Below are 187,931 nucleotides of genomic sequence, written 5' to 3'. Positions count from 1 at the left end.
TGCCCGAAGTGCCCGAAGTGCCCGAAGTGCCCGAAGTGCCCGAAGTGCCCGAAGTGCCCGAAGTGCCCGAAGTGCCCGAAGTGCCCGAAGTGCCCGAAGTGCCCGAAGTGCCCGAAGTGCCCGAAGTACCGGAGGTGCCCGAAGTGCCCGAAGTACCGGAGGTGCCCGAAGTCCCCGACAACCCACCATTACCAAGCGGGTTGTTCGGAGTCTGAATAGTCGACCCGCAGCCGTAGAGTGAGAGAAGCATGGATGTCGCGACAGCGATGGCTGTACGACCGGCGAATTTTTGCATGATGTCCTCGTTGAACGACTATTGATGGAGGTCACCAATGCAAGTTGCAGGCCAAACGTAATTTATATTTCTATTTCTTCTTTTATAAGAACATTTACCGCCGAATCATGCGAAAGGCGCAATTCATATCTGTAAAACGCGTGTTTTTCAGATTGTCCGAGGGCGATGTACCGGCCGGTGCTACGTAACGTTCGAGCCGGGCGTAACAGTCTTTTGAGGCATTGCGCATAACGCTCCGTAGCGCCGCTGCCGAACCGCATGCGTTTTGCTTCGCCCATAGATAACTCACCGGCAGATCGGGCTGCGCGCTCCTGGCCACACACCGTGCATCGCCGTCTAAAGCTCGGGCACACGCTTTGTGCCCCGATGAAGAGACCATGCCCTCATCGCTCCGTCGTCGGCATCCGGCTCGCGCTTTCCCGCATTGGGTTGTTCCCGTCCGCGCCGCTATCGTCCGTTCCAACAGCGGGCCCGCGCCTGATCGTCGATTCGCGCAAGACGAGGTGCGGATCGAGCATCGAATAGCCGGCGTGTTCTTCGGCTTTGCCTTGCAGTTCGCCGAGCAGTTTCGTCATCGCGAGTTCGCCCATCTTCTCGCTCTGGAAATCCACCGAGGTCAGCGCTGGCGACGCGTATTCGCCATACGGCACGTTGTCGAAGCCGGCCACCGACACGTCCTGCGGCAACCGGAAGCCCAGTCCGCGCGCTTCCTTGATGAAGCCGAGCGCGATCAGATCGTTGTAGCAGATCACGGCATCCGGACGCCGCGGGCCGAGCATCAGTCCCGAGCACATGCGCTCGCCGGCCGCGGGCGACGGCGCTTGCGCCTCGTGAACGTCGAGCGGCAACCCGAAGGCGTCGAGACAGTTGCGGATGCCGCGAATCCGCTCGTCGTTCCAGCGCGAGCGGCCAAAGCCGAGATAAGCGATTCGCCGGTGGCCGAGTTTGACGAGGTGATTCGCGAGCATGTAGCCCGCGAGGCAGCTATCGGTGCCGACGCTCGAAATCGGAAAGCGCTCGCTGCGCCCGAACAGCACGACCGGTTTGCCGAGATCGAGCAGCCATTGCACGGAATCGTCGGGCATGCGCGAACTGACGATCATGCCGTCGACGCGTTGCGCGAGCGATTCGATCAGCGTTTGCTCGCGCTCCTGGCTTTCTTCGGTATCGACGAGCAGCAGCGTGTAGTCGTGCTGAAGCGCCACGCGGTTGGCGCCCTTCACGATGCTGGTGAAATGCGGATTGCGGATGTCGAGAATCGCGAGGCCGATGGTGCGCGTCCGCCCGGTGATCATCGAGCGCGCGAGCGGGTTCGAACGATAGCCGAGCTGTTCGATCGCCTGCTTGAGCCGCGCTTCGACGACCGGGGTAAAACGCTGTGCCCCATTGATGTACTTCGACACGGTCGCAACCGATACGCCCGCTGCGGCCGCGACGTCGCGAATGGTGGCACTCTTTTTCATCGGCTCGGGATAACGTTTTCCGGTAACTTCTTAATACTAACGGCAATGCCCCGCACCGTAAAGGCAAACGCCGCGCGCGCAGTGCCCGAATGGCGCGCCGCGAGCGCGCTGACAGCCTCAATAGCGCGGCTTCTTCGCGATCCACTCGGGGTGCAGCTTGCGCATTTGCGCGGCGTCGTTGCGCTGCGTCATGCCGCATTGCAGATAGCGCTCGTGCAGCGCGCCCAACGCGTCCCGATCGAGTTCGACGCCGAGGCCCGGCGCGTCGGTGACGCTCACGCAGCCGCCTTCGATCGCGATCTTGCCGCCCTTGAGCACTTCGTCTTCCTGCCACGGATAGTGCGTATCGCACGCATAGGTGAGATTCGGCACCGCCGCCGCGAGATGCGACATCGCCATCAGGCTGATGCCGAGATGCGAATTCGAATGCATCGACAGGCCGAGGCCGAACGTCGCGCACATCGTCGCGAGCGTTTGCGTGGCGCGCAGGCCGCCCCAGTAGTGATGATCCGACAGCACGATCTGCACGCCGCCGAGCGCGACGTTGCGGCGGAATTCGTCCATGCTCGTGACGACCATGTTGGTCGCGAGCGGCAGGCCCGTTGCGCGATGCAGCTGCGCCATGCCTTCGAGTCCGGGCGTCGGGTCCTCGTAGTACTCGAGATCGCCTTCCAGTTGTTTGGCGATCCTGATCGACGTATCGAGCGACCAGTTCGCATTCGGATCGATCCGCAACGGATGATCGGGAAACGCGCGCTTGAGCGCCTTCAGGCTCGCCACCTCGATGTCGGGGTCGAGCGCGCCGGCCTTGAGCTTGATGCTGCCGAAACCATAGCGCTCGATCATCGTGCGCGCCTGCCCGACGATCTGCCCGGGCGTGAGCGCCTCGCCCCAGCTATCGGGGCGGTACGAGGCATCGACGTCGCTCGCGTACTTGAAGAACAGATAGGCCGAGAACGGCACCCGGCGCCGCACCGCGCCGCCGAGCAGCTCGTGCAGCGGCACGCCGAGCGAGCGCGCCTGCAGATCGAGCAGCGCGACTTCGAAGGCGCCGAAGACCTTCTGCTCCGCCTTGTCCAACTGCGAGCCGGGCGCGAGATCGATCTCGACCGCGCTCGCTGGCGGCGCGCCCGCCGACAAGGCCGCGCGCACTTCGCGCGCCGCGCCGTTCAGATCGAACGGGCTCAGTCCGGGCAGGCGGTCCTTCACTTGCAGCAGGCCGTCGAGCACGGGCTTGTCGCCATACGTTTCGCCGAGGCCGATCAGACCGTTGTCGGCTTCGATCTCGATGATCGAGCGCAGCGCGAACGATTCATGCACGCCGCTCGCGTTGAGAAGCGGCGGGTCGCTGATGGCAATGGGCGTGACGCGGACGGAGGCGATCTTCATGGGGGCGGTTTGCTTTATCGATGAACGGCGCAGTCGCTTGCGCCTGGCGCGGGAGAAAGATAACGATTTCCAATTCTAGCGAGCGGTGGCGGTCGAGTAAATGCGCTTCGACATCGCAATTCGAGAATTTTGATGTCGCCGCCTATACAGAAATCGAGCATTCATGACGCGTGCCACGGATTTTGCTAGGGCAAGGAAAACGCCTGAAAGCACTCGATTTACCACTACGGTGGCCCGAAGAAAAAAGAAAACGTTTTCTTCATTCCGCGCCTTCGTGCGACAATCCAGCCGACAAAGACTATGCGGATTCCACCCGGTTTCGACCGGAGAATCGTCGCGGTGTCGATTGCGTTCGCGCCCGCCGGCTTGCCGCCGCGTCGCGCGGCACACGCCCCGCGACCAACGAAGCGCGCGGTTCGCCTGCAACCGCGCGACGCACGGAGACACGAGGTAACGGCATGACCAAGTCTATCAAGGTGAAAGGCCTGCGCTGGTGGATGATCGGGCTGCTCACGCTCGGCACGATCACCAACTATCTCGCGCGCAGTTCGCTGAGCGTGGCCGCGCCGACGGTGCTGCAACACCTGAACATTTCCACGCACGAATATGGCTGGATTACCGGGGCATTTCTCGTCATGTATCCGATCGGCGCGCCGCTGACCGGTTATCTGATGGACCGCGTCGGCTTGCGCATGGGCTTTCTGCTGTGCGGCGTCGCGTGGTCGCTGATCTGCATGGCGCACGGTTTCGCGGCGGGCTGGGTCGGGCTCTTCGTGCTGCGCGGCATGCTCGGGCTCGTCGAAGCCGCGTTCATTCCGGGCGGCATGCGCGCGGCGGCGTACTGGTTTCCGTCGCACGAGCGCGGCACGGCCGCGGGCGTGTTCAACCTCGGCACGTCGACGGGCGCGATCCTCGCGCCGCCGCTGATCGCGTGGTCGATCCTGCACTACAGCTGGAATGTCGCATTCCTGATCGTCGGCGGACTCGGGCTCGCGTGGGCCGTGCTGTGGCTGCTGCTTTACCGGCATCCGGACCGTCATCCGGCGTTGTCGAAGGAAGAGGCGGCGTATATCGGCGCGACCCAGGAGTCGAGCTTGCGCGCCGCGAACGGCTCAGGCCCGAAGGTCTTCGAGATTCTCAGGCAGCGTAATTTCTGGGGCATCGCGCTGCCGCGTTTCTGCGCCGATCCGGTGTGGGGCACGCTGGTCTACTGGATGCCGCTGTACCTCTATCAGGCGCGCGGCTTCGATCTGAAGGCGATCGCGCTCACCGCGTGGCTGCCGTTCGTCGCGGCCGACCTCGGCTGCATGGTCGGCGGTCCGTTCTCGGCGTGGCTCAAGCGCCGCTTCGACGTGCCGATCGTCAACGGCAAGCGCATCGCGTTCACGATGGCTGCGTTCCTGATGATCGGCATGGCCGGCGTCGGCTTCGTCCATAGCCCGGCGGTGGCGGTGTTCCTGCTGTGCCTCGGCGGCTTCGCGCATCAGACGCTGTCGATCACCGTGATCTCGATGTCGGCCGACCTGTTTCCGCGCCGCGAGGTCGGCACCGTGACCGGCATGGCCGCGCTCGTCGCGGGCTTGGGCAACTTCGCGTTCACGATGACGATGGGCTGGTTCGTGACCCGCGTCGGCTACACGCCGTTTTTCGTCGCGCTCGGTTTCGGCGATCTGATCGGCGCGACGCTGCTGTGGACGCTCGTGCGCCGTCCCGCGACGAGCGAAACGCCGGAAGCCGCGCCACAGCAAGCGCGGGCCTGATCAGAACTGCAAGGTCGCGCTCGCGACCGCCGTCCGCTGCGGCGACGGCGACACGTAGTAGCCCCACGCGGTCGTCCAGTAACGGCGGTTGAACAGGTTGTTCACGCCGGCGCGAAACGTAACGTCCTGGCCGGCGATCTTCGTTTCGTAGCGGCCGCTCAGATCGAACGTTGCGTAGGCCGGCACGAACTGCGTGTTGGCCGCGTCGACCGCCTGGTTGCCGACGTAGCGGCCGCCGAATGCGAGCGTGAGCGGCCGCAGATATGCCGGGTTGTATTCGATGCGCCCCGTCGCGGTAAAGCGCGGCGCGCCATAAATACGCTTGCCCTCGATGCCCGGATCGTCGATATCGACGGCCTTCGCGTCGAGCCACATCACGCCGCCCATCACGCGCCATTCGCTCGTCAGCGCGAGCCAGCCGCTTGCGTCGATGCCGGTGTAGCGCTTCGTGCCGTCCTGCACGAAGACGTTCGCGGTGTTCGTGTAGTTGTAGCCCTGATCCACGCGGAACAACGCGAGGTTCGCGCCCCAGCGGCTGTGATCGGACTTGAAGCCGACTTCGTACTGCTTGCTGCGCAGCGGGCCGAACGTTGCCGGATAGTTCAGGTTCGTGTTCGACGCCGCGCCGCCCTGTTCGAGCGATTCCACATAGCTCGCGTACAGCGTCGAGTACGGATCGGTCTTGAACATCAGCGCGAAGGTCGGCGTGACCGGGTTCGCGCTGTATTGCGACGTGACCGCGCCGCCCGGCTCGTACACGTTCTGCCGGTACTGCGTGTAGCGCACGCCGAGCAGCGCGGAGAGGCGCGGCGTGAACTGCACGGTGTCGCTCGCGTAGACGGCGGTCTGCGTGGTGCGCTGCTGGCGGTACAGTTCCTCGCCGATGCTCACTTCGTCGTTGCTCAGCAGCGTCGTGGCGTACAGGTTGCCGTTGCCGAGGAAGTAGCCCTCGTTCCAGCCTTCGCTGTTGCTGTACTCGCTCGTCTGCGTCTGGTAGCCGGTGCCGAGCACGATTTCGTGATGGATGCCGCCGGTGTCGAACTTGCCCTGCACCATCGCATCGACGTTCTGATAGAAGTAGCGCGTCATTGCCGCGTAGAGCGTATTCGCGTAGTTGCCGGCGGCGTCGGTCACATAGAGCAGGCTGTCCGAATTCGTGCGGTTTTCCTTCGCGAAGCGGTACTTCACGCTCGCGCGCCAGTTCTCCGACAGACGATAGTCGAGGCCCGCGCCGAACGACGCCATCTCGGTCTGATAGTAGTTCTGCGGCTGCGCGAGCGCGCCGCCGATCGTGCTCGCGTCGGGAATGCCGAGGCCGCCGCCGAACATCAGGCCGAAGATCGTGCCCTCGGTCTTGCGCTTCTGATAGAGCGCGTCGGCGCTGAAGACGAGGTCCGGCGTGATGCGGAAGTCGAAGGCGAGCGACGCCACCTGGCGGCTCACGTGGCCGTCCTGCTCGGCGGTGGTGCCGTATTCGTTGGCGAGATTCAGGCGATAGCCGAAGCGCTGGTCGTTGCCGAAGCGCCCGCCCACGTCGACGGCCTGGCTGAATACGCCCGCCGATCGATAGCCGAGCGTGAAGCTGCGGTACGGGTCGTCGGTCGGGCGCTTGAGCACGTAGTTGACGATGCCGCCCGGCGAGCCGAAGCCGTACATGAAGCCGGACAGGCCCTTGAGCAGTTCCACCTGCTCGAACGGTTCGAGCGAGAGGTCGGTGTCCCAGGACGGGAAGGTCTGACCGTCCACCTTGATGCTGTTGAGCGTATCGATCGGCATGCCGCGCACGTTGAACGTCGAGTTTTCGCTGATCGAGTTCTCGCTGCTGATGGTGACGGCCGGGTCGTATCTGAACAGATCGTTGGCCGTCGTCGCGAACAGGTCCTGGGCGTCGTCGCTCGTGGCGATACGCGTCGAGAAAGGCGTGTCGACCTGCTTGCGCGAGCCGAGTGCGCCCGCGCTGACGGTGTCGGCCTGCGCGACGGCCGCATCCTTCGACGCCGATACGCTCACGGCCGGCAGTGTCGTCGCCTCGGCATCGCTCGCCGCAGCCTGCTGCGCCCAACCCGCTGACGACAGCGTGGAAAGCGACAGCCCCGCGCTTACGAGCAGCCCCGCACTGAGGCGCGACGGGGTACGGCGCAAGCCGTGCGCGGAAGCGGGGCGGCGGATAACGGCAAGCTGGGCGGATTCGATGGATTTCTGCATGTTTGTTTTAGGTAGGCGTAGCGTGGCGCCGCCATGCGCCTATGCTGCGCGGCGGAATTCCAGTCGGCCGGGTGGTTGCGAGAAGTGATGAAGCGCTTGAGTCGTTAAGGTTGGCTAAACGGTTGAAACGAGCGATCCAGGTTCGAAATTTTCATAAATCATAATGCATATGATTCGCATTTACAAATAAACAGAGGGTCAACCCGAACTTCAAGTCATCTATAAGATATCTGTTTAAAGACCTGGATAATCGGCCGCAAAGCCTTATCTGGCGGGGCTTGACCCCTTTGGGCGAGGTGCGGCCGTCTGTTTGTCGCGCCCCGGATAGAGGAAAACACGCATATACTCACGGTCTGGCCGCAAACTGAGGGCCGCGGGTTGCGTCGTGTCGCATTGCGCCGTAGCCGCCGCCGCGATTGCGCTGGCTCCGCACCGCCAACGCTCTGTCTATCACTTCCTAGCAAAGCATCGATCATGTCCACACCGCCGAAGATCATCTACACCCTGACCGACGAAGCGCCCGCTCTGGCAACGTACTCGCTGCTGCCGATCGTCAAGGCGTTTACGCGCTCGTCCGACGTGCTCGTCGAAACGCGCGACATCTCGCTCGCCGGCCGGATCATCGCCGCATTTCCCGACTACCTGAGCGCGGAACAGAAGGCTTCCGACGATCTGGCGGAGCTCGGCGGACTCACCACGCGCCCGGAAGCGAACATCATCAAGCTGCCGAACATCAGCGCCTCGGTGCCGCAGCTGAAGGCCGCGATCGCCGAGCTGCGCGACCAGGGCTACAAGCTGCCGTCGTATCCGGACGTCGCGACGACCGACGCCGAGAAGGACGTCAAGGCTCGCTACGACAAGATCAAGGGCAGCGCGGTGAACCCGGTGCTGCGCGAAGGCAATTCGGACCGCCGCGCGCCGCTGTCGGTGAAGAACTACGCGCGCAAGCATCCGCACAAGATGGGCGCCTGGAGCGCGGAGTCGAAGTCGCACGTCGCGCACATGAGCAGCGGCGATTTCTACGGTAGCGAAAAGTCGGTGCTCGTGGCGGCAGCCGGCAACGTCAAGATCGAACTCGCGGCTGCGGACGGCTCGACGACGGTCCTGAAGGAAAAGACGCCGGTGCAGGCGGGCGAGATAATCGACGCGTCGGTGCTGAGCAAGAACGCGCTGCGCAGCTTCATCGAGGCGGAAATCGCCGACGCGAAGGCGAACGGCCTGCTGTTCTCGGTGCACCTGAAGGCCACGATGATGAAGGTCTCGGACCCGATCATCTTCGGTCAGGTGGTGTCGGTGTTCTATAAGGACGTGCTCGCGAAGCACGCCGAGGCGCTGGCCAAGGTCGGCTTCAACCCCAACAACGGTATCGGCGATCTGTACGCGCGCCTGAAGGATCTGCCGGCCGAAACGGCCGCGGCGATCGAAGCCGATATCAAGGCGCAGTACGAACAGCGTCCGCCGCTCGCGATGGTCAACTCGGACAAGGGCATCACGAGCCTGCACGTGCCGAGCGACGTGATCGTCGACGCGTCGATGCCGGCGATGATCCGCGAGTCGGGCAAGATGTGGGGCGCCGACGGCGCGCTGCACGACGCGAAGGCCGTGATTCCGGACCGCTGCTACGCGGGCGTCTACCAGGCGGTGATCGAGGACTGCAAGAAGCACGGCGCGTTCGATCCGGTCACGATGGGCACGGTGCCGAACGTCGGCCTGATGGCGCAAGCGGCCGAGGAATACGGCTCACACGACAAGACGTTCCAGATTCCGGCGAACGGCGTGGTCCGCGTGACCGACGCAGCCGGCGCGGTGCTGCTGGAGCAGCCGGTCGAGCAGGGTGACATCTTCCGCATGTGCCAGACCAAGGACGCGCCGATCCGCGACTGGGTCAAGCTCGCGGTGAACCGCGCCCGCGCGACCGGCACGCCGGCCGTGTTCTGGCTCGACGCGGCGCGCGCGCACGATGCGCAGATCATCCAGAAGGTCGAGCAGTACCTGAAGGACCACGACACCAACGGTCTCGACATCCGCGTGATGACGCCGGTCGAAGCGGCGAAGTTCTCGGTCGAGCGCATCCGCGCCGGCAAGGACACGATCTCGGTCACCGGCAACGTGCTGCGCGACTACCTGACCGACCTGTTCCCGATCATGGAACTGGGCACCAGCGCGAAGATGCTCTCCATCGTTCCGCTGATGGCCGGTGGCGGCATGTTCGAAACCGGCGCGGGCGGTTCGGCGCCGAAGCACGTGCAGCAGCTGGTCGAAGAAGGCTTCCTGCGTTGGGACTCGCTCGGTGAATTCCTCGCGCTGGCGGCGTCGCTCGAACATCTGGGCACGACGTACCACAACCCGAAGGCGCAGGTTCTCGCGAAGACGCTGGATCAAGCCACCGGCAAGTTCCTCGACAACGACAAGTCGCCGGCCCGCAAGGTCGGCGGCATCGACAATCGCGGCAGCCACTTCTACCTCGCGATGTACTGGGCCGAAGCACTGGCCGCGCAAACCGAGGACGCGGCGCTGCAGGCGCAGTTCGCGGGCGTCGCGAAGGCGATGGCCGACAGCGAGGCGAAGATCGTCGCCGAACTCGGCGCGGCACAGGGCAAGCCGGTGGACATCGGCGGCTACTACCGTCCGAATGTCGGTTTGACGAGCCAGGCAATGCGCCCGAGCGCGACGCTGAACGCGATCGTCGATGCGATCGCCTGAGGCCGAAGCCGCGTGCGCGACTGAGGCGGTGAGCATGACGATGGCTTCGAAAGCCATGCGGTAAGCACGCAGCCCGGCCGCCAGAACGGTGGCAAATACGACAATGGCGCTTTCGAGCGCCATTGTCGTTTCTGCGTGCACTGCTACGTCACCGTCGGTCATACCCTTTCCTGGTCCTTACACGTGAACGATTTCCCAATCGGCGAGATGCTCCGGAAACTCGAGCTGCGACGTGTCGAGTTCAGACAGATGCTCGCAGTTCAGGCCGCGCGCGAGATCGTCGGCGGCCTGTTGCGGGCTTGAAAATTCACCGAGCGTTTCGTTGCCGTAGGTGGCCTCCCAACCGTCCTGACCCGGCAGAATGTAGAACGCTCCCAACGTCGAACCAAAGCGAAAGCCTTTCATTTTTTGTCTCCCAGTTGCCAATAAAAAAACCGTGGTTCGTGACGGCTTCTTCGCAATCTGTGGGATTGGGGCGGACCGCTCTGTTAGGCCTTCCCGAATCCGACTGCGTGAAGCGCGTGCTCTTGTAAAAGAGTCTACGTCAGCGGCTAGTTGGGCAAGCAGGCGTCAAACGGTTCTTTCTAATAAAAATTATGTTTTAAAAACAACAATTTGCGAGCTTAATTTTGCGATGTGCAACGTCGGGCGGCATTGCGAAATGGCTGATTTGTGCCACGCACCATGATTTTTTACGAAGCGCGGCATCGTTTCGTATCGCGAAAAATAGGGGGCTGTGTTAGGCCTGAAATGACGGTGTGCGGCTTTGAGCCGAGCCAGGGTGGGTTTCGGCCTCGCTTTGTCATGGATTCCTGCCGGCTTCACGCCATCGGTTAGCCATGCGCCGGCCGGCGCTTCAGCCTGCGTTTAACCCCGCGATGCGCCGCAAAAACTCGAGCAGCGCGCGATCGAACTGCGCCGGCCGTTGCAGCGGCGCGAAATGGCTGACGCCGGGCAGGACAGTCAGCCGTGCGCCTGGAATGCTGCGCGCAAGATAATCGGCGTGCTCGGGCTTGATGAACTCGTCGTGCTCGCTTTGCACGATCTCGATCGGCACGCGGATGCGTGCAAGATCGGCCGCCGAATAGTTCGGCTGCGTGCGCATCATCTCGCTGACCGCGGCGACGAATGCATCGAAGTCGTTCGGCGTCGCCGAGAGGCTGGCGTAGTCCTTCGCATGGCGGCCGAAGCAGCGGTCGATCACCTCCGTCGGCACGAATGGCTTCGTCCCGGCCGGGTCCATGTTGCAGCCAAAGAAGAACACGCCTGCGACGCGCTCGGGCGCGAGCGCCGCCAGCACGAGCGATACGCACGCGCCGTCGCTCCAGCCGATCATCGCGGCCTTGGCGAGTTGCAGCGTGTCCATGACGGCAAGCACGTCCGACGCCATCAGTTCGTAGCGATAGGGCCGTGCATCGCGTGTGCTGCGGCCGTGGCCGCGGCTGTCGATCACGACGACGCGATGCCCCGCATCGAGCAGCGCCGGCACCTGATAACCCCAGTTGCCGCTATGTCCCAGTCCGCCGTGCAGCAGGATCACCGGTGCACCCGAGCCGTACGACGCGTACCAGATGCGCGCGCCGTCGTGCTCGACGTGGCCGCTCTGGTCCGTTGCCGGCAGCGGCGCGGCGCCCTGTGCGGCGAACTGTTCGAGGGCGTCGTCGTGGTGCTGTGGTGCCATGCTGGCCTCCGTCGCGTTAGCCGCGTGACGAAGCCGGCGCGAGCATGCTGCGCCGGCTTCCCGCCGGGAGTATCGAGGTGAAATGCAACTGCGCGGACTGGCCCAGTCTCGCGCCGATGCGCGGGCAAGACGCCCTCAGGCGCCGACTTTCGTCAACTCATGCGCGCGACGCAGCCGCTCGCGGCTGTTGCTCAGATGCATGCGCATCGCGGCGCGCGCGTCGTCGGCGTCCTGGCGTTCGATCGCGCGATAGATCAGCAGGTGCTCGCCGAGCACGTTGCGCAGCACCTCGATGTGATCGAGTTCGGCGATTTCGGCGGTGCCGAGCCGCGTGCGCGGACTGACCGAGCGGCCGAGCTGGCTCAGCACGTCGAAGAAATAGCGGTTGCCGCTCGCTCGTGCGATCTGCAGATGGAACTCGATGTCGTGCGCGAGCGTGTCGGTGCTGCCGCGCTCGAGTTCCGACTCGAAGCGGTCGAGCGCGGCGTAGATCTGCTTGAGGTTCTGCTCGGTGCGGCGCGAGGCAGCCAGTGCCGCTGCGGCGGCCTCGACGTCGATGCGGAATTCGATGATCGCCATCACGTCGAGCATGCTGGAGAGATCGGCGGCGGGCAACTGCATCGGTTTTTCGGCGGCCGGGGCGAGCACGAACGTGCCGATTCCGTGCCGTGTCTCGACGACGTTGGCCGCCTGCAGGCGCGAGATCGCCTCGCGCACCACGGAGCGGCTCACCGAGAGCTGCTTCATCATCGCGACTTCGGTGGGAATGCGGTCGCCCGGCCTCAGCGTGCCGCGGCGGATTTCATCGGAAAGAGTGGCGACCACCTTTTCAGTTAGGCTGCTCATTTTTGTGGCTTGTTGACTGATCCAGCAAAGTATCGCACAGGACTTTACTGGATTCCCATGCGTTCGACGGTAGCGCTCGGGGCTATTGCGCGCGCGGGCGCATGGTGGGCGCGCGGCGCAACGGGCCGTTATCAGGCGTTCCAGGCCGCTTGCCTGCCTGCGCGCAACTAACGGTCAAGCCGTTGCCGCGCCTGCGGCTTGCCGATACAGGTTATCGGAAAATTATAGTCATCAGACGTCTTAGTTCGACGTGGGACACGTCATGAGTTCCGGGTCTTCATGCCGTAAAGCCTTGTGCCTTAGAAAGATTTCAGGGTAAACACTCCTCTGGAATCGTCTGGGATATCGGAGTAGACTGTCGTCGTACAACGTGTCATGCTTGTCATGAGGCGATGTGCTTCGCCCGGATGCGCATCGTTGCGGGAGTCCCGAGGCCGCAACGTCCATTGGCTACACTGACGGTCGCAGGCGGCCGTCGATTCTTGCCAGTTCGCATTTCCATCCGGTCCGCTCGAAAGCGCGCAACTCGCGATGTCGTCGAAGGCCGGCTCATTTCACAAACAGGTGCTTTTTCCATGTCCACGAAACCAACCGAATCGAACGCCACGCCGGTCGTCACCGAACTGCGCGTCGTGCCCGTCGCGGGCCGCGACAGCATGCTGATGAATCTGAGCGGCGCGCATGGCCCGTTCTTCACGCGCAACATCGTGATCCTGCGCGACAGCTCGGGGCATACCGGCGTCGGCGAAGTGCCGGGCGGCGAGAACATCCGCAAGACGATCGACGATGCGCGGCCGTTCGTCGTCGGTCAGTCGATCGGCAATCTGCAAGCAATCCTGAACAAAGTGCGCACGCAATTCGCCGACCGCGACGCGGGCGGCCGTGGTCTGCAGACTTTCGACCTGCGCACGACGATTCACGCGGTGACCGCGCTCGAAGCCGCGCTGCTCGATCTGCTCGGCCAGCATCTCGGTGTGCCGGTCGCGGCTCTGCTCGGCGAAGGCCAGCAGCGCGACGCAGTGGAAATGCTCGGCTACCTGTTCTATATCGGCGATCGCAAGAAGACCGATCTGCCGTACGCGGACAACACCGGCGCGCGCGACGACTGGGAGCGCGTGCGCACCGAAGAGGCGCTGACGCCGGAAACGGTCGTGCGTCTCGCCGAGGCCGCGCAGGCGCGTTACGGCTTCAACGACTTCAAGCTGAAGGGCGGCGTGCTGCCGGGCGATGCCGAAATCGAAGCGGTCACGGCGCTGGCCGAGCGCTTCCCCGAAGCACGCGTGACGCTCGATCCGAACGGCGCATGGTCGCTCGCCGAAGCGGTGCGCCTGTGCCGCGACAAACACGACGTGCTCGCCTACGCGGAGGACCCGTGCGGCGCGGAGAACGGCTATTCGGGCCGCGAAGTGATGGCCGAATTCCGCCGCGCGACCGGTCTGCCGACGGCGACCAACATGATCGCGACCGACTGGCGCCAGATGGGTCACGCGATCCAGTTGCAATCGGTCGACATTCCGCTCGCCGATCCGCACTTCTGGACCATGCAGGGCTCGGTGCGCGTCGCGCAGATGTGCAACGACTGGGGCCTTACGTGGGGTTCGCATTCGAACAACCACTTCGACATCTCGCTCGCGATGTTCACGCACGTCGCCGCTGCGGCGCCGGGCAAGATCACCGCGATCGATACGCACTGGATCTGGCAGGACGGCCAGTTCCTGACGCGCGATCCGCTGCAGATCGTCGGCGGCAAGGTCAAGGTGCCGCAGAAGCCGGGTCTCGGCGTCGAGCTCGACATGGATGCGCTGGAGAAGGCGCATGCGCTGTATCAGCAGCACGGCCTCGGCGCGCGCGACGACGGCGTGGCGATGCAGTATCTGATTCCGAACTGGACGTTCGATAACAAGCGGCCTTGCCTCGTGCGCTGATTCGGGCCGCACGGCGGTTGAGGTAGTGTGATGTAAAGAGAGCGGCTGCGTGGTTTCCCATGCAGCCGCTCGATGTTTTTCAAGGCCCGGTGTTGGCGTATGCCCGGGCGAATGCGCTTCACTCCAGGTTCGCTCATTGCGTATCGAGCGGACTCATCGGAGACCTTGCGGAAGCGCTCGTGTTTTCGTCTCGCCGAATCTTTGCCCATCCCTGCCGATCCTCTGCGGCAACGCTTGAGTTGTCGATCTTGAAATTCTCATCGGACATCAGCGCATCAATATAAGCCATTGTTTTTATTGGTTTGATGTAAACCCTAGTCGTCTGATGACGAATTTATATCTACGATGCCTATCACTGGATAGCAGACCGTGTCGCCGCTGTTAGCCCGAGGTTCGATTCGGCACGCGGATGAACATCAAGGGACGAAAAGCTTCCAGTCAGGCCTGCATGCTTTTGGGAGTCGAAGCTGAAGGGAGACAGCCGGCCGGGTCATAACAACTCATCAGGTAGTAATCCTTAGTACTAGAACGAGCAGTGCGTCTCGCGCATTTGTGCCTATAACAATTGAGGAAAGACAATGTCTGTGAAATTCATTCAGAGGAGAACCGCCGCCGCCGCAAGCATCATGTTCTTTCTGGCGGCGTGCGGAGGCAGCAATAACCCCAACCCATCGTCGACGGCTTCGGCGCCCACCCCGGCATCGACGCCGTCAGCCGCAATGCCGTGGATGAATACGTCGCTTTCTCCTGAAGCACGCGCGGCACTGCTTGTCCCTGCCATGACGCTCGCCGACAAGGAGGAGCAACTGGCCGGTTCGAACCCCGGGATTCTGCCCGAGTTGCCGCAGTGCTATGGCGCGCGGCACATTCTCGGTCTCGCGAAGTACGCGATTCCGACTCTGCGGATTACCAATGGCCCTGTCGGCATCGGCCAGAACGATTGCGTTTCTCCGTCCGTAACGGGCTATGCAGCCTATACGGATTCCAGTTCGGCCAAGGCGACGGCCTTGCCGTCGGCGATGGCGATGGCGGCCTCGTTCGATCCTTCCGTGGCAACCCAGTTCGGTAACGTGGTCGGCGTCGAGGGCGGGAATCTGGCGCTGCACGTGTTCGAAGCGCCCGGTATGAACCTGGCACGCTTGCCGGTGGGCGGCCGCAATTTCGAGTACATGGGCGAGGACCCGTATCTCACGGGCACGATGGGGGTCGCCGAAATTCAGGCCGTGCAGGCTCACGGCATGATTGCGATGGCCAAGCACCTGGTGGCGAACGAACAGGAAACGAATCGCATGACGATTCAGGAGAGCGTCGACGATCAGACGTTGCACGAGCTCTATATGCTGCCGTTCGAGATGGCGGTGAAAGCAGGCAACGTCGGCGCCGTCATGTGTTCGTATAACTCGGTGAACGGTTTCTCGATGTGCGAACAGAAGCATATTCTCTCCGATGTTCTGCGCGGGCAATGGGGCTTCAAGGGCTACGTGCAATCGGACTTCTTCGCCGCGCATAGCACCGCGCCGACCATGCTGGCCGGTATGGATAACGAAATGCCGCTGCCGCAGAACTGGACCCCGGCGAACCTGAACGCGGCGCTGGCCTCGGGCCAGATTCAGACCTCGGACATCGACAATGCGCTGCTGCGTCGCTATACGCAGATGTTCCGCGCGGGTATCTTCGATCGGCCGATTGCTCAGACTGCCATCAATGCGACGGCGGACGGTACGGTCGCGAAGCAGATCGGCGAGCAGGCCGCCGTGCTGCTGCAGAACAACGGTACCTTGCCGCTGAAAAAGACGGTTCGAAACGTGCTCGTGGTCGGCAAGGCGACGCAGGTCTATGCCCAGCAGGCCGTGGCCGGCGGCAGCTCGGTCGGCAACCCGATGGGTTCCGGCGGCGGCAGCTCCGATGTCGTCGCCTTGTACACGGTGACGCCGGTGCAGGGCATCAAGGACACGCTCGCCAATCTCGGGAACACCGGCGCAACGGTTCACCTGGCGCTCGTGGACGACAGCAATTCGACCGCCACGATCGATGGCGCGGCCGCGTCCATCTCGGCTGTGACGACAGCGGCGACCAGCGCCGATGCCGTGATCTTCATGGCCGGCTCCATGTCGGAAGAAGGCGCTGACCAGGCGACATTTACGGACTCGACGGGCCTGACGCTCGACACCGGCAAATACCTGAATACGCTCGACTGGTATGCGCCGAAGTCGAACTCGATCACGACCTCGAGTACCGCGAAGAACAGCAACACGCTGGCGTTGCTCCAGACCATCGTCGCGGCAAACAGCAATACCGTGCTCGTGCTGAAGGACAGCGCCGCCGAGGCTCTCGATCCTTCGCTTCTCACGGGCGGCACGTCCGCACCGGGCGCGATTCTCGAAACGTGGTTCCCGGGCGAGGAAGACGGGCATATCGTGGCGGATCTGCTGTGGGGTGTTGCGAATCCGTCCGGCAAGCTGCCGGTGACGTTCCCGCAGGTCGGCCAGGGCTTCATGGATTCGATCACGCCTTATCAGTATCCCGGCGTGTCGATCAACGGAAGCGCGACGGTGACTTACTCCGAGGCACTCAATGTCGGTTATCGCTGGTATGACGCGATGGGTAAGACACCGGCATTCCCGTTCGGTTATGGCCTCTCGTACTCGACCTTCACGATTACCAACCCGACCGTGAGTTCCGGCGCGAACGGCACGTACACGGTGACCGCGGTCGTGAAAAACACGGGTTCCGTGGCGGGCGCCGAAGTGCCGCAGGTGTACGTCGCATTGCCGAGCTCGGCTGGAGAGCCGCCCAAGCGTCTGGTGGGATTCCAGAAGGTCAGTCTGAATGCCGGCGGATCGCAGACGGTGTCCATCACGATCGATCCGGCCGCGCCGAATCATCCGCTCAGCACCTGGAACAAAGACTCGCAGCAGTGGACGACCCCGGCCGGTTCTTATTCGGTGTACGTCGGTAACTCGTCGCGCAGCCTGACGCTTGCGGGAACGATTACGCAATAACGTCGTGTTTAACGTTGCGTAAGTCGCCGGAGTCCGATGCTCCTTCGGACTCCGGCATAAGCGCTCGAACCAACCTGAGTGGTCCGCCGAATGAAAGTACTATCACGATGGATGCTTGCACTGGTGTTCGGTGCAACGCTTCCCCTGGCCGCGAGTGCCGCGGAAAAGCCGTTTGTCACCGTCAACGGCAAACCGGTTTCTCAAGCAGACGCCGACTTGTATATCGGACAGGCGCATGCGCAAGGTTTTCCCGATTCGCCGCAACTGACCGACCACGTGCGCGACGAACTGGTGCGCCGCGAAGTCATCTTCCAGGCGGCGCAGAAGGCCGGCTTCGACCGGCAACCGGACGTCGCGGCGCGCGCCGAGGCGGCCCGGCAAAAGATTCTGGCTCAGGCTCAGGCAACATGGGAGACTGAAATCGTCAGGGAGTACATGCAGGACTTTCTCAAGAAAAATCCTGTCACTGACGATCAATTGCGGGCGATGTACAACGACATGAAGGCGAAAGGCGGGAGTACCGAATATAAAGTCCGCCATATCCTCGTCAAGGATGAAGGCGCAGCCAAAGACATCATTGCGAAGCTCAATAAGGGCGCATCGTTCGCGGACCTTGCTCGCGAATCGGTCGATCCGGGTTCGAGATATAACGGCGGAGACCTGGGCTGGGTCACGTCCAGCAAGGTCGTCAAACCGTTTGCCGACGCGATGGCTCATTTGCACAAGGGCGAATACACGCAGACTCCGGTTAAAACCGGCTACGGCTTTCACGTCATAGAAGTGGATGACACCCGCCCGTTGCAGGTGCCCTCGTTCGAGGACATGAAGCCGATGCTGTACCAGCAGGCACAGGCCGAACTCGTCGACAGAATGGTGAAGAATCTTCGAGCCAAAGCCACGGTTCAGTGAGCAGGCTCCCCTGACGTTCATCTCTTTGGGATGCGACGGAGAGCCTGGCGAGACGTTATCCGGCCTCTTCGACCTGCCCATTCGCTCCCCGCGCCCTTATCCGGACCGGGGAGCTTTTTTATTCGAGCGGGGCACGCGCGATTCGCCGATCGCAACCGAACCGCTCAGTTCTTGTGAAACACCACGTGCGAAATGCGCGGCACGAGCAGCGCGGCCGCGAGCGATGCCACCGCCGTCAGCCACACGCCGAGATGGATCGACTGCACGAGCGCATCGCGCGCGCTATCGATCAGCGCGAGCGTGTCGAGTCCCGACGGTTTCATATCGGCGATCAAGCGGATGCGCGATGCTTCGTCGATCAGAATGCGCAGATCGACGAAACGCGGCTGCCATTGCGACGCGGCCGGCTCGCCGAGCACGCTCATCGTGCGCGTGACGACGCTGCGGTAGTGATGCGAAACCACGGTCGTGACGATGCTCGTGCCGAGCATGCCGCCGACCATACGCGTCGATTGCAGCAGCGCGGTCGTGATGCCGAAGCGTTCGCGCCCGGCGATCTCCTGGGCGAACACGTTCAGATTGTTGAGGATGAACCCGAGCCCGATGCCGACCGCGGCCATCGGCAGCGCGATGCGCACGTGCGGCGTATCGGGATAGGCAAACGCAAGCGCGATCGACGCGAACATCAGCAGGGCGAAGCCGATCGAGAGAATCCGCGTGGGCTTTTTCATGTGAATCACGATGCGCGTGTTCAGCAGGCTGCCGAGCGCGATGCAGGCGGCGATCGGCGTGGCGAGCAGGCCGGCCTGTTGCGGCGAGAGGCCGAAGCCGCCTTGCAGCAGCAGCGGCGCGAAGAAGATCAGCGAGAACATCACGAAGCCGGACAGCATGCCGAGTGTGAACAGTGTGACGAGCTGCGAGTCCTTGAACAGGTCGAGGGGAATGATCGGGTGCGTCGCGCGTTTTTCGCAGATCAGCAGCGCAACCGTGCCAAGGACCACGCAGGTGCCGAGCACGACGTTGCCGGTCGTGAGGCCATGCTTCGGCACGCCTTCGATCAACGCCTGCAAGCCGCCGAGCACGGCTGCGACGAGCGCCGCGCCGAGCCAGTCGATTTTCACTTCGTCCTGTTGCGGACGCCGGAAGCTCGGCAGATGCGCCCAGGTGAAATAGAGCGCCGCCACGCCGACCGGCAGGTTGACGAGAAACGTGGAGCGCCAGCCGAGGTGTTCGCTCATCCAGCCGCCGAGCGACGGCCCCGCCGCCGTGCCGATGCCGTATGCCGCGGCCAGCACCACCTGCCAGCGAACGCGGGTGCGCGGATCGGGGAACAGATCGGGGATCGAGGCGAACGCGGTGCCGACCATCATCCCGCCGCCGATGCCCTGCAGCCCGCGCGCGATGACGAGAAACAGCATGTCGTTGGCGAGCCCGCACAGCACCGACGCCACCGTGAACGTGATGACCGAGGCGATCACGAAACGCTTGCGGCCGAAGTAGTCGCCGAGCCGCCCGAACACCGGCACCGTCACGACCGAGGCGAGCAGGTAGGCGCTTGCGATCCACGCGAAGTATTCGAAGCCGTGCAGTTCGGCGACGATCGACGGCAGCGCGGTACTGACGACGGTCTGGTCGAGCGCGACCAGCATGTTGACGAGACCGATGCCGAGCATCGCGAGGAGGGCGTTGCGAAACGGCAGGGCGGAGGCGGGGGCGGTGGAATTCACGTGTCGGGCAGAAGGCGGTTCGGGTGGGCGCTGCGCGGTGGCGGGCGGGTCGGGCTCTTGGCGGCTTCGTGCAATGCTAGTTGTCTGACCTCTTGATGATTATACGGGTTTCCCCTTAATCGAAACTATTCGTTGAACGAAAAGAGACACGGGGAGGGCAAAAAATGGCCGGTCTCGCTGCGCGTGCGGGAAGGCGCCGGCCCATGCGTGCCGAACATGGTCGAACCTGGCCGAACGTGGTAAGTTCGCTCGCGATATATGTCCGATATGTGTCCGCGGAGGACTTCATCCTGCACGACGCCCCGGCTTCATTGCTCAAGACGGCCCGTACGATCCTCGCGGCCGCATGGCGCCAACGCGATGCGGCGAGGTTTGGCCGGGCCGTCGCCATGAGCGCCGCGTTGCTGCTCCCTTGCCTGCGCGAGGCGGCCGCCGCCGACATGAACGCCGGCTTCGTCTCGCTCTACGGCGTCTTCGACACCAGCATCGAAATCACCGATCCCGGCTCCGGCTGGACGCCGCGCATGGATTCGGGCGCGTATCGCGGTTCGCGCGTGGGCTTGCATGGCGCGGAGCCGATCGGCGGCGGCACGGCGATCGTGTTTACGCTCGAAAACGGTTTCAGCTCGGCCGACGGCTCGTTGCAGGTGCCCGGTTCGCTGTTCAACCGGCAGGCGTGGATCGGCGCGCGTGGCGCGTGGGGCGAAGTGAGAATGGGCCGTCAATATTCGCCGATCTACATCCCGTTCAAGGGCGGTCTCGACGCGTTCGGCGCCGGCACGATCGCCTCGGGACTCAATAATCTGTCGAAGATCACGCCGTATGCGAACAATGCGTTCGCTTATCTGTCGCCGCGGATCGCCGGTTTCGGCGCGACCGTGATGATGGCGACGCGCGATCCCTCCGAGGAGGACGGCAACGGCCTCGACGGCTATTACGTCACGGCATCCTATCGGCTCGACGGACTGCACGTGCTGTACGCGCATCAGCAGACGCACGGCGCCGGCGCGCTGCGCGCGAATCTCGGCGGCGCGAGCTACGGCTTCGGCAAGTTGCGCGTGTGGCTCGCCTTCTTCAACGGCGACGGCGGCACGCCGGTGTATCACGGCGCGGGCGGATCGCTGTCGGCGCAGTACCGTTTTTCCGCCGTCGCGCGCGCCTCGCTCGGCTATGCGCACGTACGCGACTACACGCTGGCGGGCGCGAACGCGGACCAGTTCAGCGCCGCCTTCGAATACGACGTTTCGCCCACGCTGCTGCTTTACTTCAGCGCCGCTTATCTCGCCAATCACGACGACGCAAGCTTTACGCTGCGCGGCGTCAACGTGACCGGACTGCCGGTGGCTTATCCGGGCGCGCCGGTCGCGGGCGTGCAATTCGGCCTGCTCGAACGGTTCTGACACGCCGCGCAATACAGCGGGTTTTATTCACTGATTACCCAATCATTAGATAAAAGCGCTTAAATTTTCTGGAATGTGGGAAACAGGATAGGCGGGGACCGGGCGTATTAATTTTGAGATATCGCGTGTGATTTTTTGGCGAAACTATGATTTGCGTGGCAGGAATTTGACAGATTGCCGTAAATACAAGGTTTGCGGAATAAAAAAAGGCCGACACGATGTGTCGGCCTAAAGATCCTGGCGTCCGAGGATGTTTGCCAGAACCTGAGAGACATGCCCACAAACCGGCGCAGGGCACGGTGCACGGGACTTCGAGCCGGAAACCGGAGCGTATGAATATCGCGTCGCGGTTTCCCTCGTCAGGCTGGGACGGCATGTTTGGCCGATGGCGCTGGCGAGTGGGATATTAACCAGAAAGCATGGCGGCAAGTATAACGTCAGCCCTGAAATTTGTGGGTACGAATGAGGCTAAATTAATTGTAAAAAAGTTCTTCTGCTTATCCAGATATTGGCCGGCTCGAATAAGGCGCCGATACGGAGTCGATAAGACGCCGAATTGAGCGGCGCTACGCCCGTTCGAGGCGCCGGTTTGAAGCGCGGGAGCCGATAGCGCAGGATTCGCGGGACAGGCGCTATGCTACCGGTTTCGTCTATCCGAGGAGAAACCCATGACGCAGCCAGCAGGTTCGATGATTACCTTCAACCGTCCCGATGGCCGGCAACTTCAGGGCTACTTGGCCAAACCGCGGAAACCGGAGGGCGCGCCCGCGGTCGTCGTGATCCAGGAATGGTGGGGCGTGAACGGGCAGATTCGCGGTGTCGCCGACCGTCTCGCGCAGGCCGGCTACCTCGCGCTCGTGCCCGACCTCTATCGCGGCAAGTCGACGGTCGAGCAAGAGGAAGCGCACCATCTGATGAGCAGCCTCGATTTCGGCGATGCCGCCACCCAGGACGTGCGCGGCGCGGTGCAGTATCTGAAGCAGCACGCGGCGAACGTGGGCGTGACCGGCTTTTGCATGGGCGGCGCGCTGACGCTGCTCGCGCTGTGCAACGTGCCCGAAGTGGCGGCCGGCGTCGTCTGGTATGGTTTCCCGCCGCTCGACTATCTCGACGCCTCGAAAATCAAGGTGCCGGTGATGGGCCACTGGGCTCTGCAGGACGAATTCTTCGCGGCGGAAACCGTCGACGCGCTCGAAAAGAAGCTCGGCGAGGCGAACGTCGACCTCGAGTTTCACCGTTATCTCGCGCGCCACGCGTTCGCGAACGAAACGGCCGTCGGACCGGGCCGCATCGCGGCGACGCAGTACGATCCGGCATGGGCGCAGCAGGCGTGGGATCGTACGTTGACGTTCTTCGGCCGCACCTTGTGGAAATGAGCGCTTAGCGCCGTTCAGCGGCAGACTGGGGGCAGGCGGGGCAGGCGGGAGCGGCGCAGGGCATCCCGCCGCGCCTCACGCGATTCACGCGAGGACATCTTGACGACCGATTCCGCAACGGGCTACGCGGCCGCTCCGGTTTGCGACTATAGCCACTTCGATACTTACGGTAGCGCCGCGCGCCTGCAGTTGCCCGCGTGGCGCGAGCGCGTCGGCCATTTTCTCGACGTGCCGATCTCGCGCCGGCAACTGGCCGACGGTTTTCGCGGCAGCATCGACAGTTACCGCGTCGGCGGCATGGCTTTCATGGACTGCCGCACCGATCCGGTCGAGCAAACGCGCGCGGTCGCGCGCATCTCCACCGACAACGTGTGCCAGTTCGTGTTTCATGTGGCCGTGGACGGCGTGGTCGAAACCGCGACGGGTCTTTATCCGAAGCGCAATGCGGTGCAAACGGTGCCCGGCATTCTCGCGCTCGATCTGAACCAGCCGATGTGGATGACGCGCGGCCCATGCCGCGTGATGGCCTTGTTCGTGCCCCGCGAGATCGTGGAGGCGGTGCTGCCGGAGGCGGCGTCGATTCATGGCCGCGTGATCGAATATCATTCGCCGCTCGCGCGGATGATTCCCGCACATCTTGCCGAGCTGTCCCGCTCGTTGCCCGAGATGAGCCCGCAGGCCGCCTACGAGGCGCTCCGCGGCTGCGCGATGCTGATCGCCGCGGCCTTCGGCAGGCAGACTGGCTTGACCGGCAACGCGCGCGCGGCGGCGCGCACGGCGATGTTCGCGAGCGCGCGCCGCTATATCGACGCGCATCTCGGCCAGGCGGATCTGACGATCGACAAGGTGCTCGCCGTATCGCAGCTTTCGCGGCCCACGCTGTATCGTCTGTTCGAGCCGGAGGGCGGACTCGCCGCGTATATTCGCAACCGGCGGCTGCGCGAAGCGGCGGACGAGTTGCATCGCTATCCGCACAGGCCGGTGATCGAAGTCGCGTATGGCCTCGGCTTCAATAGCGCGTCGGATTTCAATCGCGCGTTCCGGCGCGCTTACGAAATGTCGCCGGGCGATTTTCGCGAGGCGGCGCTGGCGCTCGACATACGCAGATAAGCGCGTGGCGAAGCCCGATGCGCGCCGCACATGCATGCAGATGCAGCGCGAGCCGCCTATCGGCACGTCGGGCACGCCGGGCACACCAGGCACGCCGCGCCGGTCCAGTGAGGCCGTGATCGTTCGGCAAAACAGCCGCTATGGAAGCAGTAACGACATGAATCCGATCGCAGGAGATAACAACGTGGTGGTAAACATCAACCCGACCCGCCTGATGGCCGACCTTAAACATCTGCGCAGTTTCGGCGCGACCGGTCCCGGCGTGGTGCGGCTCTCGCTGTCGCCGGTGGATCTGGCGGCGCGCGCATGGCTCGTCGGCCGGATGACGGAAGCCGGGCTCGAGGCGCGCATCGACGGCGTCGGAACCGTGTTCGGGCGCTCGCGCAACGGCGGCCCCGCGCTGCTGGTCGGCTCGCACACCGACACGCAGCCGACCGGCGGCTGGCTCGACGGCGCGCTGGGCGTGATGTACGGCCTCGAGATCGCCCGCGCGCTCGCGGAGAACGAGGCAACGCGTCATCTCGCGGTGGACGTCGCCTCGTGGATCGACGAAGAGGGCACCTTCTCCGGCCTGCTAGGCAGCCGCAGCTTCGTCGGCGAGGCGGTCGACGAAGCGATTCGCGGCGCGGCGAACCGCCAGGGCGAGCGTCTCGAAGACGTGCTCGCGGCGGCCGGGCTCGCGGGACGGCCGCGCGCGCATTTCGAAGCGGGGCGGCACGTCGCGTATTTCGAGCCGCATATCGAGCAGGGCGGCCGGCTCGAAGCGATCGGCAAATCGATCGGCGTCGTCACGACGATCGTCGGGATGCATGAGTTGCGTTTGCGCTTCACGGGCCAGCGCAATCATGCGGGCACGACGCCGATGGCGATCCGCCGCGACGCGGGCGCGGCGCTCGTGGCGTTCATCGCGCGCATGAACGAGGCATTCGAACAGCTTGCGGATGCCGACACGGTCTGGACCGTGGGCCGCATCGATCTCGACCCGGGCTCGATGAGCGTCGTGCCGGGCGCGGCCGACATGTATCTGCAATTCCGCGACGCGAACCCCGCGCGTCTGCAGGCGATGGAACAGCGGCTCGCCGAACTCGTGCGCGACTTCAACGCGCATCACGCGGTGAGCGTCGAATGGCAGAAGATCGACGAGCCGATCGAGCCCGTCAGCATGGATGCGGCGCTTGCCGGTCATCTGGCGCGCGCCGCCGAAGCGCTCGCGCCAGAGCAATGGCTGCGCATGCCGAGCGGCGCCGCGCACGACGCGCAGGTGATCGCGCGCCGTATGCCCGCCTGCATGATGTTCGTGCCGAGCATCGGCGGCGTGAGCCACGACTTTATCGAAGACACGGCCGAGGAGCATATCGTGCTCGGCTGCCAGGTCGCGGCGACCGCCGCCGCTTCGATGCTGCTGGAAGCGGCCGCCCAGCGCGCCTGAGGGATGGCCGCGCCGACGGTGCGGTGAGTTGCGTCTTGCCGTCGGCGTCGTCAAACGGAGCGCGCCGCGGTTTTCCCCGTTATTTCCATTTCGAGCCGAGCCCGTCGAGTCCGGCGTTCATCAGATCCGCGAGCAGCATCGCGATGCGCAGTTCGCACTCGGCGTCGAGCTTCAGGAACCACGGCTCGGCGAGTGCGGGAATCGCCGAGGCATCGTCGATGTTCACGACCGCCACCGCGCCGCGTTTGCCGCGTTGCTCGGTGAAGTAGATGCTCTCGGGCTTCGTTTCTTCGAGTATCTGCGCGATCAATTCGCCGGCGCGGCCTTCGCGCACGAGCGTGTTGAATGGCTCGTTGGGTATTTGTATGTTGAGAAGCATCCGCATGTCGTCCTCCCGATCGATGCCGAAATGGCATCTTAAGGATAGGTGCTGCATGCGCCGCCGCTGGCGTCCATCGCGGACGATTTATCGCCCGTTATCGCCCGTTGCAGCCGCACGCGGGATGCGTCGGGCTCAGTTGCCGAACAACGAAGCCTGCGTTCCGCGGCTCGCCGTATGGCGCGCGGGTTGAGGCTGCGCGCTGTCTTGCCTGGCCTGTGCCGCTTGCGTGGAGGCGGGCTTCGGCGCCGGCGGCCGTGCCTTCGCTGCGGCATCTGTCATTGCATCTGCTGCCTCATCGGCCGCCGCTTCCAGCGAAGTCTGCCCCGCTTCGAGCGAGAGCAGCAGCATCTTGTTCGCGAGTCCGCCAGCGAAGCCGGTCAGATCGCCCGACGCACCGATCACGCGATGACATGGCGCGACGATCGAAATCGGATTCTTGCCGTTGGCCGCGCCCACCGCGCGCACCGCGTTGACGCTGCCGATCTGCTGGGCGATCTCGGTGTAGCTGCGGGTTTGGCCGAACGGGATCGTCAGCAATGCCTGCCACACTTTCTTCTGGAATTCGGTGCCCTGAAAATCGAGCGGCAGATCGAACGCGTCGCGCGTGCCCGCGAAATACTCGCGCAATTGCCGCTCGGTTTCGACGAGCACCGGGTGTTCGCCCGCTTCGCTCATTTCGCCGAGGCGCACCCGGTTCGGCTTGTCGTTTTCCCACAGAATCGCGGCAAGGCAATCGCCCCTGGCCACGAGCTTCAACTGCCCAACGGGCGAGTCGATCAATTTGTATGTGTAAGTCACTTTGCTTGACTCCTGACGGGGTGAGGCCATTCGGGCCGACCGGCGCGAGAAGGCGCGCCGTTATGGAGCAGTGTGCTCGCCGCGTTGTCCGAAGGCGCTCCAGATGTTGCTATTTCATTCGCATTGCATGGCCGTATTTGATACGACGATCATGTCACTGTACCGCAGACGGCTCGCGACTCAGTAGAATTGATACCTTCGGTACGACGCGCGGCGCTACCCGAATCTCTTCTCCTCGATCGTGATTACGACTCTAGAACAACTGCGGGCCGGGCAACTGGCGGGTACGCGCCAGCTCAAGCTGGCAGGCGGCCTGCGCGAATTTCCGCGCGAGATTTTCGATCTCGCCGATACGCTCGAAGTGCTCGACCTCTCGAACAACGTGCTCTCGACGTTGCCCGACGATCTGCCGCGCCTGCGCAAGTTGCGCATTCTCTTCGCATCCAATAACCCGTTCACCGCATTGCCCGAGGTGCTTGGCGAATGCGCGCAATTGAGCATGATCGGCTTCAAGGCGAATCGCATCCGTACCGTGCCGGGCCGCGCATTGCCGCCGTCATTGCGCTGGCTGATTCTGACCGACAACGAGATCGAGCGCTTGCCCGCCGAGCTTGGCCGCTGTGCGCAATTGCAGAAGCTGATGCTGGCCGGCAACCGCTTGCGCGCCTTGCCCGAGGAACTGGCCGCGTGCTCGCGGCTCGAACTGCTTCGGCTCGCGGCGAATCGCTTCGACGCCTTGCCGCGCTGGCTGTTGCGTCTGCCGCGCCTGGCATGGCTCGCCTATGCGGGCAATCCGTTTGGCATGGCGCTCGAAAATGCGGCGCTGATCGATACGCCGATCCGCGCGATTCGCTGGAACGCGTTGAAGCTCGAACAGCCATTGGGCGAAGGCGCGTCGGGCGTGATTCATCGCGCCTCGCTGTTTGCCGGCCGTGCGGATGCGCCGGAGCGCGAACCGCATGCGGTCGCCGTAAAGCTCTTCAAAGGCGCGGTGACGAGCGACGGGTTGCCCGACTGCGAAATGGCCGCTTGCATTCGCGGCCGCGACCATGCGAACCTGATTCCGGTGCTCGGCAAGGTGGTCGATCATCCGGCGGGCGCGCACGGTCTCGTGATGGAACTGGTCGATCCGTGCTTCGCCAACCTCGCGGGTCCGCCGAGCTTCGAGTCGTGCACGCGCGACGTCTATCGCGACGGCACGCGTTTCGATCTCGCGACCGTGCTCGGCATTGCAAGCGGCATCGCGGACGTCGCGAGTCATCTGCATCGGCGTGGCGTCATGCATGGCGACCTGTACGCGCACAATATCCTGCATGGCGGCGCGGGGCATGCATTGCTCGGCGATTTCGGCGCGGCATCGTTTTATGATGCCGGTGATCGAAGTTCAGGCATGGCCTTGCAGCGGCTCGAAGTGCGGGCCTATGGCTGTCTGCTCGAAGAACTGATCGAGCGGTGCGAAGTGCCCGATACGCCGCCTCGTCGCGCCGCCGTCGCGCAACTCGCGGCGTTGCAGGCGCGCTGCCTGAGCGACGAGATCGACAGCAGGCCGCTCTTCGATGAAATTGCCGCGAGCCTCGCGGCCCTGAAGGACGCACAATGAGCATGCGACGATACCGGCACGGCCGGCGCCACGATAATCCTGCATCGGCACTGAAGGCGCGCGCTACCGCGATACGCCAGGGCCGCAGCGAAGGAGCCACGCGATGACGCCGAACCTGCGCCGCCGCATACTGCTCGCCGGTACGCTGGCCGCAAGCGGACTCGCGGGCCTGCCCGCCCTCTTCGCGAGCGACGCATGCGCTGAAGCGCTGCCCGGCGCGAAGCGCAAGATCGCGCTCGTGCTGAAGTCGATGTCGGACCCGTTCACGGTCTCGATGGTCGATGCCGCACGCAATTATCAGCGGCACTTCGCGTCGCAATTGAGTCTGACCCTGCACGGCACGGCCAAACAGACCGACACGGCCGCGCAGATTCGCATCGTCGAGGACATGATCAAGGCGCAGATGAATGCGATCGTGCTCGCGCCGACCGACTCGAAGGCGCTCGTCGCCGTCGTCGCGCGCGGCATCAAGGCCGGCGTCATCATGATTACGATCGACAATCCGCTCGACGACGCGGCGCAGGCGGCCGCCGGCATTTCCGTGCCGTTCGTCGGGCCGAACAATCGCAACGGCGCGAAGCAGGTGGGCGATTATCTGGCCAGGCACCTGAAGGCCGGCGACGAGGTGGGGATCATCGAGGGCATTTCGGTCAGCACCAATGCGCAGCAGCGCACGGCCGGCAGCCGCGATGCGATGGACGCGGCGAACGTGAAAGTCGTCGCGGTGGAGTCCGGCAACTGGGACTACGCCAAGGGCCGCGACGTGGCCGCGAAAATGCTCGGCGAGCATCCGCAGATTCGCGCGCTGCTGTGCGGCAACGACAGCATGGCGATGGGCGCGGTCGATGCGATTCGCGACGCGGGCCGAAGCGGTAGCGTCTATGTGACCGGCTATAACGCGATCGATGCGATCAAGCCCTTGCTCGCCGATGGCCGCGTGCTTGCCACGATGAACCAGTTCGCCGACCGCCAGGCCGTGTTCGGTATCGACTTCGCGTTGCGGGCGGTCACCGAGCGGCGCAAGCAGCGCGACTTGTCGACGCTGATCGAGACGCCGCTGCAACTCGTGACGTCTCCCAAAGGTTGAAGCACCGCATGCGGGCCCGCTATCCGGGCCGCATTTCTCGCGCACTTTTCGTGACGCTTGATAACGCTTTCTCGAGCGCGGCAATTCAGAAAACAGACTGAAAAAAGTATTGGCGATACTGCTTTGGCGATATCGCATCAAGCCCGTTTGTGTTTTAGCCTGTCGTTTCCGGCGGTTTTGCGTTATCGTGCTGCAGCAAAAATAGCGGCTGCCGGTGTATTTCCCGCGTATAGCGCGGGACGCGCCGCGATTCGATTTATCCATTGCTGCATGGCGATGGATTCGGAAGGATCAGGAACGCCAACCAGCCGGTTGGCAAGCAAAGAGGAGATGTGTCGTATGTCGTTCAAGTTTCATAAGCTGTTGCCGGTTAGCGCCGCGGTCGTGGCATTCGCAAGCATGGTGGGCACCGCGAATGCGGACCAGATCGTCAAGATCGGTCACGTCGGCCCGCTGACGGGCGGCTCCGCCCACCTCGGCAAGGACAACGAAAACGGCGCGCGTCTCGCGATCGAGGAAATCAACGCGAAGGGTCTCACGATCAACGGCCAGAAGGTCACGTTGGTGCTCGACGCACAGGACGACGCCGGCGACCCGCGCCAGGCGACCCAGGTTGCGCAGAAGCTCGTCGACGACAAGGTCGTTGCGGTGGTCGGCCATTTGAACTCAGGCGCGTCGATCCCGGCCTCGAAGATCTATAGCGATGCGGGCATCGTGCAGATTTCGCCTTCGTCGACGAACCCGGCCTACACGCAGCAGGGCTTCAAGACGACCTATCGCGTCGTTGCGACCGATGCGCAGCAGGGCCCCGCGCTTGCGACCTATGCCGCGAAGAACCTGAATGTGAAGAGCGTCGCCGTGGTCGACGATTCGACCGCATACGGTCAAGGTCTCGCGAACGAATTCGAAAAGACCGCGAAGGCACTCGGCCTGAAGGTCGTGTCGCATGATGCGACCAACGACAAGGCCGTCGATTTCCGCGCGATTCTGACCAAGATCAAGGGCGAGAATCCCGACGCGATCATGTACGGCGGCATGGATGCCACCGGCGGTCCGTTCGCGAAGCAGGCGCGCCAACTCGGTCTGCGCGCGAAGATGCTGTCGGGCGACGGCGTCTGCACGGAAAGCCTCGCCGATCTCGCCGGCCCGGCGGCAGGCAACGTGGTGTGCTCGCAGGCCGGTATGGCGGTCGAGCGCATGAACGGCGGCGCGGAATTCGCGGCCAAGTACGTGAAGCGCTTCGGCCATCCGATCGAATTCGACGCACCGTTCACGTACGATGCGGTGTATATCGTCGTCGATGCGATGAAGCGCGCTAACTCGACCGATCCGGCGAAGGTGCTTGCGAAAGTGTCGGGCACCGACTACAAGGGCGTGACCGGCGAAACGACGTTCGACGCGAAGGGTGACCTGCAGCACGGCGTCATCTCGCTGTACGACTACAAGGACGGTAAGAAGACGCTGCTCGACGTCATGAAGATGTAAAAGCGCTTGCCAGGGTAGAAGAGGAAAAGGCCGATGAAGCATAGCTTCATCGGCCTTTTTTAACGGCAATGGCTTCGCTCGAGCGAGGCCATTGCATTGATGGCGGCGCTTACAGCACCCACGGCACCTACGGCACGAGCCACAGCGCCACGGCATAGATCACGAGCGACACGGCGAACGTCACTGCCGTATAGCCCATGACGCGCTGAATGCGGATGCCCGCGATCGCGACGATCGGCACGGCCCAGAACGGTTGCAGCATGTTCGACACGTTCTCGGCCATCGCCACGCCCATTGCGGTACGCGGCACCGATGCGTGCAGGCTGATGGCGGCGGGCAGCACGAACGGACCCTGCACTGCCCAGTGACCGCCGGCGCTCGGCACGAGCAGCGTGATAATCAGCGAACTCAGATAGCTCCACAACGGCAGCGTGGCCGGCGAGGCAATCGTCACGAACGCTTTCGCGATCATCGACGCGAGGCCCGTGCCCTTCATGATGCCCATGATGCCGCCATACATCGGGTATTGCAGCAGCATCGAACCGGTCTGACGCGCCGCGCGGCGGATCGAATTCGCGTAGGCGATCGGCGTGCGCTGCAGCGCGAGCCCGATCAGCAGGAAGATCAGGATCGTGTTGTTGATGTCGAGATCGAAGCCTTCCTTGTGCCACGTCATTGCGAGGTAGCCGATGCCGAGCGCGAGCAGCAGCAGCGTGCCGAGAACCGATCGTTCGAGGCGCGCCGCGAGCGACGAGGCACCGCTCGCGCGAGCATGCGGATCGTCGCTTGGTGCGTCGGCGGCTTCCTCGCCGCTCTGGCGAAACGCGACGACGTTCTCGGCTTTCGGATGCATCCTGATGAAGATCGCGGTCATCACGACCACGACGAGCACGGTCGGAACGAACACGAACGGCGCGAAGATGGTTTCGCCGAGCGGCACCACGTGGCCAGTCGCTTTCTCGACGAGATTCAGCGCGTTGCCGTGCGATGCCTGCGAAAGCGCGATCGAACTCGACAGCCCGCTGTTGCAGATCGACCAGGCCGAATAGCTGCCGGCGACGAGCCACGCGAAATCGACATCGACGCGCCGTGCAATTTCCCGCGACAGCAGCGCGCCGACGATCAGACCGAGCCCCCAGTTGAGCCACGCCGCCACCGCGACGACCGGAAACACGAGCAGCGCGGCGCGCGTCGGCGTATTCGCGTTGGCCGCGAGCGCGCGCAGTCCGCGCTGCACGATGGGGGCTTCCGCAATGGCGTAGCCGGTCGCGAGGATCAGGATCATCTGCAGTGCGAAGCCCAGAATGCCGAATGTTCCGGTGTACCAGGAATCGAGCAGCGTCGGCAGCGTTCCGGTCGGCGCGATCAGCAGCGCGAGCGCGGCGACGAAAAACGTCAGGCAGATGGACAGCACGAACGGGTCGGGCATGACCTGCTCGAAAACGTAAACCAGGCCTTCGACGAGGCTGCGCGACGTGGCGGGCTGGGCGGCAGGGTGGGGGGAAGTGTCTCGCGTCATATGTGTGGCTCTGAATGATGCCCGGTCATTTGCATGACGGAGCGAACAGGGCAGGTGCGCGGCGTGCCGTCAGGACCTCTGCCCTCCTTTTCGATGTTCTTGCAATGAACATCGTTTCGTTAACCGAACGGGCTATTATTCTGCTCACGCGAGATCAATGTCAAGAAAAGCGATGCTCGACGTTGGACGTTTCGATCATAGAGCACCGAGTTTGCAATTCGTCACAATCGCACCTTCGATTGCGCTTGCAGGCGCCGAAGTTAAATGAGAAGGTGCAGCCCCATGAAGACGGGCGAGTTGATCTTTGGCATGACGAAATGAGTCGAGGCCGAACGATTGGAATGCCAGTGCGAGACTGCCGGGCGAAGTCCTGCTGCATGGTGCCGATCCGTTTTCCCTTGACACACTGCGCGAGTCAAGGTGAGCACGCCGAAGGCGTCAGGCCTCGCGTCGCGAACGTTTTTGCGATACGCCCGCTGGGCGCTTGCAATCTCAGCGAACTCAGCGATCTCAACGAACAAGACCAAAGACTATGACGATTGTTTATCGCGGCATGGACCGGCCGACACTCGATGCGGCCTACAACACCACCAAGGCCATTCCTAACTTTCCGGAAGTCCTGGCGGATTTTCAGTCGCGTAGCGCGACGCTGTACGAGCGTGTGCCGGGCCGGCGCGATCTGCGCTACGGCGAGCGCGTTCGCGAGCGTTTCGACTGGCTCCCCTGCGGCGAGGCCGATGCGCCCACCTTCATCTTCATCCACGGCGGCTACTGGCAGAACTGCGTGAAGGAAGACTTCGCGTTTATCGCCGATGGTCCGCTCGCGAGAGGCTTCAATGTCGTGCTGGCCGAATACACGCTGGCGCCCGAAGCCTCGATGACGCAGATCGTCGGCGAGATCGGCCGGCTGCTCGATCATCTGCACGCGGACCCGGATGGGCTCGGCATCGCGGGTTGGCCCGTGTGCCTGAGCGGGCACTCGGCCGGCGGTCATCTGACGGCGCTGCATCGCGCGCACCCGCTCGTCACGCGTGCGCTGCCGATCAGCGCGCTGGTCGATCTCGAACCGATCAGCCTGTCGTGGCTCAACGACAAGCTGCAATTGAGCCCGCACGAAATCGCCGCCTACAGTCCGCTGCATCACATCGGCAAGGGCGTGCCGACCGTCGTCGCGGTGGGCGCGGCGGAATTGCCGGAGCTCGTGCGCCAGTCCGAGGACTACGCGGCGGCGTGCGGCGCCGCCGGCGAGAACGCCGTCTACGTTCCGATGCCGGGGTGTACGCATTTTTCGGTACTCGACGATCTCGCGCGGCCGGGCGGGATGCTGCTGAGCGCGCTTCAGCGGCTGGCTTGAGCGTCAGCGCGCCGGAGCGGGGCCGCCGGCATCGCCTGATCCGCGCGAATCGATTAATATCTTTTCCGACCCAATGGCGCCGGAAAAATATATTGGACGTCTTACCGGCGCTCTTGCACTATTCGTTTCCAGCGCAAGCCGCGCCCCGTGGCGATTCTTACCGCTCGCGGGCCAGCGGAATGCCGGCGCCGCCCACGGCGGGTCCACGGCAGCGCCCCGGCGGGTCCGCGCGCCATTCCAATTCGATAACAGCAATCCCCAAGGACACAGATGCCTCACTATCGCTCACGCACCTCGACGCATGGCCGCAACATGGCCGGCGCCCGCGCTTTGTGGCGCGCCACCGGCATGAAGGACAACGATTTCGGCAAGCCCATCATTGCGGTGGTGAACTCGTTCACCCAGTTCGTGCCGGGCCACGTGCATCTGCGCGACCTGGGCGCGCTGGTCGCGCAGCAGATCGAAGCGGCTGGCGGCGTGGCGAAGGAATTCAACACGATCGCCGTCGACGACGGTATCGCGATGGGCCACGACGGCATGCTCTATTCGCTGCCGTCGCGCGAACTGATCGCGGACTCGGTCGAGTACATGGTCAACGCGCATTGCGCCGACGCGATGGTTTGCATCTCCAATTGCGACAAGATCACCCCGGGCATGCTGATGGCCGCGATGCGCCTGAACATTCCGGTCGTGTTCGTGTCGGGCGGTCCGATGGAAGCGGGCAAGGTCAAGTCGCCGGCCGACGGCCAGGTGATCGCGAAGATCGACCTGATCGACGCGATGATCAAGGCCGCCGATCCGAAGATCAGCGACGCCGAAGTCGCCGAGGTCGAGCGCAGCGCGTGCCCGACCTGCGGTTCGTGCTCGGGCATGTTCACGGCGAATTCGATGAACTGCCTGACCGAAGCGATCGGTCTCGCCTTGCCGGGCAACGGCACGATCGTCGCGACGCACGCATGGCGCAAGGGCCTGTTCGAGCAGGCCGGCCGCCTCGTCGTCGATCTGTGCCGCCGCTACTATCAGGAAGAGGACGCGTCGGTCCTGCCGCGCAATATCGCCACGAAGCAGGCGTTCGAGAACGCGATGACGCTCGACGTCGCGATGGGCGGCTCGACCAACACCGTGCTGCACCTGCTGGCCGCCGCGCAGGAAGCGGGCGTCGATTTCACGATGTCGGATATCGACCGCATCTCGCGCAAGGTGCCGTGCCTGTGCAAGGCGGCGCCCATGACCGACAAGTACCACATCGAGGACGTGCATCGCGCGGGCGGCATCATCGGTATTCTCGGCGAACTCGCGCGCGCGGAACTGCTCGACCTGTCGTGCGGCAACGTGCATAGCGGCACGCTCGGCAACGCGATTGCGAAGTGGGACGTCGCCGGCGGCGCGGGCGAGGAAGCGCAGAAGTTCTTCCGCGCGGCGCCGGGCGGCATTCCGACCACGGTCGCGTTCAGCCAGGATGCGACGTTTGCCTCGCTCGACCTGGACCGCAAGAGCGGCTGTATCCGCAGCAAGGCGGATGCGTATTCGAAGGACGGCGGCCTCGCCGTGCTGTACGGCAACCTTGCGCTGAACGGCTGCATCGTGAAGACCGCTGGTGTCGACGAATCGCAGTGGAAGTTCTCGGGCCGCGCGCGCGTGTTCGAAAGCCAGGACGCAGCCGTCGAGGCAATTCTCGGCGACCAGGTGGTCGCGGGCGACGTCGTCGTGATCCGCTACGAAGGTCCGAAGGGCGGCCCCGGCATGCAGGAGATGCTGTACCCGACGTCGTATCTGAAGTCGAAGGGCCTCGGCAAGACCTGTGCGCTGTTCACCGATGGCCGCTTCTCGGGCGGTTCGTCGGGCCTCGTGATCGGCCATGCGTCGCCGGAAGCGGCCGAAGGCGGCATGATCGGTCTGGTGGAAGACGGCGACAAGATCGAGATCGACATCCCGGAGCGCAAGATGCATCTCGCGGTGTCGGACGAAGAACTCGCACGCCGTCGCGCGGCGATGGAAGCGCGCGGCGACAAGGCGTGGATGCCGGCGAACCGCGAGCGTGTCGTGTCGCAGGCATTGCAGGCGTATGCGGCGCTCGCGACGTCGGCGGATCGCGGCGCGGTGCGCGATATCTCGCAACTGAAGCGCAAGTAAGACGGGCATGGCGCGCTAACGACGCGCTGATGTGGCGATAACGGCTCCGGCGCGATCGAGCGAGCGGAGTCGATAGACAACCGGTATGCGGGGTTCCGCGTACCGGTTTTTTATTGGCCGCGAAGCGTTGCCTAACCGGCGGGCGCAATGAGGAGGCGCAATGAGCCGGCTGCTTGAAGTATTGGCAACTTCGTGCACGCAGCGGCGGTGCCTTGCGGCGGGTTCGAACAGTCGGGGATTGGCCGCGAGTGCGGCACGTTCAGGCTCGGGGCGTTGCTTGAGCCGAAGAGGGTGTTGCCTGAGGTGAAGCGCAGGAAGCGCAGCGGCAGGAGCCCGCGGATTTTCCGCCAGGCTCGTTGCCGCCGCGTGAGGAACCCGCTTACTTGATGGCCTGGATTTCGTCGGCGATCTGCTTCATTTGCGGGGTCTTCTCGTACTTCGTCCACACCGGCTGCATCGCCTTCACGAAAGCTGCGCGGTCGATCTGCGAAGCGGGGATGATCGTCGCGCCGCCCTTCGTGACCGTCTTCTGCGCATCGGCTTCACGCGCGGTCCACAGCTTCTGGTAGTAAGGCACCGAGTCGGCCGCCGCTTTCTTGATGATCTGCTGTTCCTGCGGGCTCAGCGTGTCCCACACCTTTTTCGAGAACACCAGCACTTCCGGCGTCATCGAATGCTGGGTTTCGGAGTAGATGGTCGCGACTTCGTAGTGCTTGCCTTCTTCATACGTCGGCAGGTTGTTTTCCGCGCCGTCGACGAGGCCGGTCTTCAGGCCCGTATAGACTTCGGCGGTCGGCATCGGCGTCGGGATGCCGCCCATTGCCTTGATTTCGTCGACCATCAGGTCCGACGGCTGCACGCGCACCTTCACGCCCTTCATGTCGGCCGGCGACTTGATCGGCTTCTTCGCGTACATCGAGCGTGCGCCGCTTTCATAGAACGTCAGCGCGATCATGCCTTTCGCCGTGAACGCGTCGAGAATCTTCTGGCCTTCCGGACCGTACATCACCTTGCGGAATTGGTCGATGTCGCGGAACAGGAACGGCAGCGACGGGATCATCGATTCCGGCACGATTTCGTTGAACGCCGCGCCGTTCGCGCGCGTCATGTCGAGTGCGCCGATGCGGACCTGGTCGATCGTGTCGTTTTCGGAGCCGAGCGAGCTATTGCCGAAGACCTTCACCGAATCCTTGCCGTTGGTCGCCTTGCTGATTTCCTCGCCCATGAACTTCACGGCCATGTTGGTCGGATAGGTATCGCCATGGACGTCGGCCACACGAAACACGCGCGCTTGTGCCGAACCCATGCTGAACGCCAGCGCCGCGGCTGCGACGATCATCGAAACACGGGAAGAGGCAAACTTCTTGTTCATCGTGACATTCCTTAAGAAATAGATCACTCAGCGGATCGCGGATACCGCCGGGTGGTGTGGGGTACGTCGTACGGCCCGCAAGGCGGGTGGCATTTTTGCGGGCCGCACGGTCGCCTTCATCGAGGGCGAATGCTTTAAACCGGGTTCGATACGCTGACAGGCAAAGGCGCGGCGGCGGCTCAAATGTTGTACGACAACGTACAAATTTTATAAAACTCGTTTGAGCTGCACATTTAGTGTTTACCCGCTAGGTAGATGTAAAGGAGATGACGAATCTGTCAGAAAGACAAATTCGATCGCGGGTTTTGGGGACTGGAATCGAGGGTGACGGGTGTGCGGGGCGATGCTGTAGTTGGGGAGGTGGGGGGAGCGGGCTTGATTGAAATAGAGTTGTACGACGACAAACGTTTATCGCCTGGCGCCTCACTTCGCGATAAACGTATCGATCCGTTTAACGAGGGTGATCCAGGCCCTGTCGAATAAAGCGGAAGCAGACAAAAAGTAAACCAGAAGTTGAACGTTAGGCCACGCGGCAGTCACGACCCGATAATGACGGTTGCCGAACCTCACGGGCGTTGACAGCTTTGTAATATACATAAATAATGAGACGCATTATCATTTCGGGCGTGATGCTCGCTCATCCCGTAACAATGTGACAGGCTCGCACCGCGATTCCGCCCACTCTTCGTTGATCGCTGCCTTCATCAAGCACTACGAAGATCTCGTCAGCCATGTACGGCGTCGCTTTGGCGATCGAGCGTTCGCCTGCGATGTGGTTCAGGATGTCGGTGTCCAGCTTCTCCAGCGGCCTCCTGAAGCCGCCGTCCATGCGCCACTCGCGTTTTTGCGGCATATGTCTATCCATCGGGCGATCGATCGATGGAGAGGGGATGAGGCGCATGCAAGTCACACGGAATCGACGGGTGTGGTTGTTCCCGATACGCGCTCGGACGATAACGACGGAGAGCAGGCCCTGAGTTACCAGCAGACCGTGCAGGAGCTCGAGCAGATCATCAATGCCTTGCCCGAGCGATGCCGCGAGGTGTTCATCCTCCACAAACTGCACGATTTATCGCAGGAAGAAGTGGCGGCACAATTGCGGATGTCGCGTAACATGGTGGCCAAACATATGGCCCGTGCGATGACGGCCCTTACTCCGATCCTGCAGAACACTCTGCATACCTAGACGGCAAATGCCGATGTTGCCTGAGCCTTCCCGTAGTCACGATTCGACATCCCTTCAAGACGGCTCGCTCGATCCCTTCAAGGACGCGTTGCGCGCGCGTTATCCGCTTGACGCGGTGGTGCGCCGGGCGGCTCGCCGCCGAACAATACGGCGCGTTACCGGCAGTACGATGCTGTCTGCGGCGGCGGTCGCTGCAGTCTGGTTCGCCGATCCGCCTTACCGTGTCGATACGCTGCAGACCGCCGTAGGCGAGCACCGTGACTGGTTGCTTGCGGACGGTAGCCGGCTTGCGCTCAATACGGGTTCGTCCGTGCGTGCCGAATGGCATATCCGGTCGCGCCGTGTGCAGATCGATCGTGGAGAGGCATCGATTGAAGTCGCGCATTCCTTGTTCCGCCCGCTGGTGACCTACGCAGGTGATGTCGTGATTCACGACGTCGGGACGACGTTCGCTGTACGGCGCGATGCTGCCAGCGTGCAGGTTGGCGTGGTGTCCGGTTCGGTCGCCGTCGCCACAGGCGCGCAAGCTCCCGTCGACCTTAAGCCCGATCAGGCCGTTACCGTTGCCGCTGGTCATATAGGTGCACGCCAGTCGTTCGATCCCAATCAGGCGTTGGGCTGGCGCGATGGGCGCCTGGCGTTCGACGGAACGCCATTAAGCGTCGCCGTTGCGGAAATGCGCCGTTATCGGCAGGCGCCAATCGAACTCGATCCTCGCGCGGCAAACCTGCGTGTATCTGGCCAGTTCAATACCGCCAACATCGACGCGCTGCTGGATATGTTGCCCCACGTGCTGCCGCTGAAGGTAAAGCGTGACGCCAGTGGTGCGGCCATGATCGCGCATCGCTAGTCACCCACCCTGCCTCAAAAATATTTTCTTCGGGACGTCAACAAAACCATCCGCCGATCCGGCAACCCTTGTGAGAGTCATCGATTTATATCGATTCAAACGAGGAGTGGTGGTATGGAGATTCATGGGCGCCATGCTGGTTTGGGGCGCATCGCGTGCGTAGCGGTTGCGAGTAGCTGTCTGTCGGCCGCAGCGTGGGGGCAGGGTGGGGACCTGGCATCATTCGACATTCCTGCGCAGCGACTTGACCGCGCGCTGAATGCGTTTGCGCGGCAGTCCAATGCGCAACTGCTGTTTTCGACGGCCAGCGCCGAGCAGGCGACGAGCCATGCCGTGAAAGGCAGGATGACCGCCTCCGCAGCGCTAGACCAGTTGTTAGCGGGCTCCGGAATGCGCGCTCAAGCGACAGGCGCGAACACGTTCACAGTGGAGCGTGCAGCGCCCGCATCGCCAGAATCCGATTCGAGTGCGAGCCGTTCGGCGGAGCCGGCAGAGCTCTCGGCCATCGCTATTTCAGCAGATCGGACCCATAGCGACCTCGTTCGTCCTACGCGACAGATCACGGTCATTGACCGCGACGAACTGCGCGATCTGCAAACCGGCTCGAACAATCTGGCGACGGTATTGAGCAAGGCTGTGCCCGGCATGGCCGATTCGAGCCATACGATCACCGACTACGGCCAAACCCTGCGTGGCAGAAATATCCTCGTGCTGGTCGATGGCGTGCCGCTGAACACCAATCGCGATTCCGCCCGCAATCTGGCAAACGTCGATCCGAACAACATCGAGAAAGTCGAAGTCCTGCGTGGCAGCAGCGCGGTCTACGGCGCGGGCGCGACAGGTGGCATTGTGTCGTTCACGACGCGGCAGCCCGGTGGTGAGCCTCGCGCCGAGACGACGTTTTCCATGACGTCGCCGCTTTCCCATTTGGGGAGTAGCGGCCTTGGCGGCACCGTCCAGCAGTATTTCGCGGGCAGTCACGGCCCCGTCGAATATGAGTTCAACGTCGACGCGCAGCACATCGGCAGCTCATACGACGCGCGCGGTCATCGCATTGCGCCGGAGCCCAGTCAGGGCGATCTGTTCGACTCGAACGTCTATAACGTCGAAGGCAAACTCGGATTTCGCATCGACGCGAACCAGCGCATCGTGTTTTCGGCGAGCCACTTCGACGCGAAGCAGGACACCGATTACGCAAGCGATCCATCGGTCGCGAAGCTGACACCCGGCACGGTTGCCGCTCGCGCAAAAGATGGACTCCAGCTCGACGACCAGAACCGCATCCGCAACACGCAGCTCAACCTGCAGTACAGCAACAAGGATGTGCTGGGCAGCGCGGTCGCGGCGCAGATCTATTATCGGGACTACTACACACGTTTTGCACCGTTCGACGCGCGTGCCGTTGCAACGCGTGGGAGCAATATCGACCAGGTCATGCAGGATTCGAAGGTATTCGGTAGCCGTCTGACGATCACGACGCCGCTCGATCGCGCCGGCCGCACGAAGATCCAGTGGGGCGCCGATTTCAACCAGGAGCGCAGCGACATGCCGGACGATATTTTCTCGCCCACGGCATACGACGCCAGTGGCGGTCTGGTCTATCGCAAGACCGGAACGCTCATGTATCTTCCGCCGCTCACGACGACCAGCGTCGGCGGATTCGCGCAGCTGCAACACAAGTTCAACGAAAAATGGTCGGCGGAAGGCGGTGTGCGCTACGAGCATGCAAGCGGGAGCTTCGATAGTTTCGTGCCGCTTTCGCAATTGCGGCTGGCGAACAGGTACATGGTGCCGGGCGGATCGACCGATTACGGCGCGTGGTTGTTTAATGCGGGCGTTGCCTATGCGCCCATTCCGGGCCAGGAAGTCTATGCGGCGTTCAGTCAGGGCTTCCAGTTGCCGGACGTCGGCCTGCAATTGCGCAATGCAACCGCAGGTTTCGATATTCACTCGTCGAGCCTTGAGCCTGTTAAAACCAATAACTATGAGATCGGCTGGCGCGGCAGCCTCGGCAAAAACACGGACGGCACCATCGCATTGTTCTACACGACGTCCGAGCTTGGCGATGTGCAGAGCTTTAACAACGGTTTGATTCTCACGCGAACGGCCGAGCGCATTTCCGGCGTCGAAGCGACGCTCGACTACGTGAGCGACGATGACAAGTGGGGCGCAGGCGGCACGCTGACCTACATTCAAGGCCGCGAGCGTCCGCAGAACAGCGCGAATTTTCAGGACATGACGGGCTACCGGATTCCGCCGCTCAAGCTGACCGCGTATCTCGAGTACCGGCCGTCTTCTCGCTGGAGCAATCGCCTGCAGGCGACGTTCTACGCGGCCCGCGACTACCGGCTCAACGGCAAGACCAGCTTCGGGCGCATGGATGTGAGCAGTTATACGACCGTCGATCTGATCTCGCGCTATCAGGTCACGAAAAAGGATCGCGTGACGGTCGGCGTCGAAAACCTGCTGAACCGTTATTACTTCCCGCAATACAGCCAGCTCATGCGCAACAGCAACAACACGAGCCGCCTGCCTGCCGCAGGCGCCGTGATGACGGCCAGCTATACCCATCGCTGGTAAGGGTGCGCGGCGTTCTTCGGGGCGCCGTGCGCGTTCGTTAGTTAATGAGACGCAATCTCATTAACTGTTGAAAACATCCTCATCAAGGAGGGAGTGATGATCGGCAGAAATATCGTCGATTGCGTTGGTGGCACGCCGCTTGTGCGGCTCGATCGCCTGTACGCCCAGCATGAAGCCGAAGTGTTCGCAAAGCTGGAAATGCTGAATCCGGCGGGCAGCATCAAGGACCGCCCGGCCCGCTATATCGTCGAACGCGGACTGGCCGACGGCACGATCGCGCCCGGCGCTCACATCATCGAAAGCTCGTCGGGAAATCTTGCGATCGCGCTGGCGATGGTGTGCCGGGTGAAAGGCCTGCGTTTTACCTCGGTCGTCGATCCGAAGATTTCGCCGACGAACCTGAAGATTCTGCGCTGCTACGGCGCGGGCATCGAGCAGGTCAACCGCAAGGACAGTCAGGGTGGTTACCTCGAAACCCGCATTGCGCGCGTGCAGGAGATGCTTGCTGGGGACACGAGTGCTGTGTGGATCAATCAGTACGGCAATCCGCGCAACTGGGAGAGCCATTTCCACGGAGAGGGCGATGAGATCGCCCGTGCGCTCGAACAACCGGCCGACGTGCTCGTGCTGGGCGTCAGCACATCGGGCACGGTACTCGGCATCGCGCGACGGCTCAGGCGTGCGTGGCCGGAACTGAAGGTCGTGGCGGTGGACGCGGTCGGCTCGGTCCTGTTTGGCGCGAAACCTGGCCCGCGTGAGCTGCCTGGCATTGGTGCGAGTCGCGTTCCCGAGCTGCTCTGTCTGGACGATATCGACGAAGTCGAGCATGTCGATGACTACGACGCGGCGCTCGGCTGCCGGCGTCTGCTCGAACATGAAGGCATTTTCGCGGGCGGGTCGTCGGGCGCCGTTGTCGTCGCGATTGACCGCCTGCTGGCGCGCGCAGCGCGTCCACTTCGCGTGGTCACGCTGCTGCCCGATCGCGGGGAGCGCTATCTCGACAGCGTGTACGACGACGGCTGGCTGGCGCGCGTTGCCGCAGCGCGCGCTGCGCAAACGCAGCCTGAAACATCGTCACTTTCAACTTCCCTTCTCGAAGAGGTTCACTGATATGACCCAACCGGCTCATTCCGGCCTTCTCTATCTCGGCCGTCAGGATCTGATCGCCCTCGGTGGCAACCGATCACAACCTTATGTCGACGCCATTGCCGATGGACTGGCCTTGCACGCGCGACGCGCCTTCGTTCAGCCGTTGAAGCCGTATCTGCGCTGGGCGGGTGCGGATCACATCGCGGATCGGATCATCGCGATGCCGTGCTATGTGGGCGGCAACGATCCGATCGCCGGCCTGAAGTGGATCGGCAGCCGGCAGCACAATCCGTCTCGCTTCGGGCTTGAGCGCGCCAGCGCAGTCATCGTCCTGAACGATGCCGATACGAACTATCCGGTCGCGATCATGGAAGGCGGACTGATCAGCGGGATGCGCACGGCCGCGATCAGCGCGGTAGCAACGCGCCATCTCGCGCGTGCCGGCTTCACTGACGTCGCGTGCGTCGGCTGCGGCCCGATCGCGAAGATGCAGATGCAGACACTGCTCGAACAATTCGCCAGCATTCGACGCATTCATCTGTTCGATTTGTCGCGCGACGCGATGCGTGCCTTCAGCCGTGAGTTGAGCGAGCGCTATCCGCAGGTCGCCTTTGAAGAGATGGCGAGCGCCGAACTCGCGGTGCGCGCATCCGATGTGATCGTGACCTGCACGGTCACGGACACGCCCTATCTCGAGTACGCGTGGCTCAAGCGCGGCGCGTTTGTTTGCAACGTCTCGATCATGGACGTGCAGAAGGAGGTCTATGAAAAAGCGGACAAGGTGATCGTCGACGACTGGGATCAGTCGAATCGCGAGAAAAAGATCATCAATCAACTGGTGCTCGAAGGGCGGTTCAGTCGTGAACAACTGCATGCCGAACTCGGTGAAATTGTGATCGGCGAACGCCCGGGGCGCGAGAACGACGACGAAATCATCCTGCTCAACCCCATGGGGATGGCGTTGGACGACATGGTTTGCGCGCGTCATTTTTATCGGCTTGCAACTGAGCAGGGCGTGGGCATTCGGCTGCCGCTGCTATGACATACGCCGAAAACGTGGTCGATTGCAGAATGGCATGCGTCGATCCGCTCGCACACGGCAGTGTCGAACGACTGCTCTCCCAGGATCTGCTCGACGCGCTGTGGCTGGAGGATCTGTACGGCATGCGCGCCCGCACCCGCTGGATTGGCGGCGCCGCCGACACTGCGCTCGTATTGTCGCTCGGTCGTGGCCTCGAACTTATGTGGCGAGGCACGCGGCTAAATGGCGTGCGGCCTTTGAGGATCGCGCGATCGGGGCCTGGAGTGCAATTGGCGAGTGAGGCCGGTCGAAAGGTTTTGAACGTCACACAGACACTCGAAGCACTGCAACGAGCGGACTGGTGGCTTGCGTACAGCCACCGTCTGGCGGAGTTGCTGGCGCTTGCAGCGCGTCAGATCGAGAAAACGTTTGCTGCACAGGCGCGATGGTTGGCGGATATCGACGCAACGCCGCACAGCCTGATGGCCTGGGAGGCGATTTGCTGTCTGCGCGACCGGCCCTTTCATCCGCTTGCACGCGCAAAATTGTGGCCCGGCAGCCCAGGCGATGCCTTCGAGGTCGAGGCTGGCGAGATCGCGCTGCACTGGGTCGCCGTGCCGCGAAACGTGCTGTGGTGTTCGGGTGAGCCGGCATTGGAGTGGGACGACCACCAGCCAATCGCCGGAGCAGTGCTGGATGCAGATGCATTTGCCGTGCTTGCAGAACGTGCCGCCTTGCTCGGTATCGATCCGGCTGCGCTATGGATGCCCGTTCATCCGTGGCAGTGGGGGGAGATCCGGGCGAAGCATCCGCAGCTCGCTGCGCAATGCGTCGATCTCGGCGAAGGATGCGGAACCGTGAGGCCGACCGCTTCGTTGCGTGCGCTCGGCATCGGATCGGGCGAACGGTTGCACCTGAAGCTTTCTCTGGGTGTTCAGGCGCTCGGCGCATCGCGCGTGATGCCACCGAGATATCTTCACAACGCAGTGCTTGCCGAGCTTTGCCTGCGCGAGCTTTGTATTCGTGACAAGTGGTTAGGTGAGCATCTTGAACTGTGCGATGAGCGCGCGTGGTGGGCGCTCGGCAACGACAGTATGCTGATTGCCGGGCAGGGAGAGCTGGCGTGCATGCTGCGTCGCTATCCCGACGCTGACGGCTGGCTGTTGCCGATGGCCGCCTGCGCTGCGTCGACGAGCGATGCACATCTTCCCGCGTTTGCCGTGTTATGTCATGCGAATGGAACAACAGGAAAAGCGGATCTGGAATACGCGTGGAGGATGTTCGAGCGTATCGTGCACCTCTTGATCGAACTCGGTCTGCGCTGCTTTGCGCACGGTGTCATGCCTGAGTTGCACGGCCAGAATGTGCTGTTGCGCGTTGGGGAAAATGGGCCATGCAAGATCGTGCTGCGCGACCACGATACGTTGCGGATTTGCCCTGCGGTCATGATCGAAGCGGGTGTGGAGGTGCCTGACTATGTGATCGATCGAAGCACGCCTAATACCCTGATTCTCGAATCGCGGGACGCCTTGCTCGCCTATTTCCAGACCCTCGCGGTCGAAGTCAATCTGTACGCGATCATTGCCGCAATCGCTGATTGTTTCGATGGCGACGAGGCTACGGGTTGGGGCATTGTCGATCGTACGCTGCACGAGGTGCTAGAGCGTGTCTTCGCCACGAGCCCGACGCGCGATTACGTGGCGCGTCTGCTTTTCGACGCACAGCATTGGCCGTTCAAGCAACTGCTTGAACCTCTCGCGGCGCGTGCGGCGCTGGGCACGGGGATGCCCAGTGGAATGGGCGCAATCGGCAATCCACTGCTATCCCGCCGACCGGCGCAACCAGCGAGGGTTCCGTAATGCGTCGTGCGAACCTTGCCGTCGCCATGCTGATCGTGTGCCAGGGCGTGATCACGCTAGGCCTGATGGTGCTGGTGCCCATCATGCCGTTCTATCTCCACGGTCTGAGCGGCGGCTCCAGCGCCGATGCAGCACGCTGGACGAGCATTGCGTTAGCGGCCCCGGGCGTTGGCGCGTTGCTTTGCGCACCTTACGCAGTGCGCTGGTGCGAGCGATTCGGGTATAGGCGGGCACTTCTTTTTGCCCTCGCGCTGTTCGTCGTGAGCATGACGACGATGGCGATATCACGCGACGTCGTGATGTTCGTGGGCGGGCGCCTGCTGCAAGGCGCGAGCACGGTGGGCGTCATCATTACGGCTTTCATCACGCGTGTCAGTGACCCCGCTGCCCAGGGGCGATCGCTTGGCTGGCAGGAGTCCGCTGTAGCGGCGGGCGCTCTTGCTGGTCCCGTTCTTGGAGGCGTGCTGCAGGACCACTGGTCGGTGCGCCCATTGCTACTAGGCGTAGCACTCTGCACGGGCGCCGCATTGCTGCTGCTGGCATTCGCGTTGCGTGAACCCAGCCAGAGAAACGCGGAGCGCGTAGGGGCGGCGGAAACGCCTGGAACGACATTGCTCGCCGATCCTGTCCTGCTTCGTTGGGTTCTCGCAGGCGCATTGACGCAAGCCGGCGCATTCGCGCTCGTGAACGTGTTCGCTCTGTTTGTCGATGAACGCATGGCGGGTGCCAGCTTTCTCGCCAGCAAGATCGGCGTTTTGCATGCGCTTGGCTGGGCCGCCACGCTCGTTGCGGGGCCGTGGTGGGGGGCGCGCAACGACCGTGGGGACCCCGCACGTCACTTCGTCGCTGCGGCGCTGTCGTGCGCGATCGTCCTTGCGCTGATGCCGTTCGCTTCCCGTTTGTGGCAGATCGGCGTTCTGCGCATCGTGCAGGGCGCCAGCTACGCCGCGCTGGCCCAATCAGTTCTGCTGCTTTGCTGCCGCAGTGTGCCGTCTGCAATGCGAAGCCGCATCACGGTGGTCTCCAAAAGCGCCATGGTGCTCGGACAGTTGCTCGGACCGATTGCCGTTCTCGTTTTTCTTCCTTGTGTCGGCGCTTCCGCGACGCTCTGGCTGACCGCATCCATGTTCATCGCCGCAGCGGTAGTCGCGCGTAGCGCGCCGGCGGCCCATCCCATCTCCGTTTCCGATTCGAGGTAAGACTTATGCTGTTTTCCTCTCCGAGATCCGTTTCGCTGACGCGAAATGCTGCGCTGCAGGTGTCCCACGCTTCCCATGCAACGCATCGTGTCGACGAACCTCACAGTGCCGAAAGCGTTCTGTCTGCGCTTGATCGAAGGTTGCTCGAACAATACTTCAACACGTATTGCCGGGAAACCGGCCAGTTCGACCCGCGCGTTTCACCCGATGCAGACCGGGAGCTCGCCGACGATGTCTGCGCCGTCGTGCAAAGCTGGCGCGATGCAGGTTTGGACGTGGCGACGATTGCCTTTCCCGGTGACGGCAGCCGCCTTTATGTCGCGCTCGACTATTTTTCCCTCATTGGATTCCATCGAGTAGGGCGCTACGCCATCGTGGAATTGCCGGACGGCTCCGGTCATGTCCAGTTCGATGGCATCGAGGCGCTGATTGTACGCATCGCGCAGTCGCTTGCCCGCGGGCTTGCGATCAGCCCCGACTGGATCGCACGCTTCACGACGCTGATGCAAAACAGCGTGGATCGCGTGCGCTACTACCACACGCAGACCCCAGACCTTGGCTTATCGGCGTTCGTGCGCGCGGAACAGTCGCTCCGCTTCGGGCATGTATTCCATGTGACGTCGAAAGCATCGGATGGCTTTGCCGAGCGCGACATGCAGGCGTTCGCGCCAGAACTCGGGGCATCGTTCCGTTTGCATTACTTCGCGGTGGCGACGAACTGCCTGGATACGCGCTCGATTGACGGCACACGTCCGCCGATCGATCCGGAAGCGATGCACGCCGCGGCTGCGTTGCTGGGTGACAGCGAATATCGCCTGCTTCCTTGTCATCCGTGGCAAGCCGAATACCTGTTGCAACAGGAAACAATCCAGAAATTGCTCGCACGTCGCGATCTGATCTCGCTCGGGCCGCTAGGTGAAGTGGTCTGGCCGACGTCATCGGTTAGAACGGTATGGTTGCCCGTGCAACGACGATTCCTGAAGCTTCCGCTCAATGTACGGATAACGAATTTTATTCGCAACAATCCTCCAGTACAGGTCGTTCGCGCGTTGGATGCGAGTCTCTACATTGCCTCGTTGCCGTCCAGCGATCGCGCTTCCGATGCGTTCGAGGTTCTGCTCGACGGTGCGAGCGCGTCACTCGAGACGACGGATGATGCCCTGAAGGCGAGTTCGGCGGTCCTCTATCGGGATGGCATGAGCGATGAAGTGGGCGACTATGCCCAGGTGCTGGCGACGGTGATGGAGGAGCCGGCAGAAGGCGAATCATCGCTTGCCATGCTGCTCGAAGAAGCACTCGGGACGGCGCCTGGCGATCAACCCCTCGTCGCCTGGTGGGCACGCTATCTGAATGTCACGCTTATGCCATTGCTTCGGTTGTTCGCGCGCTACGGCGTCAGCCTTGAGGCACATCTGCAAAATACGATGGTCGCGTTTCAGGACGGATGGCCGGTGCGCGGCTATGTTCGCGACATGGAAGGGGCGAGCATCAGCCGCGCGCGATGCCTGCGCCCGCTCAACCTGCCCGACGACAGTCCAGCGCTATACCGCGATGAGGATGCGTGGCATCGCTTCCTGTACTACGTGCTGGTCAATCACATCGGGCACGTGATTGCGGGCGTGGCACGGGCGGGCTATGGCGACGAAGCAATGCTCTGGAGCTTGACCGCCGACATCTGGTCGCGTGATCCAGAGCCCGCAGTCACCGCATTGCTGCGTGACGTCCGTGGCCGGACTTCGCTTCCCGCCAAGGCGAACATGATGAGCTGTTTTGGCCGGCATGGCGAATTACCGGCGTGGGTCGAGATTCCCAATCCGCTGGCGACCGTGGAGGTATCCGTATGAAATTCGCTGCATTCGAAGCGCTGTTCGAAAGCGCTGCCTATCAGGAAGCGGGAGAACGCGTCGTCCGCCAATTGCTTGAGGCGCTACTGTTCGAAGGTGCGCTGCCCGACACGGCGTGGTCCGGCGAAACGTTGTCGATTTCGGCGACCACCAGCAGCGGCGAAGCGGTGTTCTATCGTTGCAAGGCGCAACGAACCGCGTCGTTCGGCAGAGTCCGGATTGTTTCGCCGGTGAGCCGGGACCACAACGGGGTGATGACGAAAGCGGATGACGTCGCGCGCGTTGTCGCGGAACTGGGACCGCAACTCGGTGCCGATCCGGTACGCCTCTCGCAATTCGCTGCGGAGTTGTCGGCTACACATATCAAGGATGCGCAGACCCGGATGGCGCAGTCAGGAAAACTGCTTCGCACGGGGAGCTACGATGAGATCGAATCCGCGCTAATCGGCGCGCATCCCTACCATCCGGGATACAAATCGAGAGTCGGCTTCACACTCGACGACAACGAACGTTACGCGCCCGAATGTTCTTCCGGCGTCGCGCCGGTACTCCTGGCTGTGCATTCGGATCATTGCCGTTCGAACGTCAGCCGGGACGTGGCGGGACGCGATGCCCAGCAGCTTCTTTCGCCGGAGGAACAAGCGGCGTTCAACGTGCAGCTTGCTCAACGCGGCCTGAATCCCGCGCATTACGTGCCGCTGCCGGTACATCCCTGGCAATGGAGCGCCATTGCGGAAACGGTCTGCCATTCCGCGTTCTCGCGTCGCGAACTGGTGCCCATTGGACCACTTGCCGGACGATACCGGCCGCAGCAGTCGATCCGGACGCTGGCGAACGTCAATCGGCTCGATGCGCCATCGTTGAAACTGGCGATGAATCTCGTCAATACGTCGACCTCGCGGGTGCTTGCGCCGCATACCGTCTGCAACGCTGCGCCGATCAGCGACTGGCTTGACGATCTCGTCGCGCGAACCGACTGGAGCGAGCCACTCGCGCGGCCCGTGATACTCAAGGAAATTGTAGGCGTCGCCTATGTGCCGACGGTTCCCGTCGCGGGGCTTTATGGTGCGCTAGGCTGTATCTGGCGCGAGAGCGTGCATCGCCATGTGCGGGCCAACGAATCGGCGTTGCCAATGACTGCGCTTACGCATATCGACGCCGATGGCCGGCCGCTGATCGCCGACTGGATCGCGCAACATGGCGCGCGAGTCTGGGTCCGTCGACTGGTGGAGCGGGCCTGGCTGCCTGTGCTCCATCTGCTTTGGCGCAATGGCACTGCGCTTGAATCGCATGCGCAAAACATGGTGCTTCTGCAGATGGACGGCCTGCCGGTGCGCGTTGCGCTGAAAGATTTCCACGACGGCGTACGCTATTCGAAGCAATGGCTTTCCGTGCCGCCGCCGTCTTTGTATGCTCCGCCAGCGGAACACGCTCGCGTCAATCCGAATTCGTTCATCGAGACGGACGATGCCAATGAACTGCGCGATTTCACCTGCGACGCGCTCTTCTTCGTCAATCTCGCAGAGATTGCGTGGTTCTTCTCCTGCCACTTCAATCTGGACGAAACCGAATTCTGGGCAATCGTGGCTCGTGCGATTGGCGACTATCAAAGTCAGCATCCCGATCTCGCAGACCGTTTTTCGTTGTTTGACTGTCTGGCGCCGGAGATGGAGGTCGAGTTGCTCGCAAGTCGCCGCTTTCTACCGGAGATCCGTCTGCGAACACGCGCGACCGCAAATCCGCTTGCCCAGCTGGAGTTCGCATGAGATCAATCGCCGAGGCATCAAGATCACTAAAAGAGCGCATTGGAGATGCCGGCACGCCGCCGTTGGTTGGACTGTTTTGCTCAACTCCCGCATCGCTATCGGTTGAGCTGATCGCCGCCGCGGGATTTGATTTCACCGTGATCGATCTTGAGCACACGCTGATCGACGGTTCGACGCTTAACGCAATGCTCCTCGCCGCCCGTGCAAGCGGCATCGCTGCGCTCGTGCGTGTCGTCGCGCCACATCAAGTCGTTCAGGTTCTGGACGCTGGCGCGCAAGGCATCGTCGTTCCGCGTGTGCGAACGGCGCATGAGGCTCGGCTTGCCGTCAGGTCCGCTTATCACGCGCCATTGGGATATCGCGGCTTGAATTCGACCGCCACAAACGGTTTCGGCCGTGACGATCTCGCGCAATCGGTGCTGCAGGCATCGAACGATACGCTGGTCGTCGCGATGATCGAAGACCGCACAGGACTCGATTCGCTCGATGACATTGCCTCGATCGACGGGATCGATGTTCTGCTCGGCGGCGCTGCGGACCTGTCACAGGATTTGGGTATCCCGTGGCAGACTGGACACGCGGAGATACGGTCGGCGCTCGCGCGAATCGAGGCGACGGCCCGCAAGCATGGCAAGGCCTTCTGTGCACTTCCGCGCAACGCCGACGAAATTGCCACGGTACATCGTTGCGGCACTCGCCTGCTGATCGCTGGCGACGATCGCGGTATCGCGCGGCGAGCGATGGTCGAGCAACTGCATGCCTGCAAGATTTTCAAGGGATTCGGGAATGAATCGAACTTTGGTTGAGCGCTATCTGGCTGGCGTAGCATCGCCGGTGTGCGCTTATCTTTACGATCTGGATCATCTGCGGACGCGCACTGCCGGGCTCGTCGAATTGCTTCCGCGCAATTGTGAGTTGTTTTATGCCATCAAAGCCAATAGCGATGCTGAGGTTTTGCGCTCGCTCGATGGCATCGTTGCGGGCTACGAGGTCGCCTCACTCGGCGAGGTGACGCGTGCCCGGGAAGTTGGCCCTCACGCGCGAATCGTTTTTGGCGGCCCAGGAAAAACCGACTCGGAGCTCGAGGGCGGGCTGGCGCGCGGCGTGGAGCTGTTTCACGTCGAGAGCCAACTGCAATTGCTGCGCCTCAATGCCGTGGCGGCGCAAATGGGGCGAAGCGCGCGCGTGCTCCTGCGGGTCAACCCGAACGCGCTGACTGTCGATCCGGATAGCAAACGGCCGACGGGTACATTGACGATGGGCGGCCAGCCAACTCAGTTTGGCATCGAGGAAAACGAATTACCTCGAGTGATTGCGATTGCAAACACGCTTGCGGCGGTGGAGGTTGTGGGCTTGCACATACACGCGCTCTCAAACAATCTGGATGCGCAGTCGCATCTTGCTTTGATGGCCCATTACATGACGCTCGCACGCCGGTTACAGCGCGAATGTGGTCTGAGGCTGGAGACGCTTAACGTCGGAGGAGGAATCGGCGTCAATTATGTCGACCCCGACAGCGGTTTCGACTGGAGCGCATTCTGCGCCGGACTCGGTGCTTTGCTGACCGATTTCGACAAGGGTTGCCGGATTGTGTTCGAGTGCGGGCGTTTCATTGCCGCAGATTGTGGCTACTACGTAACAGAAGTCGTCGACCTCAAAAGTAATCACGGAAAGAACTTCGCGATCCTGCGTGGTGGCACCCACCATTTTCGTCTGCCTTCGTCGTGGCAGCACAATCATCCCTTTTCAATCGTGCCCAACGAGACGTGGCCGTATGCGTTCGGGAGACCATCGCTTGAGTGTGCGGCAGTGACGCTGTGCGGAGAGTTGTGCACCCCAAAAGATGTTCTTGCGCGCGAAGTCGAGGTTGGGCGTTTGCGAGTGGGTGATCGCGTCGTGTTCAGACTGGCAGGCGCATATGGATGGCATATATCGCATCACGATTTCCTGAGCCATCCGCATCCAGAGCGAAGGTTTTTCGATGTGGTGAGGAACGCTGACGCCCGCGCAGGGACGTTGACATGAAACTTGCGACCGTCGGAATCGAATTCATCGATCCAGAGAGAATTCTGCGCAATGAGGAACACAGCGCGGCACATGCCGAGGAACTTGCGAATGCAATGAAATACAGCGGTCTTTGGCGCGTGCCGATCCTTCTTGAAAAAGAAAGCCTTGCCGTAATGGACGGTCATCATCGTCTCGCGGCAGCGCGTTCACTCGGTCTAATCAGGGTTCCTGTTTTACGGCTTGACTACCAGCATGTCGAGGTAGTGGCGACGCGAGAGGGATTCACGGTGACGCCGGACGAGATTGTGATGCGTGCTCGTCAAGGGAACCTCTACCCGGAGAAGACCACACGTCATATGTTTTCGTCCCCAATACCAAACTGCAATATCTCTTTGGTCCTGTGCCGAGGGCGGGTGCCAGGCATGCCTGAAATCCGGTAACCGCACTCGGAATTCACTTTTATGGTGTGGTTGCGGTTATCGTCCCGACCGCGACCGCCACTTTTCGATGGTCCTCCTGGGTTTTTTGAACTCAAGGCGCGAGGACATGTCGATCATGGCGCGTATCCGAGGACGAATGAGCACGGATCTGCAGCTTTCGAGGCGATGCTGCAACCACGCTCCGAGTTCGTTGCGTCAGCTATGCATGTGGTCAAACAGCTAAGATCACCATTCCTGTGGTCACTGTGTTGTGAAGAGCGTGTACCAAAAACGTCGCCAAAAACGGCCTGCCTCTTCGTGAGTCTTCGATCACGAACACCGAACCCAGCACCAACCCTACACAGAACGTTAGGCTTATGTATAAAACACTGTAACTATGCGCGAGAAAAAAATTGCTGAAGCGAGGACTGCGAAGCCTGCTCGGACCCGCGCCTTTCTTAAGATCGGAATACAAAGCCACTGAAGCACCACTGTTTCCAGCAGAGGCGCGACGATGCATTCAGGAACGGTGACTTTGACAGGATCGTGCCGAGTAAGGGTTGGCCCCCCTTAAACCCTCCCGGGGTAAAGCAAGCCTAACGTAATCGGAGGCACAGACGCGATATAAGTTAATAGCAAGGCAAGTGGAATCAGTCTTGCTATGGACAGCCTTCTTATCCATTCCTTCAGTTTGCAAAGACTTGCATTCCTCGATGCACATATTTACCAGTAAGAACGCCGCCGCCCAAGACCCTGAATGGCAACAGTGCGAGATGATTTTCATCAAAAAACGAGGCCCGATGCCGTAGCCCCTGCGGCTGCAGAACGTTGCATTCGACCTGGCAAGAAACGAAATGGCCTGGGCGGTACAAGCTGATGAGTTGTCTCAACTCCTCGTCGCTCGCATGTCCGCAACCGACGTATCGCACCTTGCCTGAATCTACGAGCCTTTTCGTTGCATCGATAACTTCATCAAGAGGCGATAGGTCGCGATACGAATGCAGTTGATAGAGATCAATGCGGTCGGTTTTGAGACGTCGCAAGCTATCTTCAGCCAATTTAACTATGAACTCAGCGACTGCCCCGGTCCGAGGTCCTCGACGGCGCGCGACTTTGTCGCGATTATCACCTCGTCACGACAATTCTGCCGCGCCGTCCCTTTCATTCTCTAGTGATTCACAGGCGCATGGTCTCCTTTCGTGTACGCCGTGCCGATCTCCCATGGCTAAAAATAAGCCGGTGAGGGCTGAAAACGTCTTCATTGTTCCGGGGTGGACGTCCTGTGTGCTGATAATTCTGGCGAGTGGGGTGTCGCCGGTGATCAACCGGTCCGAGATCCTTGCGCTACTGATCGGCGCGAAACTGCGGCGTGCGGTTCCGTCTGCATCCCTTCGTCTTCTTCATCATGCGGTTCACGTTTCTGCCAGCTGTTGAGCTCACCGTTCGGCCCTTATTGCGGCAAAGTCCACTTTCAAAGGGTAAACGATAGGTTCTTGCCTTATTGACTCAAGACGAATTGCTGATACTATCAATTCATCAGCATACTGATCAATTATCTAGGCAAGTCGATGACACTCAAATTCGCGGCAAATCTTGACGATCTGAACCCGGACGAGCCTTACGCAGCAACGGTCGACAAGGAGCAGATCGCCCTGTACCTCGTAGATGGCGAGGTCTATGCGACGCACAACGTGTGCACGCATCAGTTCGCGCTGCTTAGTGACGGTTTCCTCGAGGACGGATGCGTTGAGTGTCCGCTTCATCAGGGGAAATTCGATGTGAAGACCGGCGCCGCGCTTTGTGCGCCGGTGAGCGCTCCGCTCAGGACTTACAAGGTCCACGTGGAAGGCGGTGCGGTGATGGTTGAACTCTGAGCGCCATACCTTTTTGACTACGTCAGGAATCCGAAAGTGGAAACGATTTTGATCGTCGGCGCCGGACAGGCAGGCGGCCGTGCAGCCGAGACGTTGAGGGCGCATGGCTTCGAGGGATCGGTCCTGCTCGTCGGTGATGAACAGCATAGGCCGTACGAGCGGCCTGTATTGTCAAAGACGGTACTGACGGCAGTGGACGATAACGAATGCTTCGACGCGTGGCTACATTCGAGCGACTTCTACGCCACCAGAAAGATCGACTGGATCGCAGACGGTGTCGAAAGACTGGACGTGACACACCGCACTGCGATGCTCAGAAGCGGGCGAAGCATCAGCTTCGACAAGTGCCTGTTGACTACAGGCGGTCGCGCGCGCCACCTGCCCGGCACGCCGGACAGTCGCCATGTATTCACGCTGCGTACGCTGCCGGATGCGATGCGGGTGCGGCAGCGCATGGCCGGTGCTAGTTCGGTGGCCGTCATCGGCGGCGGCTTCCTTGGGCTTGAGTTCGCAGCAAGCGCAAGGGCGCGCGGAATCGATGTCACCGTGGTTGAAGCGGGGGAGCAGATACTGGGCCGCGCGTTGCCGCACGAATTCTCGGAGCGTTTGCGCGCCAGGCACGAACAGAACGGCGTGAAGTTCATGCTGGGCGCAAGGCTGGTTGCCTCCGTGGAGCATGCGTCGGGGGTAGCGCTGACGTTTGCCGACCATGCACCGCAGCGGTTCGATTTCGTGGTGGTTGCCATTGGGCAGCAGCCGAATGAAGAGCTCGCCAAAGCGTCTGGTCTGGAAACGGGCAACGGCATACACGTTGATGCGCATTGCCGGACGTCGGGCGCCGGTGTCTATGCCGCGGGTGATTGTGCAAATTTCCCATTTGGCGCGTCCGGAAGACGTCTGCGTCTCGAATCATGGCAGAACGCGCAAGACCAGGCGATCGTTGCCGCGCGCAACATGCTGGGAGAGTCGATCGAATATCGGCCAAACCCCTGGTTCTGGACAGATCAGTATGACTGGAACGTACAGATGCTAGGAATGCTCGACAGCCCAATAGAACAATGGATCGAGCGCCGGGTATCGAGCGACAGGGTTCTGCTGATGGGGCTGAGCAACAACGTCATTGTGTACGCGCTCGCAGTCAATAGCGGTGGCGAACTGCGTGCAATTCGCCGTCTCGTTGAGGAGGCGATTCAGGTCGACCCCGAGGCCCTCGCGGACCTGAACGTCAAGTTGCGGCAACTTGAACGAAAAGCTCACTCATAACGCATTCAGGAGAGTACTTTGTATTCGTCAGAGACGGTAATTGGCCTTGGTACGCCGAGCGTCAAAAATAAGCCCATCGAGCAACTGGTCTGGCCGGAGGACGGCCTTCACGCTATTCCAGACTGGGTTTACACGAGCGACGATGTGTACGCTCGCGAGGTTGAGCGGATTTTTCAGGGCCGTACCTGGAACTTCGTTGCGCTGGAGGCCGAAGTGCCCAACAGCGGGGACTACAAGCGCTCGTATGTAGGTCCGACGCCGGTGGTCGTCTCACGCGCAGAAGATGGTTCCATTCATGTGTTCGAAAACCGCTGCGCCCATCGTGGCGCCGAATTATGTCGTCACACGCGCGGCAACAATGCTGAGTTCGTCTGCCCGTATCACCAGTGGTCCTATGACCTGAAAGGGAATCTGCAAGGTATTCCGTTCAAACGGGGTGTGAACAAGCTCGGCGGGATGCCGCGCGACTTCCGTAATGAGGACCACGGTCTCAAGAAGCTTGCTGTCACGACGCGTAACGGAGTGGTCTTCGCCTCGTTCACGCACGACATGGAGCCTATTGAAGATTACCTCACGCCCGAAATCCTGAAAGATTTCGACACCGTCTTCAACGGCAAGAAGCTGCGCATCCTCGGGTTTTACAAGAACGAGCTGCCGTGCAACTGGAAGATGTACCACGAGAATCTGAAGGATCCTTACCACGCAACGCTGCTGCACTCCTTCCTGGTGGTGTTCGGCTTGCTGGTTGCAGGGAACCGCTCGGCGATGGTGGCCGACAGTAAATACGGCATACACGGCACGATGGCGTCGGCCAAAAGCGATTCACTCTATGCAACGGTGGACACCGACAAGAAAAAAGAAATGCGCTCGTTCCACGAGGGTATGGTCCTCAAGGATGAGCGGTTCCTTGAGTACGTCAAGGAGTTTGACTCTGAATGGTCGGTGACGATGCAGACGATCTGGCCGAATCTGATCGTCCAGCGTGAAATGAATACTTTGGGGGTGCGGCATATCGTTCCGAATGGGCCAAACAGCATGGTGATGCTGTGGACGATGTTCGGCTACGAAGACGATACAGAAGAGACCACACGTCACCGGCTGCGCCAGGGCAACCTGATGGGGCCAGCTGGATTCCTCGGTCTCGAGGACAACGAAGCCATGAAGTTTGTGCAGGAAGGCGTGCGTCGTTCCGTAACCGATCGCAGCGTACTCAAACTCGACAGTGAAAAAACTGGAACCGCGGACAATCTGATTTCGGAAGCTGCAATTCGCGCGATGTACAAACACTACCGTGAAGTGATGGGGTTTTAAATGCTACCAGGATTCGAAAAGAAACCAATTGCACACGACAAGGCACTTGCTGCGCGCGCAGCCGTGGAAGATTTTCATGCCGAATATTGTGCGGTGCTCGACGGGGGCGACGTCGAGCGGTGGCCGGAATTTTTTACGGAGAACTGTCTTTACCGGGTGACCGAGTACGAAAATGCCGCCCTCGGGTTTCCGGTCGGCCTGGTCTACGCCGAAGGGCGGGACATGCTGCGCGACCGCGCAGTAGCTATCTCCAGAACGCAGATGTTCGCGCCGCGACAGATGCTGCATTTCGTCACCAACGTTCGGATTCTTGACGTGACAGACGAAGAAATCATTGCTCAGAGTAACTACATGTTGATGCAGACCCTGGTCGAAGGCGCGACTTGCCTGCATCAGGCCGGTCGGCTTTTCGACCGCTTTGCTCGAAAGGGCAATGAGCTGCTTCTGAAGGAACGGCAGGCTATTTATGACACGGCGATGATTGCGAACGATCTGGCCTATCCTGTTTGAAAGGGGGTAAGCGGAGAATGTCAAGAGCGGGCCACAAACCAGGGGGATGCATATGAGCCACACCGAACCGACGGAAGCGCCCATCGAAAGCGGCGGCATCGGCGCCCGCGTGAGGCGTCGCGAAGATGAGCGCCATTTGCATGGCAAGGGAAAATTCGTTGCCGACTATACGTTTCCTGATTTGCAGGAAGTGGCGTTCCTGCGCAGCCCACTTGCGCATGCTCGCATCGAGCGCATCGGCAAGCCCGAACGCTTCGCTGATCAGGTCATTGTGCGGGAAGACATGCAGACGGCGACAGACATCGTGGCTGATTCCAGCTTGCCGACCTACAAGCCTTCGTCGCACCCGCCGCTCGCCTCCGGGAAAGTCCGCTTTGTCGGCGAACCTGTGGCAATGTGTTTCGCGAGTTCCCGCGCCGAGGCCGAGGACATCGCGGAGGAAGTTGAGCTGGATCTGGAGGAACTGCCTGCGTTTGCGAGTGCATTTACAGCACGCGAGCGCACAGACGTGCGGGTGCATGACCACTGGACAGACAATCTTTTCCTCGATCTGAAGGCGGATGTCAATTTCGACGAGCGCTCCAAAGACGCACCCGTCGTCGTCAGACAAAAGGTCAACCTGGCCCGTCAGTGCATGGTCCCAATGGAAGGCAAGGCCGTACTGGCCTACTGGGACCACACGCAGGCGCAACTGGTCGTCATTACGTCGACCCAGGTCCCGCACATGATCCGTACGGTGCTTGCGCAATGCCTTGGTATTGACCATGCTCAGGTGCGTGTCATTTCGCCTGATGTGGGCGGTGCATTCGGCTACAAATGTGTGCTTCAACAGGAAGAGCTTTGCATTGCGTGGCTTGCTCTCACCTACAAACGTCCGTTTCGCTTTATCGAAGACCGTCGCGAGCATTTGATCGCGGGTGCGAATACGCGCCAGCACCACTACGAACTTACCGCATATGCGGACAACAATGGACGGCTCCTGGCGCTGGACTGTAACCTGTTGATTGACGGCGGCGCGTATTCCGCGTGGCCTTTTACGATTGGGCTCGAAACAGGGCAGGCGTTGGGTAACCTGCCTGGCCCCTATGATTTCAGCGGATACCGCTGCCGTACCCAGTGCGCGGCAACCAACAAGCCCGGGTTCCTCCCGTATCGCGGCGTGGCACGTACCGGCGTCTGTTTCGCGATCGAACTGACGATGGACGCCATTGCGCGCGCAGTCGGCCGCGAAGCGTGGGAGGTTCGCTACGACAATCTGATTCGCGGGGCTGACATGCCCTATACGAACGTTGTCAAGAAGCACTACGACAGTGGCGACTTCCAGAAGAGTCTGAAGCGGGCCGCTGAACAGCTTGATGTTGCCAGATGGCGCCGTCGTCAGAAAGAGGGTGAGCCAGACGGCAGGCTGATCGGTATCGGGTTCGCGACATTCACGGAGCAATCGGCACACGGCACGGCAGTGTTCGCGTCGTGGGGCTTGCCGGTGGTTCCAGGCTACGACCTGGCAACTGTCCGGATCACAGCGGATGGCGGTCTGGAGGTTCGTGCCGGAATCCATTCCCATGGCCAGGGTATGGAAACGACATTGGCGCAGATCGCAAATGAAGTGCTGGGCGTTCCGATTCAGAAGATCAAGGTCGTGCACGGCGATACGGCTCTCACGCCGTACTCCACGGGTACCTACGCCTCTCGCAGCATTGTCATGGCAGGTGGTGCAGTCGCGGCAACGTGCCGCGAACTGGTACCGCGACTGATCAAAATTGGCGCACATATCCTGGGTGAACCGGAAGACGTGGTCCGATTCGAGGCCGGCGAGGTGGTTGGCGCAACGGGACGGGTATCCCTCGCGGAGATCGGTCACGCGTGGTATCTGCGGCCCGAACGCTTACCGCCGGGCGTGGATCTGACCGGGCTCGAAGCAACTCAGGGTTTCAAGCCGAAGGTCGATACCGGCGCATTCAGCTACGCGACGCATGCGGCTGCCGTGGCGGTTGATACAAAAACGGGCCACGTCGACATTCTGGATTACGTCATCGTTGAAGACTGCGGGCGAATGATTAACCCGATGGTTGTCGAAGGCCAGACCATCGGCGGCACGGCACAGGGCATCGGCACCGCGTTCTATGAAGAAACGCTATACGACGATAACGCGCAGCCACTGACGTCCACGCTCGCAGACTACATGTTGCCCGGGCCGACGGAGTTGCCGTCGTTGACCATCATTCATATGGAGACGCCGTCGCCCTACACGGAATTCGGCGCGAAGGGGGTCGGCGAAGGCGGTGCAATCGCACCCCCCGCCACGCTTTTCAATGCGGTGAACGATGCGCTTAGCCCTATTGGAGCACTCGTCAGCGAGGCACCTCTCACGCCGCGACGGCTGCTTGCCGCGATTGAAGCGGCCAAAGCGGCTTCGCACGGCAAGGCAGAAGCAGAACATGCTCACGAGGTGATTTGATGAAGGCCGCCGCTTTTGAATACGTACGCGCTGCTACATTGTCTGACGCGTTACGTGAGTTCGGTGATTCGGCGACGGGCGTGAAACCGATTGCCGGTAGCCAGTCGATGGGGCCGATGCTGAATCTCCGCCTGGCGAGGCCATCGCGCGTGGTCGATGTGTCACATGTTGACGAATTGCGCGGCGTCACTGTCGTAGGCGATGTGGTTCGTGTGGGCGCGGCGATTACTCACGCGGAAATCGAGGACGGGAAGTACGAACCTTTGCGTAACGGATTTATGCAGTATGTCGCTTCGGGTATTGCGTACCGCGCGATTCGTAACAGAGGAACCATCGGCGGCAGTCTGGCGCATGCCGACCCCGCAGCGGACTGGCCGTTGGCGCTTTCGGCCCTCGACGCCAGGCTGGAGCTCGCGAAGGCGGGCAGTACGCGTCACGTGCGCGTCAGTGAGTTCATGCTGGGCGCCTTTACAACGCTGCTTGACGACGGCGAGATTATCTCTGCGGTTCTGTTGCCAAAAATCGGGAGCACCCTGCGTTGGGGCTATTACAAGCTTTGCCGCAAGACTGGCGAGTTCGCCCACGCAAGCGCAGCTGCGGCGTTTGACGCGCAAACCGGCCTGGCCCGCGTGGTCCTTGGCGCGCTTGATGGCCCGCCGACTGCATTGGACTCGCTTGCGCAGTCAATCGCGAAGCAGGGCCCAAGTGCTGCCACGCCGGAAGCGATTGCGGCAGGTGTGGCGAACGCGATGCCGAATGCGGACGCTATCGACCGCTCCATGCACGCCGCCACGGTTGAGCGCTGTCTTGCACAAACCTTCGGTTCATCAGCGCGTTAACGCGTTAACAGGAATTTCCATGTCTGTCATTGAACTCACCATCAACGACCGGGCGATACGCGGCGAGGTTGCGCCGCGCACGCATCTGGGCGATTTCCTGCGCGATAACCAGAATCTGACCGGTACCCACCTGGGGTGCGAGCACGGAGTGTGCGGCGCGTGCACCGTCCTTATCGACGGCGAACCGGTGCGTTCCTGCATTACTTTCGCGGTCGCTTGCGACCACCAGAAGGTGCGTACGATCGAAGGGTTCGACGACGATGAACTGATGAAGCGCATCCGTCGATCTTTCTCGGTGCATCACGGCCTGCAGTGCGGCTACTGTACGCCGGGTATGCTCATTACGGCACGCGATATCGTGCGCCGTTTTCCTGACGCTGATGAGTCGCGCATTCGTCTCGAGCTGTCCGGAAATCTGTGCCGCTGCACCGGCTACATGGGTATCGTCAACGCCATCAAAGCGGTACTTGGCGACCTGAAAGACAATCCGATCGCTGACGTCCTCACCGTTCCCACTGCTCCAGTTCGACAAGCGGCGACGCAGGAAACCGGTGCATTCCAGACATTTGCAGCAGTGGCGGCTGCCCCGTCGATTTCCTCGGAACGCGCGCCGCAAGAGGCGAGCGCGGCATCGCCGGTTTCTGCTGCCCAGCCGGCGGGTGAGCGCAAAGGCTGGACGGCAATTGATGACAGTTTCGTCGTGCCGTTTCCGCTTGAGCGGGTCTGGGGTTTTATGGGAGACCTTCCCTCCGTCACCGGCTGTCTGCCAGGGGCGGAACTGATCGAGCACGATGCTGAAAAAGTGAAAGGCAAGATCGCCATCAAATTTGGGCCGATGTCGGCGAATTTTGCCGGTGCTGCACGCCTTGAACGTGATGACGCGGCGCATCGGGCCGTGATGCGTGGAGCCGGCCAGGACAACATCAGCCGCTCGAAGGCGAACGGCGACGTGACTTACGCGTTGAGTGATGAAGCGAACGGGACGCAGACACGAGTGGCGGTCACGCTCGAATACATGCTGCAAGGACCGCTCGCGCAATTTTCCCGTTCCGGGCTTGTTAAAGATTTTGTGCGACGGATGATTGCTGACTTCGGTATGCGAATTACCGCGCAGTTGGGCGGCGCAGACGTGCCGGACTCCGCAACGTTGCAGACCCGATTCAACGTCGGCAGTCTGGTGTGGAGTGTCCTGTGGGGTCGTATGAAACGGCTCTTTGGCCGAGGCGAATAAATGCTGTCACAACGATAGCGGAAGATCGGGGGCGTAGCGTGTCAAGCACGCCGTCTCGCCCCTTTATTGTCAGCATGCTGATTAAAAAATGGGAGTTTGTCGTGACTAAACGGATTCGGAAGATTGCCCTGGAAGAGCACTTTTCAACGCCTGACTTCCAGGGCTACTCAAAAAGCTTCACGCAGCACATCGAGCCGGACGTGCTCGCCGATCTTGCGGCCCGGCTTGCGGATTTCGACGAGCAGCGGATCGTCGAGATGGACCGCGCCGGGATCGATTACACCATCTTGTCCCAGAGTGGGCCGAGTGTGCAGGGCGAGACTGACCCGGCCCTGGCAGTTGCTCGCGCCAGGCAAAGCAATGACTTTCTGGCACAACAGATTGCGGGGCATCCGACGCGGTTTGGCGGGTTTGCCACGCTGCCGATGCACACACCTCATGGCGCCGTTGACGAGTTGACCCGCACGGTTCGGGAATTTGGTTTTAAGGGCGCGCTGGTGAATGGGCACACGCTGGGAACGTACTACGATGGCCGTGCTTACGACCCTTTCTGGGAGCGGATGCAGGAACTCGATGTGCCTCTGTATCTGCATCCTGCCGATGCGTATGTGGCGCCAAAGGTATTCGACGGCCATCCGGAACTGGCGGGTGCCGTGTGGGGGTGGGGTGTTGAAACCAGCAGCCATGCATTGCGCCTTCTCTTCGGCGGTGTCTTCGACCGCTTCCCCGGACTGAAAGTCATTCTGGGCCACATGGGTGAGGGCTTGCCCTACCTGCGCTGGAGGTTTGATAGCCGTTTCGCTGTTTACTCGCACGGTATTCGTCTCGAACGCGCGCCTTCCGAGTACATCGGAACAAACATCCTGATTACCACTTCCGGTGTTTGCTCGGCTCCATCTCTGCTTGGTGCAATTGGGGAAATGGGCCCGGAGGCCGTGATGTTTTCGGTGGACTACCCGTACGAATCCACGGCGATTGCTGCCGATTTCATTGAGCAGGCGCCACTCGACGAGAAAGTCAGAAATCTCGTTTGCCACGGCAATGCCGAACGTATCTTCAAGCTGTGACGCTGGTTTTTTAACCGCGAGCAGCGAAAACATCAGGTTAAATTTATCCAGGAGTAGCAATGACGAATCAGTACCGAATTGGTCAGATTGTGCCGAGTTCGAACACGACGATGGAGACAGAGATTCCGTCGATGTTTCTCGCGCGCCAGACGATCCGTGCCGAGCGTTTCACGTTCCACTCCAGCCGCATGCGCATGAAGAAAGTGGTGAAGGAGGAGCTGGCCGCCATGGACGCGGAGTCGGACCGCTGTGCGCTGGAACTCAGCGACGCGCGCGTGGACGTGCTTGGCTATGCGTGTCTGGTTGCGATCATGGCGATGGGCCACGGTTACCACCGCGTGTCGCAAAAACGACTGCATGAGCGTACGGTCGAGAATGGTGGGGCGGCACCGGTCATCACTAGCGCTGGCGCACTCGTTGATGCGCTAAAGGTGATCGGCGCAAAGCGTATTGTGGTGGTGGCTCCGTATATGAAGCCACTCACCGAGCTGGTGGTCGACTACATCCGTAATGAAGGTTACGAGGTGCTCGATTACCGTGCCCTCGAGATTCCCGACAACCTCGAGGTCGGCCGTCACGACCCCGGTCTGCTGCCGGGCATCGTTTCCCGGATGGACACAACGCACGCCGATGCGATCGTGCTCTCGGCATGCGTGCAGATGCCCTCGCTGCCGGCCGTAGCCAAGGTCGAAGCGATGACGGGCAAGCCTGTCATCACCGCCTCGATTGCGACGACCTACGCCATGCTCAAACAGCTCGGTCTGGAAGCCGTAGTGCCGGGTGCCGGCGCGTTGCTCTCTGGTGCCTACTGATGTGCTGACGCTTAACGACTCCGAGACGGGCATGAGCAAAACATCCACATTTCTCTACGGCGGCAACGTTCACGCGAACGGAATCCGCCAGCACTACCTGCGCTACGGCGGTGCGACCGACGCACGTGCCGGCCGGGACCCTGTCATCATCGTGCCGGGCATCACCAGCCCGGCTGTAACGTGGGGTTTCGTCGGCGAGCATTTCGGCACGACGTTCGACACTTATGTGCTCGATGTCCGCGGCCGGGGTTTGTCTTCGGCATCGGACTCACTGGACTACAGCCTGGATGCGCAGGCTGCGGACCTGGTCGCGTTCGCTCAGGCGCTGGGGCTGACACGCTACAGCGTAGTGGGCCACTCGATGGGCGGCCGCATTGGCGCACGCGCCGCGCGCACGCAGCCGCACGGTCTTGTGCGACTGGTCATGCTCGACCCGCCCGTATCCGGACCGGCCCGTCGCTCGTATCCATCACAGCTGCCCTGGTACGTCGATTCGATGCGCCTGGCGCGCGAAGGCACAGACGCTGAGGGTATGCGTGCGTTCTGTCCTACCTGGACCGATGAGCAGCGCCAACTGCGCGCCGAGTGGCTGCACACGTGTGACGAGCGCGCCGTGATCGCGAGCTTTGAGGGCTTCCATACCGACGACGTGCATGGGGACCTGCCGCACATCGGCATACCCGTCCTGCTGATGACGGCTGGGCGTGGCGACGTGGTTCGCCCCGAAGACGTCGAAGAGATCCGTACGCTGGTACCGCAACTCGAGCACTCGCACGTGTCCGACGCCGGCCACATGATTCCGTGGGACGACGAGCCCGGTTTCTATCGTGCGTTCGGTGATTTTTTGGGCACGCCTCTGCCGAGTCTGGCCACCGTTCGGGCTTGACGCCCCTTTTTAAAGAGAACTCGATGCCAGTCAGCGACTACCAGATGGTTGAGGCGTGGAAGCAGGTATTGACACTCTCGCGCCTTGAAGCGGGCCAGACTGTCACGATTCTGACGAGCGCGGCTACCCATCCGCAAACGCTCTCGACCGCGTTGATCGCGACGCAGTCGATGGGTGCGATCGTCAACCGGTTGGACCTGCCGCCGGTGAATGGCGAAAAGGCGCTGAGCCGCGACTCGCTTGCCTACCTTGGCACGACACCGCTCACGGGCAACCCCGCGGCGATAGCCGCGCTCAAGGCGAGCGACCTCGTCCTGGACCTGATGACGCTGCTGTTCTCGCCGGAGCAGCTCGACATTCTGAAGACTGGCACCAGGATTCTGCTCGCGGTCGAGCCGCCTGAAGTGCTGACACGGCTAGTGCCAAGTCTGGCCGACCGCGAGCGCGTGCTGGCTGCCCAGGCCCACATCAATCGGTCCAAAGAGATGCGCATCGTGTCGGCCGCCGGAACGGATTTCCACTGTCCGATAGGCGAATTCGAGGCGATCGCGGAGTACGGCTTTGTCGACACGCCGGGCCGGTGGGATCACTGGCCCAGCGGCTTTGCACTGACATTTCCCGACGAAGGGCGAGCCTACGGGCGCATTGTGATCGACCGCGGCGACATCCTGCTGCCGCAAAAATGCTATGTGCAGGACCGGATCGAGCTCACTGTCGAGAACGGCTTTGCTACGCGCATTGAAGGCGGCATGGACGCGGATCTGCTCAAGGAGTACATGGGTACCTTCAAGGACCCCGAGGCGTATGCCATCTCGCACATCGGTTGGGGGCTGCAGCCACGCGCGCACTGGTCAACGTTGGGGCTGTATGACCGGGAGGCAACCATCGGTATGGATGCGCGCGCCTTCGAGGGCAACTTCCTGTTCTCGCTCGGACCGAACAACGAAGCGGGTGGCAAGCGCACAACTACCTGCCACATCGACATTCCGCTGCGCCACTGCGATGTGTTCCTCGATGGTGAAGCAGTGGTGCGCAATGGCAAGGTGCTGGATAAGTGAGGAATCAGCATGTCCAATGAACTTGATACATACCAGCGCCAGAGCTTCGGCTCGACGCTTGAACCGAAGGCGCCGGTGGGCCTCCTTATCGTCGATTTTGTCAACGGCTTTGCCGACCCCGAAGTGTTTGGCGGAGGCAACATCGCGCCAGCTATCGAGCGCACCGTTGCGTTGCTGGCGCATGCGCGCGAGCGCGGCTGGCCCGTCGCCCATACGCGTATCGTATTCGCTGACGACGATGCGGACGAAAACATCTTTACGCTGAAGGTGCCGGGTCTGCTCACACTGAAGGAGCACACGCACAACAGCGCCATCGTGTCGCAACTCACGCCGCGTGAGGGTGAACTGGTGGTGCGCAAGACGGTGCCGTCGGCGTTCTTCGGCACATCACTGGCTGCGTGGCTCACACAGCGCGGTGTACAGACGCTGGCGGTCGCCGGTGCGGTGACGAGCGGCTGCGTGCGCTCGAGCGTAGTGGACGCGATGCAGTACGGCTTCCGTCCGTTCGTGCTCTCAGATTGCGTAGGCGACCGTGCCATCGCTCCGCACGAGGCCAACCTCTTTGATATGGCACAGAAGTACGCCGCTGTCATGACCCGGGACGAAGCACTCAGAGTCCTTGGAAATTTGTAGCCGGGGCCGAAGCAGAAGGGCGCGTCAGATAAGGCGCGCCCGGCGCCGATCGCTAGCGCTTTTCGAATCGAAGCGTGCATCAATACTGGTCTGGTTATGCCAGATCATCCTTAAATAATTATGTATAACTAAATATATATGCGGAGAAAGCCGTGCAACCAGGAGTGGGAATGGATATCTCGACGTCGAAGCCGTCGCGGCACGCTGTCACGCGTCGCGAATTTACGCTTATCATCGCGTCCTCATTTGGGGCGTTACTCGAATGGTACGACTTCTATATCTACGCCGCCCTGGCGGGAACGTTCAGTACGCTCTTCTTTCCCAGTGGAAATGAGACCACGGCCTTTCTGGCCAGTCTCGCGACATTCGGTGCGGGCTTCCTCGTGCGGCCACTCGGCGCGCTGTTTTTCGGCCGGCTCGGCGACAGGATCGGTCGAAAATATACTTTCATGGCGACCATTGTCCTGATGGGTGTCGCTACAGTGGGTGTGGGACTGCTTCCTTCGTTCGCAAGGATCGGGATGTTGGCGCCGCTGTTGCTCGTATGCCTGCGGCTGTTGCAGGGTTTTGCGCTGGGCGGTGAAACGGGTGGGGCGGCTACCTATCTGGCTGAACATTCCCCAGCCAGGAGTCGGGGTTTGTATACCAGTTCGCTGCAAACGACTGCCACACTGGGTTTGCTGGCATCCATTGCAGTTGTCAGCGCGTGCCGGTCCGCCATGGACAGTACATCGTTTCAGGAGTGGGGCTGGCGGGTGCCGTTCCTGGTTTCGCTCGTGCTACTGGTGATCTCCGTTTACCTTCGAACGAAGTTAGCCGAGTCGCCGACATTCCAGAGTATGAAGCATGCGGGAAAACTGTCGAAATCTCCGATCAGCGAGAGCTTCGGCAGCTGGGAAAATCTCAAGTACGTGCTCATCATGCTGTTCAGTACCGCCTCCGGCGTCGGCGTCGTGTTTGGGACTGGTCATTTTTACTCGATGTACTTTCTGCAGAACACGCTGAAGGTCGCTCCCAACACGGTGAATCTCTATCTGGCCATCGCCTTGGTGTGCGTTTTTCCGTTCTACCTGATCTTCGGCTGGCTCTCCGACCGCATTGGCCGTAAGTGGATCATGATGGCAGCCTGCCTGCTGCTCGCCGTAACGACGCAGTCAATCTTTCACGCGTTGACCCACTACGCGAATCCGAAATTGGAGGCGTTCCAGAAAAACTCACCTGTCATCGTTCACGCAGATGACTGCCACTTTTCGTTGTTTGCCGCACCGAAAACGGATTGCGACCGCATTCGTTCGTTCCTGAGTGCATCGGGCGTTTCATACCAGCAGATGCCATTGCAACCAGGGCAGTCGGCGGATACCACTATTGGCGACGTCACCGTGCACGGCAGCGATCGGCACGAGCTGGAGAATGCGCTGCTGGCCGCTGGGTGGGTGCAGCATGCGGACCCGGCGCAGATCAATACGCCCATGGTCATCTTCCTTATGTGGCTGCTGATTGTGTATCTCGCGATGGTCTACGGTCCGATGGCGGCATTCATGGTTGAATTGTTCCCCGCACGAATCCGCTACACCTCGCTGTCACTTCCGTTCCATCTAGGATCGGGCTGGTTCGGCGGGATGTTGCCGTTCGTTGTTTCGGCCATGGCCGTAGCGAACGGAAACGTCTACTTTGGCCTGTGGTATCCGATTGTGATTGCGGTGCTCTCTCTAATAGTCGGTGTGCTTTTCGTTCCAGAAACTTTTCGCCGGGACATTTCTAAGTAATTCATATTTTAATAAATAGAGAAGATTTATCCTGTTCATTTGGGTAACGGAGATCTTCGTACAATCTTGCATATAAGGTTTGGCGATGAGAAATTCATGGGCCGTTGCTGCAGCAGCGTGTACTCTTGCGGCCGCCATTCCGGCGCGCGCACAATCTTCCGTGCAACTCTGGGGTGCGCTCGATGCGGGGGTCACAATAGTCACTAATCAGAAGGGCGGCCATAACTACACGATGGATAACGGCATCGCGATGCCGAACCTGTGGGGCCTGCGCGGCACGGAAGATCTCGGCGGCGGTAACAAGGCAATATTTGAATTGATCGACCAGTTCAATCTCGGAACCGGCGCAATTTTTCCAACGAACGGCGGCGGACTTTTTGGCCGTAACGCTTATGTGGGTCTGTCGAGCGATCAGTACGGGAAACTGACTTTTGGAGAACAGTACGACTTCATGATTGACTCGTTGCTGCGCTTTGACAATTCGATCTACATCGCGGGATTGTACGGTTTTCGGGAGGGACCATTTTCGGGCCTTGGCATTCCGGGAAATTCCTCAGGGAACGCGAATTTCGACCGCATGTCGGGCACCGCCATTTCCAACTCGGTGAAATACACGACGCCAACGTACTATGGATTCTCAGCCGGCATGCTTTACAGCTTTGGCGGTGTGCCTGGCGCGATCGCGCAGAACGACGGTAAGAGTTTCGGCGCTAACTATGCCAATGGGCCTTTTTCCGCGGGTGTGGCGTATACGTACCAACGGTATGCGCAGCTTGCGAACGGCATGGCAGGGATACGAAATTTCGGGGCCGGCGCCGAATACAAATTCGGTCTGGCCGCGCTTAACGTCTTGTACACGAACACAAAAAACACAGCCAACAACGCAACCATCAACGTATATCAGATCGGTGCGCACTACCAGATTACGTCGGCACTTTCAGTTGGTGGAGACTACGAATTGATGAAAGGCAATGCCGTGCTTGCCAGCGACAAGGCTAACCAGTTCTCAGTGGGCGTTCGATATGCATTGTCCACGCGCACGGTACTTTATACAGAAGCCGTGTATCAGAAGGTGAGTGGCGACAACGACCCGCAGGCATGGATCATGGCAGTGTCGAGTGCGTCGAGCAACGACAGGCAACTGTTGACGCGAGTCGGGATATTGCATCGGTTTTGAGAGCGGAAATATGGCGTCCCAGGACGCCACATTTTCAGTCGAAGTGTTTGAGTAATGTGCGGCCATACTGGTTGTTGCCTTCGACCAGCTGCATCATCATCCGGATGAATTCAATGCGCTCCTTGGCGTCCAAAGGAGCCAGAAATCGGACCTGAGCTTCGCGCATGCTCTCATACATGTCATTCATGACGCGCTGCCCCTTGCTGCTGATATTGGCGATTTTCTGGCGTCCATCAGCGGGACTAGGCTCGCGCTTGACGAGTCCCCGTTCTTCCAGGCGCCGGAGAACGTCGGCCATCGTCGTGCGGTCGACGCCGACTTCGGCGCAGAGTGAGGTCTGGTCGAGCCCAGGACGCTCGCTCAGCGTTGTGAGCAAGCCGTACTGAACCGGCGTAATCGCGAAGTCTTTGCAGCTTTCAAAGAACAGTGCGACGTGGATCTGATTGAGGCGCCGGATCAGGAAGCCCGGACGCTGCCAGAGGTGACCGGTCTCAATCGCCGAATCCGCGACGGCAGTCTTTTTCTCCGTAACTGTACCCATATTCATCCTTTTCAAAGAGTCCTGTCATTCAGGACAAGTGTAACTGTTGTCTGGCGGTGGCAGTCGGTGGCGCTTGCGTCATGGCAGGCTGCGTAGTGCGCGCCTGGGTTGCAGACACGCCGTCTGCAGTCCTTGACGGGACGGCCTGGGGGAACTCCTGTTGCATTCGTTTTTTTTTCGGGATACAAACCTATCTGTCAGTACGCTGATTATTTTACAGCCAAGTTGGCGGGCCGTTGCTAACGGCTGAGATTCCCTTGGTTTTAAGAGTCAACATAAGAGAAGCGTCACGCAGGCATTTCGACCCGAGGATTCGTTAGTGGGCTAGTTCTATACCCTATTTATCAGTGTGCTGATCAATAGGGGTGGCAGTTTTGCCAGGCGTCAACTTTCATGTGTTTGGAGGCAACGAATGAGTACTACCCCTGTACGACCGAATGAGGCTGCCTTGGGCGGGCAGTCGATGTCCTGGCGCGACATCAAGACGCTAGGGCTCGCTTCCCTCGGCGGCGCACTCGAATACTACGACTTCATCGTCGCCGTATTCTTCACGAAGCTACTCGCTACCGTGTTCTTTCCGCCGCACACACCGGAATGGCTTGCCCAACTCGAGGTGTTCTGTATTTTCGCCGCCGGCTACCTCGTTCGTCCGATCGGGGGTATCTTCTTCGCCCACTTCGGCGACCGGATCGGCCGCAAGAAAATGTTTGCACTCAGCCTGTTCCTGATGGCATTTCCCACGTTGCTGATTGGCCTGCTGCCCAGCTATACGATGTTCGGCATGGCCGCGCCACTGCTGTTTCTGCTGTGCCGCGTCCTTCAGGGCCTCTCCGTTGGTGGGGAAGTTCCGGGTGCCTGGATCTTCTGCTCGGAACACGTGCGCCGTGACCGCGTGGGTCTCGCGTGTGGCCTGCTGATGTCGGGTCTTTGCACTGGCATCCTGCTGGGTGCGTTGAGCGCCAAATATCTGATGGGCAATCTCGATGCGGAGAGCCTGAGGAGTTGGGGGTGGCGCATGCCGTTCATCGCGGGCGGCGTCTTTGGGTTGATCTCCGTCTACCTGCGTCGCTACCTGCACGAAACGCCCGTCTTCGAAGCGCTGCGCGCCAAACGTGCCGCTGACTCGCGTTTGCCGCTGTCGGTCGTGCTCAAACATCATCGTGGTGCGATCGTTGTATCGCTGCTGGCCACATGGGTCTTCTCCGGCATCTTCGTGCTGTATTTTCTGTACACACCGACCTTCCTGCAGTCGCAGTTCCACTATGAAGCGAAAGCGGTATTCACCAACAACTCGTGGTCGATTCTGGGACTGATCATAGGCAGCACGATCGCAGGCTGGGTCGCGGACAGGATTGGCGGCGGCAAGGCGTACGCGCTGGGCAGCATTACAATGCTCGTTGTGACGGGCGCCTTCTACTTCGCGCTGACTTCCGGCAGTAGCGCGGTTTGGCCGCTCTATATCGCCGGCGGCTTCCTGATCGGTACCATTACGCTCGGGCCGTACATTATTGTGAAAAGCTTCCCGCCCGAGGTCCGCTTCACGGGTTTTGCACTGTCGTACAACACAGCCTACGCGATCTTCGGCGGCACCGCACCGGCAGTCGCCTCGTACATGGTGGGTCGGCAGGGCATCCTCATGGCGCCCGCCTGGTATATCGCCGCGCTCTGCGTACTCGGCGTCATCATTGGCTTCACCTGGCGTGCTCCAGTCCATGCCGACGTTGCATCCTCACATTGAGGCTGCTGGGCGCATTGGGTCGCCACGGAAATCGCCCTGCGCACCTGCATTTCTTTGTCACTTCGGACAGCTATCGCAAGTTGACCACTCAGTTCAACATCGAAGGTGATCCCCTGATCTGGAATGATTTTGCTTACGCGCCGCGCGAGGAACTGATTCCTCCCGTTACCGAAAAGCAGGGCGGGACGGAACTAGGTTTGAAGAACGATAACTACAGGGAGATCGAATTCGGCTTCGTCGTGATGCCGCTGGTGCAGGGCAGGGACAATCAGATCGTCGAACGTGTGCGCGCTGCGGTTGTAGCGTAACTCGTGGTAAGGGAGCACCCGGTTGCGCTGCGCGGTGCTCCCGTGATTGTCGTCGGATGACATGTATTAGCCTGGACCGGACCTGACAGGTAGTCGGAGAAGCGAAGTAAGGAATGCGATTCAGTGAGGAATCGGTTTCCCCCTGGCGAGTTCGAGTGAGTCGAGGAAGGTACGCCAAGGCGTCTTGACGTAGCACTATCGCCCCTGATGTTCGTGCTCATTGTTGTACCGCTCCGGTGGTCGTGTCACGCTGAAATGCGGCCTGCTGATCGCATAGGCGCGCCATCTCGGCCAGAGAACAGCACGTTTAAACCTTGAACAGAGGTTTCCAGGACCGGAGCAGGTGGCGAAATGCCCGAGCCTGAGGGCTTAATGAGTGACCCTTCCGCCAAACAGCGCCAATATCCATCGTCGGCAACTCAGTGCTAATGTCGCGGCGGCTTATGCGACGTCCCTCTAGCGACCACGGTCTATACACCAAATCAGAGAGAATCGTGACCCCGTGATTCACAGCAACCAGGCTGCGAACCGCCTCGATTGAACGGCTCTGTATGTGGACTTGTGGAGCAAGTCCGTAATGTCCCCAGTACCTGTTGACCGTTGCTATATGCCCATCCATGTCGAGCAGCAGAAATCTTTCTTTTGCAACGTCCTCAAGTGTGACGCGCTCGGCTGCCTGCAGCGGGTGGTCGGGTGCTGTCCAAAGGCGTCTCGGCGAGCGGAGAACGACCTCAAAGGTTAGTTCGTCGGCTGGCGCGACGTTCGATACTAACAGCAGCGCCAATTCCAATTTGTCGTGTATGAGAGCCTCTTCGATATCTTCGCGTGATCGCTCGACAACCTCGATATCCAGGTCTGAAAACCGCTGACGAAGCGATGTGACGAGCGACGGTAGGAGATATGCGGAGATCGTATCCGTCATCCCAACCTTGACGCGGCCAGATATCTGCACTGGAACTTCCTGCGCAGCTGACACGGCATCTTCAACCGAGCGGCTGGCTTGTTGCACATGGCGGAGAAATCTCTCTCCGGCGTCGCTTAGCCGTACGCCTTTTGCATGTCTTAAAAGAAGCTCTACTCCCAGGCTCTCCTCCAATTTTTGGAGTGCGATTGTCATGGACGACTGCGACACATTGCATAGGCTGGAAGATATCGAGATCTGACCCGTGTCGGCGACGGAGATGAAGTACTCGATCTGTCTAAGGGTGATATGAGTGCTCAAGGTGCAACCTCCAATGACCCTGGCGCGAACCCAATGAGGCCGACGACCAGTGTCACAGAAGAATACAACAAACGATATTGAAAAAAACGATATCAGGAGATTAGAAATATGAATTTGGCGATCAAATTGTGACTAGATAGGATTTCTTCGAAATAGCGAAGGAAGGGCAAGATGGAAGTAGAGGAAAAAAAAGGATATTGCACGCTGTGCAGATCGCGATGCGGCACGATAAACACCGTGAAGAACGATGTGCTGGTAAAGGTTCGTCCGGACCCGGACCATCCGACCGGCTCCGCAATGTGCATGAAGGGAAAGGCAGCACCTGAACTCGTGCATAGCCCTAATCGAAAGCTTTATCCGATGCGGCGCACAACGCCCAAAGGGTCGAGCGATCCAGGTTGGATGCGAATCACCTGGGAACAAGCTCTGACAGAGATTGCCGGAAAACTTCTCCAGTTCAAGCGGGAGAGTGGACCGGAGTCAATGGTGTTCGGTGTAAGCACGCCTAGCGGTACGCCAATGAGCGACAGCATTGACTGGGTGGAGCGATTCATCTGGTCTTATGGAAGTCCGAACATCTGCTACGCAACGGAAATATGCAACTGGCACAAAGACTTTGCGCATGCTTTTACATTTGGATGCGGACTTCCTACTGCAGATTATCAGTATGCTGATGTTATTGTCATTTGGGGGACGAATCCGACCAACACATGGCTTGCTCAGGCCGATGCGATAGGACGTGGACGGCGCGCTGGTGCTTCGCTAGTCGTTGTAGATCCACGCCCGACGGAATTAGCGAAAGAGGCGAATGCATGGATGCGCGTGCGCCCGGGTACAGACGGCGCTCTTGCGCTCGGCATAGCCCGCCGAATGATTGAGATTGGCAATGTGGACTACGAGTTCGTAAAAAAATGGACGAACGGTCCCTTGCTCGTCCGGTCTGATAACGGAATGTTTCTTCGCGAACGGGACATTTCTCCGGGATCGTCTTCAAATCGTTACATGGCATGGAACGCTCTGAAGGGACGCGGAGTGCCGGTCGCTTCTGAACTTCAACAATCGCCAGGTGATCTCGCTATCACAGGGGCGTATGAAATACGAACAATCGATCCGAAGGGGCGGACAATTTTCGTCCAGTGCGTTCCGGCCTTTCAGATTTACAGGGACGCTCTGGAAAGTTATACGCCCGACGCAGTTGAGCAAATAACCGGGGTTGAGCGGGCTGTTTTGCTAACTGTTGCGGGCATGTTGAAACCAGGTAAAAGAATTGCATACCACTCCTGGTCGGGCGTGGCTCAGCATACGAACGCCACTCAAACCGAACGAGCAATCGCCACACTTTACGCGTTGACCGGAGCTTTCGACACGCGAGGGTCGAACCGTGTGCTCACCCAGCAGCCTTATAACAGGATAAATGCTTTCTCTTTGCTTGATCCGTTGCAGGCGGCCAAAGCGCTCGGCTTGGGCGATCGTCCTATTGGCCCTGCAGCGCACGGTTGGGTAACAGCTCGAGATGTTTATAAAGCCATTATCTGCCGAGAGCCCTACCAGGTTAGAGGGCTTTTTGCTTTTGGAACGAATATGCTCGCTTCGCACGCTGATGCGGATTCGGCGCACGAGGCGTTGAGTTCGTTGGAGTTCCACGTGCACTGTGACCTTTTCGAAACGCCAACGTCTCGGTATGCCGACATATTCCTTCCCGTGAACACACCGTGGGAACGAGAGGCGTTGCGTTTCGGCTTCGAGATCAATGACAGAGCGGTTGAGTTAATCCAGCTTCGGCAGCGGATGGTCTCTCCCAGAGGCGAGAGTCGGGGAGACTACGAAATTGTTTTCGACCTTGCAAAACGAATAGGGCTGGAAAAAGAATTTTATGAAGGCAATGTCGAAGCAGGCTGGAATCATATGCTTGCTCCGCTCGGATTAGACATCGGTACTCTCCGAGGAGTACCAGAAGGTGTTATACGGCCGTTGGTTCAGAATGAGCGAAAGTACGCTTTTCCGACGGAAAACGGTTTGCGCGGATTTGATACGGAAACTCAACGCATTGAACTCTATTCCGAAAAACTGTTGCGACATGGCTATCCAGCAGTGCCCACGTATGTCCCTCCTAATAAAAACCTGACACCAGAGAATAATGCGAACTATCCATTGATCGTTACTTCAATCAAAAATGGATACTACTGCCACAGTCAACATCGAAGCTTGGCTAGCCTTCGCCGGCGAGCACCGTATCCAGTCGTGGAGATAAGCGTTGAACTAGCTGAAGAGCGAAAAATCGTAGACGGAGATTGGGTAAAAATAAATTCTACTAATGGTTCAGCTCGTTTTCGTGCGCGTGTGATTAAAGCGTTAGCTCGTGATGTCATCGTCGCCGAGTATGGCTGGTGGCAATCATGCGACGAGATTGGCATGGAGGCAATGGCTGTTCGAGGGCCTGGGAACAGCAACTTCAACAAATTGGCGGACGGCACGGCCGGAGACCCTATCAGTGGTTCCTCGCCACTGCGAAGTATTCCTTGCAATATCGATCTTGATCCTTCGTATGACGTTATGCGAAGAGCGTGGCAAGGATTTCGCGATTTTTATGTGGCTTCAATCAAGGCAGAAGCAAGTGGGGTGCGGACGGTTACTTTAGCAGCCGTGGATGGCGGTTCTTTGCCGGACTATTTGCCAGGGCAACACATCACCGTGTCAGTTCCGTCGCTTGGCGAAGAGGGAACAACCCGGGCGTATTCTCTTGTCGGTCCGGCCGTCGAACCCGATCGGAAAACCTACAGTATTTCCGTGCGGCATCAACGCGGAACAGCTCGAAACGGGCAAGCCTTTGAAGGGGCAATGTCAAGCTACATCCATAACGTTCTCAAAGTTGGAGATCGCGTCTCTGTACGCTCACCAAGCGGCATCTTTACGTTGCCATTGACCTGCAGGCAACCGATTGTGCTCGTTGCCGGCGGAATAGGCATAACACCATTTATCTCCTACCTCGAGTCGGTCAAGGACTCCCCCGATGCGCCGGAGACGTTGCTCCTGTACGCAAACCTGAACAGTCGCACCCACGCTTACCGAGAGCGGGTGGCCGAACTAAAAGGGCGCTTGTCGCAGTTCAAGGTGATTGATTGCTATAACCAGCCAGAAGGAGAAACGGCAGGCGTTGATTATGACCTTATGGGTTATTTGACAGCAAAAGACGTCGACGAAGACTTGATTCAAAGGCGAGCCAGATTTTATCTGTGTGGTCCCGATCGGATGATGGAGGCGTTTATTACAGGACTCACCGATCGCGGCGTTCCCTCCTTCGACATCTTCAAGGAGGCTTTCAAGTCGCCTTCCAAGCCTAACCTGGATGCGTCACAGCACTTCACTGTCCAATTTACTCGCTCAAATGTGTGCGCTGAGTGGTCCTCGGAGAAGGGGAGCTTACTATCTTTCGCAGAGAGCTTGGGAATCTCAATGCCCAGCGGGTGTCGAGTTGGACAATGTGAAAGCTGTGCGGTTCGTGTTGTGTCGGGGAAAGTTGACCACATGGGGGGGCATGGACCAGAGGAGGACGGTATGTGTTTCGCCTGTCAGGCTATACCGGCTAGCAAAATTGAGATTGAAGCCTAGCGAGAACCAATCATTGTCAGCAGGATGGTATGGACGATTCCAATCTATTTCCCTTAGCCATTGTAGGGAAAATCAGAAGAATGGCTTAAGGGGCGCGGCGTAGCTGTTTTCACATAATCAGATTATCAAATTGGAGATCGGAGGCAGTCATGGAGCAGATATCAGGCAGAGAATTAGCAGGGGATAGCCGGCAGAACACGGTTGGAACGCTAGAGGGGGTCGCCGCGGCTATGACTCGGTGGTCAGAAAGATGGTTTCCGGATGCGTATATCTTTGCTGCGATCGCAGTTATTGTTGTTGCGGTTGGAGCGATGGCGATTGGAGTGCCAGTTAAAACGGTTGGGCGCGCGTTCGGTGATGGCTTCTGGACGTTAATTCCTTTCACCATGCAAATGGTCATCGGCGCTATCTCTGGATACGTAGTCGCTGTTTCTCCTCCGGCAGCGAAAGTGATGAATCGACTGGCTCGTTTACCGAGAGGGCCACGTTCTGCCGTTGCATTTGTCGCATTCGTGAGTATCTCCACATCGCTCCTGAACTGGGCAATCAGCCTGATCTTTAGTGGTCTATTGGTCCGGGTTCTCGCGAGGCGCGAAGATTTGCGCATGGATTACCGGGCAGCGGGTGCTGCTGCTTACCTGGGCCTAGGAGCCACATGGGCTCTGGGCCTAAGCTCTTCTGCGGCCCAATTACAGGCGAATCCGGAAAGCCTTCCTAAGGGACTGCTCGCTATCACCGGCGTTATTCCATTTTCCGAAACAATTTTTCTTCCACAGTCGTTCTTGGTGGTTGCTGTTCTGACAATAATTTCAGTCCTAATCGCATACTTTTCAGCGCCAACAGGTGATCGGGTACGCACTGCAGTGGATATGGGCGTTGACGTTAGTGACCAGGAGACGCGGTTAAGCGCTCCGGTTCGACCTGGAGATCGGCTTGACCACTCGCCGGTTATTACAATCATGATCGTCCTGCTTGGAGCAGTCTGGATATGGCACGAGTTCACTACGAAAAACCCTATACTCGCGATCTCAAACCTGAACACCTACAACTTTGTCTTTTTGATGCTTGGGATGCTATTGAATTGGCGGCCCAAACGCTTCCTTAATGCGATTGCGAAATCTGTGCCATCTACGGCAGGCGTCCTTATCCAGTTCCCGCTTTACGGCGGAATAGCATTCATCCTTACCAAGGCTGCCGTCCCGTCGGGTGTACCACTGTCCGAGCACCTTGCGCGCTTCTTTGTTGCGATTTCTTCTCACTCCAGCTTCTCAGCAGTCATGGGCTTGCACTCCGCAATATTGGGATTCTTCATCCCCTCAGGGGGCGGTAAATGGATAATCGAAGCCCCTTATGTAATCGAGACCGCAAAAGCTGTGCAGGTTCATCTGGGTTGGGCAGTCACGGTTTATAACGCCGCTGAAGCGCTTCCCAACCTCATCAACCCTTTTTGGATGCTGCCGCTTCTAGGGGTCTTAGGATTGCGCGCCAGAGACGTAATCGGTTTTACGTTTACGCAGTTGCTAGTGCATTTTCCCGTTGTTATCTTCCTTCTTTGGGCTCTGACTAGCACTCTTCAATATCATCCACCTTGGATGCCTTAGAAATCCGGAGAACATAATTGTCGAATTTTTCGACATTATTATTTTATATTGATATGTAACCTAAGCCAAATAGTATGTTATTGCGTCTGAGATGGGATGATTCATGGTAAAAAAGTGAAGCAAGAATCTCTTTTGGAGGCCATGCAATCGCCTGGGGGGCTGAGCTGCACGGTAGAATCCCCTGGTGATTGCTATGGATAACTTATCGGTCTTATGCCAGATTCCGCCAATGTGCGTGGGGCAGTGGAATTGCGAAGGGGTTGTCAGCTATTTGTGCCGGCTGGCCAAAGCACATGCGGTTGCCGTCGATGATCTCGTCAACCGTCGCCATGCTCGGGATACGATTTCCGGAGATGGAGGCACTTTTCCTGGTGGAATCGTAGTGCCGCCGTTTCCCTGTTTGTGCGCGGACGTACGGAAAGGCTCGAAACGGCTCTGGCGATAGCAACAGGACTGTCCGCGGTCCGTTACCTTTCGCTTGCGGCGCTCGTGTCAGTGCTGGACCTGGCTGGGATGGCAGCCGATGGGCCGCGTCATTGTCCCGAATGTTTGCGCGAGAGACCGTATCCGGCGGCGTTTCGCCCGATTCTTTGGGATGTCAGTGTCGTTACCGTATGCCCGCGGCATGCGATGCGGCTCGCTCGTTCGACCTGTGGCAGTCCGCCAGCGCGTCGCCTTGGACTATGGTGGCGACGGCAGGTGTCCGGGGTGTGCGCCAGATGCGGCAGTCTGGGCCTGTCATGTGCAAGTATCGGGGTTGAGCGAGTGACCGATGACGAAATGTGGGTGGCCGCTCAGACCGGGGAGATGATTGCAGCTCTTTCCGGTGGCGAGCGGTTTTCGGCTGATCGCGTCCAACAGGGCGTTCTCGCAATGGCCACTCGCATCGGGGACGGGCGTCCCTATCGCGCGGCGGCCGTCTGCGGTTTCAGTAAAGCGCGTCTGTTCGACTGGGTTCCGCAACCAGCTTCTTGAGCCGCGCATTCTCGTCCTGGAACTGCCTGAGTACGCGGACCTGGTTCGACTCCAGGCCCGCGTACTGCTTTTTTCATCGCTAATACGTCTGCTCGGATATCCCCAGCTGCCGGATCAGGTCCGCCACCGGCATGCCCAGCTCAGCCTGCTTGAGCGCCGCCACGATCTGCTCCACCGGGTACTGTTTGCGTTTCGTCGCCAACCTCCCGTGTCATGGGGAAAATTGCTCCGAAACACTAACACTCATTTCTGTCCAGGATTCCTGCAGCAGATCAATAAAGCGATAGCCGATTTTCCGCGTCAACTATCGCTTAATCCGTCAGGCCCTCACACAGCGGAACCCCGCATAAACATACTGATAATGCGGCTGAAACCAGTTGCGGAATTCCGGCCGCAGCATGCATGCCGCGGTACGCGCCGAACCGCCTTTGAGCACGTAATGCTGTCCGTCGAAGAAGTTGGCCGAATAGCCGGGATAGAACGGAAACGCTTCGAAGCCGGGCAGTGCGTCGAATAACGTCGAGGTCCACTCCCAGCCATTGCCGAACTGACCTTCGACGCCGAACGCGCTGACGTTGTCCGGATGCGCGTCGACGGGTTGCGGGTCCCAACTGCGGAAGTCGAAATTGCCCGATGCCGCCAGCGGCGCGCCATGCGCGGCGCGCTGCCATTGCGCTTCGGTCGGCAGCGTCTTGCCGGTCCAGCGCGCATAGGCGCTCGCTTCGGCGTGACTCACGTAGACGGGCCAATCGAGCGGCAGCGGCACCTCGTCGAACATCGTGCGCAGCGTCCATTCGCCATGGTCGCTTCGCGCCGCGCGTTGCGACCAGCCGGCCGGATGGTCGATGCGCTCGGCTTCGCGCCACGCCCAGTCACGTGGCGACCACCACTTCGGCTCGCGATAACCGCCGTCCTCGATGAACCCGAGGAACGCGCCGTTCGTCACCATATGGCGGTCGACCTCGAACGCGGGCACCTCGACCTGTCTTGCGCCGAACTCGTTGTCCCAGCCGAAGCGGCCGGCCTCGCGCGTCATGCCGAGCACGGCGGTCCCGGCCGGCACGCTCACCATCGACGACAACGCCCCGCGCCGCTCGGGACGCGTCGCCACGGCCTCACGCAATGCGGTGTCCTTCTGCGCGAGCGGCAACTGATGGAACATGTACGCGAGCGTTTCGGCATGCATCAGACGATGCTCGATCGCGACGTTGAGCAACTGCTCTGCTGCCTCGCCGCGAGCCACGTCGCCGAGGTTGTCGAGCGCGTTGTCGATTTGCCGCCGCGCGCGTACCGCGTACTCGCGCACCGTATCGAGCGAGGGCCAGTCGCCCGGCTCGTCGGTCGGATAGCCGCCGCCGACCGGATCGATGCCGAATGCGAAAAGCTGGTCGAGTTCCGGCGCAAACGCGGGCAGATCGAACAGACGCCGGTCGAACAGATTGCGATCGAAGGCTTCGAGGTGGCCGATATAAAACACGATGCGATGACGTTCGCGGATCGGCCGCTCATAGAGGTGTTCGGGTTTGACGACGGCAAAGAGGGCGTCGGTGATTCGACGCGCGTCGATCAGGCGTTGCACGAGCGGGTGATGCGGAGCAGGGTCGCGATTCATTCGCCGGGTCTCCTAAGGCGGTCGAGCGGAGTTAGCGCGAGGCGCTCACTCCTGTCCCACGCGAGCGGCTTGCCACGGGGGACGGTCCAAAAACTCTATCCGCTCGCAGGGCCCGTGCCAAGGTGAAAAGTGCGCGAAAAGCGCACGAAAAGCTGCGAGGAATACCGCTGGAAAAAGACGGCATACGGGCCGTAAGCCCTTTCACGAGCGGGCCGACAGACGGCTCAAACCTGTCGCAGTCCTTCGATATCGACGATGCGAATGTGCTTGCCCTGCGTGTCGATGAGACCTTGCTTTTGAAATCTTGACAGGGTGCGGCTGACGGTTTCGAGCGTCATGCCGAGATAGCTTCCCATGTCCTCGCGCGTCATGCGCAGATTGAATTCGGCCCACGAATAGCCGCGCTGCGCATTGCGTTGCGATACGTCGAGCAGGAACGCGGCGACGCGTTCGTCGGCGGACAGCGAGCCGAGCACCATCATCTGCGCCGCCTCGCTGACGATCTGCGCGCCGAGCAGCTTGTGCATGCGTTCCTGCATCGAACTGATCTCGCGGCACAGCAGCTTCAGCGCGCTGTACGGCACGATGCAGACGCTGCTGTCTTCGAGCGCGACGGCACTGCACGCATGCACGTCCGCGCTGATGCCGTCGAGCCCGAGCGCTTCGCCGGCAAGGCGCAAGCCCGTGACCTGTTCGCGGCCGTCGCGATGGACCATCACCGTTTTCATCGAACCCGAGCGCACCGCGTAGATGCTGTCGAAGTGGTCGCCGCTGCGATAGAGCGCTTCGCCGCGCTGCACGGAACGCGCCGAGCAGATCAGCGTTTCGAGCTTCGACAGCTCTTCCGGCGACAAGCCCTGCGGCATGCAGAGCTGCCGCATCGAGCAACTCGAGCAGCGCGCGGCGGTGCGTGCGGCCGGGGTTCGGCGGCTGCCGCGCGCGGGCGGCGCGCCGGTGGTGCGATCGGCCGTGCCGGTGGCGCGGGGTAGGGAACGGCTAGCAGCGGAAGAGGTCGGCATGGTCTGCGCGCGGTAAGCGTAAGGGTGAATCGATTGTCCCATCCGTCTTTGCACGGGCCGGGTGGCAAAGTGACGCGTGGGCTGGGTAGGCATTCTGCGAAGCCTGCGCGTTCACGCCGGAGCGGGACGATGAGCCGCCGGGGATTGCGCCGGTGGGTTCTCTGCCGGCAGACACGGCGGCCCGGTTGCCGCCAGGCATCGCGTTGTATGCGGTGCCCGGCGCATGCTGCAACAACTCAGGCGGATTCCTTCCCGGTGCCCGCGGCGGACGGAATCAGCAGCACCGGCAGCGTAGCCTGACGCACGCAGCGCTCGGCGACGCTGCCGAGAATCAGCCGCTGGAAGCCGCGCCGGCCATGCGTGCCCATCACGAGCAGATCGGCGCCGAATTCTTCCGCGGCCTTCAGCACGATATCCGACACATCGCCGAGCGATGACGCCTCGGAAACCGCCGGCTCGCCTCGCACGCCCTGGTCGGCCATGGCCTTCGAGAATTCCGCGCGAAGCTCCTGGCCTTCCTCGATCAGCCGGTTGCGCAGAATGGACGGATCGTAGCCGGGCGCCTCGAAATACATCGGCGTGTTTTCGACGACATAGAACGGCCGCAAAACCGCGCCATTGGATTTGGCCAGATCGAGCGCTGCTTCGAACGCACGGCGCGAGGTATTGCTGCCGTCGACCGCGACGAGAATGCGTGTGTACATATCGACTCCGCTTCTGAGAAATGCATTTGCCGCAACCGCTGTGCAACAAACGTTGCAGCGGCCGGGCTCCTCGGTCTTTTATACCAACGAAGCTTAGATGATTGCCGGAAAAGATGCACTCGACCAGGATGTAAATCAAACATTTGCCAAATTTCGCGGCTCAGTCGCTGTGCGACGAGCGTTGCGGCGGCAAGCGCGGGCGATCCCCGGGAAAATACAGGGCGCATAAGTTTTCTCAAGTCGTCACAGGGTTGGCCTTACAATCAGACCATATTCAGACAAGTAGCCCAGTCCGCTGATGAACGATCGTAAAACCAGGGGCTTGCCCGACCAGATTTACGGCGACATTCTCAATCGCATTCTCGAAGGCGAGTACAAGGAAGGCGAGAGATTGCCGACCGAGCATGCGCTCGCCGAGCGTTTCGCGACCTCGCGGCCGACGGTGCGCGAGGCGCTGGCGCGGCTGCGGGCGGACGGCATCATTACGACGCGGCATGGCTCGGGCACGACCGTCGCGCGGCGGCCCGATCCGGACGTGCGCCGCTTCGCGCCGCTCGAAACGCTGTCCGATATCCGCCGCTGCTACGAATTCCGCATCGTGACCGAGGCGGGCGCGGCCGCGCAGGCCGCGCTGAAGGCCGATGCCGGGGACATCGCGGCGATCGAGCAGGCGTGGGACGAACTGGAGCGCATCATCGAAGCCCAGGGGATCGGCGCGAAGGACGACTTCATGTTTCATGTGGCGGTCGCGCGCGCCTCGAAGAACCCGTTTTTCATCACGGTCATGTCGTTTATCGAGGAGCAGATCGTGTTCAGCATGAACCTGTCGCGCAATCTGTCGCTCGTGAAAACGGTGGAGCGGCAGCGGCTCGTGCAGGCCGAGCATATGGCCGTGCTCGATGCGATTCGCCGCAGGGACGCGGCTGCCGCCGAGGCGGCGATGCGCGCGCATCTCGAGAACGCTCTCGAACGGATGTTCGGTTCCTGAGTCGGCGCGCATGCCGCCGGATTGGGTGTCGCGGTGGTCAAGCCACAGCCGGGTTGTTGTCAGGCTGCGAATCGGTGCCACAAACCGGGCTTGGAGTCGGATCGAGAGTCGGGCTTGGAATCGGGCGGAGAGTCGGAGCCGTCGATCAGACGGCGATCAGGGCTGCAAACCGTGACCGTCAAACGGTGTCCATAAACCGGGCCGCGCTCGAATTCGCTTCAGCCGGCGATCAGGCTGCCGCCGCGACCGGTCCGAACAATGCGGTAAGGGTCTTTTCGCTCACTGCAACGTTGAGTGCCACGGCGCGCTCGACGCCGATCTGCATCGGCTCGCCGAGCCGGCTGATGTCGAGGCCGGCGCGGCGCAACATCCGTTCGATCGGTGTGGTTGTCACAGTGACGTAACGTGAGATGCCCATGCGCTGCGCGAAGCGCATGACTTCCTGGATCGCGCGGATCGTCATGTCCGTGAAGCCGAACGACTGTTCCTCGCCGCCGGTTTCGATCGCCCAGCGGCTCAATTCCCATATATGCCGGCCGACCGGCGCGGCCGCGCCGTGCAGCAGCTGCGGGAAGGTGTCCTTCAGCATATTGGGCCCTTCCGTCGGCATCAGGCGCCAACAGCCGCGCAACTGTTCGTTTTCTCCCTGAATCAGCATATAGTGCGGCCCGAGCGCATCGTAGCCGTCGATCTCCATGCCGGCGATGGTCGGGATTTCCCAGCCTAGCCGGCCGTGAAATACCCGGGCCCGCAGGCGGTACATCTCGTTGATGACCTCGTTGTCGAATTCCTGCCGCATTCCAATCCGGATCGTTGTCTGCATGACGTTCTCCTGAACGTGTTGGGGGTTACCAGTACGCAGGAAAACTTATGCATTTTGGGTCGTTCTGCCACCTACCTACCTGGATAGGTGTGGATGCTTATCGGGTCACGCAGAATTCGGACACGTATCCACACTCAACCTACAAGGCTCAAAAATGGAACTCCTCGATAGTCACTGGCAACCGCAAACCCATCTCCAGCCGCGCTCGGCGGACGTTTCCTCGGCAGTGGATCGCGTGCTGATCATTGCCTATCGCAAGAAGAAAAAGGAAAGCCAGCGCCGTTTCTGGGCTCGTTTCGGCGTCACGCAGTCGCGCGGCAGCCGCTTCGAGTCGGGCGCGGAGATTCCGGCACCGGTGTCGATTCTGCTGGGCCTGTATTTCATGAAGACGGTGTCCGACGCCGACCTCGGCCGCGCCGAACGCGTGATGTACAGCCGCGACGCCGCCGCGTTGCTCAACCCGGGTCAATAAGCCCGAGCTGCGCCGCAATCACGGCCGCCGCGCGCCGCGAATTCACACCGAATTTCGTCCTGATGTTCTTCATGTGGAAGTTCACCACGGCTTCCGAACAGTTCAGGATGTGGGATATCTCCCAGGTGGATTTGCCGCGCGCGGTCCATTTCAGGCATTCGCGCTCGCGCGGCGTGAGCTTGGGCAGCAACGTCTGGGCATGCGTATTCAGATGCCGCTGACTCGTGTCGATCACGAGATCGCGCAATAACACCAGGTTCGGCAGCACGGCGTTGAGATCGCGCCGGAATTCCTCGGATGGATTGCTGTCGTTGACGAAGCACATCATGCCGGCTTCCTGGTTCGGCCCATGAATCGGCAGCGACACACCGGAGCGCAGGCCGTACGAGCGAGCTTCCTCGTAAAGCGCCTGCTGCGCCGTGGTCGAGAAAAGGTCCGGCGTCCAGATCAGCGGCGCGACGCGCGACAGGCAGTGCGCGACCGTCGGGTCGATATGAACCATTCCCGTATCGTCATACGTCTGCCGCCACGCGGGCGCGTAGGTGCTGCGCAGGTAGGCATCTTCCAGACGCATGGTGGGGCGCGGCAGCATGGCGATCAGAATCCTGTCGAAGCCCCACGTCTCGGCAAGGCCCGCGATCGCGCCGAACCATTCCGCCTCGTCGGCGGCGTCCAGTAGCGGAGCCATTTGCTCGATAAAATGTAGCGTCAATTTTGACTCTCTCAGGCTCGCAAACAACCTATTTGCGGTTAACGGCGGGCCGGTATTCCGAGTCCACCTGTTTTATCCACATAATCTAACACTAAAAGGTGAATTCTCGACGCGACGGAACCACAGCCATGAGACGGACAGTGCCCGTAGTGTCGCGAAAAAACATGCGTATTAAATTTTTAGACCATGCCGGGTTCATAGTCTATTGAAAATGCTCATTACGAAAAATAAAGAAATTTAATGCGTGTTATTGACAAAATTATTGCGGCTTCCTTTTGATTAATCGCAATTATCCAGCTTATTCGGGAGGCGGCTTAATTCGGCAGGGTTGCTGCTGTCCCGAAAAAGAGCCGCGATGACGCGCGAAGCGTCGCGCAGGCGCTATTGTCATACGAAATGGACAATTCGCACCTTGCCGTTGACATGGCTCGGACGGGAGACCGGCCTTGCTTCCGGCGGACCAGGTTGTTTGACATCGTCGCGATGCCGGTGCTACCGTCGAATCCCCCGTCCCGCCTGCCTGCGTGAACGATCATGAACGAAGCTCCGCTCCATGACAGCGAGTTCGCCGCGTCGGTGATGGCCGTGCCGCCGCTCGCGCGCCGGGCCGACTACACGCTCGACCCCGAACAGAATCTCGCGCTGATCCGCCATATCGAGGCCGGCGGTGTGCGTACGCTGCTGTACGGCGGCAACGCGAATCTCTATCACACCGCCGTCAGCGAATACCGTGAGCTGCTGGACCTGCTCGCCGATGCCGCGAGCCCCGCTACGCGCGTGATCCCGGCGATCGGCCCCGACTACGGCAAGATGCTCGATCAGGCGCGCATTCTCGCGCAAACGCGCTACCGGACCGCAATGGTGCTGCCGCCTGGCGGCTTCACGACCGCCGAGGGCGTCGAGACGGGACTCGCGCGGATCGCGGACACGGCGGCCATGCCGCTCACGGTCTACATCAAGAGCGAAAACTACGTGGACGTCGACGCGCTCGCGCGGCTCGTCGAGCGCGGTACGCTGTGCGCCATCAAATACGCGATCGTGCGCGACGATCCCGCGCACGATCCTTATCTGCAAAGGCTGCTGCGCAGCGTGCCGGCCGCGAAGATCATCTCGGGCATGGGCGAGCGGCCGGCGCTCGTGCATCTGCGCGAGTTCGGCCTTGCCGCATGGACCACCGGTTCCGGCTGCATCGCGCCGCGCATGGTGATGGCACTGCTACAGGCGGCGCGTCATGAGTGTGGCAACGAACGGAGCAACGAGCGACGTCATGAGCGAAGCAGCGAGCGGAATAACGAACGAAGCAACGAGCGAGGCAACGAGCGAAGCAATGAACGCAGCAACGGCGGCGACCCCGTGCAACCTCTGTACGACGCGTTTCTGCCGCTCGAAACGCTGCGCGATGAAATCTCGTTGATCCGCGTGCTGCACGACGCGGTCACGTTGTCGGGCATCGCGAACATGGGGCCGCTTCTGCCGCTGCTCAGTTCGACGCCGCCCGGGCATCATGCGAAGATCGCGCAGGCCGCGCACATGCTGCTTGCGCGCGAGCGCGAATTCGCGCACACCCACCCGAATCTTTCTCACACTCAGGTATCCGCATGACCGACAACAGCCGCCGCTATCCCGATGCTTCCATCCGCGTGTTCGACCCGCGCTTCAAGTCGCTGATTGTCACGGCGGCGTCGGTCGAGTGTCTGTATCAGGGCGCGCGCTGGTCGGAAGGGCCCGTATGGTTCGGCGACGGCCGCTATCTGCTGTGGAGCGACATCCCCAACGACCGCATCCTGCGCTGGGACGAAACGACCGGCGCCGTCAGCACGTTCCGGCAATCGTCGAATAACGCGAACGGCCATACGCGCGACCGCGAGGGGCGTCTCGTCAGTTGCGAGCATCTGACGCGGCGCGTCACGCGTACCGAATACGACGGCTCGATCACCGTGCTCGCCGACCGCTATCAGGGCAAGCGTCTCAATTCGCCGAACGACGTGGTCGTGAAGTCCGACGGCTCGATCTGGTTCACCGATCCGACCTTCGGCATCGACAGCTTCTACGAAGGCGAAAAGCAGGCCTCGGAGTTGCCCGCGTGCGTGTATCGGATCGACGGCCAGTCGGGCGAAGTGTCGGTCGTCGCCGACGACGTGCTCGGCCCGAACGGCCTCGCGTTTTCGCCGGACGAGTCGCTGCTGTACGTGGTCGAATCGCGCGGCGAGCCGCGCAAGATCCGCGCGTTCGACGTCGACGCGAGCGGCAAGGGCGCGGCGCTGTCGAACAATCGCGTGCTGATCGACGCGGGTCCGGGTACGCCCGATGGTTTTCGCGTCGACGTGCACGGCAACCTGTGGTGCGGTTGGGGCATGGGTAACGACGAACTCGACGGCGTGCGTGTGTTCACCGCGCAAGGCGAGCCGCTCGGCCATATCGCGTTGCCGGAGCGCTGCGCGAACGTATGCTTCGGCGGGCGGCATCGCAATCGCCTCTTCATGGCGGCGAGCCACGGCTTGTACTCGCTGTATGTGAATACGCAGGGCGTTCGCGGCGGTTGAGCGCGCGGCAATTCGCGAGCCCGATGCAGGCGTTTCGCGCGTAGCGGACGAGCGGCAAAAGAGGGAAGCGCGGAAAGCGCGGAAAGCGCGGCGCCAAGGCGGAGACACCGAGGCATGACGAAATCCTGGAGCAGACGTTGACGAAAAGAAAATCCCCCGAGGAGTTGCGCAGCCATCGCTGGTATGGCGTGAACGATCTGCGCTCGTTCGGACATCGCTCGCGCACCGCGCAGATGGGCTACAACCGCGACGAATACGCGGGCAAGCCGGTCATCGCGATTCTCAATACGTGGAGCGAGATCAACGCGTGCCATACGCATTTCAGGCAGCGCGTCGAGGAAGTGAAGCGCGGCATCTGGCAGGCCGGCGGCTTTCCGATGGAGCTGCCGGTGCAGACGCTCTCCGAGCCGTTCCAGAAGCCCACCACGATGCTGTACCGCAACTTCCTCGCGATGGAAGCCGAGGAGACGCTGCGCTCATATCCCGTCGACGGCGTCGTGCTGATGGGCGGCTGCGACAAGACCACGCCCGCGCTGCTGATGGGCGCGATCTCGATGGACCTGCCCGCGATCTTTCTTCCCGCCGGCCCGATGCTGCGCGGCAGCTGGAACGGCGTGACGCTCGGCTCGGGCTCCGACTCCTGGAAGTACTGGGCCGAGCTGCGCGCGGGCACGATCACGCCGGAGGACTGGCAGGGCGTCGAAGGCGGCATTGCGCGCTCGCCGGGCCACTGCATGACGATGGGCACTGCATCGACGATGACGAGCGCGGCCGAAGCGCTCGGCTTCACGCTGCCCGGCTTCGCCTCGATTCCGGCGCCCGATTCGCGTCACGCGCAAATGGCCGCGCACACCGGCATGCGCATCGTCGAGATGGTGTGGGAGGACCTGAAGCCCTCGGACCTGCTCACGGCCGGCTCGATCGATAACGCGGTGACCACCTGCGTCGCGCTGTCCGGCTCGACCAATGCGGTGGTCCATATGATCGCGGTGGCGCGGCGCGCGGGTATCGGGTTGACGCTCGATCGCTTCGACGAGATCGCGCGCCGCACGCCGGTGCTCGCGAATATCCGGCCGACCGGCGCCTATCTGATGGAAGACTTTTTCTATGCGGGCGGTTTGCGCGCGTTGCTTGCGGAACTCGGCGAACTGATCGATGGCTCGCAGAAAACGGTGAACGGCCGCACGCTCGGCGAGAACCTCGCCGACGCACGCATTTTCAACGACGACGTGATTCGCCGCCGCGCCAATCCGCTGCTGCGGGACAGCAGTCTCGCGGTGCTGCGCGGCAATCTCGCGCCCGACGGCGCCGTCATCAAGCCGGGCGCGGCCGAGCCGCATCTGCTCGCGCATACCGGGCGCGCGGTCGTGTTCAGCGACTACAACGACATGGCCGCGCGCATCGACGACGATGCGCTCGATATCGACGAGACCTGCGTGATCGTGTTGCAGCATGCGGGACCGGTCGGCGCGGGCATGCCCGAGTGGGGCCAGTTGCCGATTCCGCGCAAGCTGTTGCAAAAGGGCGTGCGCGACATGGTGCGTATTTCGGACGCGCGCATGAGCGGCACGAGCTATGGCGCGTGCGTGCTGCACGTGGCGCCGGAGTCGTTCGTCGGCGGGCCGCTCGCGCTCGTGCAGAGCGGCGATCTGATCGAACTCGACGTGCCGCGGCGCAAGCTCGACGTGCTCGTGTCCGACGACGAACTCGCGCGCCGCAAGGCCGCGTGGGTCAAGCCCGAGCCGCGTTTCGCGCGTGGCTACGGCGCGCTGCATCAGACCCATGTGTTGCAGGCCGACCGCGGCTGCGACTTCGATTTTCTGCAACGCGGCGGCGCGCAGGACCCCGCGGCCGGTGCCACCGGCGAGGGCCGCGCGGGCGAGCCGGAGATTCACTGAGGCGCGTGTCGATATGCCACGGATAGGCCACGCGATACCTGCGCCGCCTCCGCACGCGAAACGCCAGGGCGCGAGATATTGAAACGCCGCGTGCTTGCCTGTTGATTGATTAAGCGGAATAAACGCGGCAATTCAAACGCGAGCCCGTGTTGCAATACGGGCTCGTCGCTTATTTCAGCCGGTGTAATTCGATCACGCGCGTGGGCCGCAAATGATTGAGCGCGTAATGAATGCGGCCACGCTCCTGACGTTGCCCGACGGGGCGTGGATCATCGTATTGATGGTCCGCCGAATAGGCGCCCTGCGGTGCGGTCATGCCCTTGTCGATGACCGCATAGCCCGGTTCGAGCGCAAGCAGCAGATGATTGCCGCCGGGCCGGCTGTCGAAGCCGGCCATGCCGTCGAGCGCCTCGGGCACGCTGTTCGCGAGCGTCGCATTGCTCGTGATGATCTCGTCCGGCGAGATCGGACTGTGGCCCGCGATGCGCGCGGCTTCGAGGTTCTTGCCGTCGGTGTCGACGGTGCTGTCGTGCGTGCGCTCGTTGTGCAGATCCGTCGATTTCGGGTCCTTCATAGCGGGTTTCGTGCCGGCGTTTTCCGGCCTGGTGATCGCGCTGTTCATCGTGCATTCTCCTGCAGAGGATAGGGTGGAAAGCAGCAAAAGCCGTTCCGGGTGACACGGCGCCTCGGCGCTGAACTCGCGATGCGCATGCCCCGTACTTTCATGCGACGGAGGTTGTCTCGCGCGATCGAATGGCGATGGCGTCCGTGATTCTTTTCGATTTTTTTAATGAACGCCTATTTTCTACAGAGTATGATCGTACTCCGGCGTGCCGTGTACGGTGGCACTGACGCCGCGTTCCGGCTGTTCCAGCATGGCCGGAAATAACTAACAACAAAATGGCCGCGCGACTGAATACATACATGTTACGGGGCTGTCATGGGCGGGTGACACATGCACTTCGATGCTGCATTTACACATCGCGGCTATCTGTTGAATTGCGAACCGGCACGCACGGGCGACGGAAGCTGGCAACCGTATGTGGTGATCTCGCGCTCGAGCGACGGCGAACTGGTCGCCAACCGTTTCTTTCCCATCGAACTCCGCTTCCCCGACGAAGCCGGCGCCATCGCGCATGCCCGCGACTGGGCGGTGCGCTGGATCGACGCGAGCAGCATGACGATCTGAATGGCGCGACCGCGCTGTGCAAGCCGTATCGCGCGGGCCGCGTTAAAACGCGGTAATCTTTGCGGATAACCACTTCGAACCGTGCTTGCCGCACGGCGCTGTCTTTATGTCCAACGTGCCCACCCAGAACTGGGGTCTCGAACAGATCGTCGCCGACCTGCGCGCCTCGCGCGAACAATTGCATCGCACGCGGCATCCGCTCGGCATTCGCGAACTGCCGTCGCGCGACGCGATCGTCAATATCGTGGCCGGCCTGCGCGCGGCGCTGTTTCCCACGCATTACGGCGCGCCCGATCTGACCGACGAAACCGTCGACTACTACGTCGGCCATACGCTCGAAAGCACCTTGCGTTTGCTTGCCGCGCAGATTCGCCGCGCGCTGCGCTTTCTGCCCGAGTTCGGCGAGACGTCGGACGCCGAGTTGCAGGAGCGCGCATTCGCCGTGGCGCGCGAATTCGCAACGCAATTACCGGGCATTCGTGCACTGCTCGTCAGCGACATTCAGGCAGCTTTTACCGGTGACCCCGCCGCACAGCACATCACCGAGATCCTGCTCTGCTATCCGGGCGTATGGGCGATGACGCATCACCGCCTCGCGCATGCGCTGCATCGGCTCGGTGTGCCGCTGCTCGCGCGCTTTATCAACGAGATCGCGCACTCGGCCACCGGCATCGATATTCATCCGGGCGCGACGATCGGGCCGAGCTTCTTTATCGACCACGGCACGGGCGTCGTGATCGGCGAGACCGCGATCATCGGCGAGCGCGTGCGCGTGTATCAGGCGGTGACGCTCGGCGCGAAGAGCTTCGCCGCCGATGAGAGCGGCGCGCTGGTCAAGGGCAACGCGCGGCATCCGATCGTCGAGGACGACGTCGTGATCTACGCGGGCGCGACGATCCTCGGACGCGTGACGATCGGGCGCGGCTCGGTGATCGGCGGCAACGTGTGGCTGACGCATAGCGTGCCGCCGGGCAGCAGCGTGTCGCAAGGCAAGGTGCGCGAAGGCGAGCGCGCTGACGAAGGGCGGCAGTGACGCGTGCGAGGTGGGGTGCGCGCGGTGGGGCGCGAAGTTTGCGCGACTCGCGGCGCGCGTGCCGTGCAGAGTGCGAAGAATGGCGAGTGCCGATGCACGATCGCGCGCGTGCGCATGTGCAACACGGGGCATGACTTCCGCATGAGCCCCGCGTGAGCGGCCTGTAGCGACCCGCTCACCCCACCCGCCAATGCCGCAGCCACGGCAGCCCATGCGCGCCATGCAGCAGCACATGATCGCCGATCAACCACGCCGCGGCCCACGACGCCGCCACCACGATCAGATCGCAGTGCCCGCTATTCCATAGATTCAACGAATGCCGTCCGGCGATCCACGGTACGCCGAGCGGATTCGGCCAGTCGGCGAGCAGATGCATGAGCCCGCCACACGCGAAACCGAACGCCGGCGCGGCATAGAGCGAATGCCCGAGCGAGCGGTACGACAGCACGAGCAAGGCGAGCCATGCGAGGCCCCAATGCGTGAGCGTGCGATGCGTAATCCACAGACGCCGCGCGCGCGACCACCAGGCGACTTCGAGCCAGTCCGGCGCGGTGCCGCCGGCCACGCCGGCGATAAAACTCAGCAGCACGCCCGGATGAAGCAGGCCGCCGCTGCCGCGCGCGACGATCGCCGCCGCGATGACGCCCGCCGCAAAACCGGTTGCATGATGTGCCTTGCTGGATGCCATCGAAACTCGCGACACGAGCGCCGCGCTAAAAAACACAGGGCGGCTATGTTCGCAGATGAGCGCATAAAAAAATAGCCGATGCGCGAGATAAAAATTCGCGCATCGGCCTCGCGTTCACGCCGCTTATAACGCTGACGGCATGAGCGATCGATGCAAACCTCAGGTCGCGCAGCGCGCGATGTCGAAGCGCAGTTCCTCTTCGGGCGGATCGTTCGGCGCATTCGCGGGACGCATCACCTTGATGACAGTATTGCCGTTGAGCGGCGTCAGCGTAATGAAGTAGGAGTTGTTCGAATCCGCGCCGACCGCGAGTTCGGTGGAGTCGCCCGCCTGCGAGGTGCGCACGCGTGACAGACGATCCTGCAGGCAGGTGGCGATGGATGTAGCCGTGCGTGGCGACGACACATAGACGAGCGGCGCGGACGCATCGCGCGCGGGACCGCTCGACGAGCCGCAGGCGGCGAGAGTGGCGGTGATGGCAACAGCGGGGGCAAGCAGAAGAAGTCTTTTCATGATCCGATCGTCGGCGTTCCCGGTCGTGCATGGGAAGATGAGGCACGGGCGAAGCGCGCTGCGGCGACGCGCAATGCAATGCTTCGCGACGAAGCCGCGATACACCGTCACGGCGGTGCGGTGGTGTATCTCGGCCGGGGCAGTATACCCACCGCACGCGGGCAGCGTCACTATGCGCGTTCGTTTGTCGATGCGCGCATGAGCGTGTTCAGCGCAACGACGGCGGATCGTAAGGCCCATGAAAAAACCCGCGGCGCGATCGTATCGCGCGCGGGCCGAAGCGCGGCTCGGGTGGATGAACCCGCGCCGCGCGTACTGCGTGGAAGATGGCAAGCGAAGCCGCAGTCACCGCGAGGCGCACGGCCCGGAAGCGGTACCTGCAAGCTGTGCTGCCTGGAGGCGTTGATTAGAAGCGGTGACGCAGACCGACGGCCGCCGCAACCTGATTGCCCGTCGACGACGGCGCGAGCGTGTTGATCGACGCGACGTTCGTGCCGAAGTTGCCGAGTTCGCCCGACGCATGCTGATACACGCCTTCGACATACACGTCGGTGCGGCGGCTCAGCGAGTAGTCGCCTTGCAGCGAGACCGTGTGCCACTTCGGATCGCCCGAGCCGTTCGAGCCCGTCATCTTGCCGTCGGTGAACGTGTACGAAGCCGCGAGGCTCAGTGCCGGCGTCAGCGAGTAACGGCCGTTCACTTCGTAGTTGTCCAGATGCAGGTTGGTGCCCGCGATGCCCGGCAGCGTCGCGCCGCCGACGTTCACGCCGGTGATGCCGTCGAGTTGCGTATGCGTATAGACAAAGCCCGCGGTGGCCGGGCCGTACGTATAGTTGATGCCCGCGCCGAACGTGCGTTGCAGTTCGGCCGCGACTGCCGCGGTGCCGTCGCCTTGCGACACGGCGCCGTTCAGGTTCGCGCTGCCCGAGTTGTTCAGTTGCAGATAGGCGGCCGCGAAGCTGAGCGGGCCGTTATCGTACGAAGCGCCCGCGCTCCATGCGCGATTGTTCGCGAATTCGCCGGCTGCGTTGCTGAAGCCGTACAGGCCGCCGAACTTCAGGCCCGCATAGTTCGCGCTCGTGTACTTCACGGCATTCTTGATCGAGAACGAGCTGGCGAGATTGTCGTTGTCGAACGGGTGGGCCGCGAGATTGTTGCCGAAGCCCGCGCCCGCTTCGGACAGCGGCGCCAGATAGTCGCTCACCGAATCGTACTGACGGCCGAGCGTCAACGTGCCGAACTGGTCGCTTTTCAGGCCGACGAACGCCTGGCGATTGAACATCGTGCCGTTCTCTGCGTTCCGCCCGTTGTTCAGGTTGAAGCCATTTTCCAACGTGAAGATCGCGTGCAGACCGCCGCCGAGGTCTTCGCTGCCGCGCAGGCCGAAGTACGTGTTCGACAGCGAGCTGCTGCCTTGCTGCCAGTTGGTGTGGCCGCCCTGGTTGTTCGAGTAGACGAGGCCCGCGTCGAGCGAGCCATATATCGTGACGCTGCTTTGTGCGTGTGCGGTGACGGCGAAGGTGCCGACCAGACCTGCGGCAATGAGGGTTCTTTTCATCTAGGGATCACTCCGGGATAGGGCATGGACAATCGGATTCCAGTGCGCTGACTGGCGATTCGTGACGAAGTGTAATTGCCGTTATGCGGATATTTAATTCCGCGTACTACAACAATTAATTCTCAAATTAGAGATAGTGAGAATTGATCGCCTAAGTACAGGCTGGCAAAAGAAAAATAATCTTTGCAATTAATGGGCAGAGGGCTTGTCAAGCCACTTGACGTTGTCCGGCAGCGACGGCTTACGGCCTGTCAGGCAGACTGGAGCGCGCCGCGCACCGACTTCATGACGGGAGATTCGCACTGTTTTTTGCAATGCAGTCTTCCGGTGGTGACGTTAAATCGTCAGAGCCGGCCACTTATAATCGTGAAAGACCCCTATGACCAAGGGTGTCTTTTTCATTTTTACACGCGGCCTTCGGGTCGCGTTTTTTTATGGGCTTTTAAATCCGGGTTATACATTGCCGCAAACTGGCGGAATGCGTTATTCCGGTCGGCGCGTGGCGCGGCAGGGCTTGTCTGTTCGTCAGAGTCGGCGGGGCGGCGTGGGCGGGGCGGGTAGAATCGCGGGTTCGATATGTTTTTCGCCCCTCGCGAACGTGAGTGAACCTGTAATGACCGACACGCCCCTTTCCTCGTCCGATGCGGATGCCGATCCGAATGCCGATGCCCGCGCGGAAGATTCGTCCGGGCTCGACGACAGCGTGCACGAAGAGCGTCTGTGGCGCGATAACGGCTGGACCGCGCGCATCATCAAGAATGAAGACGACGAAGGCTGGGCCGTCGAAATGATCAAGGACGGCGAAGCGGAGCCCGCGCTCGTCGGACCCTGGACGATGGGCCGCAACAAGAAGGACCCGAAGCCGCTCGACGTTTCGGCGTTCAACACGCTCGTGAAAACCGCCTCGGAAGTGCTGCGCCGTCATGAACAGCAATTGCGCGCGCAACTGCATAAGGCGGTGCGCGTGCCGAGCGCGGACGGCAACGACGAACTCGACATCACGCTCGACATCGTTCCCGACGAAGACGAGCCGTATGCCTTGCTGAGCGCGCTCGATCCCTTCGGCGAGCAGCTCGCGCAAGTGCAGGTCGCGCCCAACTTCAAGCTCAACAAGGCGAGCGCCGCGGCGTGGGTCGAAAACGGCTTTCGCCGGCCGAACTAGACCACCTGTCAGTTCCGCTTGCAGAAAATCGCGGTGATGAACGGCGCGACGTGGTGCACGATCGCCGTGCTGCCGGCATCCGCCAGTGCGCTTTTCACCTTGTCTTCGCTGGCGAACACGACCGCGCCATACGCCGACTGCGCAAGCGGTTCGCCGTCGCCGGTACGGAATATCGGATCGTCCTTTTCGAATCCCACCACCGCGAAGACGCGAAAGCCGAACGCGGTCAGATCGGCATGGGGTACCGGCGAAAACGCGTTGATCGAATTGCTTTCGACATGCGTCGGCTTCGGGTTGATCAGTTGCGGCCCGATCAGATCGGCAATGAACTGATGGCCGCTTTCGTTGCAGGCGAGCGGCGCGTCGAGCGCAACGGCCAGCGCGGGCAGCGGCAGCGCGGCGGCCGCGCTGAACAGCAGGGTGGCAAGAAAACGGTTCATGAGGGTCATGAGCTTGAGCGGCAATCCGGGTTCGCTGTCGTGGTTTTGCAACGGCCGATGGCCTCGCGCGCAGGCCCGCGAGGCCTTAGGCCTTGTGTATCAAGGTGATCGGGCGTGACAGGCGCAACAGGATTCGCACTTTATCGCGATTCGGTGAATCCCGCTGCGTGACCGACACACCCCTGTCATCGTCGGATCGAAGAGAAACGTACGGGAAGAAAGCAATCTTTTGTGAACCCGTATATATTTGCAGGTTATGACTTCGAAAGCTCCGCCTCCATTAAACGTTCCAGCGCCCCGCACATGGGACGCCCGGCTTGCACGCCGGCTCGTGACACCGCTAGTCGATACCTGGGTCACTCCTAATCACCTGACCACGCTGCGCCTTCTGATCGGCGTGGCGGGCGCGCTGTGTCTCGCCCGCGGCGGTTTTTCGTCGGCCAATGCGGGCGCATTGCTGATTGTGCTCTCCAATTTTGTCGATCATACGGATGGCGAGCTTGCGCGTATTGGCGGCAAGTCGAGCCGTATCGGTCATTTTTACGATCTTGCCTGCGACGCGCTTGTCACCGTGATGCTGTTCGTCGGCATGGGCATCGGTGTCGGCGGCACGCAGATCGGCGGCCTGAAACTCGCGCCCGGCGTGCTGGGCGCGGTAGCCGGCATTGCGGTCGCGCTGATCTTCTTCCTGCGCATGCGCATCGAGGAAATGGCCGGCAAGGCCGGCACGAAGCAGGCGTCGGTGGGCGGCTTTGAAACCGAAGACGTGCTGTACCTGCTACCTATCGTCACGCTGACGAACGTCGTGACGCCGTTCGTCGTGGTGGCGTCGATCGGCGCGCCGCTGTTCGCCGTCTGGGTCGTGATCGATTATGTGCGCGTGTCGCGCCGCAGCGCCCGGCTGGCAGCCGGCGCCGCCAAAGCCTCCGAAACCAGTCAACTTTGGGCCAGCAAATGAGTATCCACGCCGAAGACGACGTGATCGCATCCCCCGTGGCAACCGCCTCTGTCGCAGCATCTGCCGCGCCCGCACCGGACGCGGACCGCGCGGTCGCAAGCCGCACCCGCACGTTCGACAATCCGCGTCTGCGCAAAGACTTCGCGGCACAGGGTGCGTTTCTTTATCTGGACGACTTTCTCGCGCCGGAAGCCACCGCGCAGCTGGTTCACAGCGCGCGTGCCCTGCTCGATAACGTGAACCGCAGCTATCTGCCGGGTCACAAGCAGGGCGGCAGCGTGAGCCGCCATATGATCGACCGTCTTGCGCCGTTTATCGCCGAACTGTATCGCTCGAAAGAGCTGATCGGCTGGCTCGAGCAGGTGAGCGGCGACAAGCTGCAGGTTTCTCCCGCCGACGATCCGCACGCCTACGCGCTCTATTACTACACGCGGCCGGGCGACCATATCGGCTGGCATTACGATACTTCGTACTACGACGGACGCCGTTACACGCTGCTGCTCGGCGTGATCGACGAATCGTCGTGCCGGCTCGAATACGAGCTGCACACGCGCAATCCCGACGTGCCCGACGTGCCTGGCGCGGTGCAGATTCCGCCGGGCGGCCTCGTGTTTTTCGACGGCGACAAGCTGCGCCATCGCATCACGCCGGCCGGCGCCGAAGAAATGCGCGTGTCGCTTACGTTCGAATATGTCACGGACCCCAACATGCGGCCGTGGCGCCGTTTCGTCTCGAACATGAAAGACGCGATTGCGTACTTCGGTTTCCGCCAGGTGTTCCGTCAGATGGTCTCGCGGGGCAAGGGCGCTGCATGAGTCGCGTGGCGCTGCTTCTGCTGTCGATCGGCACGGCGCTGTTCGTCGGCCTGCTCGCGTGGCAGGGCTTCGGCTCGGTGGCTTCGACCTTGCTGGCGGCCGGCTGGGGGCTCGTGGTCGTCGCGGCGTTCCATCTCGTGCCGCTCGTGCTCGATGCCGGCGCGATCTCGGTGCTGCTTCGGCGCCGCGGCGCCGCGCGCGAGAACACCGCTTACGATCTCTCGCTGCGCGATGCGCTGTTCGCACGCTGGATCGGCGAATCGGTCAATAGCCTGCTGCCGGCCGGGCAGATCGGCGGTCCGGTCGTGATGGTGCGGCAACTGTCGCAGCGCGGCATGCTGCTGCGCGACGCGGCCGCCGCGATCACCGTCAGCACGACCTGGCAGGCGCTCGCACAAATCGTTTTCGCGCTCGGCGGCCTAGCGTTGTTCGGCGCATATGCGGCGCACGGCGCGCTGCACGACCTGCGCATGGCCACGCTGATCGCCACGGCCGTGCTCGGCGCGCTGATCGCCGGTTTCTACTATGCGCAGCGGCGCGGCCTGTTCGGCCGGCTGCTCGGCATGGTGTCGAAGGTGTTCGGCAAGCGCGACTGGTCCTCGCTGATGACGCGCGCCGAAGCCGTCGACGCCGCCGTGCAGTCGCTCTATCGCGAGCGCGGCCGGGTGGCGGCGAGCTTTGCGCTGAGCCTGGTCGGCTGGGTCGTCGGTACGGTCGAGGTATGGCTCGCGCTGCGTTTTCTCGGCCATCCGGTCGGCTGGATCGATGCGCTGTTGCTCGAAAGCATCGGTCAGGCGATTCGCGGCGCGGCCTTTATGATTCCGGGCTCGCTCGGCGTGCAGGAGGGGGGGTATCTGCTGCTCGCGCCGCTCGTTGGCCTGCCGCCCGACGCGGCGCTGGCGCTTTCGCTCGCCAAGCGCGCGCGTGAAATCCTGCTCGGCTTGCCGGGTCTGCTGGTTTTGCACTTCAGCGAAAGAAGCTGGCAACGGCGGCGCGCCACGCGGCGCGTGCCGGTTGCCGATTGATCTCCGTATTTTTTCAAAGGACCGCGCATGCGCGCCATCATTCTCGCCGCGGGCCTCGGCCTGCGTCTTCAGCAGCCGCCACAGGCCCAGTTTCCGAAGTGCCTGCTGCAGTTCGACGGCATGAGCCTGCTCGAACGGCATCTGCAAATGCTCGAAACCGCCGGGGTGACCGACGTCGTGCTGGCGCTCGGCTTTCAGCCGGAATCGGTGCAGGCGGAACTCGCGCGCATCGGCTGGCCGCATCGGGTCGAGACCGTGCTGAACCCGCGCTTCGATCTCGGCAGCGTGCTGACCGTGCATACCGTGGCCGATGCGCTGACGCGCGGTGGCGACGTGCTGCTGATGGACGCCGACGTGCTCTACGACGAACGCATCCTGAGCGCGCTGGTGGCCGGTGAATCGGTCAACCGTCTGTTGATCGACCGCGATTTCGAGGCGGGCGACGAGCCCGTCAAGCTGTGTCTGAAAGACGGCGTGCCGGTCGAATTGCGCAAGCAGCTGGCGGTCAATCTCGAGTACGACACGATCGGCGAATCGGTCGGCTTCTTCCGCTTCCGCGAAGAAACCGCGCGCCGCTTTACGCAGATTGTGGCGGGTTATATCGACAGCGGCCGCGCCAACATGCCTCACGAAGAAGCGGTGCGTGACCTGCTGCTCGAACGCAGCCAGGTGTTCGATACCGCCGACGTGACCGGCGCGCCGTGGATCGAAATCGACTTCCCGAACGACGTCGCGCGCGCGGCCAACGAGATCCTCCCGCAGTTGCAGCCGCTCGTTAGCGCGTCGCGCTAAGCCGCGGCGGGGAACGGGAAACGGGGAGCGGGGCATTGGGCGGGACACGCGGCGCGTTCCGCCGCCGCTCCGCATCCCACGCGGCAGCCCTTGGCTGTCTTAATCTCGACACGGAGACACCGAGCCCGGCGCAATACCGGCACGGCGCCGTGCGCACCGCTGTGCGTGGCGAAAATTCCTTCGCACAACAACATGGGTTGCCGCCGCGATGCCATAATCGCTGCTTTAAATCGTCGGCCTAGCTGCCTGCCGCCACGCCCATGCTGCTCGCCTTAGGCCCTTTCATCGTTCCGCTGATCGTTGCGTGCGCGATGTTCATGGAAAACGTGGACGGCACGGTCATTGTGACGTCACTGCCGGTTCTGGCGCGCGACCTCGGCCACGATCCCATCACCCTGAAGCTTGCGGTCACCTCGTATGTAATCGGGCTGGGCGTCTTTATTCCGATCTGCGGCTGGGTGGCCGACCGCTTCGGTTCGCGTACCGTGTTCCGCACGGCCATCGGTATCTTTATCACCGGCTCGCTGCTGTGCGCGGTCTCCACCTCGCTCGATACCTTCGTTGCCGCGCGCTTCGTGCAGGGCATTGGCGGCGCGCTGATGGTCCCGGTGGGGCGCATCATTATTTTCCGTTCGCTGCCGAAGTCCGAGTTTATTCGCGCGATGAACTATCTGGCGGTGCCGGCGCTGCTCGGGCCGGTGGTCGGGCCGCCGCTCGGCGGCTTTATCACGACGTATCTGCATTGGCGGCTGATCTTCGTCATCAACGTGCCGATCGGTCTGCTCGGCATCTGGCTGACCAATAAATACATCGAGAATACGCACGAGCCGCATCCCGGACGGCTCGACTGGATCGGTTTCGTGCTGTCGGCGAGTGGCGCGTCGCTGTTTATGCTCGGGCTTTCGCTCGTGGGCGGCGAACTCGTCTCGGGTAGCGCATCGTTCGGCATGTGCATGACCGGTATCGCGCTGCTGCTGGCCTATGTGCTGTACGCGGGCCGTGTCGAGTTGCCGGTGCTCGATCTGCGCCTGCTGCGCATTCCGAGCTTTCATGCGAGCGTGATCGGCGGTTCGCTGTTTCGTATCGGCTTGGGCGCCGTGCCGTTTCTATTGCCGCTCGCGTTGCAGGAAGGGCTTGGCATGACCGCGTTCAGAGCCGGCGCGATCACGTGCGCGTCCGCGTTCGGCTCGATCTTTATGAAGACGCTAGCGACGCGCATTCTCGGGCACTACGGCTTTCGTACCGTGCTGATGGTCAATGCCGCCTGCGCGGGTGTTGCGATCGCCGTATATGGGCTGTTTTTTCCAGGTACGCCGCACTGGCTGATCTGGTGCATCGTGCTGGTGGGCGGCTTTTTTCCGTCGCTGCAATTTACGTCGCTCAATACGCTCGCCTATGCGGATATTCCAGGCAGCGATATCGGCCGCGCCACGAGCGTGGCGAGCGTGATCCAGCAGATGTCGCTCGGGCTCGGCGTGACGATCTCGGGTATCGTGCTGCAGATTTCGCATTACGTGCAGGGCCATCCCAAGATCGTGTTCTCCGATTTCTGGCCGGCGTTTGTGGTTGTCGGCCTGTTCTCGTTCCTGTCGATTCCGATTACGGCGCGTCTTCCGCACGATGCGGGCGACGAAATTGCTCGCGGGAGCACGTGAGCGTGTGAGCACAATTCGCGGCGCTTGTAGTGCGCGCTTGCTCTATTTGTGCCGATCGTTTTACGCCTCGCGTTCGCGGCATCGGCTGCGCCGTTTTACCGTTCCCCAGCTTCGATTGCTTTGCTTCTACCCAGCCGATTCGCACTCCGCCAGTGCCAGTGCGATTGCGGCGGCACGTATCAAGCCACGTTCATCCCATTGCGCTTGAGTGCCTTTTTCAAGGCTTTTTATGCGGCAGTACGCCGAGGCATACGGCATATAGCGGTTTAGCAAAACCTTGCTGCGCATGTTATAAGCCCAAGGTAGCCCGATTCGTCATACGGATAAAACCGTCGTTTACGGAGATCGCAATGAAGTCGTTTCGCAGCGCCAAAGCTTCGCTTAGCGTTTCGGCCAGCGGTTTTGCGCTGGTTACGCTTCTGTCTGTTGCCACTGGTTTTCTCGAAGCGACGCCCGCGCTTGCCAAGGCGCCCGCGACAACGCAGCCCGCCGTGCTGAGCGGCTCGGCGATTGCCGTGCCCGATAACTACAGCGCCGATGCCGCCGAGCAGATTTTCAGGCAAGGCGGTAATGCGGTCGACGCGGCCGTTGCGATCGCCTTTACGCTTGCGGTCACGTTTCCGGATGCGGGCAATATCGGCGGCGGCGGTTTTATGACGTTGTATATGGACGGCAAGCCTTACTTTCTCGACTATCGCGAGCGCGCGCCGCTTGCCGCGACCACAAACATGTATCTCGACGACAAGGGCGAGGTCATCAAGGATATGAGCCTTATCGGCTATCGCGCGGTGGGCGTGCCCGGCACAGTGGAAGGCATGTGGGAAGCGCAGCGCCGCTTCGGCAAGCTCCAGTGGAAGCAGGTGCTTGCGCCGGCCATTCACTATGCGCGCGACGGCTTCGAAGTCAGCCAGCCACTACAGCAGCGGCGCGACGAAGCGGAGAAAAACTTCGCGGGCAAGACCAATTTCGATACATATTTCGGCGGTTTGAAACAGGGCGCCCACTTCAGGCAGCCCGATCTGGCCACGGTATTGCAGCGTATTGCCGATCAGGGCGCGAAGGATTTTTATTCGGGCAAGACCGCCGATCTGATCGCGGCCTCGATGCGCGGTCACGGTCTGATTACGAAGGCCGATCTCGAACAATACAAGGCCGTATGGCGTGAGCCGGTGCAGGCCGATTGGAACGGCTATCGTGTGATTACCGCGCCGCCGCCGAGTTCGGGCGGCGTCGGTCTCGTGCAGCTGTTGAAGATGAAGGCCGATCTCGCGCCCGACTTCAAGGGCGTGCCGCTCAATTCCGCGCAGTATGTGCATCTGATCGCGGAGATCGAGAAGCGCGTGTTTGCGGATCGCGCGCAGTATCTCGGCGATCCCGACTTCTATCAGGTGCCGGTCGCGCAGTTGATCGACGATGCGTATCTCGCGAAGCGTGCGGCCGAGGTCAATCCCGTTACGCCTTCGGATACGGCGAGCATTCAGCCGGGCCTCGGCACGTCGATGCCGGAGAAGTCCGAGACCACGCACTATTCGGTGGTCGACAAATGGGGCAATGCGGTTTCGAATACGTATACGCTCAACGGCGCGTTTGGCTCGGGTGTCGTGGTGGATCGCGCCGGTATCGCGCTCAACGACGAGATGGACGACTTTTCCTCGAAGCCCGGCGTCGCGAATGCATTTGGCGTGGTGGGCGCCGATGCGAATGCGATCGAGCCGAAAAAGCGGCCGCTATCGTCGATGGACCCGACGATCCTGACGAAAGACGGCAAGGTCGCGCTCGTCATCGGCACGCCGGGCGGCTCGCGTATCTTTACGTCGATCTTCCAGGTCATCAACAATATCTACGACTACGATATGCCGCTGCCCGATGCGGTTGCCGCGATGCGTTTCCATCATCAGCTCTTGCCGGCGAATACGATTTTCTGGGAGCCGTATAAGCCGATCGAGGGCGAACTCGCGAAGCAGATCGAAGCGAAGGGCTATACGCTGGAAGGACAGGATTTTGTCGGCGATATTCAGGTGATCCAGGTCAATGGCAATAGGCCGGAAGCGGCGACTGATCCGCGCGGGCGAGGGGTGGCGCGGGTGGTTCAGTAGAGGGTGTTGGGGGTTGCGGTTTGCCTATTCCTGGTCGACTTCGGGCCACAAGCGTGGGAATAGAAAGCGAAGGCTTTTTAGTGGGAGTCCAAAGGAAAGATCACCGCGATGCGAAGGCGAATCGAGCAGACCGATATCGAGTAGGGAGCGCGTAATCCGGCGCGCCAGAACATCGCTTACGCCGAGCATCTGATTGAATTCCGCGCGCGTGACTGCGCGGCGCGTCGCCACGAATTCCATAGCCAGTGCTGATGCTTCCGGTTTGATAACCGATTTTTCCGAACCGATCATCCATGGATTGGAATCGAAATATCGCAATAGATCGTGCAGGCGATCCGCAATGCCGTCGAATCCGGTCATGCGGACCATAAAGCTGACCTGGTCCAGGCAACAGTCCAGAAAGAACTGGGCGAACTGCACCAGGCCTTCCTGAGAGAGAGTGCCCCGGCCATCGAGATCATTACGGCGCCGCTGATCGGCCTCGCTTAGTCTGACATAGTACTGCTCATGTTCTCGCGCAAGGCCGCGAAGCGGGGACCATAAACCGTGCGTCAAATCGGCTGCACGCAGGGCGAGATGCGAATGCAGGCGCGCGACCCGGCCGTTGCCGTCCGCAAACGGGTGAATCCATGCCAACCGATGATGCGAGCAGGCAATGCCGATCAGCTGGTAATCCTTGATTCGTATGCGCGCATATCGAGTGGACCAGGCATCGAGTAGCGGCTCGATCATTTCGGGCTCCGGCGCCAGATGCCGGCCTACCGTGACATCCGCCTGGCGAAGCTTGCCGGGTTCAATCGGCTCGCCCTCGCTGGTAAAGCGCTCGTCGACCGGCAGATAGGAAAAGAACCGGTTGTGAATGGCGGCAAGCCGTGCGGGTTCGAACAGGGCGGATACCCCGAGCGAAAACCACTCTTCTTCAAGCGCGGTTTCCGTTGCGATATGCGCCAGCGCAAGGCGCTGTTTTTTGCGTTCGGCCATATCGGCGGAATAGTTCCGCTTGAGCGCGGCCTCGATTCGGGCAGGCGTGGTGTGCTGGCCTTCGATCTTGTTTGTGTAGTACGAATTCATTGCCCGCAATTGCGGCACGAGCGCAGCGGCAAGTGGCGTTCCGCTTACGGCAAGCAGCTTTTGTGACGAATCGACGAGTTCGGCGGTGCGTTCGAGCAGCGGATCGAGTACGCGCTCCTCGGGAAACAATGGTTCGAACGAAACGACGGTTGTCATAACAGACAATACGGTTCTATGTAGGGTTTAATGTCCTCGATTATATATCGCAACTAATTGGTTTATAAGGGTTAATTTATTTTTATGTAGGGTTGAATGTAGGGTTCGATGTAGAGTGCCCCAGCCCTACCTAGGGGCCGGCCGCGGCGCGGCCAACCCCTTTCCTCACCCCGCCTGCTCCACCGGCGTCAACGTCAGTTCCACCCGCTGCGCGCCGCGCAGCACGGTCACGCTGACTGGCCTGTCGATACGCGAAGCGTCGAGCGTACGTTGCAGGCTATCCACATCCTGCACCGGCTGTGAGTCGATCGCGACAATCGTATCGTCGGTGCGCAAGCCGCCGAGCGCGGCCGGGCTGCCCTTGACGATTTCCATTACATGCACGCCGCTTTGCGCGCTAAGCCCGAAATAGCGCTGCATACGTCGCGACAGCGGCATGGTCGTGCCGGCCACGCCGATATACGCGCGCCGTACGCGGCCATAAGCAAAGATCTGCATGATGACCCATTTGGCGGTATCGATTGCTGTCGCAAAGCAGATTGCCTGCGCGCCGGGGATGATCGCCGTATTGACGCCGATAACCTGGCCCGCCGAATTGATAAGCGGGCCGCCCGAATTGCCGGGATTGAGCGCGGCGTCGGTCTGGATCACGTCGTAGATCATGCGGCCGGAATTCGAGCGCAGCGAACGGCCCAGTGCCGAGACCACGCCGGTCGTGACGGTCTGCTGAAGGCCGAGCGGATTGCCGACCGCAATCGCAATCTGCCCGACGCGCAGCTTCGACGATTCGCCAAGCTCGACATGCGGCAGCGGCTCCGGCGAACCGATGCGCAGCACGGCGAGATCGCTGCCGGGGTCGTCGCCGACCAGGTCGGCGTCGAATTTCGCGCCGTCGGCAAGCGTCACCTGAATATGCGTCGCGCCATGCACGACATGGCTATTGGTCAGCAGATAGCCGTCCGGCGTAAATAAAAAACCCGAGCCTGTGCCGCCGCGCGCGCCGCGGCCGTGCCCGGACGGCTCGCCCGGCAGGCGGCGTTCGACGGCGATAAAGGCGACCGCCTGCTGGACGCGCTCGAGCGCGCCGATCACGGTGCGCGAATAGGCGTCGAGCAGGGCAGTGTCGTCGCTAAGCGGTTCGGTGGATTGGGGCCCGGGGGCGTCGGATACGGCGCTCGACAGGTCATCGATAAAGCGGGGGCGGCTTCCCATGGCGATGCTCCGGATAGGCGGGCACAAAGATGCGGGGCGCGCCGAGGATTTTTCAAGGGCGCGCGCATGGGGATGGGACGGCGGCGTGTGAGACACTTGCCGCATGCCGGCGGTTGGGTGCGGGCTCGCGAATTCGAGGTTGATTCGAGGTTAAGTGGGGCGTGCTGGACCGATATCGATAGTGTGGTCTCCATGCCTATGCCGCTGCGCTTTATCGATAAAAAGGAGACGCTTTATGCCCGCAACTACTTCCTCGTCATCGTCGCAAACCGCTTCTTCCGAACCGCGGATCGAATCGCTGAGTGCGATTACGCTGGCTACCGGCGATATGCGGCGCGCCGTGCCGTTCTACGAAGCGCTCGGTTTTCCGCTTAAATTCGGCGGCCCGCAGGAGACGTTTACATCGTTCGCATTCGGCGGAACCTATCTGAATCTGATTGCCGATGCTCGCGCGCCGGTCAACTGGTGGGGGCGCGTGATTATCTATGTATCGGATGTCGACGCGCTCTATCGCAAAGTACTCGCGGCGGGATTGCAGCCATCGTTCGCGCCATCCGACGCGCCTTGGGGCGAGCGCTATTTTCATCTCACCGATCCGGATGGCCACGAACTGAGTTTTGCCCGGCCGCTAGGCTAGTGGCGGCGTTTGCGATTAGGCTGGCGACTCCATCCAGCCGCTGATCCGGCTATCGGATCGGCGGCCGAATTTGCCGCCGGGAACCGCGCAAAACTCGCTATCCTCGCTATCATGAGTCGCACCGATGCATCGGCAATCTTACGATGCGGTAACAAGGATGACACCTTCTACTCCGATAATCGAGCAACTGCGTCCGCGCCGCGCTTGCCGCTGCGCGCCAATCCATTTCTGTTGCGAGGAGAGCTGCAATGAAAGAGCTTGACCCGAGATCCGAAGCCGAAGTCATGGCGGAGCGGCAACGCCGTTTCGAAGAGGACCTCATCGATGCCTATGACGAAGAGCTCGAAATGGAAGTCGATGACCGCATTATCGACGGCCCGGACAGCTTTACGCCCGAGCATCGCGAGGCGCGCAAGCAGTACTTCCGCGAGCTATTCCGCTTGCAGGGCGAACTGGTCAAGCTACAGGACTGGATCGTGCAGACCGGCCATCGGGTCGTCGTGATCTTCGAGGGGCGCGACGCGGCCGGCAAGGGCGGTGCGATCAAGCGCATTACGCAGCGGCTTAATCCGCGCGTCTGCCGCGTCGCTGCGCTGCCCGCGCCGAATAACCGCGAGCGCACGCAATGGTATTTCCAGCGCTATGTCTCGCATCTGCCCGCGGGCGGCGAGATGGTGCTGTTCGACCGTAGCTGGTACAACCGCGCGGGTGTCGAGCGCGTGATGAATTTCTGCACCGATGAAGAGTACGAAGAGTTTTTCCGCTCGGTGCCGGAGTTCGAAAAGATGCTCGTGCGCAGCGGCGTGCAGATTATCAAATACTGGTTTTCGATTACCGACGAAGAGCAGGAAATCCGCTTCCAGAACCGCATTCACGATCCGCTCAAGCAATGGAAGCTGAGTCCGATGGACCTGGAAAGCCGGCGCCGTTGGGAAGCGTATACGCAGGCCAAGGAAGTGATGCTGCAGCGCTCGCATATTCCCGAGGCGCCGTGGTGGGTCGTGCAGGCCGTCGACAAGAAGCGCGCGCGCCTGAACTGTATTCAGCATCTGCTGAGCCAGGTGCCGTATCACGAGATCGAGCATGCGCAGATCGATTTGCCGTCGCGCGTCTATCACGAAGACTATAGCCGTCAGCCGGTGCCGCAGACGATGATCGTGCCCGAGGTGTATTGAGGAGCGATTGGCGGTATCAGATTGGCGGTATCAAATAGCAGGGCAAAAAAAAGCGCGGTACGTTTTCTACGTACCGCGTTTTTTTATTGGCGAGGCCGGCGGTTACATCAACCGCCGGCCTGGACACTCAAGCTTAGAACACCGTCCGGAACAGCCAGTACAGACCCGCGGCGAGCGCGATCGAAGCGGGCAGCGTCAGCACCCACGCAAGGATCAGGCTGCGCACCGTGCTCCATTGCAGACCCGAGCCATTGGCCGCCATCGCGCCGGCCACGCCGGACGAGAGCACATGGGTCGTCGAAACCGGCAGGCCGTATACGTCGGCGGCGCCGATCGTCACCATTGCCACGACTTCGGCCGCCGCGCCCTGGCCATAGGTCAGATGCTGCTTGCCGATCTTTTCGCCGACCGTCACGACGATGCGCTTCCAGCCGACCATCGTGCCGAGCCCCAGCGCGATCGCGACCGCCACCTTGACCCATGTCGGAATGAACTTGGTGGCGTGATCGATCTGCGTTCTGAAGTTGCCGATCACCTTCGCATGCTCCGGCGCGAACTGCGGCTGGTTGGCCTTCTGCATCAGGCGGATCGCTTCGGACGTGACATACATATTGTTGCGCACGTTATCGACGATACCTTGCGGCACCGCGGCCATCGAGCCCGATGAGCCGACCTGGCTGCCGATCTGCGCGGTCAGCTGTTGCAGCGCGGGCAGCGTGGCCGGCGTCAGATGGCGTGTGCGTACGAACTCTTCGACATCGGCGCGCGGATTGGCCGAAGGCGCCGCGCCCTGCGTATAGTTCGCGAGCGTCGTCGCGGTTTGCTGCGCGACGGCGACGAAATTCTGCGTTTGCTCGGCGGTGACCGCCTTGTTTAGCGCATAGGCGGTCGGCACCGTGCCGATCAGGATCAGCATGATGAGGCCCATGCCTTTCTGGCCGTCGTTCGAGCCGTGTGCGAACGACACGCCCGTGCAGGTCAGAATCAGCAGACAGCGAATCCAGAACGGCGGCGGCTCCTTGCCCTTCGGCTCGGCATAGAGCGCCGGCACGCGCACGACCGCTTTCAGGATCAGCAGCAGCAGGCCGGCGAGCAGAAAGCCCACGATCGGCGAAAACAGCAGCGACTTGCCGACGCCGAGCGCCTGGTTCCAGTCGACGCCGCTCGTGCCGCTCGCACCGTGCATCATCTGATTCATCAGGCCCACGCCGATGATCGAGCCGATCAGCGTATGCGAGCTCGACGACGGCAACCCGAAATACCAGGTGCCGAGATTCCAGATGATCGCGGCGATCAGCAGTGCGAACACCATCGCAAAGCCCGCGCTGCTGCCGACCTGCAGGATCAATTCGACCGGCAGCAGTTGCAGGATGCCGAATGCGACCGCACCGCTCGACGTCAGCACGCCGAGAAAATTCCACGCGCCGGACCAGACGACCGCGAGGTTCGGTGTCAGCGAGTGGGTATAGATCACGGTGGCGACCGCGTTGGCCGTATCGTGAAAGCCGTTGACGAACTCGAAGCCGAGCGCGATCAGCAGTGCGATAGCGAGCAGCAGATACGGCAGGAACGAGCTTTCGCGAACGGGTTGCAGATCGTCGAGCAGATTGACGGCGCAATAGATGACGCCGGCGCCGAGCAGGGCGAGAAAGATAAACAGGCCGAAATTGCGCCCTTTGCCGCTAGCAGCGCCTGGTTGCGGATACGAGAGTTCCGGCATGACATGAGCCCCAAAAAGTGAGTCGCAGAGTTTCCGATGCTGCTTTCTTTACATGTCGTAATAATGACAATTGCGTGACGGCACTACAGGGTCTGCTTAACGAAGGCGTGGCAGTCGCTACGTGGCGGTGCGCCGCGCCGGAAAAGGGGTTTTCCCGCATGGCGGACGCAAGCGCACGGATGTCCGAAGCGAACCGGGCCGGCGGCCCGTTACGACGTGCTGGTGCTGCGTTGACCGGAGAAGCCCGCGTGTGGAGCGAAACCCTCGTGGTGCGCGGTGATGATGGCGTGCTGCGCGGCTCGACGATTGCGCCGCCCGCGTATAGATCAAGATAGACGCTCGCGACACGCGGCGCCATCGTGCTGCAAGGAAGAGTGTACGGGTATGGATGCGCGTGGGAAATATTTGCGGGCGTTTTTATGCGTATCGAGGGTATCGAATGGGTTGCATACCCGATGAGTCCCCTTTTTGCTACCCTCAAAGTAACGTCGTGTTGCGGGGGAGTGTCGATGAAGCAAGACAGCGGGACAACCAGCCAACTGGCGCAGGACGCTTCGGCGCAGCAGGCATTTGCATCCTATGCCAGGCCGCTGATCGGCGAGGCGATCGAACTTGCCGAGGCGGTGCATCAGGACCCGTCGCCCGAAGCGCTGCACGAGCTGCGCGTATCGTTGCGGCGCTTGCGCTCATTGTGGTGGGCCTTCGCGCCGTTGCTCGACGAGGGCGAGAATGCACGCCAGCGCGCGGTCTATCAGTTTCTCGCGAGCGCGGCCGGCAAGACGCGCGACTGGGACATCCTGATCGAATTGCTCGCGCGGCACAGCGGCGTGCGGGAACTGATACCCAGGCTCGAGGAAGCACGCGGCGAAACGCTTGCGGTTAGCCGCCAAACGCTTCTGAATGCGGATGTCAAGCATCTGCTGCGCGATGCATTCACGCGCACGACGGCGGAACTGAATACCGCGCACGCACCGCGTATTGCGCTGCGTCAATTTGCGTTCAAGCGCGTCAGCGCATCGAAGCGGTCGATGAAAAAGCGCGTCAAACGCGCAAGCCGCGCAAAGCGCTCCGATTACGCGGCTTTTCACGACGTCAGGAAAGCGGGCAAGAAACTGCGCTATCTGTTCGAGTTTTTCGGGCCGGTTCTGAAGGGCGGCCAGAAGCGCACGCTCAAGCGTTTAAAGCGCATCCAGAAATGCTTCGGCGAGCTGAACGACACGGTCGCAAGCGAGGCGCTGTTGCGCGACAATGCCGCATTGCTGGCCGGCGCCGGCGATTTCGACGGCGCGCTGCAGTGGCTCGATAAGGAGCGCAAGCGCCATTTGCGCGTGGTGGCCGGATTGCTGCGCTGATCGCACGCGCTTACGCAGTGCGATGCAGTGCGACGCAGTTCGGCTCGCCGACGCCGCGCGGGCCTGCCAGATTCGAAGCATGACCGGGGTGTAGGCCGCGGCGCAACGACGCCGCGGCGGAATCGTCCGCGAAAGGAGAGTTGATGAGCGTGGCATGGCGGACGCTGCTGTGGCGGTTGCATACGATGTTTCATCTCGGCAGGGCCGCCATGACGCGCTACCTCGGCAACCGGCCATGGCTCGCCGGCGTGGCGGGCACGCTGGTCGCCACGCTCATGGCGGTGCTGACGCTATTGACGCTCGACGCGGGCCGCACCGAAACGCTCGATCATGCGCGGCAGACCTCGCGCAATCTCGTCTCGATCATTTCCGCGGATCTCGCGCGCAACGTCGAAATCTACGACCTGTCGCTGCAATCGATGGTGGACGGCGCGCGCAATCCGGTTATCTCGGCATTGCCCGTCAAGGTGCGGCGCTCGCTGCTGTTCGAGCGCGCGACCACCGCGCCCTATCTCGGCGGCGCCTATCTGATCGGCGCCAATGGCGCAGTCATGGTCGCGCAATACGACGACGCCCACCCCGCGGTTCGTCTCGACGACCGCGATTATTTTCAGGCGCAGCAGCGCAATCCGGCGGCCGGCCTGTTTTTCTCGCATCCTTACCGCTCGCGGCTGCGCGACAACAAACTGTCGATTGCGCTGACGCGGCGCATCAACGACGAGCAGGGCGGCTTTGCCGGTATCGCGCTGATCGCGATTCGCATCGAGTATTTCCAGCATCTGATCGATCGCGTCGATCCCGGCAAACAGGGCTCGGTGTTTATCGCGATGAGCGACGGCACGCTGCTTGCGCGCAAGCCGTTTGTCGCGCGCGATATCGGTGCGAGTATCGCGAAGTCGCTCTCCTTTCAGACGATGGCCACGCACGATGCCGGGACCTATCTGTCGGTCGCGGCCGTCGACGGCGTGCGCCGCATCTATAGCTACGCGCATGTACCGGGCACGCCGCTGATCGCGGTGGTGGCGCCTGCCGTCGACGACGTGCTCGAACCGTGGCGGCACCGCACCGAGATTGCCGTTGCGCTGACGTTCGTATTCGGCGGCGTCTTCGTTTTCGTGTCGTGGCTGCTGGCGTTTGCATTGCGCGACAAGCAGCGCGCGCAGGCCGCGCTGGTGCGGCTTGCCGCGACCGATCCGCTGACGCGGCTCAGCAATCGCCGCGTGCTCGACAAACGGCTCGACGAAGAATGGGGACGCGCGCGGCGCGAGCAGCAGCCGTTGTCGGTGCTGTTTGTCGATATCGATCACTTCAAGCGCTTCAACGATACCTATGGTCATGCGAGCGGCGACGAAACGCTGATCGCGGTGGCCCGTTGCATCTCGTCGGTTGCGCGGCGCCCGGCCGATCTGGTCGCACGCTATGGCGGCGAGGAGTTCGTGGTGCTGCTGCCGGACACGACGGCGCAGGGCGCCTTCGAGGTTGCCGAGCAGATTCGCCGCAAGGTGGCAAGCCTGGCGATCGAGCGCGGGCACGATACGCCGCTTGCAGTGACGGTGAGCGTCGGTTGCGCGAGCGCGATGCCCGCGCATGGCGGCAGCGCGCTCGAATTGCTGGCTACCGCCGATCAGCAGTTGTATATCGCCAAGGAGCAGGGACGCAATCGCACGAGATCGGCGCAATGGGACGAGTGCGCGGCGACGCAGGGGGCGTAGGTATCGGTGCTTTGTGCGGCAAGGCATGTGGCGCAAAGCAAAGCGCATGCGGGGCTGAAGCGGCGCTGGTGCGGCCCTTGTGTCGTTGTGGCCGTGCCGCGTGGCTTCGCGATTGCCGCCGTGCGGCACGGTGCGCCTCGATGCGCTTGAAGCCGCTTCAATCCGCTTGAGCCTGCTTGAGCCCGCCTGGCCTTGCTTTACCCCCGCCTGACTCCGCTTCAACTTGCCCTGACGCGGCTTACACGCGGCGCGCTGCGTGGCGCGAAACCGCGCAGCGTGATCGCATCCTGCGTGTCGCCGCGCGAGCGCGGCATCTTCGTGGCCGCCGCAATCTGTCCATCCTTATGCGCCGGCAAGCCGACCGGAAAGCCGCGCCGCTGCCATGCGTCGAGCCCGCCGCGTAGCGCTCGAATCCGCGTATAGCCGTTGCTGCGCATCCGTTGCGAGACGTCGAGCGCGGTCGCGCTGTCCGGGCAGATGCAGTAGATCACCATGTCGTGCGCACGCAGCGCACCGTCGAGCTGCTCGGGCGAATGCGGATCGAGCGCGAGCGCGCCGGGGATGCCGTGCGTCGAGTCGAGCAGCGGCGCGCCGGGCCGGGCATCGAAGACTTGCGACGGCGCCATGCGGCGCCAGCCGCGCGCGATTTTCGGCGCGGGCCGCGCGGGTTGCATGGATGACTGCAGCGAGGCTTGCAGCGAGGCTGCGCGCGCGAGCCGCCGCCCCCGGTCGCGCGCATACAGGCGATACAGCAGATACGCGAGCGCCGCGGCGAGCAGGAGATCGGCGAGCGTGCCGCCGCGCGATTCGACGAACGCGCGCAGCATATGCAGCTCTCTTTGGACCGCCGCGCCGCCCAGCAGCCAGAACGTCGCCCAGCCGAGCGCGCTCATGACATCCCAGAGCGCGTAGATGCGGGCATCGACGGCGGTCGTGCCCATCAGCGGCGGGGTGATGAGGCCGAGCCCCGGTACGAACTTCGAGATCGACACGAGCGGCACGCCATAGTGCTCGAAGAGCGAGCGCGCCATGTCGAGCCGCGTATCGACGGCCGGCGACAGACGGCCGAGCGCTGCCAGCAGCTTGCGGCCATAGAGACGGCCCGCGGCGAACCAGGCGCCGTCGCCGAGCACTGCGCCGAGCACGGCCGCGCCGAGCACCGGCCAGAACGACAACGTGCCGGCGGCGATCGCCGAGCCCGCGAACAGCAGCACCGGGACCGCGGGAATCGGCATGCCGAGGCGCGTCAGCAAGACATTGGCGAATACGATTGCGCCGCCCCAGGTGGAAATCGCCGACGACGGAAGCTCTACCAATTGAGGCGCTCCTGTTCCTGCGGTTGGGCTGATGCTGCCGGGGCGGCTGGCCCTGGCCGGCTTCACTTGACCGGCTTCACTTGACCGGCTTCAGCGGCCAGCTTCAGTGGTCAGCGTCAGGGGCCGCGACGGCCTGCAAGGCAAGGCTCGGGCATTCGGAAGAAGTCTCGAGCCCTGATCCCGCTCACGTATTCGGCACCGCCATTCCGCCGGGGCTGCCGACGATCGACAGAAACTCGCGGCGCGTCGACGGATCGGTGCGGAACGTGCCGAGCATGCGCGAGGTGACCATCGTGACGCCGGCCTTATGCACGCCGCGCGTCGACATGCACTGGTGCGCGGCTTCGAGAATCACGCCGACGCCGGCCGGTTGCAGCACGTCGTTCAGCGTATCGGCGATCTGCACGGTCATCTTTTCCTGGATCTGCAGACGCTTCGCGAATGCATCGACGAGCCGCGCGAGCTTCGAGATGCCCACCACGCGATGCTGCGGCAGATAGGCGACGTGCGCGCGGCCGATGATCGGCACCATATGGTGCTCGCAATAGCTTTCGAAGCGGATGTCCTTCAGCACGATCATTTCGTCGTAGCCGTCCACTTCGGAGAAGGTGCGGGCGAGGATTTCGCGCGGATCGGTCTGGTAGCCCGCGAAGAACTCCTCGTACGAGCGGACCACGCGCGCGGGCGTGTCGAGCAGCCCTTCGCGGCGCGGATCGTCGCCGGCCCAGCGCAACAGCACGCGCACGGCGGCTTCAGCTTCTTCGCGGCTCGGGCGGGGCTCGGCCGCTGCGGTTTTGGTCTTTTTTGCCTTGCTGCTGGTCATGCGTCGTTCCTCCTGGATCGCGCGGCGACGCTGCGCGTGGCGCGCGGGGTCAGTCACTGCGGCCATTGTTCCATGTTTGCGCGCAAAGGTGTCGAAGTTCCCGGCGGCGGTCAGAGCGCGCGAGGGAACCGCGTCGATTGCCGCGCGCCCGCGTGCGAAGCGGCACGCTTACTTTGGCCATTCGTCCATCGCGTCGTTGAAGAGCTCGGAGACCACGCCGCGCAGCCACGTGCCGCGCGGATCGTTATGAAACTTGCGATGCCAGTGCTGCCGCAGATCGAAGCGCGGCAACGGCAGCGGCGGTTCGACCAGCATGATCGACGCATGCTCGGAGACATAGGCGAAGCCGATCGCGTGCGGCACCGTCGCGAGCAGGTCGGTGCGCGCGAGGATAAACGGCAGGCTCATGAAGTGCGGCGTTTCGAGCACCGCGCGGCGGTTGATGCGCTTTTTCGCCAGATACTGTTCGAGCACTTCCTGGCTGCGTCCCTCGGAGCGCACGACCGCGTGGCCCGAGGCGATGTACTGCTGGAGCGTGAGCGGCGCCTTCGCGAGCGGATGGCCGCTGCGCATCAGGCAGATGAAGCGGTGCGTGAAAAGCCGCTGCTGGAAAAAGTTATTGCCCGCGAGGTCCGGGAAATAGCCGACCGCCAGATCGACGTCGCCCGATTCGAGCCCGCGTTCTACCTGCGACGGCGACAGCGTGACCGAGCGCAGATTCGCGCACGGCGCGCGCTCGGCGAACAGTTGCAAAAGCCGCGGCAGAAACACGATCTCACCGACGTCGGACAGCGCGATCGAAAACGTATGGGTGCTGGTGGCCGGCTCGAAGTCCTGCACGTCGAGCATGCCTTTCTCGATGCGCAGGAGCGCGTCGCGCGCGGCGGGCAGGATCGCGAGCGCGCGCGGCGTCGGCTCCATGCCTTTGGAGGTGCGCACGAAGAGCGGATCGTCGAAGTATTCGCGCAGCCGGCCGAGCGCGGTGCTGACGCGCGGCTGGCTCACGCCGAGCTGCTCGGCGGCGCGGCTCACGTTGCGCGTGTCTTCCATCGCGACGAGGTAGGGGATCAGGTTCAGATCCAGCGGTGTCTCGGACATGCTCGGCTCGTTATCGGCTTGCGGGGCGGGCGGTCGGGCGGGCACGGGTGCGGCCCGGGTGTGGCCCGTTTGTGCCTATTCCGTATCGCTATAAAGGGTAGTTGAAAAATCGCCCGTAAGCATACTGGGAATAGCCGTCGGCGGTTTTTTCGCGCGCCGCGAAGCGCGCGTTGTCATGTGCCGCGACCTATGATGAAGGGGATTTCCCTGCCTTGACAATGCGGCCCAAGGGCAACCATAATCGCCGAATCGTTCGCTAAACGAATCACTGTTCATACAACGAACAAATCGACGGTGAACGAACCGAAGGCGCCAGCCCGCTCCCAACGTCGCGAGCCGTCGCCAGCATGCCCGGAGACTGTTCCGCGCGAGCCTTGCCGGTTACGGCGGTACGCTCGGCGGCACGTAGCGCCCCCAAAGGAAATTCGACATGATCAACAAGATTTTCGAGTCACTGCAGTCGGCGGTCGCCGATGTCCACGACGGCGCGACCGTCATGATCGGCGGCTTCGGCACGGCAGGGATGCCGTCGGAGCTGATCGACGCGCTTATCGAGCAAGGCGCGCGCGACCTGACCATCGTCAACAACAACGCCGGTAACGGCGACATCGGCCTCGCCGCGCTGCTGAAGACCAAGCGCGTGCGCAAGATCGTCTGCTCGTTCCCGCGCCAGAGCGATTCGTATGTGTTCGATGCGCTCTATCGCTCCGGCGAAATCGAACTCGAACTCGTGCCGCAAGGCAATCTCGCCGAGCGCATCCGCGCGGCGGGCGCCGGCATCGGCGGCTTTTTCACGCCGACCGCGTACGGCACCAAGCTCGCCGAAGGCAAGGAAACGCGCCTGATCGACGGCCGCCACTATGTGCTCGAAGCGCCGCTGCATGCGGACTTCGCGCTGATCAAGGCGTACAAGGGCGACCGCTGGGGCAACCTGATCTATCGCAAGACCGCGCGCAACTTCGGCCCGATCATGGCGAGCGCGGCGAAAACCGCGATCGTGCAGGTCTCGCAAGTCGTGCCGCTCGGCGGCCTCGACCCGGAAGAAATCGTCACGCCGGGCATTTTCGTGCAACGCGTGATCGAAGTGCCGCAAGCGGTGCATGCCCCGACGCCCAATCCTCACGACGCTGCTGCCTGATTCGGAGACCGACATGAAGAAACTGACCCGCGATGAAATGGCCAAGCGCGTTGCCCAGGATATTCCTGAAGGCGCTTACGTGAACCTCGGCATCGGCGTGCCGACGCTGGTGGCGAACCACCTCGCCACCGACAAGGAAATCTTCCTGCACAGCGAAAACGGTCTGCTCGGCATGGGCCCGGCACCGGCGAAGGGCGAGGAAGACGACGAACTGATCAACGCCGGCAAGCAGCACGTTACGCTGCTGACGGGCGGCGCCTATTTCCACCACGCCGATTCGTTCGCGATGATGCGCGGCGGCCATCTCGACTTCTGCGTGCTCGGCGCGTTCCAGGTGTCGGCGAAGGGCGACCTCGCGAACTGGCACACCGGCGCACCCGACGCGATTCCGGCTGTCGGCGGCGCGATGGACCTCGCGATCGGCGCGAAGCAGGTCTACGTGATGATGGAGCACCTGACCAAGCAGGGCGAAAGCAAGATTGCCGCCGAGTGCTCGTACCCGGTTACCGGTGTCGGCTGCGTGACCCGTATCTATACGGACCTCGCGATGATCGACGTGGCGAAGGAAGGCCTCGTGGTGCGCGAGATCTTCTCGGATATCGGCTTCGACGAGCTGGTGAAGCTGACCGGCGTGCCGATGACCGACGGCACGCAGTCCGCGCGCGCGGCCTGATGGCTGGCTGAGTGGTGCGACAGGGCCGGCGCCGATGGAGCAAACGCTTCGTTGGCGCCGGCCCGGCAATTTCGGCGCCATGCCCGCCGCGTTTGGCGCAAAATACACGGCGACGCGCAATCGTGCGAACCGGCGTGTCAGGCCACCTGATGCGGCCCTGCGCCGGGCGAGCGTGAGCGCGAAGCACGACATGACGTGTGCAGCCGGAGATTGCGACCGCGGCAAGCGCGGCAAGCGCGCCGGCTCGCGTCAACGTTGAGCCGTTGCGCGCCACGCTCATTCTTCATCCCCGATTCCCTCGAACCCGACGTCACCATGCTCGACTCCAGCGCCCGTCTGACTGGCCTTCTTTGCGGCACGCAGCCGATGAACGACATCTGGGCGCCGCGTGCCACGCTGCAACGGATGCTCGACGTCGAAGCCGCGCTCGCGCGCGCTTCGGCCGCCCATCATGTCATTCCCCACACCGCCGTGCCTGCGATCGAGGCGGCCTGCCAGGCCGACCAGCTCGACGCCGACGCGCTCGCGCGCGATGCCGCGCTCGGCGGCAATCTCGCGATTCCGCTCGTCAAGCAACTGACCGCGCGCGTCAAGGCCGCCGATGCCGAAGCCGGCAAATACGTGCACTGGGGCGCGACGAGCCAGGACATTATCGATACGGCGACGGTGCTGCAACTGCGCGACACGTTCGATCTGCTCGACAGCGGTTTGCAAGCCACCTGCGACGCGGTCGCGACACTCGCGGCCACCCATCGCGCGACGCCGATGATCGGCCGCACATGGCTGCAACAGGCGCTGCCGATCACGCTCGGCCTCAAGTTCGCGCAATGGCTCGACGCGCTGCTGCGTCATCGCGAGCGGCTCGATGCATTGCGCGAGCGCGTGCTCGTGCTGCAATTCGGCGGCGCGGCCGGCACGCTCGCGAGTCTGCGCGAGGCGGCGCCGCAGGTTACGCAAGCGCTCGCGAAGGAACTCGGCCTTGCCGTACCGACCTTGCCGTGGCATACGCAGCGCGATCGCATCGCCGAAACGGCAGCGCTGTTCGGCATGCTGATTGGCACGCTCGGCAAGATCGCACGCGATATCTCGCTACAGATGCAGACCGAAATCGACGAGCTTGCAGAACCGGCCGCGGCCGGCAAGGGCGGTTCGTCGACCATGCCGCACAAGCGCAACCCGGTCGGCTGTGCGGCCGTGCTGACCGCCGCGACGCGCGCGCCGGGACTCGTCTCGACCGTGTTCGCGGGCATGGTGCAGGAGCACGAACGCGCGCTCGGCGGCTGGCAGGCCGAATGGGACGCGCTGCCGGACCTCGCGCGCCTCGCGGGCGGCGCGCTCGCGAATATCGAGCAGATCGCCGCCGGCCTGAATGTGAACGTGACGCGTCTCGCCGCGAATCTCGACGTCACGCACGGCCTGATTCTCGGCGAAGCGGTCATGCTCGCGCTCGGCGATTCGATTGGCCGGCTCGACGCGCACCATCTGGTCGAGCGCGCCTCGAAGGCGGCGATCCGCGACGGCAAGACGCTGTACGAGGTGCTGTCCGCCGACGCGGACGTCACCGCCCATCTTTCGGCCGAGCGCCTGCAAGCGCTGCTCGACCCCGCTCAATACGTCGGCCAGGCGCACGCATATGTGGACGCGGCGCTGGCGCTTCATTCCACGCGCGCGCAGCGCGCCCATTCCAAGGAGTAACCGGCATGCCCTACGCCGCAGTCAACGGCACCGAGCTTCACTACCGCATCGACGGCGACCGTCACGGCCACGCGCCGTGGATCGTGCTGTCGAATTCGCTCGGCAGCGATCTGTCCATGTGGACGCCGCAGGTCGCGGCGTTGTCGAAACATTTCCGCGTGCTGCGCTACGACACGCGCGGCCACGGCCATTCGGAAGCGCCGAAGGGGCCGTACACGATCGAGCAACTGACCGGTGACGTGATCGGCCTGATGGATACGCTGAAGATCGCGCGCGCGCATTTTTGCGGCGTGTCGATGGGCGGCCTGACCGGCGTCGGTCTTGCCGCGCGTTATGGCGACCGCTTCGAGCGCGTCGTGCTGTGCAATACGGCCGCGCGCATCGGCTCGCCGGAAGTGTGGGTGCCGCGCGCCGCGAAGGCCCGCAACGAAGGCATGCTCGCGCTGGCCGACGCGGTGCTGCCGCGCTGGTTTACGGCTGACTTTATCGAGCGTGAGCCGATCGTGCTGGCGATGATCCGCGACGTGTTCGTGCATACCGACAAGGAAGGCTATGCATCGAACTGCGACGCGATCGACGCGACCGACCTGCGCCCCGAAGCGCCCGGCATCAGGCTGCCGGCGCTCGTCATCAGCGGCACGCACGACGTTGCCGCGACGCCCGCGCAAGGCCGCGAACTGGCCCAGGCGATTCCGGGCGCGCGCTATGTCGAACTCGACGCCTCGCATATTTCCAACATCGAGAAGGCCGACGCTTTCACGAAGACCGTACTCGACTTCCTGACGGAGACGAAATGAACGACGAAGACCGCTACGAAGCCGGAATAGGCGTGCGCCGCGCAGTGCTCGGCAATGCGCACGTCGACCGCTCGCTTGCGAATCGCACCGAGCTGACCGAAGAATTCCAGAACTTTATCTCGCGCTATGCATGGGGCGAGATCTGGACGCGCGATGGCCTGCCGCGTCATACGCGCAGCCTGCTGACCATTGCGATGATGGTCGCGCTGAACCGCAACGAAGAACTCGCGCTGCATCTGCGCGCCGCGAAGAACAACGGCGTGACGCGCGAGCAGATCAAGGAAGTGCTGATGCAGAGCGCGATCTATTGCGGCGTGCCGGCAGCCAATTCGGCGTTCCATCTCGCCGACAAGCTGTTCCGCGAAGACGATGCCGCGGCGGCGGCAAAGCCTTAAGCGTATCGCAAGCCGCATCGCATCTTCTGCTGATTGAAGATGAAGAACGCGCGCCGGGATGTTGTCCGGCGCGCGTTTTTTTATGCACGGCGGCGCCACTGCGGCGCGCCTACCTGGCGTTGCCGCATCCAGCAGGTTCCGCGACCCCACGCAACGAGTATTGGCCCGCCGCCACACACTGCACGCCCGTTCGCTTCGGCGTAGATTTTGTGTGGGTTGTGATGCGGGATGATTCACTGGTAGTGTCCTGCCTTTGACGCGGGCGCATGGTGCCGCACGCGCTGCAACGCCCGCCGATCGTGTCGACGCGCCCGCCGCTCGCACGCCTTTCGGCTGGCCGCCGAGGGTCGCAATGCTTTCGAATCTGCTGGTACAACTGGTCAACGGACTTGCCGATGCCTCGACGCTGTTTCTCGTTGCCGCCGGCCTGTCGCTGATCTTCGGCGTAACGCGCATCGTCAACTTTGCGCATGGCTCGTTCTATATGATCGGGATTTACGTCGCGTACAGCATCGCGAGCCGCTTCGGCCATACGGTAGCGGGCTTCTGGCTGTCGGTGCTGGCTGCCGCGCTGGCGGTCGCGGTGCTCGGCGCGCTCGTCGAAATCGTGGTGCTGCGGCGTATCTATCAGGCACCCGAGTTATTCCATCTGCTCGCGACATTTGCGCTCGTGCTGATCTTTCGCGATGCCGCGCTCTGGCTGTGGGGCCCCGACGATCTGTTCGGCCCGCGCGCGCCGCATCTCGCGGGCGCGGTCGATTTTCTCGGCCATCCGCTGCCGACCTACGATATCGCGCTGATCGTCATCGGTCCGCTGGTGCTGCTGCTGCTCTGGTATGCGTTGACGCGCACGCGCTGGGGCACGCTCGTGCGCGCCGCGACGCAGGACCGCGAGATGCTCGGCGCGCTCGGCATCAACCAGGCGTGGCTGTTTACCGGCGTGTTTTTCGTCGGCGCGTTTCTCGCTGGGCTCGGCGGCGCGCTGCAAGGGCCGCGCATGTCGGCGAACCTGTCGCTCGATCTCGAGACGATCGGCAATGCGTTCGTGGTCGTCGTGGTCGGCGGCATGGGTTCGATTCCGGGGGCGTTTATCGCGGCGCTGCTGATCGCCGAGATCAAGGCGCTATGCATCGGCATCGGCCATGTGACGCTGTTCGGCGTGGGCCTGTCGCTGAGCCGTTTTACGCTCGTCGCGGAGTTCGTCGTGATGGCGGTCGTGCTTGTCGTGCGGCCGTGGGGACTGCTCGGCCGCGCGAGCGTCGCGGTGCGCGGCATGGGCGCGCCGGAAGCGCCTCTGCGTCCCGCGAGCAGGCGCGTGAAGTGGCTCGCCGCGCTCGTGCTGCTGGTTCTCGCGCTCGCGCCGCTCGCGGCCGGGGCGTTTCCGTATATGCCGGTGCTGCTCGTCGAAATCCTGATCGCGGTGCTGTTCGCGGCGAGCCTGCATTTCATCATGGGGCCGGGCGGCATGCATTCATTCGGCCATGCTGCGTATTTCGGGCTCGGCGCATACGGCGCCGCGCTGTTTCTCAAGGTGCTCGATCTGCCGATGGAAGCCGCGCTGCTGCTCGGCCCGCTGCTTGCCGTGCTTGGCGCGCTCGTATTCGGCTGGTTCTGCGTGCGCCTCTCGGGCGTCTATCTCGCGATGCTCACGCTCGCGTTCGCGCAGATCGTCTGGTCCGTCGTATTCCAGTGGGACGACGTGACGGGCGGCAGCAACGGCGTGCTCGGCTTATGGCCGTCGAACTGGCTGGCGTCGCCGCTTGCCTACTATTACCTGACGCTCGTTTGTGCCGGACTCGGTGTGTGGCTGTTGCGCCGCATGCTGTTTTCGCCGCTCGGCTATGCGATGCGCGCGTCGCGCGATTCCGTGCTGCGCGCCGAGGCGATCGGCATCGATGCCAGGCGCGTGCAGTGGGCCGCGTTCGTGATCGCGGCGCTGTTCTGCGGGCTCGCCGGTTCGCTGTATGCGTTCTCGAAGGGCACTATTTCGCCGGACGTCATCAGCGTGAGCCGTTCGGTCGACGGTCTCGTGATGGTGCTGCTCGGCGGCCTGCAAACGCTGAGCGGGCCGCTCGTCGGCGCGGCCGTATTCACCTGGTTGCAGGATACGGTCGCGCGGCAGACCGACTATTGGCAGGCGCTGCTCGGCCTCGCGATCCTGCTGCTCGTGATCGCGTTTCCGCAGGGCATGGTCGGCTTCGTTCGCGAGCGTTTCGGCGATGCGAGCCTCGATCATACCGATGAAAACAGCGGCGGCACGTCACCCGCGCAGCGCACCGAAGCGCTCAAGGAGGGCCTATGAGTCTGCTGCGCGTGAGCGGCCTGTCGAAATCGTTCGGCGGCGTCAAGGCCGTCGACGACGTTTCCTTCGCTCTCGAAGCCGGTCAACTGCTGGCGCTGCTCGGGCCCAACGGCGCGGGCAAATCGACCTGCTTCAATATGGTCAACGGACAGTTGCCGCCATCGTCGGGCTCGATTCTTCTCGACGGTCACGAACTGGTCGGCATGCGTCCGCGCGATATCTGGCGGCTTGGCGTGGGCCGCACGTTCCAGATTGCCGCTACGTTCAATTCGATGACCGTGCTCGAAAACGTGCAGATGGCGCTCGTGTCGCGCGAGAAAAAGACCTTCGGCATATGGAAGCCGGCGCGCTTGCGTTATGCCGACGAAGCGTTCGCGCTGCTCGAACAGGTCGGCATGGCCGGGCACGCGAGCCGCGCATGCGGCGTGCTCGCGTATGGCGACGTGAAGCGCGTCGAGCTCGCGATCGCGCTCGCGAATCGTCCAAAGCTGTTGCTGATGGACGAACCGACGGCCGGCATGGCGCCGCAGGAGCGTCATGAATTGATGGCGCTGACCAAACGGCTCGTTATCGAGAACGGGATCGGCGTGCTGTTTACCGAGCACAGCATGGACGTGGTGTTTGCCTACGCCGATCGCATGATCGTGCTCGCGCGCGGCAAGCTGATCGCCGAGGGCGATGCGCAGACGATCCGCAACGACGCACGCGTGCAGGAAGTCTATTTCGGCACCGGCAAGACGTTCCGGCCGCAGGCGCCGTTGCTTCACGCAGCAGGTGGCGCGAACGGCCACGGTCGAGACGAAGGGGTGCGGCAATGAGCGAACCGATGCTGAAGGTAGCCGGCCTCAACGCGTTCTATGGCCGCGCGCATATCCTGTTCGACGTCGATCTCGAAGTCGGCCGCGGCGAAGTCGTCGCGCTGCTCGGCCGCAACGGCGCGGGTAAATCGACGACGATGAAAGCGATCATGGGGTTGCTGCCGCGCCGTCGCGGCGAAGTGACGTTTCGCGGCCAGAATATCGGCGCGCTGCCGCCGCACAGGATCGCGCGCATGGGCGTCGGCTTCGTGCCCGAGGACCGCCGCCTATTCGCCGATCTGAGCGTGATGGAAAATCTCGATACGGGCCGCCAGCCACCGCGCGAAGGCGCGCCGCAATGGACGCCGGACAAGCTGTTTCGCCTCTTTCCGAATCTCGGCGAAATGCCGAAGCGCCCAGGCGGACAGATGAGCGGCGGCGAGCAGCAGATGCTCACGGTGTCGCGCACGCTGATGGGCAATCCTTACCTGGTGTTGCTCGACGAACCGTCCGAAGGCGTCGCGCCCGTGATCGTCGAGCAGATGGCGAACATGATTCTCGAACTGAAGCGCGAGGGACTCTCTATTCTGTTATCCGAACAGAATCTTCATTTCGCCGAACTGGTCAGCGATCGCGCGTACGTGCTTGAAAAAGGGCAGATTCGTTTCGGCGGCACACTCGGCGAGCTTGCGCAAAACGATACGGTCAGGCGTGCATGTCTAAGCGTATGAGTCGGCGTATGAATGAGCGTATGAAGCGATACGGTACGATGCCCGCTTGTTGCGGCGAGTATCGCCTCGGTTGCCGCGCCGCCCGCCACTCGAATACCGGAAAAACCCCGCAATCCTTCAGACCACGGAGAAACGCATGACCACGCGCGCAGGATGGATCTCTCGCCTCATGGTGTCGGCCGCGTGCTCGTTTGCCGCATTCGGCGCGGGCGCACAGCAGACCATCAAAATCGGCGAGATCAATAGCTACAAGGCGCAACCCGCCTTTCTCGGACCTTACCGCAACGGCTGGACTCTCGCGCTCGAACAGGTGAACGCGGCGGGCGGCGTACTCGGCAAGCCGCTCGAAGTGATTTCGCGCGACGACAACGGCAACCCCGGCGATACGATTCGCGTCGCGCAGGAGCTGATCGCGCGCGAGCAGGTGCAACTGCTGTTCGGCGGTTATCTGTCGAATACGGGCCTCGCGCTCACCGACTTTGCGAAGCAGAAGAAGATGTTCTTCCTCGCCGCCGAACCGCTGACCGACAAGATCGTCTGGGCCGACGGCAATCAATACACGTACCGTCTGCGTCCGTCGACCTATATGCAGGTTGCGATGCTCGTGCCGGAAGCGGCGAAGCTCAAGAAGAAGCGCTGGGCGCTCGTCTACCCGAACTACGAGTACGGGCAGTCGGCGGTGGCGACCTTCAAGAAACTGCTGACGGCCGCGCAGCCCGACGTGCAGTTCGTCGTCGAACAGGCCACGCCGCTTGGCAATATCGACGCGGGCGCCGTGACCCAGGCGATCGCCGATGCGAAGCCCGACGCGATCTTCAACGTGCTGTTCAGCGCGGACCTCGGCAAGTTCGTGCGCGAGGGCAATACGCGAGGGCTCTTCAAGGATCGCGCGGTCGTTTCGCTGCTGACCGGCGAGCCCGACTATCTCGATCCGCTCGGGGCCGAAGCGCCGAGCGGCTGGATCGTGACCGGTTATCCGTGGTATTCGATCGATACGGCGGCGAACAAAAAATTCGTCGAGGCGTATCAGGCGCGCTTCCACGATTATCCGCGGCTCGGTTCGGTGGTCGGCTATACGGCGATGATGTCGATCGCGGACGGGATTCGAAAGGCCGGCTCGGTCGATTCCGACAAGCTGGCCGCCGCGTTCAAGGGGCTTAATGTGCAGACGCCGTTCGGGCCGATCATGTTCCGTCCGCAGGACAACCAGTCGACCATGGGCGCGTATGTCGGCGTGACGGCGCTGAAGGACGGCAAGGGCGTGATGACGTCGTACCGGTATATCGACGGCGCGAGCGTGCAGCCGTCGGATGCCGAGGTGAAGAAACTGCGGCCGGCGGAGTAGCGGAGTAGGGGGCCGGCGGCCTAAAAATACCGGCGGCCTTCACGCTTCACGACACCGAAGGCCGCCGCCAGCTACTCTTCCGCGTCGTGCTCCATGACGAAGTGCTTCAGATAGGCGAGCACGGCCGCTTCCATCGCACGATGATCGGCGGTGCTTTTCGAGCCCGCGCTGGCCTCGTCGCCGAATAGCGTGGCCGGCGCGTCGTGCACGTCCACTTCCTGCCCTTCGCGAAACACGCGAATTTCGTGGACGTCTTCGGCATATTCGGCGACCCAGTGCACGCCCTCGATATGCGTACCCGCGCGAACGGTGGGACTCTTCATGAACGTCTCCTCAAAGCGGTCGACCTGAGTTGGCGCTTCAGCGCCGACTCCGATTCCATGCACCATGCAAAGCGATCGACCTGAGTTAACTCTTCATCGCCTATTCTGATCCCATACCCGGCGGTCGGCCAGATCAGGTATCACCTCAGGTCTCACTTTACACACGGTTCTGCGCAAACCGCATCGCGCGCGCCTCGCAAATGTGGACACGACTCCGTGTAATCCCTGGCATGGATTTAGCCGCGTATTACCTCAGCGGCAGTTGGGGTCGCTACATTTGATTCCGTGACCGGCGCGAATCGGCTCGCGCAGTGCCTCACGCGGCCCGGCTCGCGCATCGCACACTGACGGAGAGGGATATGGCCAAGCTTATCCACACGATGATTCGCGTGCGCGATCTGGAGCGCTCGCTCGCTTTCTATGAGACCGTGCTCGGCATGACGCCGAGCCATCGGCTCGATTTCGACGACTTCTCGCTCGTCTATCTGCGCAACGGCGAAGCCGATGCCGAAATCGAACTCACCTGGAACAAAGGCCGCGAGACGCCGTACACGCATGGCGACGGCTACGGCCACGTCGCCGTCGTGGTCGACGACACGCACGCGGAGCGCGAACGCCTGCTCGGTCTCGGCTTCGCGCCCAAGGACCTGCGCGAGTTTAAAAACGACGCGGGCGAATTGCTTGCGCGCTACTTCTTTATCGAAGACCCGGACGGCTACAAGATCGAGGTGCTGGAGAAGCACGGACACTATCGCTAGTCCGGCACCCGCCCGCGCGCAAGGATGCCCACAGTCCGCGCGCCAACATGGAAGGAGACGACGATGACAGGCAAGACCATCGATATTGCCCTCGACGCGCAAGCGGCGAGCGGGACGCGTGCGCGCATCGCGCTTACGCGCCGCGAATGGCTCAAGGGCACGGGCATTCTGATCGGCACGCTCGCGGTATCTTCCTCGCTGGCGATGTTCGCGCCGAGCCGCGTCTGGGCGCTCGAACTCAAGCATCTCGATACGCATCAGGGCGCCGTGCTGCTGGCGCTGACGAAGCAGCTCTATCCGCACAAGACGCTCGACGATGCCGTCTATGCGCTCGCGGTCAAGGACCTCGACGCCAAGGCGCAGCAGGACGCGGCCGTGCGCAAGCAACTGGCCGACGGCGTGACAGCGCTCGATAAAAAAGCCCCCGGCGGAGACTGGACAAAGCAGGCGGCCGAGGCGCAGGCCAGCGACGTTGCCGCCCTCGCGGGCACGCCGTTCTTCGAAACGGTGCGCGGCACGGCCGTGGTGTCGATCTACAGCAGCACGCTCGCGTATCAACATTTCGGCTATGGCGCGAGCGAGGGCGACGGCGGCTATCTGTTCAAGGGCTTCAACAATCTCGCGTGGCTGCCCGAGCCGCCCGCCGAGGACAGCGGCCCGGTTCCGGCGGCGTGACATCGGGAGACCCAACATGGCAACGACACAAGGCAGCACACGCTTTTCGCTCGACGACCATAACGTGGTCGTCATCATCGGCTCCGGCGCGGGCGGCGGCACGCTCGCGAACGAACTCGCGCAGAAGGGCATCGATGTGGTCGTGCTCGAAGCGGGCGCGCACAACACGCCGGCCGATTTCAAAACGGAAGAGTGGGATGCGTTCCATCTGCTCTCCTGGCTCGATCCGCGCACGGCCTCGGGCAGCTGGCGCGTGGCGCGCGATTTCCCCCATCTGCCCGCGTGGATCTGCAAGACGGTCGGCGGCACGACCACGCACTGGGCCGGCGCGAGCCTGCGCATCCAGCCGCACGAATTCAAGGCGCGCACGACCTATGGCGTCATCGACGGCGCGACGCTGCTCGACTGGCCCGTGACGCGCGAGGATCTCGATCCGTACTACGACCGCGCCGAGAAGAAGATGGGCGTGACGCGCACGAACGGCTGGCCGGGCCTGCCGGGCAACAATAATTTCAAGGTGATGTTCGCGGGCGCGACCAAGGTCGGCTATCGCCAATGCAACACCGGGCATATGGCGATCAACAGCGTGAATCGCGACGATCGCAGCCACTGCTATCAACGCGGCTTCTGCTTTCAGGGCTGCCGCTTCAGCGCGAAGTGGTCCACGCTCTATACCGAGCTTCCGAAGGCGCAGGCGACGGGCCATATGGAATTGCGGCCGCATTCGCACGTTGCGCGCATCGAACACGATGCGCACGGCAAGGTGAATGCCGTGCTCTACTACGACGGCAAAGGCAAGCTGCAACGCCAGAAGGCGCGCGTGGTGGCGGTCGCGGGCAATTCGATCGAAACGCCGCGTTTGCTGCTTGCCTCGGCATCGAGCCGCTATCCGAACGGACTCGCCAATTCGTCGGACCAGGTGGGACGCAATTACATGCGCCATACGACGGGCTCCGTCTACGCCACGTTCGAAAACAAGGTCGAGATGTTCAAGGGCACGACGATGGCCGGCATCATCGAGGACGAAGCGCGCTTCGATCCGAAGCGCGGCTTCGCCGGCGGCTATCATATGGAGACCATCTCGCTCGGCTTGCCGTTTTACGCGGCGTTCCTGAATCCCGGTGCGTGGGGCGCCGACTTTGCGCACGCGATGGACGCGTATCCGTATACGGCGGGCATGTGGATCGTCGGCGAGGACATGCCGCGCGCGAACAACCGCATTACGCTCAATCACGACGTGAAGGATCAGTTCGGACTGCCGGTGGCCAACGTCAATTTCGACGATCATCCCAATGACGAGGCGATGCGCGAACATGGCTTCAAGCAGGGCACGGCCGTGTACGAAGCGGCGGGTGCGAAGACGGTGTATCGCGTGCCGCCTTATCCGTCGACGCATAATCTCGGCACGGCCCGCATGAGCGCGCGAGCGGAAGACGGCGTATGCAACCGCTTCGGGCAGACGCACGACATTGCGAATCTGTTTATTTCGGATGGCAGCCAGTTCACGACCGGCGCGGGCGAGAATCCCACCTTGACCATCGTGACGCTCGCGATCCGCCAGGCCGACTATATCGCCGGGCAGATGAGCAAACGCGAAATCTGACGGGCTGGCGTAGCGGCGCGAGGTGGGGCGAGGGCCGCTACGTCATCATTTGCGAGGGACAGTATGTGCAATGTCTATGTCAACGCCGATCCGATCCTCTATGAATCGCGCACGCGCGCGCTGCGTATTCATGGCGTCGTTACGACGGTCCGGCTCGAAAATCTCTTCTGGGATGTACTCCAAGAAATCGCCAACCGCGAGAACATGACCACGACCCAATTCGCCGTCAAGCTCTACGACGAACTGCTGGCCTTGCGCGGCGAAGAGCCGCTGAATTTCGCGTCTTTTCTGCGCGTATGCTGCCTGCGGTATTTATCGACGAGTGCCGCGCGCAACGAGGCGGCGGGAGACTTGCCGGGCAATCCCGCCTTTCGGCCCAAGATCGTGAAGACTGTTTGAACCTGTGCGTTTGAAGCCGCGTGTTTGAGCACGTGTGTTTGAACGCGCGTATCGCATGCGCATCTACAGGCGCATCCACGCGAGGCGCGATAAAAAAAGCGGCGGCACGCCAACGCGTGCCGCCGCTTCTGCTTGCGCCGAGGGTGTTTCGAGCCGCGCTTACTGCACGGTCGCGAGCACCTCGCCAACCGTCCTGAAGAGATGCGCGATCTGCTCCTCGTCGATGATGAGCGGCGGCGAAAACGCGAGGATATCGCCGGTAAAGCGGATCAGCACGCCCGCCTCGAAGCATTTGACGAACGCCTCGTAGGCCCGCGCGCCCGGCGCGCCGTCGCGCGATTCGAGCTCGATGCCCGCGACGAGGCCGAGGTTGCGCACGTCCTTCACGTGCTTCGCGCCGCGCAGCGCATGCGCGGCCGCTTCGAACGTTGGCGCGAGGTCGGCCGCGCGTTCGAACAGTTTGTCGCGGCGATACAGGTCGATCGTCGCGATCGCGGCGGCGGCCGCGGCCGGATGCGCCGAATACGTGTAGCCGTGGAACAGCTCGATCGCGCTCGGCGCGCCGCTATTCACGACCGTATCGTGGATCGCACGGCTCGCCGCGACCGCGCCCATCGGAATCGCCGCGTTGTTGATCGCCTTCGCCAGCGTGATGATGTCCGGCGTCACGCCGAAGCGCTCGCTCGCGGTCGCCTTGCCGAGGCGGCCAAAGCCCGTGATGACCTCGTCGAAAATCAGCAGGATGCCGTGCTTCGTACAGATTTCGCGCAGCTTCTGCAGATAGCCTTGCGGCGGAATCAGCACGCCGGTCGAACCGGCCACCGGCTCGACGATGACCGCGGCGATCGTCGACGCATCGTGCAGCGCGACGAGGCGCTCCAGTTCCTCGGCCAGATGCGCGCCCCACGCGGGCTGGCCCTTCGAGAACGCATTGTGTTCGAGGTTGTGCGTGTGCGGCAGATGGTCGATCGCGGGCAGCAGCGCGCCCGAGAAGGCCTTGCGGTTCGGCGAGATGCCGCCGACCGAAATGCCGCCGAAGCCGACGCCGTGATAGCCGCGCTCGCGGCCGATCAGACGCGTGCGCTGGCCTTCGCCGCGCGCGCGGTGATAGGCCAGCGCGATTTTCAGCGCGGTATCGACCGATTCGGAGCCCGAGTTCGTAAAGAAGATGCGGTCGAGACCGGCCGGCATCAATTCGGCGACCTTGGCGGCCGCTTCGAACGCGAGCGGGTGACCCATCTGGAAGGTCGGCGCGTAATCGAGCGTCGAGAGCTGCGCGGTGATCGCCGCGACGATCTCGTCACGGCTATGACCCGCATTCACGCACCATAGACCCGCGCAGCAGTCGAGCACTTCGCGCCCGTCGGTGCTGCGGTAGTACATGCCCTTCGCCGATTCCAGCAGGCGCGGCGCGGCCTTGAACTGGCGGTTGGCGGTGAAGGGCATCCAGAACGACGACAGATCGTCGATGACGGGGCGCGAGTTCATGGCATTTCCTTGGAGTAGGTGGGGGTGCGGGTTTTCTGCGTAGCCAAACTGTAGCGCTCGCGGTTTAATGACGGCATAAACAGTTGACGAAGTGTGGTGCTAACTGTGCTGGCGGATTCGCGTGAACTGTTCCGGTGGGCGATCGATTCACGGCGCGAATGCTCAGGCACCGCATCCACAGCGTCCATTCACCCCGGCCGGCCGTCGCGGCCCGTTTTTTTGCCTGGATTCATCGCCCGCATCATGATCGAACTGGAACTTCAGCGCGACCGGCGCGCCGCGCCGACGCTCGTCGAGCAGGTCGTGCAAGGCTTCGCGCAGGCGATCGAGGCGCAATCGCTGCGCGCGGGCGCGCTGCTGCCGTCGGTGCGGCAGCTCGCGCACAGCCATGCACTGAGCACCTTCACGGTGACCGAGGCCTACGGCCGGCTCGTCTCGATGGGGCTCGTGGTCGCGCGGCGCGGCTCCGGCTATCGCGTGGCGGCGCGCGGACCGGCCACGCGCGCGGCCGCCGACGACTGGCAGCCGCCGAGCCTGACCGCGACCTGGCTGCTGTCCGACGTGTTCGCCGACCATTCGGTGCCGATCAAGGCCGGCTGCGGCTGGCTGCCGGCCGAGTGGATCAACGAAAGCGGTTTGCAGCATGCGTTGCGGGCGATAAGCCGGGTGCCGGCCGTGCGCCTCGGCGACTACGGTCATCCGTACGGTTTCGCGCCGTTGCGCGAGCGCGTCGCCGAACAACTGGACCGGCGCGGCCTGCCCGTCGACGTGACGAACGTGCTGCTCACCCAGGGCGCGACGCAGGGGCTCGATCTGATCGTGCGCACGCTGCTGCGCGCGGGCGATACGGTGATCGTCGAAGATCCCGGCTATTGCAATCTGCTGCAGATCCTCAAGCTCGCCGGCCTCGTCGTGCATGGCGTGCCGCGCACGCCGGCCGGCATCGATACCGACGTGCTCGACACGCTGGTCGCGCGGCACAAGCCGAAGGCGATCTTCGTCAATACGACGCTGCAGAATCCGACCGGTGCGACCTTCGGCATGTCGGCCGCGTTCCGTGTGCTGCAGATCGCCGAGCGCGAGCGCATGTGGGTGATCGAGGACGACGTGAGCCGCGAACTCGCGCCGTCGGGCGCGCCGCTTTTTGCCGCGATGGAAGGGCTGCAGCGCGTGGTGTACGTGAGCGGCTTTTCGAAGACGGTGACGCCCGCGCTGCGCTGCGGCTATGTGGTGGCCGAGACGGCGGTGCTGCGCGAACTCGCGCGCACGAAGATGGCGGTGGGGCTGACGTCGTCGGAAACGATCGAGCGGATTGTCGACAAGGTGCTGGTCGAGGGGCGCTATGCGCGCCATGTCGAAACCGTCAACGAACGGCTCAAGCTCGCGCAGGCCGCGCTCGAAGAACGGCTCGATGCGCTCGGGCTCGAGATTTTTCACCGGCCGCGCGCGGGGCTTTTCATGATGGCGCGCCTGCCGATCGAGCCCGAGCGCGCGGGCGAGGTCGCGACGGCCGCGCTCGCGCATGGCATCTGGCTCGCGCCCGGTTCCTACTTCCGTCCCGACGACGCGCCGAGCACGTGGTTCCGCTTCAACGCGCCGTATTCGACCGACGATGCGTTGTGGCGCTTCATCGAGCGGGTCGGGCAGGGCGCGTTCTGAGCGCGGCGGGCGGATGTGGCAGTGCGAGGCGTGCTACGAAAGCCGTAACGTGCGGCACCGCGGCGCTGTGTTGTGCGGTGTTAGGCCGCGAAGGCCGGCCGTGCTCAGCCGCCGTGGCCGAACAGCTTCAGCGCGATCGGATACAGCGAGGCCACCAGCAGCAGCGCCATCGCCACGTTGAAGATGCGCAGCCGCTTCGGATTCGACAGCACCTGTCGCATGGCCGTGCCGAAACCCGCCCATAGGCAGATGCACGGAAAGCCGATCACGTAGAACACCACCGCCATCGCGACGACGTTCATGCCGAAGCTCTCGCTGAGGTGGATCGTCGTGGCCGCGGTCAGCACCATCATCCACGCCTTCGGATTGACCCACTGGAACGCGATCGCTTCGTGAAAGCGCATGGGCCGGCGCTCGCCCTTCTTGAGCTTCAGTTCGCCCGAGGTGCCGATTTTCCACGCCAGATACAGCAGATACACGACGCTGACGGCTTCGAGCACCGTGTACAGCACGGGGAAATGCACGAACGCCTCGCCGAGACCGATGCCGACCGACAGCATCAACAGCACCATGCCGGCGCTGATGCCGGACAGGTGCGGCAGCGTGCGGCGAAAGCCGAAATTGACGCCCGAGGCCAGCAGCATGGTGTTGTTCGGACCGGGCGTGATCGACGTGACGAGCGCGAACAGAATGCCGGCGGGCAGCGCGCTGAGACTGACGTAAGACATGAATGGCTCCGTGGCGGCGGAAAGGTGAATGACCGATGAAGCTCATTCTATCGGGGTGATCCGGTACAGTACCTATACGGTTTTGGGAATGATGTCCGGTACGGATCGGGGCCTCATGGGAAGCGTGATCCATGCCTCTCACGGAGCAGGGGACGGCGGACAGCAGTGCGGGCGGTGGTGCCATTTCTTGCCGCGCAACGCGTCAGGGACCTGCAAATGGAAAGGCCGAGGCCATCACTGGCCTCGGCCTTTCTGCTATCGCCAATCCCGGCTTTTTTCAGCCGGTTTTGCGAACCGGCGCGAAACGCCGCTTGGTGGGCGCCGGCCCGATGCGTCTGAAGCGTTCCCGCTTGTGTTCCTCTTCGAAGTGCGCGAGCGACGGCTTGACCAGATCGCTGCGCGAGACGATGCCGATCAGCCGCATGCTCTTGCGGTCGGCGACCACCGGAAGGCGTTCGAGACCGAGCACGGCGAGGCGCGTTGCGACGAGCCGGCATGTTTCGGATGGCAAGGCAAAGGCGGTGTTGTGCTGCGCGAATACCTCGGCGAGCGGCAGCGCGCGTTTGCGCTCCGCGTCGTCGGCGCAGAAGCGTTCGAGCAGCATGCGGTCGGCCACGCCGATCACCGCGCCGTCGCGCACCACCGGATAGGCGCGGCGCACCTGGTTCGCGCCGAACAGCGTTTGCAGCGTGGCGCCGACCGTCGCGCTCGCCTCGGCCGATTCGACCGAGGCCGTCATCACCTCGTCGACATAGTGGCGTTCGAGCGGATCGACGCCGTACTCGCGAAAGATGTGATAACCGCGGCGCGCGATTTTCTCGGTCATGATCGAGCGGCGCATCACCATGGTCGAAAAGCCGTGCGCGACCAGCGTGGCGGTCAGAAGCGGCAGCAACGCGTTGCTGTCGTGCGTGAGGCCGAACGCGAACACGATGGCCGTAAGCGGTGCGCCGAGCGTGGCGCCGAGCGTCGCGGCCATGCAGACGAGCGGCCACAAGGCCGGCTCGCTGCCGGGCAGCCAGTGCGAGAGCACCGTGCCGAGTCCGGCGCCGAGCATCAGGAGCGGCGCGAGCACGCCGCCCGAGGTGCCCGAGCCGAGCGCGACGACCCACATCACCGCCTTCACGGCGAGCAGCAGAAGCGCGACCTGCACCGCGATATGCTGATGCAGCAGATCGCCGATCACGTCGTAGCCGACGCCGAGCGCGCGCGGTTCGAGCCACCCGCCGATCCCGACCACGATGCCGCCGAGCGCCGGCCACCACATCCAGTGGATCGGCAGCTTGCCGAACAGGTCTTCCACCTTGTAGAGCGCGGCGGACAGTCCCGAGGCCAGCGCGCCCGACAGCACGCCCGCGACGAGGCACGAAATCAGCGACCAGCCGTCGGGCGTGGTGGTTTGAAGCGGAAACAGCGGACCCGTGCCGAAGAAGATCGCGCGCGCGAAACCGGCGACCGCGCAGGCCACCGCGACCGGCAGGAAACTGCGCGGCCGCCATTCGAACAGCAGCAGTTCGACCGCCAGCAGCACGGCCGCCACCGGCGTGCCGAATACCGCGGTCATGCCGGCGGCGGCGCCGGCGACCAGCAGCGTCTTGCGCTCCGCCGACGTGACCTTGATGCACTGCGCGATCAGCGAGCCGAGCGCACCGCCCGTCATGATGATCGGGCCTTCCGCGCCGAACGGTCCGCCGCTGCCGATCACGATGCCCGACGACAGCGGCTTGAGTATCGCGACTTTCGGCGACATCTTGCTCTTGCCGAACAGGATCGCTTCGATCGCCTCGGGAATGCCGTGGCCGCGGATTTTTTCGGAGCCGAAGCGCGCCATCATCCCGACGATCAGCCCGCCGATCACCGGCACGCCGATGACCCAGAGGCCGAGCGTATTGGTGGCCGGCGAACGGTCGGCGAACGACAGCGTGCCGAAGAAGAACAGATTGGTGAACAGATGAATCAGGTTCAGCAATACGAAAGCGGCGAGCGTGCTGACCATGCCGATCGCGGCCGCCAGCGCAAAAATGCCGGGCAACCTCGCGTTGGTCGAAAAGTCGCGCTTATGGGAATCCATGCTCATAGTTAGTCGAAGTCGATCTGTGGAATCTGGAAAGAGCCTTCGAGCGATTTCAATTCGGCGCGATGCAATTCCGCGAGTCGCTCGAGTACCCGCTCGCCGGCTTTTTCGATGTGTACTTCAACCTGGCGCCGATCGGTTTCGCTGACCTGACGGCGCACGAGATTCAGCGCCTCGCAGCGCGACACCAGCGCGACCACGCCGTGATGCTGCGCCTGCAGGCGCTCCGCGAGTTCGCCGACGGTGGCCCAGTCGCGCTCCGGATAGCCCTTGATATGCAGCAGCAGCAGGTATTGCAAGGGCGTGATGCCTTCGCTTTGCGCGGCCTGTTCGGAGAACCGCTCGAAGCGCCGCATCTGATAGCGAAACTCCGACAGTTGCTCGAAGTCGCTTTTGTTCAGCTTGCGAGTTCGTACTTTCATGGGCGATCAGCCGAGAGGAGAAAACCTCAAATATATCACATGGTGATGTATTTGGTCGAATGAAGGCCTTGATTCGCGACCCCGGTTGCGCGTATGTCTAGGCTGCGTGGCGTGCTTTGGCGATGGTTTGCCGGTAAAGGCCGGAGATCAGGTCGACTTGCGTAATCATGCCGGCCACGCGCCCGCTCGCATCGAGCACCGGTACGTGGTGATGGCCGAAGTTCGCGAACATCGGCACGAGTTCGGTGATCGGCGCGCTTGCGTCGACGGTGCAGACCTCGGTGGTCATCACGCTGCCGACGTTGGGCGTGCGAGACGCGTCGCCGCGCAGCCAGCCGTCGAAGTAGTCGAGGATCGGCGCCAGTGCGCCGGAGCTTTGATGGTCGACGAAATCGGCGCGCGTGACGATGCCGACCAGTTTCTGTTCCGCATCGACGACCGGCAGCGCTTTCACCTTGTTGCGTTTGAACAGATCCCAGGCGGTGGCCGCGCGAGTTTCCGCGGAGACCGATACGACGTGGCGCGACATGACGTCTTCGCAGCGCAGTTCGTCGAAGCTGCGCGAGAACGCCTGAAGCTGCGTTTCGCGCAGCAGCGAATAGAGATCGTCGGGATCGATGTCGAGCATTTCGCCGCGGCGCGCGAGAACCGCTTCGACGTCCGCGCGCGCGAAGCCGACGCGCGAGGCTTCGTCGGCGGCCTGGCTGGCCGTCGCGCGATCCTGGCGGCCCGCATGCGGATAGCGGTGATCGGTGGCGGCGTGATAGACGAGTGCCGCGAGCAGCAGCGCGGCTGACTGGATCGCGATCGGTTCGAGCACGAAACGGTAGCCGAGTACATGAATGACGGGGCCGCCGAGCACGGCCGTCAACGCGACCGCGCCCGACGGCGGGTGTACGCAGCGCAGCGCGAACATGCCGCAGATCGACAGCGAGACGGCCAGCGCGGCCGCGAGCGTCGGATCGCCGATCAGGTTCGCGCAGGTCACGCCGATCGTCGCGGAGACGAGATTGCCGCCGATAATCGACCACGGCTGCGCGAGCGGACTCGCGGGCACCGCGAACAGCAGGACCGCCGAGGCGCCCATCGGCGCGACGAGCAGCGGGATGCTCGCGGCAGGCCCGAGCAGCAGGTACATGAGTCCGCCTGTGAAGGCGATGCCGAGCAATGCGCCGAGACACGATCGCGCACGCTCGTGCCATTTCACGGTGACCGGTGCGGGGAAGAAACTGGACAGCCAGCTAAGGACGGGGGAGCGGGACAAGATAAGGATCAGAAAGTAGTCGAGAATGCCGGGCCCGACATTACCGGGGAAACCCTGGCAACGCGAATACACTGTGGTCATGATTATATTTCAATATGATATAAAACGCGGCGCCGGCTTGTCGCAGTGCGGCAAAACTGTGGCGTGGCGCTGACAGCGGCGCAGTGTCGCAACGACGATACGGACCGTGCATGCCCGCGCACGGCACCTCGCGCATTTGCATCATGTTGTGATATAAAATGATGGCGACAGGGCGGGTGCGGGCCGCTGGCCGGTACAGCGCGTCTATCGGGAAAGGAGCCATCATGATGATTACATTTCAATCGACGGCGTCACCGGATGTCGTGATGCTCAGGGACCTCGCGCAATATCTGCTCGGCCTGATCGGCAAGCGGCTCGGCGAGCGCGGCGTCATCATGCACGACGAACTGCCCCACGCGATCGACCGGCTCGAAGCCGCGATTTCCGACGATGCGACTGCGGAGGCGACGCTCGAAGCGTTGCACTGCTCGGCCGGCAATCAGCGCGACTCGCGCAACCGGCTCTCGCAACGCGCATGGCCGTTTCTCGACATGATGCGTGAGGCGCGCAAGAGCGAGGCAGACATTATCTGGGGACTGTGAACGCATTTTATTCGGCTTCCTGATGGGTCATTCCGTTTTACGCGGGCCTGGCGAAGGCCTGATGATGAGGCGGCGGTTGTTGCGGCTGTTGTCGCCGCTGTTGTCGCGGCGGCGTTTCGCGATCGTTCTCGCGATGGTCTGCGTCGTGCCGCTCGCCGTGCCGTATGTATCACAAACTGACATATAATGAATTAATCATATGCCGCGAAAGCAGTGCAGGGGAAACGCTATGGCATGCTTTAACCGCATTCTTCTCTGTTACGACGGAACCCGCGAAGGGCAGCACGCGCTGAAAGACGGTGCCGCGCTGGCGCAGGAACTGAACTCCCAGGTTCATCTGCTTTCCGTGCTCAATAACTCGGCCTGGATGCAGGGCGCGGATATCACCTCCGCGGTGCCGGTCGACTTCATCAACGAATCGGCGCGGAGCCTGCTCGACGAGGGATTGAAGAAACTCGCCGCACGTGGCATTCACGCGACGGGACATCTCGCGATTGGCGAACCGCTCGAACAGATTCCCTTCTTTGCGAAAGATCTGAACGTCGATCTCGTGGTGGTGGGGCACCGTCGTAGCCACGGACTCGCGCGCTGGTGGGGCGGCAGCCGCAACGACGGTCTGCTGCTCGACCGGGTTACGTGCAGCGTGCTCGTGACGATGGGCGCGCAAGCCGAAGCGTCCGAGGCGGTGGCCGGGGCGTCGGGCGCGTAGATATGGGTGGCACGAAGTTCGCGCTTTTCCGCCATATGTTTTGCCGCATTGCGGGGAATGATCCGATCGTTGCGTCGGGGGCTGCGTTGTGCTCTCGTTCGTGTGTGCGGCGCGTGCTCTTGGGCCTGGCAGACGGTGGCACGAAATTCGACTCGTGCCGACTTTTGCCGCTACAGCAGGCTCGAAATCAAACGACAGCCACAACTGGCCCGATGTCCATGCCGGGCAATCGGAACGCCGTTGTCGGTCATTGTTTCGTCGCCTTCCACTATCGTGTTCGGCTGCACGTCCGGGTGGCGCGGACACGAAACCTCGTCGCCCTTGCGCGCGACGTAACGACCGTCGAAACACAGGGTCGACGAACCCGTGATGACCTTGCCGCCGTGGTCGGTGTCGTCGCCGACACGAATGAGATCGATCATTTTTTGTCTGACTTTCGAGTGCGATAGAGGTTTATTTGTAGCGGAAGTACAGGTTGCCGAAGTTGGGCAGTTTGTTTTCACGGCGAGATTCGCGTGATGTTTTCCGCAAATCGATGTTTTCGACGTCGGGCCAGCCGAAGGTAGCGAAGATCGTTTCTGCGATTCTGACGAAGCCCATGAATTTGCGCGAAATGCGGAATGCCATGAGGCCCGATATCAGCAGCCAGAAAACGATCCCGGGCAGAATAAAGAACTTGACCATATCCGCGCGCAGGAAAAAACTCGCGCCTTGCTGGATCAGCATGACGATCATCCCTGCCGCATAAAGCAACGCTGCGCTCCAGAGCCATATCTTGAGGGACTTTCGATAATGCACTTTTCTGCCTGCCGTAGCGTGTGGGTAGACGGCAAGCAGATCGTCGCCGTCCCGTTTGACCGCGTATGCAATGTACTGCCCGCTCCCGACCTGCTCGGCGGCGACCTCGACCTGATCGCCATTGCGCATCGGCATCATCCAGAGCCAACCCTTGATACGCTTGCCGTCGAGCTCGAACTCGACCCAATCGGCTTCTTCGGCGGAATTTCCCGCCATGCCGATCAGGCCGATGCCCGCAGCGCTCAAGCCTAGGGCCGAGGCGGCAACCGCCGTCGCGCCGACCTGTTGGTGCTGAACTTCGCTCAGCACGAAGTCGTGGTTTCGCTTCGAGCGTTCGAGATTGGAAATCACGCCTTTCAACAGTACAGCGGGTTTTGTCGAGTTGTCTTTTTTCATGAGAGTTTGGTCATGGCGTCGACATAGTCCTTCTCTTGCTGAGAAGGGTCCGTGTAGCGCGTGACGCTATGGTCCGCGACGCGAAGTATCGTTTCCTGTCCAGTGCCGAATGCGCACCGGGAACACCAGGATTCGAGCGCATCGGGCGTCAGCCAGCTGGCGAGCGTCTGCAGCACGATCAGTCCCACCGTCGCTTCCCAGCCTATCAGCATACCTACCGATCTCAATGCAGCCCAAGCTACCATGCGCGCGGTGACGGTTTCCACCGCCTCTATCACCGCGTCAGTTCCATACTGGATTGCGAGCCTTTTGAGCAGGGGAGCTGCGGTGCTTATGGTGTCGATCACTGTTGCTACACCCATTGCGCTACCTAGCAGCGCCTGCCCAAAATTGAGGACCGCAATGTCGTACTGTTCCTTTTTGAGGCTATCGCCGGTTTGCTCAAAGCTCATCCACGCCGAAATAAACGTCCCAAAACTACTCAACCCCCCACCCACCAGCTTCCAGCTCTGCGACTTGATGGAGTTCTTCAGCGCCCCATAAAACGGCGTCATCGTAATCGTGATGACCGACGACAGCATCGACGCACCCGACTGCACGAGCTTGAGCGTCGTATCCTTGTCGTGCGTCCCCGACATGATCTTGTAGAAGTTGACCGCCTCCAGCAACGCCGCCACCACGGCAATCCGGCTCGACCTCAGCGCCTTGATGCCCTCGTCGGTGGACTTCATGCCGTTCCACACGTCATACAGCGCCTGGGTTGCTTTCGGCGTATTCGCGGGCGCCGCCGAGCGCAGCAGCGAGCGCGTCTTCAACAGGCGCTCGATCGTTTCGGCACGGCTGATCTTTTCCACCTCGGCCTGCTTGCGCACGAGCGCCATCGCGTCGGAATAGGAGATGCCGGCACGTTGCAGCAGCAATGACTGAATGATCTTTTCGCCGACGAAGTCGCCCATCTGGTTGATGCGGAATTTCGAAAAAACCGCATCGCCCACGGTCAACCCGAACACGTCCACTTCGAGACGTTTGAGCAGCCCGCCTAGCGGCGTGATCTTTTTCGGGTCCGTTTCGAGCGCCAGTTTGCCGAGATTCTTGTAGTAGCCGTTGAGCGTCTTGAGCGACCCGGCCGCCGAAATCACGGCGTTCACTCCCGCGCTCTGTCCCGCGGCGGGCTGCCCGGGCGGCGCTTCGAGCGGCGTATCCTTTTTGGCGAGCGCCGTTTTCAGCAACTGAGCCATTTCCTGGCGCGCGTCCTTCTGGTTCATCGCGAACACCCGCCAGATGAGACTCGCCGGCTGCACGGGGTCCCAGTGCGTGACCAGCGTATCGAGCACGGTCTTGCCCTTGGGCGTCGAGCCGATGCCCGCGAGCGCATCGGTGATCACGATCTCGAAGGCCACCGCGTCGCGCAGATCGGTTGAGGCGTAGTCTTCCAGCGTGTCGAGGAACAGCTTCGACTGCAGCCATTTGCCGACGTCGGCGGTACGCGCTTCCTGGATGTCGTGCACCTTCGCCTGCAGTGCGTTGTACTTCTTGCGGAAATTTTCGATATCCGTCCGCTTGAGCCGCGCCTCGTAATCGGACCAGTTGTATGTCGTCATGCTCTTGAGATTGCGGTCGTGAGCACCGGGCTGCGCCTGCGCGTACGCATGCGCCTCGTTCATGATCTGGTCGCGATAGGTGCCCGTATAGGGCACGCTGGAGCCCGGGCTGCCCGCCGCTGTGGAGCGGCCCATCTGCACGAGCCGGGTCTGGTAGCTGCCGGGAATGTTGTTGGCGGCCATCCAGTCCATGTCGTCGTAATACGCGTTGATCTGCGACGCGCGCGTCGGGTCGGCGCCCGCCAGCGCCTTGGCGCGTTGCGTGGCGAGCGCGCCTTGCGCGCCCGGCTGGCCGAGCGGCGTCATCGAATGCGCCTGCTTTGCCAGCGCTTCCTGGTTGTTCAGCGCCTGCTCGGTACGCGACTGGACGATCGCGTGCGCGGTGTCGATATCCTTGAGCGCGCCGACCTGAAGCTGGCGCTCTCCGGTCGCATAGCGATCGAGCCATGACGCGGGATCGCAGCGGAAACCGTTCAGCTCGTGCACCGTGCCGATGCTGTCCCACAACGCAAGCAACATCGGCGGATGATGCGCATCGGCGCTGCCGCCATCCTCGTTTTTCGCGCCGATCTGCTGCATCAGCTTCACGAGCGCCTGGCTGGCGGAAGCCGGTGACGCCTGGCGGATGAACGGCGCATAGCGCGTCACTTCATGCTGCAGCAGGTCGTCCTTGTAGGCGCCGGTTGCATCGCTGAAGGCCTGCTTGTCGTCGGGAAGCGCCATCGACTTCGGATCGAAGCCGGGCATGTATTCGATCACGGCGTCGATCGTCTGCGCGGTCGCGGCGACCGCATGCTGGTGCGCGTCCGCGCTACCGCCGATCCACTTTGACGGCTCGATGTACTGCATGCGTGCTTCGCGCAGCGTGTCGTCGGACGCGTACAGGTCGAAAATCTGCTGATGCCACGTATGCTGGGAGAACGCGATGAACACGCGGCCCGTGCATTTCTCGGGGTGCTCGATGGCGATGAGGTCCATCGGCACCGCGATCGCGCATTGCGCGCAGGCGGGATCGGTCACGGGCACCAGCGATAAGGGCAGCGTCTGTTTCCAGAGGCGTCCGTCGGAAGTGACCTTGTACGCTTCCCAGTAGCGGCTGCCGCGCGGGCCAGCTTCATAGAAGAGATAGACCCAGCCTTCGCGCAGCGTACGCACGCCGTAGTGGTGCGCTTCGAGCGCGACGTCCGTCACGCGTGCGCCGCCGATGCCCGCGGGCAAGCCGGCCTTCACGTATTTCGGCAGTGCGGTATAGCGAACCGGCAAGATCGGCAGCCCGGACTTCTCACAGTTCGCGCATTTCTGGTTATTCGTCGTCATGCTGTGTCGTTGTTTCGATTGCGTGCGGAGGCGAATGGATTAGCGGGAAGCCGACGCCGTGAGACGGTCGTACCAGGCACCCTGGCGGATTTCGGCGATCTCGTCCGCGGAGAGCCGGCTGATTGCGGCCGAGTAGAAATCGTCGTCGGCCCGGCGGCCGAGCAACTGCAACACTTTGGGATGCAGATCGAATTGCGGATGCCAAGCAATCGCGTGCCCGATGAACGCGATCTGGTCGTCGCGGTCGAGCAGCCCGTAGCGTTCGGCGCGCACGGCGGCGGCGAGCGCCGCCTCGACTTCGTGCGCTTGCGGCTGACGCTCGCTCGCATACGCGTGCAGCGCCAGCGCGCGATTGACGAGACCGTGCCGATGGATGGCGTCCCATTGCTGCGGCAGCAGCGCGAAGCGGGCCGGCGACGTCTGCGCGCTTTGGCGAACCACGAGCCGCGCGCACGCGTCGAGCGCGTGCCATGCCTTTACCGGGCCGAGCAATGCCTGCTGTTGTGCCGGGGAGAGCGCCGTCCACAGCAGGTCGAGCGCGCGCGTGTCGTAGAAGCGCAGCACGCAGGCGCGTCCCGCCGCGTCGCGTTGCAGCGCGAGACGCGACCAGTGCGCGGCGACATCCTCGAGCGAAGCCGGGCTTGCGAGCCAGCCGCCGATCCGTTGTCCCAGGCCCGACGCCATCGAGGCCGGGAGGCGGTCGTCGAACGCGGCCTGCACGCTGTGCGCGAGCGCGGCCAAGCCCGTGTCGGTCGCAAGATCCAGTTCGAGCAGATAGGGGCGATGCGCTTCGGCGAACGCCTCGTGATCGATGACGACGTCGGCGCGCGGCAGATCCGCGAACGGGTTGTCGTGTTCGGGAAAGTCGGCGTTCAGGTCGCGCTGGCTCGGGTCGACGGAGAGAAAGCAGCGCTGATTCGCATGGCGGCCGAACCATTGTCTGATCGTCGCGGTCGACGCGTCGACCCGCGCGGCTTCGGTCGTCCTGGACGCTTCGGATGCGCGGTTCGCGGCTTCGTCGTGATGGTGTCGATAGTCCATTGTCTTACTCCAGCACCACGCTCGAGGCACTGTCCGCCGACGCCGCGGCGGATTTCCACGAACAGCCCTTCGTCACGCTCGTCACCTGCGCGGGCAACCGCATCGAAGCCGGGCCGGGCTTGTCCCACGACGCGCATTTTTCGAGGATCTGGCCGGAGGTGCCGTTTTCGATCGTGTCGGCCGTGATGCGAATATACGAGCCACCCGCGCCGATCCAGATTTCCTTGTCGGCGGACAGCACGAGCTTGCCGCTGGTGCTCGTCACCGTTACGTCGTTGAGCGCCGTGAGCGCCAGCGCGTCGCTCTGCGCCTGAATCTCGACCTTGCCCTTGGCGGCGAACAGCTTCATGCCGGCGTTCTGCACGAACAGGCTGATCTTCTCGGTCACGCTCGCGATCAGCGATTTGCCGGCGGCCACGTGCGTGTTCTTGCCGCTGACGATGTTGACTTGCTGGTTCGCGGTCAGCTGCGCCGAATCCTGGGTGGAAACGCCCACGCCGGACGGGCTCGCGAGCAGCATGATCGGCGTGGAGAAACCGTTCGCGTTGCCGGTGCCGCCGCCGCCCGTGCGTCCGCTCGAACCCGCGCCGCCCGGCACGCTGTATTGCGTCGCGTCGGTGAACTTCTTCAGCGCGTCGTGCCCCTCGTCGAGACTTTCGGCCTGGTTCGCGGCGCTCGCCTGCGAAGCCAGTTCGACCACGCTTTCCGCGCTGGCGAGTTGCTCGGCTGCGGCCGTGACGTTGAGCGGTTGCGTGACGGAAGCCGGATGCGTCGTGACGAACAGGCCCTGGCTCGCGCGGACCGCGCCGTAGGCTTCCGATTTGAGGTCGAAGCCGCTGCCGAGAAACGCGCCGCGCGTATTGGCCGACTGATCGACGAGATAGCCCAGATGCAGGTGGGACTGATAGCTGCTCGAATATAGATGGACGCGGTTCTGCGCCGTCGAGTCGTCCATTACGAGCTGGTTGTAGCCGCTGCCGCCGCCATATTCCCTGGAGCGATAGCCCGAGAGCAGTCCGTTCGAATGCCACTGCGGTTTCGCGGCGCCGTTATAGAGCCGCGACGTTGCCACGGGCCGGTCGCAGTCGCCGCCGATGTGATCGATCAGAACCTCTTCGCCCACGCGCGGCATATGCACGGCGCCGTAGCCGCCGCCCGTATCCGCTTGCGCCACGCGCACCCAGCAGGAGGCGCGTTCGTCGCCGCCGTTCAGGCGGTCCCAGATGAACTGCACCTTGATACGGTTCAGCTCGTCCGTATAGACCTCTTCGCCTTGCGGACCGACGACGATCGCCGTTTCCAGGTGCATCTCGGGTTTGCGGTGCTCGAACGGGCTGCGGTACGGCACGCTCGTGCGCTGTGCCTCGATCTCCACGAGATAGAAGCCCACCGAACCGTCGTCGTGCGCGACCGTGAACGCGGCGTCGCTCGCGTGACGCGCGCGCGCCGCGTCCACGGTTTCCTGGAGGCTGTGCGGAAAAGCCGATCCCTGGCTACCGGACGGAAGATTGTTGGCGATCACCCAGTTCGTTTCGATTGCCGCGAATTCTTTCTGGCTGGCGGGATCGGCGTCGTGATCGGGGTGGCCGTCGAGCACGAAGCGCTTGCCCGCATCCATCGCGCGCACGCCGCCCACGCCCACGAAACGCTTGGCGCGCGACTCCCATTCTTCCATACGGATGCGCGAAAGCTGATCGCCGCGATCCTGCTTGTTATAGGTGTAGGCGCCCGTGTATTCGTAGACTTCCGCCTGATCCGGGAGGGCGCCCTGATCGGGCATGGTCGGCACGGCCGTACCCTTCGGGTTGTGGATTGACGACGGCGTTTTGTAGTCGAACGTGCGCGTGGTGAGTACCGTGCTTTGCAGGGTGCGTGTGCCCGACCATTGCACGAGCGCGTCGGTTTCGCTGCCGGTGCCGCCGCGATAGAACGACACTGTTTCGGGCGAGAGCGCATCGAGCGTGGCGAGCCGGTCGGTGATGACGAGCGTGTGCGAGCGCCCGTCCTGCGCCTGGCGCCAGAAGCCGAAGAGCCCCTCGGTTTCGAGCAGCCGGTGCACGAAGTTCCAGTCGCTTTCGTCCTGGCGGCAGTAGGAGCGCGCGGGAAGCGGACTGGACAACGCGAACTGGAACAGGCCCTGCGATTGCGGATGGGCGTTGAATACGTCGGCGACGATGTCGTCGGCGCTCCGGTCCTGCCAGATGCGTTGATCGCGACGGAATTTCAGGAAGTGCATCCACGAGGCGAAACCGAGCTGATAGCTGGTCAGCCCGCTGTTCGAGCCGAGCCGGCGTGCGGTATGCACGTAGCCGTTGTGCGGCTGATACGATTTGTCGGCCTGCTGGACCCAGAGCGTCACGGGCTGCGCGATCAGCGACTTGAGTTCGATGCTGCCGGTCGTCGAAACGACGTCCACCGTGAATTCGAAGTGGCGCCCGAGGCGCGAGCGCCCAACGACACGCTGCGGCACCAGGATATTCGAGCCCAACGGAGTATCGAGTTTGAGCAAGCGGTCGCTTTGTGTCAGATCGCTCGAAATCGTGCTGGCCAAATCTTGCGTTCCCATTCCACCCTGCCTTTCAAAGTCATATTTGCATCGCGCGAGCATTTTATAAAAAATTTGTGTGACGAAATCAATGCCTTGCAATTAATGCTTTGAAAATCAAGGGGAGAAAGGCGAGAAATGAGAAAAAAATGCCGATCAAAAGATGGGTAATTAGAAATCGGTAGAAATAACGCGGCTGTAAGCTTGAATAATTCTGATATTCCGTCGCTTCAATCGGAACCGTGCGAATCGCGAGGGGATTTAACCGTTCCGTTATCCCGGTCCCGCACGAACGGCACCGACTTTCGTCTTTAAGCTCTCAGCTCTCAGCTCTCAGCCCTTCACCTGCTCCGCCGATATCCAGCCGTTAGCGACGCCGATCTGCGCGATCTGTTTCGCGACCGCGCCGGCGAGGCGCTTCGCATCGTCCGACACGCCGGCGCGTTTCGTTTCGCTTATGCCGTGCAGGCCCGCGCCCGCCGCGGCCGTGGTCGCGATGCTGCCGGCTGCCGCGCCCACCCCGGCGGTTTCGGCGATGCCCGGCATCCTGCCGCTGTCCGCATTGGCGGTGAAGCTCTGCACGAGACGCGCCGCGCCGCCCGCCGGCTGGTAGATGATCCGCACCGAGCCCGTCACTTCGCTCTTGCCCGCGCCGAGGCCGATCAGCGTGCGACGGCGGCGATTGCCGGAGTCGATCGTGTCGAAGCTGCCTTGCACGAGCAGCACGTTCTGATCGGCGGGCACGGGGCCGTCCGAGCGCGCCGCGTGCAGACCCATCGCCTGCAACTGGCGCACGATTTCATCGGCGGTCTGCTCGCGAACCTGGGCTGCATCGGCGACCTGCTGCTGTTGCGCCGACGAACCCGACAACTGCGTCTTCAGCTTCTGCAGCATGCCGCTATCGAGTTTGACCTGGCGCGGATCGGCGTCGAACGTCGAGACGTAAATCGTGTCCGGGTGCGCCATCGCCGGTACGCCGGCTGATGTGCCGGTTTGCGCATCGCGCTGCGCGGCAACGGGCGGATTCATCGCGCTCGCGTTCGTGATCTGCGCGCCGGCGCAACCGCTCAATAGCGCGCTGCCACAGACGAGTGTCATGCAGGTGAAACGGGCCGCATTCTGTTTGATGAAGTTTATTGGGTTCAACATGATGATCCTGTCGTCGGCACCGGGTGCCGGTCGGTTCGAAGCCATGCGCCGATGATCGGGCAGCCGTGGGATCGTCGATCATCGGCGAAGGGATTCGCACGTGGAGCACTTCGATCGCATGCGTCGTTGATTCGTACGCACCGGCAGCGAACGAAGTATGGGCGCGTGGTGCGCCGGACGCCATTCGACAATTATTTCGCGCGATGTCGCGGCGAAATGCGCGCGAGTGAAGGTGTGTCGAGGGCACGGTCGCAGCAGCCCGCGACGTAAAAAAGAACGGGCGTGAGATGAAAGCGCCTACGCGCGAGCAGCGTGAGCCGTAGGCGCAGCGGTCCATGCGGACCGGCACGGATCAATACGGCGTACGCGTCGAAGTCGTCGGCATGCGCAACGCAATGAGCGTCCGCACGGATGCGCCACGATCAATTCAAGGCCAGCTTGATGATGCAGCACAGGACGAACACGAGCAGGGCGGCGGCAATGGCCAGGTTCAACGGATAGCGCATTCTTCACCCTGCCCGGACGTTTCGGTGCTCCTATCCTAGTCACCTGGGGGAAGATGAAAAGCGCCAGTGAAGCGCCAATGTGGGACAGCCAACGTAGCGTGCCGAAGGGCTGCGCGATGCGGTGGAGGGAGCGCTTCCACGCGAGGACGGCCGATCGTAATGGCCGATCTTGCGCCGAGCATGAAGCGAGTAAGCGCCGCATACCACGCGACGCTTTATTCCATCCAAACACGCAGCCACGAACGGCCGCGCAAACCCGGCACCTCCACTCGACGCATCGGCTCAGTGCGTCGGTGCAGTGCGGCGACTCAATGCGACTGACCGGAAGACTGCCCCGACGGCATGCCATCCGGCATACCATGCGATACCTTGTTTGCCACGGCGAGGTCTTCCGCGAGACTCGTGCGCAGCGTGGCGATTGCCTGTTCGGGATTCGCGGGCTTCAATTGTTCGCGAGCCAGCGAGTCGTAGACGTAGTGCCGCAGCATCGGGTCCTGCGTCTTGCCCAGCACGTCGCGGTACACCGCGACGATTTCGCTTTCATGACCGCTCAGCGCATAGAGACGGCGCAACTGTTCGAGATCGTGGATCACCGCGAAGTTGGCGCCGCCCGGACCCCTCATCGGACCATGGCCGCGAAACGGCGGCGGCCCGTCGCCATGCATCGCGCCGGGCGGCGGGGGCGGCGGATCGTCGGCGCAGGCGGCCGTTGCGATCAGGCCGGAAACCGCGGCGAGCGCCGCGCAGAATAGGGCTTTTTTCATCATGTCGCTCCCGTCGAGAACGGTGCCGGCGCCACGATGGGCCGGTCCAGCCGCAACGATAGTCGACTCGATGATTCGTCGGGTTACTGAAAGCGCTGCGGTAACTTACCGGGCCTTGCATCGGGGGCGGCGCGTCAGGGTGAGTCCGCTGGCGCAATGCGGCCGGATAGAGCATGATTGAGCGCGATGTGCCGTGCACCCCCCAAACCCAGCTTGCCGTGGTGGCTCGTGCGGCACACGCCGTCGCCAGGTCCCGATGCCATGCTTATGCGAGGTGGCCGCGCACCGGCGGCGTCCGTTCAACCGCAAGGAGGATTTCGCATGGACCGACCCGAAGCCGCCAATCCGTTTGGCGATCTCACGAAAATGCTCGAGCAGTTCAAGCTCCCCGGCTTCGACGTACCCGCCATCATGGAAGCACGGCGCAAGGACATGGAAGCACTGGTTCAGGCGAATCAGACGGCTTTCCAGGGCATGCAGTCGCTCGCGCAGAAACAGGCCGACATGCTGCGCGCAACGCTGAACGAACTGCAAGCGCTGACGGCGCAACTGTCGACAGCGGGCGCGTCGCCGTCGGCGAAAACCGCGGAGCTGGTCCAGCAGAGCCTGCACAAATCGCTCGCCGATATGCAGCAACTCGCGCAGGCCGCGTATCAGACGCACGCGGAGTCGTATGCGGTCATCGCAAAACGCGTGGAAGAAAACGTGCAGGAGCTGAAGTCGCTTTTGCAGCAGCAAAAGAAATAACCGCGAAGCAAGCGGCGTTGCGCGCTTCGACGTGCGCTTCAAAGCACGCTTCGAACACCCATGCCGCGGATGGCGATCGTGCCATCCGCGGCATTTTTTTGGCCTGATATTTTGGCCGATATAAGGTCTGATAAAAGGCCCGAAAAAAGTCCGACAGCAAGCCGCAGAAAGCGCCCGTAGTCAGAGGAATACACGCGTCGGACCCAGTTTGTTAAGCGAGCGCCTACATGATCCGGACAAGCTTCGAGCGGTCTCTATTTTTTATGCAGCCCTTCCCGGATTTTCCGTGGCCGTTTGCTTTAAACGTCATATAAAACAGAAAAAGACGGCAAAGTACTGTTCGTAAAAGGTTTCGCTATCGTCAGTCAAACGAAGTCGAACGTACTGATCGCGCGTCGCGGTTTGAATCGCGGCGCAAACGATTGCCGCGTGCCGTCCGCCTCGCTAAAGTTTCGCCCCATCCTTCCGTAGACGCATTCACGCAACCGATCGGCGTGAAGGCAAGCCGGTTCCGCCGGTCAGGTGTGCGCCCCTGGTTTCGCGTTTGTGGCGGCTTCATGTGGTCACGGGCGTTTCATCTCGAAGGAAATCTCTTGAAACCGATGTTTCTTACCCGCATTGCCTGCGCAATGCTCGGGGCGAGCTGCGCATTGCCGTTCGCCGCGCACGCGACACTCGGCCAGAACGTCAGCACCGTCGATGGCGATCAGTCGCACCTGCACGCCGTCGCGCACGCGGCCACCACGCAGGGCGCGTACTCGGTGCATCGACTGACGTTGCCGTCCGGCACGCAGGTGCGCGAGTACGTCGCGCAAAACGGTATCGTGTTCGGCGTCGCGTGGGACGGCCCGACCTTGCCCGATCTCAAGGCGATGCTCGGCGCCTCCTTCGACGTGTACGTGGCCGCCGTCGCGAACCGGCGCGGCACGCCGCTCGCCGTGTCGAACAGCGACCTCGTGGTGTTTTCGAGCGGCCATCTGCGTGCGTTCACCGGTTACGCGTATCTGCCGCAGGCGCTGCCCGCGGGTGTCGATGTCGGCGTCATTCAATAACGGAGCGAATCATGCGATACAGGTCTTCGTGGATGACCCTGCTGGGCGCGGCACTCGCCGCACTGATCGTGAGCGCATGCGGTGGCGGGGGCGGTGGCTCCGGCGGCGCGAGCAGCACAGCCAACTCGGCCAATTCGGGCAACTCGACGGCTTCGTCGAGCAGCCCGACCGTGACCAACACCTCGCCGGCGCCGCAGGTGCTTGCCGCCAACGCGGTGCGCGTGACGGTCGACTCGGGCGTGAGCAACGTGCCGAACATGCCGTTCGTCAGCATCACGATCTGCGCGCCCGGCACGAGCGACTGTCAGACGATCGATCACGTGCTCGTCGATACGGGCTCGTGGGGCGTGCGCGTATTCGCCTCGCAATTGCCCGCGTCGATGAACCTGCCGCCACAGAAGGACGGCGCGGGCAACCTCGTCGCCGAATGCATGCAGTTCTTCGATGGCTATACGTGGGGCGCGGTGAAGCTCGCCGATCTGCGGATCGCCGGCGAAACGGCGGCGTCGCTGCCGGTCCAGGTGATCGATCCGAACTACGCCTCGCTGCCCGCCGATTGCGCGGCCGTCGGCGCGTCGCGCAATACGCCGGCGGCGTTGCAGGCCAACGGCATTCTCGGCATCGGCGTGTTCAAGCACGATTGCGGCGGCAACTGCGTGCAGCAGGCGATTCCCGCGACATACTACGGTTGCGGCGCTTCGGGCTGCACCTCGATTCCGCTTGCCGAGAACTATCAGGTCGCCAATCCGGTGCCGTACTTCACGACCGACAACAACGGCTCGGTCCTGAGTCTGCCGACCGTGAACGGCGGCGCGCCGTCGGTATCGGGGCAGCTCGTGTTCGGCATCGGCACGCAGAGCAACAACGCGCTCGGCAATGCGCAGGTGATCGGCGTGAGTCCGTCGAACGGCACCTTCACGACGGTGCAGAACGGCACGACGTACTCGCACAGCATTCTCGATAGCGGCTCGACCGGACTCTTCTTCCAGACCTCGTCGATGCAGGCCTGCGCGAGCCCGAATAGCGCGTACTACTGCCCGGGTTCGACGCAGCAGTTGAGCGCGATGATCGAGGGCGTGAACGGCGTGACGAGCGCGGTGACGTTCGGCGTCGCCAATGCGACCTCGGTTGCGCAGACCTATAACGGCGATGCGGCGCTGCCGCTGCTCGCGGGACCGGCGTTCGTGACCTCGGCGGTATTCGACTGGGGGCTGCCGTTCTTCTATGGCCGCAACGTGTATGCGGCGATCGAGCAGCAGGGGACGCCGGGCGGGACCGGGCCTTATGTCGCGTATTGAGCGATGGCGCGGAGGGCATGCGCGAGCCTGTGAGCGAAGGCCGCGCATCGCTGCATAAAAAAACCCGCTGCCGGTCGATCCGGCAGCGGGTTTTTTTATGCCGTCGTCGTGCGCGAACTCAGGCGTTGTCGGCGTCGAGTCGATGCGGTTCGTGCGAGGGACCCGCCGCGGCGGCTTCGTTCACGGCGGCTTCGTCCTCGCTCGCAGGCGTTGCCGGCGGATCGGTGGCCCGCATCTTCTTTTCTCCCGCCGCCGCGATTACGTGATGCACGAAGCGCAGCTTTTCCACCACCGGCGCGGCGAGCGTGAACGGGTAGCCATCGGCGATACCGAGGCTGCGGTTCAGGCTGTTCAGCGCATACGTGAGCGGAAACCAGCGCTTGAGCAGATTGTCGAAGCTCGCGTCCTCGACCGGCGTGCGGTCGGTCAGCGTCGGTTCGCGCGGATCGTCGGGCAGCAGCGCGAGGCCGTACGTGCTCGCGGTATCGAGCACGTCGACGATCAGCAGATAGTGCGCCCACGTCTCGGCCCAGTCTTCCCACGGATGCATCGTCGCGTACGCGCTGATATACGAGGCCTGCCAGTCGGCCGGTGCGCCGTCGCGATAGTAGGCTTCGAGCGCTTCGCCGTAATCGGCGCGTTCGTCGCCGAACAGTTGGCGATACGGTTCGAGCCGGCTCGGCTCGTTTTCGATCAACTGGCTGAAGTAGTAATGCCCGGTCTCGTGGCGGAAGTGTCCGAGCAGCGTGCGATACGGTTCGCCCATCGCGGTGCGTACTTTCTCGCGATGGGCGTCGTCGGCTTCGGCGATGTTCAGCGTAATCAGCCCGTTGTCATGGCCCGTCATCACGCGCGCGCCGTCGTCGCCGTCGGCGAGGAATTCGAAGGCGAGGCCGTGCTCGGGGTCCGCGTCGCGCGACGTCACGTCGAGCCCGAGTTCAGCAAGCGTGTACAACAGACGCCGCTTCGCGACTTCGAGCCGATACCAGTAGAGGCGGTTCTCCGGTTCGGCCAGGTTCGGGATCGTGTGCGTCAGATGACAGGCACGGCACAGCGTGTCGGGCGAGGCGTCGGGAATCATCCAGTTGCAGACATTTTCGACCGCATAGTTGTGGCATTGGCGGAACAGCGTGCCGTCCGCGCGCGGATGCAGGCTGCGCCAGCGGTCTTCGCCGGCGGTCTCGAACGCGCTGATTTCCTTGAGATCAGGAAGGTAGCCGAGCAGGGACTCGCAGCGTTCGCAGCGGACGTTCTCATAGAACACGAGTTGCGAGCAGCGATTGCAGTGGAAGGTTTTCATCGGTCGGACCCGGTGGTGAAGGCGGCGTGAAGAGGCATGAGTCACGTTCATGAGCGGTTCATGAGCGAAAGCCCGCCGCAATCTTCATGCCGCGATTGCCAGAACTCACTGCTTTAACGCACAGTACGTACATGATCGTGCATCGGCGGCGCGCCGCTTTGGTGCACGGTTCGATGGCGCACCGCGGCAACGCGCTGTGCGTGGCGGGAGTGTTTCGCGAGAGATCGCGGTTAACCGGATAGAGGTTAGATCGAAGTCCAGCGCAACATGATGAAAGTCGCCTCGGGGCAGCGAGACTGGGTCGCGAGACCGGGCGGCGAGATCAGGCAGCAGCGAATGCAACGGCAGCAGATGCAACCGCAGCAGATGCAACAGCAGCACACGTCAGCACAACGCAATTCATGAAGCACCAGGCGGTTCAGGTAGCGGTTGTCGCTCAACGGCATAGAGCTTGCTTTCTGGCGGGCTGCCCATCTTCGTCGAGGAGTCCGGAGTGTCCATTCGCGTCGCGTTGCATCACGTTACTCATTACCGCTACGACAGGCTCGTCTCGCTGTCGCCCCAGGTCGTGCGGCTGCGGCCCGCGCCGCACTGCCGTACGCCGATCCTCTCGTATTCGATGCGGGTCGAGCCGGAGCGGCACTTCATCAACTGGCAGCAGGACGCCTTCGCCAACTATCAGGCGCGGCTCGTGTTTCCCGAGCCGACGCGCGAATTCAAGGTGACCGTCGATCTGGTCGCCGAAATGGCCGTCTATAACCCGTTCGATTTCTTTCTCGAACCGTCGGCCGAGCAGTTTCCGTTCGACTATGCGCCGGAGCTTGCCGCCGAACTCGCGCCGTATCGCATCCAGCGGCCGATGACGCCGCGCTTCGCCGAATTCGTCGCGAGCATCGACCGCACGCCGGCCGGCACCGCGAACTTTCTCGTCGCGCTCAATCAGCGGCTGCAACACGAGATCCGCTATCTGATCCGGATGGAGCCCGGCGTGCAGACCCCCGAGCAAACGCTCGTGAACGCGTCGGGTTCGTGCCGCGATTCGGGCTGGCTGCTTGTCGAGACGCTGCGGCAACTCGGCTTCGCGGCGCGCTTCGTGTCGGGCTATCTGCTGCAACTCGCGCCCGACATCAAAGCGATCGACGGCCCGAGCGGCACCGAAGTCGACTTCACCGACCTGCATGCGTGGTGCGAAGTCTATCTACCCGGCGCGGGCTGGATCGGGCTCGATCCGACCTCGGGGCTGCTCGCGGGCGAGGGGCATATTCCGGTTGCGTGCACGCCGGAGCCGGGCAGCGCGGCGCCGATCTCGGGCGCGGTCGACGAATGCGAGGTCGAGTTCGGCCACGCGATGTCGATCGAACGCGTGCTCGAAACGCCGCGCGTGACGAAGCCGTACAGCGAGGAAGTCTGGAGCGACGTGCAGGCGATGGGCGCGCGGGTCGACCGCGAACTCGCCGGGATGGACGTGCGCCTCACGATGGGCGGCGAGCCGACCTTCGTGTCGGTGCGCGACCGCGACGCCGCCGAATGGAACACCGATGCGCTCGGGCCCACCAAACGCGGCTACGCGGTCGCGCTGATGGACCGGCTGCGCGAGCGCTACGGCGCGGGCGGCTTCCTGCATCTCGGCCAGGGCAAATGGTATCCGGGCGAGCAGTTGCCGCGCTGGGCGATGTCGCTCTACTGGCGCGCCGACGGCGAGCCGTGCTGGCATAACCCCGCGCTCTTCGCCGACGAACGCGAGCCGGGCCGCTATACCGCCAGCGACGCGCAGCGCTTCATCGCGCATCTGGCGGACAAGCTCTCGGTCGACAAGAACTGCATCGAGACCGGCTACGAGGATACCTGGTACTACCTATGGCGCGAGCGCCGCCTGCCCGTCAACGTCGATCCGTTCGATGCGCGCCTCGACGACGAACTCGAACGCGCGCGTCTGCGGCGCGTGTTCGATGCGGGGCTGAGCCACCCGACCGGCTACGTGCTGCCGCTCGGCCGCGCACGCGGCCTGTCCGGCTCGACGCCGAAGTGGGTCAGCGGCCGCTGGTTCTTCCGCGACGAGCGCATGTACCTGATTCCGGGCGATTCGCCGATGGGCTACCGCTTGCCGCTCGACTCGCTGCCTTGGGTATCGGAGACCGACTATCCGTATCAGCACGCGCACGATCCGTTCGCGCCGCCGCAGCCGTTGCGCACGGCCGCGCAGTTGCGCCTGCAATACGAAGGCGTGCGCGAGCAGGCGGGGTCCGCCGAGGCAACGGCCGAGGCACGCCAGGCCGCGGCGTTGTCGCTATCCGCGGCGGATGTGCTGAGCGGCGTGCCGGGCGGCACCGTGCTGGCCTATGCGCCACGCGCCGACGAGGCACAGCAAGACGGGCAGGCGCCGGCGCGCGGGCAGTCGTCGGCGGATACGCTGCGCACCGCGCTCTGCGTCGAGGCGCGCGACCCGAAACGCGCGGCCGGCCCGAAGGCCGAAACGGATTCGTTCGGCAGCGGCCATACGCTGCTGCATGTATTCATGCCGCCGCTGACCGATCTCGACGATTATCTCGACCTGCTCGCCGCAGTCGAAGCGACGGCCGAAGAACTGAAGATGCAGGTCGTGCTCGAAGGCTATCAACCGCCGCGCGACGCGCGCCTGAAGGTGTTGCAGGTGACGCCCGACCCCGGCGTGATCGAAGTCAACATCCATCCGGCCGCGAGCTGGGAGCAACTCGTCGATCACACCGAGTACCTGTACCGGTCGGCCGAGCACTGCTATCTGAGCAGCGAGAAGTTCATGCTCGACGGCCGCCACACCGGCACCGGCGGCGGCAATCACTTCGTGCTCGGCGGCGCGACGCCGGCCGACAGTCCGTTTCTGCGCCGTCCCGATCTGCTCGCGAGCCTGGTCGCGTACTGGCATAACCATCCTTCGCTGTCGTATCTGTTCTCGGGGATGTTTATCGGGCCGACGAGCCAGGCGCCGCGTATCGACGAGGCGCGCAACGATCAGGTCTACGAACTCGAAGTCGCGTTCGCCGAATTGCAGCGGCAGATCGATCTGCTCGGCGGTCGCGACAGCGCAAGCCTGCCGCCGTGGATGATCGACCGCGCGCTGCGCAACATCCTGATCGACGTGGCCGGCAACACGCACCGCGCCGAGTTCTGCATCGACAAGCTCTATTCGCCCGACGGCCCGACCGGCCGCCTCGGCCTGCTCGAACTGCGCGGCTTCGAAATGCCACCGCATGCGCGCATGAGTCTCGTGCAGCAACTGCTGCTGCGTGCGCTCGTCGCGCGTTTCTGGCGCACGCTGTACACGCAGCGCCTGACGCGCTGGGGCACCGAGCTGCATGACCGCTTCCTGCTCGGCACCTTCGTCAGGATGGATTTCGACGACGTGCTCGCCGATCTCGGCGAAGCCGGCTTCGCATTCCATAGTGCGTGGTTCGCGCCGCATTTCGAATTCCGCTTCCCGCTGGTCGGCGAGATGGTCGTGAGTGGCGTCGATCTGACGATCCGCAACGCGCTCGAACCGTGGCACGTGATGGGCGAGGAAGGTGCCGCCGGCGGCACGGTGCGCTATGTCGATTCGTCGGTGGAACGGCTCGAAGTGCGCGCGCTCGGCTTGAACGGCAACCGCCATGTGCTGACCGTCAACGGCGTGCCGGTGCCGTTGCAGCCGACCGGCCGCGTCAGCGAGTACGTGGCCGGCGTGCGCTTTCGCGCGTGGTCGCAGGCGTCGGCGCTGCATCCGACGATCGGCGTGCATGCGCCGCTCACGTTCGATCTCGTCGATACATGGACCGGCCGCTCGCTCGGCGGATGCCAGTATCATGTCGCTCATCCGGGCGGGCGCAACTACCAGACCTTCCCGGTCAACGCCTACGAGGCGGAAAGCCGGCGGCGCGCGCGCTTCTTCGCGTCGGGTCACACGCCGGGGCCGCTCGCGGTGGGCACGCCGCGGCGCAGTCTCGAGTTTCCGTTCACGCTCGATCTGCGCCGCCGTTGACAACGATGGACTCCTGACCTCACACGACCTTGGCCTTTCAATCGACCTTGCCCTTCGAAGCGTCCGCGCCGCACGCGGACGCTTTGTCCCTGTTGCGGTTGCTGCCGGGTCATGACGGACATTGGGACGAACTGCGCGACGCGTCCGGCGCGCTGCGCGAACCGTGGCGGCAGTTCTTCGCGCTGCTCGGCGAAGACGGCATCGCGCGGCTCGCGGACCATAACGCGTCGATCGCGCAGCAGATTCGCGACAACGACATCAGCTACAACGTCTATGCGGACAACGGCAAGTCGCGGCCGTGGGCGCTCGGTCTGCTGCCGTTTCTGATCAGCGAGGCCGAGTGGGCGCAGATCGAGCGCGGCGTGAAGCAGCGCGCGCATCTGCTCAATGCTATCGTCGCCGACATCTACGGCGCGCGCACGCTGCTCGAACGCGGGCAATTGCCGCCCGCGCTGGTCTTCGGGCATCCCGGCTATCTGCGTTCGGTGACGGGCTTCAGGCCGCCGGGCGGGCAGTACTTGCAGGTCGTCGCGCTCGATCTGACGCGCACGCCGAACGGCGAGTGGAGCGTGCTCGCGCATCGCACCGAGGCGCCGTCCGGCCTCGGCTATGCGCTCGAAAACCGCCTGATCGTCTCGACGCTGTTCGCCGGGCCGTTCCGTGCAATGCGCGTGAGCCGCCTCGCGCCGATCTATTCGCAACTGATCGCGACGCTCGTGCGATCCGCGCAGGCGACCCTGGGCAACGCAGCGAACGCCGGCGATGCCGATGCATCATCTTCTGATATATCGCCGCATATCGCGCTGCTCACGCCGGGGCCTTACAGCGAGACCTATTTCGAGCACGTGTTTCTCGCGCGCTATCTCGGCGTCACGCTGGTCGAGGGCAAGGACCTGACCGTGCGCGGCGACCGGCTCTATCTGAAGACACTGACCGGGCTCGAACGCGTGCACGTCGTGCTGCGCCGTCTCGACGACGCGTTCTGCGATCCGGTCGAGCTGCGCGCCGATTCGACGATCGGCGTGCCGGGCCTGTTGCAGGTGATGCGCGCGGGCAATGTGATCGTGTCGAACGTGCCGGGCGCGGGCTTCGTCGAATCGCCGGCGCTGCACGGCTTTCTGCCGGGTATTGCCGAGGCGCTGCTCGGCGAGGAACTCGTGCTACCCGGCGTGCCGACCTGGTGGTGCGGCGAGGCGGCCGCGCGCGAGCATGCGTTCGAGCATCTCGACACCGCCTTTATCGTGCCGACATGGCCGCTCGCGAGACGCGCCGCGCCGCCGGGCATCGAGCAGGGCGCGCAGCCGCTCGCGGCCTGGCGCGAGCGCATCGAGGCGATGCCCGATACGTTCACGATTCAGCAGGAGCAGCGCTTCTCGTGTACGCCGCGCTACGAGGCCGGCACGATCGGCGGCCGGCCGTCGGTGCTGCGCGTCTATGCGATCGCCGACGTCAACGGCGGCTGGCACGTAATGCCGGGCGGCTTCACGCGCATGGCCGCCGAGCGTCAGACGACCGTGTCGATGCAGCACGGCGGCAGCAGCGTCGATACGTGGGTGCTGTCGAGCCAACCGAGCTCGACGTTTACGCTATTGCCTTCGCCGATGCAGCCCGCCGACCTTTCGCGCCGGCATCGCACCGTGTCGAGCCGCGCCGCGGAAAACCTGTTCTGGGCCGGCCGTTACGGCGAGCGCGCGGAAAACAACGTGCGGCTGTTGCGGCTGATTCTCGGCTCGCTCGAAGGCAACGATGCCGATGCGATGTTTCCGGTGCTGGTCGAACTCGCAACGTACTGCGGTCTCGTGCAGCCGGGCGATATGGCGTCGCCGCATACGCCGCCTTCGCCGCAGACCTTCGAGCGCGTGCTCGTCGCGAATCTCGCCGGCAGTGCGGGCAGCGTCAGCATCAGCCAGAACCTGAGCAGTCAGGCGCGCGCGAACGGCGAGGTGCGCGGAAGATTGTCGAACGATCACTGGCGCGTGATTCTCGCGGCGCGTAATGACTTCGAGGATGCATTGCAGGCGTTGTTGCCGGTGGCCGCTAATGGCAATAGCAGCGGCAAAGGCGGCGCGAGCGGTGCGGCGGGTGGTACGGCAGACGGCACGACGAATAGCGCAAGCGCCAATGCCGCCGATCGCTACGACCGCGTGACGCTCGCGAACGCGCTCGAACATCTGTCGGTACAGTTGTCGGCGATCAGCGGCGCGCAGGGCGATCGCATGACGCGCGACGGCGCGTGGCGCCTGCTGTTCGTCGGCCGCCATATCGAACGCGTCGCGACGATGACCGCATTCGTTCGCGGCGTCGCCGCGCATGGTCAGCTTGCGACGCCGGCCGGTTTCGATCTGCTGCTGCAACTGTTCGACAGCACGCTCACGTATCGCTCGCTGTATCCGGGCCGTTTCGAAGTGCCGGCCCTGCTCGATCTGCTCGTGATCGAACCGCACAATCCGCGCGGCATTTACGGCGTGTACGAACGGCTGCGCAAGAAGCTCGATGAAATCACGGCGACGACGGACAGCGCGCGGCACCGGCCGTTCGCGGAGCTATTGCCGCCCGTCGAATTGCTGCCCTCGCTCGAATCGCTGTGCGAAGTCGACGAGCAAGGCGCCTACGCCAACCTGATTGCGCTGTGCGATCAGATCGGCGGCTTCGCGAATGCGGCCGCGCATGAAATCAGCGCGCGTTATTTCAGTCACGCGACCACGGTCGCCTCGCAGGTGTGGGTATGAAGAACGCGCCGACCGTGCTGTCCGTTTCGCATCGCACGACTTATCACTACTCGACCTATGTTGAGACTGCGCAGCATCTCGCGACGATCCGGCCGCTCGCGTGCCCGTGGCAGCGCGTGATCTCGCGCAGCGAGCGGATCGAGCCGCAGCCGTCGTATCTGCATAGCCGTATCGACGCGTTCGGCAATGACGTGCTGTACTTCGCGCTCGATACGCCGCACGAATGCTTGCAACTGGTCAGCGAAACGACGGTGTCGCTGACGCCGCGCTGGACCGATCTCGATGCCGAGGCCACGCCCGCGTGGGAAACGGTGGCCGATGCGCTGCGGTTTCGCGTCGGCGGCGAGTTTCGGCCCGAGGTCGAGTTCTGTTTCGCGTCGCCGAATATCGCCTTGCGGCCGTCGCTGCGCGACTATGCGTTGCCGAGCTTTACGAGCGGCCGGCCGCTCGTGGCCGGCGCGATCGATCTGATGCAGCGGATTCACGCGGACTTCGCCTATAAGCCCTCGGCAACGTTGTTCGATACGCCGGCCGAGCGCGCCTTCGAACTGAAAAGCGGCGTATGCCAGGATTTCGCGCAGGTCATGATCGGCTGCCTGCGCTCGCTCGGCTTGCCCGCGCGCTATGTGAGCGGCTATCTGCGCAATGATCCGCCACCGGGACAGCCGAAGCTTATCGGCGCCGACGCGTCGCATGCATGGGTTTCGGTGCATTGCCCCGGCAGCGGCTGGATCGATCTCGATCCGACCAACGACGTGCTCGCCGATCTCGATCATGTGACGCTCGCGATCGGCCGCGATTACAGCGACGTGTCGCTGTTGCGCGGGACGATTCTCGGCGGCGGCGCGCATCGGATGGAAGTGGGGGTGACGGTGCTAGGGCTAGAATGATGCAGCCGTTTCCACCGTACCTGCGATGATTTCCACCCAGTACATCAGCCATATTTCACTGCTGCGCGAGAAGGTCGAGTCTTTCGAGTGCTATCCGTTTTCCTTGCCCGCGATTCACTCGTTCGAGTCGCTCGAACCGCATCCGAAGGTGACGTTCCTGATCGGCGAAAATGGCTCGGGAAAATCGACGTTTCTGGAAGCGGTGGCGGTTTCGATGGGCTTCAATCCCGAGGGTGGGACGAAGAACTTCAACTTCGGCACGCGCAACTCGCACTCGAATCTCGCGGACTATCTGCGCATCGCGAAGGGTATCAAGCGCCCCAGGGACGGGTTCTTTCTGCGCGCGGAGAGTTTTTTCAACGTTGCCACCGAGATCGAAAACCTCGACTCGGAGCCCGGACCGGGCGCGCGCATCATCCACTCGTACGGTGGCCGCTCGCTGCACGAGCAGTCTCACGGCGAATCGTTCCTGACGCTGTTGATGAACCGCTTCGGCGGCAAGGGGCTGTATCTGCTCGACGAACCCGAGGCCGCGTTGTCGCCGCAACGGCAACTCGCGGCGCTTGCCCGAATTCACGATCTCGTCAGCGACGACTCGCAATTTATTATCGCGACGCACTCGCCGATCCTGATGGCTTATCCCGATGCAACGATCTATCACTTCGATGCAAACGGCGTGTCGCAAATGGCGTATGAGGACACGGAGCACTACCAGGTCATGCGCGCTTTTCTGATGAACCCGCAGCGCATGCTCGACACGTTGCTAGGTGGCGAATAGCGCGTATTTGCTGCGCGCGCGAGGACTCGCGGCAAGTCCCGTTACGCGCTCTGCTTGTGCGTCTCGCGCGATGGAATCGTCATGGCGGCGACGCCGGCAACGACACACGCCAGTCCGAGCCACGCCGACGTGGACAGCGATTCGCCGAGCAGCGCCATGCCGATTCCCACGCCAATCGGAACGCGCAGATAGGCTTGCGCGGTCGTGCCGACCGAGCCGAGCGTTTGCACGAGCCGAAAGTAGATGACGAACGCCATGGCCGTCGAAAAGACCGCGAGCGCGGCTAGCGCCATGAGCGATTGCCATGAAGGGTGAAGCGTCCAGGGACGATCGACGGCCAGACTGACGGGCGTGAGCAGTATTGCGCCGGCAATCAGCGAGCCCGCCGCGGGCGCGGCCGGTGAGAGTCCTTTGAACGAGCGACCGTAAATTGCCGCGCCTGCATAGCAAACCGTCGCCGCGACGATCGCCAGTTGCGGAATCAGTTGATGCCCGAGTCCTTCGAATGCGCTTACGCCGACAACGAGGCATATGCCGGCGAGTCCCGCGACGACGCCGAACAATTTGCGGGGTGTCAGCGGTTCATGGCGCGTCATCGTCCAGGTGCCGAGAAATGCGAGTAGCGGTGACGCGGAATTGAGAATGGTCGCCAAACCCGCTTCGACCGAACGTTCCGCCCACGCGATCAGCGTGAAGGGAACCACGCTGTTCAATAGCGCCTGTACCAGGAAGCGGCGCCATGTCGCGAGGCCGCGCGGCATCGGGATGCGTTGGACTTTCATCCAGAACAGGAGCACCGATCCGGCGATCAAGGTTCTCGCCGCGATGAGCGTTAGCGGGGGAATCGTGGCGACGCCGATCCGGATGAACGTATAGGACGCGCCCCATAGCGTCGAGAGCGCCAGAAGCAGGGCGAGTTCGAGAGCGGTGTTTGGGCCGTTTCCCGTGGCTGGTTCGGTACGGGGCAATTCGATTTCGCCTTGACGGTGTGGGTATGAGCGATGCGCGTCGTGGTCCGCCTGTGGAATCGAATTATGCGTGTGTCCTGATGTGGATGTTTCAGTGTGGAGTGAAATGTGGGTGGGGGTTGGTTTGGTTGTCTTGCATGCTTTGAGAAACGGTATGACGGTGGTTTTCGCTCTGCTCGCTCTGTAAAAGCGATGGACGGGGTACTCCGTTCGATAACCCGGTTTCATCGATTGATTTGATAGTCTGCCTTCGAGGCAGTGACGACCTCGCCGCCGTGGTCAGTGAGGTCGCCGAGCCGAAAAAATCCAGGCCGCTGCCTTGGGTCAGTTTTTCTTCGCGGGGACGATTTCAGGCGTGCGCGGCAACGGTGGCGCACCGGGTAGATCAAAGCGGGCTTCCCATCGCCGGGTGCCGTCGAGGTCGGCATGGTCGGCGCCTGGCACATTGGTGTGCAGCGAGGGAGGCGCGGGATTGCGCAGCACGCGTAGCACGCGATTGACGAACACGTAGGGTTCGGGAAGTCCCTCTTCAGGCGCGCCGAGGCGGGGGAAGTCGCCCGCGCGGATCAGCAGGCAGTGGCCGATCCTCTCGATGCCAATGTCAGGCCGTGCCAGTTCGGCTCGCACGGCGGCTTCCCCGCCGAGGCGGTCGACGAACAGGTCGCCGATGAGGGTGTACCAGTTCACGCCCTTGATGAAGCCGTAATGCCCGACTTTGGCGCCGGGACGAAGGTCTTCATAAAGCGCCGTCATGTGGTCGGTCGATTGACCCTCGTACGACATGGTGTCGTATTCCATATCTTGTATGAACGCGTAGCTGTCGATTTCCAGTCCGCTGAACCGCTGCGCAAGCGCCCACTCCTGCGGCATGTACTCGTGGAAACTGTACGGCAGGATGGATGAGAATCCGCCGTAGCCGCCCCGCACCGGAAGCTGTTCGCAGACGAAGCGCAGGAACGCTTCGTAGCTCCGGACACCTTCGGGCGTGTTCACGAAATCCATCGGCATCCAGAATTTGAGGTAGGACAAGCCACAGTCCTGCCCTTTCTTCACGAAAAATCCTGACGGATCGGTATAGTCCTCGGCTACCGCCACATCGGTCAGCGTCTTGATCTGATAGGCTGCGGCGCTATCCTCGTCGATCGCGCTGGAGCGTACGACTTCCAGCTTGACCTCTGGCGGGACTTCCAGAATTGCCCGGCGGATCGCCTCGACCCCGCGTGGTGTCTTCCGGCTGAAGCGGCCGTCATCGCCATTCCTACCGCCTTTCAGGTAGTGACCAAACAGTTGTTCGAAACGGTCGAAGCAGGCGAGCAGTCCGCGGCGTACATCGGGCTTCGAACCGCGCTCGAAGAGCACCGTGCCGATTACGCCCGGGAAGATCACCAGCCCGCCCCGGTTGTCGTGCTGACATAGTTCCTCGCCATAGCGGCTGAAGGCTTCCGCCGGTGTCAGCACCGGCTTTTTACGGGAAGAATTCATCATGTGATCCATTTGAAGTAAAAGAGAAATTGGGTGGACTGGTCAGTGCCGCCATCAGCGCCGCGTCGCCCGCTGTCGCGGTGATCGCCACCAGCGCGGCCAGCGCGCCGACCAGAGCCTGCGTCAGCACGACGGGAACGAGAACCCCATCGATGACGAGGACAACCACGGCCATCCCCCCGGACATGGTGATGCACACCTGTCCCCAGTCGATCTGCCGCAGTTGCTGGACGGTCAGGTCGGTCTGCTGTCTGATCTGCTGCCATGCGGCCTTGAGTTCAGCAGCGGTGTAGCGCGACACGGCCTGGTTTGTGTCGTCGAGGTAGTGCCATTCATGGTCATGGCCAGCGGCACTCGCTTCCGTTATCCACCGGCCCTGCTCGAACAGCCACTGCGCGCTCTGACGCAGCCAGACCTGGGTGTCGGCAGAAAGCTCGCGGACCCCTTGTGCCGCCGTATCCCACAGCGCCGCCACACCGCTCGCGGCCGAACCGGCTGCGCCCTCCAGCGCGCTCCACGGCTCGAACCATGCGGCTTGCGGGACGGGGATCTTCGAGCGGAGCCGGGCGCGCAGCAGCAGCCTGCCGGCGACCTTGCCGAGGAACCCGGCGGCAATGGCCGCCTCGACCATTGCCTTTGCACGTTCCTCGCCACCCGAGACTTTCAGCACGGTCATGTGGCGGTTATCGCCGGCAATGCCGAGATAGTCGCGCTCCTGGTTTTCGCCCCAGGTGTCTCCCGGAAACTTGACCTCGACGAGCCTCAGCAGGTTCGGCCACTGAGCCATGCCGTCGTGATCGACGGTCCCACGACCCGGCCACCGGTTGCCCTCGTTCTCGACGATCACCACATCCGGGCGGCGCACCTCGCCCGCAAGGCTGCCAGGCAGGGGAAACGGGTTCTGGCTGTGGCGGCGCCCGGGGGTGTCGCCATCGCTCTTGCTGAGAAAAGGAATTGGCGCTTTTGCATGTCTGCTTGTTATCCATGGCCGCATATCAAACGACACTTCAGCCTTATACCGCCAGCAGAACTCATGTTTCCTCTCATCCGCGCGAATCGCCGCGCTCATCGCAATCTGCTTGAGCAGGCTCGTTCCCACCAGGCCATCCGGTCTCTGCACCCGGAGTACCTCGGGCCACCACATCGCCGAGCGGATTTTTTCTTCGAGGTAACCCATTGCCTGATGCGGAAGACGGACGTATTTGGGTATGTCCTCCCGGATGGTCACGGTTGTGTCAACGGGAATCATCTGTGCTGCCATCAATACATGCTCTCCTCTCCAGTTGAGTTATTCGGTGATGCGGTTGGCGAACAATCTCCGTCCCGCCATCCGCGAAGGAAAGTTTGCGGATGGGTTCTCCTCAATCGCGAATAGGGGGCAAACCGACATATGGCCTGCGATCGTTCCCAACTTCCCGCAGAAAAGCAACGACACGATTTTGTCAATGAGTCGGAGATACCCTCGGCAAGAACGGACTCAGCCGTCCCGGAAGCCCACCGAAGTGCCGTGTCCTATGACTTTTGCACTAACTGCGCGTGGCACATCTGTGCTCAAGGCGATGATCTATTCATGACTGAAATTGTGAAAAATCCTTGAGTTTTAAGGCCGGAAAATATCCGCTAGAGCATCATTTCTTCTCCCGATGGCAAACGCGCTTGCCATATAGGTCACGATTCAGCACGACGGAAGAGACAGGGCTAACGACAGGAACGGCGATGTCCGCTATCGAGTAAGGCTCTTCAATTCACAAAAATCTTGACTATGTGCGTATGCACATATAGACTGCCCAGCATGACCCGACCGATCTCCTACGACGAATGCAACTGCTTCGCGCTGCGCCAGGCGGCGCGGCACGTCACGCAAATCTACGAACGCCATCTCAGTGGTGTCGGGCTGACGGCTGCGCAGTTCACGATTCTCGCCAAGCTCGCGCGCATGCCGAATCTGCCGATGGCGGATCTTGCGGACGCAATGGTCATGGAGCGCACCACGCTGGTTCGTGCGATGAAGCCGTTGCAGCGCGATGGCCTCGTGGTGGCCGATGCGGCGGAGCACGATGGCCGTACATTTTTGTTCAGCCTGACGGAAAAGGGCGAAGGGACGTTCGATCAGGCATCCATTGCATGGCGCGAAGCGCAGGACGAATTCGAAAAGAAGTTTGGCCGCGCGCGCGCCAAAATGCTGCGCGCCGAGTTGTTCAGCATTACCGGTTAGATTGCGCGGATCAACCCGCTTCGGCGGGTTTTCTTATACCTTTTTGTGTGCATATGCACTAACGTGCAACGAGCAGGAAAGTACCGCAATGGAAGCACTTTTCGACGACGACTGCTTTGCGATCCGCCAGGCGGCGCGCCACGTATCGCAAATCTACGACCGGCATCTGTCGAATGTCGGGTTGACCATTACGCAGTTTTCGCTGCTAGGGCGGCTCAGGCGCACAGGTCCGATGACGATGAAGCAGATCGCCGAGGCAATGCACATGCAGCGCACCACGCTGGTCCGCACGATCCAGCCACTGCGCCGCGATGGCCTCGTGTCGAGCGCGACGAGGGGCGCGGATGCACGCACGCTGTTGATTTCGCTGACCGCGACCGGTGCGGAGCGGCTGAGCGCGGGCCGCGCGCATTGGCACGCCGCGCAAGCCGAATTCGAACACCGGTTCGGCGAGCAGCGCGCGGCTGCGCTGCGCACCGAACTGTTTGCGATCACCCGGGATTCGCTTTGACATCAACGCTAGAAGTCGCGGAGGCCGGCGCATGGCGCCGTTTTTTTAACCTGATAAGTGCATACGCACATATACGAACCATGTCCACTACACCTTCGACTGTCGCGCCGCCGAGCGCGCTGCAACCCGCCCGGCAAGTACGGCGCATTCCGTGGATGCTGCTCGCGGTTCTCACGGTCATTGTCGTTCTGGCGCTTGCTGCTTCGTACTGGTTCTTCGTCGGCCGTTTCGTCGAGACGACCGACGACGCCTACGTCGGCGGTGACGTGACCGTGATGGCGCCGAAGGTGAACGGCTTCGTCACCGACGTGCTCGTGCGCGACAACGAGTTCGTCCACGCGAACCAGGTGCTCGTGCGGCTCGATGCGCGCGATTACGAGGCCCGTCTCGCGCAGGCGAACGCCGAAGTGGAGAGCGCGCAGGCGGCCGTCATCGAACTGGAAGCGAAGAAATCGCTGCAACTCGCCTCGATCGGCGAGCAGGCCGCCGAGGTTCGCGCCTCCGGCGCCGAGCTGACGCGCAGCGCCGCCGACCAGACACGCTATCGCGAACTCGTGAAAGACGATGCGGTATCGAACCAGGTCGTCGAGAAGGCCGACGCCGATCTGACGAAAGCGCGTGCCGCGGTCGATCGCAGCGGCGCGGCGCTGCTTGCCGCGCAACGCCAGATCGCGGTGCTCGACGCGCAGATTGGCGACGCGAAGGCACGTATCGCGACCGCGCAGGCCGCACAGCGCGTCGCGGCGCTGAACGTCGGGTACACGACGATCCGTTCGCCGATCGACGGCTATGTCGGCAATCGCACCGCACGCGTGGGGCTGCTTGCGAACACCGGCGTATCGCTGCTGACGGTCGTGCCGGCGAGCGGTTTGTGGATCGACGCGAACTTCAAGGAAGATCAACTGAAGAAGATGCATGCCGGAGACAGCGTCGACGTCGATCTCGACGCATCGAGCCGGCAACTGCATGGCGTGGTCGAAAGTCTCGCGCCGGCTACCGGCGCAACCTTCAGCCTGCTACCCGCCGAAAACGCGACCGGCAACTTCACGAAGATCGTTCAGCGTGTGCCGGTGCGCGTGCGCCTCGATGTGCCGAAGGACATGCAAAACGTGCTGCGTCCTGGTCTTTCGGCGACGGTCAAGGTACACGTCGACGCCGGCAACGCGGCAACTCGGGGATAAGCCGATCATGACTCACGTTCCCGACAATCCCGCCGATCAGCCGACCCGCACCAAGGTTTTCGCGTTCACGCTGATGTGCATTGGCTTCTTCATGGCGACACTCGATATCCAGATCGTCGCATCCTCGTTGCGCGACATCGGCGGTGGATTGTCCGCGAGTCAGGACGAATTGCCGTGGGTGCAGACTTCGTATCTGATCGCGGAGATCATCGTGATTCCGATGTCGGGCTGGCTCACACGTGTGTTCTCGACACGCTGGCTTTTCACGTTCTCCTCGTTCGGCTTCACGGTAACGAGCATGCTGTGCGGGCTCGCATGGGACATCCACTCGATGATCCTGTTTCGCGGTCTGCAAGGCGCACTCGGCGCCGCGATGATTCCGACTGTGTTTACCACGGCATTCGTGCTGTTTCCGGGCAAGCAGCGCCTGATTGCGTCCACGACGATCAGCGCGCTTGCCTCGCTCGCGCCGACCATCGGCCCCGTGATCGGCGGCTGGATCACGTCGCAATGGTCGTGGCACTGGCTGTTCTATCTGAATCTCGTGCCCGGTGTGATCGTTACGCTGATGGTGCCGAAGTATGTGCATATCGACAAAGCCGATCTGTCGTTGCTGAAGAAGGGGGATTACGTCGGCATTCTGCTGATGTCGGGCTTTCTCGGCTGCCTCGAATACGTGCTCGAAGAAGGCCCGCGCAAGAACTGGTTCGGCGACGACGTCATCGTATTGTGCGCGTGGGTCGCGGCAATCTGCGGCTTTCTGTTCGTCGTGCACGCCTTCACGGCGAAAGACCCGATTGTCGATCTGCGCGCGCTCGCGCTGCGCAATTTCGGCATCGGCAGTCTGCTGTCGTTCATTACCGGCATCGGGATTTTCTGCATGGTATTTCTGACGCCGGTCTTTCTCGGGCGCGTACGCGGTTTCGATTCGTTGCAGATCGGCCTTGCGCTGCTGTCGGTCGGCTGCTTTCAACTGCTCGCGCTGGTCGCCTATTCGATGCTCGCGCGCTTCGTCGATATGCGCATGCTGATGGTGTTCGGGCTCGTACTGTTCGGCATCGGCTGCTATCTGTATGTGCCGTTGACGAGTCAATGGGGCTGGCAGCAACTACTGATTCCGCAGGCGTTGCGCGGCATTGGTCAGCAGTTCTGCATTCCGCCGATCGTCACGATGGCGCTCGGCGCATTGCCGCCGTCGCGGTTGCGTTCCGCGAGCGGGCTTTTCAATCTGATGCGTAATCTCGGCGGTGCAATCGGCATTGCGGTCAGCAGCACGATGCTGAATGACCGTTTGAATTTCCATTACGAACGTCTCGATGAGCATTTGACCGCGGGCCGTCCGGTGGTCGAATCGATCCTGCAAAAACAGGCTGAATATCTGTCGGCCGTCGGCGGCGGCGTATTGAATGCAGCGAATGCGGGGCTCGGTGAATTGCACGCGGTACTGATGCGCGAAGCGCTCGTTCTTACTTTCTCCGACGCGTTTCTCGCCGTGTCGCTTTGCTTTGTGGTCGGCTTGCTGAGCGTGCTGTTTTCGCGCCCGTTCGGCAATACCGCGCCGCCGCCCGAAGCCCATTAAGGAGTCGAACATGAAGCGGATGATAATGACGTGGGCAGCGAGCGCGGCATGGCTCGCGCTTGCGGGATGCGCGGTGCAACCGGCCACGCATGCGGATTTGCCGCAGACGGTAGCGACGATCGCGCCAGCTGCGTGGAGCGTCGATGCGCCGCAGGACAGCGTGAGTGCCGATGCCTGGTGGACGCAGTTTGGCGATCCGGTCATGCATCAACTGGTCGAAACGGTGTTGACCGGCAACCTCGACGTGCAGGCTGCAATGGAACGCGTGAAGCAGGCGCAGGATCTCGTCACGCAGGATCGTGCGGCGCTCGTGCCGCAACTGAATGCGAACGCGGGCGCGTCGAGCACGCGCCAGAACACGCCGCCGCCGCTCGGCTATGTGCGGCAGGCCGGCTTCGGCGTGGCCGCGAGCTGGACGCCCGATGTGTTCGGCGGCGAACGTCTCGCGGTGCTGGCCTCGCAGGCGCAGGTGTCGGGACGCGAAGCCGCCTTGAACGAGTTGCGGCTCGCGCTTGCGGCGAATACGGCGGCGGCCTATATCGATCTGCGCTGGGCTCAGGCGCAATTGCAGATTCTCGGCGACAACGAAGCGATTCGCAGCCGCGCGCTGAAGCTCACGCAGGAGCGCCTGCATTACGGTCTGTCGACGCAACTCGACGTCGCGCGCGCGCAAAACCAGCTGGAGGATTTGCAGGCGCAGATTCCGCGTATGCAATCGGCGGTGCAGCATCAGCGGAGTCTGATCGCCGTGTATTCGGGCCGCACGCCGGAAAGCGTCGACACGCTGCTGCTCGGCGACGCGCGCGAGATTCCGGTGCCCGCGCAAAGCGCGCCGCAGGTGTTGCCGTCCGAGGCGCTGCTGCATCGGCCCGACGTGCGCACTGCGTATGCGCTCGTCGAACAGCGCGCAGCGGAAGTGGGCGTGTCGAAGGCGCAGCGCTATCCGCAGTTCAGGATCAATCTCGCGGATGGGCTGCTTGCTTCGTCATACCTGGGATTGCCGACGCTAACCGACAATCTGTTTAGCGCCGCCCTCAATGCGACGAGCCCGATTTTCAACGCTGGCCGCATTACCGCGAACATCGACGCGAGCGAAAGCCGCATGCGCGAATCGCAACTCGGCTTGCAGCAGACGATGCTGCAGGCGTTGAAGGAAGTCGAGGATAACCGCAGCGATCTCGTGAGCGGCGCGGTACAAGTGCAGCGTCTCGGCGCTGCGCTCGATGCGTCGAATCACGCGCTGCGTTTGTCGACGGAGTTGTACAAGGGCGGTGCGTCGAGCTTTCTCGATGTTCTGGCCGCGCAGGAAGCGTATCTGCGCGACGCGGAATCGCTGAACCAGGCAAGGCGCGAGCATGCGCTTGCGGCGATCGCGTTGTATCGGTCGCTTGGGGGCGGTTGGGGTGAGGGGGAGGCGGTGGCGGCGGTGGATCGGTGATGGGGTTTGATCGCGGGTAGATGGTGCGGCGCTTACTGCATTGCAGTCCCGGCTATATTCGTTCGTCGAAGGCCTGTTGTATCAGGAGATAGACGCGAGCTTACGTTGCGCGTATCGCAGGTTTCTACGCTGTTTCCATCCCAGTGTATGTGAATCACGACGTATGCAAAATGAATATACTGATGGGCATAGTGTTTTATCGGCAGTGGTCAGCATGAATCTGACCGGCAGCAGTCTGGGGCAATTGGCTGCCCAATTTTACAATTCCCGAAGATTATTCGATTGCATTCACATAATCGTCATACGTAAAATCGCGCGAGGTGAACGGATAATCAGATAAAGAGCGTCATGAATGCACAGGATTTAACCGGGGTGATAACAGGCGGCCTGTCGCAGCAGGACCGTCTTCTGAAACTGGATACGCCGGCAGGCAATGACGTACTGCTGCCACATCGGGTAACGGGGCGTTCGCGGATTGGCCGCGATTACCTGTTTATGCTCGACTGCGTTTCCACGTTGGCCGATGTTCAGCTCAAGACGCTGATTGCGCAGGGCATCACGCTGTGGATCCAGCAGACAGACGGTTCGTACCTCCCGCACCACGGCTACGTGCACATGGCGCGCCGACTGGGGAGCGAAGGCAGTCTTACCAGCTATCAACTGGCGTTTTCCTCATGGATGCACTTCCTGCGGTTTCGCCGCGATCAGAAGCACTGGCAGGACAAAAGCGTCGATGCGATCGTCTCAGACGTGTTCAACCAGCACCCGCAGGCGCACGGCATGTACCGCTTCGTGCTGTCGAAGCCGCTGCCCGAGCGCTCGTACTGCCGGCAGGACGACACTGACTGGAACTTCGTGCACCGGCTCCTGGAGTCGGAGGGGCTGTATGGCATATGGCAGCAGGCGGACGACGGCAAATCGCACACGCTGGTAATTACCGATAACCTCCAGACGCTTGCATCACTCTCGCCGGAGAGGGTTGGTTTCTATCGTGCGGGCGTAAACAGCGAGGCCAATGCGTTGATGCAGTGGTCGGGAACGCGGACGTTGCAGTCCGCACTGCTGTCGACGCGCACGTTCGACTACAAGAATCCGCCGACGCCGTTCAATCCGAAGGCCACGACAACTCCGACGATAGCCAACCAGGGCGCGCTGCCTGGGCAAGCCGAAGTCTATGAATACACGGGCGGCTACACCTACTCGAAACAGGAGCGCGGCGACCATCTGTCGAAAATCCGGATGGAGGAATGGGAGTCGCAGGCCAAGCGGTTCCACGGCGTTGGCGGCCTGCGCGCGATCGATGCGGGGCGGCGCTTCACGATCGCGGGCCATCCCTTGCACGACCAGGATGCTGGCGATCAACGCGAGTTTGCGGCCATTGAGGTCGAGTGGACCATCGAGAACAATCTCCCGATCTCCGGACACGAAGCGAATTATCCGCATAGTCTGAGTAACCAGCTGGCGCAGGCGCGAGCCGATGATACCGGCAAGCTGTTCAACGTCGCACACGCAGACGGCTCGACAGGGTTCTACCGGATTTATATCGAAGCACAGCGTACGAGCGTGCCGTACCGCAGCCCGTTCGAACACCGCAAGCCTGAAGCCAAGCTGGAATCGGCGATCGTTGCCGGTCCGCAGGGGCAGGAGGCGTATACCGACGGGCTTAATCGGATCAAGGTGTTGTTCGTGTGGGACCGGCTTAACGAGGGAGATGAGCGAGCATCCTGCTGGGTGCGCGTTGCGCAGTCCGATACAGGCAATGGTTATGGCGGCGTGCACATGCCGCGCGCGGGTGAGGAACTGCTGATCGGCCATATCGGCAACGACATCGACCGGCCGATCGCGCTGCACCGTGTGTACAACGGCGCGGCCAAACCGCAGTGGCACTCGAACGGATTGCTCTCGGGATTCCGCTCAAAGGAGTTCTCGGGCAACGGGTTCAACCAGATAGTGATGGACGACTCAACCGGCCAGAACCGTGTCCAGCTCTACAGTTCCAGCACCAACGCGCAGTTGCACCTCGGCTATCTGATCGATCATACCGGTAACACGCGCGGCAACTTTCTCGGCAGCGGGTTCGATCTGAGTTCGGAGGCATACGGCGCATTGCGTGCGGGCCGAGGTCTGTATGTATCGACACATTCGACGACGAGCCAGCCGCTCGATGCGCGCATGGCCGGCAATCAGCTCACCGGTTCGCAAGGGGTGCTCGAAGCAGCCTCGCGAGCGAGCGAAATGTCACGAGCGGAAAGCCTGAAGGACGGACACGATACGCTGAAGACCTTTACGGAGGCCACCCAGCATAGCGCGACGGGCTCGACAGGCGGTGGGGGCAGTACGGCAGGGGGCGGCACTGGTAATGCGAATGCGTTCTCACAGCCCGTCATGCTGTTCGCCGCCCCTGCAGGCATTGCGCTGTCGACGCAGAAGTCGGCACATGTTGCAACGGATCAGCACATCAATCTGGTGAGCGGCCAGAGCATGCATATTGCGACGGGCAAATCGCTCGTCGCAAGCATCACCAACAAACTGAGCCTATTCGTGCAGAACGCGGGGATAAAGCTGTTCGCGGCGAAGGGGAAGGTCGAGGTGCAGGCACATGCAGACAATGTCGAACTGACCGCGCAGAAGTCGCTGTTGCTGGCCTCGGTGACGGAGAGGGTTCAGGCCGCTGCGCAGCAGGAAATTCTGCTGACGTCCGGGGGCGCATATATTCGCCTCAAGGACGGCAACATCGAGATTCACGCGCCGGGGACGATCGACTTCAAGGGGGCAAACTTCCCGTTCAGCGGGCCGACGCGCATGGATGTGACGAACCCGGCGTTCAAGGATATGCCGACGCGGCAACTGACGTTGAATACCTTCGCTTCGCCATCTGCGACAAATGTCGCTCCCGCAGGCATGCCGTACAAGCTGTTTGCAGATGGCGCATTGGTCAAGCAGGGCGTGTTCGACAATACAGGCCAGTTGCCGATCGATCACCATGTAACGACGCAGAAGTACACGCTAGAACTGGCGAGTGGTGTCAAGCATGAGATACCGGTGCCGGGCGAGTATCGGGATGCTGTCAATGGGGCACTTGCGAATCAGGGATTCCAGTTTCACGCGAATGGCAGTGCGCCGGATGTGACCTCACCCGGCGATCGCGCCCAGCATCGACAACGTTACAGCGACTTGCTCAATCCGCCATCGGGAGAAGATGCATGACCGGCGCGCCGATCACAACACCGCTTGCACAGAACCGGACATCAACCGCAGATGTATGTTCACCCTGGTTCGTGGACTTTACTGACGAGAACCGGCCCGTCGAGTTTCACCCGCTACCGTGCTCCTACAAGCCGCTAGTAAACGGTGAGGAGGCATTCGGTGCCGTTTACGATGCTATTAATGCAGCGAGATTCAGTGTCGATATCATCTGCTGGGGCTTTCAGCCTTCGATGTATTTCAGGCGTGGTGACCGCGGTGCATCGATGAATATCGGTGATCTGCTTATCACGAAGGGGCTGCAAGGCGTGCGGGTCCGAATTCTGTGCTGGGCGGATTCCCTCGGCATTGCGCAGATGTCCGAGAATTCGACTCCAGGTTTGACCTGGTGGAGGCACCTTTTCACGCAGAACGAGAACAATACGGAGCGGGAATACGATCGGGAGTGGTATCGACATGCGACCGCTCCGGGTGTTGGGCCTCAATGGGAAAACGTCAGAAACCGGCAGGCCGCGGAATTGCGGGCACGGCACACGGCAGGATTGCCGCCTCCTGAGCCAAGCCAGCTGGTAGCATTGCAGGGGCTCCTAGGCATCGAGATGCAGACGCGGGATTTCTCCTTGAAAGATCGATGGGAGATCATGTGGCGGGAATCTCGGTTCCGCGATGACAAAAGCCTCAACGAGGAAGCGGTCACGGTCGGCTTCGGTGGCGAACCGTCACATCACCAGAAAATGGTAATGGTGGACTACGAAGCACCGGAACACGCCGTGGGCTTCGTGATGGGGCACAACACGCTCGACGCTTATTGGGACGATGACAGGCATTCATTTGCCCGGATGCATCCGCGCTTCGGGCGCAATGGCGCGACGCCGAGACAGGACATGTCCGCGTGCGTTACTGGCCCGATTCTCGAACATCTGAATGTGAACTTCTGCCGTGCGTGGCAGCACACTACGAAGGTCGACTTGACCACACCGCGCAAGGCGCTGGCGACGCGACTTGCCGTGCGCCATGAGAGGGGGACACCTCTCATGGCGCAAATTCTACGCACGCAGTCGCAAAAAGCTGAGAATCGCCGGGACATCCGGTCGATGTATAAGCAGGTGACGAACAACGTATCCCGCTTCATATACATCGAGAACCAGTATTTCCGTTGGCCGCCGCTGGTCGATCACATCAAGGCTGCCGTCAATAAACAACTGGCTTGGGGGCGTGACACCGGCAAGGATGGAACGGTTTATTTGTTTGTCGTGACCAACTCCAGCGATGACGCGCTGGAGAACGGGCAGGTTTCGACTTATCGCATGATGGAGTCACTTGGACATGCGGATACGATGCCAAATGTGACGAGGGCGGAGCGCGGCGACGCACTGCAAAACCAGCGAAGCACTCTCCAGTCCAAAATTGACGGTATCGACGATAGCGAGCAGACGGTGAGAGTATATGGCACCGGAACAAGCGCACAGAACGCGCCGTTTTTTGCCCAGAGCGAGGCACGTAAGAAAGACCTGCAGAAGAAACTGGATGCCGTGAACAGCAAGATTACCGACAATAACAAAGGGCAGATCATTCCCAGTGATATTCCGGGGTTGAAAACGTTGATCTGCACTCTGGTCGCACCGGACTCCCAGGCGGGAAACTGGATGAATACTTATGTACATAGCAAGATCATGATTATCGACGATGTGTTCCTCACGCATGGCTCGGCAAACGTCAACACACGCAGTATGGAAGTCGACAGTGAATTGAACATTTGCCATGAGCATGGCGATGTAACGAAGACGCTCCGGAAGCGGTTGTGGGCTATTCACACAAGGAACGGCGCTGCCAGTTCTCAAGGCGGGCTGCCGGACTCGGCCGCAAACAATGCTCAGGCTGTCGGTGACAATATTGAGGAGGCGTTCAAGGCGTGGAGTGGGATCGTCACAAGCAACAAAAAACGGATGGACAGCAAGAAACAGGCGCCTTTGGCATCTTTGATCAAGTTTCGAACCGATACGACAAAACGGAGCACGTTGGATTGATCATGCGTAGATCACTCATTGCCTTGTCTATTGTATGTCTGCTATCTGCCTGTTCGAAGAACGAGAATCACATGACCCAGTTGCCTGACGTTAGCGCAGTACGCCTCAAACTTGCCTTTACGTGTACGCACGAAGCCGATCATCTGCCGCTGCTCGATCCCGAATCGGAGAAACTTTTCCAGTACGGGCGATATCTTGAGAAGAAGGATGGGCCGAAGGATTTCAACGATGTGGCACGCTACTACCGAATTGCAGCCGCGTATGGACACTACAAAGCGAACCACAATCTGCAAATCCTGATTTCGTCAGGATCGGCGTCGTCGCCCGACCCTGAAAAGGAAAGCGTCGATCTGGCTGAGCAGCTTGTCAAGGCAGGCGTGCCAAGTGGCTACTACGACATCGCGCACTATCTGCTAAATGGCTATGGTCTCCAACGAGACGAAGACGCAGCAAGACGCTACATGCGTAAAGCTGCAGACTTGGGAAATCCAGATGCCCAATATTACGTCGCGAATTTACTTAATCCCGCTGACATGGCGCCGGATATCGCACTTCAAATGTTTCGATGTGCATCAGATCAAGGATATGCTGCTGCAGGTAACGATCTCGGTGTGGCATTTCAGCTCGATCGAAAATTTGCCGAAGCAGCTAAGGCTTTCCAAAGTAGTGCGAAGGCGGGTAGTAGTCAGTCGGCGTTTCTGCTTCAGTATGCCTTTGATGCGAAGTCCGGAAAGAATGAGCTCTATGCTATCGGCGTTGAGCCTGACGCAGAACGTACTCGCCGCTATGGCTTGATCGGCAAATTCCTCGACAGCAACGATGGTCGTAATCCTAAGGTGCCGGACATCGACAGGATCGTTCCGTTGCCGCCCGCGAAGCTCCCGCCGTGGGACGGTACTTTCCAGTGGCAAAAGGAACAGGACGCAGCAGTACCGCCACAGAAGCCATCCGGCGAACTTATTGACCAACTGGCAAAAGCAAAGCATCTCGATCCGGCAACGGGCCTGCCGCTATCAGGTTTATCGGAAAAGACATCACAGGCAGACGAATCTTCGAACTTCGCAATGACCCGTACGCCTATCGGTACTCTCGCTAGCACGGGCGATATCTGCCCCGAAGATGGTGTGTGGCATGCAAAACTCGAAACAGGTCAGGCGGGAGATGCGCAGCGGCGTTTCCTGAAGGGCGATACGCTACCGTCGCTTGTCGTACGCGAACCGCGCGCGCTTGCGTTCCTCGACCGCATGATGGGCGCGCGTCAGCAAGTCGCAAAAGTAGCATGGGAACTGGTCGCATACATCGATCAGGCGTGATGTTCCAATAACAGGCAAGCAGATTGTGAAGCGATATCTAATCCTGGACGGTGATTACACGACGGCATCCGGAACGGTTCATGCGTCCCCGACTTCCTTGTCATTCGGTAGTCGGCGTGTCGCACACGAAGGCGATGACATTGCCTGTCCCGCCTGCAATTCAACGGGCAGGATCAAATGCGATGGTCCTCGTCTCACGATGCCGGGTCCGGCTGGACGCTGCACAGCACTGAGCGATGATCTATGCATCTGTAAATGCGATCCGCCACCGAAGCTCGTTGCCTCTCAGCAGGCAATGTCTGTCGACGTGTGACCCGGTACGGGTGAATTATTCATACGGTGTGTTTTCGCTGGCGTACATCCCGCTCAGGGTTGTGATCATAAAAGGCAGTGCGCCGGATGTTTGTGCGCCGTCTCAAACATGAAGCATGCCGTGCGAGCAAGAATGCCGCCTAAGCAAACATCCTCGCCCCGCCCATGAATCAACCCGCCCACCCATAAAATCATCGAAGCGATGCCGACGCTGCATCGCAGCACAAACACCCATGCCCGCGCGGCGAGAAGCGATTCACAATCTTTGCTACATTCCTGCACACGCGCCGTCCGTGCGGCATCGCAGTGCGCGCCAAAGCCGCGGCACATGAGCGGCACCTAAGCACCACGAGCGATGTAATCCGCACGATCGGGCAGCATGAGCGAAATCTTTCAAGAGGCTAAAGATGCGAATTCTGGTAGTTGGGGCAGGCGCGGTCGGTGGATACTTCGGCGGCCGTCTCGCGGCGGCGGGGCAGGACGTGACTTTTCTCGTGCGCGCGGGCCGTGCCGACAAGCTGCGCAGCGAAGGGCTCGTCATCAGGAGTTCGCGCGGCGACCTCGTGCTGCGCGACGTGCAGACGATTCTCGCCGGCGTCGCGGCCGAACCGTTCGATCTCGTGCTGCTTAGTTGCAAAGCCTATAGCCTCGATGACGCAATCGACTCGTTCGCCCCGCTCGTCGGCGAATCGACGGTGATCCTGCCGATGCTCAACGGCATGCGCCATATCGACGTGCTGACCGCCCGCTTCGGCAAGAAGCGCGTGCTCGGCGGCCAATGCGTGATTGCCGCGACGCTCGACGCCGCGCAGCACATCGTGCATCTGAACGACATGCAGGCGGTCACGTTCGGCGAAGTGCCGGGCGGCACGTCCGAGCGCGTGCAGGCGATTGCCGACGCGATGAGCCGCACGAGCTTCGACGTCTCGGTCAGCGACAACATCCTGCTGCGCATGTGGGAAAAGTGGGTGTTCCTGGCCACGCTCGCGGGCAGCACCTGCTTGATGCGCGGTTCCGTCGGCGATATTCTGGCTGCGCCCGACGGCAAGCGGCTGATCGAGAACCTGCTCGGCGAATGCCGCGCGGTGGCCGAGCACAACGGCTTCACGATGGCCGCGGACTTCGACGCGCGCGCGACGCAAACGCTGTTGACGCCCTCGCCGCTGACCGCGTCGATGCTGCGCGACGTCGAAAACCACTCGCACACCGAGGCGGATCACATTCTCGGCGACCTGATCTCGCGCGGCGGCGACGCGCAGAAGGGCGAGCACGGTTTGTCGCTGCTGCGTATCGCCTATAGTCATCTGAAGACGTACGAGACGCGCCAGGCCCGCACTTCCTGACGGGACCCGCGCGGCACGCAAGTGCGGCGCGGCCGCGCCGTCGCAACCAGACGTTCGGAGGTGAAGCATGCCGACTCCCACCGGATCGGTGCCCGCGCTCAGTGCCGCTTCAGCAACCGTGTTCTCGATCGGTATCGTCTTTCTCGGCTACTGGGGCATGTATGAGCCGATCCCCTGGCGCGCGGCCGACGTCGTGGTCGTCGTGTTCGCGCTGCTCGGCTTCGCGTGTCTCGGCCTCGTTCCGTGGATGGCGACGAGTCCCGTCGAGCCCGAAACCAGCGACGCGCGCGTGCGGATCGCGCGGCATCTGTTTCTCGCGGGCGTGAGCGCGATCTGGCTCGCGGTCGCGGTTTCCGTGATCTTCTGAAGCGAACCTCGCCGCCGCGCATAGCGGCGCGGCGCTCGTGGTGCTGGCGACGCGGGTCCGCATTGCGCCGCAAGCCCGGTGAAAACCTCGCCAAAGCATCGGGAAAACACCGCTGCTCTTAACAAAAAATGACGAAAGTGCCCTGATTCAAGGGGTGAAAAGTCCGCGACGGCTTCCGGCAACCCGTCAAAACCGCGCTCGAAACGAACTGTAACGAGCGTTACGTACGCGTCCCGACGACTCCGCCGAACGCGTTTTAGCCGCTAAAACAGGCACTAAAACGCGTCGCGCAGTCAGCGCCGCGCAACAAACCTTCATCGCAATACATAAAAGTGTCGCGCAAATCGCTTGAGCGCTTGTAGAATCCGGCGTTGAAGCGTGCACATACCGTGTGCGCTTCGTGCAATTCAAATTGACCACAACAGGTAGGAGAAACATGCCGACTTCCGCAAAAAAGGTGGCCAAGAAGGCTGCTGCCCCGGTACCGACCAAGAAGGTTGCTGCAAAGAAAGCCCCTGCGAAGAAAGCCGTCGCAGCCAAGAAGGTCGCCGTGAAGGCGTCTGGCGCACCGTCGCCGATCAAGGACACCTTCACGAAGGCCTCGTTGGCAGCGCACGTTGCTGAACGCGCAGCCGTTGAACCGAAGACCGCCAAGGCCGTGCTGGCCGCGCTCGAAGACACGATCCTCGGCTCGGTGCACAAGAAGGGCGCTGGCGAATTCACGCTGTCGGGTCTGTTGAAGATCGTCGTGCAGGCTGTGCCGGCGAAGAAGAAGCGCTTCGGCAAAGACCCGTTCACGGGCGAAGAGCGCTGGTTCCCGGCCAAGCCGGCTAGCGTGCGCATCAAGGCACGCGCGCTGAAGAAGCTGAAGGACGCAGCGGCAGCCTGAAGCTTAAGTGCTGCGGGCGCTTTCCGGCGTCGAGGTTTAAGCAGTCAGGCCCGACGTTCGAGCGCGCTTCGAGTACTTGCAGGCAGGTAGTCCGAATCCCCGTGGATGCGAATCCACGGGGATTTTTTTATGCGCACGCTACGTAGTGAACACGCAAGACACTATCGTGCGCGCCATAGTGCGCACCCTGATAGCGTGCTCGCACTGTGGTGGCGCATCATGATCCACGGCAGTACGATAGCAGCGACGCGATGCCATCGCGATGCGCCGTTAGCGTGCATGCAGGCATGCTTCGGCGCGGTAAATCCAATGGCATAACGCTTGCTTGATCGAGTATCGAGTATCGAGTACCGAATGCGCAGCGCATTCGCCTTCTATCCGACAACAAGAGTGGGGCTGAGATGCGATGCTATGACGAGATGCGCCATCAGGACGATGGCGTACGGCCGCATTACGCGCGCTTCGAGCGCTGGCTGGCGCGGCAGGGCGACGAGGCGATCGCGCGCAAGCGTGCCGAAGCCGACCTGCTGTTCCGGCGCGTCGGCATCACCTTCGCGGTGAACGGCGATCTGTCCGGTACGGAGCGGCTGATTCCGTTCGATCTGATCCCGCGCATCATTCCGCGCGGCGAATGGCAGACGCTCGAAGCCGGCTTGCGTCAGCGCGTGCAGGCGCTCAACCTGTTCATCCACGACGTCTATCACGATCGCAACATCGTGCGCGCGGGCATCGTGCCGGCCGAGCAGGTCTATACCAATGCGCAGTATCGTCCGGAGATGCAGGGCGTCGACGTGCCGCTCGGTGTTTACGCGCATATCGCCGGCGTCGATGTGGTGCGTGCCGGCGACGAAGGCGAGTTCTACGTGCTCGAAGACAATCTGCGGGTGCCGTCGGGCGTTTCCTATATGCTCGAAAACCGCAAGATGATGATGCGGCTGTTTCCCGAGCTGTTCGTGCAGAACCGCATCGCGCCGGTCGCGCACTATCCCGATCTGCTGCTCGACACGTTGCGCTCGGTGGCGCCCGAAGGTGTCGACGAGCCGGTCGTCGTCGTGCTCACGCCGGGCATGTACAACTCCGCCTATTTCGAACATACGTTTCTCGCGCAGCAGATGGGCGTCGAACTCGTCGAGGGCAAGGATCTCTTCGTCGACGACAACTACGTGTTCATGCGCACGACGCAGGGGCCGAAGCGCGTCGACGTGATCTACCGGCGCGTCGACGACGATTTTCTCGATCCGCTTGCGTTTCGCCCCGATTCGGTGCTCGGCGTGCCGGGTCTCCTGACCGCGTATCGCGCGGGCCGCGTCGCGCTCGCGAACGCGATGGGCACCGGCATCGCCGACGACAAATCGATCTACCCCTACGTGCCCGAGATGATCGGGTTCTACCTCGGCGAGAAGCCGATCCTCAACAACGTGCCGACGTTCCAGTGCCGCAAGCCCGACGATCTGGCCTACACGCTCGCGCATCTGCCCGAACTCGTGGTGAAGGAAGTGCACGGCGCGGGCGGCTACGGGATGCTGGTCGGCCCCGCCTCGACGCATGCCGAAGTCGAGGCGTTCCGCGAGCGTCTGATCGCGCGGCCGGCCGGCTATATCGCACAGCCCACGCTTGCGCTGTCCGCCTGTCCGACCTTCGTCGAAGCGGGCATCGCGCCGCGCCATATCGACCTGCGGCCCTTCGTGCTGTCCGGCAAGACCACCACGATGGTGGCGGGCGGTCTCACGCGCGTCGCGTTGCAGGAGGGCTCGCTCGTCGTCAATTCTTCGCAGGGAGGCGGGACCAAAGATACGTGGATGGTCGACTGACGCGGCTGCCGTCGTGCCCGTTTATGCCTTGTATCAAGGCCTGAAACGGCGCCGCGCATGCAGCCCGACGCACCGGTAGCGGTACGCAGCGCGCCGCCGGCGCTTACGGATAACCAGCGCGGACCTTCGCTGCTGACGAAGGCCCCGCGTAATCAGCTCTCAGATATGGAACGCCGTCATGCTTAGCCGAACCGCCGATCACCTTTTCTGGATGGCCCGCTATATGGAGCGCGCGGAGAACACCGCCCGCATGCTCGATATCAACCTGAAGGCGCAGCTTTTGCCGCAAACGCCCGAACAGGAGGCCCGCGCGCAGCGTTCGGTGCTGCGCATCTCCGAACTCGAAAGCGTCTTCGCGCAACGCCACGAGGAAGCGACGCGCGAGCACGTGCTCGACTTCATGATTGCCGATGCGGGCAATCTGTCGAGTATTCATTCGTGCCTGCAGGCCGCGCGCGAAAACGCGCGAGCCGTGCGCGGCACGCTCACGACCGAATGGTGGGAGACCATCAACGATACGTGGCTCGAATTCAGCGAGCGGCTTTCGAGCGGCCAGGCCGCGAGCAATCCGGGCGCGCTGTTCGAATGGGTCAAGTTCCGCTCGCATCTGTCGCGCGGCGTGACGATTGGCACCGCGCTGCAGGACGACGCGTTCTTCTTCACGCAGCTCGGCACGTATCTGGAGCGTGCCGACAACACCGCGCGGATTCTCGACGTGCGTTTTGCCAACGTCGAGCCGAATTCGCGCGACGCCGCGCGCCAGCTCGAAGACTTCTATTACTGGACTTCGATCCTCAGTTCGGTATCGGCGCTCGAAATCTATCGCAAGGTGTATCGCGACGTCGTGACGCCCGCGCGCGTGGTCGAACTGATGATCCTGAACCAGCAGATGCCGCGCTCGCTGCTCGCCTCGCTCGACGGCGTCTGTTCGAATCTCGCGATGCTGCGCACCCCGGGCTCGAACCTGTGCGAACGTTTTGCCGGCAAGCTGCGTGCCGAGTTGCTGTATGCCGACATCCGGCAGATTTTCGAAACCGGCCTGCACGCCTATCTGACGCAGTTCCTCGCGCGCGTATTCGAGCTCGGCAATCTGGTGGCACGTACCTATCTGATGCTGCCGGTCGCCTGACGGAGTTTTCCCATGTACCTGACGATCCGCCACGACACGTCCTATCGCTACGAAGCGACGGTTCATTATTCGATCCAGCAGTTGCGCCTCACGCCCGCGAGCGGCGCCTCGCAGACCGTGCGGCGCTGGAGCATCGACGCGCCCGGCAAGCTCGACGCCGCGCTCGACGCGTACGGCAACGTGCTGCATACGCTGGTCATCAACAAGCCGCACAGCGAGATTCATTTGCGCGTGACGGGCGAGGTGGAAACGGTGCCGCTCGCCGACGGCGTGCTGCGCGATCCGCCCGGCCCGATTCCGCTCGAACATTTCACCTGCGCGACGCGCCTGACCGAAGCCGATGCGGCGATCCGCGAACTCGCGGCGACGGTGCCGGGTCTCGCGAGTCCGGCGGGGCTGATCGCGCTGTCCGGGCAGATCGTCGAGCGCGTGAAATACCGCGCCGGCATTACCGAGGTCAGCAGCACGGCCGCCGAAGCGCTGGCGCTCGGCAACGGCGTATGCCAGGACCACGCGCATCTGATGCTCGCATGCTGCCGCGCGCGCGGCGTGCCGGCGCGTTACGTGAGCGGCTATATCGAGCCCGGCGACGTGCCGCATTCGGCGAGTCATGCATGGGTCGACGTGTGGCTCGACGGCACGGGCTGGGTTTCCATCGACGTCACGCATGCCGCGTTTGCGAGCGAGCGCTACTGCCGGCTCGCGGTCGCGCGCGATTACGAAGCGGCGGCCCCGGTGCGCGGCCGGCGTATCGGCGGACTCGAAGAGAAGCTCGATGTGTCGGTGACGGTCAGCGCGCAGATGGCGCAGTGATTGCAATCTCGTGGAGTTTCGGTGACGAACCGGCGTATCGCTGCACGCGTGAAGACGGGGTTCGCGTGCACGCCGGTTGTTCGTTCATCGTGCCTGCACGTCGCTGACAGTTTTTCGTCAGCGAGATGCAAAAAGGCTGTCAACACCGATAAGAGGTACATCGGCGCCGCATTACAATAGCGCCGTTCAGTTGCCTCTTGCGGATTCCTCATGACCTATTGCGTAGCGATGGCCGTCAACGACGGCCTCGTGTTTCTGTCGGACACGCGCACCAATGCGGGTGTCGATCACATCAGCACCGCCCGCAAGATGTCGGTGTTCGAGCAACCCGGCGAACGTTTGCTCGTGCTGCTCGGCGCCGGCAATCTGTCGCTCACGCAGGCGGTGCTGCACGAACTGTCCGAGCCCGCCGATGCCGGCGATGCCGCGCAACCCACGCTCTGGAACGCGCCGACGATGGCCGATGCGGCGCGCGTGGTCGGCCATGCGGTGCGCCGCGTGCATCAGCGCGAGGCCGACGCGTTGCAGAAGTTCGGTGTGGACTTCAATTGCAGCTTCATTCTCGGCGGGCAGATCTCGGGTAGCCGCATGCGTCTTTTCATGATCTACGCGGCCGGCAATTTCATCGAAGCATCGGCTGTGAATCCGTATTTCCAGATCGGCGAGGCGAAGTACGGCAAGCCGATCATCGACCGTGTGCTGACGCCGTCCACGCCGCTCGGCGAAGCCGCGAAGTCCGCGCTGATCTCGATGGACTCGACGCTGCGCTCGAACCTGTCGGTCGGTCTGCCGCTCGATCTGCTCGTCTACGAAAAGGACGCGCTGCGTGTGACGCGCTTCGTGTCGATCGACCGCGACAACGCGTACTTCGACATGATTCACCGCACGTGGGGCGAGCGGCTGCGTCAGGTGTTCGCCGAGATTCCCGACCCGGACTGGCAGGACTCGCTCGGCGCGCCGGCGGCGCAATCGGAGCAGGCGCTCGTGCGGTGTCGCGCGCCCGTCGGTGCGGACGGCATCGGGCACGAAAGCGAGGCGACGCCCGCGCAGACGCTCGCGCAGGCCGAGCGAGGCAAGTCGCAGCGGCGCTAGGTCCGCCTGATCTCGGGACGAAAAAAAGCCAGCCATCGGCATCGCCTTTGGCTGGCTTTCGTTTTCGGGTACGCGGCTCGCGCGCCGCGTACCGAATCCGTTAGAAGTCCAATCAGAACTTGTGACGGATACCGACGCTGACCATGACCTGGTTGTCGGTGCTCGACTGGTTGCCGTACGAGCCGATCGACGCCGTTGCCGCCACGAGGCCGCCGGTGGCCGGATCGCGCTGGTCGCCGCTCGCATGTTGCCATGCGGCGACCGTGTACAGGTCGGTGCGCTTCGACAGCGCGTAGCTGCCGCCGAGCGAAACCTGGTTGTACGTCGCGGTTGCGTCGCCGGTGCCGCGCGTGTACGCGTAGCCGATACCGAGCAGCGCTGCCGGCGTGACCTGGTAGCCGAGGTAAGCGCGGCCGACGTTGAACTTCTGCGTCGTCTGGAAGCCCGAGTTCGCGTCCGGCTTGTATTGCGCGTTGCTGTAGCTCAGGTTGGCCGTGAACGGACCCGTCACGTACTGCACGGCTGCCGAAGCGATGCCGATTGCCTTCGAGAACGCGTAGGCGCTGTTGATGCCGGCGTTATCCGGGAAAGCGGAGTCGAACGTGCCGCCTGCCGTGCCTGCCCAGCCGCCTGCCGCGGTACGCGAAGCGAGCGAGTTGGCGTTGCTGGCATGCAGGTAGCCGGCCGCGACGCTGAACGGACCCGTTGCATAGGTTGCCGCGCCCGACCACGTCTGGCCCGAACCCGTCGAACCCGCGACGCCGCCCAGTGCGTACATGCCTTCGATCTGGAAGCCGCTCCATACCGGCGAGACGTACTTGACCGAATTGTTCACGCGGAAGCTGTTGTCGTTGTTGTCGACGTCACCCGGCGTCGCGAACGTGCTGCCGAAGTAGCCGTCGCCCGTGAGCGGCTGGATCATGTCGACCAGCGGGTCGTACTGACGGCCGGCCGTCAGCGTGCCCCAGTTGTCGCCCGACAGACCGACGAAAGACTGGCGATTGAAAATCGTGCCGCTCGACGACAGTGCGCCGGTGTTCACATCAAAGCCGTTTTCCAACTGGAAGATTGCCTTCAGGCCGCCGCCGAGGTCTTCCGAGCCTTTCAGGCCAAAACGGCTACCTTGCAGATTGCCCTGGAACAGCTTGACCACGCTGCCGCCGTGCGGCGTTGCGTTGTTCACGTATTGGACCGATTCATCGATCAGGCCATAAAGAGTCACGCTGCTTTGAGCGTGAGCCATTCCGGTGACGCCGAGCAGCGTCAGCGAGAGAGTCGACAGTGCGATTCGTTTCATCCAAATTCTCCACGCAGATGATTGTTCGTTGTTGCGGAAAGCAGAATAGCTCACGGGTCCAATCGGTAAGAACAGGAAAAAAAAGAATGTCGTAAAAAGCTGACAAACGACCTAAATCCTTGTATTTAAAGCCTGTCAACGATTATTTCTATTTGCGAAATATTTATTGGATAAATAAGCATTATTGTTGATTTGCCGATAGTGACAATGTGAATAAATCCATATATTGAACTGAATTGCAGGTGAAATGTAATCTAGTCGTCTACACGTCCAGTCGATTTTGTAGCGAAAGCGTAAAAACGGCCGTGAGGGCGGCGACCCGATGATCTGGACAGAAATGGCCGGTTGTGCGCAGGCGCAACCTTTCGCGAAGCGAGGGGTGCAACCTCGGGCGAGTGATGCGCGTTTCGCGATGCGGGGCCGGGGGCGATTTCGCGTGGGCGGGTGGAGGCGGAGCAGAATGACCGGTTCGGTGCGGGCCGGCGCGTTCCAGGCGATGACGCTTCAGTTCGGCATCCGTTGGCCCGGCGGCATCGCGGGCCGGTTCAGCGTTTGCCTGTGTCCGTGCCGCGGCGCGTGACCGCCGCTGCCGTGAGGCCGGCCGCCGCGGCGAGTAGCACGGAGGTCCACGGGTTGCGCCGGACGTAGCGATCGGCGGCCTTGGCCTGGCGGTGGGCTTCGACGAGCGCGCCGGCGGCCATGCGGGTGGCGTGCGCCTCGGTCTCGAGCAGCTTGCGGCCGAGCTCCACCGCGGTAGTCTGCGCGGATGCCGTGCCGCGCGCCGGCGTGCGCGGCGCCGTGGGCGCAGTTGTTGCCGTTGATGCCGCCGTTGCCGCAGTGCCGG

Annotated in this window: 150 protein-coding genes and 5 pseudogenes; 104 read left to right on the top strand and 51 right to left on the bottom strand. The window is 62.2% G+C overall.

Annotated elements, in window-relative coordinates; translation table 11 throughout:
* On the top strand, positions 1-215 hold a 215-nt coding region (locus F3J19_RS33010), incomplete at its 5' end, for a hypothetical protein (protein ID WP_275692071.1).
* 463 nt (positions 216-678) lie between these two features.
* Here F3J19_RS33010 and F3J19_RS20075 read toward each other — a convergent pair.
* Positions 679-1,758 (bottom strand): LacI family DNA-binding transcriptional regulator, encoded by a 1,080-nt coding sequence (locus F3J19_RS20075; protein WP_167044880.1) that lies wholly within the window; start codon positions 1,756-1,758, stop codon positions 679-681.
* A gap of 117 nt (positions 1,759-1,875) precedes the next feature.
* Positions 1,876-3,147: a glucarate dehydratase family protein gene (locus F3J19_RS20070; protein WP_167044877.1), complete on the bottom strand. Its 1,272-nt coding sequence runs from the start codon at positions 3,145-3,147 to the stop codon at positions 1,876-1,878.
* A gap of 458 nt (positions 3,148-3,605) precedes the next feature.
* On the opposite strand from F3J19_RS20070, the gene F3J19_RS20065 reads away from it, so the two are divergent.
* A complete protein-coding gene (locus tag F3J19_RS20065; RefSeq protein WP_167044875.1) occupies positions 3,606-4,907 on the top strand; it encodes an MFS transporter in 1,302 nt (433 codons plus the stop codon).
* Here the strand turns inward: F3J19_RS20065 and F3J19_RS20060 are convergent, their stop codons facing one another.
* A complete protein-coding gene (locus F3J19_RS20060) occupies positions 4,908-7,112 on the bottom strand; it encodes a TonB-dependent receptor (protein WP_167044872.1) in 2,205 nt (734 codons plus the stop codon).
* Positions 7,113-7,586: 474 nt separating this feature from the next.
* Between F3J19_RS20060 and F3J19_RS20055 the strand changes: the two genes are divergently transcribed.
* Positions 7,587-9,815: an NADP-dependent isocitrate dehydrogenase gene (locus F3J19_RS20055; RefSeq protein WP_167044869.1), complete on the top strand. Its 2,229-nt coding sequence runs from the start codon at positions 7,587-7,589 to the stop codon at positions 9,813-9,815.
* Positions 9,816-9,992: 177 nt separating this feature from the next.
* Here F3J19_RS20055 and F3J19_RS20050 read toward each other — a convergent pair whose 3' ends face one another.
* From F3J19_RS20050 to F3J19_RS20040, 3 genes are all read right to left on the bottom strand, one after another.
* Positions 9,993-10,220: a hypothetical protein gene (locus F3J19_RS20050; protein ID WP_167044865.1), complete on the bottom strand. Its 228-nt coding sequence runs from the start codon at positions 10,218-10,220 to the stop codon at positions 9,993-9,995.
* 451 nt (positions 10,221-10,671) lie between these two features.
* On the bottom strand, positions 10,672-11,496 hold the full coding sequence (locus F3J19_RS20045; protein ID WP_167044862.1) for an alpha/beta hydrolase: 825 nt from the start codon (positions 11,494-11,496) through the stop codon (positions 10,672-10,674).
* 135 nt (positions 11,497-11,631) lie between these two features.
* Positions 11,632-12,342 carry a FadR/GntR family transcriptional regulator gene (locus tag F3J19_RS20040; protein ID WP_167044859.1) on the bottom strand — a complete coding sequence of 237 codons (711 nt, stop codon included), beginning with the start codon at positions 12,340-12,342 and terminating at the stop codon, positions 11,632-11,634.
* A gap of 575 nt (positions 12,343-12,917) precedes the next feature.
* Here F3J19_RS20040 and gudD point away from each other — a divergent pair.
* Complete coding sequence (gene gudD / locus F3J19_RS20035) at positions 12,918-14,267, top strand: glucarate dehydratase (RefSeq protein WP_167044856.1); 1,350 nt, start codon at positions 12,918-12,920, stop codon at positions 14,265-14,267.
* A gap of 595 nt (positions 14,268-14,862) precedes the next feature.
* On the opposite strand, the gene F3J19_RS32700 is transcribed toward gudD, so the two are convergent.
* Positions 14,863-15,048, bottom strand: coding sequence for a hypothetical protein (locus tag F3J19_RS32700; protein WP_240159098.1), 186 nt, complete (start codon positions 15,046-15,048; stop codon positions 14,863-14,865).
* On the opposite strand from F3J19_RS32700, the gene F3J19_RS20030 reads away from it, so the two are divergent.
* Entirely contained in the window at positions 15,047-17,269 is a 2,223-nt protein-coding gene (locus F3J19_RS20030; RefSeq protein ID WP_240159096.1) for a glycoside hydrolase family 3 C-terminal domain-containing protein, read from the top strand. The genes F3J19_RS32700 and F3J19_RS20030 overlap by 2 nt on opposite strands.
* 111 nt (positions 17,270-17,380) lie before the next feature.
* Entirely contained in the window at positions 17,381-18,178 is a 798-nt protein-coding gene (locus F3J19_RS20025; RefSeq protein ID WP_167044850.1) for a peptidylprolyl isomerase, read from the top strand.
* Between the two features lie 164 nt (positions 18,179-18,342).
* On the opposite strand, the gene F3J19_RS20020 is transcribed toward F3J19_RS20025, so the two are convergent.
* Positions 18,343-19,851: an MFS transporter gene (locus tag F3J19_RS20020; protein ID WP_167044929.1), complete on the bottom strand. Its 1,509-nt coding sequence runs from the start codon at positions 19,849-19,851 to the stop codon at positions 18,343-18,345.
* A gap of 494 nt (positions 19,852-20,345) precedes the next feature.
* Between F3J19_RS20020 and F3J19_RS20015 the strand changes: the two genes are divergently transcribed.
* From F3J19_RS20015 to F3J19_RS20000, 4 genes are all read left to right on the top strand, one after another.
* Entirely contained in the window at positions 20,346-21,305 is a 960-nt protein-coding gene (locus tag F3J19_RS20015) for a porin (protein WP_240159103.1), read from the top strand.
* Between the two features lie 668 nt (positions 21,306-21,973).
* Positions 21,974-22,681 (top strand): dienelactone hydrolase family protein, encoded by a 708-nt coding sequence (locus F3J19_RS20010; RefSeq protein ID WP_167044847.1) that lies wholly within the window; start codon positions 21,974-21,976, stop codon positions 22,679-22,681.
* Between the two features lie 99 nt (positions 22,682-22,780).
* The gene (locus F3J19_RS20005) at positions 22,781-23,791 is read left to right on the top strand and encodes a helix-turn-helix domain-containing protein (protein ID WP_167044844.1); all 1,011 of its coding nucleotides are present in this window, start codon (positions 22,781-22,783) and stop codon (positions 23,789-23,791) included.
* 187 nt (positions 23,792-23,978) lie between these two features.
* Entirely contained in the window at positions 23,979-25,220 is a 1,242-nt protein-coding gene (locus F3J19_RS20000; RefSeq protein ID WP_167044923.1) for a Zn-dependent hydrolase, read from the top strand.
* A 79-nt stretch (positions 25,221-25,299) separates the two neighbouring features.
* Here the strand turns inward: F3J19_RS20000 and F3J19_RS19995 are convergent, their stop codons facing one another.
* Entirely contained in the window at positions 25,300-25,605 is a 306-nt protein-coding gene (locus F3J19_RS19995) for a panthothenate synthetase (protein WP_167044841.1), read from the bottom strand.
* A 129-nt stretch (positions 25,606-25,734) separates the two neighbouring features.
* On the bottom strand, positions 25,735-26,400 hold the full coding sequence (locus F3J19_RS19990) for a methylated-DNA--[protein]-cysteine S-methyltransferase (protein ID WP_167044838.1): 666 nt from the start codon (positions 26,398-26,400) through the stop codon (positions 25,735-25,737).
* Between the two features lie 241 nt (positions 26,401-26,641).
* Here F3J19_RS19990 and F3J19_RS19985 point away from each other — a divergent pair, with 241 nt between their 5' ends.
* The 3 genes from F3J19_RS19985 to F3J19_RS19975 all read left to right on the top strand — a co-directional run bounded on the left by F3J19_RS19985 (position 26,642) and on the right by F3J19_RS19975 (position 30,572).
* Positions 26,642-28,000 (top strand): leucine-rich repeat-containing protein kinase family protein, encoded by a 1,359-nt coding sequence (locus F3J19_RS19985; protein WP_167044835.1) that lies wholly within the window; start codon positions 26,642-26,644, stop codon positions 27,998-28,000.
* A 103-nt stretch (positions 28,001-28,103) separates the two neighbouring features.
* Positions 28,104-29,087 carry a substrate-binding domain-containing protein gene (locus F3J19_RS19980; protein ID WP_167044832.1) on the top strand — a complete coding sequence of 328 codons (984 nt, stop codon included), beginning with the start codon at positions 28,104-28,106 and terminating at the stop codon, positions 29,085-29,087.
* A gap of 339 nt (positions 29,088-29,426) precedes the next feature.
* A complete protein-coding gene (locus tag F3J19_RS19975; RefSeq protein ID WP_167044830.1) occupies positions 29,427-30,572 on the top strand; it encodes a branched-chain amino acid ABC transporter substrate-binding protein in 1,146 nt (381 codons plus the stop codon).
* Positions 30,573-30,699: 127 nt separating this feature from the next.
* Here F3J19_RS19975 and F3J19_RS19970 read toward each other — a convergent pair whose 3' ends face one another.
* Positions 30,700-32,091: a TIGR00366 family protein gene (locus tag F3J19_RS19970; RefSeq protein WP_167044828.1), complete on the bottom strand. Its 1,392-nt coding sequence runs from the start codon at positions 32,089-32,091 to the stop codon at positions 30,700-30,702.
* Positions 32,092-32,623: 532 nt separating this feature from the next.
* Here F3J19_RS19970 and F3J19_RS19965 point away from each other — a divergent pair.
* The 3 genes and pseudogenes from F3J19_RS19965 to F3J19_RS32695 all read left to right on the top strand — a co-directional run.
* Positions 32,624-33,445, top strand: a complete 822-nt coding sequence (locus tag F3J19_RS19965) for an alpha/beta hydrolase (RefSeq protein ID WP_167044825.1) — start codon at positions 32,624-32,626, stop codon at positions 33,443-33,445.
* Positions 33,446-33,715: 270 nt separating this feature from the next.
* Entirely contained in the window at positions 33,716-35,578 is a 1,863-nt protein-coding gene (gene ilvD, locus F3J19_RS19960) for a dihydroxy-acid dehydratase (RefSeq protein WP_167044822.1), read from the top strand.
* A 204-nt stretch (positions 35,579-35,782) separates the two neighbouring features.
* Positions 35,783-35,965, top strand: a pseudogene (locus tag F3J19_RS32695) (hypothetical protein); the annotation flags it as partial.
* Here F3J19_RS32695 and F3J19_RS19955 read toward each other — a convergent pair.
* Complete coding sequence (locus F3J19_RS19955; RefSeq protein WP_167044819.1) at positions 35,958-36,950, bottom strand: TRAP transporter substrate-binding protein; 993 nt, start codon at positions 36,948-36,950, stop codon at positions 35,958-35,960. The pseudogene F3J19_RS32695 and the gene F3J19_RS19955 overlap by 8 nt on opposite strands.
* Positions 36,951-37,602: 652 nt before the next feature.
* On the opposite strand from F3J19_RS19955, the gene F3J19_RS19950 reads away from it, so the two are divergent.
* The 12 genes from F3J19_RS19950 (at position 37,603) to F3J19_RS19895 (ending at position 52,791) form a co-directional block, all read left to right on the top strand.
* Positions 37,603-38,136: an RNA polymerase sigma factor gene (locus F3J19_RS19950; protein ID WP_167044920.1), complete on the top strand. Its 534-nt coding sequence runs from the start codon at positions 37,603-37,605 to the stop codon at positions 38,134-38,136.
* Positions 38,137-38,149: 13 nt separating this feature from the next.
* Entirely contained in the window at positions 38,150-38,986 is an 837-nt protein-coding gene (locus tag F3J19_RS19945) for a FecR domain-containing protein (protein WP_205193036.1), read from the top strand.
* Positions 38,987-39,100: 114 nt separating this feature from the next.
* Positions 39,101-41,566: a TonB-dependent receptor gene (locus tag F3J19_RS19940; protein WP_167044814.1), complete on the top strand. Its 2,466-nt coding sequence runs from the start codon at positions 39,101-39,103 to the stop codon at positions 41,564-41,566.
* Positions 41,567-41,662: 96 nt separating this feature from the next.
* Complete coding sequence (sbnA, locus tag F3J19_RS19935) at positions 41,663-42,676, top strand: 2,3-diaminopropionate biosynthesis protein SbnA (RefSeq protein ID WP_167044811.1); 1,014 nt, start codon at positions 41,663-41,665, stop codon at positions 42,674-42,676.
* Position 42,677: 1 nt separating this feature from the next.
* The gene (gene sbnB, locus F3J19_RS19930) at positions 42,678-43,697 is read left to right on the top strand and encodes a 2,3-diaminopropionate biosynthesis protein SbnB (protein WP_167044918.1); all 1,020 of its coding nucleotides are present in this window, start codon (positions 42,678-42,680) and stop codon (positions 43,695-43,697) included.
* 29 nt (positions 43,698-43,726) lie between these two features.
* Positions 43,727-45,535, top strand: coding sequence for an IucA/IucC family protein (locus F3J19_RS19925; RefSeq protein ID WP_167044808.1), 1,809 nt, complete (start codon positions 43,727-43,729; stop codon positions 45,533-45,535).
* Positions 45,535-46,734, top strand: a complete 1,200-nt coding sequence (locus tag F3J19_RS19920; protein ID WP_167044805.1) for an MFS transporter — start codon at positions 45,535-45,537, stop codon at positions 46,732-46,734. Before F3J19_RS19925 ends, F3J19_RS19920 begins: the two co-directional genes overlap by 1 nt.
* 5 nt (positions 46,735-46,739) lie before the next feature.
* Positions 46,740-48,578 (top strand): IucA/IucC family protein, encoded by a 1,839-nt coding sequence (locus F3J19_RS19915; RefSeq protein ID WP_167044802.1) that lies wholly within the window; start codon positions 46,740-46,742, stop codon positions 48,576-48,578.
* Positions 48,575-50,344, top strand: a complete 1,770-nt coding sequence (locus tag F3J19_RS19910) for an IucA/IucC family siderophore biosynthesis protein (protein ID WP_167044799.1) — start codon at positions 48,575-48,577, stop codon at positions 50,342-50,344. Before F3J19_RS19915 ends, F3J19_RS19910 begins: the two co-directional genes overlap by 4 nt.
* Complete coding sequence (locus F3J19_RS19905) at positions 50,341-51,150, top strand: aldolase/citrate lyase family protein (RefSeq protein WP_167044796.1); 810 nt, start codon at positions 50,341-50,343, stop codon at positions 51,148-51,150. Before F3J19_RS19910 ends, F3J19_RS19905 begins: the two co-directional genes overlap by 4 nt.
* Positions 51,131-52,369, top strand: coding sequence for a type III PLP-dependent enzyme (locus F3J19_RS19900; protein WP_167044793.1), 1,239 nt, complete (start codon positions 51,131-51,133; stop codon positions 52,367-52,369). Before F3J19_RS19905 ends, F3J19_RS19900 begins: the two co-directional genes overlap by 20 nt.
* Complete coding sequence (locus F3J19_RS19895; RefSeq protein ID WP_167044790.1) at positions 52,366-52,791, top strand: ParB N-terminal domain-containing protein; 426 nt, start codon at positions 52,366-52,368, stop codon at positions 52,789-52,791. Before F3J19_RS19900 ends, F3J19_RS19895 begins: the two co-directional genes overlap by 4 nt.
* A 665-nt stretch (positions 52,792-53,456) precedes the next feature.
* Here the strand turns inward: F3J19_RS19895 and F3J19_RS19890 are convergent.
* Positions 53,457-53,855, bottom strand: a pseudogene (locus F3J19_RS19890) (aldo/keto reductase); the annotation flags it as partial.
* A 483-nt stretch (positions 53,856-54,338) separates the two neighbouring features.
* Here F3J19_RS19890 and F3J19_RS19885 point away from each other — a divergent pair.
* The 14 genes from F3J19_RS19885 to F3J19_RS19820 all read left to right on the top strand — a co-directional run bounded on the left by F3J19_RS19885 (position 54,339) and on the right by F3J19_RS19820 (position 69,655).
* Complete coding sequence (locus F3J19_RS19885) at positions 54,339-54,644, top strand: non-heme iron oxygenase ferredoxin subunit (RefSeq protein WP_028197862.1); 306 nt, start codon at positions 54,339-54,341, stop codon at positions 54,642-54,644.
* A gap of 36 nt (positions 54,645-54,680) precedes the next feature.
* Positions 54,681-55,907, top strand: a complete 1,227-nt coding sequence (locus tag F3J19_RS19880; RefSeq protein WP_167044784.1) for an FAD-dependent oxidoreductase — start codon at positions 54,681-54,683, stop codon at positions 55,905-55,907.
* An 18-nt stretch (positions 55,908-55,925) separates the two neighbouring features.
* Positions 55,926-57,218, top strand: coding sequence for an aromatic ring-hydroxylating dioxygenase subunit alpha (locus tag F3J19_RS19875; protein ID WP_167044781.1), 1,293 nt, complete (start codon positions 55,926-55,928; stop codon positions 57,216-57,218).
* Positions 57,219-57,728: an aromatic-ring-hydroxylating dioxygenase subunit beta gene (locus tag F3J19_RS19870; protein WP_167044778.1), complete on the top strand. Its 510-nt coding sequence runs from the start codon at positions 57,219-57,221 to the stop codon at positions 57,726-57,728.
* Positions 57,729-57,780: 52 nt separating this feature from the next.
* The gene (locus tag F3J19_RS19865) at positions 57,781-60,186 is read left to right on the top strand and encodes a xanthine dehydrogenase family protein molybdopterin-binding subunit (protein WP_167044775.1); all 2,406 of its coding nucleotides are present in this window, start codon (positions 57,781-57,783) and stop codon (positions 60,184-60,186) included.
* On the top strand, positions 60,186-61,025 hold the full coding sequence (locus F3J19_RS19860) for an FAD binding domain-containing protein (protein ID WP_167044772.1): 840 nt from the start codon (positions 60,186-60,188) through the stop codon (positions 61,023-61,025). Before F3J19_RS19865 ends, F3J19_RS19860 begins: the two co-directional genes overlap by 1 nt.
* Before the next feature lie 13 nt (positions 61,026-61,038).
* Positions 61,039-62,256: a 2Fe-2S iron-sulfur cluster-binding protein gene (locus F3J19_RS19855; protein WP_167044915.1), complete on the top strand. Its 1,218-nt coding sequence runs from the start codon at positions 61,039-61,041 to the stop codon at positions 62,254-62,256.
* 74 nt (positions 62,257-62,330) lie between these two features.
* Entirely contained in the window at positions 62,331-63,323 is a 993-nt protein-coding gene (locus F3J19_RS19850; protein ID WP_167044912.1) for an amidohydrolase family protein, read from the top strand.
* Between the two features lie 59 nt (positions 63,324-63,382).
* Complete coding sequence (locus tag F3J19_RS19845) at positions 63,383-64,135, top strand: Asp/Glu racemase (RefSeq protein ID WP_167044770.1); 753 nt, start codon at positions 63,383-63,385, stop codon at positions 64,133-64,135.
* Positions 64,136-64,166: 31 nt separating this feature from the next.
* Entirely contained in the window at positions 64,167-65,021 is an 855-nt protein-coding gene (locus F3J19_RS19840; RefSeq protein ID WP_167044767.1) for an alpha/beta hydrolase, read from the top strand.
* Positions 65,022-65,044: 23 nt separating this feature from the next.
* On the top strand, positions 65,045-66,079 hold the full coding sequence (locus tag F3J19_RS19835) for a 2,5-dihydroxypyridine 5,6-dioxygenase (protein ID WP_167044764.1): 1,035 nt from the start codon (positions 65,045-65,047) through the stop codon (positions 66,077-66,079).
* A 9-nt stretch (positions 66,080-66,088) separates the two neighbouring features.
* Complete coding sequence (locus tag F3J19_RS19830) at positions 66,089-66,712, top strand: N-carbamoylsarcosine amidohydrolase (protein WP_167044761.1); 624 nt, start codon at positions 66,089-66,091, stop codon at positions 66,710-66,712.
* Positions 66,713-66,882: 170 nt separating this feature from the next.
* Entirely contained in the window at positions 66,883-68,478 is a 1,596-nt protein-coding gene (locus tag F3J19_RS19825; RefSeq protein WP_167044758.1) for an MFS transporter, read from the top strand.
* An 85-nt stretch (positions 68,479-68,563) separates the two neighbouring features.
* Positions 68,564-69,655, top strand: coding sequence for a porin (locus tag F3J19_RS19820; RefSeq protein WP_167044756.1), 1,092 nt, complete (start codon positions 68,564-68,566; stop codon positions 69,653-69,655).
* A gap of 34 nt (positions 69,656-69,689) precedes the next feature.
* Here F3J19_RS19820 and F3J19_RS19815 read toward each other — a convergent pair whose 3' ends face one another.
* Positions 69,690-70,202: a MarR family winged helix-turn-helix transcriptional regulator gene (locus F3J19_RS19815; RefSeq protein WP_240159093.1), complete on the bottom strand. Its 513-nt coding sequence runs from the start codon at positions 70,200-70,202 to the stop codon at positions 69,690-69,692.
* Positions 70,203-70,608: 406 nt separating this feature from the next.
* Here F3J19_RS19815 and F3J19_RS19810 point away from each other — a divergent pair, with 406 nt between their 5' ends.
* Positions 70,609-71,934: an MFS transporter gene (locus F3J19_RS19810; protein WP_167044750.1), complete on the top strand. Its 1,326-nt coding sequence runs from the start codon at positions 70,609-70,611 to the stop codon at positions 71,932-71,934.
* A pseudogene (locus F3J19_RS19805) lies at positions 71,934-72,242 on the top strand (catechol 1,2-dioxygenase); the annotation flags it as partial. The gene F3J19_RS19810 and the pseudogene F3J19_RS19805, both read left to right, overlap by 1 nt.
* A 307-nt stretch (positions 72,243-72,549) precedes the next feature.
* On the opposite strand, the gene F3J19_RS19800 reads toward F3J19_RS19805, so the two are convergent.
* Positions 72,550-73,464 carry a LysR family transcriptional regulator gene (locus tag F3J19_RS19800; protein ID WP_167044747.1) on the bottom strand — a complete coding sequence of 305 codons (915 nt, stop codon included), beginning with the start codon at positions 73,462-73,464 and terminating at the stop codon, positions 72,550-72,552.
* Positions 73,465-73,635: 171 nt separating this feature from the next.
* Here F3J19_RS19800 and F3J19_RS19795 point away from each other — a divergent pair, with 171 nt between their 5' ends.
* The 3 genes from F3J19_RS19795 to F3J19_RS32690 all read left to right on the top strand — a co-directional run bounded on the left by F3J19_RS19795 (position 73,636) and on the right by F3J19_RS32690 (position 79,649).
* Positions 73,636-77,073 carry a molybdopterin-dependent oxidoreductase gene (locus tag F3J19_RS19795; protein ID WP_167044744.1) on the top strand — a complete coding sequence of 1,146 codons (3,438 nt, stop codon included), beginning with the start codon at positions 73,636-73,638 and terminating at the stop codon, positions 77,071-77,073.
* A 149-nt stretch (positions 77,074-77,222) separates the two neighbouring features.
* Positions 77,223-78,674 carry a TIGR00366 family protein gene (locus tag F3J19_RS19790; RefSeq protein ID WP_167044741.1) on the top strand — a complete coding sequence of 484 codons (1,452 nt, stop codon included), beginning with the start codon at positions 77,223-77,225 and terminating at the stop codon, positions 78,672-78,674.
* Positions 78,675-79,439: 765 nt separating this feature from the next.
* Positions 79,440-79,649 (top strand): hypothetical protein, encoded by a 210-nt coding sequence (locus F3J19_RS32690; RefSeq protein ID WP_240159104.1) that lies wholly within the window; start codon positions 79,440-79,442, stop codon positions 79,647-79,649.
* Here F3J19_RS32690 and F3J19_RS19780 read toward each other — a convergent pair.
* The 4 genes and pseudogenes from F3J19_RS19780 to F3J19_RS19765 form a co-directional block, all read right to left on the bottom strand.
* Positions 79,630-79,851 (bottom strand): annotated as a pseudogene (locus tag F3J19_RS19780) (transposase); the annotation flags it as partial. The gene F3J19_RS32690 and the pseudogene F3J19_RS19780 overlap by 20 nt on opposite strands.
* A gap of 117 nt (positions 79,852-79,968) precedes the next feature.
* On the bottom strand, positions 79,969-81,261 hold the full coding sequence (locus F3J19_RS19775) for an SUMF1/EgtB/PvdO family nonheme iron enzyme (RefSeq protein ID WP_167044735.1): 1,293 nt from the start codon (positions 81,259-81,261) through the stop codon (positions 79,969-79,971).
* Between the two features lie 224 nt (positions 81,262-81,485).
* The gene (fnr, locus tag F3J19_RS19770) at positions 81,486-82,280 is read right to left on the bottom strand and encodes a fumarate/nitrate reduction transcriptional regulator Fnr (protein WP_167044906.1); all 795 of its coding nucleotides are present in this window, start codon (positions 82,278-82,280) and stop codon (positions 81,486-81,488) included.
* Positions 82,281-82,516: 236 nt separating this feature from the next.
* Positions 82,517-82,984 carry a universal stress protein gene (locus tag F3J19_RS19765; protein WP_167044732.1) on the bottom strand — a complete coding sequence of 156 codons (468 nt, stop codon included), beginning with the start codon at positions 82,982-82,984 and terminating at the stop codon, positions 82,517-82,519.
* Between the two features lie 298 nt (positions 82,985-83,282).
* Here F3J19_RS19765 and F3J19_RS19760 point away from each other — a divergent pair, with 298 nt between their 5' ends.
* Positions 83,283-83,972: an FCD domain-containing protein gene (locus F3J19_RS19760; RefSeq protein WP_167044729.1), complete on the top strand. Its 690-nt coding sequence runs from the start codon at positions 83,283-83,285 to the stop codon at positions 83,970-83,972.
* Between the two features lie 229 nt (positions 83,973-84,201).
* On the opposite strand, the gene F3J19_RS19755 is transcribed toward F3J19_RS19760, so the two are convergent.
* Entirely contained in the window at positions 84,202-84,795 is a 594-nt protein-coding gene (locus tag F3J19_RS19755) for an acyl-homoserine-lactone synthase (protein WP_167044726.1), read from the bottom strand.
* A 154-nt stretch (positions 84,796-84,949) separates the two neighbouring features.
* Between F3J19_RS19755 and F3J19_RS19750 the strand changes: the two genes are divergently transcribed.
* Complete coding sequence (locus tag F3J19_RS19750; RefSeq protein WP_167044723.1) at positions 84,950-85,267, top strand: XRE family transcriptional regulator; 318 nt, start codon at positions 84,950-84,952, stop codon at positions 85,265-85,267.
* Here the strand turns inward: F3J19_RS19750 and F3J19_RS19745 are convergent.
* Entirely contained in the window at positions 85,251-85,955 is a 705-nt protein-coding gene (locus F3J19_RS19745) for a LuxR family transcriptional regulator (protein WP_167044721.1), read from the bottom strand. The genes F3J19_RS19750 and F3J19_RS19745 overlap by 17 nt on opposite strands.
* A 558-nt stretch (positions 85,956-86,513) precedes the next feature.
* On the opposite strand from F3J19_RS19745, the gene F3J19_RS19740 reads away from it, so the two are divergent.
* From F3J19_RS19740 to araD, 3 genes are all read left to right on the top strand, one after another.
* Positions 86,514-87,581 carry a dihydrodipicolinate synthase family protein gene (locus F3J19_RS19740; protein ID WP_167044718.1) on the top strand — a complete coding sequence of 356 codons (1,068 nt, stop codon included), beginning with the start codon at positions 86,514-86,516 and terminating at the stop codon, positions 87,579-87,581.
* Positions 87,578-88,522 (top strand): SMP-30/gluconolactonase/LRE family protein, encoded by a 945-nt coding sequence (locus F3J19_RS19735; RefSeq protein ID WP_167044715.1) that lies wholly within the window; start codon positions 87,578-87,580, stop codon positions 88,520-88,522. Before F3J19_RS19740 ends, F3J19_RS19735 begins: the two co-directional genes overlap by 4 nt.
* Positions 88,523-88,659: 137 nt before the next feature.
* Entirely contained in the window at positions 88,660-90,420 is a 1,761-nt protein-coding gene (gene araD / locus F3J19_RS19730) for an L-arabinonate dehydratase (protein ID WP_167044711.1), read from the top strand.
* A 169-nt stretch (positions 90,421-90,589) separates the two neighbouring features.
* Here araD and F3J19_RS19725 read toward each other — a convergent pair whose 3' ends face one another.
* Positions 90,590-91,042, bottom strand: coding sequence for a DUF3005 domain-containing protein (locus tag F3J19_RS19725; RefSeq protein ID WP_167044708.1), 453 nt, complete (start codon positions 91,040-91,042; stop codon positions 90,590-90,592).
* 333 nt (positions 91,043-91,375) lie between these two features.
* Between F3J19_RS19725 and F3J19_RS19720 the strand changes: the two genes are divergently transcribed.
* A complete protein-coding gene (locus F3J19_RS19720) occupies positions 91,376-91,609 on the top strand; it encodes a hypothetical protein (protein ID WP_167044705.1) in 234 nt (77 codons plus the stop codon).
* Positions 91,610-91,715: 106 nt separating this feature from the next.
* Complete coding sequence (gene epsC, locus F3J19_RS19715; RefSeq protein ID WP_167044703.1) at positions 91,716-92,642, top strand: serine O-acetyltransferase EpsC; 927 nt, start codon at positions 91,716-91,718, stop codon at positions 92,640-92,642.
* Positions 92,643-92,817: 175 nt separating this feature from the next.
* Here epsC and F3J19_RS19710 read toward each other — a convergent pair whose 3' ends face one another.
* From F3J19_RS19710 to F3J19_RS19700, 3 genes are all read right to left on the bottom strand, one after another.
* Positions 92,818-93,330, bottom strand: coding sequence for a metal-dependent hydrolase (locus F3J19_RS19710; RefSeq protein ID WP_167044700.1), 513 nt, complete (start codon positions 93,328-93,330; stop codon positions 92,818-92,820).
* Positions 93,331-93,489: 159 nt separating this feature from the next.
* Positions 93,490-93,843: a hypothetical protein gene (locus tag F3J19_RS19705; RefSeq protein ID WP_167044699.1), complete on the bottom strand. Its 354-nt coding sequence runs from the start codon at positions 93,841-93,843 to the stop codon at positions 93,490-93,492.
* Between the two features lie 406 nt (positions 93,844-94,249).
* The gene (locus F3J19_RS19700) at positions 94,250-95,401 is read right to left on the bottom strand and encodes a porin (protein WP_167044696.1); all 1,152 of its coding nucleotides are present in this window, start codon (positions 95,399-95,401) and stop codon (positions 94,250-94,252) included.
* A gap of 613 nt (positions 95,402-96,014) precedes the next feature.
* Between F3J19_RS19700 and F3J19_RS19695 the strand changes: the two genes are divergently transcribed.
* Entirely contained in the window at positions 96,015-96,563 is a 549-nt protein-coding gene (locus F3J19_RS19695) for a hypothetical protein (RefSeq protein WP_167044694.1), read from the top strand.
* Positions 96,564-96,571: 8 nt separating this feature from the next.
* Here F3J19_RS19695 and F3J19_RS19690 read toward each other — a convergent pair whose 3' ends face one another.
* The gene (locus tag F3J19_RS19690) at positions 96,572-97,003 is read right to left on the bottom strand and encodes a hypothetical protein (RefSeq protein WP_167044691.1); all 432 of its coding nucleotides are present in this window, start codon (positions 97,001-97,003) and stop codon (positions 96,572-96,574) included.
* Positions 97,004-97,259: 256 nt separating this feature from the next.
* Between F3J19_RS19690 and F3J19_RS19685 the strand changes: the two genes are divergently transcribed.
* The 6 genes from F3J19_RS19685 (at position 97,260) to ggt (ending at position 104,344) form a co-directional block, all read left to right on the top strand.
* The gene (locus tag F3J19_RS19685; RefSeq protein WP_167044688.1) at positions 97,260-97,961 is read left to right on the top strand and encodes a CDP-alcohol phosphatidyltransferase family protein; all 702 of its coding nucleotides are present in this window, start codon (positions 97,260-97,262) and stop codon (positions 97,959-97,961) included.
* A complete protein-coding gene (locus F3J19_RS19680) occupies positions 97,958-98,776 on the top strand; it encodes a 2OG-Fe(II) oxygenase family protein (protein WP_167044685.1) in 819 nt (272 codons plus the stop codon). The genes F3J19_RS19685 and F3J19_RS19680 overlap by 4 nt, the downstream gene beginning before the upstream one ends.
* Complete coding sequence (locus F3J19_RS19675) at positions 98,773-99,801, top strand: lysylphosphatidylglycerol synthase domain-containing protein (protein ID WP_167044682.1); 1,029 nt, start codon at positions 98,773-98,775, stop codon at positions 99,799-99,801. The genes F3J19_RS19680 and F3J19_RS19675 overlap by 4 nt, the downstream gene beginning before the upstream one ends.
* A gap of 27 nt (positions 99,802-99,828) precedes the next feature.
* Positions 99,829-100,593: a phosphocholine cytidylyltransferase family protein gene (locus F3J19_RS19670; RefSeq protein ID WP_167044679.1), complete on the top strand. Its 765-nt coding sequence runs from the start codon at positions 99,829-99,831 to the stop codon at positions 100,591-100,593.
* A 260-nt stretch (positions 100,594-100,853) separates the two neighbouring features.
* On the top strand, positions 100,854-102,248 hold the full coding sequence (locus F3J19_RS19665) for an MFS transporter (RefSeq protein WP_167044676.1): 1,395 nt from the start codon (positions 100,854-100,856) through the stop codon (positions 102,246-102,248).
* Positions 102,249-102,598: 350 nt separating this feature from the next.
* A complete protein-coding gene (gene ggt, locus F3J19_RS19660) occupies positions 102,599-104,344 on the top strand; it encodes a gamma-glutamyltransferase (RefSeq protein ID WP_167044673.1) in 1,746 nt (581 codons plus the stop codon).
* 24 nt (positions 104,345-104,368) lie between these two features.
* Here ggt and F3J19_RS19655 read toward each other — a convergent pair whose 3' ends face one another.
* Positions 104,369-105,571 (bottom strand): Fic family protein, encoded by a 1,203-nt coding sequence (locus tag F3J19_RS19655; RefSeq protein ID WP_167044671.1) that lies wholly within the window; start codon positions 105,569-105,571, stop codon positions 104,369-104,371.
* 165 nt (positions 105,572-105,736) lie between these two features.
* Positions 105,737-106,783 (bottom strand): trypsin-like peptidase domain-containing protein, encoded by a 1,047-nt coding sequence (locus F3J19_RS19650; protein WP_167044668.1) that lies wholly within the window; start codon positions 106,781-106,783, stop codon positions 105,737-105,739.
* Between the two features lie 235 nt (positions 106,784-107,018).
* Between F3J19_RS19650 and F3J19_RS19645 the strand changes: the two genes are divergently transcribed.
* Positions 107,019-107,420, top strand: coding sequence for a VOC family protein (locus F3J19_RS19645; protein WP_167044666.1), 402 nt, complete (start codon positions 107,019-107,021; stop codon positions 107,418-107,420).
* A 248-nt stretch (positions 107,421-107,668) separates the two neighbouring features.
* Complete coding sequence (gene ppk2 / locus F3J19_RS19640) at positions 107,669-108,595, top strand: polyphosphate kinase 2 (protein ID WP_167044663.1); 927 nt, start codon at positions 107,669-107,671, stop codon at positions 108,593-108,595.
* 133 nt (positions 108,596-108,728) lie between these two features.
* On the opposite strand, the gene F3J19_RS19635 is transcribed toward ppk2, so the two are convergent.
* On the bottom strand, positions 108,729-110,315 hold the full coding sequence (locus F3J19_RS19635; RefSeq protein WP_167044660.1) for an inorganic phosphate transporter: 1,587 nt from the start codon (positions 110,313-110,315) through the stop codon (positions 108,729-108,731).
* Positions 110,316-110,824: 509 nt separating this feature from the next.
* Between F3J19_RS19635 and F3J19_RS19630 the strand changes: the two genes are divergently transcribed.
* A complete protein-coding gene (locus F3J19_RS19630; protein ID WP_167044657.1) occupies positions 110,825-111,667 on the top strand; it encodes a CHAD domain-containing protein in 843 nt (280 codons plus the stop codon).
* Between the two features lie 143 nt (positions 111,668-111,810).
* Positions 111,811-113,379 (top strand): GGDEF domain-containing protein, encoded by a 1,569-nt coding sequence (locus tag F3J19_RS19625; RefSeq protein WP_240159089.1) that lies wholly within the window; start codon positions 111,811-111,813, stop codon positions 113,377-113,379.
* Positions 113,380-113,597: 218 nt separating this feature from the next.
* On the opposite strand, the gene F3J19_RS19620 is transcribed toward F3J19_RS19625, so the two are convergent.
* The 3 genes from F3J19_RS19620 to F3J19_RS19610 all read right to left on the bottom strand — a co-directional run bounded on the left by F3J19_RS19620 (position 113,598) and on the right by F3J19_RS19610 (position 116,616).
* The gene (locus tag F3J19_RS19620) at positions 113,598-114,695 is read right to left on the bottom strand and encodes a VTT domain-containing protein (protein WP_167044654.1); all 1,098 of its coding nucleotides are present in this window, start codon (positions 114,693-114,695) and stop codon (positions 113,598-113,600) included.
* Between the two features lie 184 nt (positions 114,696-114,879).
* Positions 114,880-115,518, bottom strand: coding sequence for a GTP cyclohydrolase I FolE (gene folE, locus F3J19_RS19615; protein WP_167044651.1), 639 nt, complete (start codon positions 115,516-115,518; stop codon positions 114,880-114,882).
* A 168-nt stretch (positions 115,519-115,686) separates the two neighbouring features.
* Positions 115,687-116,616 (bottom strand): LysR family transcriptional regulator, encoded by a 930-nt coding sequence (locus tag F3J19_RS19610; protein ID WP_167044647.1) that lies wholly within the window; start codon positions 116,614-116,616, stop codon positions 115,687-115,689.
* Between the two features lie 430 nt (positions 116,617-117,046).
* On the opposite strand from F3J19_RS19610, the gene F3J19_RS19605 reads away from it, so the two are divergent.
* The 9 genes from F3J19_RS19605 to F3J19_RS19565 all read left to right on the top strand — a co-directional run bounded on the left by F3J19_RS19605 (position 117,047) and on the right by F3J19_RS19565 (position 126,489).
* A complete protein-coding gene (locus F3J19_RS19605) occupies positions 117,047-117,754 on the top strand; it encodes a 3-oxoacid CoA-transferase subunit A (RefSeq protein ID WP_167044644.1) in 708 nt (235 codons plus the stop codon).
* A 13-nt stretch (positions 117,755-117,767) separates the two neighbouring features.
* Positions 117,768-118,427: a 3-oxoacid CoA-transferase subunit B gene (locus tag F3J19_RS19600; RefSeq protein ID WP_167044641.1), complete on the top strand. Its 660-nt coding sequence runs from the start codon at positions 117,768-117,770 to the stop codon at positions 118,425-118,427.
* 315 nt (positions 118,428-118,742) lie between these two features.
* The gene (locus F3J19_RS19595; protein ID WP_167044638.1) at positions 118,743-120,122 is read left to right on the top strand and encodes a 3-carboxy-cis,cis-muconate cycloisomerase; all 1,380 of its coding nucleotides are present in this window, start codon (positions 118,743-118,745) and stop codon (positions 120,120-120,122) included.
* 5 nt (positions 120,123-120,127) lie between these two features.
* Complete coding sequence (pcaD, locus tag F3J19_RS19590; protein ID WP_167044635.1) at positions 120,128-120,919, top strand: 3-oxoadipate enol-lactonase; 792 nt, start codon at positions 120,128-120,130, stop codon at positions 120,917-120,919.
* Positions 120,916-121,314, top strand: a complete 399-nt coding sequence (gene pcaC, locus F3J19_RS19585; RefSeq protein WP_167044632.1) for a 4-carboxymuconolactone decarboxylase — start codon at positions 120,916-120,918, stop codon at positions 121,312-121,314. The genes pcaD and pcaC overlap by 4 nt, the downstream gene beginning before the upstream one ends.
* A gap of 352 nt (positions 121,315-121,666) precedes the next feature.
* A complete protein-coding gene (locus tag F3J19_RS19580; RefSeq protein WP_167044629.1) occupies positions 121,667-123,616 on the top strand; it encodes an ABC transporter permease in 1,950 nt (649 codons plus the stop codon).
* Positions 123,613-124,434 (top strand): ABC transporter ATP-binding protein, encoded by an 822-nt coding sequence (locus tag F3J19_RS19575; protein WP_167044626.1) that lies wholly within the window; start codon positions 123,613-123,615, stop codon positions 124,432-124,434. Before F3J19_RS19580 ends, F3J19_RS19575 begins: the two co-directional genes overlap by 4 nt.
* On the top strand, positions 124,431-125,144 hold the full coding sequence (locus tag F3J19_RS19570) for an ABC transporter ATP-binding protein (RefSeq protein WP_167044623.1): 714 nt from the start codon (positions 124,431-124,433) through the stop codon (positions 125,142-125,144). The genes F3J19_RS19575 and F3J19_RS19570 overlap by 4 nt, the downstream gene beginning before the upstream one ends.
* Positions 125,145-125,280: 136 nt before the next feature.
* Positions 125,281-126,489, top strand: coding sequence for an ABC transporter substrate-binding protein (locus F3J19_RS19565; protein ID WP_167044620.1), 1,209 nt, complete (start codon positions 125,281-125,283; stop codon positions 126,487-126,489).
* A gap of 71 nt (positions 126,490-126,560) precedes the next feature.
* Here the strand turns inward: F3J19_RS19565 and F3J19_RS19560 are convergent, their stop codons facing one another.
* Complete coding sequence (locus tag F3J19_RS19560; protein ID WP_167044617.1) at positions 126,561-126,812, bottom strand: hypothetical protein; 252 nt, start codon at positions 126,810-126,812, stop codon at positions 126,561-126,563.
* A gap of 359 nt (positions 126,813-127,171) precedes the next feature.
* On the opposite strand from F3J19_RS19560, the gene F3J19_RS19555 reads away from it, so the two are divergent.
* From F3J19_RS19555 to F3J19_RS19540, 4 genes are all read left to right on the top strand, one after another.
* A complete protein-coding gene (locus F3J19_RS19555) occupies positions 127,172-127,570 on the top strand; it encodes a VOC family protein (protein WP_167044613.1) in 399 nt (132 codons plus the stop codon).
* A 63-nt stretch (positions 127,571-127,633) separates the two neighbouring features.
* Entirely contained in the window at positions 127,634-128,245 is a 612-nt protein-coding gene (locus tag F3J19_RS19550; RefSeq protein WP_167044610.1) for a tat (twin-arginine translocation) pathway signal sequence, read from the top strand.
* A 16-nt stretch (positions 128,246-128,261) separates the two neighbouring features.
* The gene (locus F3J19_RS19545; RefSeq protein ID WP_167044607.1) at positions 128,262-129,848 is read left to right on the top strand and encodes a GMC family oxidoreductase; all 1,587 of its coding nucleotides are present in this window, start codon (positions 128,262-128,264) and stop codon (positions 129,846-129,848) included.
* Between the two features lie 63 nt (positions 129,849-129,911).
* Positions 129,912-130,247 (top strand): ribbon-helix-helix domain-containing protein, encoded by a 336-nt coding sequence (locus tag F3J19_RS19540; protein WP_167044604.1) that lies wholly within the window; start codon positions 129,912-129,914, stop codon positions 130,245-130,247.
* Between the two features lie 159 nt (positions 130,248-130,406).
* Here the strand turns inward: F3J19_RS19540 and F3J19_RS19535 are convergent, their stop codons facing one another.
* Positions 130,407-131,735, bottom strand: coding sequence for an aspartate aminotransferase family protein (locus F3J19_RS19535; RefSeq protein ID WP_167044601.1), 1,329 nt, complete (start codon positions 131,733-131,735; stop codon positions 130,407-130,409).
* Positions 131,736-131,978: 243 nt separating this feature from the next.
* Here F3J19_RS19535 and F3J19_RS19530 point away from each other — a divergent pair, with 243 nt between their 5' ends.
* Positions 131,979-133,394: a PLP-dependent aminotransferase family protein gene (locus tag F3J19_RS19530; protein WP_167044598.1), complete on the top strand. Its 1,416-nt coding sequence runs from the start codon at positions 131,979-131,981 to the stop codon at positions 133,392-133,394.
* A gap of 104 nt (positions 133,395-133,498) precedes the next feature.
* On the opposite strand, the gene F3J19_RS19525 is transcribed toward F3J19_RS19530, so the two are convergent.
* The 4 genes from F3J19_RS19525 to F3J19_RS19510 all read right to left on the bottom strand — a co-directional run bounded on the left by F3J19_RS19525 (position 133,499) and on the right by F3J19_RS19510 (position 137,882).
* Positions 133,499-134,122, bottom strand: coding sequence for a LysE family translocator (locus F3J19_RS19525; protein ID WP_167044595.1), 624 nt, complete (start codon positions 134,120-134,122; stop codon positions 133,499-133,501).
* Between the two features lie 277 nt (positions 134,123-134,399).
* Positions 134,400-136,199, bottom strand: a complete 1,800-nt coding sequence (locus tag F3J19_RS19520; RefSeq protein ID WP_167044592.1) for a chloride channel protein — start codon at positions 136,197-136,199, stop codon at positions 134,400-134,402.
* Between the two features lie 2 nt (positions 136,200-136,201).
* Positions 136,202-136,618 (bottom strand): helix-turn-helix domain-containing protein, encoded by a 417-nt coding sequence (locus F3J19_RS19515; RefSeq protein WP_167044589.1) that lies wholly within the window; start codon positions 136,616-136,618, stop codon positions 136,202-136,204.
* Between the two features lie 97 nt (positions 136,619-136,715).
* Positions 136,716-137,882, bottom strand: coding sequence for an HPP family protein (locus F3J19_RS19510; RefSeq protein WP_205193046.1), 1,167 nt, complete (start codon positions 137,880-137,882; stop codon positions 136,716-136,718).
* Between the two features lie 305 nt (positions 137,883-138,187).
* Between F3J19_RS19510 and F3J19_RS19505 the strand changes: the two genes are divergently transcribed.
* Together F3J19_RS19505 and F3J19_RS19500 are read left to right on the top strand one after the other, a co-directional pair.
* Entirely contained in the window at positions 138,188-138,505 is a 318-nt protein-coding gene (locus tag F3J19_RS19505; RefSeq protein ID WP_167044586.1) for a DUF1840 domain-containing protein, read from the top strand.
* A gap of 229 nt (positions 138,506-138,734) precedes the next feature.
* On the top strand, positions 138,735-139,214 hold the full coding sequence (locus tag F3J19_RS19500; protein ID WP_167044582.1) for a universal stress protein: 480 nt from the start codon (positions 138,735-138,737) through the stop codon (positions 139,212-139,214).
* A 170-nt stretch (positions 139,215-139,384) separates the two neighbouring features.
* On the opposite strand, the gene F3J19_RS19495 is transcribed toward F3J19_RS19500, so the two are convergent.
* The 7 genes from F3J19_RS19495 to F3J19_RS19465 all read right to left on the bottom strand — a co-directional run bounded on the left by F3J19_RS19495 (position 139,385) and on the right by F3J19_RS19465 (position 149,331).
* Positions 139,385-139,636 carry a PAAR domain-containing protein gene (locus F3J19_RS19495; RefSeq protein ID WP_167044579.1) on the bottom strand — a complete coding sequence of 84 codons (252 nt, stop codon included), beginning with the start codon at positions 139,634-139,636 and terminating at the stop codon, positions 139,385-139,387.
* A gap of 31 nt (positions 139,637-139,667) precedes the next feature.
* Positions 139,668-140,408 (bottom strand): putative type VI secretion system effector, encoded by a 741-nt coding sequence (locus F3J19_RS19490; RefSeq protein WP_167044576.1) that lies wholly within the window; start codon positions 140,406-140,408, stop codon positions 139,668-139,670.
* Positions 140,405-143,326, bottom strand: coding sequence for a T6SS effector BTH_I2691 family protein (locus F3J19_RS19485; protein ID WP_167044574.1), 2,922 nt, complete (start codon positions 143,324-143,326; stop codon positions 140,405-140,407). The genes F3J19_RS19490 and F3J19_RS19485 overlap by 4 nt, the downstream gene beginning before the upstream one ends.
* A gap of 39 nt (positions 143,327-143,365) precedes the next feature.
* Entirely contained in the window at positions 143,366-144,367 is a 1,002-nt protein-coding gene (locus tag F3J19_RS19480) for a DUF4123 domain-containing protein (protein ID WP_167044571.1), read from the bottom strand.
* A gap of 4 nt (positions 144,368-144,371) precedes the next feature.
* The gene (locus F3J19_RS19475; RefSeq protein WP_167044568.1) at positions 144,372-146,933 is read right to left on the bottom strand and encodes a type VI secretion system Vgr family protein; all 2,562 of its coding nucleotides are present in this window, start codon (positions 146,931-146,933) and stop codon (positions 144,372-144,374) included.
* 312 nt (positions 146,934-147,245) lie between these two features.
* Positions 147,246-148,061 (bottom strand): DUF4410 domain-containing protein, encoded by an 816-nt coding sequence (locus F3J19_RS19470; RefSeq protein WP_167044565.1) that lies wholly within the window; start codon positions 148,059-148,061, stop codon positions 147,246-147,248.
* Positions 148,062-148,875: 814 nt separating this feature from the next.
* Positions 148,876-149,331, bottom strand: a complete 456-nt coding sequence (locus tag F3J19_RS19465; RefSeq protein ID WP_167044897.1) for a hypothetical protein — start codon at positions 149,329-149,331, stop codon at positions 148,876-148,878.
* Between the two features lie 321 nt (positions 149,332-149,652).
* On the opposite strand from F3J19_RS19465, the gene F3J19_RS19460 reads away from it, so the two are divergent.
* From F3J19_RS19460 to F3J19_RS19450, 3 genes are all read left to right on the top strand, one after another.
* Positions 149,653-150,078: a phasin family protein gene (locus F3J19_RS19460; RefSeq protein ID WP_167044562.1), complete on the top strand. Its 426-nt coding sequence runs from the start codon at positions 149,653-149,655 to the stop codon at positions 150,076-150,078.
* A 602-nt stretch (positions 150,079-150,680) separates the two neighbouring features.
* A complete protein-coding gene (locus F3J19_RS19455; RefSeq protein WP_205193044.1) occupies positions 150,681-151,130 on the top strand; it encodes a DUF2844 domain-containing protein in 450 nt (149 codons plus the stop codon).
* Positions 151,131-151,141: 11 nt separating this feature from the next.
* On the top strand, positions 151,142-152,428 hold the full coding sequence (locus F3J19_RS19450) for a DUF3443 domain-containing protein (RefSeq protein WP_167044556.1): 1,287 nt from the start codon (positions 151,142-151,144) through the stop codon (positions 152,426-152,428).
* A gap of 118 nt (positions 152,429-152,546) precedes the next feature.
* Here the strand turns inward: F3J19_RS19450 and F3J19_RS19445 are convergent, their stop codons facing one another.
* Positions 152,547-153,728: a putative zinc-binding metallopeptidase gene (locus tag F3J19_RS19445; protein WP_167044553.1), complete on the bottom strand. Its 1,182-nt coding sequence runs from the start codon at positions 153,726-153,728 to the stop codon at positions 152,547-152,549.
* Positions 153,729-154,221: 493 nt separating this feature from the next.
* On the opposite strand from F3J19_RS19445, the gene F3J19_RS19440 reads away from it, so the two are divergent.
* From F3J19_RS19440 to F3J19_RS19425, 4 genes are read left to right on the top strand one after another with little or no spacing between them, the layout of a single operon-like run.
* Positions 154,222-157,719 carry a transglutaminase family protein gene (locus F3J19_RS19440; protein ID WP_167044551.1) on the top strand — a complete coding sequence of 1,166 codons (3,498 nt, stop codon included), beginning with the start codon at positions 154,222-154,224 and terminating at the stop codon, positions 157,717-157,719.
* Positions 157,720-157,748: 29 nt separating this feature from the next.
* Positions 157,749-160,448: a circularly permuted type 2 ATP-grasp protein gene (locus F3J19_RS19435; protein ID WP_167044548.1), complete on the top strand. Its 2,700-nt coding sequence runs from the start codon at positions 157,749-157,751 to the stop codon at positions 160,446-160,448.
* Positions 160,445-161,338, top strand: a complete 894-nt coding sequence (locus tag F3J19_RS19430; RefSeq protein WP_167044545.1) for a transglutaminase family protein — start codon at positions 160,445-160,447, stop codon at positions 161,336-161,338. Before F3J19_RS19435 ends, F3J19_RS19430 begins: the two co-directional genes overlap by 4 nt.
* A gap of 25 nt (positions 161,339-161,363) precedes the next feature.
* Positions 161,364-162,116, top strand: coding sequence for an AAA family ATPase (locus tag F3J19_RS19425; RefSeq protein WP_167044542.1), 753 nt, complete (start codon positions 161,364-161,366; stop codon positions 162,114-162,116).
* 41 nt (positions 162,117-162,157) lie between these two features.
* Here the strand turns inward: F3J19_RS19425 and F3J19_RS19420 are convergent, their stop codons facing one another.
* From F3J19_RS19420 to F3J19_RS19410, 3 genes are all read right to left on the bottom strand, one after another.
* Positions 162,158-163,312 (bottom strand): DMT family transporter, encoded by a 1,155-nt coding sequence (locus F3J19_RS19420; protein ID WP_345891058.1) that lies wholly within the window; start codon positions 163,310-163,312, stop codon positions 162,158-162,160.
* A 96-nt stretch (positions 163,313-163,408) separates the two neighbouring features.
* Positions 163,409-164,569: a type VI immunity family protein gene (locus F3J19_RS19415; RefSeq protein ID WP_240159086.1), complete on the bottom strand. Its 1,161-nt coding sequence runs from the start codon at positions 164,567-164,569 to the stop codon at positions 163,409-163,411.
* Positions 164,550-165,827, bottom strand: a complete 1,278-nt coding sequence (locus F3J19_RS19410) for a VRR-NUC domain-containing protein (RefSeq protein WP_167044539.1) — start codon at positions 165,825-165,827, stop codon at positions 164,550-164,552. Before F3J19_RS19410 ends, F3J19_RS19415 begins: the two co-directional genes overlap by 20 nt.
* Positions 165,828-166,358: 531 nt before the next feature.
* On the opposite strand from F3J19_RS19410, the gene F3J19_RS19405 reads away from it, so the two are divergent.
* The 16 genes from F3J19_RS19405 to F3J19_RS19335 all read left to right on the top strand — a co-directional run bounded on the left by F3J19_RS19405 (position 166,359) and on the right by F3J19_RS19335 (position 185,790).
* Entirely contained in the window at positions 166,359-166,781 is a 423-nt protein-coding gene (locus F3J19_RS19405; RefSeq protein ID WP_167044536.1) for a MarR family transcriptional regulator, read from the top strand.
* Between the two features lie 88 nt (positions 166,782-166,869).
* Positions 166,870-167,292 (top strand): MarR family winged helix-turn-helix transcriptional regulator, encoded by a 423-nt coding sequence (locus tag F3J19_RS19400; RefSeq protein WP_167044533.1) that lies wholly within the window; start codon positions 166,870-166,872, stop codon positions 167,290-167,292.
* Between the two features lie 80 nt (positions 167,293-167,372).
* Positions 167,373-168,473: an HlyD family secretion protein gene (locus tag F3J19_RS19395; RefSeq protein ID WP_205193030.1), complete on the top strand. Its 1,101-nt coding sequence runs from the start codon at positions 167,373-167,375 to the stop codon at positions 168,471-168,473.
* A 7-nt stretch (positions 168,474-168,480) separates the two neighbouring features.
* Positions 168,481-170,052, top strand: a complete 1,572-nt coding sequence (locus F3J19_RS19390) for a DHA2 family efflux MFS transporter permease subunit (RefSeq protein WP_167044530.1) — start codon at positions 168,481-168,483, stop codon at positions 170,050-170,052.
* Positions 170,053-170,062: 10 nt separating this feature from the next.
* Positions 170,063-171,490 (top strand): efflux transporter outer membrane subunit, encoded by a 1,428-nt coding sequence (locus F3J19_RS19385; RefSeq protein ID WP_167044527.1) that lies wholly within the window; start codon positions 170,063-170,065, stop codon positions 171,488-171,490.
* A gap of 348 nt (positions 171,491-171,838) precedes the next feature.
* Complete coding sequence (locus F3J19_RS19380; RefSeq protein ID WP_167044524.1) at positions 171,839-174,697, top strand: type VI secretion system Vgr family protein; 2,859 nt, start codon at positions 171,839-171,841, stop codon at positions 174,695-174,697.
* Positions 174,694-176,721: a phospholipase D-like domain-containing protein gene (locus F3J19_RS19375; protein ID WP_167044522.1), complete on the top strand. Its 2,028-nt coding sequence runs from the start codon at positions 174,694-174,696 to the stop codon at positions 176,719-176,721. The genes F3J19_RS19380 and F3J19_RS19375 overlap by 4 nt, the downstream gene beginning before the upstream one ends.
* Positions 176,722-176,723: 2 nt before the next feature.
* Entirely contained in the window at positions 176,724-178,034 is a 1,311-nt protein-coding gene (locus F3J19_RS19370; protein ID WP_240159084.1) for a sel1 repeat family protein, read from the top strand.
* 25 nt (positions 178,035-178,059) lie between these two features.
* Complete coding sequence (locus F3J19_RS32685) at positions 178,060-178,347, top strand: PAAR domain-containing protein (protein WP_345891056.1); 288 nt, start codon at positions 178,060-178,062, stop codon at positions 178,345-178,347.
* Between the two features lie 406 nt (positions 178,348-178,753).
* The gene (gene panE / locus F3J19_RS19365) at positions 178,754-179,689 is read left to right on the top strand and encodes a 2-dehydropantoate 2-reductase (protein ID WP_167044516.1); all 936 of its coding nucleotides are present in this window, start codon (positions 178,754-178,756) and stop codon (positions 179,687-179,689) included.
* Between the two features lie 67 nt (positions 179,690-179,756).
* Entirely contained in the window at positions 179,757-180,056 is a 300-nt protein-coding gene (locus tag F3J19_RS19360; protein WP_167044513.1) for a hypothetical protein, read from the top strand.
* A 436-nt stretch (positions 180,057-180,492) separates the two neighbouring features.
* Complete coding sequence (locus F3J19_RS19355) at positions 180,493-180,945, top strand: HU family DNA-binding protein (RefSeq protein WP_167044883.1); 453 nt, start codon at positions 180,493-180,495, stop codon at positions 180,943-180,945.
* Between the two features lie 401 nt (positions 180,946-181,346).
* Positions 181,347-182,756, top strand: a complete 1,410-nt coding sequence (locus F3J19_RS19350) for a circularly permuted type 2 ATP-grasp protein (protein WP_167044512.1) — start codon at positions 181,347-181,349, stop codon at positions 182,754-182,756.
* 178 nt (positions 182,757-182,934) lie between these two features.
* Entirely contained in the window at positions 182,935-183,885 is a 951-nt protein-coding gene (locus tag F3J19_RS19345) for an alpha-E domain-containing protein (protein ID WP_167044509.1), read from the top strand.
* Positions 183,886-183,897: 12 nt separating this feature from the next.
* Complete coding sequence (locus F3J19_RS19340; protein ID WP_167044506.1) at positions 183,898-184,698, top strand: transglutaminase family protein; 801 nt, start codon at positions 183,898-183,900, stop codon at positions 184,696-184,698.
* Between the two features lie 210 nt (positions 184,699-184,908).
* Positions 184,909-185,790, top strand: a complete 882-nt coding sequence (locus tag F3J19_RS19335) for a proteasome-type protease (protein WP_167044503.1) — start codon at positions 184,909-184,911, stop codon at positions 185,788-185,790.
* A 112-nt stretch (positions 185,791-185,902) separates the two neighbouring features.
* On the opposite strand, the gene F3J19_RS19330 is transcribed toward F3J19_RS19335, so the two are convergent.
* On the bottom strand, positions 185,903-187,087 hold the full coding sequence (locus F3J19_RS19330) for a porin (RefSeq protein ID WP_167044500.1): 1,185 nt from the start codon (positions 187,085-187,087) through the stop codon (positions 185,903-185,905).
* A 545-nt stretch (positions 187,088-187,632) separates the two neighbouring features.
* Positions 187,633-187,931 (bottom strand): annotated as a pseudogene (locus F3J19_RS19325) (hypothetical protein); the annotation flags it as partial.

It is taken from the genome of Burkholderia sp. Ax-1724 (assembly GCF_011752995.1).
In the GTDB taxonomy this organism is placed as follows: Bacteria; Pseudomonadota; Gammaproteobacteria; order Burkholderiales; family Burkholderiaceae; genus Paraburkholderia.
Note: the sequence above shows the minus strand (reverse complement) of the source record. Positions and strands in the feature narration are given on the sequence as shown.

Excerpts from the sequence above, each read along its gene's own strand:
- F3J19_RS20075 (WP_167044880.1), bottom strand. The coding sequence starts at position 1,758 with ATGAAAAAGAGTGCCACCATTCGCGACGTCGCGGCCGCAGCGGGCGTA.
- F3J19_RS20070 (WP_167044877.1), bottom strand. The coding sequence starts at position 3,147 with ATGAAGATCGCCTCCGTCCGCGTCACGCCCATTGCCATCAGCGACCCG.
- F3J19_RS20065 (WP_167044875.1), top strand. The coding sequence starts at position 3,606 with ATGACCAAGTCTATCAAGGTGAAAGGCCTGCGCTGGTGGATGATCGGG.
- F3J19_RS20060 (WP_167044872.1), bottom strand. The coding sequence starts at position 7,112 with ATGCAGAAATCCATCGAATCCGCCCAGCTTGCCGTTATCCGCCGCCCC.
- F3J19_RS20055 (WP_167044869.1), top strand. The coding sequence starts at position 7,587 with ATGTCCACACCGCCGAAGATCATCTACACCCTGACCGACGAAGCGCCC.
- F3J19_RS20050 (WP_167044865.1), bottom strand. The coding sequence starts at position 10,220 with ATGAAAGGCTTTCGCTTTGGTTCGACGTTGGGAGCGTTCTACATTCTG.
- F3J19_RS20045 (WP_167044862.1), bottom strand. The coding sequence starts at position 11,496 with ATGGCACCACAGCACCACGACGACGCCCTCGAACAGTTCGCCGCACAG.
- F3J19_RS20040 (WP_167044859.1), bottom strand. The coding sequence starts at position 12,342 with ATGAGCAGCCTAACTGAAAAGGTGGTCGCCACTCTTTCCGATGAAATC.
- gudD (WP_167044856.1), top strand. The coding sequence starts at position 12,918 with ATGTCCACGAAACCAACCGAATCGAACGCCACGCCGGTCGTCACCGAA.
- F3J19_RS20030 (WP_240159096.1), top strand. The coding sequence starts at position 15,047 with ATGACGCTCGCCGACAAGGAGGAGCAACTGGCCGGTTCGAACCCCGGG.
- F3J19_RS32700 (WP_240159098.1), bottom strand. The coding sequence starts at position 15,048 with ATGGCAGGGACAAGCAGTGCCGCGCGTGCTTCAGGAGAAAGCGACGTA.
- F3J19_RS20025 (WP_167044850.1), top strand. The coding sequence starts at position 17,381 with ATGCTTGCACTGGTGTTCGGTGCAACGCTTCCCCTGGCCGCGAGTGCC.
- F3J19_RS20020 (WP_167044929.1), bottom strand. The coding sequence starts at position 19,851 with ATGCTCGGCATCGGTCTCGTCAACATGCTGGTCGCGCTCGACCAGACC.
- F3J19_RS20015 (WP_240159103.1), top strand. The coding sequence starts at position 20,346 with ATGAACGCCGGCTTCGTCTCGCTCTACGGCGTCTTCGACACCAGCATC.
- F3J19_RS20010 (WP_167044847.1), top strand. The coding sequence starts at position 21,974 with ATGACGCAGCCAGCAGGTTCGATGATTACCTTCAACCGTCCCGATGGC.
- F3J19_RS19995 (WP_167044841.1), bottom strand. The coding sequence starts at position 25,605 with ATGCGGATGCTTCTCAACATACAAATACCCAACGAGCCATTCAACACG.
- F3J19_RS19980 (WP_167044832.1), top strand. The coding sequence starts at position 28,104 with ATGACGCCGAACCTGCGCCGCCGCATACTGCTCGCCGGTACGCTGGCC.
- F3J19_RS19975 (WP_167044830.1), top strand. The coding sequence starts at position 29,427 with ATGTCGTTCAAGTTTCATAAGCTGTTGCCGGTTAGCGCCGCGGTCGTG.
- F3J19_RS19970 (WP_167044828.1), bottom strand. The coding sequence starts at position 32,091 with ATGACGCGAGACACTTCCCCCCACCCTGCCGCCCAGCCCGCCACGTCG.
- F3J19_RS19965 (WP_167044825.1), top strand. The coding sequence starts at position 32,624 with ATGACGATTGTTTATCGCGGCATGGACCGGCCGACACTCGATGCGGCC.
- ilvD (WP_167044822.1), top strand. The coding sequence starts at position 33,716 with ATGCCTCACTATCGCTCACGCACCTCGACGCATGGCCGCAACATGGCC.
- F3J19_RS19955 (WP_167044819.1), bottom strand. The coding sequence starts at position 36,950 with ATGAACAAGAAGTTTGCCTCTTCCCGTGTTTCGATGATCGTCGCAGCC.
- F3J19_RS19945 (WP_205193036.1), top strand. The coding sequence starts at position 38,150 with ATGTTGCCTGAGCCTTCCCGTAGTCACGATTCGACATCCCTTCAAGAC.
- F3J19_RS19940 (WP_167044814.1), top strand. The coding sequence starts at position 39,101 with ATGGAGATTCATGGGCGCCATGCTGGTTTGGGGCGCATCGCGTGCGTA.
- sbnA (WP_167044811.1), top strand. The coding sequence starts at position 41,663 with ATGATCGGCAGAAATATCGTCGATTGCGTTGGTGGCACGCCGCTTGTG.
- sbnB (WP_167044918.1), top strand. The coding sequence starts at position 42,678 with ATGACCCAACCGGCTCATTCCGGCCTTCTCTATCTCGGCCGTCAGGAT.
- F3J19_RS19925 (WP_167044808.1), top strand. The coding sequence starts at position 43,727 with ATGGCATGCGTCGATCCGCTCGCACACGGCAGTGTCGAACGACTGCTC.
- F3J19_RS19920 (WP_167044805.1), top strand. The coding sequence starts at position 45,535 with ATGCGTCGTGCGAACCTTGCCGTCGCCATGCTGATCGTGTGCCAGGGC.
- F3J19_RS19915 (WP_167044802.1), top strand. The coding sequence starts at position 46,740 with ATGCTGTTTTCCTCTCCGAGATCCGTTTCGCTGACGCGAAATGCTGCG.
- F3J19_RS19910 (WP_167044799.1), top strand. The coding sequence starts at position 48,575 with ATGAAATTCGCTGCATTCGAAGCGCTGTTCGAAAGCGCTGCCTATCAG.
- F3J19_RS19905 (WP_167044796.1), top strand. The coding sequence starts at position 50,341 with ATGAGATCAATCGCCGAGGCATCAAGATCACTAAAAGAGCGCATTGGA.
- F3J19_RS19900 (WP_167044793.1), top strand. The coding sequence starts at position 51,131 with ATGAATCGAACTTTGGTTGAGCGCTATCTGGCTGGCGTAGCATCGCCG.
- F3J19_RS19895 (WP_167044790.1), top strand. The coding sequence starts at position 52,366 with ATGAAACTTGCGACCGTCGGAATCGAATTCATCGATCCAGAGAGAATT.
- F3J19_RS19885 (WP_028197862.1), top strand. The coding sequence starts at position 54,339 with ATGACACTCAAATTCGCGGCAAATCTTGACGATCTGAACCCGGACGAG.
- F3J19_RS19870 (WP_167044778.1), top strand. The coding sequence starts at position 57,219 with ATGCTACCAGGATTCGAAAAGAAACCAATTGCACACGACAAGGCACTT.
- F3J19_RS19865 (WP_167044775.1), top strand. The coding sequence starts at position 57,781 with ATGAGCCACACCGAACCGACGGAAGCGCCCATCGAAAGCGGCGGCATC.
- F3J19_RS19860 (WP_167044772.1), top strand. The coding sequence starts at position 60,186 with ATGAAGGCCGCCGCTTTTGAATACGTACGCGCTGCTACATTGTCTGAC.
- F3J19_RS19850 (WP_167044912.1), top strand. The coding sequence starts at position 62,331 with ATGCTGATTAAAAAATGGGAGTTTGTCGTGACTAAACGGATTCGGAAG.
- F3J19_RS19845 (WP_167044770.1), top strand. The coding sequence starts at position 63,383 with ATGACGAATCAGTACCGAATTGGTCAGATTGTGCCGAGTTCGAACACG.
- F3J19_RS19840 (WP_167044767.1), top strand. The coding sequence starts at position 64,167 with ATGAGCAAAACATCCACATTTCTCTACGGCGGCAACGTTCACGCGAAC.
- F3J19_RS19835 (WP_167044764.1), top strand. The coding sequence starts at position 65,045 with ATGCCAGTCAGCGACTACCAGATGGTTGAGGCGTGGAAGCAGGTATTG.
- F3J19_RS19830 (WP_167044761.1), top strand. The coding sequence starts at position 66,089 with ATGTCCAATGAACTTGATACATACCAGCGCCAGAGCTTCGGCTCGACG.
- F3J19_RS19825 (WP_167044758.1), top strand. The coding sequence starts at position 66,883 with ATGGATATCTCGACGTCGAAGCCGTCGCGGCACGCTGTCACGCGTCGC.
- F3J19_RS19820 (WP_167044756.1), top strand. The coding sequence starts at position 68,564 with ATGAGAAATTCATGGGCCGTTGCTGCAGCAGCGTGTACTCTTGCGGCC.
- F3J19_RS19815 (WP_240159093.1), bottom strand. The coding sequence starts at position 70,202 with ATGAATATGGGTACAGTTACGGAGAAAAAGACTGCCGTCGCGGATTCG.
- F3J19_RS19810 (WP_167044750.1), top strand. The coding sequence starts at position 70,609 with ATGAGTACTACCCCTGTACGACCGAATGAGGCTGCCTTGGGCGGGCAG.
- F3J19_RS19795 (WP_167044744.1), top strand. The coding sequence starts at position 73,636 with ATGGAAGTAGAGGAAAAAAAAGGATATTGCACGCTGTGCAGATCGCGA.
- F3J19_RS19790 (WP_167044741.1), top strand. The coding sequence starts at position 77,223 with ATGGAGCAGATATCAGGCAGAGAATTAGCAGGGGATAGCCGGCAGAAC.
- F3J19_RS19775 (WP_167044735.1), bottom strand. The coding sequence starts at position 81,261 with ATGAATCGCGACCCTGCTCCGCATCACCCGCTCGTGCAACGCCTGATC.
- fnr (WP_167044906.1), bottom strand. The coding sequence starts at position 82,280 with ATGCCGACCTCTTCCGCTGCTAGCCGTTCCCTACCCCGCGCCACCGGC.
- F3J19_RS19765 (WP_167044732.1), bottom strand. The coding sequence starts at position 82,984 with ATGTACACACGCATTCTCGTCGCGGTCGACGGCAGCAATACCTCGCGC.
- F3J19_RS19760 (WP_167044729.1), top strand. The coding sequence starts at position 83,283 with ATGAACGATCGTAAAACCAGGGGCTTGCCCGACCAGATTTACGGCGAC.
- F3J19_RS19755 (WP_167044726.1), bottom strand. The coding sequence starts at position 84,795 with ATGCAGACAACGATCCGGATTGGAATGCGGCAGGAATTCGACAACGAG.
- F3J19_RS19750 (WP_167044723.1), top strand. The coding sequence starts at position 84,950 with ATGGAACTCCTCGATAGTCACTGGCAACCGCAAACCCATCTCCAGCCG.
- F3J19_RS19745 (WP_167044721.1), bottom strand. The coding sequence starts at position 85,955 with ATGGCTCCGCTACTGGACGCCGCCGACGAGGCGGAATGGTTCGGCGCG.
- F3J19_RS19740 (WP_167044718.1), top strand. The coding sequence starts at position 86,514 with ATGAACGAAGCTCCGCTCCATGACAGCGAGTTCGCCGCGTCGGTGATG.
- F3J19_RS19735 (WP_167044715.1), top strand. The coding sequence starts at position 87,578 with ATGACCGACAACAGCCGCCGCTATCCCGATGCTTCCATCCGCGTGTTC.
- F3J19_RS19725 (WP_167044708.1), bottom strand. The coding sequence starts at position 91,042 with ATGAACAGCGCGATCACCAGGCCGGAAAACGCCGGCACGAAACCCGCT.
- F3J19_RS19720 (WP_167044705.1), top strand. The coding sequence starts at position 91,376 with ATGCACTTCGATGCTGCATTTACACATCGCGGCTATCTGTTGAATTGC.
- epsC (WP_167044703.1), top strand. The coding sequence starts at position 91,716 with ATGTCCAACGTGCCCACCCAGAACTGGGGTCTCGAACAGATCGTCGCC.
- F3J19_RS19710 (WP_167044700.1), bottom strand. The coding sequence starts at position 93,330 with ATGGCATCCAGCAAGGCACATCATGCAACCGGTTTTGCGGCGGGCGTC.
- F3J19_RS19705 (WP_167044699.1), bottom strand. The coding sequence starts at position 93,843 with ATGAAAAGACTTCTTCTGCTTGCCCCCGCTGTTGCCATCACCGCCACT.
- F3J19_RS19700 (WP_167044696.1), bottom strand. The coding sequence starts at position 95,401 with ATGAAAAGAACCCTCATTGCCGCAGGTCTGGTCGGCACCTTCGCCGTC.
- F3J19_RS19695 (WP_167044694.1), top strand. The coding sequence starts at position 96,015 with ATGACCGACACGCCCCTTTCCTCGTCCGATGCGGATGCCGATCCGAAT.
- F3J19_RS19690 (WP_167044691.1), bottom strand. The coding sequence starts at position 97,003 with ATGAACCGTTTTCTTGCCACCCTGCTGTTCAGCGCGGCCGCCGCGCTG.
- F3J19_RS19685 (WP_167044688.1), top strand. The coding sequence starts at position 97,260 with ATGACTTCGAAAGCTCCGCCTCCATTAAACGTTCCAGCGCCCCGCACA.
- F3J19_RS19680 (WP_167044685.1), top strand. The coding sequence starts at position 97,958 with ATGAGTATCCACGCCGAAGACGACGTGATCGCATCCCCCGTGGCAACC.
- F3J19_RS19675 (WP_167044682.1), top strand. The coding sequence starts at position 98,773 with ATGAGTCGCGTGGCGCTGCTTCTGCTGTCGATCGGCACGGCGCTGTTC.
- F3J19_RS19670 (WP_167044679.1), top strand. The coding sequence starts at position 99,829 with ATGCGCGCCATCATTCTCGCCGCGGGCCTCGGCCTGCGTCTTCAGCAG.
- F3J19_RS19665 (WP_167044676.1), top strand. The coding sequence starts at position 100,854 with ATGCTGCTCGCCTTAGGCCCTTTCATCGTTCCGCTGATCGTTGCGTGC.
- ggt (WP_167044673.1), top strand. The coding sequence starts at position 102,599 with ATGAAGTCGTTTCGCAGCGCCAAAGCTTCGCTTAGCGTTTCGGCCAGC.
- F3J19_RS19655 (WP_167044671.1), bottom strand. The coding sequence starts at position 105,571 with ATGACAACCGTCGTTTCGTTCGAACCATTGTTTCCCGAGGAGCGCGTA.
- F3J19_RS19650 (WP_167044668.1), bottom strand. The coding sequence starts at position 106,783 with ATGGGAAGCCGCCCCCGCTTTATCGATGACCTGTCGAGCGCCGTATCC.
- F3J19_RS19645 (WP_167044666.1), top strand. The coding sequence starts at position 107,019 with ATGCCCGCAACTACTTCCTCGTCATCGTCGCAAACCGCTTCTTCCGAA.
- ppk2 (WP_167044663.1), top strand. The coding sequence starts at position 107,669 with ATGAAAGAGCTTGACCCGAGATCCGAAGCCGAAGTCATGGCGGAGCGG.
- F3J19_RS19635 (WP_167044660.1), bottom strand. The coding sequence starts at position 110,315 with ATGCCGGAACTCTCGTATCCGCAACCAGGCGCTGCTAGCGGCAAAGGG.
- F3J19_RS19630 (WP_167044657.1), top strand. The coding sequence starts at position 110,825 with ATGAAGCAAGACAGCGGGACAACCAGCCAACTGGCGCAGGACGCTTCG.
- F3J19_RS19625 (WP_240159089.1), top strand. The coding sequence starts at position 111,811 with ATGAGCGTGGCATGGCGGACGCTGCTGTGGCGGTTGCATACGATGTTT.
- folE (WP_167044651.1), bottom strand. The coding sequence starts at position 115,518 with ATGACCAGCAGCAAGGCAAAAAAGACCAAAACCGCAGCGGCCGAGCCC.
- F3J19_RS19610 (WP_167044647.1), bottom strand. The coding sequence starts at position 116,616 with ATGTCCGAGACACCGCTGGATCTGAACCTGATCCCCTACCTCGTCGCG.
- F3J19_RS19605 (WP_167044644.1), top strand. The coding sequence starts at position 117,047 with ATGATCAACAAGATTTTCGAGTCACTGCAGTCGGCGGTCGCCGATGTC.
- F3J19_RS19600 (WP_167044641.1), top strand. The coding sequence starts at position 117,768 with ATGAAGAAACTGACCCGCGATGAAATGGCCAAGCGCGTTGCCCAGGAT.
- F3J19_RS19595 (WP_167044638.1), top strand. The coding sequence starts at position 118,743 with ATGCTCGACTCCAGCGCCCGTCTGACTGGCCTTCTTTGCGGCACGCAG.
- pcaD (WP_167044635.1), top strand. The coding sequence starts at position 120,128 with ATGCCCTACGCCGCAGTCAACGGCACCGAGCTTCACTACCGCATCGAC.
- pcaC (WP_167044632.1), top strand. The coding sequence starts at position 120,916 with ATGAACGACGAAGACCGCTACGAAGCCGGAATAGGCGTGCGCCGCGCA.
- F3J19_RS19580 (WP_167044629.1), top strand. The coding sequence starts at position 121,667 with ATGCTTTCGAATCTGCTGGTACAACTGGTCAACGGACTTGCCGATGCC.
- F3J19_RS19575 (WP_167044626.1), top strand. The coding sequence starts at position 123,613 with ATGAGTCTGCTGCGCGTGAGCGGCCTGTCGAAATCGTTCGGCGGCGTC.
- F3J19_RS19570 (WP_167044623.1), top strand. The coding sequence starts at position 124,431 with ATGAGCGAACCGATGCTGAAGGTAGCCGGCCTCAACGCGTTCTATGGC.
- F3J19_RS19565 (WP_167044620.1), top strand. The coding sequence starts at position 125,281 with ATGACCACGCGCGCAGGATGGATCTCTCGCCTCATGGTGTCGGCCGCG.
- F3J19_RS19560 (WP_167044617.1), bottom strand. The coding sequence starts at position 126,812 with ATGAAGAGTCCCACCGTTCGCGCGGGTACGCATATCGAGGGCGTGCAC.
- F3J19_RS19555 (WP_167044613.1), top strand. The coding sequence starts at position 127,172 with ATGGCCAAGCTTATCCACACGATGATTCGCGTGCGCGATCTGGAGCGC.
- F3J19_RS19550 (WP_167044610.1), top strand. The coding sequence starts at position 127,634 with ATGACAGGCAAGACCATCGATATTGCCCTCGACGCGCAAGCGGCGAGC.
- F3J19_RS19545 (WP_167044607.1), top strand. The coding sequence starts at position 128,262 with ATGGCAACGACACAAGGCAGCACACGCTTTTCGCTCGACGACCATAAC.
- F3J19_RS19540 (WP_167044604.1), top strand. The coding sequence starts at position 129,912 with ATGTGCAATGTCTATGTCAACGCCGATCCGATCCTCTATGAATCGCGC.
- F3J19_RS19535 (WP_167044601.1), bottom strand. The coding sequence starts at position 131,735 with ATGAACTCGCGCCCCGTCATCGACGATCTGTCGTCGTTCTGGATGCCC.
- F3J19_RS19530 (WP_167044598.1), top strand. The coding sequence starts at position 131,979 with ATGATCGAACTGGAACTTCAGCGCGACCGGCGCGCCGCGCCGACGCTC.
- F3J19_RS19525 (WP_167044595.1), bottom strand. The coding sequence starts at position 134,122 with ATGTCTTACGTCAGTCTCAGCGCGCTGCCCGCCGGCATTCTGTTCGCG.
- F3J19_RS19520 (WP_167044592.1), bottom strand. The coding sequence starts at position 136,199 with ATGAGCATGGATTCCCATAAGCGCGACTTTTCGACCAACGCGAGGTTG.
- F3J19_RS19515 (WP_167044589.1), bottom strand. The coding sequence starts at position 136,618 with ATGAAAGTACGAACTCGCAAGCTGAACAAAAGCGACTTCGAGCAACTG.
- F3J19_RS19505 (WP_167044586.1), top strand. The coding sequence starts at position 138,188 with ATGATGATTACATTTCAATCGACGGCGTCACCGGATGTCGTGATGCTC.
- F3J19_RS19500 (WP_167044582.1), top strand. The coding sequence starts at position 138,735 with ATGGCATGCTTTAACCGCATTCTTCTCTGTTACGACGGAACCCGCGAA.
- F3J19_RS19495 (WP_167044579.1), bottom strand. The coding sequence starts at position 139,636 with ATGATCGATCTCATTCGTGTCGGCGACGACACCGACCACGGCGGCAAG.
- F3J19_RS19490 (WP_167044576.1), bottom strand. The coding sequence starts at position 140,408 with ATGAAAAAAGACAACTCGACAAAACCCGCTGTACTGTTGAAAGGCGTG.
- F3J19_RS19485 (WP_167044574.1), bottom strand. The coding sequence starts at position 143,326 with ATGACGACGAATAACCAGAAATGCGCGAACTGTGAGAAGTCCGGGCTG.
- F3J19_RS19480 (WP_167044571.1), bottom strand. The coding sequence starts at position 144,367 with ATGGACTATCGACACCATCACGACGAAGCCGCGAACCGCGCATCCGAA.
- F3J19_RS19475 (WP_167044568.1), bottom strand. The coding sequence starts at position 146,933 with ATGGGAACGCAAGATTTGGCCAGCACGATTTCGAGCGATCTGACACAA.
- F3J19_RS19470 (WP_167044565.1), bottom strand. The coding sequence starts at position 148,061 with ATGTTGAACCCAATAAACTTCATCAAACAGAATGCGGCCCGTTTCACC.
- F3J19_RS19465 (WP_167044897.1), bottom strand. The coding sequence starts at position 149,331 with ATGAAAAAAGCCCTATTCTGCGCGGCGCTCGCCGCGGTTTCCGGCCTG.
- F3J19_RS19460 (WP_167044562.1), top strand. The coding sequence starts at position 149,653 with ATGGACCGACCCGAAGCCGCCAATCCGTTTGGCGATCTCACGAAAATG.
- F3J19_RS19455 (WP_205193044.1), top strand. The coding sequence starts at position 150,681 with ATGTTTCTTACCCGCATTGCCTGCGCAATGCTCGGGGCGAGCTGCGCA.
- F3J19_RS19450 (WP_167044556.1), top strand. The coding sequence starts at position 151,142 with ATGCGATACAGGTCTTCGTGGATGACCCTGCTGGGCGCGGCACTCGCC.
- F3J19_RS19445 (WP_167044553.1), bottom strand. The coding sequence starts at position 153,728 with ATGAAAACCTTCCACTGCAATCGCTGCTCGCAACTCGTGTTCTATGAG.
- F3J19_RS19430 (WP_167044545.1), top strand. The coding sequence starts at position 160,445 with ATGAAGAACGCGCCGACCGTGCTGTCCGTTTCGCATCGCACGACTTAT.
- F3J19_RS19425 (WP_167044542.1), top strand. The coding sequence starts at position 161,364 with ATGATTTCCACCCAGTACATCAGCCATATTTCACTGCTGCGCGAGAAG.
- F3J19_RS19420 (WP_345891058.1), bottom strand. The coding sequence starts at position 163,312 with ATGAAACCGGGTTATCGAACGGAGTACCCCGTCCATCGCTTTTACAGA.
- F3J19_RS19415 (WP_240159086.1), bottom strand. The coding sequence starts at position 164,569 with ATGATGAATTCTTCCCGTAAAAAGCCGGTGCTGACACCGGCGGAAGCC.
- F3J19_RS19410 (WP_167044539.1), bottom strand. The coding sequence starts at position 165,827 with ATGGCAGCACAGATGATTCCCGTTGACACAACCGTGACCATCCGGGAG.
- F3J19_RS19405 (WP_167044536.1), top strand. The coding sequence starts at position 166,359 with ATGACCCGACCGATCTCCTACGACGAATGCAACTGCTTCGCGCTGCGC.
- F3J19_RS19400 (WP_167044533.1), top strand. The coding sequence starts at position 166,870 with ATGGAAGCACTTTTCGACGACGACTGCTTTGCGATCCGCCAGGCGGCG.
- F3J19_RS19395 (WP_205193030.1), top strand. The coding sequence starts at position 167,373 with ATGTCCACTACACCTTCGACTGTCGCGCCGCCGAGCGCGCTGCAACCC.
- F3J19_RS19390 (WP_167044530.1), top strand. The coding sequence starts at position 168,481 with ATGACTCACGTTCCCGACAATCCCGCCGATCAGCCGACCCGCACCAAG.
- F3J19_RS19385 (WP_167044527.1), top strand. The coding sequence starts at position 170,063 with ATGAAGCGGATGATAATGACGTGGGCAGCGAGCGCGGCATGGCTCGCG.
- F3J19_RS19380 (WP_167044524.1), top strand. The coding sequence starts at position 171,839 with ATGAATGCACAGGATTTAACCGGGGTGATAACAGGCGGCCTGTCGCAG.
- F3J19_RS19375 (WP_167044522.1), top strand. The coding sequence starts at position 174,694 with ATGACCGGCGCGCCGATCACAACACCGCTTGCACAGAACCGGACATCA.
- F3J19_RS19370 (WP_240159084.1), top strand. The coding sequence starts at position 176,724 with ATGCGTAGATCACTCATTGCCTTGTCTATTGTATGTCTGCTATCTGCC.
- panE (WP_167044516.1), top strand. The coding sequence starts at position 178,754 with ATGCGAATTCTGGTAGTTGGGGCAGGCGCGGTCGGTGGATACTTCGGC.
- F3J19_RS19360 (WP_167044513.1), top strand. The coding sequence starts at position 179,757 with ATGCCGACTCCCACCGGATCGGTGCCCGCGCTCAGTGCCGCTTCAGCA.
- F3J19_RS19355 (WP_167044883.1), top strand. The coding sequence starts at position 180,493 with ATGCCGACTTCCGCAAAAAAGGTGGCCAAGAAGGCTGCTGCCCCGGTA.
- F3J19_RS19350 (WP_167044512.1), top strand. The coding sequence starts at position 181,347 with ATGCGATGCTATGACGAGATGCGCCATCAGGACGATGGCGTACGGCCG.
- F3J19_RS19345 (WP_167044509.1), top strand. The coding sequence starts at position 182,935 with ATGCTTAGCCGAACCGCCGATCACCTTTTCTGGATGGCCCGCTATATG.
- F3J19_RS19340 (WP_167044506.1), top strand. The coding sequence starts at position 183,898 with ATGTACCTGACGATCCGCCACGACACGTCCTATCGCTACGAAGCGACG.
- F3J19_RS19335 (WP_167044503.1), top strand. The coding sequence starts at position 184,909 with ATGACCTATTGCGTAGCGATGGCCGTCAACGACGGCCTCGTGTTTCTG.
- F3J19_RS19330 (WP_167044500.1), bottom strand. The coding sequence starts at position 187,087 with ATGAAACGAATCGCACTGTCGACTCTCTCGCTGACGCTGCTCGGCGTC.